This window comes from Paenarthrobacter sp. 10L412 (genome assembly GCF_056395565.1).
Map to the genome: position 1 here is coordinate 113,092 of NZ_JBFTJT010000003.1, position 226,743 is coordinate 339,834.

Annotated in this window: 213 protein-coding genes, 1 tRNA gene, 1 pseudogene and 3 riboswitches (2 of these 218 cut by a window edge); of the genes and pseudogenes, 125 read left to right on the top strand and 90 right to left on the bottom strand. The window is 62.3% G+C overall.

Translation table 11 applies throughout. The annotated features are described in order from the left end of the window. The 5 genes and pseudogenes from AC1DD7_RS03855 to AC1DD7_RS03875 form a co-directional block, all read right to left on the bottom strand. On the bottom strand, positions 1-578 hold the 5' portion of the coding sequence (locus AC1DD7_RS03855; RefSeq protein WP_477513876.1) for a Gfo/Idh/MocA family protein. It extends 526 nt beyond the left edge of the window; the window shows 578 of its 1,104 coding nt (coding positions 1-578); it begins with the start codon at positions 576-578; its stop codon lies off the left edge, out of view. A gap of 44 nt (positions 579-622) precedes the next feature. Next, positions 623-1,522, bottom strand: coding sequence for a carbohydrate ABC transporter permease (locus tag AC1DD7_RS03860; RefSeq protein WP_477513877.1), 900 nt, complete (start codon positions 1,520-1,522; stop codon positions 623-625). Then, positions 1,519-2,465 (bottom strand): annotated as a pseudogene (locus AC1DD7_RS03865) (carbohydrate ABC transporter permease). Before AC1DD7_RS03865 ends, AC1DD7_RS03860 begins: the two are co-directional and overlap by 4 nt. Before the next feature lie 2 nt (positions 2,466-2,467). Further along, positions 2,468-3,790, bottom strand: a complete 1,323-nt coding sequence (locus tag AC1DD7_RS03870) for an ABC transporter substrate-binding protein (RefSeq protein WP_477513878.1) — start codon at positions 3,788-3,790, stop codon at positions 2,468-2,470. Positions 3,791-3,990: 200 nt separating this feature from the next. After that, positions 3,991-4,986 carry a LacI family DNA-binding transcriptional regulator gene (locus AC1DD7_RS03875; protein WP_477513879.1) on the bottom strand — a complete coding sequence of 332 codons (996 nt, stop codon included), beginning with the start codon at positions 4,984-4,986 and terminating at the stop codon, positions 3,991-3,993. Between the two features lie 382 nt (positions 4,987-5,368). Here AC1DD7_RS03875 and AC1DD7_RS03880 point away from each other — a divergent pair, with 382 nt between their 5' ends. Then, positions 5,369-5,797: a hypothetical protein gene (locus AC1DD7_RS03880; protein WP_477513880.1), complete on the top strand. Its 429-nt coding sequence runs from the start codon at positions 5,369-5,371 to the stop codon at positions 5,795-5,797. Between the two features lie 75 nt (positions 5,798-5,872). Next, positions 5,873-6,391: a hypothetical protein gene (locus tag AC1DD7_RS03885; protein WP_477513881.1), complete on the top strand. Its 519-nt coding sequence runs from the start codon at positions 5,873-5,875 to the stop codon at positions 6,389-6,391. A 574-nt stretch (positions 6,392-6,965) separates the two neighbouring features. Here AC1DD7_RS03885 and AC1DD7_RS03890 read toward each other — a convergent pair. Further along, entirely contained in the window at positions 6,966-13,292 is a 6,327-nt protein-coding gene (locus tag AC1DD7_RS03890; protein WP_477513882.1) for an AAA family ATPase, read from the bottom strand. Between the two features lie 595 nt (positions 13,293-13,887). On the opposite strand from AC1DD7_RS03890, the gene AC1DD7_RS03895 reads away from it, so the two are divergent. From AC1DD7_RS03895 to AC1DD7_RS03950, 12 genes are all read left to right on the top strand, one after another. After that, positions 13,888-15,084 (top strand): YopA family protein, encoded by a 1,197-nt coding sequence (locus AC1DD7_RS03895; protein ID WP_477513883.1) that lies wholly within the window; start codon positions 13,888-13,890, stop codon positions 15,082-15,084. 584 nt (positions 15,085-15,668) lie between these two features. Beyond that, positions 15,669-16,472: a hydroxypyruvate isomerase family protein gene (locus AC1DD7_RS03900; protein ID WP_477513884.1), complete on the top strand. Its 804-nt coding sequence runs from the start codon at positions 15,669-15,671 to the stop codon at positions 16,470-16,472. A 60-nt stretch (positions 16,473-16,532) separates the two neighbouring features. Next, a complete protein-coding gene (locus AC1DD7_RS03905; protein ID WP_477513885.1) occupies positions 16,533-17,498 on the top strand; it encodes a 2-hydroxy-3-oxopropionate reductase in 966 nt (321 codons plus the stop codon). A gap of 134 nt (positions 17,499-17,632) precedes the next feature. Further along, positions 17,633-19,408, top strand: a complete 1,776-nt coding sequence (gene gcl / locus AC1DD7_RS03910; RefSeq protein ID WP_477513886.1) for a glyoxylate carboligase — start codon at positions 17,633-17,635, stop codon at positions 19,406-19,408. A 19-nt stretch (positions 19,409-19,427) separates the two neighbouring features. Continuing rightward, positions 19,428-20,597: a glycerate kinase gene (locus AC1DD7_RS03915; protein ID WP_477513887.1), complete on the top strand. Its 1,170-nt coding sequence runs from the start codon at positions 19,428-19,430 to the stop codon at positions 20,595-20,597. Next, positions 20,590-21,939, top strand: coding sequence for an allantoinase AllB (gene allB, locus AC1DD7_RS03920; protein ID WP_477513888.1), 1,350 nt, complete (start codon positions 20,590-20,592; stop codon positions 21,937-21,939). The genes AC1DD7_RS03915 and allB overlap by 8 nt, the downstream gene beginning before the upstream one ends. Before the next feature lie 10 nt (positions 21,940-21,949). Beyond that, on the top strand, positions 21,950-22,717 hold the full coding sequence (locus AC1DD7_RS03925) for a winged helix-turn-helix domain-containing protein (protein WP_477513889.1): 768 nt from the start codon (positions 21,950-21,952) through the stop codon (positions 22,715-22,717). An 81-nt stretch (positions 22,718-22,798) separates the two neighbouring features. Continuing rightward, complete coding sequence (bcp, locus tag AC1DD7_RS03930) at positions 22,799-23,269, top strand: thioredoxin-dependent thiol peroxidase (RefSeq protein WP_442003267.1); 471 nt, start codon at positions 22,799-22,801, stop codon at positions 23,267-23,269. 179 nt (positions 23,270-23,448) lie between these two features. Next, positions 23,449-24,618 (top strand): PP2C family protein-serine/threonine phosphatase, encoded by a 1,170-nt coding sequence (locus tag AC1DD7_RS03935; RefSeq protein WP_477513890.1) that lies wholly within the window; start codon positions 23,449-23,451, stop codon positions 24,616-24,618. A 19-nt stretch (positions 24,619-24,637) separates the two neighbouring features. After that, entirely contained in the window at positions 24,638-26,599 is a 1,962-nt protein-coding gene (locus AC1DD7_RS03940; RefSeq protein WP_477513891.1) for a glycosyltransferase family 2 protein, read from the top strand. Continuing rightward, on the top strand, positions 26,589-26,921 hold the full coding sequence (locus AC1DD7_RS03945; protein ID WP_431116731.1) for an STAS domain-containing protein: 333 nt from the start codon (positions 26,589-26,591) through the stop codon (positions 26,919-26,921). The genes AC1DD7_RS03940 and AC1DD7_RS03945 overlap by 11 nt, the downstream gene beginning before the upstream one ends. Then, positions 26,914-27,333, top strand: coding sequence for an ATP-binding protein (locus tag AC1DD7_RS03950; RefSeq protein WP_477513892.1), 420 nt, complete (start codon positions 26,914-26,916; stop codon positions 27,331-27,333). Before AC1DD7_RS03945 ends, AC1DD7_RS03950 begins: the two co-directional genes overlap by 8 nt. Positions 27,334-27,650: 317 nt before the next feature. On the opposite strand, the gene AC1DD7_RS03955 is transcribed toward AC1DD7_RS03950, so the two are convergent. After that, positions 27,651-28,745: a pyridoxal-phosphate-dependent aminotransferase family protein gene (locus tag AC1DD7_RS03955; RefSeq protein WP_477513893.1), complete on the bottom strand. Its 1,095-nt coding sequence runs from the start codon at positions 28,743-28,745 to the stop codon at positions 27,651-27,653. Positions 28,746-28,921: 176 nt separating this feature from the next. On the opposite strand from AC1DD7_RS03955, the gene AC1DD7_RS03960 reads away from it, so the two are divergent. The 6 genes from AC1DD7_RS03960 (at position 28,922) to purM (ending at position 34,109) form a co-directional block, all read left to right on the top strand. Beyond that, the gene (locus tag AC1DD7_RS03960; protein ID WP_477513894.1) at positions 28,922-29,752 is read left to right on the top strand and encodes a phosphatase PAP2 family protein; all 831 of its coding nucleotides are present in this window, start codon (positions 28,922-28,924) and stop codon (positions 29,750-29,752) included. 154 nt (positions 29,753-29,906) lie between these two features. Continuing rightward, positions 29,907-30,416, top strand: coding sequence for a 2-oxo-4-hydroxy-4-carboxy-5-ureidoimidazoline decarboxylase (uraD, locus tag AC1DD7_RS03965; RefSeq protein ID WP_477513895.1), 510 nt, complete (start codon positions 29,907-29,909; stop codon positions 30,414-30,416). After that, on the top strand, positions 30,413-30,754 hold the full coding sequence (gene uraH / locus AC1DD7_RS03970; protein WP_431116739.1) for a hydroxyisourate hydrolase: 342 nt from the start codon (positions 30,413-30,415) through the stop codon (positions 30,752-30,754). The genes uraD and uraH overlap by 4 nt, the downstream gene beginning before the upstream one ends. Positions 30,755-30,844: 90 nt before the next feature. After that, a complete protein-coding gene (locus AC1DD7_RS03975) occupies positions 30,845-31,189 on the top strand; it encodes a hypothetical protein (protein WP_477513896.1) in 345 nt (114 codons plus the stop codon). Between the two features lie 134 nt (positions 31,190-31,323). After that, the gene (gene purF / locus AC1DD7_RS03980; RefSeq protein WP_442016083.1) at positions 31,324-32,955 is read left to right on the top strand and encodes an amidophosphoribosyltransferase; all 1,632 of its coding nucleotides are present in this window, start codon (positions 31,324-31,326) and stop codon (positions 32,953-32,955) included. Beyond that, positions 32,952-34,109, top strand: a complete 1,158-nt coding sequence (purM, locus tag AC1DD7_RS03985) for a phosphoribosylformylglycinamidine cyclo-ligase (RefSeq protein ID WP_477513897.1) — start codon at positions 32,952-32,954, stop codon at positions 34,107-34,109. Before purF ends, purM begins: the two co-directional genes overlap by 4 nt. Positions 34,110-34,185: 76 nt before the next feature. On the opposite strand, the gene AC1DD7_RS03990 is transcribed toward purM, so the two are convergent. From AC1DD7_RS03990 to AC1DD7_RS04000, 3 genes are all read right to left on the bottom strand, one after another. After that, positions 34,186-34,956: a VOC family protein gene (locus tag AC1DD7_RS03990; RefSeq protein WP_477513898.1), complete on the bottom strand. Its 771-nt coding sequence runs from the start codon at positions 34,954-34,956 to the stop codon at positions 34,186-34,188. Beyond that, positions 34,953-35,735, bottom strand: coding sequence for a VOC family protein (locus tag AC1DD7_RS03995; protein WP_477513899.1), 783 nt, complete (start codon positions 35,733-35,735; stop codon positions 34,953-34,955). The genes AC1DD7_RS03990 and AC1DD7_RS03995 overlap by 4 nt, the downstream gene beginning before the upstream one ends. A 302-nt stretch (positions 35,736-36,037) precedes the next feature. Then, positions 36,038-36,262, bottom strand: a complete 225-nt coding sequence (locus AC1DD7_RS04000; protein WP_024818182.1) for a DUF3073 domain-containing protein — start codon at positions 36,260-36,262, stop codon at positions 36,038-36,040. A 408-nt stretch (positions 36,263-36,670) separates the two neighbouring features. Here AC1DD7_RS04000 and AC1DD7_RS04005 point away from each other — a divergent pair, with 408 nt between their 5' ends. Further along, positions 36,671-37,450 (top strand): septum formation family protein, encoded by a 780-nt coding sequence (locus AC1DD7_RS04005; protein ID WP_477513900.1) that lies wholly within the window; start codon positions 36,671-36,673, stop codon positions 37,448-37,450. A gap of 9 nt (positions 37,451-37,459) precedes the next feature. Here the strand turns inward: AC1DD7_RS04005 and clpB are convergent, their stop codons facing one another. Next, a complete protein-coding gene (gene clpB, locus AC1DD7_RS04010) occupies positions 37,460-40,117 on the bottom strand; it encodes an ATP-dependent chaperone ClpB (RefSeq protein WP_442016078.1) in 2,658 nt (885 codons plus the stop codon). A 203-nt stretch (positions 40,118-40,320) separates the two neighbouring features. Between clpB and AC1DD7_RS04015 the strand changes: the two genes are divergently transcribed. Continuing rightward, positions 40,321-40,656: a YciI family protein gene (locus AC1DD7_RS04015; protein WP_442003282.1), complete on the top strand. Its 336-nt coding sequence runs from the start codon at positions 40,321-40,323 to the stop codon at positions 40,654-40,656. A 24-nt stretch (positions 40,657-40,680) separates the two neighbouring features. On the opposite strand, the gene AC1DD7_RS04020 is transcribed toward AC1DD7_RS04015, so the two are convergent. Genes AC1DD7_RS04020 through AC1DD7_RS04035 form a run of 4 tightly spaced genes read right to left on the bottom strand, consistent with a single transcriptional unit; the run spans position 40,681 to position 43,781 of the window. After that, positions 40,681-41,760 (bottom strand): sulfate/molybdate ABC transporter ATP-binding protein, encoded by a 1,080-nt coding sequence (locus tag AC1DD7_RS04020; protein ID WP_477513901.1) that lies wholly within the window; start codon positions 41,758-41,760, stop codon positions 40,681-40,683. After that, the gene (locus tag AC1DD7_RS04025; RefSeq protein ID WP_477513902.1) at positions 41,757-42,578 is read right to left on the bottom strand and encodes an ABC transporter permease; all 822 of its coding nucleotides are present in this window, start codon (positions 42,576-42,578) and stop codon (positions 41,757-41,759) included. Before AC1DD7_RS04025 ends, AC1DD7_RS04020 begins: the two co-directional genes overlap by 4 nt. A 7-nt stretch (positions 42,579-42,585) precedes the next feature. Next, positions 42,586-43,374, bottom strand: a complete 789-nt coding sequence (gene modA, locus AC1DD7_RS04030) for a molybdate ABC transporter substrate-binding protein (protein ID WP_477513903.1) — start codon at positions 43,372-43,374, stop codon at positions 42,586-42,588. Further along, positions 43,371-43,781 carry a TOBE domain-containing protein gene (locus tag AC1DD7_RS04035; RefSeq protein WP_416417530.1) on the bottom strand — a complete coding sequence of 137 codons (411 nt, stop codon included), beginning with the start codon at positions 43,779-43,781 and terminating at the stop codon, positions 43,371-43,373. Before AC1DD7_RS04035 ends, modA begins: the two co-directional genes overlap by 4 nt. 302 nt (positions 43,782-44,083) lie before the next feature. On the opposite strand from AC1DD7_RS04035, the gene AC1DD7_RS04040 reads away from it, so the two are divergent. Then, complete coding sequence (locus tag AC1DD7_RS04040) at positions 44,084-44,953, top strand: DUF4031 domain-containing protein (protein WP_477513904.1); 870 nt, start codon at positions 44,084-44,086, stop codon at positions 44,951-44,953. Next, a complete protein-coding gene (locus AC1DD7_RS04045) occupies positions 44,950-45,714 on the top strand; it encodes a 2-phosphosulfolactate phosphatase (protein ID WP_477513905.1) in 765 nt (254 codons plus the stop codon). The genes AC1DD7_RS04040 and AC1DD7_RS04045 overlap by 4 nt, the downstream gene beginning before the upstream one ends. Before the next feature lie 9 nt (positions 45,715-45,723). On the opposite strand, the gene AC1DD7_RS04050 is transcribed toward AC1DD7_RS04045, so the two are convergent. The 3 genes from AC1DD7_RS04050 to AC1DD7_RS04060 form a co-directional block, all read right to left on the bottom strand. Further along, a complete protein-coding gene (locus AC1DD7_RS04050; RefSeq protein ID WP_477513906.1) occupies positions 45,724-46,125 on the bottom strand; it encodes a YccF domain-containing protein in 402 nt (133 codons plus the stop codon). 87 nt (positions 46,126-46,212) lie between these two features. Further along, positions 46,213-46,662, bottom strand: a complete 450-nt coding sequence (locus AC1DD7_RS04055) for an SRPBCC family protein (protein WP_477513907.1) — start codon at positions 46,660-46,662, stop codon at positions 46,213-46,215. A 405-nt stretch (positions 46,663-47,067) separates the two neighbouring features. Then, a complete protein-coding gene (locus AC1DD7_RS04060; protein WP_477514078.1) occupies positions 47,068-47,664 on the bottom strand; it encodes a phosphoribosylanthranilate isomerase in 597 nt (198 codons plus the stop codon). Positions 47,665-47,761: 97 nt separating this feature from the next. Here AC1DD7_RS04060 and AC1DD7_RS04065 point away from each other — a divergent pair, with 97 nt between their 5' ends. The 5 genes from AC1DD7_RS04065 to AC1DD7_RS04085 all read left to right on the top strand — a co-directional run bounded on the left by AC1DD7_RS04065 (position 47,762) and on the right by AC1DD7_RS04085 (position 51,113). Continuing rightward, positions 47,762-48,406: a HutD/Ves family protein gene (locus AC1DD7_RS04065; RefSeq protein ID WP_477513908.1), complete on the top strand. Its 645-nt coding sequence runs from the start codon at positions 47,762-47,764 to the stop codon at positions 48,404-48,406. Positions 48,407-48,463: 57 nt separating this feature from the next. Continuing rightward, positions 48,464-48,529, top strand: a riboswitch (guanidine-III (ykkC-III) riboswitch). Between the two features lie 9 nt (positions 48,530-48,538). Continuing rightward, complete coding sequence (locus tag AC1DD7_RS04070; protein WP_477513909.1) at positions 48,539-48,853, top strand: DMT family transporter; 315 nt, start codon at positions 48,539-48,541, stop codon at positions 48,851-48,853. Positions 48,854-48,855: 2 nt separating this feature from the next. Continuing rightward, positions 48,856-49,242 carry a DMT family transporter gene (locus AC1DD7_RS04075; RefSeq protein WP_477513910.1) on the top strand — a complete coding sequence of 129 codons (387 nt, stop codon included), beginning with the start codon at positions 48,856-48,858 and terminating at the stop codon, positions 49,240-49,242. A 203-nt stretch (positions 49,243-49,445) separates the two neighbouring features. Further along, positions 49,446-50,453 (top strand): aldo/keto reductase, encoded by a 1,008-nt coding sequence (locus AC1DD7_RS04080; RefSeq protein ID WP_477513911.1) that lies wholly within the window; start codon positions 49,446-49,448, stop codon positions 50,451-50,453. Positions 50,454-50,462: 9 nt separating this feature from the next. Next, the gene (locus AC1DD7_RS04085) at positions 50,463-51,113 is read left to right on the top strand and encodes an MBL fold metallo-hydrolase (protein WP_477513912.1); all 651 of its coding nucleotides are present in this window, start codon (positions 50,463-50,465) and stop codon (positions 51,111-51,113) included. Positions 51,114-51,243: 130 nt separating this feature from the next. On the opposite strand, the gene AC1DD7_RS04090 is transcribed toward AC1DD7_RS04085, so the two are convergent. After that, entirely contained in the window at positions 51,244-52,995 is a 1,752-nt protein-coding gene (locus AC1DD7_RS04090; protein ID WP_477513913.1) for a DEAD/DEAH box helicase, read from the bottom strand. Between the two features lie 373 nt (positions 52,996-53,368). Continuing rightward, positions 53,369-54,769, bottom strand: coding sequence for an MFS transporter (locus AC1DD7_RS04095; RefSeq protein ID WP_477513914.1), 1,401 nt, complete (start codon positions 54,767-54,769; stop codon positions 53,369-53,371). 68 nt (positions 54,770-54,837) lie between these two features. Between AC1DD7_RS04095 and soxR the strand changes: the two genes are divergently transcribed. Next, positions 54,838-55,299 carry a redox-sensitive transcriptional activator SoxR gene (gene soxR / locus AC1DD7_RS04100; RefSeq protein ID WP_431116761.1) on the top strand — a complete coding sequence of 154 codons (462 nt, stop codon included), beginning with the start codon at positions 54,838-54,840 and terminating at the stop codon, positions 55,297-55,299. A gap of 5 nt (positions 55,300-55,304) precedes the next feature. On the opposite strand, the gene AC1DD7_RS04105 is transcribed toward soxR, so the two are convergent. Beyond that, entirely contained in the window at positions 55,305-57,317 is a 2,013-nt protein-coding gene (locus AC1DD7_RS04105) for an FG-GAP-like repeat-containing protein (RefSeq protein ID WP_477513915.1), read from the bottom strand. A gap of 143 nt (positions 57,318-57,460) precedes the next feature. Between AC1DD7_RS04105 and AC1DD7_RS04110 the strand changes: the two genes are divergently transcribed. Further along, positions 57,461-58,225 carry an SAM-dependent methyltransferase gene (locus AC1DD7_RS04110; RefSeq protein WP_477513916.1) on the top strand — a complete coding sequence of 255 codons (765 nt, stop codon included), beginning with the start codon at positions 57,461-57,463 and terminating at the stop codon, positions 58,223-58,225. 59 nt (positions 58,226-58,284) lie between these two features. Here the strand turns inward: AC1DD7_RS04110 and AC1DD7_RS04115 are convergent, their stop codons facing one another. Beyond that, positions 58,285-59,322 (bottom strand): Lrp/AsnC family transcriptional regulator, encoded by a 1,038-nt coding sequence (locus tag AC1DD7_RS04115; protein WP_477513917.1) that lies wholly within the window; start codon positions 59,320-59,322, stop codon positions 58,285-58,287. Between the two features lie 139 nt (positions 59,323-59,461). Between AC1DD7_RS04115 and AC1DD7_RS04120 the strand changes: the two genes are divergently transcribed. Then, the gene (locus AC1DD7_RS04120; RefSeq protein ID WP_477513918.1) at positions 59,462-60,679 is read left to right on the top strand and encodes a M20 metallopeptidase family protein; all 1,218 of its coding nucleotides are present in this window, start codon (positions 59,462-59,464) and stop codon (positions 60,677-60,679) included. 31 nt (positions 60,680-60,710) lie between these two features. Next, a complete protein-coding gene (locus AC1DD7_RS04125; protein WP_477513919.1) occupies positions 60,711-62,003 on the top strand; it encodes an MFS transporter in 1,293 nt (430 codons plus the stop codon). 122 nt (positions 62,004-62,125) lie between these two features. Here the strand turns inward: AC1DD7_RS04125 and AC1DD7_RS04130 are convergent, their stop codons facing one another. After that, entirely contained in the window at positions 62,126-63,433 is a 1,308-nt protein-coding gene (locus AC1DD7_RS04130; RefSeq protein WP_477513920.1) for an MFS transporter, read from the bottom strand. Positions 63,434-63,569: 136 nt separating this feature from the next. Here AC1DD7_RS04130 and AC1DD7_RS04135 point away from each other — a divergent pair, with 136 nt between their 5' ends. The 4 genes from AC1DD7_RS04135 to AC1DD7_RS04150 all read left to right on the top strand — a co-directional run bounded on the left by AC1DD7_RS04135 (position 63,570) and on the right by AC1DD7_RS04150 (position 65,889). Further along, positions 63,570-64,016, top strand: a complete 447-nt coding sequence (locus AC1DD7_RS04135; protein WP_477513921.1) for a hypothetical protein — start codon at positions 63,570-63,572, stop codon at positions 64,014-64,016. 70 nt (positions 64,017-64,086) lie between these two features. Next, positions 64,087-64,992, top strand: a complete 906-nt coding sequence (gene trmB, locus AC1DD7_RS04140; protein ID WP_223946999.1) for a tRNA (guanosine(46)-N7)-methyltransferase TrmB — start codon at positions 64,087-64,089, stop codon at positions 64,990-64,992. Positions 64,993-65,013: 21 nt separating this feature from the next. Next, positions 65,014-65,406: a hypothetical protein gene (locus AC1DD7_RS04145; RefSeq protein ID WP_477513922.1), complete on the top strand. Its 393-nt coding sequence runs from the start codon at positions 65,014-65,016 to the stop codon at positions 65,404-65,406. Next, positions 65,407-65,889 carry a type II toxin-antitoxin system RatA family toxin gene (locus tag AC1DD7_RS04150; protein WP_477513923.1) on the top strand — a complete coding sequence of 161 codons (483 nt, stop codon included), beginning with the start codon at positions 65,407-65,409 and terminating at the stop codon, positions 65,887-65,889. 3 nt (positions 65,890-65,892) lie between these two features. On the opposite strand, the gene AC1DD7_RS04155 is transcribed toward AC1DD7_RS04150, so the two are convergent. Further along, positions 65,893-66,567, bottom strand: a complete 675-nt coding sequence (locus tag AC1DD7_RS04155; RefSeq protein WP_477513924.1) for an anti-sigma factor family protein — start codon at positions 66,565-66,567, stop codon at positions 65,893-65,895. Further along, positions 66,564-67,061, bottom strand: coding sequence for a sigma-70 family RNA polymerase sigma factor (locus AC1DD7_RS04160; RefSeq protein ID WP_431116772.1), 498 nt, complete (start codon positions 67,059-67,061; stop codon positions 66,564-66,566). The genes AC1DD7_RS04155 and AC1DD7_RS04160 overlap by 4 nt, the downstream gene beginning before the upstream one ends. A 151-nt stretch (positions 67,062-67,212) precedes the next feature. Between AC1DD7_RS04160 and AC1DD7_RS04165 the strand changes: the two genes are divergently transcribed. Further along, the gene (locus AC1DD7_RS04165) at positions 67,213-67,761 is read left to right on the top strand and encodes a COG4315 family predicted lipoprotein (RefSeq protein WP_477513925.1); all 549 of its coding nucleotides are present in this window, start codon (positions 67,213-67,215) and stop codon (positions 67,759-67,761) included. Positions 67,762-67,853: 92 nt separating this feature from the next. On the opposite strand, the gene AC1DD7_RS04170 is transcribed toward AC1DD7_RS04165, so the two are convergent. Continuing rightward, positions 67,854-68,804, bottom strand: coding sequence for a type IV toxin-antitoxin system AbiEi family antitoxin domain-containing protein (locus AC1DD7_RS04170; protein ID WP_477513926.1), 951 nt, complete (start codon positions 68,802-68,804; stop codon positions 67,854-67,856). Between the two features lie 168 nt (positions 68,805-68,972). Next, positions 68,973-69,821, bottom strand: coding sequence for a DMP19 family protein (locus AC1DD7_RS04175; protein ID WP_477513927.1), 849 nt, complete (start codon positions 69,819-69,821; stop codon positions 68,973-68,975). Between the two features lie 165 nt (positions 69,822-69,986). On the opposite strand from AC1DD7_RS04175, the gene AC1DD7_RS04180 reads away from it, so the two are divergent. Beyond that, a complete protein-coding gene (locus AC1DD7_RS04180) occupies positions 69,987-73,427 on the top strand; it encodes a DEAD/DEAH box helicase (protein ID WP_477513928.1) in 3,441 nt (1,146 codons plus the stop codon). A gap of 73 nt (positions 73,428-73,500) precedes the next feature. On the opposite strand, the gene AC1DD7_RS04185 is transcribed toward AC1DD7_RS04180, so the two are convergent. After that, positions 73,501-74,679: an MFS transporter gene (locus AC1DD7_RS04185; RefSeq protein WP_477513929.1), complete on the bottom strand. Its 1,179-nt coding sequence runs from the start codon at positions 74,677-74,679 to the stop codon at positions 73,501-73,503. Beyond that, a complete protein-coding gene (locus tag AC1DD7_RS04190) occupies positions 74,676-75,341 on the bottom strand; it encodes a GntR family transcriptional regulator (RefSeq protein WP_477513930.1) in 666 nt (221 codons plus the stop codon). Before AC1DD7_RS04190 ends, AC1DD7_RS04185 begins: the two co-directional genes overlap by 4 nt. Before the next feature lie 360 nt (positions 75,342-75,701). Here AC1DD7_RS04190 and AC1DD7_RS04195 point away from each other — a divergent pair, with 360 nt between their 5' ends. The 3 genes from AC1DD7_RS04195 (at position 75,702) to AC1DD7_RS04205 (ending at position 78,885) form a co-directional block, all read left to right on the top strand. Further along, a complete protein-coding gene (locus AC1DD7_RS04195) occupies positions 75,702-76,511 on the top strand; it encodes a hypothetical protein (RefSeq protein WP_477513931.1) in 810 nt (269 codons plus the stop codon). Positions 76,512-76,748: 237 nt separating this feature from the next. Beyond that, positions 76,749-77,543 (top strand): discoidin domain-containing protein, encoded by a 795-nt coding sequence (locus tag AC1DD7_RS04200; RefSeq protein ID WP_477513932.1) that lies wholly within the window; start codon positions 76,749-76,751, stop codon positions 77,541-77,543. 349 nt (positions 77,544-77,892) lie between these two features. Then, entirely contained in the window at positions 77,893-78,885 is a 993-nt protein-coding gene (locus tag AC1DD7_RS04205; RefSeq protein ID WP_477513933.1) for a Fic family protein, read from the top strand. A 16-nt stretch (positions 78,886-78,901) separates the two neighbouring features. Here AC1DD7_RS04205 and AC1DD7_RS04210 read toward each other — a convergent pair whose 3' ends face one another. From AC1DD7_RS04210 to AC1DD7_RS04225, 4 genes are all read right to left on the bottom strand, one after another. Next, entirely contained in the window at positions 78,902-79,702 is an 801-nt protein-coding gene (locus tag AC1DD7_RS04210; RefSeq protein ID WP_477513934.1) for a GNAT family N-acetyltransferase, read from the bottom strand. Between the two features lie 83 nt (positions 79,703-79,785). Further along, a complete protein-coding gene (locus AC1DD7_RS04215; protein WP_477513935.1) occupies positions 79,786-81,681 on the bottom strand; it encodes a DUF2264 domain-containing protein in 1,896 nt (631 codons plus the stop codon). Beyond that, positions 81,681-82,832 (bottom strand): LacI family DNA-binding transcriptional regulator, encoded by a 1,152-nt coding sequence (locus tag AC1DD7_RS04220; protein WP_477513936.1) that lies wholly within the window; start codon positions 82,830-82,832, stop codon positions 81,681-81,683. Before AC1DD7_RS04220 ends, AC1DD7_RS04215 begins: the two co-directional genes overlap by 1 nt. Next, positions 82,825-84,783 carry a heparinase II/III family protein gene (locus tag AC1DD7_RS04225; protein WP_477513937.1) on the bottom strand — a complete coding sequence of 653 codons (1,959 nt, stop codon included), beginning with the start codon at positions 84,781-84,783 and terminating at the stop codon, positions 82,825-82,827. Before AC1DD7_RS04225 ends, AC1DD7_RS04220 begins: the two co-directional genes overlap by 8 nt. Before the next feature lie 164 nt (positions 84,784-84,947). On the opposite strand from AC1DD7_RS04225, the gene AC1DD7_RS04230 reads away from it, so the two are divergent. The 5 genes from AC1DD7_RS04230 to AC1DD7_RS04250 all read left to right on the top strand — a co-directional run bounded on the left by AC1DD7_RS04230 (position 84,948) and on the right by AC1DD7_RS04250 (position 89,905). Next, positions 84,948-85,961, top strand: a complete 1,014-nt coding sequence (locus tag AC1DD7_RS04230) for a hydroxyacid dehydrogenase (protein WP_477513938.1) — start codon at positions 84,948-84,950, stop codon at positions 85,959-85,961. Between the two features lie 77 nt (positions 85,962-86,038). Further along, positions 86,039-87,319, top strand: a complete 1,281-nt coding sequence (locus AC1DD7_RS04235; protein WP_477513939.1) for an ABC transporter substrate-binding protein — start codon at positions 86,039-86,041, stop codon at positions 87,317-87,319. Between the two features lie 8 nt (positions 87,320-87,327). Then, positions 87,328-88,254 carry a carbohydrate ABC transporter permease gene (locus tag AC1DD7_RS04240; protein ID WP_477513940.1) on the top strand — a complete coding sequence of 309 codons (927 nt, stop codon included), beginning with the start codon at positions 87,328-87,330 and terminating at the stop codon, positions 88,252-88,254. Continuing rightward, entirely contained in the window at positions 88,254-89,198 is a 945-nt protein-coding gene (locus tag AC1DD7_RS04245; RefSeq protein WP_477513941.1) for a carbohydrate ABC transporter permease, read from the top strand. Before AC1DD7_RS04240 ends, AC1DD7_RS04245 begins: the two co-directional genes overlap by 1 nt. Further along, on the top strand, positions 89,195-89,905 hold the full coding sequence (locus AC1DD7_RS04250) for a hypothetical protein (protein WP_477513942.1): 711 nt from the start codon (positions 89,195-89,197) through the stop codon (positions 89,903-89,905). Before AC1DD7_RS04245 ends, AC1DD7_RS04250 begins: the two co-directional genes overlap by 4 nt. Positions 89,906-90,061: 156 nt before the next feature. On the opposite strand, the gene AC1DD7_RS04255 is transcribed toward AC1DD7_RS04250, so the two are convergent. Further along, positions 90,062-90,400, bottom strand: coding sequence for a hypothetical protein (locus AC1DD7_RS04255; RefSeq protein ID WP_216926732.1), 339 nt, complete (start codon positions 90,398-90,400; stop codon positions 90,062-90,064). 109 nt (positions 90,401-90,509) lie between these two features. On the opposite strand from AC1DD7_RS04255, the gene AC1DD7_RS04260 reads away from it, so the two are divergent. Continuing rightward, a complete protein-coding gene (locus AC1DD7_RS04260) occupies positions 90,510-91,154 on the top strand; it encodes a CG0192-related protein (RefSeq protein WP_477513943.1) in 645 nt (214 codons plus the stop codon). An 85-nt stretch (positions 91,155-91,239) separates the two neighbouring features. After that, complete coding sequence (locus AC1DD7_RS04265) at positions 91,240-91,698, top strand: hypothetical protein (RefSeq protein WP_477513944.1); 459 nt, start codon at positions 91,240-91,242, stop codon at positions 91,696-91,698. A gap of 38 nt (positions 91,699-91,736) precedes the next feature. On the opposite strand, the gene AC1DD7_RS04270 is transcribed toward AC1DD7_RS04265, so the two are convergent. Beyond that, entirely contained in the window at positions 91,737-92,039 is a 303-nt protein-coding gene (locus tag AC1DD7_RS04270; protein ID WP_442003328.1) for a DUF3040 domain-containing protein, read from the bottom strand. 135 nt (positions 92,040-92,174) lie between these two features. After that, entirely contained in the window at positions 92,175-92,960 is a 786-nt protein-coding gene (locus AC1DD7_RS04275) for a carboxymuconolactone decarboxylase family protein (protein WP_477513945.1), read from the bottom strand. A gap of 196 nt (positions 92,961-93,156) precedes the next feature. On the opposite strand from AC1DD7_RS04275, the gene AC1DD7_RS04280 reads away from it, so the two are divergent. After that, positions 93,157-93,555 carry a nuclear transport factor 2 family protein gene (locus tag AC1DD7_RS04280; protein WP_477513946.1) on the top strand — a complete coding sequence of 133 codons (399 nt, stop codon included), beginning with the start codon at positions 93,157-93,159 and terminating at the stop codon, positions 93,553-93,555. 6 nt (positions 93,556-93,561) lie between these two features. Here AC1DD7_RS04280 and AC1DD7_RS04285 read toward each other — a convergent pair whose 3' ends face one another. From AC1DD7_RS04285 to AC1DD7_RS04315, 7 genes are all read right to left on the bottom strand, one after another. After that, complete coding sequence (locus tag AC1DD7_RS04285; protein WP_477513947.1) at positions 93,562-93,984, bottom strand: heat shock protein transcriptional repressor HspR; 423 nt, start codon at positions 93,982-93,984, stop codon at positions 93,562-93,564. 10 nt (positions 93,985-93,994) lie between these two features. Continuing rightward, a complete protein-coding gene (locus AC1DD7_RS04290; RefSeq protein ID WP_431116796.1) occupies positions 93,995-94,969 on the bottom strand; it encodes a DnaJ C-terminal domain-containing protein in 975 nt (324 codons plus the stop codon). Positions 94,970-95,123: 154 nt separating this feature from the next. Beyond that, on the bottom strand, positions 95,124-95,783 hold the full coding sequence (locus tag AC1DD7_RS04295; RefSeq protein ID WP_477513948.1) for a nucleotide exchange factor GrpE: 660 nt from the start codon (positions 95,781-95,783) through the stop codon (positions 95,124-95,126). A gap of 2 nt (positions 95,784-95,785) precedes the next feature. Next, entirely contained in the window at positions 95,786-97,651 is a 1,866-nt protein-coding gene (gene dnaK, locus AC1DD7_RS04300) for a molecular chaperone DnaK (RefSeq protein ID WP_216926739.1), read from the bottom strand. Between the two features lie 554 nt (positions 97,652-98,205). Further along, complete coding sequence (locus AC1DD7_RS04305) at positions 98,206-99,120, bottom strand: DUF817 domain-containing protein (protein ID WP_477513949.1); 915 nt, start codon at positions 99,118-99,120, stop codon at positions 98,206-98,208. After that, the gene (locus tag AC1DD7_RS04310; RefSeq protein WP_477513950.1) at positions 99,113-99,919 is read right to left on the bottom strand and encodes an oxygenase MpaB family protein; all 807 of its coding nucleotides are present in this window, start codon (positions 99,917-99,919) and stop codon (positions 99,113-99,115) included. Before AC1DD7_RS04310 ends, AC1DD7_RS04305 begins: the two co-directional genes overlap by 8 nt. A 41-nt stretch (positions 99,920-99,960) precedes the next feature. Further along, a complete protein-coding gene (locus AC1DD7_RS04315; protein WP_477513951.1) occupies positions 99,961-100,713 on the bottom strand; it encodes a TetR/AcrR family transcriptional regulator in 753 nt (250 codons plus the stop codon). Positions 100,714-100,852: 139 nt separating this feature from the next. Here AC1DD7_RS04315 and AC1DD7_RS04320 point away from each other — a divergent pair, with 139 nt between their 5' ends. Further along, entirely contained in the window at positions 100,853-101,785 is a 933-nt protein-coding gene (locus AC1DD7_RS04320) for an NAD-dependent epimerase/dehydratase family protein (protein WP_477513952.1), read from the top strand. A 171-nt stretch (positions 101,786-101,956) separates the two neighbouring features. Next, complete coding sequence (locus AC1DD7_RS04325; protein ID WP_477513953.1) at positions 101,957-103,969, top strand: hypothetical protein; 2,013 nt, start codon at positions 101,957-101,959, stop codon at positions 103,967-103,969. Positions 103,970-104,022: 53 nt separating this feature from the next. On the opposite strand, the gene AC1DD7_RS04330 is transcribed toward AC1DD7_RS04325, so the two are convergent. Further along, positions 104,023-105,159 (bottom strand): ROK family protein, encoded by a 1,137-nt coding sequence (locus AC1DD7_RS04330; protein WP_477513954.1) that lies wholly within the window; start codon positions 105,157-105,159, stop codon positions 104,023-104,025. Positions 105,160-105,292: 133 nt separating this feature from the next. Between AC1DD7_RS04330 and AC1DD7_RS04335 the strand changes: the two genes are divergently transcribed. Genes AC1DD7_RS04335 through AC1DD7_RS04370 form a run of 8 tightly spaced genes read left to right on the top strand, consistent with a single transcriptional unit; the run spans position 105,293 to position 113,557 of the window. Beyond that, positions 105,293-106,339, top strand: coding sequence for a hydroxyacid dehydrogenase (locus AC1DD7_RS04335; RefSeq protein ID WP_477513955.1), 1,047 nt, complete (start codon positions 105,293-105,295; stop codon positions 106,337-106,339). 2 nt (positions 106,340-106,341) lie between these two features. Then, positions 106,342-107,688, top strand: coding sequence for a sulfatase family protein (locus AC1DD7_RS04340; RefSeq protein ID WP_477513956.1), 1,347 nt, complete (start codon positions 106,342-106,344; stop codon positions 107,686-107,688). A 5-nt stretch (positions 107,689-107,693) separates the two neighbouring features. Then, the gene (locus AC1DD7_RS04345; protein WP_477513957.1) at positions 107,694-108,983 is read left to right on the top strand and encodes an extracellular solute-binding protein; all 1,290 of its coding nucleotides are present in this window, start codon (positions 107,694-107,696) and stop codon (positions 108,981-108,983) included. A 29-nt stretch (positions 108,984-109,012) separates the two neighbouring features. Then, a complete protein-coding gene (locus tag AC1DD7_RS04350; protein ID WP_477513958.1) occupies positions 109,013-109,969 on the top strand; it encodes a carbohydrate ABC transporter permease in 957 nt (318 codons plus the stop codon). Next, positions 109,966-110,853 carry a carbohydrate ABC transporter permease gene (locus AC1DD7_RS04355; RefSeq protein WP_477513959.1) on the top strand — a complete coding sequence of 296 codons (888 nt, stop codon included), beginning with the start codon at positions 109,966-109,968 and terminating at the stop codon, positions 110,851-110,853. The genes AC1DD7_RS04350 and AC1DD7_RS04355 overlap by 4 nt, the downstream gene beginning before the upstream one ends. Next, the gene (locus AC1DD7_RS04360) at positions 110,850-111,773 is read left to right on the top strand and encodes a Gfo/Idh/MocA family protein (protein ID WP_477513960.1); all 924 of its coding nucleotides are present in this window, start codon (positions 110,850-110,852) and stop codon (positions 111,771-111,773) included. Before AC1DD7_RS04355 ends, AC1DD7_RS04360 begins: the two co-directional genes overlap by 4 nt. Next, positions 111,770-112,711, top strand: a complete 942-nt coding sequence (locus tag AC1DD7_RS04365) for an ROK family protein (protein WP_477513961.1) — start codon at positions 111,770-111,772, stop codon at positions 112,709-112,711. The genes AC1DD7_RS04360 and AC1DD7_RS04365 overlap by 4 nt, the downstream gene beginning before the upstream one ends. 54 nt (positions 112,712-112,765) lie before the next feature. Beyond that, complete coding sequence (locus tag AC1DD7_RS04370; RefSeq protein WP_477513962.1) at positions 112,766-113,557, top strand: glucosamine-6-phosphate deaminase; 792 nt, start codon at positions 112,766-112,768, stop codon at positions 113,555-113,557. A gap of 107 nt (positions 113,558-113,664) precedes the next feature. Here the strand turns inward: AC1DD7_RS04370 and AC1DD7_RS04375 are convergent, their stop codons facing one another. The 3 genes from AC1DD7_RS04375 to AC1DD7_RS04385 all read right to left on the bottom strand — a co-directional run bounded on the left by AC1DD7_RS04375 (position 113,665) and on the right by AC1DD7_RS04385 (position 117,955). Beyond that, positions 113,665-114,735, bottom strand: a complete 1,071-nt coding sequence (locus AC1DD7_RS04375; RefSeq protein WP_477513963.1) for a PDDEXK nuclease domain-containing protein — start codon at positions 114,733-114,735, stop codon at positions 113,665-113,667. Between the two features lie 50 nt (positions 114,736-114,785). Then, positions 114,786-115,862, bottom strand: coding sequence for a LacI family DNA-binding transcriptional regulator (locus AC1DD7_RS04380; protein WP_477513964.1), 1,077 nt, complete (start codon positions 115,860-115,862; stop codon positions 114,786-114,788). A 74-nt stretch (positions 115,863-115,936) separates the two neighbouring features. Then, the gene (locus tag AC1DD7_RS04385) at positions 115,937-117,955 is read right to left on the bottom strand and encodes an NHL repeat-containing protein (RefSeq protein ID WP_477513965.1); all 2,019 of its coding nucleotides are present in this window, start codon (positions 117,953-117,955) and stop codon (positions 115,937-115,939) included. A 290-nt stretch (positions 117,956-118,245) separates the two neighbouring features. Here AC1DD7_RS04385 and AC1DD7_RS04390 point away from each other — a divergent pair, with 290 nt between their 5' ends. From AC1DD7_RS04390 to AC1DD7_RS04470, 17 genes are all read left to right on the top strand, one after another. Further along, positions 118,246-119,559 carry an ABC transporter substrate-binding protein gene (locus tag AC1DD7_RS04390; protein WP_477513966.1) on the top strand — a complete coding sequence of 438 codons (1,314 nt, stop codon included), beginning with the start codon at positions 118,246-118,248 and terminating at the stop codon, positions 119,557-119,559. 57 nt (positions 119,560-119,616) lie between these two features. Then, positions 119,617-120,549, top strand: coding sequence for a carbohydrate ABC transporter permease (locus AC1DD7_RS04395; protein WP_477513967.1), 933 nt, complete (start codon positions 119,617-119,619; stop codon positions 120,547-120,549). Next, positions 120,546-121,475 (top strand): carbohydrate ABC transporter permease, encoded by a 930-nt coding sequence (locus AC1DD7_RS04400; RefSeq protein ID WP_477513968.1) that lies wholly within the window; start codon positions 120,546-120,548, stop codon positions 121,473-121,475. Before AC1DD7_RS04395 ends, AC1DD7_RS04400 begins: the two co-directional genes overlap by 4 nt. Then, positions 121,472-122,485 carry a hydroxyacid dehydrogenase gene (locus tag AC1DD7_RS04405; RefSeq protein WP_477513969.1) on the top strand — a complete coding sequence of 338 codons (1,014 nt, stop codon included), beginning with the start codon at positions 121,472-121,474 and terminating at the stop codon, positions 122,483-122,485. Before AC1DD7_RS04400 ends, AC1DD7_RS04405 begins: the two co-directional genes overlap by 4 nt. A gap of 154 nt (positions 122,486-122,639) precedes the next feature. Continuing rightward, entirely contained in the window at positions 122,640-123,281 is a 642-nt protein-coding gene (locus AC1DD7_RS04410) for a hypothetical protein (RefSeq protein ID WP_477513970.1), read from the top strand. 37 nt (positions 123,282-123,318) lie between these two features. Further along, positions 123,319-124,743 (top strand): phage tail sheath family protein, encoded by a 1,425-nt coding sequence (locus AC1DD7_RS04415; protein WP_477513971.1) that lies wholly within the window; start codon positions 123,319-123,321, stop codon positions 124,741-124,743. Position 124,744: 1 nt separating this feature from the next. Continuing rightward, positions 124,745-125,224 (top strand): phage tail protein, encoded by a 480-nt coding sequence (locus tag AC1DD7_RS04420; protein WP_159708998.1) that lies wholly within the window; start codon positions 124,745-124,747, stop codon positions 125,222-125,224. Between the two features lie 1,157 nt (positions 125,225-126,381). Continuing rightward, positions 126,382-127,140: a CIS tube protein gene (locus AC1DD7_RS04425; protein WP_477513972.1), complete on the top strand. Its 759-nt coding sequence runs from the start codon at positions 126,382-126,384 to the stop codon at positions 127,138-127,140. Between the two features lie 13 nt (positions 127,141-127,153). Further along, positions 127,154-128,674: a phage baseplate assembly protein V gene (locus tag AC1DD7_RS04430; protein WP_477513973.1), complete on the top strand. Its 1,521-nt coding sequence runs from the start codon at positions 127,154-127,156 to the stop codon at positions 128,672-128,674. A 3-nt stretch (positions 128,675-128,677) separates the two neighbouring features. Next, entirely contained in the window at positions 128,678-129,016 is a 339-nt protein-coding gene (locus tag AC1DD7_RS04435; RefSeq protein ID WP_477513974.1) for a hypothetical protein, read from the top strand. Between the two features lie 13 nt (positions 129,017-129,029). Next, on the top strand, positions 129,030-129,464 hold the full coding sequence (locus AC1DD7_RS04440; protein ID WP_477513975.1) for a GPW/gp25 family protein: 435 nt from the start codon (positions 129,030-129,032) through the stop codon (positions 129,462-129,464). Next, on the top strand, positions 129,461-132,094 hold the full coding sequence (locus AC1DD7_RS04445) for a baseplate J/gp47 family protein (RefSeq protein ID WP_477513976.1): 2,634 nt from the start codon (positions 129,461-129,463) through the stop codon (positions 132,092-132,094). The genes AC1DD7_RS04440 and AC1DD7_RS04445 overlap by 4 nt, the downstream gene beginning before the upstream one ends. Further along, on the top strand, positions 132,081-132,638 hold the full coding sequence (locus AC1DD7_RS04450) for a hypothetical protein (protein ID WP_477513977.1): 558 nt from the start codon (positions 132,081-132,083) through the stop codon (positions 132,636-132,638). The genes AC1DD7_RS04445 and AC1DD7_RS04450 overlap by 14 nt, the downstream gene beginning before the upstream one ends. After that, positions 132,631-133,107: a hypothetical protein gene (locus AC1DD7_RS04455; protein WP_477513978.1), complete on the top strand. Its 477-nt coding sequence runs from the start codon at positions 132,631-132,633 to the stop codon at positions 133,105-133,107. Before AC1DD7_RS04450 ends, AC1DD7_RS04455 begins: the two co-directional genes overlap by 8 nt. A 54-nt stretch (positions 133,108-133,161) precedes the next feature. Next, on the top strand, positions 133,162-134,091 hold the full coding sequence (locus AC1DD7_RS04460; RefSeq protein ID WP_477513979.1) for a PASTA domain-containing protein: 930 nt from the start codon (positions 133,162-133,164) through the stop codon (positions 134,089-134,091). A 52-nt stretch (positions 134,092-134,143) separates the two neighbouring features. Next, positions 134,144-135,370 carry a pyridoxal phosphate-dependent aminotransferase gene (locus AC1DD7_RS04465; protein WP_477514079.1) on the top strand — a complete coding sequence of 409 codons (1,227 nt, stop codon included), beginning with the start codon at positions 134,144-134,146 and terminating at the stop codon, positions 135,368-135,370. Positions 135,371-135,428: 58 nt separating this feature from the next. Beyond that, complete coding sequence (locus AC1DD7_RS04470; RefSeq protein WP_477513980.1) at positions 135,429-135,635, top strand: hypothetical protein; 207 nt, start codon at positions 135,429-135,431, stop codon at positions 135,633-135,635. A 126-nt stretch (positions 135,636-135,761) separates the two neighbouring features. Here AC1DD7_RS04470 and AC1DD7_RS04475 read toward each other — a convergent pair whose 3' ends face one another. Both AC1DD7_RS04475 and AC1DD7_RS04480 read right to left on the bottom strand, forming a co-directional pair. Then, positions 135,762-136,403, bottom strand: a complete 642-nt coding sequence (locus AC1DD7_RS04475) for a trypsin-like serine protease (RefSeq protein ID WP_477514080.1) — start codon at positions 136,401-136,403, stop codon at positions 135,762-135,764. Between the two features lie 18 nt (positions 136,404-136,421). Beyond that, positions 136,422-136,568, bottom strand: a complete 147-nt coding sequence (locus AC1DD7_RS04480; protein WP_477513981.1) for a hypothetical protein — start codon at positions 136,566-136,568, stop codon at positions 136,422-136,424. A 436-nt stretch (positions 136,569-137,004) separates the two neighbouring features. Between AC1DD7_RS04480 and AC1DD7_RS04485 the strand changes: the two genes are divergently transcribed. After that, positions 137,005-137,280: a hypothetical protein gene (locus AC1DD7_RS04485; protein ID WP_477513982.1), complete on the top strand. Its 276-nt coding sequence runs from the start codon at positions 137,005-137,007 to the stop codon at positions 137,278-137,280. 570 nt (positions 137,281-137,850) lie between these two features. Here the strand turns inward: AC1DD7_RS04485 and AC1DD7_RS04490 are convergent. Continuing rightward, positions 137,851-138,903 (bottom strand): CU044_5270 family protein, encoded by a 1,053-nt coding sequence (locus AC1DD7_RS04490; RefSeq protein WP_477513983.1) that lies wholly within the window; start codon positions 138,901-138,903, stop codon positions 137,851-137,853. Further along, complete coding sequence (locus AC1DD7_RS04495; protein WP_477513984.1) at positions 138,869-139,465, bottom strand: RNA polymerase sigma factor; 597 nt, start codon at positions 139,463-139,465, stop codon at positions 138,869-138,871. Before AC1DD7_RS04495 ends, AC1DD7_RS04490 begins: the two co-directional genes overlap by 35 nt. A gap of 186 nt (positions 139,466-139,651) precedes the next feature. On the opposite strand from AC1DD7_RS04495, the gene AC1DD7_RS04500 reads away from it, so the two are divergent. Both AC1DD7_RS04500 and AC1DD7_RS04505 read left to right on the top strand, forming a co-directional pair. After that, a complete protein-coding gene (locus tag AC1DD7_RS04500; RefSeq protein WP_477513985.1) occupies positions 139,652-140,110 on the top strand; it encodes a carboxymuconolactone decarboxylase family protein in 459 nt (152 codons plus the stop codon). Positions 140,111-140,127: 17 nt separating this feature from the next. Continuing rightward, positions 140,128-141,030 carry a sigma-70 family RNA polymerase sigma factor gene (locus AC1DD7_RS04505; RefSeq protein WP_477513986.1) on the top strand — a complete coding sequence of 301 codons (903 nt, stop codon included), beginning with the start codon at positions 140,128-140,130 and terminating at the stop codon, positions 141,028-141,030. Positions 141,031-141,037: 7 nt separating this feature from the next. On the opposite strand, the gene AC1DD7_RS04510 is transcribed toward AC1DD7_RS04505, so the two are convergent. The 5 genes from AC1DD7_RS04510 to AC1DD7_RS04530 form a co-directional block, all read right to left on the bottom strand. After that, the gene (locus AC1DD7_RS04510; protein ID WP_477513987.1) at positions 141,038-141,850 is read right to left on the bottom strand and encodes a hypothetical protein; all 813 of its coding nucleotides are present in this window, start codon (positions 141,848-141,850) and stop codon (positions 141,038-141,040) included. Further along, positions 141,825-143,129: an APC family permease gene (locus AC1DD7_RS04515; RefSeq protein WP_477513988.1), complete on the bottom strand. Its 1,305-nt coding sequence runs from the start codon at positions 143,127-143,129 to the stop codon at positions 141,825-141,827. Before AC1DD7_RS04515 ends, AC1DD7_RS04510 begins: the two co-directional genes overlap by 26 nt. Before the next feature lie 173 nt (positions 143,130-143,302). After that, positions 143,303-143,764, bottom strand: coding sequence for a hypothetical protein (locus tag AC1DD7_RS04520; RefSeq protein ID WP_477514081.1), 462 nt, complete (start codon positions 143,762-143,764; stop codon positions 143,303-143,305). Between the two features lie 13 nt (positions 143,765-143,777). Further along, entirely contained in the window at positions 143,778-145,766 is a 1,989-nt protein-coding gene (locus AC1DD7_RS04525; protein ID WP_477513989.1) for a primary-amine oxidase, read from the bottom strand. Positions 145,767-145,873: 107 nt separating this feature from the next. Next, positions 145,874-146,506 (bottom strand): isochorismatase family protein, encoded by a 633-nt coding sequence (locus AC1DD7_RS04530; RefSeq protein WP_477513990.1) that lies wholly within the window; start codon positions 146,504-146,506, stop codon positions 145,874-145,876. 134 nt (positions 146,507-146,640) lie between these two features. On the opposite strand from AC1DD7_RS04530, the gene AC1DD7_RS04535 reads away from it, so the two are divergent. Both AC1DD7_RS04535 and AC1DD7_RS04540 read left to right on the top strand, forming a co-directional pair. Next, positions 146,641-147,597, top strand: coding sequence for a GlxA family transcriptional regulator (locus AC1DD7_RS04535; protein ID WP_477513991.1), 957 nt, complete (start codon positions 146,641-146,643; stop codon positions 147,595-147,597). A gap of 57 nt (positions 147,598-147,654) precedes the next feature. After that, complete coding sequence (locus AC1DD7_RS04540; RefSeq protein ID WP_477513992.1) at positions 147,655-148,245, top strand: TetR/AcrR family transcriptional regulator; 591 nt, start codon at positions 147,655-147,657, stop codon at positions 148,243-148,245. Positions 148,246-148,257: 12 nt separating this feature from the next. Here AC1DD7_RS04540 and AC1DD7_RS04545 read toward each other — a convergent pair whose 3' ends face one another. Next, positions 148,258-148,899 (bottom strand): LysE family translocator, encoded by a 642-nt coding sequence (locus AC1DD7_RS04545; protein WP_431116842.1) that lies wholly within the window; start codon positions 148,897-148,899, stop codon positions 148,258-148,260. Between the two features lie 162 nt (positions 148,900-149,061). Between AC1DD7_RS04545 and AC1DD7_RS04550 the strand changes: the two genes are divergently transcribed. Together AC1DD7_RS04550 and AC1DD7_RS04555 are read left to right on the top strand one after the other, a co-directional pair. Further along, on the top strand, positions 149,062-150,474 hold the full coding sequence (locus AC1DD7_RS04550; protein WP_477514082.1) for an aldehyde dehydrogenase family protein: 1,413 nt from the start codon (positions 149,062-149,064) through the stop codon (positions 150,472-150,474). A 113-nt stretch (positions 150,475-150,587) separates the two neighbouring features. Then, complete coding sequence (locus tag AC1DD7_RS04555; protein ID WP_477513993.1) at positions 150,588-151,445, top strand: prephenate dehydratase; 858 nt, start codon at positions 150,588-150,590, stop codon at positions 151,443-151,445. Between the two features lie 3 nt (positions 151,446-151,448). On the opposite strand, the gene AC1DD7_RS04560 is transcribed toward AC1DD7_RS04555, so the two are convergent. From AC1DD7_RS04560 to arsB, 4 genes are read right to left on the bottom strand one after another with little or no spacing between them, the layout of a single operon-like run. Next, positions 151,449-152,822 carry an FAD-dependent oxidoreductase gene (locus tag AC1DD7_RS04560; RefSeq protein ID WP_477514083.1) on the bottom strand — a complete coding sequence of 458 codons (1,374 nt, stop codon included), beginning with the start codon at positions 152,820-152,822 and terminating at the stop codon, positions 151,449-151,451. Positions 152,823-152,867: 45 nt separating this feature from the next. Continuing rightward, complete coding sequence (gene trxB, locus AC1DD7_RS04565; protein WP_477514084.1) at positions 152,868-153,845, bottom strand: thioredoxin-disulfide reductase; 978 nt, start codon at positions 153,843-153,845, stop codon at positions 152,868-152,870. A gap of 40 nt (positions 153,846-153,885) precedes the next feature. Then, the gene (locus AC1DD7_RS04570; RefSeq protein ID WP_477513994.1) at positions 153,886-154,311 is read right to left on the bottom strand and encodes an arsenate reductase ArsC; all 426 of its coding nucleotides are present in this window, start codon (positions 154,309-154,311) and stop codon (positions 153,886-153,888) included. Next, complete coding sequence (arsB, locus tag AC1DD7_RS04575; protein WP_477513995.1) at positions 154,298-155,428, bottom strand: ACR3 family arsenite efflux transporter; 1,131 nt, start codon at positions 155,426-155,428, stop codon at positions 154,298-154,300. The genes AC1DD7_RS04570 and arsB overlap by 14 nt, the downstream gene beginning before the upstream one ends. A gap of 110 nt (positions 155,429-155,538) precedes the next feature. On the opposite strand from arsB, the gene AC1DD7_RS04580 reads away from it, so the two are divergent. The 3 genes from AC1DD7_RS04580 to AC1DD7_RS04590 all read left to right on the top strand — a co-directional run bounded on the left by AC1DD7_RS04580 (position 155,539) and on the right by AC1DD7_RS04590 (position 158,796). Further along, positions 155,539-155,931 carry an ArsR/SmtB family transcription factor gene (locus tag AC1DD7_RS04580; RefSeq protein ID WP_477513996.1) on the top strand — a complete coding sequence of 131 codons (393 nt, stop codon included), beginning with the start codon at positions 155,539-155,541 and terminating at the stop codon, positions 155,929-155,931. 77 nt (positions 155,932-156,008) lie between these two features. After that, on the top strand, positions 156,009-156,491 hold the full coding sequence (locus tag AC1DD7_RS04585; RefSeq protein WP_477514085.1) for an N-acetyltransferase family protein: 483 nt from the start codon (positions 156,009-156,011) through the stop codon (positions 156,489-156,491). Between the two features lie 46 nt (positions 156,492-156,537). Next, positions 156,538-158,796 (top strand): PEP/pyruvate-binding domain-containing protein, encoded by a 2,259-nt coding sequence (locus tag AC1DD7_RS04590; RefSeq protein WP_477513997.1) that lies wholly within the window; start codon positions 156,538-156,540, stop codon positions 158,794-158,796. Between the two features lie 20 nt (positions 158,797-158,816). On the opposite strand, the gene AC1DD7_RS04595 is transcribed toward AC1DD7_RS04590, so the two are convergent. Further along, positions 158,817-160,988: an MMPL family transporter gene (locus AC1DD7_RS04595; protein ID WP_477513998.1), complete on the bottom strand. Its 2,172-nt coding sequence runs from the start codon at positions 160,986-160,988 to the stop codon at positions 158,817-158,819. Between the two features lie 164 nt (positions 160,989-161,152). Here AC1DD7_RS04595 and AC1DD7_RS04600 point away from each other — a divergent pair, with 164 nt between their 5' ends. The 5 genes from AC1DD7_RS04600 (at position 161,153) to AC1DD7_RS04620 (ending at position 165,627) form a co-directional block, all read left to right on the top strand. Next, complete coding sequence (locus AC1DD7_RS04600; RefSeq protein ID WP_477513999.1) at positions 161,153-161,662, top strand: MarR family winged helix-turn-helix transcriptional regulator; 510 nt, start codon at positions 161,153-161,155, stop codon at positions 161,660-161,662. A gap of 44 nt (positions 161,663-161,706) precedes the next feature. Continuing rightward, positions 161,707-162,522: a methyltransferase domain-containing protein gene (locus tag AC1DD7_RS04605; protein ID WP_431116851.1), complete on the top strand. Its 816-nt coding sequence runs from the start codon at positions 161,707-161,709 to the stop codon at positions 162,520-162,522. Between the two features lie 225 nt (positions 162,523-162,747). Beyond that, positions 162,748-163,107 (top strand): YciI family protein, encoded by a 360-nt coding sequence (locus AC1DD7_RS04610; RefSeq protein WP_477514000.1) that lies wholly within the window; start codon positions 162,748-162,750, stop codon positions 163,105-163,107. A 1-nt stretch (position 163,108) separates the two neighbouring features. Beyond that, complete coding sequence (locus AC1DD7_RS04615; RefSeq protein ID WP_477514001.1) at positions 163,109-164,353, top strand: RNA polymerase sigma factor; 1,245 nt, start codon at positions 163,109-163,111, stop codon at positions 164,351-164,353. Between the two features lie 290 nt (positions 164,354-164,643). Then, positions 164,644-165,627, top strand: a complete 984-nt coding sequence (locus tag AC1DD7_RS04620) for an aldo/keto reductase (RefSeq protein WP_477514002.1) — start codon at positions 164,644-164,646, stop codon at positions 165,625-165,627. 23 nt (positions 165,628-165,650) lie between these two features. Here the strand turns inward: AC1DD7_RS04620 and AC1DD7_RS04625 are convergent, their stop codons facing one another. Then, positions 165,651-166,724 (bottom strand): DNA polymerase IV, encoded by a 1,074-nt coding sequence (locus AC1DD7_RS04625; RefSeq protein WP_477514003.1) that lies wholly within the window; start codon positions 166,722-166,724, stop codon positions 165,651-165,653. A 155-nt stretch (positions 166,725-166,879) separates the two neighbouring features. Here AC1DD7_RS04625 and AC1DD7_RS04630 point away from each other — a divergent pair, with 155 nt between their 5' ends. Continuing rightward, entirely contained in the window at positions 166,880-167,506 is a 627-nt protein-coding gene (locus tag AC1DD7_RS04630) for a LysE family transporter (protein WP_442015987.1), read from the top strand. 41 nt (positions 167,507-167,547) lie between these two features. After that, positions 167,548-167,913 carry a hypothetical protein gene (locus tag AC1DD7_RS04635; RefSeq protein ID WP_477514004.1) on the top strand — a complete coding sequence of 122 codons (366 nt, stop codon included), beginning with the start codon at positions 167,548-167,550 and terminating at the stop codon, positions 167,911-167,913. Here the strand turns inward: AC1DD7_RS04635 and AC1DD7_RS04640 are convergent. Further along, complete coding sequence (locus AC1DD7_RS04640; protein WP_477514005.1) at positions 167,897-168,931, bottom strand: LacI family DNA-binding transcriptional regulator; 1,035 nt, start codon at positions 168,929-168,931, stop codon at positions 167,897-167,899. The two genes, AC1DD7_RS04635 and AC1DD7_RS04640, sit on opposite strands and share 17 nt — an antisense overlap. 155 nt (positions 168,932-169,086) lie before the next feature. Here AC1DD7_RS04640 and uriH point away from each other — a divergent pair, with 155 nt between their 5' ends. The 3 genes from uriH to AC1DD7_RS04655 are packed head-to-tail and all read left to right on the top strand — an operon-like array spanning position 169,087 to position 172,552. Next, entirely contained in the window at positions 169,087-170,127 is a 1,041-nt protein-coding gene (gene uriH / locus AC1DD7_RS04645) for a uridine-preferring nucleoside hydrolase UriH (protein WP_477514006.1), read from the top strand. Beyond that, positions 170,127-171,584 (top strand): uridine transporter UriT, encoded by a 1,458-nt coding sequence (gene uriT, locus AC1DD7_RS04650; RefSeq protein ID WP_477514007.1) that lies wholly within the window; start codon positions 170,127-170,129, stop codon positions 171,582-171,584. Before uriH ends, uriT begins: the two co-directional genes overlap by 1 nt. After that, positions 171,581-172,552 (top strand): ribokinase, encoded by a 972-nt coding sequence (locus AC1DD7_RS04655; RefSeq protein WP_477514008.1) that lies wholly within the window; start codon positions 171,581-171,583, stop codon positions 172,550-172,552. The genes uriT and AC1DD7_RS04655 overlap by 4 nt, the downstream gene beginning before the upstream one ends. An 81-nt stretch (positions 172,553-172,633) precedes the next feature. Here AC1DD7_RS04655 and AC1DD7_RS04660 read toward each other — a convergent pair whose 3' ends face one another. After that, entirely contained in the window at positions 172,634-172,924 is a 291-nt protein-coding gene (locus AC1DD7_RS04660) for a hypothetical protein (protein ID WP_477514009.1), read from the bottom strand. A 100-nt stretch (positions 172,925-173,024) separates the two neighbouring features. Between AC1DD7_RS04660 and AC1DD7_RS04665 the strand changes: the two genes are divergently transcribed. The 3 genes from AC1DD7_RS04665 (at position 173,025) to pabB (ending at position 176,385) form a co-directional block, all read left to right on the top strand. Beyond that, positions 173,025-173,663 (top strand): TetR/AcrR family transcriptional regulator, encoded by a 639-nt coding sequence (locus tag AC1DD7_RS04665; protein WP_477514010.1) that lies wholly within the window; start codon positions 173,025-173,027, stop codon positions 173,661-173,663. A 110-nt stretch (positions 173,664-173,773) separates the two neighbouring features. Then, positions 173,774-174,355 carry a low molecular weight protein-tyrosine-phosphatase gene (locus AC1DD7_RS04670; protein ID WP_477514011.1) on the top strand — a complete coding sequence of 194 codons (582 nt, stop codon included), beginning with the start codon at positions 173,774-173,776 and terminating at the stop codon, positions 174,353-174,355. Further along, positions 174,352-176,385, top strand: a complete 2,034-nt coding sequence (gene pabB / locus AC1DD7_RS04675; RefSeq protein ID WP_477514012.1) for an aminodeoxychorismate synthase component I — start codon at positions 174,352-174,354, stop codon at positions 176,383-176,385. Before AC1DD7_RS04670 ends, pabB begins: the two co-directional genes overlap by 4 nt. A 49-nt stretch (positions 176,386-176,434) precedes the next feature. Here pabB and cls read toward each other — a convergent pair whose 3' ends face one another. Next, entirely contained in the window at positions 176,435-177,907 is a 1,473-nt protein-coding gene (gene cls, locus AC1DD7_RS04680) for a cardiolipin synthase (RefSeq protein ID WP_431116864.1), read from the bottom strand. Between the two features lie 83 nt (positions 177,908-177,990). On the opposite strand from cls, the gene AC1DD7_RS04685 reads away from it, so the two are divergent. Beyond that, complete coding sequence (locus AC1DD7_RS04685; RefSeq protein WP_477514013.1) at positions 177,991-178,932, top strand: aminodeoxychorismate lyase; 942 nt, start codon at positions 177,991-177,993, stop codon at positions 178,930-178,932. 251 nt (positions 178,933-179,183) lie between these two features. Next, positions 179,184-180,638, top strand: coding sequence for an amino acid permease (locus tag AC1DD7_RS04690; RefSeq protein WP_442003384.1), 1,455 nt, complete (start codon positions 179,184-179,186; stop codon positions 180,636-180,638). A gap of 117 nt (positions 180,639-180,755) precedes the next feature. On the opposite strand, the gene AC1DD7_RS04695 is transcribed toward AC1DD7_RS04690, so the two are convergent. The 4 genes from AC1DD7_RS04695 to AC1DD7_RS04710 form a co-directional block, all read right to left on the bottom strand. After that, positions 180,756-181,244 (bottom strand): carboxymuconolactone decarboxylase family protein, encoded by a 489-nt coding sequence (locus AC1DD7_RS04695; protein ID WP_477514014.1) that lies wholly within the window; start codon positions 181,242-181,244, stop codon positions 180,756-180,758. A gap of 169 nt (positions 181,245-181,413) precedes the next feature. Continuing rightward, a complete protein-coding gene (locus AC1DD7_RS04700) occupies positions 181,414-182,463 on the bottom strand; it encodes a PLP-dependent cysteine synthase family protein (protein ID WP_477514015.1) in 1,050 nt (349 codons plus the stop codon). Continuing rightward, positions 182,460-184,088: an aromatic amino acid ammonia-lyase gene (locus AC1DD7_RS04705; protein ID WP_477514016.1), complete on the bottom strand. Its 1,629-nt coding sequence runs from the start codon at positions 184,086-184,088 to the stop codon at positions 182,460-182,462. The genes AC1DD7_RS04700 and AC1DD7_RS04705 overlap by 4 nt, the downstream gene beginning before the upstream one ends. Continuing rightward, positions 184,088-185,416 carry an NtaA/DmoA family FMN-dependent monooxygenase gene (locus tag AC1DD7_RS04710; RefSeq protein WP_477514017.1) on the bottom strand — a complete coding sequence of 443 codons (1,329 nt, stop codon included), beginning with the start codon at positions 185,414-185,416 and terminating at the stop codon, positions 184,088-184,090. Before AC1DD7_RS04710 ends, AC1DD7_RS04705 begins: the two co-directional genes overlap by 1 nt. A 166-nt stretch (positions 185,417-185,582) precedes the next feature. Further along, a riboswitch (SAM riboswitch) is annotated at positions 185,583-185,694 on the top strand. Positions 185,695-185,708: 14 nt separating this feature from the next. Here AC1DD7_RS04710 and AC1DD7_RS04715 point away from each other — a divergent pair. The 4 genes from AC1DD7_RS04715 to AC1DD7_RS04730 are packed head-to-tail and all read left to right on the top strand — an operon-like array spanning position 185,709 to position 188,198. Beyond that, complete coding sequence (locus AC1DD7_RS04715) at positions 185,709-185,975, top strand: DUF1737 domain-containing protein (protein ID WP_216926788.1); 267 nt, start codon at positions 185,709-185,711, stop codon at positions 185,973-185,975. Continuing rightward, positions 185,972-186,382, top strand: coding sequence for a rhodanese-like domain-containing protein (locus AC1DD7_RS04720; protein ID WP_442003393.1), 411 nt, complete (start codon positions 185,972-185,974; stop codon positions 186,380-186,382). The genes AC1DD7_RS04715 and AC1DD7_RS04720 overlap by 4 nt, the downstream gene beginning before the upstream one ends. Continuing rightward, a complete protein-coding gene (locus AC1DD7_RS04725; protein WP_431116873.1) occupies positions 186,383-187,591 on the top strand; it encodes an O-succinylhomoserine sulfhydrylase in 1,209 nt (402 codons plus the stop codon). Positions 187,592-187,601: 10 nt separating this feature from the next. Continuing rightward, a complete protein-coding gene (locus AC1DD7_RS04730) occupies positions 187,602-188,198 on the top strand; it encodes a hypothetical protein (protein WP_477514018.1) in 597 nt (198 codons plus the stop codon). Here AC1DD7_RS04730 and AC1DD7_RS04735 read toward each other — a convergent pair. From AC1DD7_RS04735 to AC1DD7_RS04755, 5 genes are all read right to left on the bottom strand, one after another. After that, positions 188,195-189,394: a glutamate--cysteine ligase 2 gene (locus tag AC1DD7_RS04735; RefSeq protein ID WP_477514086.1), complete on the bottom strand. Its 1,200-nt coding sequence runs from the start codon at positions 189,392-189,394 to the stop codon at positions 188,195-188,197. The genes AC1DD7_RS04730 and AC1DD7_RS04735 overlap by 4 nt on opposite strands. A 126-nt stretch (positions 189,395-189,520) precedes the next feature. Further along, the gene (locus AC1DD7_RS04740; protein WP_477514019.1) at positions 189,521-191,044 is read right to left on the bottom strand and encodes a UDP-N-acetylglucosamine 1-carboxyvinyltransferase; all 1,524 of its coding nucleotides are present in this window, start codon (positions 191,042-191,044) and stop codon (positions 189,521-189,523) included. A gap of 116 nt (positions 191,045-191,160) precedes the next feature. Beyond that, positions 191,161-191,955 (bottom strand): energy-coupling factor transporter transmembrane component T family protein, encoded by a 795-nt coding sequence (locus AC1DD7_RS04745; protein WP_477514020.1) that lies wholly within the window; start codon positions 191,953-191,955, stop codon positions 191,161-191,163. Further along, positions 191,952-193,565 (bottom strand): ABC transporter ATP-binding protein, encoded by a 1,614-nt coding sequence (locus AC1DD7_RS04750; RefSeq protein ID WP_477514021.1) that lies wholly within the window; start codon positions 193,563-193,565, stop codon positions 191,952-191,954. Before AC1DD7_RS04750 ends, AC1DD7_RS04745 begins: the two co-directional genes overlap by 4 nt. After that, a complete protein-coding gene (locus AC1DD7_RS04755) occupies positions 193,565-194,185 on the bottom strand; it encodes an ECF transporter S component (RefSeq protein ID WP_477514022.1) in 621 nt (206 codons plus the stop codon). Before AC1DD7_RS04755 ends, AC1DD7_RS04750 begins: the two co-directional genes overlap by 1 nt. Positions 194,186-194,264: 79 nt before the next feature. Continuing rightward, positions 194,265-194,401: riboswitch (TPP riboswitch) on the bottom strand. 130 nt (positions 194,402-194,531) lie between these two features. On the opposite strand from AC1DD7_RS04755, the gene AC1DD7_RS04760 reads away from it, so the two are divergent. Further along, on the top strand, positions 194,532-195,209 hold the full coding sequence (locus tag AC1DD7_RS04760; RefSeq protein WP_477514023.1) for an NUDIX hydrolase: 678 nt from the start codon (positions 194,532-194,534) through the stop codon (positions 195,207-195,209). Positions 195,210-195,245: 36 nt separating this feature from the next. Then, positions 195,246-195,506, top strand: coding sequence for a DUF4235 domain-containing protein (locus AC1DD7_RS04765; protein ID WP_216926797.1), 261 nt, complete (start codon positions 195,246-195,248; stop codon positions 195,504-195,506). A 30-nt stretch (positions 195,507-195,536) separates the two neighbouring features. On the opposite strand, the gene mnhG is transcribed toward AC1DD7_RS04765, so the two are convergent. From mnhG to AC1DD7_RS04795, 6 genes are read right to left on the bottom strand one after another with little or no spacing between them, the layout of a single operon-like run. Continuing rightward, positions 195,537-195,926 carry a monovalent cation/H(+) antiporter subunit G gene (gene mnhG / locus AC1DD7_RS04770; RefSeq protein WP_431116880.1) on the bottom strand — a complete coding sequence of 130 codons (390 nt, stop codon included), beginning with the start codon at positions 195,924-195,926 and terminating at the stop codon, positions 195,537-195,539. After that, entirely contained in the window at positions 195,916-196,194 is a 279-nt protein-coding gene (locus AC1DD7_RS04775; protein WP_431116881.1) for an MrpF/PhaF family protein, read from the bottom strand. The genes mnhG and AC1DD7_RS04775 overlap by 11 nt, the downstream gene beginning before the upstream one ends. Continuing rightward, the gene (locus AC1DD7_RS04780; protein WP_477514024.1) at positions 196,191-196,757 is read right to left on the bottom strand and encodes a Na+/H+ antiporter subunit E; all 567 of its coding nucleotides are present in this window, start codon (positions 196,755-196,757) and stop codon (positions 196,191-196,193) included. The genes AC1DD7_RS04775 and AC1DD7_RS04780 overlap by 4 nt, the downstream gene beginning before the upstream one ends. Further along, complete coding sequence (locus AC1DD7_RS04785; protein ID WP_431116883.1) at positions 196,754-198,322, bottom strand: Na+/H+ antiporter subunit D; 1,569 nt, start codon at positions 198,320-198,322, stop codon at positions 196,754-196,756. Before AC1DD7_RS04785 ends, AC1DD7_RS04780 begins: the two co-directional genes overlap by 4 nt. Continuing rightward, complete coding sequence (locus tag AC1DD7_RS04790) at positions 198,319-198,819, bottom strand: Na(+)/H(+) antiporter subunit C (RefSeq protein WP_477514025.1); 501 nt, start codon at positions 198,817-198,819, stop codon at positions 198,319-198,321. The genes AC1DD7_RS04785 and AC1DD7_RS04790 overlap by 4 nt, the downstream gene beginning before the upstream one ends. Beyond that, entirely contained in the window at positions 198,816-201,818 is a 3,003-nt protein-coding gene (locus AC1DD7_RS04795) for a Na+/H+ antiporter subunit A (RefSeq protein ID WP_477514026.1), read from the bottom strand. Before AC1DD7_RS04795 ends, AC1DD7_RS04790 begins: the two co-directional genes overlap by 4 nt. A 203-nt stretch (positions 201,819-202,021) precedes the next feature. On the opposite strand from AC1DD7_RS04795, the gene AC1DD7_RS04800 reads away from it, so the two are divergent. The 3 genes from AC1DD7_RS04800 (at position 202,022) to AC1DD7_RS04810 (ending at position 205,179) form a co-directional block, all read left to right on the top strand. Then, positions 202,022-203,425: an MFS transporter gene (locus AC1DD7_RS04800; protein WP_477514027.1), complete on the top strand. Its 1,404-nt coding sequence runs from the start codon at positions 202,022-202,024 to the stop codon at positions 203,423-203,425. A 65-nt stretch (positions 203,426-203,490) separates the two neighbouring features. Continuing rightward, positions 203,491-203,973 (top strand): cation:proton antiporter regulatory subunit, encoded by a 483-nt coding sequence (locus AC1DD7_RS04805; RefSeq protein ID WP_216927152.1) that lies wholly within the window; start codon positions 203,491-203,493, stop codon positions 203,971-203,973. Positions 203,974-203,979: 6 nt separating this feature from the next. Next, entirely contained in the window at positions 203,980-205,179 is a 1,200-nt protein-coding gene (locus AC1DD7_RS04810) for a cation:proton antiporter (RefSeq protein WP_477514028.1), read from the top strand. Positions 205,180-205,239: 60 nt separating this feature from the next. On the opposite strand, the gene dcd is transcribed toward AC1DD7_RS04810, so the two are convergent. Further along, positions 205,240-205,815: a dCTP deaminase gene (gene dcd, locus AC1DD7_RS04815; RefSeq protein WP_216927188.1), complete on the bottom strand. Its 576-nt coding sequence runs from the start codon at positions 205,813-205,815 to the stop codon at positions 205,240-205,242. Between the two features lie 134 nt (positions 205,816-205,949). Between dcd and AC1DD7_RS04820 the strand changes: the two genes are divergently transcribed. Next, a complete protein-coding gene (locus AC1DD7_RS04820) occupies positions 205,950-207,914 on the top strand; it encodes a CAP domain-containing protein (RefSeq protein ID WP_477514029.1) in 1,965 nt (654 codons plus the stop codon). 16 nt (positions 207,915-207,930) lie between these two features. On the opposite strand, the gene AC1DD7_RS04825 is transcribed toward AC1DD7_RS04820, so the two are convergent. Beyond that, on the bottom strand, positions 207,931-208,374 hold the full coding sequence (locus AC1DD7_RS04825; protein ID WP_431116890.1) for an SRPBCC family protein: 444 nt from the start codon (positions 208,372-208,374) through the stop codon (positions 207,931-207,933). A 215-nt stretch (positions 208,375-208,589) separates the two neighbouring features. Between AC1DD7_RS04825 and AC1DD7_RS04830 the strand changes: the two genes are divergently transcribed. The 5 genes from AC1DD7_RS04830 to AC1DD7_RS04850 all read left to right on the top strand — a co-directional run bounded on the left by AC1DD7_RS04830 (position 208,590) and on the right by AC1DD7_RS04850 (position 212,385). Further along, a complete protein-coding gene (locus AC1DD7_RS04830; RefSeq protein WP_477514030.1) occupies positions 208,590-210,122 on the top strand; it encodes a M15 family metallopeptidase in 1,533 nt (510 codons plus the stop codon). Positions 210,123-210,201: 79 nt separating this feature from the next. After that, positions 210,202-210,275, top strand: a tRNA-Gly gene (locus AC1DD7_RS04835). Between the two features lie 258 nt (positions 210,276-210,533). After that, the gene (locus AC1DD7_RS04840; RefSeq protein ID WP_431116892.1) at positions 210,534-210,995 is read left to right on the top strand and encodes a YybH family protein; all 462 of its coding nucleotides are present in this window, start codon (positions 210,534-210,536) and stop codon (positions 210,993-210,995) included. Positions 210,996-211,078: 83 nt separating this feature from the next. Further along, the gene (locus AC1DD7_RS04845; RefSeq protein WP_263422337.1) at positions 211,079-211,213 is read left to right on the top strand and encodes a hypothetical protein; all 135 of its coding nucleotides are present in this window, start codon (positions 211,079-211,081) and stop codon (positions 211,211-211,213) included. Next, positions 211,210-212,385: a N(5)-(carboxyethyl)ornithine synthase gene (locus AC1DD7_RS04850; protein ID WP_477514031.1), complete on the top strand. Its 1,176-nt coding sequence runs from the start codon at positions 211,210-211,212 to the stop codon at positions 212,383-212,385. Before AC1DD7_RS04845 ends, AC1DD7_RS04850 begins: the two co-directional genes overlap by 4 nt. An 82-nt stretch (positions 212,386-212,467) precedes the next feature. Here the strand turns inward: AC1DD7_RS04850 and AC1DD7_RS04855 are convergent, their stop codons facing one another. Further along, positions 212,468-213,853 (bottom strand): MFS transporter, encoded by a 1,386-nt coding sequence (locus AC1DD7_RS04855; RefSeq protein WP_477514032.1) that lies wholly within the window; start codon positions 213,851-213,853, stop codon positions 212,468-212,470. Positions 213,854-214,009: 156 nt separating this feature from the next. Between AC1DD7_RS04855 and AC1DD7_RS04860 the strand changes: the two genes are divergently transcribed. Next, positions 214,010-214,864, top strand: coding sequence for a LysR substrate-binding domain-containing protein (locus AC1DD7_RS04860; RefSeq protein WP_223934726.1), 855 nt, complete (start codon positions 214,010-214,012; stop codon positions 214,862-214,864). A gap of 79 nt (positions 214,865-214,943) precedes the next feature. After that, positions 214,944-215,717, top strand: a complete 774-nt coding sequence (locus AC1DD7_RS04865; protein ID WP_477514033.1) for a sugar phosphate isomerase/epimerase family protein — start codon at positions 214,944-214,946, stop codon at positions 215,715-215,717. 69 nt (positions 215,718-215,786) lie between these two features. On the opposite strand, the gene AC1DD7_RS04870 is transcribed toward AC1DD7_RS04865, so the two are convergent. The 3 genes from AC1DD7_RS04870 to AC1DD7_RS04880 form a co-directional block, all read right to left on the bottom strand. Continuing rightward, a complete protein-coding gene (locus AC1DD7_RS04870; RefSeq protein ID WP_477514034.1) occupies positions 215,787-216,509 on the bottom strand; it encodes a hypothetical protein in 723 nt (240 codons plus the stop codon). Next, complete coding sequence (locus AC1DD7_RS04875; RefSeq protein WP_477514035.1) at positions 216,499-217,185, bottom strand: helix-turn-helix domain-containing protein; 687 nt, start codon at positions 217,183-217,185, stop codon at positions 216,499-216,501. The genes AC1DD7_RS04870 and AC1DD7_RS04875 overlap by 11 nt, the downstream gene beginning before the upstream one ends. A gap of 158 nt (positions 217,186-217,343) precedes the next feature. Then, positions 217,344-218,384 (bottom strand): LacI family DNA-binding transcriptional regulator, encoded by a 1,041-nt coding sequence (locus AC1DD7_RS04880; RefSeq protein ID WP_477514036.1) that lies wholly within the window; start codon positions 218,382-218,384, stop codon positions 217,344-217,346. Positions 218,385-218,579: 195 nt separating this feature from the next. Between AC1DD7_RS04880 and AC1DD7_RS04885 the strand changes: the two genes are divergently transcribed. From AC1DD7_RS04885 to AC1DD7_RS04900, 4 genes are all read left to right on the top strand, one after another. After that, on the top strand, positions 218,580-219,749 hold the full coding sequence (locus AC1DD7_RS04885; RefSeq protein ID WP_477514037.1) for a Gfo/Idh/MocA family protein: 1,170 nt from the start codon (positions 218,580-218,582) through the stop codon (positions 219,747-219,749). Continuing rightward, positions 219,749-220,963, top strand: coding sequence for a dihydrodipicolinate synthase family protein (locus tag AC1DD7_RS04890; RefSeq protein ID WP_477514038.1), 1,215 nt, complete (start codon positions 219,749-219,751; stop codon positions 220,961-220,963). Before AC1DD7_RS04885 ends, AC1DD7_RS04890 begins: the two co-directional genes overlap by 1 nt. Further along, entirely contained in the window at positions 220,960-221,799 is an 840-nt protein-coding gene (locus tag AC1DD7_RS04895; protein WP_477514039.1) for a sugar phosphate isomerase/epimerase family protein, read from the top strand. Before AC1DD7_RS04890 ends, AC1DD7_RS04895 begins: the two co-directional genes overlap by 4 nt. 249 nt (positions 221,800-222,048) lie before the next feature. After that, positions 222,049-222,228 (top strand): hypothetical protein, encoded by a 180-nt coding sequence (locus AC1DD7_RS04900; RefSeq protein WP_431116903.1) that lies wholly within the window; start codon positions 222,049-222,051, stop codon positions 222,226-222,228. Positions 222,229-222,251: 23 nt separating this feature from the next. On the opposite strand, the gene AC1DD7_RS04905 is transcribed toward AC1DD7_RS04900, so the two are convergent. The 3 genes from AC1DD7_RS04905 to AC1DD7_RS04915 all read right to left on the bottom strand — a co-directional run bounded on the left by AC1DD7_RS04905 (position 222,252) and on the right by AC1DD7_RS04915 (position 224,986). After that, positions 222,252-222,491 carry a hypothetical protein gene (locus AC1DD7_RS04905; protein WP_477514040.1) on the bottom strand — a complete coding sequence of 80 codons (240 nt, stop codon included), beginning with the start codon at positions 222,489-222,491 and terminating at the stop codon, positions 222,252-222,254. Then, the gene (locus AC1DD7_RS04910; RefSeq protein ID WP_477514041.1) at positions 222,472-223,587 is read right to left on the bottom strand and encodes a YihY/virulence factor BrkB family protein; all 1,116 of its coding nucleotides are present in this window, start codon (positions 223,585-223,587) and stop codon (positions 222,472-222,474) included. Before AC1DD7_RS04910 ends, AC1DD7_RS04905 begins: the two co-directional genes overlap by 20 nt. Before the next feature lie 136 nt (positions 223,588-223,723). Next, entirely contained in the window at positions 223,724-224,986 is a 1,263-nt protein-coding gene (locus AC1DD7_RS04915; RefSeq protein ID WP_477514087.1) for an ROK family transcriptional regulator, read from the bottom strand. Between the two features lie 81 nt (positions 224,987-225,067). Here AC1DD7_RS04915 and xylA point away from each other — a divergent pair, with 81 nt between their 5' ends. Both xylA and xylB read left to right on the top strand, forming a co-directional pair. Next, positions 225,068-226,255: a xylose isomerase gene (gene xylA / locus AC1DD7_RS04920; RefSeq protein ID WP_477514042.1), complete on the top strand. Its 1,188-nt coding sequence runs from the start codon at positions 225,068-225,070 to the stop codon at positions 226,253-226,255. 111 nt (positions 226,256-226,366) lie between these two features. After that, a protein-coding gene (gene xylB, locus AC1DD7_RS04925; RefSeq protein ID WP_477514043.1) for a xylulokinase crosses the window boundary here: on the top strand, positions 226,367-226,743 show its start. The gene runs 1,054 nt beyond the window's last position; only the first 377 of its 1,431 coding nucleotides appear in the window; its start codon is at positions 226,367-226,369; its stop codon lies off the right edge, out of view.

A 226,743-nucleotide genomic window follows, 5' to 3' on the forward strand; every position in this document is an offset into this window, starting at 1 on the left:
AGCACGTGGACGCCGATGTCAGCCAGCGGACCACCGCCAGCGAGCTCAGGATTGGTAAACCAGCTGCCCAGCATCGGAATCCCCTGGCGACGGAGCCACGACGCTTTGGCGTAGTACGGACGTCCCAGCGTGCCGGCGTCGATCACTTCCTTGAGCGCCTGGATATCGCCGCGGCGGCGGTGGTTGAACGCAACGTCCAGGACGCGTCCCGCCTTCCGGGCGGCGTCCACCATCGCTTGGCCTTCGACGGCGTTGCGTGCGATCGGCTTCTCGCTCAGCACATGCAGTCCCCGCCCAAGCGACGCAATCGCGATGGGCGCGTGCAGGAAGGTGGGCACGGCGATGCTGACGGCGTCGAGGGCCTCAAGCTCGATCATGTCCTCCCAGCGGGCGAACACGTGAGGAATGCTGTACTCCTCCTTCAGCTGGGCAAGAAGGTCTTCTTCCATACCCGCGACGGCGACAATTTCGACGCCGTCGATGTTGCTGTACGCCTTGAGGTGCTGCTGGCCGGCCCAACCGATGCCCACAACTCCCACCTTGAGGTTTGTGGACGGGACCTGCTGCTGAATGCTCACGTTGTTCCTGTTCTTTCTGTGGTTTTGTTGGTTTGCTGACGGGCTTAGCCCTTGACCGCGCCGGCCGTCATTCCGGAAACGATGCGCTTCTGGCACACGAGCACCAGGATCACGAGCGGCACGGTGATGATCACCGACGCGGCGCTGATGGTGCCCAGGGGTTGGTCGAACTCGCTGGTGCCGCTGAAGAACGCAATGGCCACCGGGACGGGGCGGGATTCCGGCGAGGTGGTCAGCGTGACGGCCAGGAGGAATTCGTTCCACACCGAGATGAACACCAGGATCGCCGTCGTCGCCAGGCCGGGGACGGCCAAGGGCAGGATGACTTTCCGGAAGGCGACAAACGGTGTGGCGCCATCCATATACGCGGATTCCTCCAGCTCACGCGGGATCTCCTTGAAGAACGACGTCAGCGTATAGATCGCCAGAGGCAACGCGAACGTCAGCTTCGGGATGATGAGGCCAAGCAAGGTGTCGTACAGGCCGATTTCGCGCCAGATGGAGAACATCGGGGCCGCGATGGCGATGGCCGGGAACGTGGTCACCGAGAGGATCAGCGTCAGGATCATCGCCTTGCGGCGCATCTTCAGCCTGGCCAGCGCATAGGCGGCGAAGGACGCGAACACCAGTGCCACCGTTGTAGTCACGACGGCGATAATCACCGAGTTGCGCAAGGCCAGGAGGAATTCGGGGTTCTGGAAGACCACCAGATAGTTCTCGAGGGTCGGCTGGCTCGGGAAGAGCTCGCCCTGGGCAAGACTCGCGCCCTTCTTAAGGGAAGTGTTCACCAGCCAGTAGAACGGGATGAGCGAGAAAGCCATGACGGCCACCACGAACACCCACACCATGGGATGCAGTTTCGATTCCCCACGCAACCGACGCTTCGGCGCCTTGGGGCGCGAGGCGAGTTCCGGCGTCGGGCGTTCTGCAGTCAACGTGCTCATTGTTCCTCCTTCGCGACGTCGCGGATGTTGCCGCCGGCGAAGCGGACGTAGATGACCGAGACCACCATGACGGTGAGGAAGGTCAGGATGGAGAGCGCCGATCCTTCGCCCACAAGCCGGTTTTCGCGCAGCTGGGTGTAGGCGAGCATGGACATGGATTCGGTACCGTTGGCGCCGCGGGTGCGAACGGCAGGTCGAAGACGCGGAGGGCATCCATGGTGCGGAAGATCGCGGCGAGGACGATTGCCGGTCGCAGGAGCGGCAGGGTGATGTTCACGAAGGTTTGCCATTTGCTGGCGCCGTCGAGTTCCGCGGCCTCGTACGTTTCGGCGGAGATGACCTGCAGGCCGGCCAGGATGATCAGAGCCGCGAACGGGGTGGTCTTCCAGACGTCGGCCATGACGATCACGGCCATGGCGTAACCGTGCTCACCGAGCCAGACGACGTCACCCCCGGGCAGTCCCAAGGTGGAAAGGACGTTGGTGACCAGGCCCATGTTGGGCTGGAACATCGTTTGCCACGTGATCGCGCTGACCACGGTGATGATCGCGTACGGCAGCAGAACCACGGTGCGCAGGAAGGCGCGGCCCTTGAACGCGAGGTTGAGCAGCAACGCCATGGCGGTGCCGAGGATGAGTTCTAAAGAGACCGACAGGCCCGCGAAGAGGAAGGTCTGGCCGAACGCCGCCCACCACTCAGAGCTGGTCAGGGCAGTGATGTAGTTTTCCAGGCCGACAAAGCGGGACAGGCCTGCAGTGCGGACGCTGTACTGGTTCAGTGAGAGCCAGATCGCGTAGCCAATGGGGACCGCCGCGACCAGCGCCATGATGACCAGCGACGGAGCGGTCATGCGGAGGGCGAGCTTCCGCTCCGCCCGGTCGCGGCCGCTTGGTGCCCTGCCGCCAAGTGCGCCGCGTCTCGGTTGAAGTGTCTTGGTGGCCATGATCAGAAGCTCGCCTTAGCGGTGGTGATTTCCTCGGCCATGCTCTTCACGGCGTCCTCGGTGGAGGCGGTGCCGGAGAGGACGGCGTAGACGTTCTTGTAGATCGCCTGGCTGATCTGCGGGTAGACCGGGGAGATCGGGCGCGGCTTGGCACCCTTCACGGAGGCGAGGAGTTCGGAGGCGAACGGCATCTTCTGCAGCCCGGCCGGGTCCGAGTAGGCGGCCTCGTTCACAGGTGCCTGCGAGTAGTCCATGGCCACGTGCTTCTGCCAGTCCGGGGTGGTGGCGAAGTCGATGAACGCGACAGCCCCGGCCTGGTTGGTGGAGTGGGCCGAGATCGCCAGGTTCCAGCCGCCCAGCACGCCGGAGGCCTTGCCGCCTTCCCATGCCGGCAAGGGCGCGACGCCGAAGCTGGAAGCCAGCGGTGTCGCGTTGAGCAGACGGTACACGTGCGGCCAGTTGCGCTGGTATCCGAAGTCGCCGGACTCGTAGGCGAGGCGGGCAGGGTCTTCGTTGTAGGTGAGGACGGCGCGGTCGGCTGAGCCGTCCTTGAGGCCCTTGCTCATGAAGTCGAGCACTTCGCGGGTCTCTGGCGAGTCGATCTTGACGTTGCCTTGGTCATCGAGGATTTCGCCGCCTGCGCTGTAAAGCATTTCGAGGAAGTTCACAGTGAGGCCCTCGTACTGCTTGCCCTGGTAGACGAAGCCGTTTCCGGGAGCTTTGGCGGCTTCTGCGTAGAGCTGCTGCCAGGTCTCGGGCTTGGCTACCTTGTCCTTCTGGTAGTAGATCAGTCCGGCGTTGGTGAAGAACGGCGAGCTCCAGTACTTGTCCTCATACTTGGTGGTTTCCACAGTGGAGGGAATGAGCCGGTCTTTGTTGGCCTCCACCAGCTTGGTCTGGTCCAGCAGCCAGCCCTGGGAGGCGAACTCGGAGGTCCAGATGACGTCGGTGATGAAGAGGTCACACTCCGTGGACTTGCCCTCGAGCCGCTGCACGATCTGCGTGCGGGCTTCATCCGTGGTGGCGCCGATCTCCGTGTACTTGGCCGTGACCTTGCCGTTCGCCTTGGTGAACGCCTCAGCCGTGCCCTTGTAGATGCCGCTCGCGTCCTTCACGCCGCAGATGTTGACGTCGCCGCTGGCGTTAGCGCCCGACGCCGGATCGGCAGCTGCCGCTTGCTCGGTACCTTGGGGCGCTGCTCCCCCGCCGCACGCGCTGAGCAGGAGGGCTGCTGCTATTGCGGTGACTGCCAGTGCTTTTCGGTTTCGAGGTGATGCGGCGCTGTTCTGGCTCTGGAGCGGGGAAGCAGGTCGGTTCAAGTCCACAAGTGGCTCCTTTGGTGGCTGTGGGCGGTTGAGTTCAGCGCGCGTTTTGGCTGTCCCGCGTGCTGAGGGTGACTTCTTTGCCGGTGGTGCGGTTGATCCATGGAATCGATTCCAAATGTGTTCAAAAGAATCGGCCTTGCGGCCCGTGGAATCGATTCCAAAATAGTGTGACAGGGGCCACTGAGGGCTGTCAACCCTCCTTATTTGGTGGAGTCCCTGATGACGAGTTCGTGCGGGAGGAAGGTTCTTCCCTTGCGATGCGAGCCCTCGACGGTCATCCGTTCCAGGAGCTCAGCGAAGGCTACGCGGCCCATTTCGTAGGCCGGCTGCCTTACGGTGGTGAGCTCGGGGACGCACATTTCTGCCTGGGCCGAGTCATCGAAACCTGCGACTGCGATGTCCTCCGGAACTCGTAGTCCGGCGTCGGTGAGTTCACGGACGCAACCGGCTGCAACTACGTCGGTGCCGCAGAAAACTGCGTCGGGGAGGTCTTCTGTTTCCAGGAGTTTCCTCGTCAGGCTGCGGCCGGCGTGGAACCCGAAGTTGCCTTCGCCGAGCAGAATCTGAGCTTCTTCCAAGCCCGACTCCGTCAGTGCCTGGCGGAAGCCTTCCTCGCGCAGCCGGCCTGAGCGGGCTCCCCTATGAGCGAGCATGGCCAGCTTCTTTGCACCTGAGTCGATCAGGTGCTTGGTGATGTCGTAGGCTGCCTGACGGTCGTCGATGGAAACCCCGAATGCCGCCTCGGCGTCGACGATTTCACAGACCTGAATGACGCTGAGTTGTTCGGCGACTGCGTTGACGTCGTCGTCCGGCATGGTGGGTGAGAAGATCACTAGCCCGTCCACGGAGCCGTTGCGCAGCATATCCACGAGCTGCTGTTCGCGGTCCAACTCCCCGTCGGTAGCTGCGATGAGGCTGACGTAGCCGGAGTCAGCTGCAGCGTCGCCTACACCTCGGAAGACTTCACTGATCACCAGCGAGTCCAGGTTCTTGGCGAGGGCCAGGACGCGCATTGTGCGGTCGCGACGGAGATCCCGCGCCGAGGCGAGAGGACGGTAGCTGAGCTGCCGGATAGCCGCATTGACCTTCTCTTTGGCCGCCTCGCTGACAGCCGGGCTTCCGTTCAAGACGCGCGACACCGTCCCTACGGACACACCCGCCGTCTTGGCGACATCCTGAACTGTCGGCCGAGCCATTCGTGCGTCCTTCCGCGAGCAGTCAAGATGGTCGTTGCCGCCACGTCCTGCGGCGCCCACCGGCGTTCTCAGCTTAGCTGGCTGGAACCGCGACCCTGATCCACAGGGAATACCTACACTTGATCAGCGCAAGCCGTAATCAACAATTGCAGCCTACCCAAATTTCAGATGGATCTAATGACTTGAACAAAACCAAAGCACCCCAGGGGATCGAACATGGCACGCACGCCGTCTAGTCGTAAGACTTCAATCTGACCCACCTTCGCACCTCGTCAATGAGAACACCCCGCACGTCTAAGACGGTTCGATCGTCAGGCGAGGCGGGTTTGAAAGTTCCAATCAAGTTGATAGACTCGATCGCATCGTACCGAGAGGAACCGCCATGGCATTCAAGATCTTCGAGAAGGGAAGTTCACCAGCTTCCTCGATCCCCAGCGTAACCATTCAGAAGAAGGGCCTGTTCTCTTTGAATGAGGCGGCGGCAAAACTCCTTGGCGAGCCCGAGGCCATACAGTTCCTCTGGGATGAGGATGAGCGCCTGATAGCCTTGAAGGCTGTCCATCCGGAGGCTGCAAACGCTCACCCGACACGTCGTCAAGCAAGTCCAAAGTCAGCCAAGGATGTCAATAAGGGACCAATTATTGTTACTGGAACTGCGTTCACTAAGTTCATTAATCTCGATACCTCCCAAGCGCACCGATGGATGCCCCGCTTAGAAGACGATCTGTTGATCATCGACCTAAAGGTGGATGGTCAGCTCGTGATCTCCAACCGAACACGCGGTCAGAAAATGCACACCACCGAAGGCTAGACAGACCAAGTGCTCAGGGAAGAACTTTCTGACTGCTCAGGAGAGGCTGGATAGGCATACCATGCGGAGCGCGCCATGAGCGGTCACCTTTTCGCCGACGAAACCAAACAGAACGGCTACCTTATGGTCGTCAGCGCCATCCTGCCCTGTGATCTAAATCAGTCGCGCCGGACTGTGAGGGACCTCGTACTGCCGGGGCAGCGCCGATTGCACATGAAGAACGAAAGCGATTCCCGTAAGAAACTGATCCTTTCCACCCTTGGACGTATGGCAGTTGAGGCTGTGGTTTATGACGCTGGGAAACGCTATCGCACACAGCGCGAGGCTCGAGCAGCATGCCTACAAACCATCGTCAAGGACGCCGCCCTCAGAGGCCACACTGGACTCACGTTGGAGATCGATCAAACTCTCGAGCAATGGGACAAACAGAATCTGATCGAGGCGACTCGTGCAGCCGGCTACACCATGCACTACGGCCACGAAACCGCTTCCGCTGAATCGCTCTTAGCCATCCCTGACGCCCTTGCGTGGGCCTACGCAAAGGGAGGCGATTGGAGGCGCCGTGCTGGCATCACACAGATAAGAACTGTCTAGGAAGAAACGCAAAGCCCGAGCGCCTCGGTCGTCCGGCCGGGTCTCGGGCTCACTTCCCACGCTCACCGCGCTGGGCAATAACAGACTATCGTCATAGGGCCAATTGTCCAACAGTAATCCTTGACTCAGAGAAAGCCCGTTCGGCTGGGGTTCTTCGGAACTCGCCCTCAGACCGGTGGCGCGAACAAGCCGGTGGCGCGAACAAGCGATTTGCCCACAGCCCGTACCTCGCCCTCTTCTCTCCCCATGAACAAAGCGGCACGGGTATATCGCGAAGATGTGAAACTGTGACGCGGCTCACCGAGCGGATCATGAAGCACGAAGGGATGGCGCCGCCCGACGACCGAGCCAACGAGTCTTCCACACGGGCACAACGCGAAACGCTAACGGCCGGTCGCCATCACCAATAGCAGTGCTGGATCACCAAGAGCAGGTTAGACTCCCCACTTATCCACGACGATACGATGGTAGCCACGGACACAGCCGCGCTGCGTTCCGCCCGTGCAGGCGGTTACCCGCCGGGACCCATAAATGGTTGGCGTTCAGCGCTCCAATTAGAATCAGGTCGAGGCGCTCATCCCTCATCAGTCTTGTCATCCGACCAATGATGACCTGTGAGCCCTAACGATAGCCGTTCGCTGCCCACCATATTGACTACTTTGTCGAAGAGGTCCCTGCGGAGGATCAAGTCTGCGCCATGTACTGCGGGCACCAGATCGCTGTAACTGCCGTCGTGGATAAGGAAGCTTCCCCACTGTCTACAAAGTGCGGCCGGGCCAGCATCGTCAACCAGGAGGTAGCGGTCCGCCGGGGACGCAGGGCGAAGAGCAAGCGCAGCGACAACTTCGATTCGGGGTGACAAAAGGAAAGGATGCAAGCCCGCGCCACGCTGAGGTCCGACCCGCCGTTCGTTCTGATCGGCTAAAGCGACAATCGGTCCACGGGCTAAACTCAGAGTCTTTCGCGCCCGTTGACTGTCGAGCCCGGGCATAAGGTCACCGTAGTGCCGAACCCATAGATCAGGAGGAGACGCGGAAAGAGGGTAACTGCCAGCTGACACTGAAGCGTCTGTTTCAAGTCCCGTAACGACAAAGAGATTCCGCGCTGGGGCTGCTGGGTAGTCGATAGCTAGCGTTCGCATGCGTTCGATTAGGGCAAGCTGCACCCAGCCCCGGTAGGGGTTCTCTTCAACGAGTACACCTCTGGAAAGCACCTCTGTGAGGTTGCGGGTTTTTTCTAGAGCTACGGCTTCACTGGGGGGCCACAGCATGTCGTTTCCGAGCCACGGCACCGGATCAAGGGACCACCGGATGTCTTCGGCCCGAGTAACGGGGCGTGCGACTTGCGAGGCTTCGTCACGCAGCGACCACATGCCAGTGAGGCTGAGGTCCTGCGCGATTTCCTCCTCGATTGCGGTCGGATCCCCAATCAGACCCATGCCGGCTAATGTCGCACGGACTCCTGCGGCGGCTACTTGCAGCTCGTCTTCTGCCGCTTCTTCATCAGCAAAGAAGGCGTCCGGAATCCGTTTACTGTGGCCTGAACGGAGATGTTCGAACTGCTGCCTAACACGTTCGCTTACAACATCGACTCTTCTTGCTATGCCAGCAACGACGTCCTCAAATAATCTGGGGTACTCCCCAATCTCGTCAAGTCGGTCAGCGAGCATTTCATTTACTAACAGCTGCGCATCTTCGAGAGAACCGCGATCAAGTCCATTCGACGGACGTTTAGACTGGGCTCGCGGCACAGTAGCCGGGGGATGGGCGACGTTCTGCTTTTGGGACCGCAGAATTTTTGAGGCAAGCACCCTGACAGACAACTTCTCAGATTGCGATAGTCTGTCCAGTGCCTCTGACAAACTCCGAGATAGTTCGCCAGACGGCAGGAAATCAGCGACTATTTCTAGCAACCAGGTCATACGACCGGCGTCAAGCCGATGACCGAGGAGGGGAACAAGCGCCTGCTGTGCCACCTTGGGACGAGCCGCGATGAGGAGAGCCGCAGCAAGTAGAGCCCGCCTGAGGTCCGATCGTTTAGGTTGTGAGATGGCGGCTAACGACAACGTGGCAAGAGCAACATCCAGTTCCCCATCAGAATCAGGAATTGGTGTTGCCTTGTAAATATGGTGCGCCTTTTCTGCTTCGCCGTGCATCCGATCCAGGAGGACGTCGCAGCCTGCATTCCAACAATCAATAGCGGTACCATCTGGCTGTCTACTGGGTTGGGCTGCTAAGGCTGCAACAATAGATTGGGTCACCCCATAAGTACTCTCTTTTCCTAGGGTCATTATCGTTATAACTGCCTGCGCTAGGGTGCGCTCGGCAGTTTCGGCATCGAGGAGATGAGCCTTTATCCAGAGGTTGACCCGTTCGGTGCCTGCAAAGCGGCGCCACCCTCCCCCTCCTCTAATTCGCGTGAAGGCGAGTACCAGACAGTAAGAGGCGACTGAGTTCAGATCAGTTGTTGCGCTTCCGCAGCGCGCCGCTAGGCCTTCACCCAAGAGAGCGAAGACTTCGTTATCTGTATAGACAGATAGTTCCCGTGCCACGTCATCCAGAAGATCAATACCGCTTTCACGGCCTCCCGTTTGCGTAGCTTCGAACACGCGCCAGCCGACGGCATTTACGAGGGCGTCAATGTTCCACCGTGGTGCGTACGCGTTATGACTGTAGTCCTTCCTTGCGTAGTCTCGGGCCGCAGCTACGGCACCTGCTGCTCCTTCCGGGAGGTCTGGCCGCTGAGCGTCAAGAAGTCGCTGTTTTAGGTCCGCCGCCGTAGGAACAGCGTCTTTAGCGAGACTGTTGCGTCTCTGGTTATTGTGTGCCTTGCGTATCCCAAACTCGGATCCGCCAAGCGCAAGGACCTCTGAGATTAGTTCTGACGTTGCAACCGACTGGGTTCTTTCACCAGCGTACATTAGCGGCTGATCGTCGTAAGATGCTGCCACGTTATTGGCGTAACTGGTGATCACGGAACTACTGGCAGTACTTGTCCCGATTTCAGTTTGCAGCCGTTTCAGAAGTAAAAGGTCGGTATTAGGGTCACGCCATGTAGTTCCGGCAGCAAGTCGTAGCGAGGCCAGAGCAATCGGGTCGGCAGCTTTGACCTGCGTTTCGAGTAGCTTTTCGTAGACAGTCTGCGCCCTGGCGTCTTCAAAGCCAGGCTCGGCAACAAGAACATTTGCAGCGTCACGGGCTGATGCGATTGGGTCAACGCTCGCGAGCGTTTCCCACCATGAGTTTGGAACGTTTGAAGTTCCGCGGCCGTCGGTGTGTTGTCGGACTAGGTATGAAGCATCAAGGATTCTTGCCAGCGATTTCCTCGCTGACTCTACATCCACGGCCGCGAGGTCCTTGATACTGTCCATGAATTCGTAGATGGTGGGGTCTTTATGCCCGCCGTAACTGGCCAGTAGTTTCGCCGCTCGCCGCCAACATTCCATGGCCTCGTTGGTCGCACCAGCACCGACGCATATACGCGCAGTTGCGAGTTCGAAGTCTGCCATCACCGAGTACATCGTGTTTGCGTCGTTGCGCCGTTGCCTAATCACTCCAAGGACTTGGTGGACGGCTTGTACACCAACGTCATCGGCAACACGGCTGAGAATCGCAAGCAAATCATTAGTCGCCAGTGGGCCATTCTCTGCCATTCCCATTAGGGATGTCGTCGTGCCATCGCCGATTGCAATGAGGTTGTCGACCACGGCCTCTAAATCCGCTGACTCCACGACTTTCAAGGACTGCTCTACGACGTCGTGAATTAGCGGGTGAACGAAATAAAGGTCACACGCTCGAGGCGTGCCCGTAAACGGTTGTGCATGTACCACGAGTTGCTCAAGAGCAACTCGAACGGTCTCAGATGCAGTTTGGGCCTTGATTACCCCCTTTTTAACGTCATCAGCGATTCCCACAGTTGCGGCAGCAAAACGCAGCCATGCCCGGTAGAAGCCACTGCCACCTAGCTGACCGATGAGCCGGACTGGTATTGACGAATCGATCTCGCGTGCGAGAGTAAGCAGTCCTAGCCAATTGTGAACCGCCTCGAATTGTGCACTAGGAGCATCCAATATCGTCTTTGTTGAGACGTGGAGATGCTCTTCTAGATTGCTAAGGCCGAGCCCTGAGAGCACCTTCTGCGGTGTTATGCCGTGGGATAGGTACCTAATGATGTTGGCGGATGGTGACAAATGCCATGCGCTGTCGGCAAGCTCCGAGGGATCGGGGAGGCCAATGGTTCCCTCAGTGGCCAGCTGTGCTAGTGCGAGATAAACATGGGCAGTCCTATCTGAATCAGTCATCTTGGCGACGACATCGATCATCATCCCCGGAGGTAAACACACTGAAAAGACCTCGACAAGTGCTTTAAGGTCTCCGACCGACTTACCGTCCAAGTTCGCTGCAATCTTGTCTATTAGACCAGGTTTAATGCCATTTTTTTGACCGGTCAGACGAAGCGACCCGAGTTGAATTGCAAGGTGGAGTGAGTCATCGCTGTCAGACGAGTAAGTGACGCTTTCACGTTCTTTGGCATTTTTGTGTGCTCGAAGGTAGGCGTCCCAAGGCGCTGATCCGCCTGCCCGATCTACGGATCGACATAACCTAAGTCCCCAGCGAGCTGAAAATGTTGGGCGCCCCTCATAAAGAAGGCGTTCTGCAACGACGTCAGGTCCAAGGATCGACACAACCACGTCCGCATACTCGATGAGGGTGTCGGATAGCGCCTCAGATTCGTATGTGTCGATTGATTTCCAGGTTTCGATGCATGCCGTGAGGGACGGCCAATCAAGGCGGGTTGCGCTCTCTCTGGCTAAAGTGCTAACCACATGCTTCAACGCCTCTGGTGGCTGCAGCATCTGAATTGCATTAGCGACAAAACCCGGTTTGATCAGTTCCTTGAGCTCAGTATATCGGTCGAGACGAACTAGAAGTTCAGGTAAATGCCTGAATGCCCTGGCATCCGAGAAGAATCCCTTAGCGGCTAACCATGCAGCGGCTTTTTCCCTAATCGTTGTAATCCACGCCTCAGGTTGGTCCCTCAGTATGTGCCGACTGAAGGACTCATGATGTATCTTCAAACCTCCTAACCCTGGTTGTGAGTTCAAAACTGGAGCCAACTTGGTAAGGGCACGTTCGAGAATCAAGGACGCCTCGGGGAGCATTTCGCTCAATTCGCTGGCGGTCAACGCGAAATCGCATAGCGCAAGGGTGCCGATAGCGAGCTCTTGATCTCCAGTGAGGTCTGCAAGAAGGTAACCGTAGTAAGCATCAAGGTCATTGGCTGTTGATGGCACCAGGCCTAGACGGTGGATGACTTCCTTAGCTGTGATCGCACTCTGGTCCGCGTCCAAGGGTGAGATCTTCGCCCCATACCGGCAAAGGTATGTGGCGTAAAGCGCATTTCCACCGGACCGGTCATGCAAGAGATCGATCAGATTGCGTTCCTCGGTGGGCACGGTGGAAGGTCCATCGGTTGCCCTCTCCTGACCCACCAATCGGTGCCGAAGAGCTAAGTCACGTATCTCGTTCCACGACATGCGTGGCATCTGGACTGTGTGGCCGGTGGACGGACGGGCGTCACGCAGATGCGAACCTGGCTGGCTGGCGATGACCAAGCACACTCCCGGCGGAAGTTCGATAGCTGCCAACTGATCGACTAGTACCTGAGAGGGATCTAAGCGGTCTTTAGACGTTCTGCCCAGGACTCTGTCAACATGATCGAGACCATCGACAATAAGTAGGACTTGCCGCGTCGGGTATCTCTCTTGGCAGGCTGCCAGGGCCGCCTCCAGCGCCTCTGTAGTTGCAGCGAATCTTGGCCTCAGGTTGGCGGTCGCAAGGGGGGCGGCTTGCTCAAGCTGCCGGAGTAGGCTTCCGACCACAACCTCAGTGAGCGCTCGCTTATCCCGATCAACGTCGTTTGCCCCCAGCCAGCAATGATGGCGAGCAACAATCCAATGTGATGCCCTATAGGACGCGGCAAGTTCCTGGCACAGCCAAGATTTGCCTGCTCCCGGCTCGCCAGTCACCACTATTCGTCCTCCTCTAGGAGAAACCAAACTGACATGCCGTCGCATATCAGTGACGGCGCGGACACGCGAGACGGCCAGGTTGGTTTCGATAGGGTGCCCTTCGGCAACAGCACCGAAATCGACGGTAAGTCCAATGCGCGGCACGACGTCACGACGAGCGACGCTTCCCTGCAACGTACGCGCCGCAGTTGCCGCATAGGCAAGCGAAAGGGCGACGTCTTCCGGTGCTCGCTCCGCGTTTGGCGGTCTTCCAGCACCAAGCTCTTCCATAACTCTGCGTAGTAAGGCACGCTCAGCTGGACCTGGAGTACTCATATCGACCGTGCTTGACGGCGCGTTTGTGTCCACTATCAGGTGAGTACACACGCTATCGAGTTCACTGTCGGATAGATGCTCAACCAGTTTCTTCCACGGTGATCGAGAACGAAGTTGTTCTCTGTCGAAACGAAAGCTCTGAGTCTTGAACCCGGGAAGGGGATCACCAGGGTCAGTACTGGACCCCACCGGCTTCAGGACCTCTGCCAGATCCTGGTCTGGAGTTCCATCGCGGACCACTACTCGATAAACCGTCCCAGGATGTTTGGCTAGGTCAACTAGGAGTGAATCAGAAAGAATGTTAAGTTTGAGACTCCGGCTATCAGCCGAGAAGCTTGCCTTGGAAAGTTCGCGATCCTGCGTTGTGTGTTTGATTTGAATACGGACACGGCGGTTATCTTCGTAGCGGATAGTCAGATCATCAAACCTGTCTCCGTCAAATCCTTTGACGTCGACATCTATTGCCGTGGCCGTCCCCAGAAGCAGGTCGACCAGCGCGATGCCCGTAACCAGATCCTGGTATGTATAACCATGGTGTGTCGCTCGTAAACTCACGTTTGCTATCCTTCTACCTCGATTAAAAGGTCACTCGACCACAGCTGTGGAGACACCGCTGACGAAAGCCTACTGCGTTCCGCCATGGACAATGTCTCGCAGGTGGGATGAGGTGGCTGTTATAGGTCAGATCGGAGCTGTACGCAGCCAAGCTGTTGTTAGACCAATGGTTAAAGCGACGAGTATGCCGCCGCAAGCCAACCATTTCCCTAATTGCCATTCGAACATCCGCTAATCATGTTCACCGTGGTCCTTCGCCGGAAAGGGGCTTGATTCCGCTGCGGCGCGCTCAAACGCGAGTGGCTATACACCGGGGGGCATCTTCCACCTAGGAAATCTGTGTGAACGCCGCACCGCTTTATTCTGAAGAAGCCACGATTGAGCCTTTGGGGTCGATCATTAATTCATGCCTAGTTCCTCGTCGCCTCTCAATCCGATCATTCCGTGGTCCCCTCCGTCGGACACCTTCACGTTGTTCGATGGCCCGATTGAGTATCGGGTGGGTTCTCGCGCCAGTCGTCCAGTAGAAGGGAGGATCCAACTCACCCTGCGCGCTGGATCGCGTCTCCTATGGCTCCTAAATCCTCAGCAGGAAATGGAGTGGGATGACGCGAGGGAAGACGGCACGGGAGAGGAACCGGAGGGGCTCATGTTCACGTTTCTCAATCGCCAAGTCCTGCTACGCGTGTTCCACACATCGGACGGGCGCGGCATTGTGATGAATCCGTCAGAATCAGACCACGTTCATGAAGGCCTGGAGCGAGTTCTCGTGCACTGGGCTAACTTGCCCCCCATCCCCTTGACTGAGATGCTCCGCCAATCGTTTGAGGACGGCGGATCAGTGGAATGGTCCGGCAGGCATGTCCTGCAGCTTGGATCGTGGAAGTGTCGAATCGACGCTCGCCCTAACCTTGCAGAGGTGTTCAGAAGCGCCAAGACCGACTACCTCAGCGTCAATACCCACTTAATGGAGGTCAGGAGGGCGGACGGAGCGCTATTTTCCTCCTCGGAGGTTGCCGCGTTCCTCGTTGGATTGCAATTCGGCATGAGCTTCGCCTTGAGTAGGTGGACCGCCCCGGTCCTCCCCGTGGGCTTCACTGACCGAGGAGAAGCGGTCTGGTCCTCCTGGGCGTCGTGGCACATCGACCCGCCAATGATGGGTTCTGGCCGATGGTGGGTTTCTCACCGACCACAGGACTTGTGGTCGTTCTTGGAAGTGTGGGTTTCTCGTTGGGACGTCGCCGACGAACGACATCACCTGTCATTTCTTGTTAGCTCCGCTTTGGCGGCAGGTGAAGGGGTCTTCGTTGAACAGCGGTTGATGACAAGCCTTGCCGCAATTGAAAAACTTTCATGGATCACAGAGGTCAGCTGTGATGTTCTTACAGAAGAAACTTGGCGACGAAAGGGCGCCCCCTGGCGGATCCGTCGGATGCTCAGAAGAGCCCGCATCCCGATTGAAATTAGTACAGAGAGAACACCCCTCTTGGCCCAATACGCTAATGATTTCCAGCTGTGTGATGGGGCCAAAGTAATCGCAGAGATCAGAGATCGTCTTACGCATCCAAAGAGGACCGAGGACCTCTACGACCGGCCAGGTCTACTTGCAGAAGCTTCCCGCCTCGCCCGCAAATATCTCGATCTACTGCTTCTCCACTATGTTGGCTATGAGGGTCAAGTCTCGGACCGTACACGTGTCCACGGATGGGAAGGCGAATCCGAACTCGTCCCATGGAGGCTGGGTCCATCACAGCCCTCTTCGTCCACCGGCAATTCTGCCACGGAATCTTAGTTCTCCGTCTTGCTGTTGGATCTGGTCCCCGAGTGCATGAGACCGCGCGCAAACTTGGACCATCTTCATTTCCGCGATCAACGAAGGGGCGGCGGGTCAAGCCTTCGCCGATGTCGGCCGACGACGCTTCAACGGATTTAGGAGCAGTGCCGTCGAGATTTGAAATCCTGCCCCTTGCGTGTCTACGGAACCGGTCCCTTCCCGATGAGGACGGCCTTGATGGCGTTCGGGGCCGCCGGCCCTGCTTTCCGCATTCGCCTTACGGCTCCACTAGTAAGTGCTGCCGGGTCACGGTGCGTCGAACGGCCTCGGCATCACCAGGAGTCACCAATCATGCAGGGCACCCTCCACCACCAGAACGAATGCCCATGCTCCATCCCTGAATCGGTGTCCTTAGCAAACCAGCTTCTGGTATCCCAAACCAGCGCCTCCCCACGCACCCCCTTGACTCCCACTCCCACCTTCTCTAGACTTTTCATAAAGCAGAATCTAAATTCCACAAAGCGGAAACTGAAGCCAAGCATCGAGGCAGCAGCCAAGCACCCCCGAAGATAGATCAAAGCCCCTCCTCGGAAGGACCTACGATGACGTACACAGTGAACTGCTCCATCCTCCTGACGGAACTGCCCTTGCTCGAGCGCCCCGCCGCCGCGAAGGCAGCCGGTTTTGACGCCGTCGAGTTCTGGTGGCCCTTCGAGACCTCCGTCCCCACCGACGCACAAGTAACCGAATTCGAGAACGCCATCAAGGACGCCGGCGTTCAGCTCACGGGTCTGAACTTCAACGCCGGCAACATGCCTGGCGGGGATCGCGGCCTGGTCTCCTGGCCTGCACGCTCCACCGAGTTCCAGGACAACATCGACGTTGTCGCCGGCATCGGTGAGCGCCTCGGCTGCAAGGCCTTCAACGCCCTCTACGGCAACCGCATCGACGGCGAATCGGCCGAGAAGCAGGACGCCATCGGTGCCGAAAACCTCGCAACCGCAGCGGCCGGCGTCGCCCGCATCGGCGGCACGGTCCTCCTCGAACCGGTCAGCGGCGCACCCAAGTACCCGCTCCTCACCGCCGAAGACGCACTCAAGGTCATCGCCCGAGTCAAGGCAGAATCCGGTGCACAGAACATCAAGCTCCTCGCCGACTTCTACCACCTGGCAGTCAACGGCGACGACGTCGAATCTGTCATCGAGAACCACGCCAAGGACTTCGGCCACATACAGATCGCCGACAACCCCGGCCGCGGCGCTCCCGGAACCGGCACGCTCCCCCTCGGTGAATGGATCGCCCGCAGCCGCGAACTCGGCTACGCCGGCTACATCGGCCTCGAGTACAAGGAACCGCAGGAATCGGCTTTCAGCTGGGCCATCCGCCAGCGCGCCAACGCCAACTAAGCACCGGGCTCCCAACTAAGTAGCAGCAGAGCACGTTTAGAACCCTCAAAACGCGCACTAATGCGACCTAGTTGGGTAAGCACAGCCGGGTTAAAACACGCCCGGGAAACAGACACACACACAGACTTCCCCAGAAAGAGAACCACAATGAGCAACGTTGCAGTCATCGGACTCGGAATCATGGGCCTCCCCATGGCCATCAACCTCGTCAAGGCCGGCCACACGGTCACCGGTTTCAACCGCAGCCAGGACAAGATCGACAAGCTCGTCTCCGAGGGGGGCCAGGGCGCCACGAGCATCGCGGACGCTGTCAAGGACGCCGACGTCGTCCTCACCATGGTCCCGGACTCCCCCGATGTTGAGGGTGTTGTCAGCGGCAAGGACGGCGTCTTCGCCAACGCGAAGAAGGGCACCCTCTGGATCGACGCATCCAGCATCCGCCCGGATGTCGCCAAGCGCCTCTCGGACGAGGCCACAAAGGCAGGCATCCGCCCGCTCGACGCACCGGTATCCGGCGGCGAACAGGGCGCCATCGACGCCGTCCTGTCCATAATGGTCGGCGGCGAAGCAGCAGACTTCGAGGCAGCACAGGATGTCCTCAACGCAGTGGGCAAAACCATCGTCCACGTCGGCCCGTCCGGCTCCGGCCAGACCGTCAAGGCAGCCAACCAGCTGATCGTGGCCGTCAACATCCAGGTCCTCGGCGAGGCCATCGCCTTCCTTGAGGCCTACGGCGTAGACACCGACGCAGCACTGAAGGTCCTCGGCGGCGGCTTGGCCGGCTCAAAGGTCCTCGACCAGAAGGGTCAGAAGATGCTCGACCGCAACTTCGACCCCGGCTTCCGCCTGGCCCTCCACCACAAGGACCTCGGCATCGTTACCTCCGCAGCCCGCGAGGCCAACGTCGCTGTCCCGCTCGGCGCAGTCGTCGCCCAGCTGGTCGCCGCAACCGTCAACCAGGGCGATGGCGGCCTCGACCACTCGGGCCTCTTCAAGCAGGTCCTCCAGCTCAGCGGCCGCAAGTAGCAGCCCGGCGCTAAGGCGCCAACAGAAACGAAAAGTAGGGAACCCGCCGTCGTACTTAAACGACGGCGGCTCCCTCACCACACCCAAAAACACCACAGTCTTCGCCCGCAAGGGCAAAAAACAAGGAGTACACCATGGCTAAGATGCGCACCGTTGATGCGGCAGTCGCCATCCTGGAAAAGGAAGGCGCCACAGAGGCTTTCGGCCTGCCAGGCGCAGCGATCAACCCCTTCTATTCCGCAATGCGTGCCCACGGCGGCATCCGCCACACGCTGGCCCGCCACGTTGAAGGCGCCAGCCACATGGCTGACGGCTACAGCCGCGCAGCTGATGGCAACATCGGCATCTGCATCGGCACCTCGGGCCCCGCAGGCACGGACATGATCACTGGCCTGTACGCAGCCCAGGCCGATTCGATCCCCATGCTCTGCATCACCGGCCAGGCACCGGTTGCCAAGCTGCACAAGGAAGACTTCCAAGCTGTGGACATCGAGTCCATCGCCAAGCCGTTGACCAAGTTCGCCATGACCATCCTGGAACCGGGCCAGGTTCCCGGCGCTTTCCAGAAGGCTTTCCAGCTGATGCGCTCGGGTCGCCCGGGCCCGGTTCTGCTGGACCTGCCCATCGATGTTCAGATGGCCGAGATCGAGTTCGACATCGACGCTTACGAGCCCCTGCCGGTGGAGAAGCCCAAGGCTTCCCGCAAGCAGCTGGAAAAGGCCCTGGACCTGCTGACCGCTGCCAAGCACCCGCTGATCGTTGCCGGTGGCGGCATCATCAACGCCGGTGCATCCGCTCAGCTGGTTGAGCTGGCCGAGATCCTGAACGTTCCGGTTATCCCCACGTTGATGGGTTGGGGCACCATCCCGGACGATCACCAGCTGATGGCCGGCATGGTTGGCCTGCAGACCTCGCACCGCTACGGCAACGAGACGTTCCTGCAGAGCGACTTCGTGATCGGCATCGGCAACCGTTGGGCCAACCGCCACACCGGCGGCCTGGACACCTACACTGCCGGCCGCAAGTTCGTTCACATCGACATCGAGCCGACGCAGATCGGTCGCGTGTTCTCGCCGGACTTGGGCATTGCGTCCGACGCCGGTGCGGCGCTGGACGGACTGTTGGAACTGGCACGCGAGCGTAAAGCCGCAAACGAACTGCCGGACTACTCGGGTTGGGTTGCCGAGTGCCAGGAGCGCAAGGGCTCCCTGCACCGCAAGACCAACTTCGACAACGTGCCCATCAAGCCGCAGCGCGTGTACCAGGAGATGAACAAGGCTTTCGGCCGCGACACCACGTACGTGTCCACCATTGGCCTGTCGCAGATCGCCGGCGCACAGATGCTGCACGTGTTCGGTGCCCGCAAGTGGATCAATGCGGGCCAGGCCGGCCCGCTGGGTTGGACCGCTCCGGCTGCTCTCGGCGTAGTAAGGGGAACCCCGGACGCCACTGTTGTTGCCCTGTCCGGTGACTACGACTTCCAGTTCATGATCGAGGAACTGGCCGTGGGCGCACAGTTCAACCTGCCGTACGTCCACGTTGTGGTGAACAACAGCTACCTGGGCCTGATCCGTCAGTCGCAGCGCGGCTTCAACATGGAACAGAACGTTTCCCTGGCCTTCGAGAACATCAACAGTCCGGAAACAAACGGCTACGGCGTTGACCACATCAAGGTTGCCGAAGGCTTGGGTTGCAAGGCCATCCGCGTTGAGGACCCGAACGATCTGCCGGCCGCTTTCGACAAGGCCAAGGCACTGATGGGCGAGTTCAAGGTTCCCGTGGTTGTTGAAGTGATCCTGGAAAAGATCACCAACATCTCCATGGGCGTTGAGATCAACGGCGTGAACGAGTTCGAAGAGCTGGCAGAAACCGCGGCGGACGCTCCGACCGCGATCCTGACCAAGGCTTAAAGGAAAAGGAGGCACCGGAATGCGTGTTGTCATCGCCCCGGACAAATTCAAGGGCTCGCTGTCCGCGCCCGACGTCGCCAGGCATCTCGCAACAGGATTGCTGGCAGGCTTCGGACAAACCGGGCTCGAGGCAACACGCATTCCGGTGGCCGACGGTGGCGAAGGAACCATCGACGCCGCCATCGGCTCCGGTTTCATCCGCCGGACCACCACCGTCACCGGCCCACTGGGCGAGCCAGTGAAGGCAGACTTCGCAGTACGGGACCAGGAAGCGGTCATCGAAATGGCAGCTGCTTCCGGCCTCGCCCTCCTCCCGGACGGCCCCACATCTGAAACAGCCAAAACGGCAACCAGCATCGGAACCGGCGAACTCATCCGCGCCGCGCTGGACCTCGGCTGCCGCAAGATCATCCTGGGTGTCGGTGGCAGCGCCAACACCGACGCCGGCGCGGGAGTCCTGCAGGGCCTCGGCGCCGTGTTCCTGGACAAGGACGGCAACGAGCTCCCCGGCGGCGGCGCTGCATTGGCACAGGTGAACACCATCGATTTCTCCAACTTCGACGTCCGCATCGAGGCAACGGAGTTCGTCTTGGCGTCCGACGTCGACAATCCCCTTTTGGGGGCCAGTGGCGCCCCAGCCATCTTCGGTCCGCAGAAGGGTGCGACGCCGGACGACGTTGCCGAACTCGACAAAGCAGCAAGCCACTTCGTGGACGTGCTCGCAGCAACCACCGGCCAGCAAGCCAGGAGTGCCGCGAAGGCACCCGGCGCCGGAGCAGCAGGCGGTGTTGGTTACATTGCGATAGCGGCACTGAAGGCTGAGCGGCGGCCGGGTATCGACGTCGTGCTTGAATTCACTGACCTTGAACAGAGGCTCAAAGGCGCCGATCTGGTGATCACCGGAGAGGGCAGCCTGGACGAACAAAGCCTGCTCGGCAAGACCCCCATGGGCGTCTCGCGCGCAGCACAGAAGGCCGGGGTCCCCGTGATCGCAGTCTGCGGCCGGAGTACCCTGAGCCGGGAACAACTCACGGATGCCGGCTTCCACACGGTCCACGCTTTGACCGACATGGAAACTGATGTCCAGAAATGTATGGCTGAAGCCGGTCCGTTGCTTGAACAATTAGGTAAGCACATAGGCGTGTACCTGGCGGAACGGACCGAAAACAAGGAGTACCTCAATGTCTGAAGCAATCGGCGCCTATGACCTCGTTATCCGGGGACAGCGCATCCTGACCACCGCCGGCCTCGCAGCCCGCGAAGTTGGTATCCGCGACGGCATCATCGTCGCAATCGAACCCCTGGGCAACGGCCTGACGGGCAACGAGGTCATCGAACTCGCAGACGACGAAACCCTCATCCCCGGCCTGGTGGACACGCACGTCCACGTCAACGAGCCCGGCCGCACCGAGTGGGAAGGCTTCGCCTCCGCCACCCGCGCCGCAGCAGCCGGTGGCGTGACCACCATCATCGACATGCCGCTGAACAGCATCCCGCCCACCACCACCGTGGACGGCTTGGAGCAGAAGCGCGTCGTCGCGAAGGACCAAGCGTTCGTGGACGTCGGATTCTGGGGCGGCGCCATCCCAGGCAACAAGAAGGATCTCCGCCCGCTCCACGATGAAGGCGTTTTCGGCTTCAAGTGCTTCCTCCTGCACTCCGGCGTGGACGAGTTCCCGCACTTGGACGCGGATGAGATGGAAGAGGACATGGCCGAGCTCAAGTCCTTCGACTCCCTCATGATCGTGCACGCCGAGGACTCCCACGCGATCGACCGCGCCCCGCACCCCGGCGGCGACCACTACGAAACCTTCCTCGCCTCCCGCCCCCGCGGTGCCGAGAACAAGGCAATCGCCGAGGTCATCGAGCGCGCCCGCTGGACCGGCGCCCGCGCCCACATCCTGCACCTCTCCTCCTCCGACGCGCTGCCGATGATCGCTTCAGCAAAGCGCGACGGCGTCAACCTCACGGTTGAGACGTGCCCGCACTACCTGACTCTCATGGCCGAAGAGATCCCCGACGGTGCCACGGCCTACAAGTGCTGCCCGCCCATCCGCGAAGCCTCCAACCGCGAGCTCCTCTGGAAGGGCCTGCAGGACGGCACCATCGACTGCATCGTCTCGGACCACTCCCCCTCCACACTGGATTTGAAGGACCTGGAAAACGGCGACTTCGCAGTGGCATGGGGCGGCGTTTCCTCGCTCCAGCTGGGCCTGTCCCTCATCTGGACAGAAGCCCGCCACCGCGGCATCCCACTGGAACAGGTCGTGTCCTGGATGGCCGAGAAGCCCGCTGCCCTGGCCCGCCTGCACACCAAGGGCCAGCTCGCCCTGGGCTACGACGCCGACTTCTCCATCTTCGCGCCGGACGAGGCCTTCGTTGTGGACGTCACCAAGCTCAAGCACAAGAACCCGATCACGCCGTACGACGGCCGTCCGCTGGCCGGCGTCGTTCGCAAGACGTACCTGCGCGGCACCGCGATCGACGGCCAGAACCCCGGCGGCAAGCTGCTCCGCCGCGGCAACGTTTAGGTCAACCGTCATGGCAGTCAGTGCCTACGGGCCCCCGCCCATGCGTCCGCTCAGGGGCGTTCCGGGCCGGCGCCCCGGAGTCAGCGCGCGGGGCCTCGCCCTCTGGGTCAACCCGGCCGAGGGCGACGAGATGGATCCAGCAGTCTGGGAACGGGCGGCACGCCTTGTGCTGGCCCGTGCCATGAAACTTGCCCCGGAGGCGGAAGTCCGCATCTGGCCCGCCATCGGGGCAGAACACTCCGGTGTCGGCGATACTTCCTGGGGCGGCACTCCGCAGGAAGCCGCCGACGCCGGTACCCACCCTTCCCTGTCACTCGCCGATGCTCTCGCTGACGGAAATTCCCCCTCCAACGGACGAATCACCTCCATACGCGAGGGTGATAAGTCCGTTGGCGGGGGCCAGACCACAAGCGGCGGCAGCACCGCCGTCGAACCCGTCATGTTGGCCGGGCGTCGTAGTCAACTTGCAATCGACCTCGCCGCTGAAGTAGTGCTGCTCGACGGGGAGCCGGTTGCCTTTACTGGCATGGAATACAAGCTGCTGCGCTACCTCGTGGTGAACTGCTCGCGGGCCATCAGTCGTGAAGAATTGCAACGTTTTCTGGAGTCATTTGACCTCCCCGGCGCTGCATTTCGCTCCATTGACGTTTATGTTGGAAGGGTGCGGCGGAAGCTCGGAAGCGCCCGCCACACTGTCGCCACCGTTCGTGGTGGTGGCTACCAGTTCGTGCCAGGCCCATATGCCACGGTGCGCGGACCTGCGGAATACAGCATCTGACTTCGCTGTTCTGTCTTTAGACAATCCGTTTTCTTGAATGACCAATGCCGGCTGCGTGCCGGTGAAACGCAAAGGATCGCCATGACCCAGAAACTCCTCGTCGGAACGCAAGCACCTGACTTCGCGCTGCTCGACGCCGACGGCACCAAGGTCTCGCTGTCCGATTACCGCGGACGCAACGTCATTGTGTACTTCTACCCCAAGGCAGCCACCCCCGGCTGCACCACCGAGGCCTGCGATTTCCGCGACAACCTCGCAAGCCTGCAGGGCAACGGCTACGACGTCATCGGGATCTCCCCGGACGCCCCCGAGGCCCTCGCCAAGTTCACTGGTGAATTTGCGCTGACCTTCCCGCTGCTCTCCGATGAGGACCATGCAGTAGCCCTCGCCTACGGTGCCTGGGGCGAGAAGCTTGTTGACGGCGAAATCGTCGAAGGCTTGGTCCGTTCCACCGTTGTGCTCGACGGCGAAGGTACCGTCAAGCTCACCCAGTACCAGGTTTCTGCGCAGGGCCACGTCCAGGCCCTGAAGGAAGAGTTGCTGGGCGTCTAACCCTCTCTCACTTCCTGCAGCATTTCGGGCGGATTCTCTCTCATATCCTGAGGCTTTAAGGGAATCCCTCTCGCACATAACTGCACAAATTTTGTAACGCCCGCCCACGATTGTGAGCGGGCGTTACACGTCTCTTTACTAAACGTGACAAAAGGCCCGCGGCAGTAGTTAATGGAGCCATGGTCTCAACCGCGTCCCCTCGCCATGCTGTAGTCGTAGAAGATGACGCCGATATCCGTGGCCTCCTCGTTTTGGTCCTTGAGCAGCTCGATTTTGTGGTGACGGAAGCGCCCGACGGTCTTTCCGGCGTCGAGGCCGTCCGTAACACCAACGCCGAACTGGTGACGCTGGATATCAACCTCCCGGACATCGACGGCATGGAAGTTTGTCGTCGCCTGCGGGAGTTCTCGGACGCCTACATCTTGATGCTCACCGCCCGTGCCGACGAGATTGACCGGCTCAACGGTTTGGACACCGGAGCGGATGATTACGTCAACAAGCCGTTCAGCCCCAAGGAACTGCAGGCCCGCATCCGTGCACTTTTCCGCCGGGCCCGAACACCCGCTGCACCCGCCGAGGACACCCGCCAGACTGACGAACTCGCCCGCGCTGCGGTTGTGCAGACGAGCCTCCTCCCGCAGGAAACTGTCCGGCTGAAGGATTACGACGTCGCTGGAGCCTTCCGCCCATCGCGCAGCGTGGGTGGGGACTTCTACGACTGGTACCAGACCAGCGACGGCATGCACCTGACGTTCGCCGACGCCATGGGCAAGGGCATGGGCGCGGCCTTGATAGCGGCCACCGTCCGCGCCGTGATGCGGTCGGTGGCGGACACCCCGGGAATTGCTGATGCTTTCGAGTCCGCCAGCGCCACCCTCACCGCCGATCTGGACCAGTCCGGGTCCTTCGTGACCATGTTCCATGCTCGCCTGGACAGTGCCTCGGGCAAGCTCAGCTATATCGACGCCGGTCATGGACTCGCTCTGCACGTTCCGGCCGAGGGGGCGGCACGGAGATTGGTATCCGCCGGGCCACCTGTCGGGATCATGGATGGACAGCAATGGCAGGCAGCAGACCTGCAGCTGGAGCCGGGCGATTCCCTTGTGATCGTCAGCGACGGCGTCCTCGACGCTCACGATTCACTTGAAGAGTTCGTGAGGAACGTAGAGAAGGCGGCGAGGAGCAGGGGCACCTCGGACGAGGTCTGTGCTGCCCTGCTGGAGCTTGCACCGGCAGACACAGCGGAAGATGACGTGACCGCCGTCGTGGTTCACCGCCAGCGCGAGGTTGGCCGTGATGCTGGCCCGGGAGGCACCAACAGCGGAGTAGCTCAGACCATCCAGTACTAGCCACAAAAAAGGGGGGAACGTGACGCGGTTCTGGACTCGGCTTTGTGTTGTCCTAACGGTCATTCTGGGCGTGAATTACGTCGCGTGGCGCTGGCTGGCTTCCCTGAATTGGGAAGCGTGGTGGATCGCTGTTCCGCTGGTGATTGCCGAGACGTACAGCCTTATTGACGTGATGCTATTCGGCCTGACGGTCTGGAACCTGAAGGTTCGCAAGCCACCGCCCGCGGCGCCGGATACCGCGACGGTGGACGTTTTCATCACCACGTACAACGAGCCGCTGGACCTGGTGATGACCACCGCCCTCGCCGCCAAGGGCATACGCTGGCCGCACAGTACCTGGATTCTCGACGACGGCGACCGCCCCGAGATGCGCGAGCTCGCCGAGTCGAACGGGATCGGCTACGTAACCCGCGGCGCCGACTGGACGCCGGACATGCCGCGGCACGCCAAGGCCGGCAACCTGAACAACGCGCTCATGGTCACGTCGGGCGAGTACCTGTTGATTCTCGACGCCGACCAGATCCCCGAACCGGACATCCTGGACAAGACGCTGGGCTACTTCAACGATGACCGCGTGGCGTTGGTGCAGACGCCCCAGTACTTCATCAACGTTCCCGCCGACGATCCCCTGGGCAGCCAGGCGCCCCTCTTCTACGGGCCCATCCAGCAGGGCAAGGACGGCTGGAACGCGGCGTTCTTCTGCGGCTCCAATGCGATCCTGCGCAGGGAAGCCCTCATGCAGCTTGGATTGGTGGGCTATGTCAAGGCCACGGAGAAGAGTGTGCGCCGTGCCCTGGCTGCCTCCCGTTCCGCTATCAAGAAGGCCCGGCGGTCGGCAGAGGCGGAGAACCCGTTGGTGGAGCAAATGCTCAACGAGGTGGAAGCCGCCACCGAAAGTGCCCAGCAGGAGCTCCAAGCCGGGGCATCCCTGAGCGAAATCACGTACCGCGTACGCCGCAAAGTGGACGACGCCGTTCGCACGCTCGTGGCCGCCGACTTCTCAGCGCTCCAATCCGACCTCGAAGAAATCGCTGCCATGGAACTGGCCCACGTCGGCGAGTCTGGCGTCACGACAGTGGCAAGTGACGCCGTCGACCGCATGTCCGGACGCGACTGGTCTCCGCTGGGCGCCCTCGAGTCCGTTCACGCAGTCCTGGACGCCATCTCCGTGGAACGCACCGACGAAGCCCAGCCGATCATGCCCTTGGCCACCATCTCCGTCACTGAGGACATGGCTACGGCGATGCGCCTGCACGCCCTCGGCTGGAAGAGCGTGTACCACCACGAAGTCCTCGCCAACGGCCTGGCTCCCGAGGACATCAAAACCATGCTGACCCAACGCCTTCGCTGGGCCCAAGGCACCATGCAGGTCCTCCTGCGCGAGAACCCGTTGGTCCAACGCCGCCTCGCGTGGGGCCAGCGGCTCATGTACTTCTCCACGATGTGGAGCTACCTCAGCGGCTTCGCGGCCGTCGTGTACTTTGCGGCACCCATCATCTACCTGACGCTCGGCATCCTCCCCGTCAGCAGCCTGAGCCTCGAGTTTTTCGCCCGCTTCATCCCGTTCATGGTGGTAAACCAGATGCTGTTCGTCATCGCTGGCCACGGGATCCCCACCTGGCGCGGGCAGCAGTACAGCCTCGCCCTGTTCCCCACCTGGATCAAGGCCTGCACGACGGCTGCACGCAACGTCTGGTTCGGCCGTGCCCTCGGGTTTGCCGTCACGCCCAAAGCCCGGCAGAGTGGCGGCCCCAGTTGGAGCCTGATTCGTCCGCAGATCATCGTTGCTGTGTTGCTGGCCGTTGCTCTGGTTGTTGGGCTGGCGCGGCTTCTTTCCGGCCTGTCGGAGCCCCTCGGAACCCTGGTGAACGTAGCGTGGGTAGCTTACGATCTGGTGGTCCTCAGCGTGCTGGTCAAGGCTGTTTTGTACAAGGGATTTGTTCCTGAAGTCTCCGAAGAGAGGAATGCTGATGCAGTTTAGCTACGAGGTCAAAGACTCCTACGCGGAGGTGAAGAGCGTCGGCCGGTTGAATATGGTGGCCGCTCCGAAGCTGCGCGAACTAGTGGCCGAGGTTGTGGCGGGTGGATCCAGCCGCGTTGTGGTGAACCTTGAAGAAACCGACTTCATGGATTCCTCCGGCCTCGGAGCCCTCATCGGTTGCCTCAAAGCGGCTCGTCAGGCAGGCGGCGATTTGCGGATCTCGGGCGTGCAGCCGCAGGTCAAGATGGTCCTGGAACTGACCAACATGGACCGTGTTCTCACCGCGTACTCCTCAGCCGAGGAGGCGTTCGGAAATGACTGAGGTCATCGCACGCAGGGGATTCCGCGGTCTGTCCAACGAAGAAGCAATAGAAGCCATCCATGCCGAGCTTGATGCCTTGTGGGACGACGCCTCCTTCGTCCCGGACATGGACCGGATGACCTTCACCACCGCCGTCATTGAGGCCGCCGCCAACATCGTGCAACATGCCCTTCCCGTGGCCGAGAAGCCCGTGGAGATCGGTGTGGACATCAGCGTCCGGCCCACCCGCCTACAAGCCCGCGTCAGCGCCTACAACGCCCGCGAGCCCTTCGCCGAAGACATGCAGGCCAACATGCCGGACGAGGACGCCGAATCCGGACGCGGTCTTGCTCTCATCGAAGCCTTGGTGACAACAGTGACCTTCGAACGCCAGGACGGCACCAACACGTGGATCCTGACCCGCGAAACCTGACCTTCTCTCACATCCATCGGCCTTTCCAGCGATGCTCTCTCACATCCCGCGTCTGGATCGCGGGCGTGGGGTGTTCTGTTCCAGCGGGCTGACTGGAAGTTCCACCGATTGATCGTCGGTATGTGAGAGAACATCCACCCAAACCGATCACGATCTGAGAGAACATCGGCCGAAACCGACCACGATCTGCGAGAGCACCGGCCAAAACCAGTCACGATCTGAGAGAACATCGGTCCAAACCGGTCACGATCTGAGAGAGCATCCGAAGTACTGACGTTCTCTCACATGATCGCCGATTTCCCGGAACGTTCTCTCACTTACGCCTTGTCGATGGCCTCTTTCAGTGCACCCAGCACCAAGGTCACGGACGCGCTGTTCGCGTTCGGTCCCATCATTCCGATGCGCCAGACCGTATCCGCGAACTCGCCCACGCCGGAACCGATCTCCATGCTGAAGTTCTCCAGAAGGTAAGCGCGGACGGCAGCCGAGTTGACGCCGTCGGGCACTTTCACCGTGGTGAGGCTTGGTAGTCGGGCGCCTTCAGCGGCGAACAGCTCGAGTCCCATCTCCTGCAGTCCGCTCTGCAAGGCAGCGCCGGCAGCGCGGTGCCGGGCTTGGACGACGTCGAGCCCCTCGGCGAGGATGCGGTCGAGCGCGGCTTCGAGACCGGCGATCATGGTGACCGGCGCCGTGTGGTGGTACGTACGGGCACCGCTGGCAGCCCCGACGTAGCCGCCGAGCAGGCCTATATCCAGGTACCACGAGCGCGGATCCTTGACGCGACGCTCAAACGCGCGGTCGGACACGGTGAACGGCGAAAGCCCCGGAGGCACGCCCAGGCACTTTTGAGTCCCGGCATATCCGACGTCGATCCCCCAGTCGTCTGCCAAAAGCTCTAGTCCGCCGATGGACGTCACGGCGTCGGTGATCAGCAAGGCATCGCCCTTGCCGGAGCCCAGAGCAGCGATGTCGGAGAGGACGCCAACCGACGTTTCAGCATGGACGGCCGCAATCACCTTCGGATGAGGGTGCGCCGAGAGCACACGATCTGCATCCACCGGCTGGCCCCACTCGTGGTCGACCCGGACAACAGTTGCCCCACAGCGCCGCGCGACCTCACACATTCGCGCCCCAAAAAGTCCGTTGACAGCGATCACTGCCACGTCGCCGTCGGACACGGTGTTCACGAAAGCGGCCTCCATGCCGCCAGAACCTGTGGCACTCAACGGGAGCGTGCGCGCATTCGAAGTACCCCAGACAGCCCGCAAACCCTCGCATGTACGGTCCAAGCGTTCAATGAATACCGGATCCAAATGCCCGAGCACCGGGTAGGCAAGCGCGGCCATGGCCTCGGGGTAGCAGTTGCTCGGACCGGGACCGAACAGGAACCTGGACGTCAGTATGTTTGGCATGTGCGAAACTCCTTCAGCTGGTTCTCGTCATTCTGCCCCAGCGTGAGGTTCGGGGCGAGCCTCACGCACGAGCCTCCAAGCCCAAACTGCTAAGGTTACTCACCAATACGGAGGCCGCCACAGCGAGGGCACAGCCGCCACGGTAAGGGGACAGCCGCCACAGTGAGGGGACAAGGGTGACGACTGAAGGAAAAGAGCAGCCAGAGAAGGGCATCCGCGGCGAGGTAACCCAGGACCGGTTCGTCGCAGGCCAGGACCTTACACGGTGGAAATCCCCGGTAGGCCGTGTCCTGGCGGGAGCCGCCCAGCGGATCACCGCATTTCTGGGCCCTTATGCCGCGCTGATCATCACGTTGGCGGTGGGACTTGTCATCGCCGTGTCCCTCGCAGTGGCTTTTGGCGAGGTCTACGAGTCAGTCACGGAAGCTGACGGGGTCGCGGGCCTTGACCATCCGGTCCTTGACGCCGCCAAGACCGTTCGCTCGCCTGCATTGGATCTCACTGTCACGGCTTACACAAATATTGGCGGCACGGTTGGCATGCCCATCATCGCGGTAGGGATCATGATCGTCTTGGCCACGAAGCGCCGCTCTTGGACTCCTGTCATCCTGATGCTGACAGCAGGCCTGGGCTCACTCCTCATGACCATTTTGGGCAAGCCGTTGTTTGGCCGCACCCGCCCGGACCTCGCCGACGCCATTCCGCCCTACGAGCACTCGGCATCGTTCCCCAGCGGCCACTCCCTGAATTCAATTGTGATTGCAGGAATCGTTGCCTACTTGATCATTCTTCGCCTCAAGACGGCCAGGGCCAGAATCATCACCGTCGTGGTTGCATCAGCGTTCGCCGCAACCATGGGGTTGAGCCGCGTCTACCTGGGGCACCACTGGCTCACTGATGTCCTGGCCGCGTGGATTCTCGGGATAGCCTGGCTTGCCTTGGTTATTACGGCCCACCGCCTCTACCTCACTGTCAGAACGCGGCGCTCGAACACGATACTCTCTTGACACCAGCCCAAGTGCTCGGCTTAACTATTTACGTATGCTGAAATAACAGTTCCATGATGCGGAAGCAATGAGAAGCAAGCTTCCTCCTGCTGAAAGGCAGGAGTTCCGCATAGCCCACACCATGGATGCCAGCATTTGCACGAGGATGACAAGCATGGAGCTTGCAGTATTCAACAGTGTTGACCGGGACGAGGCCATCAGGACTCTGACCCCTTGTCTGGACATCACCCGCTGGGTTGAGGGCGTCGCCGATGCCCGACCCTTCACGAGCGTCGACGAACTGCTGGGGCAGGCCCGCCAAGCCGCCGAGCCGTTCACGCCGGAAGAGGTGGAGTCCGCGCTCGCCCACCACCCCCGGATCGGCGAACGACCCAAGGCCCAGACCACCGAGGCGGCCATGTCCCGTTCGGAACAATCCGGAGTGGACCCCAGCGACGACGGCACAGCTGCCGCTCTCGCCGAGGGGAACCGCACCTACGAAGAGAAGTTCGGCAGGGTCTTCCTGATCCGCGCGGCAGGACGCAGCGCGCAGGAGATCCTGAGTTCCCTTCAGGAACGCCTCACCCACACCCCCGAAGAAGAAGACGCAATTGTGGCTGGCCAGCTGCGGGAGATCGCATTGCTGCGACTCTCAGGCGTGATCAGCGAAGGAGAAAATGCATGAGTGTTTCACAGGTAACCACGCACATCCTGGATACCGGTTCCGGTCGCCCGGCGGCGGGGGTCGCCGTCGTACTCTACGTCCGCGAAGGCGATAACTGGACTCTGATCGCAAAGGGCGAGACCGATGCCGACGGCCGTATCAAGGACCTCGGTCCGGAGCGGATTCCGGGCGGCGCTTACCGTCTGAACTTTGCCACAGGTGCCTACTACGAGGGCCTCGGCACGGAAACGTTCTTCCCGGAAGTGGATTTGAACTTCACGGTTTCGGACGCCGGCGAGCACTATCACGTGCCGCTGCTACTGAGCCCGTTCGCGTTTTCGACGTACCGCGGCAGCTGAAGTACTCGCCGAGGTGGCAGTTAATGTCAATGTTTGGCGAAGACATTGGCATTAACTGCCACCTCGGCGAGGAACGGTAGGCTTGAAGGCATGGCTTCTGAGGACACCAACGCCCAATCCGGAAATGGCACTGCCCGCCGCGAAATCACAGTTCGCCGGGCACCCAAGTTCGTTCCGTTCATGATTCTCGGTGCCATTGTGGGTGCAATCGCCGCCGCCTTCATCGCGTACGGCCGTCCCGCGGACCCGGCCTTCGACGCCAGCACCGTCTTCGGCTTCTTCCTGGTGGCCTGCGTTTCCGGAGGCGTCATCCTGTTCTCGATCCTCGCCCTGGTTCTGGACCGGATCAGCGTCAAGCGGTCCAAGCGTGCCGTAGTGGAGGCCGTCCCGGATTCGGTCCCGGACGAGGGTCCAGAGCACGACGGCGGCCGCTAAGTAAGGCAGCCGACTCGCCTCTTTCGGGGGTACTGCTGTGAGACACACCGCATTTTGGCCGAATCAGGCCTGTTCGTGGGGTCACAAAGCCGGAGCGGGAACTTACCACGGCCACAACATGAGACAATCGACCAGTGGCACGTGGCGACGGAAAACTTTCTCATGATCTTCTCCCCGGCGAAAAAGGCCCTCAGGACGCTTGTGGCGTCTTTGGGGTCTGGGCTCCCGGTGAAGAAGTAGCAAAACTCACCTATTACGGGCTGTATGCGCTGCAGCACCGCGGACAAGAGTCGGCTGGTATTGCTACCAGTGACGGCAAGCGCATCAACGTCTATAAAGACATGGGCCTTGTGTCCCAGGTCTTCGATGAGACGACCCTGAACACCCTCACTGGGCACCTGGCCGTTGGCCACTGCCGGTACTCCACCACTGGCGCAAGCCACTGGGCCAATGCGCAGCCCACCTTGGGCGCAACCGCGACCGGCACGGTTGCCTTGGCCCACAACGGCAACCTGACCAACACCGCTGAACTTCGGGAAATGATCCTTCAGCGCAACGATGGCCAGTTGACCGGTGAGATGAAGCAGGGCAACACCTCGGACACCGCCTTGGTAACCGCACTCCTTGAGGGCGAAGAGGGCAAAACCCTGGAGCAGACCGCGTTGGAGCTGCTGCCCAAGATCAAGGGTGGCTTCTGTTTCGTCTTCATGGATGAAGGGACGCTCTACGCCGCGCGCGACACCTACGGCATCCGGCCGCTGTGTTTGGGGCGCCTGGAGCGCGGCTGGGTTGTTGCTTCGGAGCAAGCCGGCCTGGCCACCGTTGGTGCGAGCTTCATTCGTGAGATCGAGCCCGGCGAGTTCATTGCCATCGATGAGGACGGCGTCCGCTCCCAGCGTTTCGCCGAGGCAACGCCTGCCGGCTGTGTCTTCGAATATGTTTACCTCGCGCGTCCGGATGCTGCCATTGCCGGCCGTTCCGTGTATGAAGCCCGTGTTGAAATGGGCCGCCAGTTGGCCCGCGAAAACACCCACGAGGCCGACATCGTCATCCCGGTTCCCGAGTCGGGAACCCCGGCCGCTGTTGGCTACGCGGAGCAGTCCGGCATCCCGTTCGCTCATGGCTTCGTCAAGAACGCCTACGTCGGCCGCACCTTCATCCAGCCATCGCAGACCCTGCGCCAGTTGGGTATCCGTCTCAAGCTCAACGCCTTGGAATCCGTCATCCGGGGCAAGCGCGTTGTTGTTGTGGATGACTCGATTGTCCGTGGCAACACGCAACGCGCCATCGTACGGATGCTCCGCGAAGCAGGCGCCGCTGCTGTCCACGTGAAGATCTCTTCTCCCCCGGTCCAGTGGCCTTGCTTCTACGGCATCGACTTCGCCTCCCGCGCAGAGCTGATTGCCAACGGCGCCACGATCGAGGAAATCTCCCAGGCAATCGGCGCCGACTCGCTGGCCTACATCTCCGAAGACGGCATGATCGGCGCTACCCAGCAGCCTCGCGAGCGCCTCTGCACGGCTTGCTTCACGGGCCAGTACCCGATTGAGCTGCCGCATGCCGACAAGCTGGGCAAGAACCTGCTGGAGCGCACGGATCTCGGCGGACTGGCTCCGGCTGAAGACACCTCCTCAGTGGACGACTCCGAGGATCCGGCCGAGAAGCCCGGCGCTACGGGCTGCGATCCGGGCCCCGATGCTGAATTCGAGAACCTGCTGACCGACGCTGATCGTTTGACCGACGCCGACAAGAAAGAGTCTGTATGACCTCCGCAACCCCCGCCGCTCGAAGCACCCCGAATTCAACAGGCATCACCTACGCCTCCGCGGGTGTCGACGTCGAAGCGGGAGACCGCGCAGTCGAGCTCATGAAGGACGCCGTGAAGGCGACCCACAACACCTCGGTGATTGGCGGCGTCGGCGGTTTCGCAGGCTTGTACGACGTCTCGAAGCTGCTGACCTACAAGAAGCCGCTGCTGGCCACGTCAACTGATGGCGTGGGGACCAAGGTTGCTATCGCGCAGGCCATGGACATCCACGACACCATCGGTTTCGACCTCGTCGGCATGGTTGTGGACGACATCGTGGTGGTCGGCGCTGAGCCCCTCTACATGACGGACTACATCGCCTGCGGCAAGGTTGTCCCGGAGCGCATTGCGGACATCGTCCGCGGTATCGCAGCGGCGTGCTCTGTTGCCGGCACCGCCCTGGTTGGCGGCGAAACCGCTGAGCACCCGGGCCTGCTGGGTGAGCACGAATACGACGTCGCCGGTGCCGCTACCGGTGTTGTCGAAGCTGACGCCTTGCTCGGTCCGGACCGCGTCCGCGCCGGAGACGTCGTGATCGGCATGGCCTCCTCGGGCCTGCACTCCAATGGCTACTCTTTGGTCCGCCGCGTCATCAACCACGCTGGCTGGGCCTTGGATCGCCAGGTTTCCGAGCTCGGCCGCACACTTGGCGAAGAGCTCCTGGAGCCCACGCGCGTCTACGCAGCCGACTGCCTGGACCTCGCCCGCACGTTCCCGGTCTCAGTCGGCCAGGCCGTCCACGGGTTCAGCCACGTCACCGGTGGTGGCCTGGCAGCCAACCTGGCGCGTGTCCTCCCGCAGGGCCTGGTTGCCACTGTTGACCGCAACACGTGGGAACTGCCGGCTATCTTCAAGCTTGTTTCCGAGCTTGGCAATGTGCCGCTCGCCGACCTTGAGCGCACGCTGAACCTCGGTGTCGGCATGGTGGCAATCGTGTCCCCGGAGGCCGCTGACGCAGCCGTGGCACGCCTCAACGAGCGCGGCCTGCCGTCCTGGATCATGGGTACGGTTACTGCAGATTCTGACTCGATCGACAAGACAGGCCCGGACTATGTCCAGGGTGCCAAGGGCGTCGACGGCGGTGCCGTACGTTTGGTGAACGCCTACGCATAGGCGCGCTTCCTCTTAGTGAAAGAGCGGCCGGGCAGTTGATCTCAACTGCCCGGCCGCTCTTTTTTGTTTTTGCTGTTCAGATCTGGATCAAACTGATAACGCCGCCCTGCGGATCCTGGATCGTAGCCAAAGATCCAGCTTCGGGCCGTTCTTCCGGCTCCACGAGCACCACTCCACCCGCGGCTACCGCTACCTCAGCGGCTTTTCGGAGGTCCGCCACTCCGAAATAGATCTGCCAACCGGCTTCTTCGCCCTGTTCGGCAGGGACAATCCCGGCCACCTCCTCGCCTTTGACCATCAGCGTGCTGTAGCTGCCGCCGTCGTCCTGGGGATATTCGGTGACTTCATGCCCGAAAAGCTGCTGGAAAAACGCTGTGGCTGCCTGCGGTTCTGGAGTCAGCAGCTCAGCCCAGGCCAAGGCGCCGGCCTGATTGAACAGATGGCTTCCAATATGGGTGCCCGCTTGCCAGATCCCCGTTGTCCCGCCGCCGGGCGCCTCGATGAACGCCAGGACGCCTGTATCGGCAACCTGCTCCGGGCCAAACTCGAGCTTGCCGCCAGCATGGACGGCGTCTTCCGCTATCTCCTCGGCGTCCGTTGCAGCGAGGTAGATGTTCCACTGTCCATGCTTGCCCGCAGCCTCCTGCATGGGGTTCTGCGGAGCGATGACCGCCACCAGGTCCTTGCCAACAAAGGCCTGAGCGTAGCTGCGAGCGTCAGGTGTGGGGAGGTCTTTGAATGTCCAGTCGAACAGCTTGCCGTAGAACTCCTTGGCTGCGGGTACGTCCGGGGTCTGCAGATCGGCCCAACAGGGTTCACCGCTTGAATAATGCGTCCGGGAAGTCATGCGGCAAGTCCTGTCATGATGCTGAATGCGGCGCCGGCAGGGTCCATGAGCACAGCCATTCGTCCGACACCGGGAACATCGAAAGCCGGAGCGATTACGTGCGCTCCAAGCTCAACGGCCCGCTCCACTCCAGTATCTACGTCCTCGACGCCGAAATACGTCATCCAGAACGGCGAGAGTCCTTCAATGGGCAGCTTGAGGGCACCGGCAATCCGCTTTCCTTCCACGAGCAGGCTGGTGTACTCCTGAAGATCTCCAGCGGGTGTGGTTTCGCTGCTGCACCCTGTGACGGCCTCGTAGAACTTCACGGCCTTGGGGACGTCGTCCGTCTGTAGTTCGTTCCATATCATGGTGCCAGGCTCGTTGACCAAACCGGATCCGGGATGCGTTCCAGCTTCCCAGAAGCCGATCTGTGCACCCGTGGGATCTATGGCGAATAACATCCGTCCGCTGCCATTCGGCACGTCGTCAGGCTCGAACAAGATCGACCCGCCTGCCGCCACAGCCCGTTCCGCTGCCTCATCCGCTGAGTCCACGGCGATGTAGTTGGCCCAGTAGGACGGCATTCCCTCCGGCGCATCCGGCATTTGCTGCATCATGCCGGCAACGTTCCGGCCGTGGAGTTTTGCCATGTAGTAAGTCATGCCGTTGCCGGCGTCCATGGGATCCAGCTCCCAGCCAAAGAGCTCACTGTAAAACCTCCGGGAAACCTCGACGTCGGTGGAGGACAGGTCCACCCAACATGGTGTCCCCTGCTTGTAACTCTCGACCGCCGGCATGCCGTTCCCTTTCCTAGCAACGCGGGGTCACTTGTGGCCCATGTTGAGGCCTGGAATGGGCCCTAACTGACCCCGCGTCGGAGTCCATGGGGACTACGCTATGGCGCTTCCACTGCTTGCGCCAGACGTGGGCCGCATTACCCAGTGGTACTGATGCGAAAAAAGGCCCGCAGGGTACGCCAATGAATGGCGTGCCCTGCGGGCCTCTTTCAGAGATATTCGGCATCCGAAGATGCGCGACGACCTTAATGTACGACGGCGGTACGCAAGTCAGTGCCAGAGGCACCGATTGTTTGCGACAGCTATCCGATACGGCGGGTGTCTACCTCGTCGTCATCGTCTTCCGCGTACTTGTCCTCATAAGCCGAGTAGTCCGGCTCCGGGGGATCTTCGGGGAAGTGGCTCTTTACACGACTCGATGGGCCCGTGAGCTCACGCTCAAGTGCCGAGTAGTCAGTGTTCGGGGAGTAGTACTTGATGTCCCGAGCCTGCTTGGTAGCTTTTGCCTTTTGACGGCCGCGCCCCATGGCGTGACCCCCTTTTGTACTTGGACCGGAGGTGGTCACCTTGGCTATCGGTGAGGCCCCGGAATGTTTGGTCAATTTGTCGTATGTCTAGATTACATGCTTTCGAGGGTGCCTGCGTGCCACCCCGGACCTGCATCGGGTACAACTACGGTCCAAACCGCTCCCCACCACCTCCAATACACCAAAAAATTGGGTAGAGTCTGCCTCAATGCGGCTCCAAAGCAGGAAGGCAGACTCCGGGATATGAGCGAGGACAACACCCCACCACGTGATGATTCACCGCGCGAAAAACGCGATAAAGGAGAGGCCGGGGTGCCACCTGCGCCCAGGGTACCGCCCACGCCGCCGCAGGCCCCAGGTGTGCAGCCACCGCAGGCCCCAGGTGTGCAGCCGCCGCAGGCCCCAGGTGTGCAGCCGAAGCAAGCCTCGGAAACACAACCCGAGGCTTCAGGCCTGCAGCCTGATCCTGCACCGGATCTTGATCCGGACTTCGTACCCAACCCCAGCGACCAGCCTGATCCTGCGCTGCCGGCATACTCCGGTCAGTCCCAGCACCCCGGCAAGCCGGAGCAGCCCGGCCAGCCAGACTACTCCGGCCAGCCAGACCACCCCGGCCAGCCCGGGGATCCCTCCCGGACAGGGGATCCCCTCCAGCAGCCCCAACCCGCCCCGCACGGGGACCCGGTAAAACGCCAGCGTTTTGTCATCGGCGCAATCGTGGTCGGTGTCCTGGTGCTCATCGGCGTCGTGATCTGGGTGCTGCTGAACCTGTTGGGTACACGGCCTCAGGCTGTTGTGGCTACCCCGAGCCCCACGGCAAGCCTTGGCCCATTACCGCGGGATACAGAAGCCAAGGATTTCCAGGTAGGCGATTGCTTTGCCGACTTCGACCCCAACGCATCCAAAGCCCGGGCCGTGCCCTGTGACACCGAGCATTCAGCCCAACTGGGCGCCGTCCACACATACCCAGCGGACGATTCCTTCCCCGGCACGAACGCGCTGAAGGACAAGGGCCGTGAAGTCTGCGGCAACGTAAAGCTTAATCACGAGGCGGCCGACAAGTACGTACTACTTCAGCAGAACGTCTACCCGAGCACCACCAGTTGGGATCGGGGCGACCGCCGCGTTGATTGCTTCATCGTTGTGGATTCGGGCAACACCATCAAGGAAGACCTCCTCAATAAGTAGCCCGCCGACCTACTTCTTACGAACCAGTAGCCCAGTGCCCACAGACGGGCCGCCGTCAGGACCTGTCAGCGACTCAAATCCCTCAATGGTGAGTTCATCGACGTCGGCCGCAGTATCCACCAAGACGGTGTCGCCATCGGTGATCGTTCCGGCAAGGATCTCCTTGGCCAGGCGGTCTCCGATTTCGCGCTGGACGAGACGTCGCAGAGGCCGCGCGCCGTACGCCGAGTCATAGCCGGACATGGCGAGCCAGGCGCGGGCTCCGTCGCTCACCTCGAGGGTCAAGCGGCGGTCCCGCAGACGCTTGGTGAGTTCGGCAACGTGAAGTTCCACGATCCGGGCCAGCTCCTCGACGGACAGGGGGTCGAACAGCACGATCTCGTCCAAACGGTTCAGGAACTCCGGCTTGAACGAGGCCTGTACCACGGCCATGACGGCATCACGCTTGGCTTTGGCATCGAGGGACGGGTCCACCAGGAACTGGCTTCCGGAGTTGGACGTCAGCACCAGGATCGTATTGCGGAAGTCCACCGTCCGCCCTTGACCATCTGTGAGACGGCCATCATCCAGAACCTGCAGGAGGATGTCAAACACCTCTGGGTGGGCCTTCTCTACCTCGTCGAGCAGCACAACGGAGTACGGGCGGCGACGCACGGCTTCCGTCAGCTGACCACCTTCCTCGTAGCCGACGTATCCCGGAGGGGCACCAACCAAGCGTGCGACAGAGTGTTTCTCTCCGTACTCGGACATGTCGATCCGGATCATGGCCCGTTCGTCGTCAAAGAGGAAGTCGGCCAAGGCCTTTGCGAGCTCGGTCTTGCCGACGCCGGTGGGGCCAAGGAACAGGAACGAGCCCGTGGGGCGGTTGGGGTCGCTGATGCCCGCCCGCGCGCGGCGGACGGCGTCCGAAACTGCCTGTACAGCCTTGGTTTGGCCGATCAGGCGCTTACCGAGTTCCTCTTCCATATGCAGCAGCTTTTGAGATTCACCCTGCAGCATGCGCCCAGCGGGAATGCCGGTCCACGCCGAGATAACCTCCGCAATGTCGTCTGCTGTCACATCCTCTGCGACCATGAGTTCGGGCTTTGCGTCGCCCCGGGCGGATTCCTCCTCGGCAGCCGCATTGAGCTCCCGTTCGAGGGCGGGCAGTTCGCCATAAAGTATCCGCGACGCCGACTCGAGGTCGCCTTCGCGCTGGTACTTTTCGGCGGCTGACCTCAGTTCGTCGATCTTGGCTTTGAGGTCACCAACCCGGTTGAGTCCGGCCTTCTCAGCTTCCCAACGGGCGTTGAGGGCCCTGAGTGCTTCCTTCTTGTCCGCCATGTCAGCGCGAAGGGCAGCCAACCGCTCAACGGATGCAGGATCAGTCTCGCCCTGCAGGGCCAGTTCTTCCATGGTGAGGCGATCGACGGAACGGCGGAGTTGATCGATCTCCTCCGGCGCTGAGTCAATCTCCATCCGAAGCCGTGATGCGGCCTCGTCCACGAGGTCGATCGCTTTGTCCGGGAGCTGACGGCCCGAGATGTACCGGTTGGACAGGGTTGCAGCTGCCACCAGGGCAGAGTCGGCGATGGCCACCTTGTGGTGGGCCTCGTACCGTTCCTTGAGGCCGCGCAGAATGCCGATGGTGTCCTCGACGCTCGGCTCGCCCACGTAAACCTGCTGGAAGCGGCGTTCCAAGGCAGGGTCCTTCTCGATGTTTTCGCGGTACTCGTCCAGGGTGGTGGCACCAATGAGCCGCAACTCGCCGCGGGCCAGCATCGGCTTGAGCATGTTGCCCGCATCCATCGCGCTGTCGCCCGTTGCGCCAGCTCCAACTACCGTGTGGATTTCATCGATGAATGTGACGATCTGGCCGTTGGAGTTCTTGATCTCCTCCAGAACCGCTTTGAGCCGCTCCTCGAATTCACCGCGGTATTTGGCGCCCGCAACCATGGAGGCCATGTCCAAGGCAATGAGGGTCTTGCCGCGGAGGCTCTCCGGGACGTCGCCGGCAACCATGCGTTGGGCGAGGCCCTCGACTACCGCGGTCTTACCTACGCCAGGCTCACCAATCAGTACCGGGTTGTTCTTGGTGCGCCGGCTCAGGACCTGAACCACGCGACGGATTTCGCTGTCACGCCCAATGACCGGGTCCAGCTTCCCTGAGCGGGCAATAGCAGTGAGGTCCGTGCCGAACTTCTCCAAGGCCTGGAACGTATTTTCGGGATCCGGCGAGTTGACCTTTCGATCGCCCCGGACACCCGGCAGCGCGGCAAGCAGTGCTTCGTGGGAGGCACCGGCGTCGCGCAATAACTTTCCAACCGTGTCACTGCCAGCCGAAAGCCCCAAGAGCAGGTGCTCAGTAGAGACAAAGGAATCGCCGAGTTTGTCGGCCTCATTCTGGGCAGCCTGGATGGCCTGCATGGACTGCCGGGAGAGCTGGGCTTGCTGGACCGAGCTGCCCGAAGAGGACGGCAGCGACTTGATGGCCGAACTGGCCTGAACGCTCACGGCATCAGGATCGGCACCCGTGGCGCGCAGGAGTGCAACAGCAACGCCCTCGCGCTGGTCCATGAGGGCCTTCAGCAGGTGTGCTGGCTCCAATTGCGGGTTGCCGGCAGTAGAGGCATTCATGGCGGCCGCAGAAAGGGCCTCCTGGCTTTTGGTGGTGAATTTGACGTCCAACGAAAGCTCCCTTTCTGGAGTAAGATCAATACTTTCAAAGTTGAGTCTACTACGCTCAACTTTGCTTTGTGGCCCATGTGTTCCATGTTTGCCCACGGCGAAACACCTGTCCAGACGAAACCATGGCTATGTGAATAACAGGGGTCTACGATCAGGCAGTGACCGGGCGGATTCACCGCCAAATGACATCGAAAGGACACGACATGACTAAGTACGTGGCGCTTTACACCGCTCCCCAGTCCGCCGAATCCGCAATGGAAGAAGCCTCCCCCGAGTCAGCAGCCGAAGGCATGAAAGTCTGGATGGACTGGGCCAACAAGGCCGGCGACGGGATCATCGATCTTGGCACGCCTCTGGGCGGAGGTAAGGAAGTGGCAAACTCAGGTGTCTCCGACACCAACACAGGCGTAGCGGGGTACACCATCCTCCAGGCCGAAAACATGGACGGCGCCCTTGCTCTCCTGGAGGGCCACCCGCACCTGATGATGCCCGGAGCCAGCATCCAGGTCTACGAGGCCCTGGACATTCCAGGCATGTAACTGCCCAACCAGTCGGGGCTGGCCTCACGCCGGATAGATCCAGACCAGCGCGGACTTCACGACGAACCGCACGTCCACGCCCGGTGCCAGGCCGAGATCGGCAGAGGCAGCAGGAGTGATATCTGCGGACAACGTGCCGCGCTCCCCCGCGCCCGGTCCGCCCGCCCTGACACGGATCTGGTCGCCGTGCGGCTCCAAGTCACTGACGGTGACAGGAAAGGAGTTGCGTGGGCTTCCGTGCACTTCGCCAAGAAAAACGGAAACGGCCGACGGCGGGAAGGCCGCCACGCCTGCCTGGCCGAGTGCAGGTGACCACTCCGGATCGTGGTGTCCGGCGAAAAGCCGGCCATCCGGCGTCGTGATTCCCTGCTCGGAGATGATTCCGCTGACGAGGTTCAGTCCTGCAAGCCCGGCCGCAAAGTGGCTCCGAGGGCGTTCGAGGACTTGGCGGGTTGGGCCTTCCTCGGAAATCCGCCCGTTCTCCACGACAATGACGCGATCGGCGAGCATGTAGGCGTCCAGGACGTCGTGCGTGACGATGATGGCGTTGCGTCCATCCAGGACCCGTTTGAGGACGCGGCGCAGCAGTGGTGCGGCATGGATATCCAGGGCCGACATCGGCTCATCGAGGAGCAATAACTCGGGCTCCGTGGCGAGCGCCCTCGCAACTGCCACACGCTGTGCCTGGCCACCGGATAGCTCTGCTGGTTTGCGGGATTCCAGATGAAGGGCGTCCACCTCAGTCAGCCAAAGCCGGGCGATTTCGCCGGCCGCGGCTTTGGATCTGCCCTTGCTGCGGGGCCCGAAGGCGACGTTGTCCAGCACGTTCAGGTGCGGAAACAGCAGTGCCTCCTGAGCGAGCAGCGCAGTGCCGCGCAGGTGCGGGGCGTTCCACTGGTGATTGCCGCCGTCGAGGTCAAAAAGCTGCCGGCCGCCAATCTGTGCACTCCCGGAATCTGGCCGCAGCAGGCCCGAAATCACCCCAAGAAGAGTTGATTTTCCGGCGCCGTTGGGACCGAGAATGGCTAGCGTTTCGCCATCGGAGAGTTTAAGCGACATGTCGAAGTTGCGGGACGGAAGGCTCGCTTCCAGTTCAAACGTCATGGCTGGACGTCCGCATGGGCGCTTGCACCAGTGTTGCTGGGGCGTCGACCGTAACTCAGGCCCACTACTGCCGCGGCGACCGCCACCAAAACCAGAGACAGTGCGACGGCGGCGTCAGCGTCAGTTTCGCGCTGAAGATAAATCTCCAGGGGCAGTGTGCGCGTGACGCCCTGCAAGCTGCCGGCGAAAGTCAAGGTAGCGCCAAACTCCCCGAGGCTGCGCGCGAAGGACAAAACGGCGCCCGACGCGAGCCCCGGCAGGACCAAGGGCAGTGTGACGCGGCGCAGGACGGTGGTTGGCCGCGCGCCCAGGGTCGCCGCCACGGCCTCATACTTGCTTCCCGCAGTCCGCAGGGCGCCTTCGAGGCTGACAACCAAGAACGGCAAGGCCACGAATGTTTGTGCAAGCACCACGGCGGTAGTGGAGAACGCGATCTGAATTCCGGCCATTTCGAGCGACTTCCCCAGCAAACCTTGCCGCCCGAAGGTGTAGAGCAGGGCGATACCTCCGACGACGGGCGGCAGCACGAGGGGCAACAGCACCAAGGAGCGCAGCAGCCTCTGCCCGGGAAACTCCCCGCGGGCCAGGACAAGGGCCAACGGCACACCAAGCACGATGCACAACAGGGTGCTTGCTGCTGACGTCCTCAGGCTCAGGCCCAACGCATCGAGCGACGATTCCGACGTGATGAGCGGAAGGAACTGGGACCAGTTCACGCGCACCAGCATCGCGAGCAGGGGAAGAATCACCAGCAGTCCGCCCACAACGGCGATTCCATAGATCCACCGTGGGATGCCGTGGTATCCAGTTCGATTCATTGCGTTCCTACGACGGGCCGAAGCCAGCGTCGCCCAGGACCTTCTGCCCCGCGCTGCCGGTGACCATGGCAATGAAGGCCCGGGCGAGGTCCTTGTTTTTGCTGGTGCCCACAGTGGCGATCGGATACGTATTGACGGCCTTGCCGGACTCCGGAAACGGTATGCCCTTCACCTTGCTCCCAGCACCCTTGATGTCCGTCACGTAAACCAGCCCGGCGTCGGCTTCCTGCGAGACGACCTTGCCCAGCACATCACTGACTGATGACTCTTCGCTGACCGGGCTCAAGGTGGTCCCGGAGGCCTTCTCTATCGTCTCCGCGGCCGCACCACAAGGAACCTGTTTGGCACAGACCACAACTTTGACGCCGGGCTTGGACAGGTCCGCGAAGGAAGAGATCGACGCCGGGTTGCTGGGCGGGACAGCGATCTCCAGTAAGTTCGTGGCAAAGTTTGTCGCGGTGCCGTCCACGAGTTTTGCGTCCGAGACCTTGGCCATGTTCTTGGTATCGGCTGAGGCAAACACATCAGCTGGTGCACCCTGGGTGATTTGCGTTGCCAAGTCTGAGGAACCGGCGAAGCTAAGGTTCACTTTGGTGCCGGGGTTTTTGGACTCGAAGTCCTGGGCAAGTTGAGTGAACGGTGCTTTGAGGGACGCTGCCGCGAAGACGGTGATGCTGCCGTTCAGCTGATTCCCGGTTGCCGCTGGGCCTGTGGCGTTTGAAGCACAGCTCGCCGTACCGGCCGCCACGGCCAAAGCGACTAGGAGCGCCATGGCTTTCGTGCGAGTGTTCCTCATACGACGCTCTTTCCCTGAGGCGTTTCGATGATGACAGTTGTTGCCTTCACCACCGCTGTAGCCACTGACCCAAGTTCCAGACCAAGCTCGCGCACGGCTTCACTGCTCATCAACGACACCACACGGAACGGCCCACATTGAAGCTCCACCTGTGCCATGACCTTGTCCGCGGTAATGCCCGTGACCAGGCCGACGAAGCGGTTCCGGGCCGAGCTTCCTGTACGGGCGGGATCGTCCGGAAGGTGGGACTGATCGCGGGCAACCTTGGCGAGCTCCAAGCCATCCACAGCGAGTCGGCCCGCGGCGTCCTTCCGGGCGGTAAGTGTTCCGTTCTCGGTCCACCGCCTCACAGTGTCGTCGCTGACACCAAGGAACCGGGCTGCTTCGGAGATCCGTATTTGCGGCATGAAAATATTCTAAGTCCGTATTTGCGGATTCTATTGTGTGATAGCTCCGCAAAACGGAATGTTACTGTCTAGTTCCAAGCGAGAGCGCCGCTGGTGCGCTGGGCGGCAAACGGTGCGGGCCGCCGTCGTACTCTATCCGGCGTGCAGTCATAGCCGTAACCTGTTGCCAAGGAACTCCTACGCTCCTTCCCAGTTGCTGTGACCACACGGGCAGTGAAGCCTGTGCTTCCGGGGCGGACGCTCGGCGGTAGCCGCTCCGACGACCGGTAACTGGGAAGGATCGTTTGGCTTACACTTTGCCAATGGCCGTATATGTCGATCCGCCCCTGTGGCCCGCCCACGGCACCGTGTTTTCACATCTGGTATCAGACAAGTCCTTGGACGAGCTTCACGCTTTCGCCGAGGCGGCCGGAGTCCCCGAAAGGGCGTTCGACGGCGACCACTACGACGTTCCTGAACGCCGCTACAACGACCTCGTAGCGGCTGGAGCCATTCCCGTGGAGGCAAGGGTCCTGGTCCGGAAACTCATCGCGAGCGGCCTTCGCATTCCAGCACGCGATCGCAGCAAAGCCCTCACCGTTCCGCTGATGGAGCGATGGAACAGCACCTACCCCGGGCACGAGGAACTCGGCTTGGAACTACTGGAACGGTGGGGCGAGGACGGCCGTAAGTACCACAGTCGGACCCATTTGCTGGCCGTTCTCGAAGCCCTGGACGTTTTGACGGAACCCGCCCTCCCTGCCCGCACAGTCACGCTGGCGGCCTGGTTCCACGACGCCGTCTATGAAGGTGTCGCGGGGCAGGACGAGGAAGAATCCGCGCGGCTTGCCGAGGACCGACTGACTGCTGCGCGTCTGGCCCCGGAAGACGTCGCCGAGGTGGCCCGATTGGTACGGCTCACCGCCGAACACAATCCCAAACCCGGCGACCATGCCGGAGCCCTCCTCTGCGATGCCGATCTCTCCGTACTCGGAGGCGACGAACAGTCCTACGCGCGCTACCTGGCCGCCGTCCGGGAAGACTATGCCCACATCAGTGACGTCGACTTCGCCAAGGGGCGTGCCGCCGTCGTGCGTCATCTGCTGTCACTGGACCCTCTCTTCCATGGTGAGCGGGCCAAGGCGCTCTGGCTTGACGCAGCCCGCCGCAACCTGACCGCCGAACTCGGATGAGCGAACCGGGAGCGCCCCAGCGTCAGTTGCCGTACTCGGTCCGGTTCGAATGGGGGCTCGACGGCGCCCGCGCCATAGTGCCTCGGGCGGACCTTGCTGTTGTGGTTGACGTCCTTTCGTTCACGACGTGCGTGAGCGTCGCCGTGGATCGTGGGACGGCCGTTTTTCCCTACCCGATGCGCGATGCTGCGGCGAGTGAGTTCGCCGCTCATCATCAGGCTGCGCTGGCCGGACCGCGTGGCGGTGAAGGGCTGAGTTTGTCGCCGGCAAGCCTTCGTCATGCGCCGCATCTTGAGCGTGTGGTCCTGCCGTCACCCAACGGCTCGACGCTGAGTCATGAGCTCGCCAACTCCGCACGACAAGTAGTGGCTGTGTGCTTACGCAACGCCGCGGCGACCGCCGACTGGGTCCATGCGACATTGCCTCCTGATGCGGTGATTGCTGTGATCGCAGCAGGTGAGAAGTGGACCAATGGCACGCTGCGGCCAGCATTGGAGGACGAGCTCGGAGCGGGAGCATTCATCGCCGGATTAGCAGGGTCGGGGCGCCGTAATTTCTCACCTGAAGCCGGATCTGCGGCCGCGGCCTTCGACGCCGCCGAGCCCAAGCTGGCCTCGGTGCTGCGCGGCTGCTCCAGCGGGCGGGAACTAATAGATGGGGGCTTCACTGAAGACGTGGCAATTGCCGCCGAGTTGGATGGCAGCTCGGTGGTTGCTTTGCTGACGGATGGGGCTTTTCAGGGCGTCCACCCCACCGATTAGACCGGCGAGCTAGCGATAGGTGCTGACGAACGGCTGGTTGGTCGGCACAATCTGCTTGCCGAGAGGCATCAGCGATACCGGGATCAGCTTCAGGTTCGCGATAGCCAGTGGGATACCGATGATGGTGATGGCCATTGCGAAAGCCGTAACCACGTGGCCGATCGCAATCCAGATACCAGCAACCAACAGCCAAATCACGTTGCCGAGAAGTGCGAAGACACCCGTCCCGCCGGGCTTCTCCACCACCATCCGGCCAAACGGCCACAAACAATAAGCGCCGATCCGGAACGAAGCGACGCCCCAAGGAATGGTCACAATGAGCACGCAGCAGATAATGCCTGCTGCGAAATAGCCCAATGCCAACCAGAAACCACCAAAGACCAGCCAAATGATGTTGAGCAGCGTTTTCATAGTCTCAATTCTCCCTTGCCGGACAGACATTAAGCCTCAGGGTCTGCCCTGAATCGGCCCTGAGTTTGACGACGGTGTTGGAGGAGCTCAGTCCAGCAGCGCGTCCAGCTTGTCGAACGAGGTGCCCCAGCCATCCCGTGTCATTTCCACCCATTCTTCCGATGCGAAGGGGCCCTGGGTGAGATGCATCCGGGTGCGTCCGTTGAGGTCTTCGAATTCGAGGTGCATTTCCTCGTACTCATGATCCGCATCCGGAGCAGCCTTTGCCCTTGCTACGAGGAGCGCGGGTGCATCCAGCTCCGTGATGACAGCTTCGATGGGTGCTTCCTGCTCCCCGTCGTCGTCCGTCCACGCCATGACCACCTGCCAGATTCCGCCCACGCGCGGCTCCACGATGATCTTGTCGCGGGGCGCATCCACTTCCACGGGCCCGAACCACTTGGTGAGCTGATCGGGGTCCATCCAGGCGTCGAAGATCCGCTCACGCGGGGCGTCGAACTCGCGGATCATGGTCAGGGTGTGCTGTTCCGTGCTCATTGCTTGGGCTCCTGATTTCGTGTGGTCCGTTAGCTTGGTTCCGTTTTTGGTTCCGTTTTTGGTTCCGTTTTTGGTTCCGTGCGTAAGTCCAGTGGCGTGTTCCAGTGAATCGTGTCGTCGTGAGCGAGTCTAGGGTGTGCCACTCCTAAGTCGGATGCTCTCTCACATCATCGCCCGAATTGCCCGATGTTCTGTCACATCATGAACCGATCGGGAGTGCCCGCCGGCAGGACGTGAGACAGGAACGCGCCAAACACGGCAGGACGTGAGAGAACGTCGGGCCAAAAACGGCAGGACGTGAGACAGGAACGCCCAAAAAACGGCAGGACGTGAGAGAAGAACGCCCAAAAAGCCGCAGGACCTGAGAGAAGAACGCCCAAAAAAGCGGCAGGATGTGAGAGAACGTCAGGCCTTTGCGGCTTCCACGAAGGCACGGATCTTCGCCAGGTCCTTCACTCCCCGGGACGATTCCACACCTGAGGAAACGTCCACGCCCCAGGCACCCGCCGCAGCGGCGGCAAAGGCGACGTTGCCGGGTTCGAGACCGCCCGCGAGCAACCACTCCCGGTCGCCCAGTCCCTTGGCCAGCACGGACGCGTAGTCCCAAGACTCCCCCGAGCCTGGCACGGCTGCATCGATCAAGAGCAGATCCTCGCCAAGATCGCTGAACTCGTCCGGGGTGGCACCCATGGTGACGGCCCGAATGAGCCGCATTCCGGCGTCGTGCACTGTTTTGACGTCCTCGGCAGTCCGGGTACCGTGCAGTTGAACCCACGTGAGTCCGGCGGCGCGGGCAACAGAAACGGCGTCGGAGGCGGGCTCGTGCCGGAACACGGCCACGGCACCAACACCTGCGGGCACCAGCGGCAGTAGCACATGTACCTGGTCAGGACTGACCTCACGTGGGCTGGACGTCAGCACGAAGCCGACGGCGTCCGCCCCGGCGTCCACGGCGGACCGCACGGATTCGGGCGTGCTCAAGCCGCACACTTTGACGAACATTCCTGTGCCTCCAGCCATATTCCCAACGTTTTCCACATATGACGTTAGCAAGCCGCAATGCCAACGCAGAAGCTGTGTCCACCACTAGGCTGGTCGGATGGAGATTATCCGCTTTGCCGACATCCACCCCGAACCGTGGCGCAACGGAGGCGGGGTGACGCGCGAACTCGCCAGCCACCCGAAGGTCGCCTCGGCCCAGGACGGTGCATGGGATTGGCGCGTCAGCATCGCCGATGTCTCCAAGGCTGGGGACTTCTCCAACTTTCCGGGAATGGAACGGGTCATCACCATCATTGACGGTGAATTGCTGCTGCTGACCGTCGATGGCGAGGAGCACCCGCTGGAGAAGTATCGTCCGTTCCGTTTCTCCGGCGAGGCAGCATCGTCCGCCACACTTCCCACCGGGGACATCCGCGATCTCAATGTCATCGCTCGCGCCAGCGCGTTCAAGGGGTACACGTCCATCGTCGAGATCTCCAAGAAACGCGCGCACCCCGTCTTCGAGGGCCAGCTGGCCGTCCTCCTGGAAGGCAAGGCGACGGTCACGCCTGGCACCTCTGTGGAGGGCGCAGATCCGGAGGAAGAGTCCGACGGCGCCAGCCCGGCTGCCAGCTTGGCCGAACCGGTTGAGTTGAACCGGTACGACGCCATAGTGGGCTCGGATACGCGGAGCCCCGAGATCTCGGGCCGAGGTTTTGTTGCCGTGATCTCCATCGACAAAGTGGACCCCGCAAACGCCTGAGCTGGTGACTTTGGCCACCAGAAGTGGCCACCCTCTGCAGGAGTTGCTAGCCTGAAATCAAGGTTCCGCTCTGGAACCTCCGGACGACGGTTCAGTACCCGGCACGCGACAAGACTGGCCAAAGGATCTGTCATGTCGTGGTTAATTCTCATTCTCTCCGGCGCGCTCGAGGCCGTTTGGGCTGCAGCCCTGCACCGCTCAAAGGGCTTCCGCAAGCCCGTCCCCACAGTCGTCTTCCTGGTGAGCGTCATCGCCAGCACCGGCGGCCTCGCGATCGCCATGCAATCCATTCCTACTGGTACGGCGTACGCGGTGTGGGTTGGTGTCGGCGTCGTCCTGACGTCGGCATACGCCATGGTCACCAAGGTGGAACGCGCGACGACGGCCCGGCTGCTCCTGCTCGCAGGAATCGGCGCGTGCGTGGTTGGCCTGAAGGTGGTGGCGTAGCCGTGGCTGCAACAACCACCAATACCCAGAAGTCTGCGAAGAACGGCGTCTTCTGGCTGGTTCTCCTCGCCTCCGCCGTCCTCGAAGCCGTGTGGGCCACCGCGCTGGGTCTCTCCAACGGTTTCAGCCAACTGTTACCCACAGTGGTTTTCGCGGTGACGGCAGCATTGAGCATGCTCGGACTCGGGATCGCCGTAAAGCGGATCCCCTTGGGCACCGCCTACGCAGTATGGGTTGGAATCGGAGCGGCACTGACTGTTGGGTGGGCGATGGTTACAGGGGTAGAGCCTGCCAGCCCGCTGAAGCTTCTCTTCATCGCCGGAATCGTTGGTTGTGCTGCCGGTTTGAAGGCGTTGTCTGCTGAGAAACCCGCGGCCAAGGCCGAGTAGCCACGCTCCTTCCCAGTTGCCTCCACTCGCACCTGCCCCAGTCCCGGCAAATCCCCGGATACCCGGGGGCTGCGCAGCTTTGGAATTCGTCAGGGCCCGAGCAACTGGGAAGGACCGCAGCCTCGCGCAGGAATACCCATCGCGTCCATGGAGTTCACGCCAACAAAGGGCACTTCGAATACCAACACTCATGGGAGAAGTTCATGACTACAGTTCAACTCGGCGATGGCCTTTCTGTTAGCCCCCTCGGCTTTGGCGGCATGGCCCTGACGCCGGTGTATGGGGGAATCGACCCCGAGGAAGCCCTGCAGACACTTAGGCATGCGGTGGATGCGGGAATCACCTTCATCGACACCGCGGATGTTTACGGCTCCGGAAGCAACGAGGAGTTGGTGGGCAAGCTCCTGAAAGACCGGCGCGACGAGGTCCAGTTGGCAACAAAATTCGGGATAGAGGGCAACGCCGCGAACGGGTACACGGGAGTTCGCGGCGATGCGCTCTACGTCAGGCAGGCGGCAGAAGCTAGCCTCCGCCGCCTGGACACTGACGTGATTGACCTCTACTACCTGCACCGCCGGGACCTCCGCGTTCCGATAGTGGAAACCGTGGAGGCCATGGCGGAGCTGGTCCGTGAGGGCAAGGTTCGGCACCTTGGACTGTCTGAGGTGACAGCCGAGGAGCTCCGGCAGGCCAACGCCGTCCATCCCATTGCCGCGGTCCAGAGTGAATGGTCAATCTGGAGCAGGGATGTTGAGCAAAACGTTGTTCCCGCAGCGAAGGAACTCGGTGTTGGCTTTGTGCCTTATTCGCCGCTCGGCCGCGGGTTCCTCACGGGAACCATTAGCGCGAGCGACTTGGGCGAAAACGACTTCCGCCACAAGATTCCCCGCTTTGGTGGCGAGGCCCTCGATGCAAACCAGGCCGTAGTGGCCGCGGTTCGGGAGGTAGCCGATGACCTGGGTGCAACTCCAGCCCAGGTAGCACTGGCTTGGCTGTTCGCCCAAGGCAAGCGCCTTGGACTGCCGGTGGTCCCCATCCCCGGCACGCGCAAAACGCACCGCATCGATGAGAACCTTGGCGCTCTGTCCCTGCAACTGGGAACAGCGCAACTTGAGGTGCTCGACCAAGCCGCGGACGCCGTCGTGGGTTCACGTTCTGCCGACCCCAACTGGGTGTCGCAAGGCCGCGAAGCCAACACGACCACTGCATAGACTGAGCCGATGGATTCGCTTATTCACTCATCGCGGGATGTCACCATCCGGAGCATCTCGGTCAGCGAGATGAACAACAATGTGTATCTGCTCACCTCGAAGTCGACAGGCGTGCAGCTGTTGATCGACGCCGCCGACGACCTTCCAGCCATTCAGCAACTCCTGAAGGACAGCGAAACGGATACTTCCGAGGTGCCGAAGCTCGTCCGAATCGCCACCACGCACCAGCATTGGGACCACATCCGTGCCTTGGGTGAGCTGGTCTCAGCTACGGGCGCCAGCACTTCTGCAGGAGCGGACGACGCCGATGCGCTGCCCGTTCCGGTAGATGTCCGGCTTGGTCACGGCGACGTCGAGCGGTTCGGCGACTTCGAGATCACGGCAATCCACCTGCGTGGACACACCCCTGGCTCGATCGCTTTCGTTTACCAGGATCCGGATGGGCCTGCCCACATTTTCAGTGGGGACTCGTTGTTTCCCGGAGGCGTCGGCAACACACAGGGCGATCCTTCACGTTTCACTTCACTGTTGAACGACGTGAAAGAGCGGCTGTTCGACGCCTACCCGGACGAGACCGTGGTGCACCCGGGCCATGGATTGCCCACGACCCTCGGAGCCGAGCGGCCACACCTTGAGGAGTGGCGCGCCCGCGGCTGGTGAGGCATGCGTTGCGGGGCCCTGCTCTGCGCTCTATTCCTTGGGGACAGTGCGCAGAGCGGGCCTTCCAACCCGGGCCCACGCCGGCAGGGTTCCCTGGCCGAGCTTGCGAGGCGAGGGTGCCGGTGGGGTATTAGCGGCCGCGACGCTCGTTCGATGCGGGAGCCGATGCACGGCGCGGGCCGCTGCGTGCCGGACGACCGGCGCCGGAGCCCCCGCGACCGGAGTTGCCGGAAGCACTGGAGCCCGAACCGTAGGATCCGCCGGATGCAGCGCCCGTTGCGGAAGACCAAACAGCCTTGTTTCCGCCAGTGCGGGTGCTCGTGGTGGACGCGGTGCGCGGAGCCGAAGCAGAGCGCTGGCCACCGGTAGCGGCACGCTGGCCCGAAGCCGGACGGCCACTGCGGGCGCCCTGGCCCTGCGAGCCGGGAACGTCGTTGCGGTGCGTGGCACCAGCCTTGCCGCGGCCGCGTGAGCTGCGGGCGACGTCGTCGTTCATTGCTGCGCGACGGTCAGCGCGGTTGATGTCGGTGCGAACCGGCTCAGCTGCCACCTTGCCGCGTCCGCCGCGACCGCCACGGCCACCCGTGGTGGGTGCAGCCTGGCCGCCGGTACGGCGTGCGCGCTTTCGCTGGGCGTTGGCGCCAGTTGACGTGCCGCCACCCTGCGGGGCTTTCGCCGCGAGGAGGGCCGCACGGGTGCGGGGATCAACCTTGTCTGCGATGTCGCCCACGAGCTCGGCGACCAGCGGCGAGTTGGCAGTGACGCGCTCGAACGATACGTCGACGCCGGCAGCCTTCATGAGCTTCTTGACGTCGCTCTGCTGCTCCGGGAGCGTCAGGGTGACAACAGTGCCATCGGAACCGGCGCGGGCCGTGCGGCCTGAGCGGTGCAGGTACGCCTTGTGCTCTGTGGGCGGGTCAACGTGGATGACGAGTTCGACGTCGTCAACGTGCACGCCGCGGGCTGCGACGTCGGTGGCTACCAGGACGCGTACGTCACCGTTGGAGAACTCGGCCAAGTTGCGGTCGCGGGCGTTCTGCGACAGGTTGCCGTGAAGGTCGACGGCGGGGATGCCGGCGTCCGTCAGGGTCTTGGCAAGCTTGCGGGCGTGGTGCTTGGTCCGCATGAAGAGGACGCGGCGGCCGGCGCCGGAGGCCAGTTCGACGATGAGCTGCTTCTTCACGGTCTGATCGTTGACTACCAGGACGTGGTGTTCCATGGTGGTGACGGCAGCCTGCGGGTCATCCACGGAGTGCGTGAGCGGGTTGGACAGGTAACGGTTGACCAGCTTGTCAACACCGTTGTCCAACGTCGCCGAGAAGAGCAGGCGCTGACCCTGGGTGGGGGTCATGTCCATGAGCTTCTTGACCACCGGGAGGAAGCCGAGGTCAGCCATGTGGTCTGCCTCGTCCAGCACGGTGACCTCAACGGCTTCGAGGGTCAGGATGCGCTGGCGGATCAGGTCTTCGAGGCGGCCCGGGCAGGCGATGACGATGTCGACGCCGGCGCGCAGCGCCTTTTCCTGGCGTGCCTGGGAGATGCCGCCGTAGATCACCGTGGTGTTCAGGCCCATGGCCTTGGCCAATGGCTCGATTGTGGCGTTGATCTGGGTTGCGAGTTCACGCGTCGGAGCAAGGACGAGGCCCATGGGGCGGCCCGGCTTGCGGAAGTGCTTGGCTTCACGCTCGGCCAAGCGGGCCACAAGCGGGATGGCGAAAGCGATGGTCTTGCCGGAGCCGGTGCGGCCCCGACCCAGGACGTCGCGGCCTGCGAGCGTATCCGGGAGGGTCTTCACCTGGATGGGGAATGCCTCTTCGATGCCGTCTGCGGCGAGGGAATCAGCAATAGCCTTGGGCGTGCCAAGGGCAGCAAAAGTAGTCATGTACTTATGTCTTTCGGGCGGTGTCCAGTTGCGGACATCGGCCCCCGACGCCGGTTGGGCCAGGGGTTCGCCGAGGAAAAGTCAGGTGGTCTACCGGTTCGCTGCTGGAGCGTTGGCCGGGACCAAATGGAAGCGTTCATCGACGCAGGATGTGCCTCTCACATGAAAAATGCCCCGTCACGTAGCCTGTTGGGCCACCTGCTTCAGGGCGTCACCGCACATCAAGTGCTCCCAGTCTAGCAGTGTTCGGCGTCCAGCCCTGCATCGGGCTGCTTCAGGCCTGCGTTGCGGGGCCTGGTCTGCGTGCTTCCGGACTCAAATAGCACGCAGAGCAGGCCCCACAAGTCAGGCGCCACAGCAAGCTCGCGTCGGGCTACTGATGGAGCGAGGGCTCAGGCTGGGTTTCCCGCGTTGTGGAGGCCCCCGCCCGGGTGGCGACCCGCGGCGCTATGACGACCCCGACGACGGCGATCACCGCCGTCAGTGCGAAGACCCCCGCAAACGGTTTCGTCGTCGTAAATGCCGCGAAGACGAGTCCCGTGGCGGCGAGGGCCAGGGCGCCGCCCATGGAGTCGGAGATGGACATCGCTGCGCTGTTGAAGCCCTGGTTATCGGGAGTCGAGAGCGCCAACGTCATGACGCTCAGCCGCGGGTACATCAGTCCCATGCCACCGCCGGCAAGGATCCAGCCTCCGATGGCAATGGCCGCCGGCAGTGCCAAGGCCGCTGTCACCAGGGCCAGCACTATGGCCACCAGCACCAGCGCAGCACCAATTTTCACGGCGAGGTCATCGGCCAACTTGGAACCCAACCGGCCCTGCAGAGCGGATGCTCCTGCCCATGCGAGCGCGGCGCCGGTTAGCGTGAGCCCGGCAAACGTCGGCGTGAAAGCGTACTCTTCGGTCAGCAAGTACGGCAGGTAGACCTCCGCGCCGAAAAACGCCGCCGATGCCAAACCGCGGGTGAGGATCACGCTGGGAAGGCCTCGGCGAGCAACCAGTGTTCCGCGCGGGACCAACGGCCTGACCGCCACCACAGCAAGGACAAGTGCAACGACGGCAATCACCCCGCCCACGCCCGGCACCTCTGCTGACAGGTTCAGCGCGAGGACGGTCAGGGCGGCCAGCGCAGCCCAGCCCATGCGGCCGAAAGCCCACGGCACGCGCTGGGTATCTTCTTCGGAGTCGGGAGCCATCCCCCGCACAGCCGGCACCACCATCAGCAGTGCCGGAACAACCAGCCCCACGACGCCCAGGAATACCCAGTGCCAACTGCTGAGCTGCGCCACAATACCTGCCGCGAACGGGCCCACGAGTGAAGGGATCACCCAGGAAGCGGCAAACGCGGCAAAGATTTTGGGATGCAGGGCAGGCGGGTAGACCCGTGCCACGAGCACGTACAACGCAACGGTCATGGCACCGCCGCCGAGTCCCTGCACGAGCCTTCCCAGCACCAGGACCTCCATGCTCCCGGCTGTTCCTGCAATCAGCAAGCCCGCAACGAAAAGTGCCACCGATGCGTACAGCGGCGCCGCCGGACCCCGACGATCGGACCAGTTACCTGCTCCCACCATGCCCATCACGCCAGTCGCCAAGGGGCCTGCGAAGGCCAGCGCGTAAAGGGTGGCTCCGTCCAGGTCCCGGCTGACGAGCGGCATGATGGTGGTTACCGCCAGGGACTCGAAAGCGCTGAGGAAAACGAGCGCACAAGCACCAACGGTGGCCAGCAGGTATGGACGGCGGAGTATCCCGGCCGTTGAGGTATCAGAGGTCATGGACGTTACCCTAGAACCTCAACTAATGTTGAGGTCAATCCACCACGCCCACCACCGGAGGACCAGCCATGCCACCAGTTCCAGGCAGCGCCCACCGGCCCCTGAGCATCGGTGAGCTTTCCGAGCGCAGCGGAGTATCGCCGTCGGCCCTTCACTTCTACGAACGCAATGGGCTCATCACGGCTGAACGCACGGCCGGCAACCAGCGGCGGTACCGGCGCGAAACGCTGCGTCGGGTGGCATTCATCAAAACATCGCAAAGAGTTGGCCTTCCTCTGAAGGACATCCGTGAGGCGCTGGACTCCCTGCCGGACGGGCGGACGCCCACCAAACGGGACTGGACACGGTTATCGTCGCGGTGGCGCAAGGAACTCGACGAACGGATTGCTGCCCTGCAACACCTGCGGAACGATCTGGATGGCTGCATCGGCTGTGGTTGCCTGAGCCTGAAATCGTGCACGCTTCAGAACCCTGCCGACGAACTGGGGGCCACCGGCGCAGGAGCGCAACGCTGGAACCAGCCCGGATAATCCCCTTAGATGATCGCCGTCATGACATTCCAGCCCACCCCCACCTGTACTCGCGGCGAATATCCCCCGAAGTCCTGCCCTGGGTAGAGCCAGAGAGTGCCACTGGCGTCGCGGGCAAGGATGTCCGGCACGTCGTCGCTGTCGAAGTCGCCCGGGGTGACGATTGCCGACATAACGTTCCACTCGATGCCAACCAGCAAGGGTGGGTACCAACCACCCGAGCCGTCGGGTTCGTAGAGAAACAGCGTGCCCCAGGTGTCGCGGGCAAGGATGTCGCGTCCCGGGTAGCGGAGGTTCCCCGGGCCCATGATGGCTGTCATCATGTTCCAGTTCGTACCCACCTTCGATCTCGGAAGCCACCCGCCCGAGCCGTTCCCCGGATACAGCCAGAGGTCACCGGCACTATCCCTGGCAAGGACATCAGCTTTGCCATCATCATCAAAATCGCCAGGGGCCACGACGGCAGTCATCGCGTTCCAGCCGACGCCGACTTTGGAGCGGGGCAGCCAATCAGAATTGCCGTCGCCCGGATACAGCCACAAATCACCGGCCTCGTCGCGGGCCAGGACATCCGGTTTGGTGTCTCCATCAAAGTCTCCAGCCGCCATCAACAGGTTCATGATGTTCCACCCGGAACCAACCTGTGAGCGGGGCAGCCAGCCTTTGTTGCCGTTTCCCGGGTACAGCCACAGGGCGCCGGCTGAGTCGCGGGCGAGAACGTCCGTAGCGCCGTCGGAGTTGTAGTCCTTCCACACATTCTCCGGTCCTGCCGTGGTGATAGCCAAGAGGTAATCGCCCTGGTTGCCCGGAACGACGTACCCCTTGGAGCCGTCCGGGAGCATGACGAACTGGCGGGGAAGCAGCCCATCTTCCAACAGAATGACGCCTGCTGGTTTGAGCGTCGGCAGGCTGAGCACGTTGATGTCGTGGCCCAGCACATAGAGCCGCCCACCGTCCGGACTGACTTGGACCGTGAGGGATCCCATGTTCATGACCGGGCCCTCACCGAGGCTGACCCGCGTCAGTGAATTCCCCTGCAGATCGACTTCAGCCACGTGATTGTCATTGGGAATCTGGTCCACGACGAACGCCCGCGACCCATCTGGAGTGAAGCTTGGCGCCGTGGCCACGGCTTGGGTTACCACTTCCCCGATCACGGTATCCGTGGTGACGCTTGCGATGGCGATCCCGCCTTCGAGCTTGGGGTAGTACAGTTTGGATCCGTCCGGGGTCATGGACCCCCCGGTTGACGTCCCGCCGAGCGGAATAGTGCTGGTCACGGTGTTTGTAGACGTCTCGATGGCGGAGACCGATTGGTCCAGGAGATTCAGTGCGAAGACCTTGGTCCCATCCGGCGTCACAAGAATCTGCGTTGGCTCGCGACCAACGGGAATCGAGGAAACCACGGACGCCGCCGCCACATCGATCACCGCAACCGATCCCGGCGTCGAGCCCGTGTCCGCAGGGGTCCCGTACACGGCCGCGTAAACGCTGGATGCGTCAGGAGTAAATGCGAGGCTGAAGACCGGGCCGTCCACGGGTATGTCCGCGACCGTGATGGCCGCGGTGTCCACGACGGTGAGGAAATGTTCCTGGAATTCGCTTGTTGCCAGGTAAACCTTGGCGCCGTCCGGGCTGACCTCCATAGCCGTAACATCCCGAACATCGATGCTCGCAGTCACGGTGTCGGTGGCAACATCGATCGAGGTGAACGCCCCGGACGCGGACACTGTGAACAGCTTGCTGCCGTCAGGGCTCGGCTTAACAAAGTGTGGGCTGGGAACATCGATCCTGGAAGGCGTCCCGAAAGTCGCCATGGGTGCGGTGATGGTTGGTGCAGTGATGGTTGGTGCAGTGATGGTCGGTGCTTTGGCTCCCGCGACGGCGTCGGGCTTCAGCGGTTTGGCTTGGGCTGGTAACCCTGAAGCCACGAGTGTGAAGGCCGCTGCGAATGCGACAAAGGCAGCACGCGCAGTGAACGTAGGCGTCCGGAACATCATGAATCCCCCCGGTTTCATGCGCCACTGACTTGTGTCCGGCGCTTGGATCAAACGCTAGTCACCATCGAATGGAAAAACCAGATCATTTTGTTCGTATGTGTGTTTTGCCGAAGCAGCAACAGGCGTTGCCTTTGGTAGCCAGCTCACGGCACGCTTGGCTTATGGCTGAACACACTAACGACGGCGGCACTCCCCACGCCACGGATGGCGCCTCTGGCAGCGCCCATGACAACGCGCATCAGGACACCCATCAGGACACTGACCACAGCGGGCCTAGGCATGGCGGGCTCAACCTCCACGAGGACGCCGACAACGCCGCTGACATGTGGGACGGCATGTACACGGAGCGTCCAAAAGTCTGGAGCGGAAATCCGAATCCTCAACTGGTCGCCGAAGTGGCCGGCCTCCGCGCGGGAACGGCCCTGGACCTTGGCTGCGGCGAGGGTGCAGACGCCATCTGGCTCGCCGGGCAGGGTTGGACGGTCACCGGCGTGGATGTGTCCACCGTCGCGCTTGAGCGTGCGGCAGCCCATGCAACGGAATCCGGCCACGCTGACCGGATCACGTGGCAGCAGCAGGACCTTGCCGAATGGAAGCCGGCACCCATCTTTGACCTCGTGTCAGCACAGTTCCTCCACAGCCCCCTCCTGCCGTGGCGCGACTCCGTAGCTTCCGCTGCAGCGGCAGTGGCGCCGGGCGGGACGTTGCTGGTGGTCGGACATCACCCTCATGGGCTCGCTCCGTGGAGCCACCACCGCGAAACGGGCATGTTCTTCTCGCCCGAACAGTTGGCTGGGGCGCTCCGCCTGGATCGCGAGCCGTGGTTCGTCAACGTCCTGACTTCGCGGGAACGCACCATCACGGGTCCAGAGGGCGGGACGGCTACTGTTTTGGATACGGTCCTCAGGGCCACGAAGCACCCCTGATACAGGCGGGAAACGGCACACAGGCCAGACCCGCCGTCGTCGTGAGCCCGGGCAAAAACTTACGCTGTTTCCGGCAGCAGTTCCCCATACGGTGCCACCACTGTTCCTGTGGCTGTTGAATCCGGGTTCAGCATCCAGCCAACCCGTTTGGCCGTATTCAACATGACCACGCTCTCCACGAGTTCGATGCCGGGGATCCGCTGCTGGATGGCGAGTTCCATTTCCATGATCTCGGCCAGCGAGCGCAGCCACATGATCATGGTGAAGTTGGTGCGGCCTGTGGTGGACGCGGAGAACCTGACATTCCGGACGGAACGGAGTTCCGTAGCGGCGGCTTCGTGCTGGCCCGCCGGAACGTTCGCAAACCACTGGACAGTGATGGGAAAACCGGAGAATTTCTGGGCGATCTCGCAGCGGAAGGACAGCATCCTGCTGTTCAGCACCCGCCCCAACTGACGTTGCACCGTGGCGGGATGCCGCCCCAAAGCCCGGGCTATCTCAGCAGCAGAAGCACGGCCGTCACGGGATAGGAACGGGATGAGGGCCAGATGGCTCTCGGGTAAAGGCACCACGATGGCGTCGGGAGCGGACGGGTTGGCCGATTCGGGCCCGGCCATTGCACGGAGCGCCTGCTGTTCGGCCTTGTTGAGCACATTCAGCCGCCACGCATAGCCGCTGGTATGGATGCGGGTGCAAAGCGCGGTGTGGTACTTGGTGAGCCCCCGGACTTCCTTGAGCCGCGGCAGCAGGCTGGTGCTGAACTGATCGAGGTCCTGGGTGATGACGGTGAGCGTGAGGTCGCGGTTACTGGCCGCTTCTTCCACTGTGATGACCTCAGGCAGTTCTGCCAGGGCGGCCGTGACTTGAGGCCGGAGGTCCATGTCGCAGTCGATGTCCACCATGGCAAGGCACATGTTCTTCGGGTCGCCCATGAGATGCGCCGTAGTCCAGGCCGCACCCGCGGCTTTCAGGCGATCCCACCGCGCGGCCAGTGTTGTGGCGTGGACGCCCAGGACCTCGCCGGCATCGGACCAGCTGATGCGGGGAGAAATCTGCAGGGCATTGACGAGGCGTAGATCCTCTTCGCTGAGTTCCATGCGTACATTCTCTCAACTGTGCATGAATCCTGCGTTTCTGGAGCTTCTCTGCATTTTTATAGATGTTTTCAGGATTGTGAGTTAAGTCACCACAGAATTGCAGGAGGAACCCCGTAGCCAAGCGAGACCAGGAGTACATATGACCATCGCCGCCGACGCCAAGGAACTGCAGGACGACATCGTCCGCCTCCGCCACGACCTCCACCGCGAACCGGAGATCGGCCTGCAACTCCCCCGTACCCAGGAAAAGGTGCTGAAGGCACTCGACGGACTCCCGTACGAGATCACCCTGGGCAAGGACACGACGTCGGTCACCGCGGTTCTGCGCGGTGGCGCTGCCTACGCGTCGGCCAAGAAGCCTGTGGTGTTGCTGCGCGCCGACATGGACGGCCTCCCGGTCCAGGAAACCACCGGGGTGGACTACTCGTCCCGCGTAGATGGAGCGATGCACGCCTGTGGCCACGACCTCCACACGTCCATGCTCGCCGGAGCTGCGACCTTGCTGGCTGAGCGTCGCGACAAACTGGCCGGCGACGTCGTCCTCATGTTCCAGCCCGGCGAGGAAGGCTTCGACGGCGCCAGCTACATGATCAACGAAGGTGTCCTGGACGCTGCAGGCCGGCGGGCAGATACGGCCTACGGCATGCACGTCTTCTCCTCGCTGGAACCCCACGGCCAGTTCGTCACCAAGAATGGCGTGATGCTCAGTTCTTCGGACGGGCTCGTGGTAACCGTGCTTGGCGCCGGCGGGCATGGCTCTGCACCCCATTCAGCCAAGGACCCCGTGACCGCAGCAGCGGAAATGGTCACCGCCCTTCAGGTCATGGTGACCCGCCAGTTCAACATGTTCGATCCCGTTGTCCTCACCGTTGGTGTGCTGCACGCAGGAACCAAGCGGAACGTGATCCCTGAGACTGCACGCATCGAAGCCACCATCAGAACCTTCTCTGAAGAGTCACGGCAGAAGATGATGGATGTAGTACCCAAGCTGCTCCAAGGCATCGCAGCAGCCCACGGCCTGGAGGTTGATGTGGACTACCAGCAGGAATACCCCCTCACCATCAACGACGAGGACGAAACCACCACGGCGGAAAAGGTCATCGCCGGCATGTTCGGCGAGTCCCGGCTGACCCGGATGGCAACTCCCCTGAGTGGTTCCGAGGACTTCTCCCGCGTCCTTGCCGAGGTCCCGGGAACATTCGTAGGGCTCAGCGCCGTTGCCCAAGGCACCGACCACGCGACGTCGCCCTTCAACCACTCGCCGTACGCGACGTTCGACGACGGTGTCCTCACCGACGGCGCGGCCCTGTACGCAGAACTCGCCGTGTCCCGCATCGCGGCCCTCGCCGCCAACTAACTCCCAGCCCTATCCCACCTTGGAGAAACACATGACCGCCACCGTTGGAACGTCCACCGAAGTCAAGGTCCACAAGTCCCACCTGCGCACGCTCGTCGGAACCGGCATCGGCAACGCCGTTGAATGGTACGACTGGGCCATCTACGCCACGTTCTCGCCGTTCATCGCGAGTGCTTTGTTCAGCCAGGCAGACCCAACGTCTGCCGTGCTGTCCACCTTGGCGATCTTCGCCGTCGGGTTTGTTGCCCGGCCGTTTGGCGGTTTCGTGTTCGGCTGGATCGGCGACCGCATCGGCCGGAAGACCTCCATGACGGTAGCGGTTGCCCTCGGCGCTCTCGGCAGCCTCCTCATCGGCATCGCTCCGACGTTCCAGGCTGTTGGCGCATTCGCATCTGTGATGCTCCTGCTCGCCCGGCTCATCCAGGGCCTCGCCCACGGTGGTGAGCTGCCGTCGTCGCAGACGTACCTGTCCGAGATGGCACCCAAGGAAAAGCGCGGCTTCTGGGCGACGCTGATCTACACGTCCGGCACCGCCGGCATTCTCGCCGGAACACTGCTCGGCGCGATCCTCACTGCTGTCCTGTCCAAGGACGACATGGGCGCCTGGGGTTGGCGTATTCCGTTCCTCATCGGTGGGGCACTGGGCATCTACGCGCTGTTCATGCGGGCCAAGATGAAGGAAACCCACGCATTCGAGGCTGAGACGCCCAAGGAAAAGCGCCTGCCGATGTGGCCGCAGATCGTGAAGTACCGCAAGCAGGCGCTGCAGGTTATCGGCCTGACCGTTGGCCTCACGGTGGTCTACTACATCTGGGGTGTCGTGGCGCCGAGCTACGCAGCCACCACCCTGAAGATGGACCGCGGCGCAGCCCTCTGGGCCGGCGTGATCGCCAATGTTGTGTTCATCGCCGCGCTCCCGTTCTGGGGCAAGCTGTCCGACCGCATTGGCCGCAAGCCTGTGCTGATCGGCTCGTCCATCGGTGCCATGATCATGCACTTCCCCATGACGTGGCTGCTGAAGGATTCGCCGTGGCAGCTGACCGTGTCCATGTCCGTGATGCTGTTCTTCATCGCTGGTAGCGCGTCGATTGTCCCGGCCGTCTATGCCGAGCTGTTCCCGACGCACATCCGCACGGTTGGCGTCGGCGTCCCGTACTCGATCTGCGTAGCGGCCTTCGGTGGCACGGCCCCTTACCTGCAGACCTGGCTGGGCAGCATCGGCCAGGGCTACCTGTTCAACGTGTACGCAGTGATCCTGCTGGTGATCGGCATCGCGTTCGCCTTCTCGATCCCGGAGACCAAGGGCAAGGACCTGACGGTCTAGGTTCCCGTTGTGAGGCCCGTTCTGCGCCCCTCCCGAAACAGGGCCCACGCCGCCCGGGTTCCCTGGCCGAGCTTGCGAGGTTAGGGAGGCGGTGGGGATGCAGAGCGGGCCTCACAACGCGTTTAAACGAACTTGTTGCGGCCCGCCCGGTACCCGAAGAACGCAGCCAACGCTCCGACTACCAGGAACAGGACGCCCGCGGCGGTGAATCCACCCGTGGCTTGGTGCAGTTGTCCCACGAGCAAAGTTCCCACCGAGCCCACTCCGTAGCCCACACCCTGCATCATTCCCGACAGGTGCGCGGCGGTGTGGGCATTGCGGGTGCGGACCATGATCATCGTGAGGGCAACCGCCGTGAGGGAGCCCTGTCCCAGTCCCAGCAGTCCGGTCCAGATCCAGATCAGCTCAGTGGGTCCGAAGATGCTGAGGGCGAAGCCACCGCCGGTCATCAGGGCCACCACGGTGTTGATCACCCTCTGATCCTTGAACCGCGTGGCCAGGGCAGGGGCGAAGAGTGAACCGAGCATCTGAAGCACGATCGACACCGACACAATCAGGCCAGCCGTCCCGCCCTCGATGCCCCGGTCCCTCAGGATCGGTGCCAGCCACGCAAACACACTGAACGACATCATGGCCTGCAGCACCATGAACAGCGTGACCTGCCAGGCCACCGCCGATCGCCACACGTTCACGCCGCCACGGACCGCCTGGTGCTTTACCGATGGCTGCCGGATGGCCAGCGGAAGGAAGAGCAAAAGCACGACGACGGCAGGCACGGCCCAGGACCACAGCGCCGAAGTCCAGTGGCCGGTTGCCGTAAACACCGGATACGTGAACCCGGCACCAAGGGCGGCGGAAGCACAGATTGCCGTCGTGTAGAGGCCGCCCATGAGCCCGAGCCGGTGCGGGAAGTCCCTTTTGACCACGCCCGGGAGAAGGACGTTGCAGAGCGCGATCGCTGCTCCGCAGGCTGCTGTTCCTGCGAGAAGCATGGGCAGGTGGCCTACTCCAGGGATTTCGCTTGGACGCACCAGAAGCCCTGCTGTGAGCACCGCCATCGCGCCCAGCAGGACCCGTTCGGCGCCGAAACGGCGGGCAAGGGTTGGGGCAAGGGGAGCGAAAATGCCCAGCAAAGTCACGGGAACGGTGGTGAGGACCACCACAGCCCAGCCCGGTAGCCCGGCGTCGGACGTTATTTCCGGAAGGACAGCCGAGAAGCTCGAAAAGACCGTCCGCAGGTTCAAGCCGATCAGGACGAGGCAGATCCCGAGGTAGATCAGGCCCCTCTTGGAGCGCAACTGCGTAGGCGGTGCGGGCGGGACGTCGTCGATCTCGGCATCCACGGCGATTTCAGGCCGAAGGGCCTGGTAGCGGATTGGGTCTGCTTGGCCGCTTGTATCTGCGACGCCGGGCCTGTTCGAGGAGGTCACACGTCCTATTCTGTCAGCCGTGCCCGGTCTGCTGCCCATGGGTGTGATGTGACCGCGATTTGAGGGCCGGCGACGTTGTCCACATACGCCGGATTACCTCTGCCTGTGCGGCATCGGCGTCCGTAGCGTTGAGGGCATGAACCAAACTTCTTTGCCCTCGCCTACATCATCGAACCCGGACAGGGCGGATGCGTCGGTCGGATATGTTCTCGTCCCGCCAAAGCAGCCTCCTGGGCTCAACACAGGAATTGGCAGCCTCGTCTTTGCCGTTGCTGCGCTCTTATACCCGGCCTTCACCTTGATGCCTGCATTATGGGCAGCGCTTTTCACCCGATCACCCTCTGGGGCGGGACCTTACGATTGGACTGCCCCGACCGTATTGTGGAGCCTCCCGGCCCTGTGCGGCCTCGTTTCCCTGGTACTCGGCACGGTATCGGTGGCGCTGGCTCGACGACCCACGCCAACGGGGCGGCGCACCAAGGCGTGGTTCACAGGAATTGCCGGGCTGGGCGTTCTCGGGCTGGACGTTGCAATTGTTGCTGCCTGGATTTTCACCACGGGTCGCATCATGATCCTGTTTTGACGCCGGAGCACGGATTCAGCCTCGTCTGAGCCAGCCATCTGCCCGCCGGAACCAAAGTATTCTGGAAAGGATGAGTGAAACCCCAGATTCCCCGCGACCAGTCACGCCAGGCAGCCAGGCTTCCTTTGGAACCTACGGTGGCCGGCCGGTCAGTTTCGTGCGCCGCGGCACCCGTTTACAGGGCCGGAGGCAGGCCGCGTGGGAAGAGCACGCCGAGCGGTGGGCCGTCCAGGTTCCACGTCATGTCGCCAACACTTCGGTGCACCCCGATTACACGTTTGATGCCGAGGCCGTCTTTGGGCGCAAAGCTCCGCTGATCGTCGAGATCGGTTCGGGTTTGGGCGACGCCGTAGTCCATGCTGCCGAACAGAATCCGGACAAGGACTTTTTGGCCGTTGAGGTTTACACGCCGGGGCTGGCCAACACCATCATCAAGATCAACAGCCGTGGCCTGACCAACGTTCGGGTGGTGGAAGCCAACGCGCCCGAGGTTTTGGAGTCGATGCTTCCCGCTGGTTCGGTCAGTGAACTCTGGGTATTCTTCCCGGACCCATGGCACAAGGCACGCCATCACAAGCGCCGCCTCATCCAGCCGGCTTTCGCTTCAGTGGCTGCCAAGGCACTGGAAAAGGGTGGCTACTGGCGCATTGCCACCGACTGGTCCAACTACGCCGTACACGTCCGCGAGGTCCTGGCCGGCTCAACTGAGTTTGAGAACATGCACGAAGGCGAGCGCAGTGGCGAGGAGAGCCCGCTGACGCAAGTGTGGCAATCCGGCGTCGAGTCTGTTGTGGGAGGGGCGCCCGTGCGGGAGGGCCGGGCACCTGTCAGCACTGAGCACACGGGTCCGAACGAGGGCGTGGACGAGGAAGGCGGCTGGGCTCCCAGGTTCGAGGGCCGTATCCGCACGAGCTTTGAAAACAAAGCCCACGAGGCCGGGCGTATGATCTTCGACCTCACGTATCGCAAGATCTAGTGCACGGACTTTGGGGGAATCATGAGCTATCAGCCACCGATTGAGTACTACGAGCAGCAGCAGCGGTCCAGGACACCCGGATTGGGTGCGGGCATCACAAGCATCGTCTCGGCAGTCCTCTCGCCCGTCGCCGCCGTGGTCAGCATTCCCCTGGGCGTCGCAGCCGTTGCTTCGGCGATGAGCCGCTACAACCCGGGCAACGACGTCTGGTGGTTCAGTGCGCTTATTCTGGCGGTGATTGCGGTGGTTCTTGCCGTTGTGTCCGTCGTCAGTGGGCTGATCGCCGTATTTCGGGCTGGACGCATGAACGCCGGCCGAATTACGGGGATCATCGGTCTGGCGATCATGGCGGTCAACGTTTTTGGTGTTGCCTTCATGGTGCTCCTGGTGCTCGGTTCAGGGCAGGGGTCCTAAATGCCACAGGTCCGCGCCGAACGATTTATCCGGCTGGATGCCGAGACGGCCTTCGCACTCTCGCACACCACTGGCGAGTTCAGGCTCAGATGGGATCCGTTCATTTCGGCGCAAAGCTTCGTGGACGGAGCCACGGCAGCGGGCAAGGGAGTTCGTACACGAACCGTCTCCAGGATGGGGCTGAAGATGGTCAGCGAGTACGTCTCCTACACCCCGCCCCGCAATGTAGGAATGACCATGGTGTCCGGGCCGTGGTTCTTCGAGAACTTCGGCGGCGGCTGGCGGTTCACCCCCGACGACGGCGGCACCCGAGCGGTCTGGAAGTACACCTTTTCCTGCCGCCCGGCTTGGCTCAAGCCGGTGGCCGAGAGAATCGGAAGCTGGTTGTTGGGCCACGAAATTGAACGTCGGATCGAAGCTTTTGCCCGGGCCTGCGAGGACCCGGCCCTCGTAGCGGAGCTGCGGGCAAACCTACGGAACTGAAATCTACGGCACCGATATTGAGGCCACTGTCTTTTCGGCCTCATCCCGGAGTTCCACGCCGGCTATGCCGCCAAGCTGCACGGGCGTAGCACCAGTGATCTTGATGCGACCGCTCGGGGTCGCCGTCCAGCCGCAGGTGCGCTCTTCGGCCCCGTCGCGGCCCTTCACCCAGAGGTAGAGCGTGCCTTCGAGCGGCATGCTCTTACCCTCGACCTCGAGCTCCGTGCCCCAGGTCTTCTTGACCATGCCTACTGTCAGCTGCAGCCCTGTTTCGGACTGTACCGAGTAGCTGGCATCGGGTTTTGGTGGCTGGTTCAGCAGCGGGCCCGCAAGGAAGCCAAGTGCCAGGCATGCGGCGGCGACTGCCCCCACGAAAGCCGCCCACCGCCGTCGTGATTTCTTCCTGCGTGCCGCAAGGTCAACCAGGATCTTCTGTGGCAGTGCTTCCCGGCTCGGTTCCAAGGGTGAGAGGGCACCGGCTGCGCCCGTCACGGTGAGTGCGACGGCGTCGGAGGCAGGAACGGCGTCAAGCAGCGCGGGGAGGCTTTCCAACTCCTCGAGTTCCCTGCGGCACGCAGCACATCCGGGGAGGTGCTCTTCAAAAGAGCGAGCCTCCTCGGGGTCGAGCCCGCCCAGCAGGTAGGCGCCCAGCAATTGGTGGACGGGGTTGCCGTTCATCGTTCCACCCCCATTTCATCAAGGATCGTTCGGAGGGCTTTCACAGCATAGAAAGCCCGGGATTTCACAGTGCCGGCAGGGATGTTCAGCTGCAGTGCTGCCTCACTGACGGTGAACCGCTGGTAATGCAGGGCCACAAGGACCTCGCGGTGTTCGTGGCTGAGCCGCAGGAGCGCCTCTTCCATGAGGACGCGGTTCAGGAGCTCATCAACGCGTTCCGTCGCAACATGGTCTGGAAGGTCGTGCTCGCCAGCCTCGGCAGGGCGCCGCTGGGACTTCCGGTAGTTGTCGATGATGACGTTGCGGGCCGTTCGGAAGAGGTAGCTGCGGAGGCTGCCCGTAATCTGCGGGGCGTGCTGCCACACCTTGAGGATGGTTTCCTGCACGACGTCGTCGGCCTGGTTCGTGTCCGAAGTGCAGCTGAGTACAAAGCGTTTCAGGGCCGTGCCGTGATCGCGGTAGATTGCCGCCACCACGTCCTCGTCCAACGGCATAGCCACCTCCTTCGCCTTGTTTCCTGCTGCCCTACCTGCATACGACGCCGCGGGCAGCGAAAAGGTTCAGCTCCTTGAACCATTCTTCCCTCGCTGGCGTCGTAGGGGTTAGCGCCGACCCATCCCGGCCGGCCCTTCAAAGGAGCTAAACATGAGAAATAGACTCAGCGTTGGACTCGGCGCAGTGGTTTTCGCCGTGGCTCTTGCCGGTTGCGCCGGAAGCCCCGGGACAAGCACCACGTCCTCTGCCGCGCCCACCGCCGCCACTTCCTCGACGGCACCTACCTCCACGTCCCCAAGTACGGACGCCATGTCCAGTCCGGCCGCGGCGGGGGCGGAGATGAAGGTTGCATCATCCAGCGCCGGGCAGATCGTGGTGGACAGCAAGGGGATGAGCCTGTACTTCTTCACCAAGGACGTCAAGGACTCAGGAACCAGCGCCTGCACGGGCGCCTGCCTGACAGCTTGGCCAGTGTTCACGACGACGTCGGACAAGCCAGCCGCTGAAGGCGTCACCGGCACCGTGGGAACCATAGCGACGCCTGACGGGAAGAAGCAGGTCACACTCAACGGCATGCCGCTGTACTACTACGCCAAGGACAAGGCTCCGGGCGATGTCACCGGCCAGGGCGTCCAAAGTGTCTGGTACCTGGTCAGCCCGAGTGGGGAAATGATCAAGGGGGCCGCAGCGGGCTACTAAAGCGTGACACCGAGATCGCGGGAAGCCTGCCGTGTCGCCGAAGGGTTTCGTGCGTACAGGCAGGGTTCCCACGAACTCGCGCTCAGGCGGCATCACCTGAGTGCCCGAAGGATGCGTTCCTTGAAGGCGCGCTCTTGAAACAGGTCCTTCCACTCGATTCGGATAAACCGCCACCCCTCCTCGACGAGTGCCTTTTCCCGCCGTCGTTCTTGAAAGATGACCTCCTCTGTCGGATTGAAGTCGAAGTATTTGGTGCGACCGTCAAACTCCAGAGCCAGTTTTTCCTCTTCCCAAGCGAAATCCATGCGATGGCGACCCAAGCGGGACTGCACCTCGAATTGTGGCTGTGGGGGCCTGATGCTGAGCCTTTGCATCAACTCACGGGTAAGCGTCTCGCCAGCAGACTCGGAGCGGGGGTCTGCGTTGACCAAAGCCTTGCGCAGCGTGCGGATACCCCGCTTCCCGGAGGAGACCGCGGCCAAGGAAGTCAGCCTGCTTCTATCAGCGCCGACGCGTAGTCCGTGATCCATAATCACCAGTGCTTTGGGATAGCTAAGCATCCTGGCACTGTCAAAGATGGTGCGTTCGAGTGTGGTCGCCCGCAAACCCTGAACCTGCACGACGTCGTCCTCAGTGAAGCTCTCTGTGTGTCCCCGAACGTCCTTGCCCCAGCGGTCGGAGGAAGGCCTGGTCGTGTGCAGGACATGAACCTTGTCATCAACGCCCCACACAAACAGACCGTGGAGTCGTGCCGCCGACAAATGGCTGTAGACGAAACCGCCTGCTGACGTTGTCAGCGTCCCGTGCGCATGTGCCAGGATCCGCTCCTTGGCCTGACTCCTCGGACCCAGGGCATTCCACTTGTTGCCCCTGATGTAGCAGAGGTACCTCAAGCGGTGCAGCTCACCGGAGTCCACGAGGGCCTTGACCTTTCGACTGTTAAGGCCGAAGCGGAGTAACTCGTCGGTTCTCCACATGTACCCGCGCACAGGAAGCGGGTGGACTAACGGGGCGGTGCTTTCAAGCGATGATGTTGGATCCATCGCCTTAGCATGCCGACGAAGTACCAGTCCTTAAAGGGGTGCGCGACGCTATGTGGACATCCGAAGTGGCGGCGTCCATCGCAGGGGTGACAGCCAAATCGCCCGAAAAGCGCGGGATCGCCGGAACGCTACGGCGATTGCGGAGCGTTCCGGCGATCTCGGCGGGTCTTAGGCGTCCGCGAGCTCGTCGGACTCTTCGAACTCCACCGCCGCGATGATTTCCTTGGTCTCCGGGTGGATCATGAAGGCTTCGTCGTCGTCCTCCACCATGATGTAGTCGCCGTGGTCGGTGGAGAAGTGCCAGGCGAGGGTCTTAACGCCGTCGTGCTCGTAGTTGGGGTCTCCCATGGTGATCTTCTGCAGCGCGTAGCCGGCCACATCGCACAGTTCCCGGATGATGACCTCGAACTCAGGAGCGTTTGCGAGGGCTTCTTCGTCTGCTTCGGCCTGGCGCTCGGCAAGGTCCGGAATCAGGGCAACGCGCTCAGCGATGTGCGCTTCAAGCTCCTCATCGGAGAGGACCAGCAGTTCGGACGAGCCGCGAAGGTAAGCGGCGTTGAGGTCGATGATGTCCTCTTCCTCCAGCAAGGCTTCAAACTCGCCGTCAAGCTCATCCAGGACAACAACGGCCGCGAGAGGCGCCTCTGATTCGTCCAGCTCGCCGTCGAGGTAGGCCTCGGCGTCGTCCTCACTCAACGCATCAAAGGCTGCGGCCGTGCGGTTGAACAGGTCCAGGTGCCGGGCGGCGCCCATGCCTTCCAAACCGGCACGCACGTAGGAGTCCACCTCGTCACGCTCCGGGGCGGTGAACACGTACTGGGCGAATCCACCGGCCAACGCCTGGGTCAGGTAGAAATCAACAAAGTAGCTGTTGAGCGCAGCGGACGCGATTTCGTCGCTGTTGAGGAGCTCCGCATACATCTGGTTCACGACGTTGACGTTGGAATCCACTACGTCTGCATTGCCTGCTTCGAAGCTGGTTTTGTTCAGGACGACGGGGTACTCGTTGGTAGTCATGGGAAATCCTCACTGCTGAAAGCTGTTGGTGCTCCGGACCCTTTCAACGTACGCGTGGGAGCGGCGCGGCAATCGAGGTAGAGGTTAACGGAGGGCGAAGTTTGGGAGCCGTTTTCTGCTGACTAAGATTGAGCAGATAACCTCCTGCCGAAAGTAGCCCGACGCATGCCGTCCCACACAGACGAAACCTGGGAACTGGCCATTCAGACTCCTGCCATTAACGACCGCTCCTTGGCGGCCGGATTGGCCTATGCCATGGGCAGCCGCGTGAGCGGAATTTCTTTCGATTCGGCCACCGGCCTCTTGCTTGGCAAAGTCCGCGGCACTGGGCCGCAACCATATTCGACGTCGGCCAAGCTGGTTCGCAAGCCCAGCGGCTGGAGCTGCACAGTAGGTATTTGCAGCTGCCCTGTCCGCAAGGATTGCAAGCATGTGGCCGCGTTGCTTTTCACCGCTGAAGACCACCCCACTATCCGCGCCCAGCTCCTGTCCCAGGCACCCGGGATCCAGACCTCGCGCCTTGGTTCCTCCGAGCAGGGCGGTTCCGCGCGGCCGGCTTGGGAGCAAGCCCTCAACAGGCTGATCGCGAAGCCGGGCACTGCGCCGAGCACGGCCGGCATTCCGCTCGCCCTGCAGTTCGAGGTTGAGGAACCGGCCGCCCACTTCTCCTACACAGGCCGCCGCGACCCCATGCGCAGTGTCCGGCAACTCAAGGCCCGCCCGGTGATGATGGGCGCCAAGGGCAAATGGATCCGCGGGGACGTTTCCTGGAACAACCTCAGCTACGTCAGTTTCCGCCGGGAATTCAATGAGGCACACGTCGAGTGGCTTCAGACTTTCCTCGCTGCCCACGGTTCCAGTAATGGTCGCCAGCAACCGTCGGGCGCCATGTGGTTGAGCCTGAATGATTTCGCTGCCAAGAACCTCTGGACCCTCCTCGCGGACGCCACTAAAGCCGGCATTCCGCTGATTCACGCGGCTGGTAGCGAGCCTGTCCACGTCGAGGCCCAACCCGCCGTCGTCGGACTCAGTTTGGCGCGCCTTGAAGCGCTGGGCGGCAAAGACGGGAAGCAAACGCCCGACGGCGGCCTGCAGCTTGCGCCGTCGGTGACGGTAGGCGGCGAGCAGATTGATGCCGGAACCGTGGGCTTCATAGGCAAGCCCGCGTATGGGATCTTCTTCACGCATTCCGGCGCCGAAGCCCTGCCCGGCGTGCCGCAGCAGAACAATCTGATTACGCTCGCCCCGATTGAGGGCGGTATCAGTGATGAACTGCTCGAGTTTGTCACCGAGGGCGAGACGCTTCTGATTCCGGCCGAAGACGAGAGCCGGTTTCTGACCTCGTTCTACCCGAAGCTGAGGCAGTCGACACCCGTCAAGGCGGCTGATGAATCGGTGGAACTGCCAACTCTGGCGGTCCCCACCCTCTCCCTGCTCGCCAATTACGGCACCGATCACAAGGTCCGGCTGCACTGGGAGTGGCACTACAAGTCCGGCACCTTGGTCACGGCGCAGCCCCTGTGGCGGCATCCGGATGATCGTGGCTATCGCGATGACATTGAGGAAGCCCGGATCCTGGATTCGATCGGCAGGCCTTGGGACGTGGTTCCGGCGTTGGCGGAATCAGCTACCGGTGGCTGGGGCGCTCCGCGGCTCGCCGCCTCGGCGGAGCTTTCTGGTCTGGACACGCTGGCTTTCACTGAGGAGATCCTGCCGGCGCTCAAGGACCTGCCGGACGTCGTGGTCGAAACCTCTGGCGACATCGCTGATTACCGCGAAGCCGCCGAGGCTCCCGTTGTCTCCATCTCCACGAAGGAAACGGCTAGCGGCGACTGGTTCGATCTCGGCATCGTCATCACCCTCGAAGGCGAACCGGTCTCGTTCGCCGCCGTGTTCTCGGCTCTCGCTGCCGGAATGAGCCGCATGCTGTTGCCCAGCGGCGCCTACTTCTCCCTCGACCTGCCTGAGCTGCACCAACTGCGCGCACTGATCGACGAAGCCAGGTCCCTGCAGGACAACCCGGACAACAAGGACGGCACCCTGCAGATCAGCCGTTTCCAGGCCGGTCTCTGGGATGAGCTCGCCCAGCTGGGGATCGTTGACGAGCAGGCGGCCGCATGGCGAGAGGCAGTGGGCGGACTGCTCGACGACGGCGTGACCGGACTTCCGCTGCCTGCAGGCCTTAACGCTGAGCTGCGTCCGTATCAGCTTGAAGGTTTCAACTGGCTCAGTTTCCTGTTCAAGCACAGCCTGGGCGGCGTGCTGGCCGATGACATGGGCCTGGGTAAGACGGTGCAGGCGATCGCGCTGATCTGTGCGGCCAAGGAGTTGGCTGCTGCAGCTGCTACGGCTGATTCCTCAACGCGCGCTCCTTTCTTGGTAGTGGCCCCCACCAGCGTGGTGAGCAACTGGGCCGCGGAAGCGCAACGCTTCGCGCCCGGGCTTGTTGTGCGGACCGTTGGTGAAACCTTTGCCAAGAGCGGGCTGTCACCTGTCGACGCGTTGGCGGGCGCCGACGTCGTTATTACGTCCTATGCGCTGTTCCGCATTGATTACGATGCCTACGCATCGTTCCAGTGGGCCGGCCTGATGCTGGACGAGGCGCAGTTCGTGAAGAACCACCAATCCAAGGCATACCAGTGCGCGCGCAAGCTGCCGGCCCGGTTCAAACTGGCCATCACAGGCACTCCGCTGGAGAACAACCTCATGGAATTCTGGGCACTGACGTCGATCGTGGCGCCTGGCCTGTTCCCGAGTCCCAAGCGGTTCGCGGAAAACTACCAGAAGCCGGTGGAGAAGAACGGTGACTCGGCGCAGCTGGCCAAGCTCCGGCGTCGTGTCCGTCCACTGATGATGCGCCGCACCAAAGAACAGGTCATCAAGGATCTTCCGCCCAAGCAGGAACAGGTCCTGGAAGTGGTGCTCAACCCGCGGCACCAGAAGGTTTACCAGACGCATCTGCAGCGCGAACGCCAGAAGATCCTGGGGCTGATCGACGACGTCAACAAGAACCGCTTCACGATCTTCCAGTCCTTGACGTTGCTCAGGCAGCTGAGTTTGGATGCGTCGTTGGTGGATTCGTCGTTGTCAGGGGTGCGGTCGTCCAAGCTCGATGTGCTCTTCGAACAACTGGAAGACCTCATTTCCGAGGGACACAGGGCTCTGATCTTCAGCCAGTTCACGGGATTCCTGGGCAAGGTGCGTGAGCGTTTGGATGCAGAGGGCGTGGAGTACTGCTACCTCGACGGCAGCACCAGGAACCGCGGCGACGTAGTGAGCGAGTTCAAGAACGGCGCCGCTCCGGTGTTCCTGATTTCGCTGAAGGCCGGTGGCTTCGGGCTCAATCTCACTGAGGCGGATTACGTGTTCCTGCTGGACCCGTGGTGGAACCCGGCGTCAGAGGCACAGGCTGTGGACCGTACCCACCGCATCGGACAGGCCCGCAACGTCATGGTCTACCGGCTGGTTGCGAAGGACACCATCGAAGAGAAGGTCATGGCGCTGAAGGCCAAGAAGTCGCAGCTGTTCGCGGATGTGATGGAAGGCGATGCGCTGGCTGGTGGCTCGTTGACGGCGGATGACCTGGCGGCGCTGTTCGCGGAGTAATCCCCGAACTAGCTCGCATTAGTGGTTGTTCCCAGCGCTGGGAACAACCACTAATGCCAGTCAGTTGGGCTGGCTAGTCGTCCAGCCGCACCCCTCGCAGCAACAGCATCGTTCCGCCAACGGCCACTGCGGAAGCCAGGAACACGCCCGCCGCGCCAAGCCCTACAGCTACAACGCCGATCACGCTGGGCAGGACAACTTGGCCCACCCTGTTGCCGGCGAGCCTCAAGGCCAGCGCACGTCCGCGTTGGCCTTCGGGCGCCTGGGCTGACAGCCAGGACATGGTCAGCGGCTGGCCGATTCCCAGGCCAAGGCCGAGGAACGCCATGACGACGAAGAGCAACCACATGGGCATCGGAATGGCCGCGACAGCCAGAGACACGGTGGAAACCGCAAGGCTCAAGACGAGCAGCCTCATCCGTCCCAGCTTCCGCGACATGCTGCCAAGCCCCAGCCGGGAAACCATGGACAACACCGCGCGGACAGTCAGCATCAAGCCAACCGTTGCCGCACTCAGGCCCCGTTCAGCGCCAAGGGCTGGCAAGTAGACGACGGTAAGGTCCACCACTGCCAGAACGGTGGCGCTGGTGGACAACGCCCGAACCACGCCAGGGGTTTTGAGCAGTGCCATGGCGCCGCCCTTGGCACCAGCGGAACCTTTGGACATCCGTCGCCTCCGGCTGACCTTCGACGAGACCACAAAAGTAGTCACGAAGAGCACCAAGCTCATGGCCGTCGCGAGAAGGAAGATCGCGTTCGTATCCGGTCGGACCGAGGCGCCGCCCACCAAGGAAATCGCCAACGGTCCAAGTGCCTGGCCCAACGATGCGGCGAACGTCAGATATCCGAATGCGGAGTCCATGCGCGCCGATTCTGCATTGTTCGCAACCACCGCCTGCTGCCCCACCACACAAGCGAGCTGCCCGGCGCCAAGAAGCGCTGTTCCAGCCACCAACGCGGGAACTGTCGTTCCGAAGAACAACAGAAAAGCAGAACATCCCAGCACGACGGCGGACCCGATCGACATGAGCCGACGCTCACCAAGGCGGTCCACCAGTCCGCCGATCGGCAGCGCGAGGAGAAGCGGGAAGACTGCGTAACTGGCAGCGAGAAGACCGAGGGCAAACCCCGGGACATCGAGTTCCAAGGCCCTATAGCTGGTTGCTGGCCGCACCAGGAAGGTGACGGCCTGGATGAGGGCCGAGTGGATCAGAAGTGCAATGGACGAACGTCGCCCCAGTTCGCCAATCATTCGCTCACGAGGCCAGCTCCGGAAATGGCGCGCAGCGTCTCATCCCGGGGTGCGATGACGTGGTCAAACGCGATTTTCGCTGCCGTGTCTGGTTTCTTCGAGGCGATGGCTTCCACCAGTACTCGATGATCGGCAAGAGCCTGTTCCCTGCGGTCAGGGGAGTTGTTGGTGAAATGCCGGTAGCGCTCAACCTGGCTTGAGATCTGGTCGTGGAAGCGTTGAGCCCATGAGTTCCCGGCGATAGCTGCGATGGTAGCGTGCAGGGTCACGCCATACTTCATGGCTTCATCAGCGAATCCCACCATGGCTGCATTTCGTTCGAGGATCCCCTGTAACTTCTCGATGTCGTCCACTGTCGCCTTGGCACACGCTTCGCGGGCCATCAACGATTCCAGGGCAGCCCGGACATCGTACAGCTCGGAAATTGCCGTCTCATCCAGCAACGGAACCACTACTCCCCCGGTAGCTTGCTGCTCCAGGAGGCTCTCGGAAATCAGGCGCCGGATAGCTTCCCTCAGCGGAGTGCGGCTCACTTGTAGGGCAGTGGCCATCGCCGGCTCGTAGATGCGCTCTCCGGGTTTGAGCTCGAGGCTGAGGATGCGCCGTTTGAGCTCGCTATAGACGAGATGCGCTCCTGTGTTCCGTGGTTGTGGATCTGCCATTCTGCTGCCTTGGATAGGAATGTGTACTTGTATACATCTATACACGAGAAGCAAGGAGGCAGCCAAGAACGTTACAAGCATGACCACCTTTGACCAGTCCCGAAACCAACCCGTGCAACTTCGCATCACGTCTGGCGGAACAGCCCCACATCAAACTGGAAAACTGCTTTCGTGGCGGCCGCCCAGCGAGTGACTCACCTCGTGACTTAAACGATTCCTGAGCGACGAACGCTGCACCGAAACTTACTGAAATGAATGGTGGATAGTTTGAGCCTGTATTTACTGATGCTGTGCGTCCTTGACGCAACGACGCTCCTATGTGGAGTCGCTTCATTCCTAGTATTCTGTACCGCAGGAGGAATGAGATGGTGGATTCAACGCCAGACTAAAAACTCACCAGAGCGCTGGTTTGATTCACCGAAAACACTCCGGAAACATCCCGGCCTCGCATCGACTGCACTACCAACTGAATCAACCGACAGGGCGGCGTTGGCCCGCGGATATTATCGATTCCCAATCAAGCTCGCTTTTCTGAGCGCCTTCCTTATCGCGTACGCATATTCCGCCCTGGTGGCGAAACTAATCCTGGAGAGCGTGGGGCCTCATTTCCTCGAGGCATTGGATGACGAAGTTAACGCAGGAACGATCCCCGCCACCATGCTTGCCCTACTATGCCCAGCATCTAGCGTACTAGCCGCTCTTATTATCCCGCTTATCCCAACAGCATCTCTATATGTCACTCTTGAATGGGTTATTTTCAAGATCGAACCAAGAGTCCGAGGCTTTAAGATGGCCATGCAACTCATGGGTAATGCGCGGACCTTCCTGTCCAGGCACGACTCCCTGGCGCACCGTCAATTGGTTCTTAGTGGGTTGAATTTCTTAACTATTGTGGGGAAGTTGGGAGTTCCTGGCGATGACCATAGAGTGGTAGCAATACATGAAACTCTCAAAGACAGCGGGCGTAACAGACGGAATGTGTCTCTGCTGCCTGAGTATGTACAGGAAATTTTAAGCGAAATCAGCAGCGGAAGATTCGAGTTTTCACGCGAACGGCTTCGCCTGTCGGAGAAAATTACGATGCCTAGTACTATAACTACGGCAATTCTCACAATTCTTCTGCCCCTCGCCAAGGGAGCTATGTCCATTTTTGGTTCGTTGCCGTTGTGACCCGGCCGCTTGGTCTCAGTGACACAAGCGATCGCCCGGGCAAGCCGCTTGCCGTCACGTGGTCCCCTGTAGATCCAGCGGTATGGCAGAAGGAAGGGAAGGTTGTACTCCACGGTTCAGGTGTTGATCCGTATGGGCAGGCATTCAGTGATGCCCGTGGCGTGGGACTGGTCTTCCTTTGATGCTTCAGCGCTGCAATCGACTGGTTCAGCGACCGTTCCGGGTAAGGCTGGCTCCGTGTCCGCGACCCTCACTGTGGTGGTGGACCGGGTTCCGAGCAGCAACATTTGCAAGGACGACCCCACAATAAGCGCAAGCGCCAGCTACACCGAGGGCTCCTACATCGCCAAGAACACGTGCGACGCCAACGCCTGCACCCGATGGTCCAACTGGGTGAGCGGCGGCCGCAACGGCGACAGCCTGAGCTACGCCTTCAGTCGGGACTACACCGTTTCCTCGGTGACCGTGACGTCTGCGGAGAAGGCAGCCCAGAGCCTCAAGATCCAGTACCAGGACGCCGCTGGCATCTGGAAGGATACGTCGGCGGGAACCATCACGGGGCTCTCGACGGCTTCGCCGGTGACCGTGGGATTTGATCCCGTGACCACACGTGGGATCAGGGTTTCGTTCGTAACAACGGGTTCGCACACGAAGGTGGCCGAGGTGGCCATCGCCAGTTCCCGCTTGGCTGATGCCGGGCTCGCCGATCTCGGCAGGCTCCTTGTGAACCAAGCCTCAGTAGTCGGCTTCGCGCCAGAGACCACTGACTATCAGGTGTTGTCGACGTCGGCGACTCCCGCCGTCGTCGGCTACCCGCTGGACACCAACGCGAAGGTGACAGTCCAGCAGCCCACCGCTGAGAACCCGACGGCGGTCGTCACCATAACAGCGCCGAATGGGACCACGAAGGAGTACCGGCTGACGTTCTCCACCGGTAAGGACGCGTGCAAGAGCAATGGATGGAAGACGAGTCCGGCGCCGGTGTTCGGTGATCAAGGGCAGTGCGTGAGCTACTTCCCCGAGCGGAAGTAGGCTCCCTGAGCTAGCAGAGGCCCCTCGGGATTTGAGCCTGAGGGGCCTTGCTCGCGCCTTGTTTCGTGGAAAAAACGAACAGTTGCACGGAGCTAGTTGTTATTTGTGCCCTAAAATATCAATAAGAAGCACCTTTCTAGCCGTTCGGAGGAACTTAATGTCGTCGTGGCCAGCCCACACGAGTGAAACAATGCCGTGGAAAACGGTCGGGCGGCCGCCGCGAGAGGACCGCCTTTTTAGTGAAGTCGACGTTTCCATTCCGCCTCACATAGCCAGATGTTGGTTTGAGCCGGAGCGTGCAACGATCGTTGCGATCGAAGAAGCCGCCGCAGCTGTCGCTTCACTCGACATGACTGCTGGTACCCGGATGGCTGCCATCAGTGGCTTCTTGCTCCGCAGCGAAGCCGTATCGTCGTCAAAAATCGAGCATGTGGACGCCAACCGCAACGACTACGCCCGGGCCATCATCGGCCTCAAGGCTTCAACGGATGCAAGGTCAATGGTGGCAGCAGCGGAAGCCATGCAGAGCATGGTCAACGACGCCGGCACCACTGGTGAGATCAGGCTTGAAGCTCTTCTAGTGGCCCACAAAACTCTCATGAAGGACGATCCTCTCGACGGCCACCACGCTGGCGTTTTCCGTAACGTGCAGAACTGGATCGGCGGAAGTGACTACTCCCCTCGCGGCGCCATCCATGTGCCTCCCCCACCGGCGCTTGTCCCCGAGCTCATGGACGACCTCCGGGAATTCTGTCGACGAATCGATGTCCCGATTATGGCCCAGGCAGCTATAGCGCATGCCCACTTCGAATCCATTCACCCCTTTACCGACGGTAATGGCCGTATCGGACGAGCTCTGATCGGCTCAATATCGCGCCGCCGGGGATTGACCAGAAACACGGTCACACCCATAGCCTCTGCAATGGTGGCTGACGTGGATACGTACTTTTCCCTACTCAACAACTATCGCAACGGTGACGCAGACCCCTTTGTTCTGTACCTTGCAAAGTCTGCAATACGCGCCTCCCAGGCTGCCCGTGAATCGGTCGCTGCTCTCGATGAGCTCCCGGCTCTGTGGACAGACTTACTCAGCCCCAGGAAGAACTCTGCTGAAGCGAAGCTCATTCCGTGGTTGCTGGAGCAGCCCGTCTTCGAAGCGCACCGGGCAGCGTACGTCGCTGGAGTTGAGGAAACGTCCATCTACAAGACCTTGAACCGAATGACTGACGCGGGAGTGCTGACGCAAATCACCCAGTCACAACGGAACCGGGCATGGGCTGCTGTCGAGGTCCTGGATGAAGTTGACCGGCTTAATAAGCGTCTCGCAGGTCAAAGCACGTAGGAGTTGGGCGGATTCCTCAGCCACGCGCCCAGCGGTACGGGGTGGTCGTCGAGACCTTGAGCAGTCCAGAGCGCTCCAGAATCGGGCGCGAGAATTCGGTGGAGTCGCTGTGAATGAGGGTCTTTCCCTTGGCGAGCGCGGACTGGGCACGGCGGGCCGTCAACGCCCGGTAAATCCCCCGGCCCCGCCATTCTTCGCGGGTCGCGCCACCCCAAATCCCGGCGAAGTCAGTGCCAGGGACGGGTTCCAGGCGTCCAGCGCTGACGATAAGACCGTCCGCCTCTGCCACCCACAGCTCCATGCTCTCGTCCAGGGAGAGCCGGCGCAGCAGGGCGTTAGCCATCTCATCTGAAACCGGCTCGCCGAACACTTCGTCCTGCATGGCGCTCATCGCCCGGACGTCGGCTTCGTCCGTCACTTGCCGCAGCGTCACGCCGTCGGGAAGTGGCACATCGACACTCAACGCCCGGGCTTCACCGATCATGATCGATTCCGGCGGATCCGGGGTGAAGCCGTTGTCCAGCAATGCCTCGTACAGGCCTGGGGCGTGGTCATGCCCACGGGTTTTCCATTCGACCTTGCTGATGTCAGGTTCGGCTTGGAAGTACGCGATCGCCTCTTCGACGAGCCGCCCGACGCTTTGCTCATCCGCATCGCCCAGGTCCCTGTAGGTGATGAACCCTCGTCCCCCAAGGAACGTCGCAAGACGGAGCGGGCCATGCTTAGTGACCTCTAATGCGCTGGGAGTCTCCGCATCGGTACGAAGCTGCTGATCATAGGCGGCGAGGAGCCGGGCCTTCGTCTCGACTTGAGTCATTCCGCGAGCCTACTGCAACCTGGCGAGTCGCCCGATTCGATGGCTAGCTGCGCACCATGCCGTGCGAAACGTCGAACGCGCAGCTAAGCGTCGAAATGGGCGAGCCACTCGAGGGATATGGACGTGCCGTCTTGGAAGGTGAAGCACTCCTGCGCTTCTACGTACACGACACCGTCATCCTCCGAAGCACCTCCCTCACCGGCGAGAACCACGACGGCGGCATAGTCGCCGTCGTGCACGGTGTCCGAGGTGCCCACCCACGGAATGGTGAGTTCCGAACCCATCGGGTGGGCGCCGGACCGGACAAACGTGCCGAAATCATCCAATGCCAAGCCATACCCAGGCACGGCCCGCACAGAACTCGCTACGGAAGACGCAGCATCCACCGGCCACCCGCCGATCCGCAGCGAAGCCCCCGAACCAGAAGCACCCCGCAGCCGAACCAGCCGAAGCTCCACAGCCCCGCGCGTCACAGAAACCACTGTGACGGAAGGCCCGGGAGTCGCAGTTCCGGCAACCCCGCTGCCGTGGTCCGGGCCGGCGTCGGGATCGGGTTCGATCCAATGGGCAGTGAACCGGGAAGCGCCCACCTGGACTCCGCCCTCCGAAAACGAACCAAGGTACTCAAACCCGGTCCGATGCGTCAGCCGGCCCGAGGAATCAACGAACGTCACCGCGTTGTCCACGGACTCGGCGGAGAGATCGGGGAACGTGTGCGTCGAGTATCCGATCCGGGCATACAGAGGACTGTCCGCAACCAAAGCCCCAGCCACAGCGTGATCGGTCGCGTGGTTCCGGATCCGAACCACCCCGTCGGAAACAGTTCCGTCCACTTGCCAGCCGGGGGCGGCAATGATGCGCTGGGTGTCGGAAACCTCAACAGGCAAGGGAGCTTCCACCGCAGTCCATGCAGGGTGATCCGCCGGAAGCGCCAACCCGAGCATCCCCTTCGCAGCCCAGTACGGCGATCCAGCGCCGGAGTACGCCTGCTTCATACCCGCAAACTCGCCGTGCCAACCGATGGACAGGAGCCCATCCTCAGTGATGGACCCGTGCCTGGCAAAGTAGTCGAGCATTCCGGAGGCAGTCCGGCGCGCCAAACCCGGCTGCAGACGTGTGTGCCCGGACAACTCCCCTGCCCAGAACGGCGCTGCGGCTGCGAACCGGTATATCAAGCTTCGCCCCTGAATCATAGGAGCCCCGTTGGACCCGACCAGGTAAGAAGCGTCATCCAGGAAATCAGCCAGCCGGTCGCCGTCGAGCTTCTTGCGTGCGGAAACCCGGGGATCGGAAGGTGCCATCAGAGCCCACAGCTGCGGGTACACCTGGAAAGCCCAGCCGACGTAGTGGTCGTACGCGCGCTCCGGTCCATCAGCAAACCAGCCCCCGCCCCGGTAGAGCGAGTCGTGGATGGCGAGTCCGGCGTCGATGTCTTCGTCCGAGTAGCGCCCACCAACAGAAGCCAGGAACGTCTCCACCACAATCTGGAACCACACCCAGTTGATGGGCGGATAGTCCTCGCCGATCACGGTCTCAAACCAGGCTATGATCTGCTCCTGCACACGCTGCGGGAGCTTGTCCCACAGCACATCGCGGGTCAGTGCCAGGCCAACCGCCAACGACGCCGCCTCTACCTTCGCCTGTCCCAGCTCCCCTGGTGTCGGCCACCGGTTGGGGTTTGCGGGGTTGGTTCCGGCGTCGAGCCCCTCGGCGTACCACTCGGCGATCCAGCCGGTGGTGGCAGGATCCCCGGCGATGCGGAAGGAAGCAAGCAGGAAGGTCCGGGCGAAGGCTTCCAGTGAATCGCTGCGAGGGCCGTACCGGCTGTTGGCGCCTGGGAGGTGAAAGTTCGCGTGGTCCTCGGTCCCAAATTGGTGGGCCGAACGCAACAAGTAGTCCGCATAAGCGCACCAGTGATCGCGGGTCAAGCCGGTAAAAGGTGACAATGCAAAGTCCAGCGGAGGCAGCACAAGAGCCATCAGAGCGAATCCTCCAGCACAACGCCTGTCCGGACGCGCGGAGCACCCACAGAGGATTCCCGCACTATCAGTTCAGGGTTCAGGTCAATTCGATGCACTGGGCGCATCCTTCCTTCGGCCAGGCGGGCAGCCATGAGCTGCACTGCAACCTTGCCGACGTAGCTTTTGGGGGGCCGCACCGCGGAGATCGCAGGCTCGGCAAGGTAGGCAACTTCGTCGTCGTATCCCACGATCGCCATGCTGCCGGGAACGTCCACTCCGCGGTCCACGCAGTGCTGCACGAACGCCACGGCTTGGGTATCTGAGTGCACCAACATAGCGGTGGTCCCCGAAGAACGGCAGAGTTCCAGGACGTGGTCAAAGTGTTTGGCGCGTTCGCCATTATCCAGCTTGGCCGAATCCTCGTGGATGGATTTGTCCAGCGGGATCTTGAGCGCGGCAAGGGCTTGCTTCCAGCCGCGGACCACGTGCGGGCTGGTGGGACTGGTGGAATCCGTGAGGCAGCCGATCATCCTGTGCCCCTCCTGCCACAGGTGCCGCACAGCCATGCCAGCCCCGAAAGCATGATCAGTCGCCACCCATTCAAGGCGGTGGGCCGGGATCTCGGAGGGCGCACGCCGCTCGGTCAGGATCACGGGGATGGGCAAAGCATTGAGCCAGCGCAGCAGCTCCTTGCCATGCTCACCGCTCATATCCGGCGCCACGATCAGCCCGTCGATGTTCTGGGTATCCAGAAGTGCCTGGACTTGGCGACGATTATCGGCAGCATCGTAGGCTGAGCCGCGAACCAGAATCCGGAGGTTCTGCAGTTCGGCCTCGCCGCGGGCACCGCTGATGACCTGCGGCCAGTAGTAGTCGAGCGAGGGAACCACCATGCCGATGGAATAGCTGTGCGCCGATGGCCTTCCCACCGCAACTGAGCGGTCCAGTGGACTGGGAAGCGTAGCGCCGCCATGCACGCGGGAAACGAGGCCTTCATCGGCCAGAATGTTCACGTCACGCCGGATGGTCAGTTCGCTGACACCGAGTTTCGAGGCGATGTCGCGCACTGTGATAGCACCGTGGGCGCGCAGTTCCTCCATCAACCGCTCCCGGCGTTGCAGCGAAAACAGCGACTTACCGCTGCCCTCGGGACTTGTTTCGTTAGTCATCGATGGTCTCCACAGTGAGGGTGAATGCGCCCGAAGCGCGGGTTTCGGCGGGCATGCGGAATCGCAGGCGCGTTAGCTTTTCGCCCCAAACGCCGCTGAGGAGCGGATCGTCGAGGTGCCATTCGTCCACGAGCACGACGGCGGTCGCCGGCTTCCAGCGGAGGTGCACTCCCCTGGTGGTTTCCACGTTGGGAATGCCGTCGGGCGTGACCGTCGCCGTCGCGTCATGACCCAAACGAACGGTGCCGGCCACGAGATAGGTGATGTCGACGTCGGGCGTTCCCTCCGCTGGTGCTGGCGGCAGGTTCCAACGGTCATCTATCACCACGGTTCCAAGTTCCCGGTTCAGCATGGAGGTCCGGATCCACTGCTCGGCGTGGTCCAGGCCGTAGGCGGAGCCAAGTCCGAGTGCGAGGGCCGGCTCCTCGGGAGTGGGCTCCTGGAGAACCGTAGCCGCGAAAGACGAACCGGTCCCCTGCTCCAGGCCGAACGGCGCCGGCACGCTGTGCCACGCGCTTTGCATGGCCCGGATCTGATACCGATCAGGGCCGAACGTCTGCGCGGTGTAGGTGGGCTGGCCGGCGTCGACCAGCAAGGGGACCCCGTCCATGGCAACCACCACGGACCCGACGTCGCGATGGTTGTGATGCTCGCCGTTATGGCCGCCCTTGGCCGCGAGAGTGAGCCCGTCTGTGGCGCCGGGAGTTTGCCGGGCGATCATGATCTGGACGGAAGGAAGGTACGTCCCCCAACTAGGTCGCAGCTGTGCGCGTTTTGAGGGCTCAAAACGCGCTGTGCTGCTACCTGGTTGGGTAAGGGAGGTGAGGACGCGGCCTAGCCCAGCCCACGGTTCGGGTTCGGGTTCGACGGCGGCAAAGGTTGCGGCATGCTGGGCTGCTTCGGAGTCACCGAGTCGCACGGCCCAACGGTGCAGCATGTCCCAGGGAAGGCCTGCGGGCGCGCGGGCGGGACCGTCGGCGACGTTCAGGAACCAACGATGACCCAGATGCATCCGGTATGGGAAGGCAACGAGTTCGCGGATCACTGGCAGGTCCACGTTGAGCATTCCACCGGTAGCTTGCTCCAGGACGGCGAGGCCTTCCAGGGCGCGGCCGGTGCCGTTCCACCAATAGGCGAAGCCTTCATCAATAGCGCCATCAGCAGGAATCGAGGCAAGAAAACGGTCAAGTCCCTCGATGCAGCGGGCGAGGGTTTGAGCCTGTAGTTCCGGATCGTCCACAAGCAACAGCGCCGCCGCAATGATGTTCGAGTGGATCCAGGGATTCCAGTTGTGGACGTCCCCGTTGAGGCCCAGCCAGTGCCAGTCCAGCCTGTCCAGGAAGGGGCGGATCACCCTTTCATTGGCCTCCATCCGGATGCGTTTCCGCAGGCCCGGAGCACGTTCATCCAGCTGCTCACCAAGCACCAGATCCAGCCACGCCAGCTGGGCAACCACCTCACCGGCACCAAGATCCAGATAAGGCCGGGAACGGTCAGGAACCACGTCGCCAGTGCGGGCAAAAACATCATCGTGGGCGGCCCAGCTCCAGGAGCTCTGCTCGCACAGGAGGTAGGCGCCGTCGATCACTTCATCAAGCCAGCCGCCTTGGTCGGGGCCCGCCACCGCAGCCATCACGACGGCGCGCGTCAGCCGCTGCTGTCGGCTCGCTACGAGTCCTTCATAGGCCGTGCGGTTGCCGTCACGAAAATAGCGGGCGTAGTGGGACACCAGCGGTTGGGGCCAGGGCTTGCCCTTCTCCGCTTCTGCCTGGCTGCGTATCTTCGTGACCGAGCGTGCAGCAACGCGCTGCCACCCGGCGTCGGACGCTGGACGAACGGTGAGTCGATCGCGGGAGCCGCGAAGGGATTCAACCAGAGACCCAGCCTCAGCCTGGGAGCCCCACGAAGTGAGCAATGGTGGCGCATGGACGGCGTCGGTGCCGATTGCCATAGGAATTCTTCTCTCATTTGTTCGAGTGTGAACGTTTAAGATCAAGCTCGATTGAGTTGAATGAACTGTCTTGTTCATGAGTATGTACTGATTATTAGATGTGATGCAACACATAAATAACCGGTCGAACAGGCCGGCTGAAATCCGAAGGGAGGCTCCCCTCAATGTCGCTCAAGCCCCAGGCAATGCTGGTCATGAATAGCGGAACCTTTGCTGATCAGTTCGATTCCACGCGACTGGAGCGGCTGGCAGGATTGGTGGATCTTGGTGATGAGCCGTGGACGGATTCCCTGGACAATCCTGAACTGGATGGTCGCTTGGAAGAGGTGGAAATCCTCCTCACCAGCTGGGGAGTTCCCCGGCTCAACGCCGAGCGCCTGGAGCGCATGCCCAAACTCCGGGCAATTTTCCACTGTGCAGGAACAGTCCGTAGCTTCGTTAGCGAAGAACTCTGGGACCGCGGAATCACGGTCACCAACGGTGCCGACGCCAACGCAATCCCCGTTGCCGAGTTCACGTTCGCTTCGATTGTCCTGGCTGGCAAGAAGGCCCAGGTCCTGGCCAACGATGCCCGCACCTTCCGCGAAGACTGGAGCTACGTCAGCGAGCGCGGCGAGCTGGGCAATATCGGCCGCGTGGTGGGCGTGATTGGATTTTCACGGATCGGACGGCGGGTGGTCCACTTGGTCCAGCAACTCCAGGACGTAACCTGCCTGGTCAGCGACCCCCATGCAAGTCCCCTCGAGGTCGCGGCCGCGGGCGGCAAGCTGGTGACGCTTCAAGAACTGCTTCCGGTATCTGATGTGGTCACCATCCACGCACCTGCCCTACCGGAAACACGCAATATGATCAGCACTGCTGAACTGCAGGCGATGAAAGACCACGCCACGCTCATTAATACTGCCCGTGGTTCGCTCGTTGACACTGCGGCCTTGGAGAAGGAGTGCGCCTCCGGACGAATCACCGCCCTGCTGGACGTCACTGAACCTGAACCGCTGCCCGCTGACTCCGCGCTGTACGAGCTCCCCAATGTGATCATCACCCCACACATCGCAGGCTCACTCGGAACCGAAACCCGACGGATGTCCGATGCCGCCCTGGACGATCTCGAACGGTACCTCGCCGGCAAGGACCTTCGGGCCCAAGTAGTTCACGAGGACCTCGGCCTCAGCGCCTAGTCCCTTTCCCCACACACAGCCGACCACACAGAGCCGCAGCTGCGGCAGACTTCACAACCCCAACCAAGGAGAACGCAATGAAGCGCACAACCCTCGCCGCAATCGCCCTTGCGGTGACTGCAGGACTCGGACTCACCGGCTGTGCCGGCGCTGCGGGTCCCGCTGAACCCCAGGCGGCCGAAGGCAAGACCCGGCTGACTGTCTCGGTCTGGAATTACGAGGGCACCCCGGAGTTCAAGGCCCTGTTTGACGGCTATGAGGCCGCCCATCCCAACGTGGACATTGAACCCGTGGACATCCTGGCTGATGACTACCCCCAGAAGGTCACCACCATGCTGGCCGGTGGCGACACCACCGACGTCCTGACCATGAAGAACGTGATTGATTACTCCCGCTACGCCAACAACGGCCAGCTTCAGGAAATCAACAGCGTGGTGGACAAAGTGGGCAAGGACAACCTGGCCAGCATCGATGCCTTCGATATCGGCGGAAAATACTTCGCTGCACCCTACCGCCAGGACTTCTGGCTCCTGTACTACAACAAGGACCTGTTCAAGGCCGCCGGCCTTGAAGACCCCAAGGACCTGACCTGGGAGAAGTACACAGAGCTTGCCAAGAAGCTCACCAGCGAAGCCAACGGCAAGAAGGTATACGGTACCTACCACCACATCTGGCGTTCTGTGGTTCAGGCAATCTCAGCTGCACAGAACAACGCTGACCAGAACAGCGGCGAGTACGGCTACTTCGAGGACCAGTACAACACCGCCCTGGACCTGCAGAAATCAGGGGCTACTTTGGACTTCGGCACTGCCAAGAGCCAGAAAACCAGCTACCGCACCATGTTCGAGTCCGGCCAGGCAGCCATGATGCCCATGGGAACCTGGTACATTTCCAGCCTTCTGAAGGCCAAGAAGGACGGCAAAACCAACGTAAATTGGGGCTTGGCTCCAATGCCTCAGAAGAACGACGACGGTAAGGTCACCACGTTCGGTTCGCCCACGGCTTTCGCTGTGAACAAGAATGCAGCGCACTCCGATGAGGCCAAGAAGTTCATCGAATGGGCAGCTGGCGAAGAAGGAGCAAAGGCTATCTCCAAGATCGGCGTTGTCCCTGCACTACAGAACGATTCCGTGACGGCTGAATACTTCAAGCTCGATGGAATGCCAACGGACGAGCTCTCCAAGAAGGCCTTCACCCCGGACGAGACCGCCCTGGAAATGCCCGTCAGCGATAAGTCCGCAGCCACGGACAAAGTCCTCAACCAGGAGCACGAGCTCATCATGGTCGGCGAGCGCTCCGTCACCGACGGCATCGCTGAGATGGACAAGCGCGTCAAGAGTGAAGTCCTCGGCCAGTAAGAACCATCATGACTACAGAAACCATCACCCCTACGCCTGCCCCGGCGCTCAGCCGGGGCAACAGGAAGCAGGCCAGGCGTAATACGTTGATCGGCTGGACGTTCATCCTTCCGAACTTCCTCGGGTTCCTGGCCTTCACCCTCATTCCGGTCCTGGCGGCGTTCGCTCTCTCCTTCATGGAGTGGACTTCGTTCAGCGCACCCAAGTGGGTGGGCCTGGCCAACTTCCAGCGCATGTTCGCCAGCGACTCTTTCTGGATCGCCCTGCGAAACACCGTTGTCTACGCGCTCGGCCATGTCCCGCTCACCATGGCCCTCGCTCTCATCCTCGCGATGCTCCTGAACCGCAAGCTCAAGGGCATCGGATTCTTCCGGGTAGCCATCTTCTTTCCCTACATAACGTCCCTGGTGGCCGTCGCGGTCGTCTGGAACATGCTGTTCAGCCCGGACACCGGCCCGATCAACCAGTTCCTTCACGCAGTGGGCATCGCGGAGGCTCCGGGCTGGACATCCAGCTCGGACTGGGCCCTGCCTGCCGTGATCATCACCAGCGTATGGCGTGACATGGGCTACTACATGGTGCTGTATTTGGCCGGGCTGCAGGCCATCCCGACGGAGCTGTACGAAGCCGCAGAAGTGGATGGGGCCAGCGCCTGGCAGCGTTTCTGGAACGTCACCATCCCGTCGCTGCGGCCCACCACCTTCTTTGTGGTGGTCATGCTAACGGTCTCCAGCTTCAAGGTGTTCGACCTCATCGTGGTCATGACCAACGGTGGCCCTGGCCGATCCACCACGGTGCTCTCCCAACTCATCTATCAGGAGGGCATCGGCGAAGGTAAGTTCGGCTATTCCTCGGCCATCTCGCTGGTGCTGTTCATCATCGTGCTGTCGGTCACCGTCCTGCAATTCAAGATCCAACAGCGGAGGGAACGCTGATGACCAACATGGCTGAAGACCTCAAAGCCCTGGAACTCAACGTCCAAGCGTCGTCCGTACAGGTCGGCGCACCCAGCGCGGAAGACCGCCGTCGTACAGACCGAAAGCGCTCGCCGCGCGAGCAGAAGAAGCGGACCGCGAACTACGTCATCTACGGCGTTCTTGTGGTGTTGGTGGTTGCGCTCATGGTGCCGTTCATCTGGATGCTTTCCTCTTCCCTGAAGGAAAACAACCAGGTCCTCACCGTCCCCATCCAGTGGATTCCCAAAGAATTCGTTTGGAGCAATTACACGGACATCTGGACCCGCATCCCCATGATGGGCTACCTGCAGAACTCCCTGTACCTTGCGGTAGTCATCACCTGCCTCCAGGTGCTCACGGGTTCGCTGGCCGCTTATGGTTTCTCCAAGGTCCGTTTCCCGGGCCGCGACGTTCTCTTTCTCTGCTACATCGGCACCATCGCGGTTCCGTGGCAGGCCTACATGGTTCCGCAGTACATCATGATGCAGCAGCTCGGACTGACCAACAGCTTCAACGCCCTGATCCTGTTGCAGGCATTCGGTGCGTTCGGGGTGTTCCTGATGCGCCAGTACTATATGACCATCCCGGACGAGCTCTGCGAAGCCGCCCGCATCGACGGCCTGAGCGAGTACGGCATCTGGGCACGCGTGATCCTGCCCTTGTCCAAGCCTGCGCTCGCAAGCCTGGCATTGCTGACCTTCGTCAACACGTGGAACGACTACATGGGCCCGTTCATCTACCTCACGTCCAACCGCCTCTGGACTGTCCAGCTGGGCCTGCGTTCGTTCGTTGGCCAGTTCGACGCGGAGTACGCCATGATCATGACCGGCTCGGTGATCTCCGTGATCCCGATCCTCATCATCTTCCTGATTGGGCAGCGCTACTTCATCCAGGGCATCGCAACGAGCGGGATGAAAGGATGAGTGCTGTGGGTGCGCCTACTTTGCAGCAGAAGCGGCGCCGGTGGGCCGGACCGGGATTCGAAACCTTCGGGAGCATCTTCGGGTTCATCTACACATTCCTGGCCGGGAACGTCCTGCTCGCTGTCGCCAACGCGCCGCTGGTGCTCAGCCTGGCCTTAGTGGCGGACCCCGCGGCCGCCTGGCCCTTCTTCCTGGCACTTTCCGTCACCATTGCGCCGTCGCTCGCCGGCATCTTCGCGGCCTTCCAGGCATTGAACGACGACGGCGGAGCGGTCAAGCCGGTAGCTGCTTTCCTTCAGGGATTCAAGCGCAGTTTTGGCAGGACTGCCGTGCTGGGCCTGGGCGCTGTTGGAATGCTGATGTTCCTCGGTGTGGATCTGGCCCTCGTCCAGAGCATGCCCGAAATTGGGATGCTCGTGCCGCTGATCGTCGTAGTAGCCGCCCTCACGGTGAGCCTTACCGTCACGGCGATTGCCGGCGTCGTGCTCCTGCCCGAGGCAAGGCTGAAAAGCATCCTCAAGGCATCGCTCTATCTGGCCGTGCAGCGCTGGTATCTGAGCCTGGCCATGCTGGTCCTGCTCGGAATCATTGCCTCTGCGGCTGTGCTTCAGCCTGTTCTGGGGACCGCGCTGGCGCCTGCTCCGCTGCTGTTCGTAATCTGGAGCAACGCTTCGTTCGCCTTCCACGCGGTGCTGCGCGAGGCCTAGCCTGAAGCCCGGCAGCGTGCCCGCCCTCCCGATGTTCTCTCACATCCTGATGCCTTTTCCGGAACGTTCTCTCACATCATGTGAGAGAACGTTCGGGTTTAAGGGCTGTGATGTGAGAGAACATCCGGGGTTGTAGCCGTTAGGCTGCGGGCGTCATTAGCCGCGGCAGAGCTCGCCGTACTTGGTGCCGGCTTCCTGATAGGCGGCGGAAAGCTCACCCATCTTGTTCTCGTCCGGGGATTCCTTCACGAGTTCATCCGAGTATTCAAGGATGGCCGTGACCACGGGCTTCATCTCATTGGAAGCAACCGGTTCAATCGGGCGGATGGCGTTTGCGACGCGAATGGTTGCGGTCTTGCTGGCGTTGCTCGGGAGGCTGGCAACGGCGACACCCACCCGGTCACACGTTTCTGCGGTGGTCAGCTGCGGCGAAGAGCAAGCTGAAGCCGTGGCAAGCAGCCCGGCAGCGATCAAGACAGTGGTGAGTTTCTTCATGATTCCCTCAATAGTCGGCGCGTCCCTTCGATTGTAAACAGTGCAAGGGCGAGGCCGCGCATCGGACCCCGTATCGAACAGGCCCCCGCCCTGGCCTAGGCTGGAGAACATGGCGATTATTCACAAGGCAACCCTGTCCCCGTCCAAGCTCGAACTCATCGCTGGATACCTGCCGACGCAGCCCTGGTTCATCCAGGATGGCGCCCCGGAGCTCATTGGGGCCTACCGTTTTGACGACCCCGCCGGCGAGGTAGGGCTCGAGACGCATGTCGTCGCCGCCGGCGAGCGCATCTACCAGGTGCCCCTGAGCTACAGGGGCTACGAACTGGCCGGCGCCCAGGAATGGCTCATCGGCACCATGGATCACTCCGTCCTTGGCAAGCGGTGGGTCTACGACGCCTGCGCCGACCCCGTTTACGTCAAGGCCCTCGCCACCGCCATCCTCACCGGCCAGGAAGAGGCGGCATTGATCGTCGACGGCGAGCCCGAGCCCCGTCCCAGCACCGTCAACGTGAAGGGAAGCGGAACGCTCGACGACGGTGTCCCCGCCTTGAGTGCCTCTGCCCCCGTATCGGGCAGTGGCGTGACCATCATTGACGCTGGTGAGCTTCGCTTGAAGGTTGCCCGGGTGGTTGATATCGCCGCTGATTCTTCGGCTGGCCCTGCTGCGGAGCTCCACAGCGAATTGACCCTCACCGGCAAGTGGGCCGGACTGGAGAAGCCCGTGGAGCTGGCAGCCGTAATCCCGGCCTGAAAGAACCCTGTGTTCGGGCACCTTTTGGTCCTGCAGCCCGCGGCGTAGTCTGGCAACGAGGCCATCTACTCCGTGAGGGGTTCACATGTATAAAGCACAAAACATCATTCCCGCAGTGCAGGATCTCGCAACCGAGTGGGTGAAGCACGCAGCGGAGGGCACGTCGTCACAAGCTGACGCAGTTGTGGGGTGGGCGTTGTCCCGGATCAACCACGCCGATGTTCCGTCTGTGGTGCACGGCGTCATGCTCACGCTGACCGGGAACCGTAAAGCCGCAAAGAGGGCTCAGCGCACCGCGGCCAGAGCGGTCAAGACGACAACGCAAACTTTGAGTCGTCGAACCAGTCAGCGGAGTTCCCCGCGTGCCGGGTGGTTGGCTGCCTTGGCAATCGCTGGCGTCGGGGCGGGCCTCGTGCTCGCATGGCGAATGATGGTGCCTCCCGGAGAACCGGTCCCTGCCAAGCCGGCCACGCCGACGGCGAACCCTTCCAGCCCGGATGGCGCTTCTGCCTCGTCTACGGATGTGCCCCCAAAGACGTACTGAGGGCAGCCCGATTTCTGCCGGGCTAGTCCGGTGCCGGGCTAGTCCGGCTTGCCCTCGTCGTGTCGTCGCGTCCTTCTCCTGAGGACCATCCTGCTGAACAGTAAGTAGGCACCTGTTCCAGCGAGCAGGAACCCGACCACACCCACAAGGACGAGTTGTGTGATGATCCCGGCAATGACCATCGCGAAACCGGCCAATACTGCCAGGACACCAAAAACTGAGCGCGCCACCGCACCGCGCGGGCGCCCCGACTTCAGCTGGAGGTCCAAGTCAGGATCCGATGAAGCGAGATCCCGCTCAAGCTCTTCCAAACTCCTGCGTTCTTCATCCGACAACGACATCGGAATCTTCCCTCACTACACGAGCATGGGACGCCTTCCAGCGCCTACACGCCAACCACTAGCACGTGCCCTTCTTGCCGTGCCATGACTTTATTATCGTCCTTTTATGGCCACTATCCACAGCTGAAGCCAGCCCTACCCGGCATTGGATGCCGGCACTGTCTCGTTGAGTACGCGCAGGGCGTTGAGCGTGCGGGGATACCCGATGTACGGCAGCAATTGCGTGATGACGTCGAGCATCAGCCCGCGGCTGTTACCCACGTTTAGATTGGCCAGAATGTGCCCCTTGACCTGTGGTTCGCAGCCGCCAAGAGACACAAGCATGGACAACGTGAGGAGTTCACGCGTTGGAATATCAATGCCGGTGCGTGTCAGATAATCGCCGAAGCAGTTCCCGGCGAGGTACTCCTGGAAGTGCATCTCATCAGCTGAAGCAGCGGCACGCATATCGTCGATGCGTTCTGCGCCTGCGATCTCCCTCTGGATAGCCAGGCCTTTCTCCCCCCGGTCTTTCGGCGTGGTGGTGGACTGGCCCGGAACAGGTAGCTCCACGCCGTGCTCCTTGAGGATTTCATTGGTGGCGTGCAGGAAATCCGAAACCTTGCCCATGCCGACGTAGGGTACTGCTTGATAGACAAGCTCCTTCACCTCCACCGGGGTCACCCCCACTGTAAGGGCCGCCCCGAGCAATGCAGGGTACTCCCGCATTCCCTGTGACGCGATAAGAGACGCGACCTGAACCATGAGCCTTGTCCTGGTATCCAGTTGTCCGTGACTCAATACCTCGTCGAAGGCGAAGTTGTTGAAGACCTCCACGAGCTCGGGGTCTGTAACCGCCAAGGCTGGAAGCTGACCGGGGAAAAGTTCGTCGTGATTCCGTCGTGCCGTTTCGCTGGGTGCCATCATGGGCCTCTCTTTCATAGGATCTCTCCTACTAATCACACTCCTTTTGACGGCAGCGCGGGAGAGTCCGCTCTTACAGGTTCTCGCCTTGCCTCCTTCTGGAATCTGCTCGACGCGGCTGTTAAGGCGTGCTGGATACTCCTATGGATGCTGCCAACCTCCGCACGACAAAAGAGCCCTGATGCTGGCCACAGCCCGGGAGCATACTGAGGGTATGACTGAGAGTGATGAGTTCCTTGCTTGGATCAGGACCACGCTTTACCAGGCTGAGGTGGCCCTCCTCAATGGAGACTCCGCGCCGCGTCGGGTCATTTGGTCCAGCCACGAGCCCGTCAGCGTCCTGGGCGCCTGGCGCAACGCCGTCGGGCAGGAAGAAGTCGGGCAGCTGTTCGCGGATCTGGCCAACAGGTTCTCCGACTGCACCGCCTACTCATTCGAGCTGCAGTCCTACGACATCGTTGGCGACATGGCCTACACCGCCGGCTTGGAGCGGTCCTCAATCTCGGTCACCGGGCAGCCGGTGAGCCAGGTTCTGAGGGCCACCCAGGTCTACCGCCGCGAGGATGGCCAGTGGAAGGTGGCACACAGGCACGCTGACACGGTCCTGGAGTGAGGTGGCCTACTGCTCGGGCCGCGGTCTCCACACCACAACGGCTTGCGACCGCGCACGGGGACGTTGACCGCGGGCCAGACTGACGACGTCGCCAGCCGCTCCCGCCGCGAAGATTCGCGTGTCCAAGGGACTCCGGCGCCGGGTCAGTTCTTCTGTCAGTTCGGCCACCCGGTACTGCAACGCCGCTACCTGGTTTTCAAGGTCCAGGATGCGCTTGATGCCTTCGAGCGAGACGCCGGACTGCGAGAGGCGCTGAACCTCCCGCAGCTTGTCGACGTCGTTCTGAGAGTACCGCCGGGATTTCCCGGGGGCACGGCTGGGCGAGACGATGCCCAGGCGGTCGTATTGGCGCAACGTCTGCGGATGCATGTCGGCAAGCTCCGCGGCGACGGAGATGACAAAGATCGGCTGGTTGACGTCGATTGCCATGACCGTCTCCTTACAACCGGGCCTTCGCGGCCAGGTCGTGACGCGGGTTGGCGTCGGTGGTCGCGGCAGCAAATGCCTTCACGGCCTCCTCCGCTTCCTTGTTCAGGTTCTGGGGGACGGCGACGTCGATAGTCACCAGCAGGTCACCGGTCGCCTTGGACGTTTTCACACCCCGGCCCTTGACCCGGAGGGTACGACCCGACGGTGTCCCGGCCGGGACGCGCACCTTGACGGTGTCGCCGTCGAGCGTTGGAACTTCGATGGTCGCGCCGAGCGCAGCTTCCGCGAACGTAACGGGCACGTGGATGCGGATGTTGTCGCCGTCGCGCTGGAAAAACTCGTGGGGCTTCACGTTCACCGTGATGATGAGGTCGCCGTTTCCGGCGGGACCAGCGTTGCCCTTGCCGCGTTGCCGGACTTTCTGCCCGTCCTTGATGCCCGCGGGGATCTTGACGTCGATCACGTGGCCGTTGCTTTCACGCAGGCTCACAGTAGTGCCCTTGATGGAACCAGCAAAGGAGATGGACGTCGTCGCAGTGCGATCCGAGCCCTTCTGCGGAGCACGCTGGAACCCTGTCTGGCCTCCACCAAAGCCGCCACCAAACAGGTCAGCAAACTCCGGAGGAATACCACCGGCACCCGAAGGCTGACGCGCGCCGCCACCAAACAAACCACCGAACAGGTCCTCGAACCCACCGTTAGCGCCAGCACCACCACGCCCGGCCCCCGCACCGGGAGCGAACCGGGCGCCACCCATGGCACGGATAGCGTCATACTGCTGCCGGTCCTCAGGACTCGACAAGACAGAATAAGCCTCGGAAATGTCCTTAAACTTCTTCTCCGCAGCAGCATTCCCGGAATTGGTATCGGGGTGATACTGCCGCGCCAGCTTGCGGTAAGCCTTCTTAATATCCGCGTCGGACGCGTCCTTGGCGATACCAAGGATCGCGTAAAAATCCTTTTCAACCCAGTCCTGGCTGGCCAAGAGCGTTTCCTTTCTAAAACAAACAAAGCGTACGGCCGCAGTCAGCTCACCTCAGGCGAGCTTACAGCGGGCGCGCAACCGGATATGGGGCGGCGGTGTGGAGGGCACCGCGGAGCGGGCACCGCCCCATATCCGGTGTAGCGACAGGGTGAGACTAGGCCGGGACAGCCACGATGACCTGGGCTGCACGCAGGACACGCTCGCCTGAGCGGTATCCCGAGCGCAGCACCTGGCTGACCGTGTCAACCTCGATGTCCTCGCCGGGCTGCTGGATGAGTGCCTCGTGGATGGTGGGGTCGAATTCGACCCCGGTTTCCGCGATACGTTCCAGTCCGTACGTCTTCAGCGCATTCTCCAGTTTGGTGGCGATGGCGGCGAAGGGGCCGTCTTCGAGGTCACCGTGCTGGCGGGCGGCATCGACGTCGTCCAGCACCGGGAGCAGGGAGTTCAGGACGCCGATGACGGCCATCTCCCCTGCTACGGCGCGGTCGCGTTCGACGCGCTTGCGGTAGTTGACGTATTCAGCCTGAAGGCGAAGGAGGTCGTTGCGGAGCTCCGCCGCCTGGGCTTCAGCCGCGGCGCCGGAGGCTACCGATTCCTCGGCCGGGACCTCTACCCCGTTGAGGATTTCATCAGCCTGGGAGAGAGCGTCACCTTCCGTGGGGGCGGCGTTGCCTTCGGTGGGAGCAGCAGCTTCGCCTTCGGGGTGTCGGGCAGCCCCGGTTTCCGGGTCAACCTTGCGGTTGTCGCGAATTACGGGCTTGCGCGGCTCGTTTCCTTCAGAGTGCTCTGCTTCGTTGCCGTGGTGGGGCATGGCTACTTCTTCGCTTCGTCTTCGTCGATGATTTCAGCGTCGACGATGTCTTCGTCGGCAGCAGTCTTCTCGCCGGCCGGAGCACCTTCAGCACCGGCACCCGGAGCGTCAGCTGCGGCTGCCTGCGAGTAGATGGCTTCGCCGAGCTTGGTCTGGGAAGCCTGCAGCTTCTCGAACGCCGTCTTCACAGCGGCGTCGTCGGTGCCTTCCAGCGCGGACTTGAGGGCGTCGACGTCGGCCTTGACTTCGGTCTTGACCTCTTCCGGCAGCTTGTCGTCGTTGTCGGCGATCAGCTTGTCCACGGAGTAGGCGAGCTGCTCGGCGGAGTTGCGGGTGTCCGTAGCTTCACGGCGGGCCTTGTCCTCTGCGGCGTGCTCCTCGGCTTCACGGACCATGCGGTCGATGTCTTCCTTGGACAGTGCCGTGCCACCGGTGATGGTCATGGACTGTTCCTTGCCGGTGCCCTTGTCCTTGGCGGACACGTGGACGATGCCGTTGGCGTCGATGTCGAAGGTGACCTCGACCTGCGGGACGCCACGGGGTGCCGGAGCGATGCCGGTCAGTTCGAACGTGCCCAGCGGCTTGTTGTCGCGGGTGAATTCACGCTCGCCCTGGAAGACCTGGATGGCCACGGACGGCTGGTTGTCATCTGCCGTGGTGAAGGTCTCGGAACGCTTGGTGGGGATAGCCGTGTTGCGCTCGATGAGGTGCGTCATGACGCCACCCTTGGTTTCGATGCCGAGGGACAGCGGCGTGACGTCGATGAGGAGGACGTCCTTGCGCTCACCCTTCAGGACACCGGCCTGCAGTGCAGCACCGACGGCTACAACTTCGTCCGGGTTGACGCCCTTGTTGGGCTCCTTGCCGCCAGCAAGTTCCTTGACGAGCTCGGAGACGGCGGGCATACGGGTGGAGCCACCGACGAGCACGATGTGATCGATGTCGGAGACCTTGATGCCTGCTTCAGCGATGACGTCGTGGAACGGCTTCTTCGTACGGTCCAGCAGGTCCTTGGTGAGGTCCTGGAACTTGGCACGGGTCAGCTGCTCGTCCAGGTGGACCGGGCCGTCGGGGGTGACGGACAGGTACTGCAGGGAGATGTTGGTGCTGGTGGAGGAGGAGAGTTCCTTCTTGGCCTGCTCTGCAGCTTCACGGAGACGCTGGAGGGCGATCTTGTCCTTAGAGAGATCGATGCCCTTGATCTTGAGCTGGTTCAGCAGCCACTCGACGACGCGGTTGTCCCAGTCGTCGCCACCGAGGCGGTTGTCACCTGCGGTTGCGCGGACCTGGATGGTGGAGAAGTTGTCTTCGTCCTTGCCAACCTCGAGGAGGGAGACGTCGAAGGTACCGCCACCGAGGTCGAAGACCAGGATGAGTTCGTCTTCCTTGCCCTTGTCCAGACCGTAGGCCAGTGCAGCCGCGGTGGGCTCGTTGACGATGCGGAGGACGTTGAGGCCTGCGATTTCGCCGGCTTCCTTGGTGGACTGGCGCTCGGCGTCGTTGAAGTATGCCGGAACGGTGATCACGGCGTCGGTGACCTTCTCACCCAAGTAGCTCTCGGCGTCGTTCTTGAGCTTCATGAGGATACGCGCGGAGATTTCCTGCGGCGTGTACTTCTTGTCATCGATGGCGACAGACCAGTCGGTGCCCATGTGGCGCTTGACGGAAGCGATGGTGCGATCGATGTTGTTGACGGCCTGGCGCTTTGCGATCTCGCCAACCAGGACTTCGCCGGACTTTGAGAACGCAACGACCGACGGCGTGGTGCGGCCGCCTTCTGCGTTGGCGATGACGGTGGGCTCGCCACCTTCAAGGACAGAGACCACGGAGTTAGTGGTTCCGAGGTCGATACCTACTGCACGTGACATATCTTGTTTCCTTTCAATGGCCGATGTTCGAGATTGCCCCCGGCACCGGTCCGCTGGGCGGTTGGGTTATCGGGAGCCCACTCAACAATCGGCTAGTTGAGCGTTCTGCACTCAACTGTACTCAGCCTCGTTTCAATGTCAATCCAAAGTTGAGTGAGGTACGCTCAAGTTTGGCGTTCATGCCCAAATTTGCCCCGGAAGTACGCGGCTCCGGGGGCTGGTTTCGCCCTGCGTGAACTGGCAGACTTGCGCGATGGAGTTCGCTGGATGCGTTCTGGGTTATAGCCTGCGGCGAAGCGTGACGACACCAGAACGGAGGCAACCCCGAGGGCTCACCCGTACCGCCCCGGGGAGAGTATGCCTTCCTACCTTTGGGGATTGAGTGCACCTTCACGATGACTGGCGGCACTCATCAGCAGTCCTTTCACCCGCGACTTACGCAGATCATTCTTGGCGCACTGCCCGCAGCCGCTGTTCTGGCATGGGGAGTGGCTAGGGCTTCAGCGTCAATTCGCAGGAGTAGAGCTTCGTGACGACGCGCAAACAGCACAGCGTCACTCCGGTGGGCGGGCGACACGGATATCCGGGCGTCCATGGCGAATTTGCGTGGCGCCAGTGGGGCTGGGCGGCGGCTCCGGTTTATACACCCACGCCACGAGCACTACGGAAATGATCATCAGCAGGAACCAGGCGAGGAGTTTCTCGATCGAGACCGCCTGCCAGCCATTCACCTGGTTGGGGTAGAGCCACGCATGGGACCACGTGCCGATGTTCTCGGCGAACCAAATGAACAGCGCCACCAAGAGGAAAGACACCAGGATGGGCATCCGGAAGCGCTTACGGAACACCCGGAAGTGCATTACACAACGCCCGTAGACAAGCACGACGGCGGCAAGCAGCACCCAGCGCGCGTCAAATACGTAGTGGTGCGAGAAGAAATTGATGTAGATCCCGGCAGCCACAAGGGCCGTGATCCACCGCCAAGGGTAGTGGTCGAAGTGGAGGTCAAAGAGCCGGAACACACGAACCATGTACGAGCCAACGGCCGCATACATGAAGCCACTGAACAATGGAACAGCACCGATCCGGAGGAAGCCCTCGGCCTCGTACGACCACGAGCCCACATCCGTCTTGAACAGTTCCATGACCGTTCCCACCGCGTGGAACAGCAGGATCACCCGCAACTCGCGCAGCGTCTCCAACTTGAAGCTGATCATCAGGATCTGAATGACGACTGCGGCGATGGTCAGGAAGTCATTCCGCGCCAGGCCAGCATCGTCCGGATACCAGAGGCGGGCTGCGATGATCACCGCGAGCAGTGCTGCCCCGAAGACGCAGGCCCATGCCTGTTTCAGTCCGAACACCACGAACTCGGTCAGGCGCATGCGGAGTCGGCCACCGCGGGCGTGCCTTAGATAACGGTGGGCGAGGTCATCGATGGTCTGCTCCACCGAGGTCGAATTACGCATTGTGTGACCTACCATGGGTCTTGGCAGGGGTGGTTTCCAGGTGGCTCAGGTAGTAGTCCCTGGGCCAGTGCCGTATCCGCTGCGGAAGCCGGGGATAGACGCGTCCAAGCCACCGCATGGTCCGTTCGAAGCGGCGGTCATCACGGGGAGTCCATTCCAAGCCGAACCCTTCGCGCAAGTGGTCCGGAAGCAGGCCGGCGGTCAGGAAGCGGGCAAGCGGCATAGCCAGGCGCATGAATGCCGGTCCACCTGCCGGATACAGCAGGTCCTTGGCGATGCGGCGGGCTTTTTCATCAGGTCGAAGCAGGTCCACGTGGGATGACCAGTACCCAGCGAAGGCCGCACGATCGGACGGCCACATATTCGCGGGAAGCTGCAACGCCGTCCCAATGCGCGCATAGTCGCGGTACATGCGGTCGGCGGTCTCGTCGTCGAGCGGTCCGTGCACTTGCTCATAAACGGTGACGGCCGTGTCGTAAAGGGTGGCGACAACCCAAAGCTGCGACTCGGGGTCGAAAGCGTTGTAGCCCTTTGTCGCATCGTCAGGGTTCCGGCGCACCGGGGCGTGGGCGCGGTTAACGGCGCGACGAACCGCAGCAACTTGCTCATCTGAACCGTAAACAATCGCATAAACGTAAGTCAGCGTGGCCCGTAAACGATCCTGCGGCCGCTGGGCAAAGTCGCTATGGTCCGCGACGCCGTGCCCCACCCTCGGATCAGCGATCTGAAGGAGGATGGCGCGCCCGGCACCGGCGAGCAATATGCCCTCCGCACCGATGTCAGCAAGCCCTCGAACCATCTTGATACTTTACCGTCTGCTGCTGGTCACAGGCCGGCTGGTCACAGGCCCGCCATGCCTTGGAGGACGAGCAGTTGGTGCTCGAACAATTCGTCGCGTGCGGAAAACGTATCGCGCCCGTACTGGCCGAACACTTCGAAGCTCACAGCACCGAAGACGGACGTCCACGCCAGCACGCCCCGCGCAAGCGCTGACTCGGGCACCGTGATCCCAAGTTCAGTCCGGATATTCACCATGTCTGCTGCCAGAGCCGGTGGGATGACGACGGCGGGACTCACCTCCGCCGCCAGGGCACCCTCGCGATGGGCTGCGTCAAAGATGCTCACGAGGCGAAAGATGACACGTGTTCCGGGAACCGTTGTTCGCTCACCGGGTGCCTGATAGCCGGGAACCGGGCTGCCGAAAAGCAGGGCGTAGCTGGCTGGTTCCTTGAGCGCCCACGCACGAACAGCCTTACCCAGGGCACGGAACTGGCCTGCGAAATCATTCTCAGGAACAGCCGCTACAGCTGCATCCACTTCGTCGCCGAGCTCGTTGTAGCCGTCGATGAGCAAGAGTGTGAGGAGTTCGTCCCGGCTTTCCACGTAGCGATAAACCGCCGAAGAAACGACGCCAAGGTCCCGGGCAACAGCCCGCAGCGACAGCCCGGCGGCACCGTGGACCGCGAGGTGCTCCCGGCCGAGTCGCACGATATCGGCGACGGTTTGCGCACGTGCACGCTCGCGGGGAGTTGGCGTTTTGGCTTTCGGCTGGGCTTTAGGGGCAGCTTCGGCGCCGGGCGTTGTGGAGGGCATGGAACCAGCTTGCCACAAGGGAGAGCACCATCAACAAATGAGAGCAGTGCTCTTGACTTTGGCTTTATGGGGGGTCATTCTGAATTCAGAGAGCAGCGCTCTCGCTTCCGTTCACTGAACTTCAAGGAAAGAGATCAGCATGTACGTCGTCACCGGAGCAGGACCCGTTGGTTGGACCGTCGCCGAACAACTCGCTGAGCGGGGGGAAGACGTTCGCATTCTGACTCGGTCCGGCAGCGGCCCGGACCATCCCCTCATTGAACGGATGCGCGTCGATGCCTCCGATCCCAAGCAATTGAGCCAAGCACTCAACGGCGCCGTCGCGGTCTTCCATTGCATTCACGGATCCGCATACCGGGCCGCAGTATGGGCGACCGAGCTTCCGCAAGCCGAACAAGTGGTGATGGATGCAGCGGCAGCCGCGGGCGCCGTCGTCGTATTTCCAGAGAGCCTCTACTCCTACAGCGAGCCAGGCAGTGTGATGACCGAGGCGGGTCCACGGGCGGCGTCGGGCGGCAAACGAGGCATTAGAACCCAACTGCTGAACGCGCGCCACATGCACGCTGCAGATACCGTGAGCGTGGTGGCCGGCGACTTCTTCGGCCCGCTGGTGCGGACGGCGCATGCAGGGGAACGAATGGTCCCGCTGGTTGTGGAGGGAAAGTCGGTCCAGGTGATTGGCAGCGCCAGGCAGCCGCACTCGTTCACGTTTGTCCCTGATCTGGCGGCCGCCATGATCGCGGCGGCCCGGAATCCAGAGCTCTGGAACACTGTGCTCCACGCTCCGACCGGCCCGGCGCTAACGCAACGCGAACTTGCGGCGGCGTTCGCTGAGGCTGCCAGCGTTGCTGCTTCGAAGGTGAGTGCTGTTCCCGGATGGGCGTTGAGGACCGCAAGTCTCTTTTCGTCCGACATGCGCGAGCTTGCTGAGACGCTCTACCAGTTCGAGCGCCCGTTCGTGATGGATTCTTCGCAAAGCCAGCGCCTCCTGGGCCTGGAACCGACGCCCCTCCCGGAAGCCGCCGCAGCAACAGTGGCGTGGTGGCGGGACGCTGTCCGGCAAGTGAAGTAGGCGGCAACGTGCGGTCGAGCGCGTATGTCTGAAAATGTTCGAAGCGTGGATTTCCCGGCGCAGGGCTGAAACGCTGGGTGCAGTGCACAGGACGTCTCCGGAACGTCCCTCACACTTCCAATCCCACTCTTGGAAACACCCCCAACGGGACACTCAATGAGGAGATCTTCCATGTCCACATTCGCCATCAATCGTCGTCAATTGCTGCAGACCGGGGGCATCGGCGGACTTGCCGTAGCACTGTCAGCAATGTCCTCCGGCGCCGCCCAGGCCGCCAGACCAGAGAATTTGAGTGCGCCGCTGATCACGGATCTCGGACCGGCGGTAGTTCAGTTTTCGCTCATGAGTTCGCTTCTGGTCGGAGACACCGTGTACATCGGGTCCCGCAACCTGAATCCTGCCCGGGTCATCGGATTCCATCTCCCCACCCGCACCGTTACTTCGCGGACAGACCTTGGCTCGGGTTACAGCATCCAGGCGTTGGCCACCGATTCCACCGGTCGCTACCTGTACGCCGGCGTGCTCCGTGACGGTATTGACGGCAACCCAAATATCTACCGCTGGGACCTGAGCACTCCGAACCTTCCCGCGGTGGGAGTCTGCGAAACAGGAGACCGGGACATCCGGGCACTTGCCGTGGCTCCGGATGGCAAGGTCTACGCTGCCGGCGGCGGGTTGACCACCAATGCGCCATCCCTGTGGGAATACGATCCCGAGACAAGTGCCGTGACCAGTTGGGGCGTGCCGGATCCGGGAGCGACCATTGCCCAGGCCGTGGCTGCGACAGCCAGCACCGTGTATTTCGGCACCGGGAGTACTTTGGGCGGCGGCAACGGCTCAAGCCCTGCCCGGCTCTTTGCCTTTGACCGTGCCACCAAGACATCCACAAGTATCCTCCCGCCCGAGGTAGCAACGGGCGTTTCCGTCACCTCGCTGAGCGTGTTGGACGGGCAACTGGGAGTCGGCGTGAAGGGTCCCGGCAAATCCGTGTTGATCAACTTGGCCGACCACTCCAAGTACACCATCATCGCCAAAACCGGCGTGATGTTCCGTCAGCTCGGGAACCAGGTGTTCTTCGTTAAGGAGCCCGGAGTCTGGTCCTACAACATGATTACGAAGAAAATCACGCAGATTCTTACCGAAGATGTGGGCGCAATGTGGGGTCTGGACGTCTATGGCAGCAATGCCCTGACGGTGTCCTCCTACGACGTCATTGAGGTAGACCCCGTAACCAAGACTGCGGCCAAGTATGACCTGACACAGGCAGGGGCTCCGGGCGGACCGCAACTCTGCATGGGTCTGGCGGCCGGCGCGGGTGACGTCTATATAGGTGGCACCGGCACCATTGCCCGGCACCAACTGGCGTCGGACCAGGTTTCCTATCTACGGGCTACGGGCGAGGCCAAGGACGCCATCATGGTGGGTGGAATCCTCTACACCGGACAGTACAACTCCCGGGGTATCTACGCCTATGACCCTGGCACAGGGCAGCTCCCCTATCAGGTGGCAGCCTTGCCGCCCGGGCAGAATCGCCCCTTGGACGTTTGTTGGGACGCCGTCAATGGCCTGGTGATTGCGGGGGCGCAGAACGATACCGGCGGGGGCGGATGTTTCGCGGCGTACAACCCCGTCACAACCCAGGTCATCAGCAAGGTCAACCCCATAGACAACCTCCAGATGGTTCGTGCCGTAGCAACGAAAGATGGGGTTGCCTACCTTGGGGGCGACAACATCTATCCAGACGGACCCCGGAGCACCGTGGTGGCGTGGGATCCGCTGGCCAACCAGGAGTTGTGGCGAATTGACCCCGGGCAGACTGCGGGCATCGCTGCGATGGCCATCCATGGGAAGTTCCTCTACGGGATGTCCCGGAGGGCGGCAGGGCTGTTCGTCATCGACCTTGACACCCGCCAAGTGGTTCACCATGGCGACCTGAGCAGCGTGTGCACTGACTTCGGGGCACTGCAGGTGAGCCGCGGAATCGTCTACGGCGTCTCTGATTCCACGGTCTTCCGGATCGACCCTGCAACCTTTGCCGTCTCTGTGGTGGCGGCCGACATCAACGGCGGTTGGTACAGCGGCCCCCACATTACGGCAGACGAAGATGGTCGGTTGTACACACTCCGAGGCCCGAACCTGGTCCGGATTGATGATCAGCAAGCAATGCGTGCAATGAGGCGCTAAGGCGAACGTAAGTAGCAGCAGATGCCGTTTTGACCGTCATAACGGCATCTGCTCTACCCAGTTGGGCTGGCGGTAAACAGTCCCGCCAGCACGGAGCATGCAGCACCCCTGGCCAGCGCTTCCGGATCTGCAATGGCTGTATCAAACAATGGAGGCGGAGTATTCGCGTGGTCGTACTGAGTCAGGAAGGCGTGCTTGGTCTGCTCGGCAAACCTCCCCAGGTCGGCTTCAGGAGCGAAGCCCACCACAACCTGTTCGGGCCCAAGAACCTTGGCCGTGTTCGCCATACCGATCCCCAGGTGGAGGGCTGCGTCGGCAATCAGGCCGGAATCGACGTCGGGGTTTATCTCGCGGTCCTGGCCGCTTCGCTCCAGTTCCCGCTGCATACCCCAGAGGCTGCCCCGGGTTTCGAAACAGTCTTCCGCGCCGCAGTGGCACAGCCTGGCCGGCCCCGGACTGGTAATCGCCCGCGAGTGCGCGAAGCCGCCCGCGGAACCATTGAAGCCACGCTGGATACGGCCTTCAACCACGACGGCGGCGCCCAGGCTGGTACCTACGCTGAAGATGAGCATCTCGCGGCCTGCGAAAACATCGTCGAAGAGCAGCCCGCGCGTGTAGGCGTTGACGTAGCTGTCGATGATCACGAGGTGGTCCGCAGCTTCTTCGAGGAGCGCTTGAAAGGTGATGTCCGCCCAGCTCATTGCCCCGCTGTGCCGCACCAAGCCACTGGCTTGATCCACCACGCCGGACACGGCCGCCCCCACCCCAATGAGTCTGGACGCCTTGCCTCCGGCTGCAGCGTGCACAGCCCGTGCCACGGCTGCGGCGGCTTCGGTGGGTTCAGTCGACGCCAACGGCTCGCTATGCGTGGCAACCACGTCACCGCGCAAATCGACTACGACGGCGTGCGCTTCCGTGGCAGACACCCTCACGCCTGCGGCGAAAACGGCTTCCCGTCCGAGCTCCAGGAGGCGCGCCGGCCTGCCCCCCGTGCTGGGGGCAATCTCGGTTTCCACCAGCAGGCCAGAGTGGATGAGCTTGCCGGTGATTCCGGTGACGCTGGCAGCGCTCAACCCGGTTTGACCTGTGATGGTTGCCCGGGAAACGGGCGATCGGGTCCGCACGACGTCGAGCACCAGCGCCTCGTTGATCTCGCGGATCAGGGCCTTGCTGCCTGCGCGTGGCTTCATTTCTGGTGGCTCCTGTTGTTGCGCCGCATGGGATCCCACCCATTCTGGCATTCGTAGCGCCGTTCGTTTCACACTCTCCATCATACTTACTTTAGTCATTGACAAAAGATATTGAAGCTGGCAATCTCGACCCATGAACATCAACAACGGCGTTGCATCAACACCATCGCCACGCAACCCAACCCGGCTGAGGATTCTCCTGAGCATCCCGGACGCGGAACGGGCGGCCTTCATCTCCCCCGAAACCCGGGCAGTACTGAACGAGCTCGGCGAGATCACCGAAATCGCCCCTGCCGAACTCCAGTCAGTGGATGCCTTCGCAGCCGCGGCGTCAGACAAGGATGCATTCATCACCGCGTGGGGATTCCCGCGTCTCGACGCCCAGCACCTCGCCCTGGCTCCGCAGCTCAAGTGCGTTGTCCACGCCGCGTCATCACTGCACGCTCTGGTAAGCGACGCCTTCTGGGCCACCGGCATCCCCATCAGCCAGGCAGGAGCCGCAATGGCTCCCGCGGTCGCAGAGCTCTCGCTGACGTTCACGCTGAATCTGCTCCGACGCGTCCACCAGCTCGACCACAGCCTCCGCACTGGCGTCAATTGGGACGACGCCCGGAACGTCCCGCGGGCCCGCGAAATCGCTGGCGCTCGCATTGGCGTCGTGGGAGCATCACGCACCGGTCGCCGGTACATCGATGCCTGCCGGGCACTTGGCGCAGTTGTCCGTGTCTACGATCCGTATCTTCGTAAGGATGATCCGCTCTCGGCAAGCTCCGCCACCCTCCACGAGGTGATGGCCACGAGCGAGGTGATAGCCGTCCATGCCCCGGCCACCAAGGAAACCGAAGGGCTCATCGGCGCCGCCGAACTCGCTTTGCTCCCTGATGGTGCCGCGTTCGTGAACACGGCCCGCTCCACGATCGTGGACATGGAAGCCCTCTACAAAGAGGTTCATTCAGGCCGGATCGATGCTGCGCTGGATGTCTTCGACGAAGAACCCCTGCCTGCCGACGACCCTTGGCGGTCGCTGCCGAACGTCCTCCTCACGCCCCACCTTGGTGGAGCCACCGTGGACTCCAGGCGAAGGGCCGGCGGAATCGTGGTGGACGAACTCCGCCGCTTCATCAGCGGCGATCCCATGGAACACGCCCTCACCCGGACCGACCTCGAACGGATGGGCTGAACATGCGCAACATCCTCCTGATCCACTGCCACGACCTCGGCCGCTTCCTGGGCACCTATGGAGTGGAAACCGTCTCCACCCCACACTTGGATGCCTTGGCCGATGAGTCAGCGCTCTTCGAGCAAGCCTTCGCAACTGCTCCCCACTGCAGTCCAGCCCGGGCTTCACTGTTCACCGGCACGTATCCACAGAACAACGGAGTCCTCGGACTCACGCACGAGCCCTTTGGCTGGGATCTGAACGAGCCGTCCCAGCACGTCGCCTACAGGTTAAAATCGGCCGGCTATCAAACCGAGCTGGTTGGCGTGCACCACGAATCGCGGGTTCTGGCCGATGAGGTGGTGGCCAGCCGGCTTGGGTTTGACCACGCCCGTACGGGAGGCGCGCGGGACGTCGTCGTGAGTCGCGCAACTGACGCGCTGCGTCGCATGTCCTGCAGCGGCCGTCCCTTCTACCTGCAGGTGGGCTTCACCGAACCGCACCGCGTGCAGTCCGAACGCGACCGCCCGGGCGTGATGGGTTTCCTGGCCGACGGCGTGGAGCCGGACGTCTCCTTGGGACACACCGTTCCAGCCCACTTGGTGGACGACGACGGTGCGCGCGAGGAAATCGCGGAACTGCAGGGCGCCGTGAAGCACATGGATGAGGGCGTCGGCAGTATCCTGGCGGAACTCGATTCGCTCGGCCTGCGCGAGGAAACGCTGGTGGTTTTCACCACCGATCACGGCCTTGCGCTCCCCCGAGCCAAATGCACCCTGTACGACGCCGGACTCGGCGTCGCGTTGATGATTCGCCACCCCGGAAATGCGGCGTGGTCCGGGAAACGCTTGGCGGACATCGTCAGTCACGTAGACGTCCTGCCCACCTTGCTTGAGCTGGCTGGGCTGCCGCTTCCGGAGGAACTCGCCGGGACAAGCCTCCGGCTTGCGGTCGAAGCAGACGAATCGCCACGCAGTCACTGTTTCAGCCAGCTGACCTACCACACGTACTACGACCCCAAACGGTCAGCGCGGACATCCACGCACAAGCTGATCGTCAACTTCTCCAACGCACCACGCGCCATGGATCCCACACAATCGTGGATCCACCGCAGCCTGCCGGCAGACCTGGGCGGGCCAACCATCGGCACCAGCCCGGCGGTGGAACTCTACGACCTCACCACTGACCCCGACGAACTGGACAACATCGCCGGAAATCCGGACCAGTCGGAGATCCTCCGGGACCTCTCCGCTGCTCTCTTCGACTGGATGCGGGAATGCGCCGATCCGCTCCTCACCGCCCCCGCAGCAGCCAGCCGCCACCAACTCGCGCTCGACGCGATCCAAGAAGCCACCCTCACCCGAAAGTAGCCACCATGTTCACTCGAAAGATGCACCGCACCGCTCTGGCGACAGCCGCCGTCGTCGCCGCCGCCGCTTTGACGCTCACCGCATGCGGTTCCACCGGTTCCTCAACGTCCGACGGCGGCCAAGCCACCGGCAAGGTGACGCTCTGGATGTACCCCGTCATCAAGGACGAGACGGCCGGCAAGAAGTTCTGGCAGGACACCGAGGCCAGCTTTGAGAAGGCCAATCCCGGAATCGACCTGACCATCGAGCTTCAAACGTTCGACAAGCGGGACGCCCAAATCTCGGCGGCGCTGGCTGCAGGTTCGGGACCCGACGTCGTTCTCATTACCCCCGACCAGGCTGCCACCTACCGCAACGTCCGCGGTCTGTTGCCCGTGGACAAGGCCGTGGAGCAGGACAAGGACAGTTTCTATCCCGGCACGCTGGAGGCCGCGACGTTCGACGACGAACTGTTCGGCGTTCCGCTGTTCCAGAACATCAACACCACCGCATACAACACCAAGATCTTCGAGGATGCGGGGGTACCGCTGCCCAAGACCTGGGACGACCTCCGCAGCGCCGCGCCGGTATTGGCGAAGAAAGGCATCGCCGTGATGGATTACGCCGGCAGCCCCGAACAAACATTGAATCTGTCCTTCTATCCGTTGCTGTGGCAGGCAGGTGGCAAGGTGTTCACGGATGACGCCAAGGACATTGCGTTCAACTCGGAGGCCGGCGTCTCGGCACTGCAACTGCTGATCGACCTCAAGAAGCTCGGTGGACTTCCCGTGGATGCTGCCACGGACGGGCCCAAGGTTGAAGGTGCGCCGATCGCCACCGGAAAGGCGGCCATGCGCGCCACAACCTCGCTGCCGGAATTGAAGCAGATGCGGGCCGCGCTCGGTGCCGAAAATGTTGCCTTGGGCGCTCCGCTGAAAGGCAAGGTCCAGGCCACCTACGGCAACCCCGGGCTGCTCGCACTAACCTCCATCAACAAGAAGGAAAACCGCGAAGCTGCCTACAAGGTAATGAGCTACCTGAGCTCGGCTGAGTCCCAGAAGGCCCTCAACGCCGCCGCCGGCAACCTGCCCACGCGTACAGATGCCGCCGCCCTCGGCACGGATGCCGATTCACTCGCCATGGCAGAGGCTTTGAAGTCCGCCAACCCCGGCGAACCGTCTCCTGTTGCACGCCAGGTCATGGGTGCCCTCGCACCGAACATCCAAACGGCCCTCCGTGGGGATGTCAGCGCCAAGGAAGCCCTTGACCGGGCTGCCAAAGAAGCCCGCGGCATCCTGCAGCGCTCGGCATCCTGAGTCCAGCCCAACCACCGATTGGTCACCCCATGTCTGTAAACACCCGCACCAGAAGCACACTGGCCGGCCGACATCCTGAGCTGGCGGCGCCACCGCTCAAGCCGTTTGGGGCCAAGAAAGCCCGGAGCCGCGAGGCACTGGCCGGCATCCTCTTCGTCCTGCCCACCCTGGTCATTTTCGGCCTCTTCAAGTTCCTCCCCATCTTCGGGGCAGGCGCCATGAGCCTCACCGAGTACAGCCTCAACGGCGACTTCGAATTCCTGGGAGCAGAAAACTACACACGCTTGGCTGCTGATCCGAACTTCTGGCAAAGCCTCAAGGTGACGTTCCTGTACGTGGCGATCTTTGTGCCGTTCATCATCAGCCTCTCACTCGCCGGGGCCGTGCTCCTGGACAAACTTGTCAGGTTCACCGGCACTTTCCGGGCCTTGCTGTTCATTCCGTATCTCAGCTCGTTCGTCATGGCGGGCATCATCTGGACGTGGATCTTCTCCACTGATGGTCCGCTGAATGCTGCACTGGGCGGCCTGGGCATGGGCCCCGTCCCTTTCACGTCCGGACCCCAACTGCTGGTCCTGTTGTCCCTGTCCGTGGTCTCCGTGTGGAAGGGCTTCGGCTACTCCATGCTGATTTTCCTGGCCGGACTCAAAGCCCAGCCCGCTGAAGTGCACGAGGCTGCGCGCATTGATGGGGCCGGCGCCTGGAAATCTTTCTGGTACGTCACGCTCCCGCTACTGAAGCCCGTGGTGTTCTTCGTCCTGGTCATCGAGACAATCGTCGGATTCCAGGTCTTCGACACCATCTACGTGATGACCGGAGGCGGACCCGCCCGGGCCAGCCACAGCCTCATCTATTTCCTGTTCGATGAAGGCTTCAAGTTCTTCGACTTCGGCTATGCATCGGCCATCGGCGTGGTGCTGTTCGTCATTGTGCTCATCCTGTCGCTCATCCAGCAGCGCTTCTTCGACGGTAAGGACTCCAAGTGACTGCCACTCTGCCTGCTCCCGCCAATGGCCGGCGCCCCGCCCGGCGTCCTGCTCAGGGCCCCGCCCGGCGGAGTACCGAGAAGCGCCGCCAGCGCACCCTAACCTGGGTGCTGGCGGTGATCTCGCTCTTCACTGTTGCACCCCTCATTGCCGTGGCCGTCCTTGCGCTCTCGCCCACGGACGCCCCGACGCTTCCCTATGCGCTGCCGTCGTCGCTGACCTTGGACAACATCGTGCGCATCTTCAACGTGGGCGAGTTCCCGCTCTGGCTCTGGAACTCGTTCCTGTACTCAGCAGTATCAGTGGTGGTTGTTCTGCTCACCGCGTCCATGGCCGCCTACGCCCTGGCCCGCAAGAGGTTCCCTGGACGGAACGCCCTGCTGTGGGCCATCATCGCCACCATGATGGTGCCCGTTCAGGCCACCTTAATCCCCACGTTCATCCTCATCTCCAAGATGGGCGGCGTGAACACCCTCTGGGGCCTGATCCTGCCTACTTTGGCCAACGCCCAGGCGATCTTCCTCATCCGCCAGTTCGTGCGGGACATGCCCGAGGAACTGTTCGACGCCGCCCGAATTGACGGCGCCGGCGAATGGCGGACCTTCTGGCAGATCGTGCTCCCATTGATCAGGCCCGTCCTGGCAACTCTGGCGATCTTCGTCTTCCTGTGGCATTGGAACGACCTCCTCTGGCCCCTGGTTGTGGGACAGTCGGACGCCGCACGGACGTTGACCGTGGGCTTGGCAACCCTCAACACCGAAACCGCCTCCACGTCCGACGTCATGGCCGCAACACTGGTCAGCTTCATTCCGTGCCTGGTGATCTTCGCCCTCCTGCAGAAGCACATCGTCGCCAGCATCACGCACAGCGGGGTGAAGGGATGACTTCCGGTACGCCCATCCGTTTTGGCCTCATCGGTGTCGACTCCCCGCACGCGCCGTCGTTTACACGGCTCTTCGGCAATGGTTTCGACGGCGTGGTCCCCGGGGGTACGGTGACGCACGCGTGGAAGGGGGAATCAGCGTCGGACTTTCCGTTGAGCCGCGACCGCATCGACAGTTTCGCGGACGAGTTGAGTGGCCTCGGCGTCATCATGTGCGATTCGCCGGAAGCCGTGGCTGAGGCCTGCGACGCTCTGCTGATCGTGTCCTCCGATGCACGGACGCACCCGCACTACTTCGAGCGCGTGGTGAGATTCGGCAAGCCGATCTACGTGGACACGCGCTTCGCACCGACTCTCGCTGAGGCCCGGACCATGCTCGCCCGGGCGCAGGCCTCCGGCGCTCCGGTCCTGGCGGGGTCCCCCAAACGATTCACACGTGAATTCCAGGCGGCTCTGCCCGGAGGGCCCTGTCAGTCTGTTTCCTTGGACGGTCCCCTGCCTACCCAGCCCGGCCACCCCGGCCTGTCTTGGTATGGCGTGCACTTGGTGGACCTCGCAGTGGCCGCACTCGGCACCGGTCCAGAGGCAGTAACCGTCGACGCCGGGAGGCTGGGTTCTGCGGACAACGCCACCACGGTGACGGTCCGGTGGGGTGACGGTCGCGTGGTCGCTTTGACGGGCGGCGCAGAGTGGAGTCCCTTCACTGAGGGGCGTATCGAATCCCGTGAAGGCACTGCCCATTTCTCGATCGAGGCAGGACCATCCATGCTGGTGGGCCTGTTGGAAGGGATCGTGAAATCCATCCGCAGCGGGACACCGAACGTCCCGTTGGGGGAAATCCTCAGCATCGTGGCAGTTGTGGAAGCCGCCAACAAAAGCCTCGAAACCGGAGTTCCCGTGTCAGTAGGAAGCAACTCATGAGCCAAACGACAATCCTCGCCCTAAGCGGCACGGTGAGGATCGGCGTCGATATCGGTGGGACAAAGATTGAGGCCGTCGCCATCGATCCGGACTGCAATGTCCTCAATACCGTGCGGCGTCCCACTGGAATTGGGAACGAAGCCCTGCTCAGCTCCCTCTTCGGCGTCCTCGAAGAGTTGCGTGGCGCGGAAAGCCTGGCGGACTGCACCCTGTCCGGGCTGGGGATCGGGATTCCGGGAACCGTGGATACGGCGACCGGGTATGTAGCGAATGCCGTGAACGTTGGGGTTGCCGGGTTGGAGCTCGGCGGCTTGGTGGAAGCTGAACTTGGGCTGCCTGTCACGGTCGAGAACGACGTCAATGCCGCCGCTGTCGGCGCCCACCACTTGCTGGCCGACAGCGCCGCATCCGGGTCAAGCGCCTACCTGAACCTGGGCACCGGCTTGGCCGCGGGCTACGTGAACAACGGCGTTTTGGTCCGGGGCGCTTCCGGGGCGGCTGGCGAAATAGGGCACCTCCCCCTCGGCGTCCACGGCGAGGAATGCCCGTGTGGTCAGCGGGGTTGCCTTGAGCTCATCGCCTCGGGATCGGGCATCGCCCGCCAGTGGACTGGCGAAGGCCAGTGGCCCGCCGTCGCACTTTTTGAAGCAGCACTCGACGGCGACCCCCGCGCCCAAGCTGTCCAGCATCGGTTCTTCCAAGGTGCCGCGACGGCGGTCCGTATTATCGGACTGGCTTACGATCCGGCCTCCATCTACATCGGAGGCGGCTTGAACGCGCTGGGACAACCGCTGCTCAGCGGCATCCGCCATGAGCTGGCCTGCTTCGGCGCAACGTCACCATTCCTGGCCGGCCTGGCCTTGGGTCACCGGGTGCGCTTGGTCCCGCCCGGGCTCCCCATCGGATCAGTGGGCGCGGCGATTCTCGCTACCGCCTGACAATTCTCCCCCGGCTTCATATCCGCGCGAGCCGCAACCGACAAAAGGAAACACATGGCAGAAGTAATCATCGTCCGCGACCAAACCGAGGCCGGAAGCGTGGCTGCTTCGATCTTCGCGCAGCAGATCATCGCAAACCCCGCCACCGTGTTGGGGCTCGCCACCGGTTCAACTCCGCTGTCCACCTATGCGGAACTGGCCAAGGTGGTCCGCCTCGATCGGATCGACGTTTCGGACGTGCGCGGGTTCGCCCTGGACGAGTACCTCGGCGTCCCTCCGCAGCACCCGGAAAGCTACCGCTCCGTCATCACCCGCGAAATCGTGGAGCCGCTGGGACTAAACCCGAATCATGTGTTCACGCCGCGAGGCACTGGCCCTGATATCACCCAGGCTGGAGCGGAGTACGAAGCCATGATCGTGGCGGCCGGCGGCGTGGACATCCAAATCCTTGGCATCGGTTCCAACGGCCATGTGGGGTTCAACGAGCCCGGGTCCTCGTTGGCATCCTCCACACGCATCAAGGCGCTGGCCGAACAAACGCGGAGGGACAATGCCCGGTTCTTCGGCTCACCCGAAGAGGTCCCGACGCACTGCATCACCCAAGGCCTGGGAACCATCCTCCGGGCGCGGCACCTGGTGCTCCTGGCCTTCGGAGCGAACAAAACACAGGCCGTTACTGCCGCACTTGAAGGGCCGGTGTCCTCGGCAGTTCCGGGCTCGGTCATTCAACAGCACCCGCGCGCCACTGTGATCATCGACGAAGCGGCTGCGCAGGGGCTGGAGCACGCCGAGTATTACCGGCACGCGAGGCGATCGGCTCAGGAACTGCAGGCAGCAGGTTTTTAGTGGGGCGCGCTCCTTCTGCTCGCCATCATCGCCCTGAGCGTGGTGCGGGGACAGGCGCAGCGCGTACCGCTGTCGAACGCTTGCGCCGCAGCACTGTGGTTCACGGACTAATTTGCGAGCGTCTCCTGGCAGGCGTTTCGCTGTTCCTCGACTGGTTCTACCCATTCAAGGGCCGCGACGAGGTGCCCTTCGTTGGGCAATGCCTGTTGCTCGGCCGCTGGGAGTTTGTCGTATGTATAGGCCGCGACGGCCATGGGTGAGGTTGAGCGCCCGAGGCTGTACCTTACGCTGCGGTCGTTCTTGGTGCCGCAGATCAAGATGCCAATCGTTTCGTTGTGATGTTCACGGCGAAGCATGTCATCGACAAGGGCAACGTAGAAGTTCAGTTTGCCGGCGTACTCGGGCTGGAACTTTCCTGTCTTGAGCTCGATGACCACATACCGGTTCTGGTCCATGTGGAAGAACAGCATGTCGATGTAGTAGTCGTCGCCGTCGACATCGAAGTGGACCTGCCGGCCAACGAACGAAAATCCGGGTCCTAGTTCCCGCAGGGTTTCGGTGATTCGGCTGGTCAGGGCCAGTTCCAAGTCCCGTTCGGCGACTTCCCCCGAAAGGCCGAGAAACTCGAAGCTGTAGGGGTCCTTGGCGACCTGCTGGGCCAGCTCAGAATCCAGTCCAACAAGCCGTTGGACAAAGTTCGACGGCGCCGCGCCGGTCCGTTCCAGGGTCCTGTTCATGATCATGTTCAGGAGGACGTTGCGCGACCATCCGTGTTCAACTGCGGCGCCGGCGTACCAATCTCTATGCTGTCGAGTGTCTGCCTTGTCCAGAAGAACGGTGACATGCCCCCACGGCAATTGTGCAACGGCTTGTTGCACAATTGGGTCCGGCCATGCGGCCGCAAAGGCTCGCATGTAAAAGAGGTTCCGTCGCGACAGGCCCTTCATCTCCGGGAACTCTGCCCGGAGATCTTCAGCCAGGCGCCCCATGACGCCGCTCCCCCATTGCTCGACCTGCTGGCGCTCCAACACAGTCTTCCCGATCGACCAATACAACTCGATCAGCTGTGTGTTGACGGTTCGAAGGGCGGTCTGACGCGCGGCCCGGACCCGTTCCTTAAGCGCGGCCAAAAGATCGGTGTAGCCTGCGGGCAGGGCCAGGGCGCGCGAATCAGTCATGCACGCAACCCTATTGGTCTCCACTGACATTCAGCCCCAGAGCAACCCACCTACTCCTCATCCTCCCCCGTCACCGTCGATTCGCGGATGATCAGCTTCGGGGCCAGGCTCACGCGACGAAGCGCAGGCGACAGTGAAGGCCCGGTCTTGCCAGCGAGGCGTTCCATGCACATGGTTACAGCCGCATGCCCGACGTCGCGTTTGGGCGGTGCAATGGACGTCAGCGGAACAGGCGCGAGCTCCGCTACTTCGTCGTCGTAGGCCACAATTGCCAGGTCCTCCGGGATGTCCATGCCGGCTTCCTCGGCGAGGTTGATCAGCGTGATGGCTTCTTCGTCAGGAAGCACCAGCGCAGCATGCGTGCCGGTTCGGCGGCACTCGTCCAGGAACTGACCAAACTCTTCCTGGTTGTTGCCCGCGCCCATGGATCGAACATATTCAAGGACTGGCGCGTCGGTCTCCAGGCCCAGTTTCGCCACCATGCGTGTGTGACTTTCAATGAGCCAGGGCGCCGTGGGGCTCGTTGCAATGGCCAGGCCGATCCTCCGGTGACCCAGGGAAGCAAGATGCTCGATGGCAAGCTCAGCACCATAGCTGTGATCGGACATTACGGACTCGAACACCCGGCTTGAACGTTCCACGAGTACCACCGGGACCCGTAACCCGGACAACAGCTCAAACGTCGGTGAACCGGTTTCAAGTGGCTCGGCAGTCGCGAGCAGTATCCCGTCCACGGAGTTTGCCACCATGCGTTGAAGTTGCCGGTATTCGTCTTCAGCAGAGTAGTTGCTAACCCCAAGAATGAGCCGCGCATTCAAGGCCCGGGCTGCAGCTTCAGCGCCACGAATGACATCGGGGAAGTAGTAGCCGGTGATCGGAACGATGAGGCCCAGGGTTGCGAGCGGCTGGCGGGGGCGCCGGTGAACAGTGTCACCGGGCCGCTCCACCACCGTCCGGACCGCTCCGCCATGGACACGCCGCAACAAACCTTGGGCAGCGAGGTGCGTCAGATCGCGACGGATGGTCATGGTGGATTGGCCGCTCTTCTCGGCGAACTCGTTGACGGTCAAGGTCCCGCGCAGCTCCAATTCACGGAGTATCTTCTCGTGGCGTTCCCCGCTGAGCATGCCAATCCTCTTCCGGAATCCCAATGTTCAAACAAGCATAAATGACCGAATACAAACAACGTTGTGGGCAACTACTACTGCGGCTGATCGTCAATCCGCACCAGGTTCCGGCCGCGCATCGTATAGAGATAACCATCCTCGTCGTTGGTGATGTGCGAGCCGCTGTACCAGCCGCCGTCGATGTCGGCCACTACTGTGACCAGCTCGAAAGTCTTGGAATCAAAGCGGAAGACGTTGGTATCGGACACACCGTAAACCGCGCCGCGATTGGTCACCAACGCAGCAAAGCCGGTGCAAACAGAGCTAATGTCCGCCTGGTGCACAACAGTGCGTGTCCGCAGGTCAATAACGAAAACGCGCCCCGTCCGCACGATCCCATAAAGGAAGGGACCCTGCACGGCAAGGGCCGAGACGCCAGCGCCGAGTCCAGGATCGATGCGCCACAGTTCCTTGCCCCTTACGGGGTCGAATGCCACGACCGTTCCGGGCCCCTCCGTACCGGGGCGTCCGCCGCCAAGGTAAGCAACGCCGTCGTGCGCTGTTACCGCGCGGACCAGCTGGACGGCGTCTACGGGGTTAAGGAAGAACCCGGTTTTTCCGGTGCGCGGATCGTACGTCCACAGCGAACCGCCGCCCTCAGTGTCCGCCTGCGCGCACACCAGCACGAGCTTGTTGACCTCATCCCAGTGAACGTCCAGCGGGCGGTTTTGCTCGGAGGAGAACTTGGCCACCTGACTGATGGGCTCGCCGCTGCGGGGGTCGTAGCTCCAAATGCCTTGGGAGCTGTACTGACCAGTGTAGAGAACGTTATCCACCACCACGGCGTCTTTCGCTTCGCCGGGAACGGCCATGTTGGTGACTTGGCCGTTCTTTAGCGACCGGCGCGAGATAACGCCGTTGCCGCCGACGTAGACCAGGCCGCCTCCGGCCGCCAGGCCCATGGCTTCCTGCGCGTCCGACGGCGCCCCGGCCTCGCCGAGGTCCGTGGTCTTGGCCGTTCCGGCAAAAGGGTCGATTTCCGCGACGAAACCGAACGCGGAGGTGACCAGAAGTTTGCCGTTCAGGGCGTCCACGCCCCAGATTTCGCCGAGTGACGGCCCGTTAAACGGCACCGCCGCGATGGAATTCGTCGCTAGAGAATAGGCCAGCAGGCCGGTTTCATTGGCGAAATAGACCTTGTCCCCCATCGCGGCAAAGTTCTTGGCTGTCTTTCCGACTGACGCGGCGATTGCGTAAGAGGACGGATTGGCCACGCTCATGGCGGCGATCTTGGAGGTGGAGGTGGACGCCGCGGAGCTCACCATCAGCTTGTCTTCAAAGATCGCCAAGTCCCGGATGCTGGGGTCTGCAGCCATCTCGGCCGGCGTGACATTGGTGAAGGTCTTGGTGGTATGGCTGTACGCGTAGAGACAGGCGCGGCTGGCGCTGCCTCCACCTCCGAGCGTGCTGCCGGCACCGAAGAAGACGGTCGAATCCGTCGCCGCGACTGCGCGGGCCAAGGTGGCCCCGCCGTCCGGAACGCCCAGGTTGGTGACCAGCCCGGTGGCGGGATCGTATTCCCACAATGCCGGCGCCGTGCCGCTGCCGCCGCCAACCGCGTAGAGGCGTCCGTTGGGTGCCACGCTCATGTCACGAACGTCGCGGTCCCCAATGCGGCCGATCGCTGTGGCCTTGGTTCCCAGGTTGGTCAGGTCCCATCGGAACAGGTTCGGCTTGGGTCCCGTGGTGTTCTGCAGCACGCCGGCGTACAGGTATCTGCCGGACGCGTCGGCGGCCAGGGTTTGGATGGAATAGCCGTTCTCAAGCTCGGTCACTCCGGTGACTTTGCCGGTGGGGACGTGGAACGCCACGATGCGTACCGGGTCCAGGTTCCGCGAACCAATGTAGAGGGTGTCGCCCACCAGCAGCCCGCTCATCAACGAGAACTGTACGACGCCGGGCCCCAGGTCCAGGATTTCCGTCGTCTTTGGCTTGGACGCCAAAAAGTTGGAGGCCGACGCCGGTTGTCCGGCTGCCATTCCGAAGGCGGCCACGATCGAGGCTACTCCGCCGGCCTGCAGCACAACTCTCCTGCTGATATTCGATTTCTCCATGGGAATCCCTGTTCTTACGTAGTAGCTGTTCTGGGTGGTGCCCAATGAGGGGTATCCAGAACTAATAGCAGCGCCAAACGAACAGCGTCCAGCTTTTCTGTTCGTTCAAACAGAAGTTCTTTCCCCAAATGTCCTAATCTTCTTTCAGGCCATGAGTTAGCAGCTTCAGCCGATGTTTGAATTTGTTTGAAACATTGAAGATGTTCGAACTTGCGGATTACATGGGTTCATCGGTGTGGCCCCAACCACACGCCCTCCCTTCGCATCGCAAGTCTTCAAAGGAGAACACCATGAAGCGTCGTTACCTATTTGCAGGCGTTGCCGGCTTGGCCGCCAGCACTCTCCTGCTCGCGGCCTGCGGAACTGGCCCCGGCCCGGTCGCAGCCCCCACTCCCACCGAGGAGCCCTCAGGCAGCATCACCTTCTGGTCCTCATTGGCCGGAATGGACAGAGTGGCCGCAGCGTTCAACGCCAGCCAGGACAAGATCAAGGTCAGCTTCGAAACCATCCCCAACGGCGCGAATGGCGGCTACGCAAAGCTATCCACCGCCATCACGGCTGGCAACGGCCCGGACGTAGCAACCATCGAGTATCCCCAGTTGCCGCAGTTCGTCAGCAACAGCCAGGTGATTCCGCTCGATGGCCTGATCAACAAGGCCGAAACGGTGGACAAGCTCTCGGACGAGACCAAGGCCCTGGTCCAGTTCGGTGACAAGACCTACGCACTTCCGTACGACGCCGCCCCCATGCTCATGTGGTACCGCAAGGACATGCTGGCGAAGGCCGGCGTCGAGGTCCCCAAAACCTGGGACGATTTCGAACAGGCGGGCAAGAAGCTCAAGGCCGTAGCGCCTGACTCGTACCTCGCCAGCTTCAACCCCAATGAGGTAGCTGCAAGCGCCGGGCTGGCTTGGCAGGCGGGCGCCAAGTGGTTCGGCACCGAAGGCGACAGCTGGAAGGTGGGGGTTAACGATGAAGCAACTCAGAAGGTGGCCTCTTACTGGCAGAAATTGATCGACCAGAAGATCGTCAAGGTCACCCAGGCTTACAGCGATGAATGGAGTCTGGACCTGGCTAACAGCACAGTGGTGGGTGTCCTCGGCGCGAACTGGAGTGCCACCGGCATCCAGAAGCGCACGGAAGCCAGCGGCCAGAAGGGACAGTGGATCGCTGCCGAACTGCCCAGCTGGGGCAACGAATCCGGCGCGTTCTACGGCGGATCCAGCTTCAACGTGACCAAGAGCAGCAAGAATCCGGCGGCTGCGGCGAAGTTCGTGGAGTTCCTCACCACCAATCAGGAAGCCATCAAGGCCCGCGGGAACACCGGTTCGGCGTTCCTTGCCTTCCCTGGCCTGACGCCCACCGCCCAGAAGGCCTACGACGCCAGCTACTTCGGCAACGACATCTACGAGGTCTTCAACAAGGCCTACGGCACCATCACGCCGGGCTGGCAGTGGGGTCCCAACTGGGACATCACCAACACTGCCCTCAAGGATGCTTACGGAAAGCTGACCACCGGCGGCACCATCCATGACGCCGTCGATACCGCCCAGGACGCTACCGTTTCCAGCCTGAAGCAGGCCGGCCTGTCCGTCAAAGAGTAGCTAGTAGCCACCAAGCGGGGGCCTCTTCGGAGGCCCCCTGCAAGCTAGGAGAATCCCATGGCCACCCAGGCCCTCACCACCACAGTGCGCCGCCAAGGCCGTGCACTTGCGGGAACCGGCGGACGGACTGCCGCGCTGTTCCTGGTTCCCTTTTTCGCAGTCTTCGCGATCGCCATGATCGCGCCGGTTGTATACTCGCTGGTGCTCAGCTTCCATTCGCAGCAGAAGTCCGGCCTGGGTTTCGGCGAAGCCAAGACAGTGTTCGTCGGGCTTGAGAACTACATGCAGGTCTTCCAGTCCGAAACGTTTGTTGAAGGCATCGCCCGGCTTGGGTTGTACTGCCTGATCTACATTCCCTGCATGGTGGGCGGCGCAGTGGTCTTTGCCCTTCTCTTGGATGCATCTGTAGCCAAAGCCCGAAAATTGTTCCAGTTGCTCGTTTTCCTGCCCCACGCAGTCCCCGGCGTCATTGCCGCACTCATCTGGGCCTACCTCTACACTCCGGGCATCAGCCCCCTGGTCCAGGCGATCCAGGGCGGCGGTATCCAGATCAACTTCCTTGATGCGCACATGGTGCTGCCGTCCATCGTGAACATCGGCGTGTGGGAGTGGACCGGCTACAACGTGATCATCCTGTTCACCGCTTTGCAGGCAGTTCCGCGGGAAATCCTGGAAGCCGCCCGTGTGGACGGCGCTGGTGAGATCCGGGCGGCGGTGAGTATCAAGTTTCCGCTCATCCTGCCGGCGCTGAGCGTCATCATGCTCTTCACCATTATTGGCACCCTGCAGTTGTTCACGGAGCCGTCCATCATTTCCAAGGCCACTGCATCAGTCACCAGCACCTGGGTTCCCAACCTGTGGGCCTATGACGCGGCCTTCATCCGCCACAACCTCAACCAGGCCGCGGCTGCCTCCATCATCATTGCCGGGCTGGCAGCAATCCTGTCCCTGGCCGTCACCCGCCTTAGCTCCAGGATGAACAAATCATGAGCACCTCAACCCTTTCCCGCCCGCCCAGCACGCCTTCTTCCAAGCAAGCTCCACGCCGCACGCGTTCCAACCGCGGCAGTTCCAACTGCGGTGGCGGCTTTGCCAGCAAGCTCACGGTCAACGGGTTGCTGATCATCGGCTCCGCCTACATGGTGGTTCCTGTTCTGTGGCTGGTGTTCGCTTCCACCAAGAACGCGTCAGACCTGTACGGCACCAGTGCCTACGCGTTGGGGAACTTCTCCCTGTTTGAGAACATCGCGGCGGTGGCACGCCAGGACGGCGGCCTCTTCTTCCGCTGGCTGGGCAACTCCGTGATGTATGCCGGCGTTGGCGCTGTCCTCGGCAGCCTGATTTCGGTCATGGCAGGCTATGCGTTCGATAAGTTCCAGTTCCGCTGGAAGGACTCGCTCTTCGGGTTCGTGTTGGTAGGCGTCCTGATTCCGAACACGGCCACGGTGCTGCCCATGTACCTTCTGGCCTCCCTGGTGGGCATGACCAACACCATCTGGGCTGTCTTGATCCCGGTGCTGTGCAACCCCTTCGGCGTGTACCTGGCCCGGGTCTACTCCGAGAGCTACGTTCCGGCTGAAACCCTGGAAGCCGCACGCATGGATGGCGCCGGCCCCATCCGATCCTTCTTCTCGCTCGGCTTGCCCATGATGATGCCGGGCTACATCACCATCGCCCTCTTCCAGTTCGTGGGTGTCTGGAACAACTTCATGCTGCCGCTGGTGATGCTCCAGGACCAGAAACTCCTGCCCGTCAGCGTGGGCATCTCCATCTGGCAGGGCTACTCCGTTCCGCAGCCGGAGTTCACTCCAATGGTCATCACGGGATCGCTGCTATCCATCCTTCCGCTGCTGGTGGCCTTCATCATGCTCCAACGTTTCTGGAAGTCCGGCCTCACTGCAGGGAGCGTCAAATGACCACCAGCAAACTGAACGTCGCCCTGGCGATGGGTCCCGGTGTCGTATCCCGGGTCTTTCCCGCACGACGACTCGAGTCCCTGGCTCCTGAACTGCAGTTGTTGAGCCCGGAGCCTATGGAGGACTTCACATCTCCCCGTTCCCTGAAACTCCTGGCCGATACGGACATCCTCATCACCGGCTGGGGCTGCCCGCGGCTCGATGCCGCCGCTTTGACGGCCGCCCCACGGTTGACCCACGTCCTGCACGCCGGCGGAACCGTCAAGCATCACGTAGGCCCGGAATGCTGGGACCGCGGCATCGAAGTCAGTACAGCTGCTGAGGCCAACGCCATCCCCGTAGCTGAATATACGGTGGCCATGATCCTGCTGGCCAACAAGAGGGTCCTGCAGATCGCGCGGAAACTGCATACGGAAAAAACCGAAGTCGAGCCCGACCAGGTGTTCCCGGACATGGGCAACTTCGGCAAGCGTGTGGGCATCATCGGGGCCTCGAAGATCGGCAAGCACGTCATCAGGCTCCTGCAGCCCTACGACGTCCAGCTCGTCGTGGCCGATCCCTACCTCGACGATGCAGCGGCAGCAGAACTCGGCGTCGAGCGTGCCACCCTGGACCGACTGGTGGCGAGCTGCGACGTCGTGAGTCTCCACGCGCCGTCGCTCCCCTCCACATTCAATCTGATCCATGCGGGACTGGTGGATTCCCTCAAGCCCGGCGCCACGTTCATCAACACGTCCCGTGGCGAGCTGGTGGACCAGGACGCGCTGCTGGCTCGGGTTGAAAGGGGGGACCTGTTCACTGTCCTGGATGTCACCACACCATGGGTGCTCCCCGCCGAATCCAGGTTCTACACGCATCCGAATGTCCTGCTCACCCCGCACCTTGCCGGATCCTTGGGGACTGAACTCGAAAGAATGGCTGTCAGCACCATCGAGGAAGCCCTGCGCATCTCCCGCGGCGAACCATGCCTCCACAGGTTGCAAGCAAAGGACCTCGCCTTCACAGCGTGAGTCGCATCCGCATTCCCACCTGCACATTCAATCGAATGGAGTTACTCCTGATTCCCCAGTGACTACACGCAACAGCGGGAGTAACCTAGTCCCAGTTGCAATTCTGGTCACCTTTCGAGTTCTGGGTTCTGCCGTGGGCTATGTGCGTTCGTCGTTGACCGACCTACTGGGGGTACTTTCTGACGCCGTCACTCCCCAGCGCGTAAGGTTCGACGACGGTTCCCCGGACGCCGTCGTTCCCACCCTTGACGCTCCGGTCACCGTCCATGCAGTCACGCTCAACCGCGTGGGAAGGTCGCGTCGCGATGGCCCGGTCCTGGACCTCGAACTGCGAGTGGCGGTGGAATGCCATGGCCCCGAACAACTGGACAACATGGAGCAACTGCTCCTGGCCGTGGAACGCCACAGCCAGTACTCGGTAGTTTCCACCGGCGAGTTCCGTCCCGAGGAGTACTCCGGAGCCATCAGGCAAGGGCTCGGGTTCCTGGTCCGGATCCCCGTGGCGCTGCGCTTCGAAGAGCCTTCCGGACCGCCAGTCCTTGAGCCACTCATTGCCAAGACTGGTGTTGCCCGCCGAATCCACGGACGGCTCGTGGACGTCCACAACAAAGGCATCCCCGACGCCTACATCCATGCCCATTCTTCCGCCACGGCAGTCGTCAGCGATGCGACCGGCCACTTCGAGGTCCTGGCCTCGGCGGATGAACTCCAGCACTTTGCCGTAGCAGTGAGCGGCACCGAAAGGGAAGTCTCGGCCAGCACCAGCAGCCTGCCGGTCATCATCCGGTGGGTATGAATCCGCGGACACCCGCGGGCAGGAAAGGGAGCGCACCATGGCGAACTACCAGGCGCCAGGCGTCTATGTACAGGAAGTGCCCAGCGGCGCACGTGCCATCGGGCAGGTCAACACCAGCATCGCAGCGTTCGTAGGCGTGGCCCCGGACCAGGACGCCTTGGTGGATGAGCTCCGTGTGCTGGACAACTGGACCCAGTTCGTGGACCAATATGTCGGCAACGCGACGGCGGGCACACCGCTCTCAAACGCTGTTTACGGCTTCTTCTCAAACGGAGGGAGCCGTTGTTATGTGGTGAACATCGGGGCCAACGGCAGCCTCACAGGCACGGCCGCCAAGCCCACGGGCCTCACGCTTTTCGAGGCCGTCGACGACATCTCCATGGTGGCAGCCCCCGGCTTCGCGGACGCTGAATCCTACGCGGCACTGGCGGCGCATGTGGAACACCCGCTCCGCCAGGACCGCATGGCCATCCTGGATACGGTGGAAAAAGTAGACGACGTCGGGGCACTCACCAAGGCCGCGACGTCCGGCGTTCCGGTGGGTGCTCGGGATTCGGGCCCAGAAGAAGAACGGACGACGGCGGACGCTGACTCGGGTGGCGACGCTGGCTCGGGTGACGCCGACGAAGCCGAAGACGCGTCTGAAGAACCAAGAGGGACAGAAGCCAGCGACAGCACGCCGTCGTCTGCATCCTCGGTCTCCTCCGACGCCCCCGACTGGCCCGACTCAACCCGTCCCCCGGCGAGCCGCTCGGCTGAACAGGATACGGAAGCCAGCGAGCAGCAGGACCTCGGTGCCCCGCAATCCCCCGGCGGTTACACAGCACTGTATTTCCCGTGGATCGTGATGATCGATCCCGTGTCAGGGAAAAAGGTGACGCAGCCGCCGTCGGGCCATATTGCAGGCGTGTGGGCGCGAGTTGACGCGACCCGCGGCGTCCACAAGGCGCCAGCCAACGAGCCCATCCAGGGCGCGATCGATCTTGTGCGGCGCGTGAGCCGCGGTGAGCAGGAGGTCCTGAACCCGGCGGGCGTGAATTGCATCCGGTACTTCCCCGGCGAGGGCATCCGGATTTGGGGGGCCAGGACCAAGGCTCCCGAAGCGAGCGAATACCGTTACGTGAATGTGCGGCGCCTGACCAACATGATCAAGGAGTCGGTGGCGGACGGGACGCGCTGGGTGGTGTTTGAGCCCAACGATCACACGCTGTGGAAGTCGATCCGGCGCGACATCGGGGCGTTCCTGACCAACGTGTGGCGGGACGGCGCCCTGCTCGGGACTACTCCTCAACAGGCATTTTTCGTGAAGTGCGACGAAGAAACCAACCCTCCAGAGGTCCGCGACGCCGGGCAAGTAGTCACGTTGATCGGGATCGCGCCTGTGAAACCGGCCGAGTTTGTGATCTTCAAGCTCATGCAGTCGGCGGACAACACCAGCGAGACAGAGAGCGCAGGAGCCTGACATGACAACCCCAACACCTGCCGCCCAACCGGGCAACGTGGTGGACCCATACCGGGCCTACAACTTCAAGCTCGTCATCCAAGGCGTGGTTCAGGGCCACTTCACCAAAGTGGAGGGCCTCGGCCTGAAAATCGACCGAATCCTCTACCGCTCCGGCGGCGAAAACAGCACAGTCCGCGTCATCCCCGGGCAAGTGGAGTACACCCCAGTGACTTTGAAGTACGGGCTCACGGACTCCACCGAGATGCTGCAGTGGCTCTTCAAAGCCGTGGACGGAAAAGTGGAACGCCGGAACGTCTCCATCGCGATGCTCAACGATGCCGGCTCCGTGGAAGTCCGCCGCTGGAACCTCCTGGGGGCCTGGCCGTGCGACTGGTTCGGCGCACCCCTTGACGCCTTGGGCAAGGATCTCGCCATCGAATCCCTCAGCATCGCGTACGACCGCCTGGAGCTCGACGATGCCCGCGCTCCCGTCGCCTGAGCCTGGGTTTTCGTGGCGCCGGGCGGCTGCGCAACGTTTGCGAGGTGTGGCTGCGTGGCTGGATCGCGGGTCGGGTTCTCCGGGTGCGGGCTCATCGGGCGGGGGTATGTCGGTCGAGGGCGCGTCGGCGCCTTCAGAGCCTGATTCGTCGGAGAGTCCGACGCCGGCGCGCGGCCTGAACGTGGAAGGCGCACCTGAGCACTGGGTTCAGTTGCTGCGCAATGCCGGGTTGGTTCCTCCCGCCGCTCCCACCAACACCCCTCCCGTTGCGAGGCCCACTCTGCGTGTCTGGGGACGCTCTTGGGGCGCAAAGCCGGCCCCACAACCCGCCCCCAGCACCACACCCATCGTTGCGGGGCCAGATGTGCGTGCTTCGGGGCCAACATCGGACACAGAGCAGGCCCCACAACACATACCCATGCTGCGCCTTCGCACGAATCCATCTGAATCAGCCCTCGTTGCGAGGGCCACTCTGCGTGCTTCGTCACCAAAAAGGGACGCAGAGCAGGCCCAACAACACACCCCCAACGCCACACCCCACGTTGCGGGGCCACTTGTGCGTGCTTCCGGGCCAACATCGGACGCAGAGCGGGCCCCGCAACAGACTCCACAACGCATACCCCTGCTGCGCCTTCGCCCTGATCGCTCGTCGACACCCCACGTTGCGGTGCCCGATATGCGTGCTTCCAAACCACAATGGGGCCCAGTGCAGGCCCCACAACACAACCCCACCCACGTTGCGGGACCCGATATGGGCGATTCCGGGCCAACATGGGACGCAGAGCAGGCCCCACAACACAACCCCACCCACGTAGCGGGGCCTGATGTGCGCGATTCCGGGCCGAAGTGGGATGCAGAGCAGGCCCCACAAGACATCCCCATGCTGCGCCTTCGCACGGATCGATCTGAATCACCACACATTGCGGGGCCTACTCTGCTTGCTAAACCCCAAGATCGGGGCGTAGAGCAGGCCCCACAACCCCAGGGCCGCCCCAGCGCGGACACGCCCCACACGCCCGCGCCAGCGCTCAAGGGAGACTGGCCGGAGCTCGCCCCGCGGCCCACTCCCACCGCCACGGCAAGCCCAGCAACCACCCCGCTGACCGAAGCTATCGCCCGCCAAGCCCGCCTCACAGACGAACACTTGGCGGTCTGACATGGAACGTGTCGCTTTCCTGATCGAGGACACCGGGGAACACCTTGGCTGCCTGCTCAACCCGGAAACGGTGGTGATGCAGCGCTCGGCCGGTGTGGAGCCCCGGAGAAGTGCCGGCGGCAAACTCAGCGGCAGCGGACTGGCGGACGACCCCCTGCTCTTCACGGGAGGCGGCCACACGGAGCTGAGGCTGGATCTGCTCTTCGACGTCGACCTCGCGCCGGCGTCGCTTCATGTGCAGGATGTGCGGCAAATGACCAGGCCTATCTGGGCGCTCGCCGAGAACAGCGCGGAAGTGGAGCGCCAGCGGAGGCCGCCGTCGGTCCGGTTTGTGTGGGGTCGTGCGTGGAATGTGCCGGGAATCGTGACCGAGGTGGCGGAACGCTTCGACCGCTTCGCCCCGGACGGTTCACCGCTCAGGTCCTGGATGCGGATGGTCTTTGTTCGCGTGGGCCAGTCTGCCGACGAGGAAGGCGGCGAGAATTACGAGCTCGCCCAGCGGCTCCCTGCCGTGGATCTGACGGCCCCACCCGTAGACACGCTGGCGGTCACGGGCGATGGCAGCACGGACAGGGAAGCAGCAATGCCCGACGGCGGCGAGTTCCTTCCTGAGGTGCCGCCGGCTGAGTTGGGGCGGCTTTCCGTTCAAGCCTTCGGGACACCGCTGCTCTGGAAGCTGCTCCTGGAGTACAACGACATCGACGACCCCGCGCACTTCAGCGGGCCACTCGCCGTCCCGCCGGTTGGTGAAGCACCATGAGGCGTGAAGGACCATGAGGCAAGTCCAAGGCCTCCCCGAGCTCATCGTCACGCTAGGGCGGCGAAGACTAAGCACGGCCGAAACGGCGGCGATAGTGTCCGTCCAGGTGCTCAGTTCACTCGCGAGGCCAGCCCAGTGCCTCATCAGCTGGCGACCCGGTCCGGGCAGGACTGCTGCGGCGAGGGGTGGCGTGGATCCCGCGCCCGGTGATGCCCTGCGGGTGGAGCTCGGCGGTCATCGGACCCCACTCTTCGTGGGTGAGGTGACCGTCGTGGAGTACAGCTATGGAGCCAACCTTGGTCAGGAAATCCGCATCAGGGCCTACGATGCCCTGCACCGGCTGAGGAAGCGCCAATTCACCAGGCTGCACGAGGACGTCGACCTTGCTGCATTGGCAAGAAAACTCTGCGAGGGCACCGGACTGGATGTAGTGGGGGGCGGCGAGAAGCTCGGGCAGGTGTACCAGTGCGCCCGCACGGACCTGAGCCTCCTGGTTGAACAGAGTGCCCGGGTGGGCGCCTACCCGGTGGTGCATGACGGCGCCCTCAGGCTCACAGGACTCGACGGCGAAGGCGAACCGCTGGAGCTCAGCCTTGGGGCATCCCTGCATTCGGCAGAGATCGAGGTCAGCCAGGAACCCGCCTACGCGTCCGCAGCAATCAACGGCTGGCGTGCGGAGGACGCTTCAGTCCACCAGGCCGAAACGAGCAGCAGCGACGCTAAAGCCCGCGTCACAGCCGACCCAACATTGGCCAGCGTGGGTGCAGGCGGCGAACTCCGGCGAGACAACGAAGTGCTCGAGTCCACCCAAGAGGCGAATGGATTGGCGCAGTCCGAGCTGGATGTCAGGATGGCCGGGCAGGTCACGGCAGTGTTCGTGGCTGAGGGCAATCCCGGGCTCAGGGCGGGTGGGCGCGTGAGGATCAAGGGGGTAGCGCCGTCCATCGAGGGAACGTACCTGATCGCGAGCGCCTCACACCGTTTGGACGGCACGGGCTACGAAACCACGCTTACCACCCGCCCACCGAGCTCTGTCCAGGAACGACGCCCGGACGTCTTCACGCTCGGCATCATCACGGACGTGGATGATCCCGATGCCCGGGGGCGTGCCCGTGTGCAGCTGCCGGCTTACCCGGATCTCCAGACGGCGTGGGCTCCCGTGCTCACGGCGTCCGCCGGTCCAGGCAAGGGGATGGTCAGCCCGCCGGCGCCCGGCGATCACGTCCTGGTGCTTCTTCCCGCCACGGATCCGGCCCAGGCCATCATCCTCGGCGGCCTGTACGGCAGCGAACAGACGCCCGACAACCGTGTCAACACTCCCCGGGAGAGCCGTTACACGTTCCGCAGTGCGGACGGCCAACAAATCGTGCTCGACGGCGGTGCCCAAACCGTGAGTTTCACGGACGGCCACGGCTCGTCGGTGGAGCTGGGGCCGGACAAGCTCCGCATCACCGCTGCCACGGACCTGGTGCTGGAAGCCCCGGGCAAAGCCATGAAAATCCGTGCGAAATCCGTCGACTTCGAGGAGGCCTAAGCCATGAGGATTCTGGTCAAGGAGGCCATCCTGCGGTGTGGGCATGACGGCAAAGTGGAGAACGTCCCCTCGCAGGAGTGGGTCCGTGTCAAAGGATCGCCGGTGTTGGTGGACAACGATCCCCAAGGCAGGGATATCAGCATGTGCCCGAACATCGGCATCAACATCAAGCCGTGCAATAAGACGTTACCGGTCGCCAAAGGCTATTCAACTTTCGTCAGAATCGGGGCCAAGGCCGTCTGCCTGGACACTGTGGAGGGCTTCACCGACGGCACGCCCCCGGGCGCCGTGAAGTACAACGTGCGGCGGCCCGGGCAAACGTTGGTGGGGTCAGGCTCATGAAAAAGGGACAGTCATGAGCGCCCCACGCTACACATCGATTGCTTTCATCCATCCGGATTTCGACGCAGCTGCCGGCGTCCCCGGTCTGCGCATCACCCCGTCAGGCAGGTTGGCGACTGTTACGGACGCGGCCTCCATCCGTCAGGCCCTCCTGCTCCTGCTGAGCACGAGGCCCGGCGAGCGCGTCAACCGCCCGACGTACGGCTGCCATTTGTTCCGTTTGGCATTCGCTCCGGCGGACGACACCACCGCCGGACTGGCCATCCACTATGTGGCCCGCGCGGTGGAGCAGTGGGAGCGGCGAATCACAGTGCTTTCCCTGGATGCGTCACGTTCGCCGGAGGATCCCGAAGTTCTTGAGGTCCGGCTGAAATACCGTGTCCGCACCACCCAGCTTGAGGATGAGATCGCCATCGCCCTGCCCGTGGAGTCCGGAGGTGCAGTATGAGTATCCCCGTGCCCAATCTGGACGATCGCAGCTTCGCGGACCTCGTGGCCGGCGCCCGCGAACGCATCCAACAAATCGCGCCTGAGTGGACGGACCTCTCGGTCCACGATCCCGGCATCACCATCGTGGAGGCCTTCGCCTACCTCACGGACACGCTCATGTACCGGCTCAACCGCGTGCCGGACAAGCTCTACGCCGTCTACCTGAACCTTCTGGGCACGTCGCTGTACCCGCCGACCACCGCCGAAACGATGCTGGAATTCAGCCGCACATCCGCCACAGGCGCCACCGCAGACCAGGAGATCCGTATCCCCCGTGGCACCCAGGTCAGCTGCCCACCGGGCGTTCCCGGTTCACCCCAGCCAGTATTTACGACGACGGCGGCAGCCACTTTGGCTCCCGGCATGAGCAGCGTCCTGGTCCCCGCAGCCGATGTCACCATGTACGACGCCGTACCGATTGGTATCGGGACCGGAAGACCAGGCCAGAGCTTCGTGATCCCCAACGCGCCGATCGTCTCGGGCGCAGGGCTGGCGGTCGCCGTCGAAGTTCCGGCAGGGACGCGGCTGAGCAGTGGCGAGGCAGTGCTGGTAGACGGAGAGCCCTTCCGGTACTGCAAGGAAGTGGAGGCGTTCGCCGACGCAAGGCCGGGTGAGTTGCCGGTGCGGATCGACCGAAGTGCCGGCGTCGCGATGTTCGCATGGTGGGACGAAGAGTCCAGCAAGCGGACGGAGGCCGGACAAGGGCCGTTAGTGCCGGGCGCAGGTGCCGAAGTTCGCGCCTGGTACCGCAGCGGTGGTGGTTCGGGCGGTAACGTCGGCGCGGGTCAGCTCACGGTGCTGCGTTCCCCTGTTCCGGGAGCCAAGGTCACTAATCCAGAGCCGGCAACGGGCGGCCGCGATGGTGAGTCCTTGGAGAACGCCCTGAAGCGCGCACCCCAGGATTTTCAATCCCGCGACCGCGCAGTTACTGTCCGGGACTACGAGGTCCTGGCGCGTCGGCACGGCGGTGTGGGCCGTGCGCGGGCTTTCACCCGCAAGGATCTGTGGGCGTTTGCGCGGCCGGGGGAAGTGGAAATTGTGCTGGTGCCGTTCGTTCCTGGCGGCAGGGCAGGCGCGGCCAAACCATTACGGGCAGCGGACCTTACGTCACACGCACGCGACGAAGTGCGGATTGAAGTGGAACAATATCTCCGCAGGCGGTCCACGGTTGGCGCCGAGCCTGTAGTGCGCTGGGGCCTCTACAAACAGGTGCTGGTGGATGCGCGGATCGTTGTTCGTCCCGATGAGGATGCCGAGGCCGTGAAGTCCAGGATCGTGGGCCGCCTGTCTGAAGGGATCAGTCCGCTGAGCCCGGATTCGTCCAGTTACGGATCCGGGTTTGGGAAGCCACTGCGTGTCTCCAATCTGTATCGCGCCATGGAGGAGGCCGAGCCTGGAGTTCAGTATGTGGACCGGGTCAGGCTGGAAGTGGACAAAGTTCCGGACAGTGATGCCGTGTCCTTGGTCCAGGCTGAAGGCCAGGACAAAACGTGGTTCGTGGCCCAAGGCGGCACCCTGTTCCGCACCACCAACGCCGCCGACGGCTGGGAAGCCTGTGCGGATTTTGGAGATGCCTCCGCCGGCGACCAGACGGAAGAAACCGTCCGCGCCATTGCTCCGTTCCGTTCCCCCGCACCCGGCCGTGTGGGTCCGGAGCGGCACCCGGGCATGGTGGCCGTGAGCACGGTGACCGGTACGGGTTCCCGCATCTATATCAGCGAGGACCTCGGCGAATCCTGGCGCAAAGCAGCCGAACTGGGGTTCGTCGTCGCCGATCTGTGTTGGGTGGACCGCCAGGGTGAGCCGTTGCTGTTGCTGGCAGGCGAGCGCGGCCTTTACGAACTTCCGATGAGCCAAGGTGCCATTCCCGTACAGAACGTGGTGGATACGTCCCAGCCGGATCGTGGTTTTTACGCCGTGGACGCTTTGGTGGACGTCCGTGGGCGGACAGGTGTTGTGGTGGCCGCCGAGGCCTCGGCTGGCGTCTGGCTCTCCTCCGACGCCGGTACCGCCGACAGCTTCAAGCAGGTCAAGGCCTCCGGCGAGGATATCCGCTGCATGACCATCCAGTACGACGGCGGTGCAAGCTATGTGTGGCTCGGCCGCGCAGTGCCGGAAGGGACCGGGACGGGATGCCTGCGCCTGAAGATCGACGAGTTGGGCCGCACGGATTTTGATGAAACCTTCATGAATTCGTGGGAGCAGTTCAGCACTGGCTGGACCGGGGGCAGTTGCTGGGGTGTCCACGTGATGGGTGACGCTGCCTACGCCGCTACCCAGAGCGGCGGGGTGTTACGGCTGCAGCTGGGCCAGGCGTCGGCGCAGTGGAGCGTGCCGGACGTTAACTGCAATCTGCCGCTGAGGGACCGCACCCGGTTCGAGCCTGTCCGTTCGGTGTCCGGCGCCATCCTTGACGGCAAGCCCCTGGTCCTGGCTGCCGGCCCCAAAGGCGTCTATCGCAGCACGGACAACGTCGTTCACTGGGAAAGCTGCACCCGGCGCGTGGTGGACGATGTTGTGACGCTGCCCGACACCTGGCTGTTCTGCTCGGGCGACCACAGGATCGAGGTGGTCCATGGCAATGGCTGAGTCCATGGGGCCCCAGGAGTCCAAGCTGCTGAAAGTCCTGCCGGAAGTGTTCCAGGTGGCCGCCGATACCAGCTCACCCCTGCAGGCCCTTCTTGCTGTGGCCGAGGACATGCATGGGCCCGTCAGGCAGGTCTTGGACCGCATCCATACCGTTCCCGATCCCGGCCGCGCGCCGTCGTCGTTGATTCCTTTTCTCTCGCGCTGGGTAGATCTGGATTGGTTGACGCTTCCCGGGCCCGAGGGCGGCGCTGGATCCGGCAACATTCCCGCGACCGGCGCCATTCCCATATCGCGGCAACGGGACCTCATCGCGGCCGCGGCGCAGCTCTCTGCACGCCGCGGCACTGTGGACGGGCTCACCCGCTTCCTGCACCTGGCCACGGGGGTGCCCGGGTTCGATGTCGAATCCGTGCCCGGCGCCTTCCATATCAAGGTGCTGGTTCCTGCGGAAGCGGGTGGGCAGCTGGAGTTGATCCGGCGGGTCGTCAAAGGCATGAAGCCCGCGCACGTGACGGATGAGCTTGAGGTGCGGGCAGATGAATAAGGAGAACCGCACGCCGATTCTTGTGGTGATTGCCTGTGGAGTGATCGCGCTGTTAGTGCTGGTGTTCGGCGTCAGTTGCGGCGGCGGGAACAACGGTGCGGCACGGGACTGGCAGGGCGGATTCTCCGGCGCAGCAGCGGGCGCGAAACTCACTTCAGCAGACCTGTCTGCCCGGGGCGGTTCGTGTTCGGCATCGGATACCCAGCTGGTGGTGACGGGTGCGTGCGTGTTCGATGTGAAGGAATTCGGCGGGGGCTTGTTCTATTTCGGACCTCCCACCAAGCGGGCAAGGCTTGCACCGCAGCAAGCGGTCACCGTCTCCCTGTTGGTGCAGGGCACGCGGGCTGAGCAGAATTCAGGCCCGGGGAAAACCGTGGACCTGACCTTCGGGACCTCGGGCGGACAGCTGGCAATCGTCTGTCCCGGCCTGGGGACCTGTGTGTTGCTGATCCAGGAAGCCGGAGGCTGAAATGTGCTGCTGTGCGCCGAAACTACAAACCGCGATCCCAGGAGTTGTTGTGCCATGACTGCCATCACCATGACGTTGAGCTCCCCGGACGTGGTCCTTAAAGAGGGGAAGGGATCGCTGACAGCGTCCGTTACCAACGGCTCCACCACTTCGGAACGCGTAGTGCTCGGCGCGTTCCCCGGGCAGGTGACCAATCCGCCGTCGAAGACTTACACCACCATCCCCAACCCGTTGCGGACCATCGGTGCCGGGGCCACCGAACAGTACGTGGTCAATTTCGACACCGACGGGGCTTCCGCGGGCAGCTACCCGGTGAAGTTGATCGCATACTCCGCCGACGACGCACCCGAGGACTACGCGGACCAGGCGCATGTGGTCACGCTGACTGTTCCGGCGGCCGAGAAGCCGAAGCCCAAGCCCGGATTCCCGTGGTTGTGGGTGATCATCGGGGGCGTGGTGCTGCTGGCGGTTATCGGCGTGATCCTGTACTTCATGTTCAAGGACGCCAACGTTCCGGACGTGAAATCCAAACCGCAGGCTGAAGCGGTCAAGATCGTGACGGACGCCGGTTTCAAAGCGGCCACAACGGAAATCGAAAGCGCCTCGCCTGAAGGAACGGTAGTCAACCAGAGTCCCGCCGGCGGCGAGAAAGCAGGGCGCGGCAGCACGGTCAACCTGGAAATCGCGGTGCCCGTGAAGGCCACCGTGCCCAGTGTCCTGGGATCACGGATTGAAACGGCCCGCAACGCCTTCCAGGCCGCACAACTGCAATTGGACTTCACCCAGGGTTCCGCTTGCCAAAGCTCCCCTCCCCTCTCCCTGATGAGGTGCGTAGTGGTGGGCGTCAATCCCGACGTCGGCACCAAAGTTAACGTCAACGCACTCGTTTTGGTGCGGACTGAGTTGAGGTCCAGCATCATCCTTGATCCGGTGAACATCTGCCTGAGCAACCCCCAACTCTGCGAGGTGCGGCTCAACCCGTGATTATTTCCGGACACGTTTGCCTGCCTGGGCAGCTGCCATGAAAAGATCAACCATGCGTCCCATGCAGCACTCCAGCAAACTCCAGAATGTCCGCTACGAACTCCGTGGTCCCATCCTCCAGGCTGCCAAGGCCATGGAAGCCGAGGGACACCGCATCCTCAAGATGAACCTCGGGGACACGGCACCGTTCGGGCTGGAAGCGCCGGAGTCAGTGGTGGTGGACATGATCCACCACATCCGCGGGGCCCAGGGCTACAGCGACTCCAAAGGCATCTTCTCCGCCCGGACCGCGATCTCGCAGTACTACCAGACGCGCGGACTGATGACGATCGGCGTCGAGGATGTCTTCATCGGCAACGGCGTCAGCGAACTCATTTCCATGACCCTGCAGGCGTTCATGGAAAACGGTGACGAGATCCTGATCCCGGCTCCGGACTACCCGCTCTGGACCGCGGCCGTGACACTCACAGGTGGCAAAGCCGTGCACTACCTCTGTGACGAGGATGAGAATTGGTGGCCGGACATGGCCGACGTCGAAGCGAAGATCACCCCGCGCACACGGGGCATCGTGATCATCAACCCGAACAATCCCACGGGTGCCGTCTACCCCCGGCACATCCTTGAGCAATTCGCGGCGTTGGCGCGGAAGCACGATCTCGTTCTGTTTTCCGATGAGATCTACGAGAAGATCCGCTACGTCGATGCACCGCACATTCATACCGCCGCGGTGGCAGACGACATCCCGGTGTTGACGTTCAGTGGACTTTCCAAGGCCTACCGCATGCCCGGCTACCGTGCAGGCTGGGTTGCCGTGACTGGACCATTGACCGCAACGGCTGCCTATCGGGAATCCTTGGAACTGCTGGCCTCGTTGCGGTTGTGTTCCAACGTTCCCGCCCAGCATGCCATCCAGACCTGCCTGGGCGGGTACCAAAGCATCGAGGCACTGATTCGTCCCGGCGGGCGCCTGCGTGAGCAACGGGATCTGGCGTTGAAATTGTTGACGGCAATCCCAGGCGTTTCGTGCGTTCCCGCGGCTGGCGCCATGTACCTGTTCCCTCGGTTGGACCCTGAGATCTACCCCATCGAGAGCGACGAGAAGTTCGTCCTCCAACTCCTGCAGGAGCAGAAGATCCTCGTCTCGCACGGAACGGCCTTCAACTGGCCCACGCCGGACCACTTCCGCTTCGTGATCCTGCCGACCGTGGAGGACATCGAGGAAGCCGTGCGCAGGATCGAACACTTCCTCGCCGCGTACAGGAACCGCCCGGTGGACTAACCACGTGGCTTGCTGACCTTCTTTGGCCCGCCGGGCCACTCTTTGTAACCCACATGGGTTGGATTTTCGCCCTCTGGCCAGCAAAGAGGGTCAGGAAGCCACGGGCTACACCGCCCGTGAGCTCCGTGACTTTGAGGAACTTGGGCTGGCTGAGAATCAGCAACACCGCGAACACGATTTTCAGGACCGGCAGCAAACCAAGGATTGCCGCTGCCTGCCCCTCTGGAAAGCTCTCATCCATCAAGTCTTCGCCATGACGAATTGAGAGCACAGTAAATGGATGTCCTCCTAGCTGCCGCGTTGATTCTCTGAGCAACCAGGAGGACATCCCGTACTTAGTTGAACTGGCGAGCAAACACGTTTGCCCAGCTTCCGCTTCCGGGGACTGTCACTAGTCCTCGATGAGTTTCACACCGTCGGCGGCTGTGAGCAGGGGTGGGAGTTCTTTGCTCGGGCTTGGAGGCATCAATTCTTCCTCTGAAACTGTGCCACGAGCGGCGTACGCCGGCCAGAAGTTCATGCTCGCTCCCCACTGAGTCAAAAGAGTGTCTATGGGGATGTAGCAACCGAGAATGGAACCGTTGTGGTCAATGGCCCCCACGTGCATGCCAACAGCTCGCAGACCTTGACTGTCTTGTCGCCAAACAGGACCGCCGGAATCGCCACCGGCTCGGGCATAGTTTGCGCAGTAGACGTAAACTCCATTCCAGTCGACAAAGCGGTATTGGATCGTTCCTTCAGTCCAGCCCGTTGTATTGCCCATCTTGCCGACCGCAGTGCCGAGAGTCTGATCACCGCTGGGCATCTTCCCCGTTACCTGTCCGCTGCCAGGAGTACTCCCCGTCTTTGGGTCAACAATGGTCTGGTAGACGTCGACGCCCGCATCCGGTCGAACGAGCGCGGAGTCACCATCAGTGCCGCCAGCCTTTCGGTACGCCAACGTGCCGAAGCCGGCGCCCGTGCCGGATACCCGTTCCCCCACAGAAAAGCAATGGCCAGCCGTCAGGATGAAAGTTCCGCTCGTGCCGTTAATGACATAGCTGCCGGTACACTAAGGCGAAGTGCCTTTGTACATAGGGTGACCAACCAGATAGTTGTACCACCCTGCGTGAGCCGGCTGCACGCCGATCACCACGATGAAAAGTGCCGCAATCAGGGCCGCGATCCCGGAGATCCCGCCCTTGAATAAATTCCTCATATTGCCTCCATATTGAATTTTGCACGTCGGCAAGGCCGACTACGGCAGAGCCTAGCCCACAAACAGACAATTCATGGTCGCCGCGCCCATTTGCGATCTGGAGCGAATCAATTTGCAGTCGTATAGAAATGTGGCATTGAACACACTCCTAGGGCAAATCATGATCGCTGCTCCCAAGCTTGTGGCTGGAAGTATTTGATAGGTCAGTTACAACATTTTGGAACAAATCATATTAGGAGCACTACAGAGTTTTCCTATGGTTCTATCCGAGATTTCCCGGTATATTCCGGATATGAAGGCAAGATGGAACAGACTAGCAACGGTTGGATCGGTATTGTCTTTGGCGGCTATAGTCGGGGCGTGCGCCGCACCCGCAACATCCTCGACACCGCCACCCCTGCGTCTCGTCACGGCCGCTGCACGTCAGCAAGTGGTTATGGACGCGGCGTTCTCAGGGGAACTGTCAGTTGATGGCGAAGGCTGCGTTCGGGCGAAGGCGGCTGGCGATGCCTCAATGTTCAGTCTCGTATGGCCTCAGGGCTACACAGTCCGGGGCGATTCGAAGAGCTTCGAAGTCGTTGACGCCAACAAGAACGTCGTAGCCCGGTCCGGAACGTCCTTGAAAGTCGGCGGCGGCCTCGTTGATGCTGTCTCGGACAGCTGGACGGAAAGTAGCTGCGCCAAGGGCAGTCTCTGGATGGTTGCAGAGTAGCGATCTTCGTAGACGCTACCCCGCCGACGACCGTTTTCCAGGGGCAGAACGAGCATGCCCGCATCTAAAGCAACATGCTCGGACTGGAACGCCACCAACGCAAATACAGGGGTGGAAAGCGGTGGCACGCTGTTTCTGCCGGCGAACTCGCCTAGGAGGCGAGAGCGAATAGGAAACTGATTAATACTGCCTCGCGCGGGTCGAGAAATGGCTGGTTAATCGAAGCAGACGATTCTTCCTCTAATGATGTTCTGTGGAACGCGTCGCGCGACCTTAGGTGTCTCGTTGCTCTCGAATCGGACAAGAGATTTCATGGGGTGTGAATAACGAGAATAATTTGCGGTTGATTACTATTTCGACACAGCTTCGGCCACACTTCCCCTAAAATTTCTGAATCCAAAATGAATGCCAGATTAAAAGGGGTTGAGCATCAATAGGCACATCATCACGAGGCAGGTATTCACACATCAGGTGGAGGGACTGTTCAGCTCATTCCCTCCACGGGGCGCGGTCATCCTCCAACGACCACCGCCCCACCGTGATTTGCGGCAAGTCTCGCGGCGCGAAGGCTTAAGGCGCCGAGTCCACCACCGAGGTCCTCAGTGACGTCCACGTCGTGACGGTCCCTGCGGGATATCCGGGATAATCCTTGATCAGCACGGACTGTCCCCCGATGACCACACCCGAGGCGGGATCGATGACGATGTTCGATCCCGTCACTCCGTCTGATGATGCGATGCCAATGGCGATGCCTGTGCGGCCATCGATTACTGCGTGCCTGTCAGCCACTGTAACGCCGGGAATCAGAGCAGCTGCCTTGTAGAGCGCAGCGCGCAGGTCAGCCGGAACGATTCCTGTCCGCAGACCATTCGCGATTGCCGTGAAAGCCTCATTGTCGGGAGACTTCCCGGCGCCCTTGGTGCGTTCGTAGATCAAGTCCAGCAGAGCCCGTGGATCCCTGGGCAGACTCGCGGCCTCCCTTAACGGCGTACCAACGATGACGGTCGGCTCATTCCCATAGAAGACACCTCCAGGGGAACGCAGAATCCCGACGAACTCAGGTTGCCCATCCGACTCGGCTTCCTGGGCTTTACGGACCTCGTCTGGCAGAGGCTTGGCTTCCTTGCTCGACGAGTCCAAAATCATGCGAGGTTCCAAGTTCCAGACCCAAACGTCTGCTCTGTCGGCTGGCACGTACATCTGACTGTTTGTGGTCTCCTCCCATCTCACGTCACTTACATCGGCAGCCTGCCCGCCCGATCCAAAGACCGACTCCGTTGCGATTTTCAGATACTGTCCGGGTCCCACCACAGGGTCGGACGTTTGAATAGCTGCAGCAGCAGCGTTGTTCAGCACCTCGGCCGCCTCAGCTGTGGTTCCCGGACCGCCGGATCTGACGACATCGGCAATGACGATACCGCCGACCAACAGGGCGGCAGCGGCAGAAGCGAAAAGAGCACGTCGCCGGAACCGGATGGGCGTAACGGTGGTTTTCCGCTGAGGTGTTGAGGTGCCGGACGCTTGCACTTTGGCCATGACTTTCTCCCTGCCGCGGGCCAATGTGACAGGCGGTGCGGAGCCGACGTCGCTACGCATCTCGCGGAGCAGCTGCAGTTCGTCCATGGTGGTTCTCCATTTCGGTAAGTCTTTCGAGGCTGAACTGGGTTCGAAGTATTTGGCGAGCACGGTTCAAGCGGGAACGAACCGTCCCCACCGGCACGCTCATGGCCTGGGCTATGCCTTCGTAGGTCAGATCGGCCCATGCGTAGAGCAGCAGCGTTTCCCTGTCTATGGCTTCCATGTTCCGGAGGGACTGGGCAATTCGACCGATGGCGACCTTGGCGTCGACCTCTGCGGCGATCCGGTCTGAATCGTCGGCCGCTGCTTCGCGCGTGGCGGACCTGGCGGCCGTCTTGAGAACTTTTGCTTCAGCTCGGTGATGCTGTCGAAGCAAATTAGTAGCGATTCCGAACAACCATGGCCGGGCATCGTCCCGGCCCGTGTCGTAGGTTTCCAGATGCTCCCAAGCGACCAGGAAGGTTTCCGAGGTGACGTCGTCCGCGGCGAATTCCCCGGCCCTTCTGGCCGCATACCTGTAAATGGCTGAGGCATGCCGATCGTACAGCTCCCCGAAAACTGCGGGGCTGTCCCGGGACCGCCTGATGATGTCGCTGTCTGTGCTCACACTATGTATTGACCGCTGGCCGCAAAAGAGTTCACGCAGCGGCCTTCTTCCTCCCCTGGACCTCGACGTCAGACTATCCGCCCCTGCTGATCTCGTCCGGGACCGCGGCCTTGCTCAAGCTGTCACACTTCCGTCCCCCCTTACGACATCCCTGATGTAAGGCACCACCACAGAAGGGGAAACAGCATGACCCGCATCAATATCGGCCACAGCAACAAGCTCGGCTACGCCGCTGTCATCGGGCTGGAAGGTTACGCCCGGAAGTCGGTTGATCCCGACTTGTACGAAATCATCAAGCTCCGCGCCTCCATCTTGAACGGCTGCGGTTTCTGCGTGGACATGCATGCCACGGACGGCCGGAAGCGCGGGATTCCCGCCCGCAAGCTGCATGCCGTGGCAGCGTGGCAGCATTCGAAGGTGTTCTTCGACGCCCGCGAGCAGGCCGTGCTGGCCTTGACTGACGCCATAACCCTGCTGGGGCCGGACACCGTTACTGACGAGATCTGGAATGCGGCCGCCACCCATTTCGACGACAGCCAAATGGGAGGCTTGGTCCTGGCCATCTCCACGATCAACGTGTGGAACAGGATTGCCGTGAGCACGCAGATGGAGCCGCCGGTGGATGAGAAGAACCCGATCGTCTGAGGGGTAGCGTGGAGGGCATGAGTCTTGCGGTATCGGCCACGGCCGCGTGGCAGAGCGAACGGAATCGTTTGCTGGGAATCGCCTACCGGATGTTGGGAGATTTCGGCCATGCCGAGGACGTCGTCTCCGAGGTTGCCATCGATGCCGTCCGGCAGGAACGCAAGGCCGATGGCCACAGCGTGGAATCCTGGCCCGCGTGGCTAACCACAGTGTGCGTGCGGCGCTCGGTTGACCGGGTGCGCCAACTCGCCGCTGTGCGTGAGGACTACACCGGGCCTTGGTTGCCGGAGCCGGTAGACACCTCCAGGCTTCCGGAGGAAACCGTGGCCAACCGCGAGCTCCTGTCCTTAACCTTGCTTCACCTGGCTGAGCAACTGGCTCCGGAGGCGAGGGCCGCCCTGGTGCTCCACCGCGCTTTTGGGATGTCCGCGCCGGAAATCGCGGACATCCTGGAAAAGACCCCCACTGCCGTACGCCAAATGATTTCCAGGGCCGAGCGCCGCTTGGACATCGACCCCGACGCTCCCGCTCCCAGGACCAAGGATCGCGCGGCCTTGGAGAAGCTGGTACGCGCCATCGAGCACGGCGACATTGACACGGTAGTTGCGATGCTCGATCGGGACGCAGTGCTGTGGGCCGACGGCGGTGGCAAGGTCAAGAGCGCCATGAATCCCGTGTTCGGGGCGGAGCGGATCGGGCGGTTCTTCGCGGGCATCCTCGGCAAAGCAGCCGCCTTCGATCCCGCACAGCCGGTCCGTTCCCGGATCATCGAGGTCAACGGCGAAGCTGCTGTATTGCTATGGCATCAGGGCCGCTGCGATGTCTTGTTGATCGACGGCGGCCTCGACGGGAGCGTCCGGGAGCTGCGCCAGCTTGCCAATCCGGACAAGCTGACCCGGCTTTCGCTGGGCGAACCGTAGGGCTGACTCAGTCTCCCGCCGAACCACTCACGCGCAGGGCGTTGATGATCGCCGGAATGGACGAAATCAGCATGATCAGCGCCCACACGAGGGCAACCACCACAGTGATCAACGCCCAGAACTGATCTCCAATGGACACCAGCGGTCCGGGCAGGAAGCCGTGGATCAGCCCCAGGATCATCTGAAGCAGCACGGACACCACCAGCAGCACCACCAGCACCGTGACTTTGAGGAACTTCGGCTGGCTGAGAATCAGCAACACCGCGAACACGATTTTCAGCACCAGCAGCAAACCCAGGATTGCCGCTGCCTGCCCTTTCGGAAAGCTCCCCCACAGCGTCAGGTACGCAATGGTTCCAAACGGGGTGGCCACGAACAACCCGATCATCAGGAACAACTTCGCCAAGGCCAACATTGCGGTGAGGAACGCCGCGATAACCCACAGCAACGTCACGATGAACGTCGTGAGGCCCTGGATCCGGCCATAGGTTCGCAGGTCGATGATCAGGCTAAGCCCCAGCATCACCACCGTGAACAGCAGCAAGCCATCCAGGAATGCGAGGAATCCAATGCCCGCGCCTGGCGGTTCGGCATCGGCCCGCTGGGTCTTGAGGAAGACATCCAGCGGTACGCCCAGGTTGTTGGCATCGCTTGCGGAGACGGGGTCGACGGCGGTCTGCCCCAGCAGGAGCGACATACCCACCTCGGCCAGGACTACCAGGGCAAAGACAACGACGGCCGCAATGAAGAAGGGACGGCGCAGGGCACCCGGGTCAGGCCCGCTGCGGAACCCCTCACGAATTGACCACGCTGCGGCCATGGCTCAATTGTGGCACCGGGGGTTTCAAATACAAGCGCCCCACCAACAATGCCGCAGCACCCAGAACGGCCGGGACCAGCAGCGCCCAGCCGCTGAAGAGCAAGACCACGAGCATCACGACGGCGGCCACGATCACGCCGTACCAGGCCGCGGTTCCGCGGTGCAACAGGAGTACGCCCGCCGCCAATCCAAAGGCGGTCACAGCCGTGAAGCAGGCCGAGGCGGCGCCGATCTGGAATTCCATGCTGAGGAAACCCAGAGCTGCGAGGGCAAAGGAAAGCGACGTCATGACAGCGAGTGCCGCCAGGCTCACGGAAGGTACCTCCCCGGCGCCCACGCCACGCGCCAAAGGCCGCGGCAGCACGCCGTCGGACGCCAACCTGGCACCCAGCTTGCTGGCCCCGGCCACGAACGTATTCAGTGGCCCAAACGTCAACACTGCTGCCGCCACAGCCGTCACCGGAGCGGCCGCCGGGCCCAGTCCTTTCGCGAGCAGTTCGGCCACCGGGACGCTGCTGCCCGCGAGTCCGGGACCGAGGACGGCGACGCACGCCGCCACCAAGCCGATGTAGACAACACCCACAACCACGAGCGTCAGCCAAGTTGCCCGCTTGAGGTCGCGTTCGGGGTGGCGGAACTCGCCAGCCAGATGCGTCACTGCCTCCCAACCGGCGAAACAGAAGAAGAGCAGGCTCGCTGCACCGCCCACTGCCCAGTAGCCGTTCGGGGCCAAGGGAACGAAGTTTTCTGCCTTGGCGTAGGGCGCCGCAACGGCTACGGCGAGCGCAAGCAACGCCACGAGTAGGACCATGAGGAGGAGTTGGAGTTTGCTCGAGACGCGGATCCCCACCGCGTTGCTCAGGAAACCTGCCGCCAGGATCAGCCCCGCTGCGATCAGGGCCGTTTCCCGCCCACCGCCCATGGCATGCGCGATGTACTCCCCGCCGATCACTGCGGTGGCGGGCGCCCCGAACGGGATGGCGAAGTAGAAGAGATAGCCGGCCACAACTGAGGCTCGCTGCCCGAAAGCGCGGGTCACGAACGTGGCGATCCCGCCGGCGTCGGGCTGTTGCCTCGACATTTCAGCAAAACTGAACGCCACGGGGGTGCAGAAGACCAACAGCAACGCCCACGCTAATAACGACGCCGGTCCAGCAACTTGGGCGGCGATGGCCGGCAGAACCAGCACACCCGAGCCCAAAATGGCACCTACATAAATGCCGGTCGCCCTGAACAAGCCAAGGCCTGCATTACCCGAATTACTGACAGCTCTACTCACCCTTCTACTGAACAGTGTTCGGAACAGATGCAACAAGCGGGAAAACTGCCTGCTCGGGGCAATATCCTGCCGAATTCCTGTTGGGCTCGTGCTTCCTGACCTTCTTTGGACTTTGGGCGGGCGCTGTGCAGCCCAAAAGGGCTGATTAACACCCTGGCGGACGCCAAAGAGTGTCAGGAAGCAGCGGCCACTTGTACCCGACGCCGCAGCCGGGCCACCAAGGTAGCGGCGAGTAGCGCCGTCGTGATTTCCAGTCCGATCACCAGCAGGAGTCCGACAGGGCCGGATGAAAAAACAGCGCCGGTGGTATCTGCAACGCTCGACGCCCGCCCCCCACCATGCGCGTGTCCGGCACCTCCCGCTCCCAGCAGCAGGACGGAATGAAGGGCAATCATTGCCACAGCGGAAACCGTCACTTGGTGAAGAGCCCTGACGCGGCTGTGGCGCCAGATGTGAAAGGTGCACGGGACGCAGATCGCCGCCACCGCAATCATGAGGACGCCGAGCCACGCGCCGTGGTGTCCCCAGGCCGCGACCCAAAGGTGGACCAGGCACGAAACAGCCGTGAGGACTGCGCAGATCCGGGGATGGAGGACGGGCCCGGTTGACCGGACCCGTCCCGTCATCGTGGTCATTTCCAGGTACCGCTTAGTGGCAATGCCCATGATCTGAGCCGGACACATCGCCGTGTTGATCCGCAGCGGCGGTGGCAGAGCTGTGGCAGCTCGAGCCTGATGAGTTGGCGGGCACATCCAGCACAGGGCTGCGATCGAAGAAGCCTTCGGGGCGCAGCTTGAAGCCAACCGTGTCCACGGGCATGATGGGCCAGTCCTCCACGCGGGGGAAGTGTGTGAGGCCGAAGGTGTGCCAAAGAACGATGTCCTGGCCGTCGATGTCCCGGTCCTGGGCCACGTAGGCGGGCAAGCCAGCTCCGCCGGAGTGCTGGTTCACGAAGTCACCAGTGGGGTACCGTTCCTCGTCGGAGTATCGCGTAACCCAGAGGTCCTTTGTGGCGAATGCGGCGCGCTTTGCTATGGAGGAACCTGGATCGGCCAGCAGCGTGGGCTGGTTTTCGGCGTGGAGCTTGTAGCCAACCGGCTCGCCCAAACGGTTTCGGGACTCGGGGTTGGAGATGATCCACGTCCTGCCAGCGCGTGCATCGGCCTCACGGACGCCATCAGACTCTTTTGTCAGGACTGTGCGTTTGCGGGAGAACGCGTTGCCGCGCTCATTCCCCGCACCCATGGCTTGACGGACAACGTCCTCTTCCTCCACCCGGTTGGTGAATCCGTCAACGGCCATGTCCAGGCGCGCGCTGAAGAGGTGCTGGTGGAACGGCGCGCCGAGTCCTGGAGCCAACTGCGAGATGTTGTCCGAGCCGCCCTCGGGGAAGGCGCTGGTGAACACGATGCCGGTGGCCTTGGCTTCGAACTCGATGGTTCCGTCGAGGTAGAGGTACCAGTAGAAGCCGTAGTCGTAGTTGCCGATGGTGGTGAAGAAGGAGATCACCATGCGACGGTTGCGGCGGGTGTAGTTGATCCCGGTCCAGAGGTCCGAGTGCTTGGAGAGGATGCCCCAGTCTTCCTCGTGCATGCAGATGCCATTGCGGATTTCCCGGGGGTTGCCGAAGGCGTCGCTGATGACAGGGCTGAGGTAGGTGATGTCACCCAAGCAGTCGCAACCAAGTTCCAGGGAGTTGGCGTACTGGCCCACGAGGTATTCGCCGGTGTCGAAGTAGTTCTGCCAGGACCTAATGGGCGAGGGATCGCCGTAGGGCACCACCATCTCGGCGATGGACGCCCGATTGATGATGGGCCTAAGGCGGTCTCCGTCCTTGAAGGAAAGGTTATGGAGGACAACTCCTTCGCGCACATCGAAGCCGACGTCCACGCTCCACTTTTCCCACTCCACATGATTGCCGCCGGTAACGGTGAAGCTCGGGCCTTCGGGTTGGGTAATGCTGATGGGCTTTTGGGTGGTCCGGAGCGGGCCTGTGAGTTGGGGATCGGTGTAGTTTCCGTGCTCTTCCGGAATCGGCATGACACCGAGATCAATGACCTGGGTGACTTCCTTGTTGACCACATCCACATACGCCACCAGCCCATCCACAGGGTGCGCCCAAGCGCTGTCCTCCGGGAAATCCTGCACGAATGCCAGACCACGGAGGATGCGGCGGCCCCTCTCGTCGTCGTACTCAAACACGCCTGCGGACAGCGGAGCGACCCGTACCTTGGCCACCTCCAGGTCCCGCGCTGCCAGGGCGGCGAGCCACCGTTCATCCGCGGCAAGCAGCGTCTCAACAACCTCGAACTCTTCCTCCAGCACGGGAAGTTCCCCGGAGACTTTGGTGTCCAGTTCTGTTGCGGACAGGATCTGGCCGTGGGTCACGGACACCAGGACGTCGGTAGGAGCCCCGCCGGAGATGTCGTGGATGAACACACGGAAGCGGCGGTCTTCTTGTGCTTGCCCGCGGGACGGATCCACAAGGCCCAGGTAGGCGATCCGCTGCTCGTGGCCAAGATGTCCGGCAGCCTGAAGGAGGCGCTGCACCTCGGAGATTTCAGCGCCTGTGGCCAGTCGATACTGGGTTTCCTCAACGGCTGCGTCAGTTGCTGTCTGGGTTGCTGTGGGCGTCATGGCTGCCTCTTGTCCGGGACCTGTGATGGGTCAGGATTTATTTTCTATAGGTGTAGAGAATAACTGACGTGTTAGCTCAGTCACAAGGCCTGGTCCACATATTGTTTCTAAGAAACTGCAGCACTCCCCGCCGTTGCCGACGAGACCAGATCACTCATTTCCAGTGCCCGCCCGGCTTGAAGTGCCTCTGCCCATTCATCCGTGGAGGCAACAGCGGCCCAGTTGGAGTTCAACAGCGCCATAAGCGTGGTGTGCACGGTCCTAGCGTCCGCCGCCCCTGCATCGTTGACGAGGTTGATGGCGCCAGTGGCATCTGAGAGGACTTCAGTGGTGAAGCCAAGGAACTCCGCTTCAACGGCCGAGGCAAGGATGCAGTTGTTCGTCATGTAACCCACCAAGGTGACGGTATCGACGTCGTGCTCCCCCAGCCAGCCAGCGAGGTCCGTGCCAGCGTAAACAGAGCCGTACTGCTTGATGACCTCTTTCCATGAAGCTGTCCTGCGCGCTTCGACATCGGGGTGGAGATCAAATTCCGGCGTTCCGGGGGCGAAGACCGGCGCGCTTTCTCCTTCGCTGTGCTGTATCGCCGCGATGGGGATCCCTGCGGCGGCCGCTGCATCGATGGCCTTCACGATCATCGGAAGTGATTCCTGATGCTTCGGGTATTGGATCTCAAGGGGTCCGCTGAAGTACTGCTGCTGGACATCGACAAGGACAAGGGCGCGGCGGGGTGTGCTCATACTTTTCTCCCAAATAGCGGCTGGTTGCTCGCCAATTGGCGGCTCTTCCATCATTGGCGTCCCAGCCAGTAACCACCAGTGGCACAAATGCCCATCTACGATGGAATCAGGCCAAAAACATAGAGGAGGGCTGCGTGCGGATCGCTGTCTACGCGTTCGATGACGTCACGATGTTTCATCTGGCGGTTCCGCAGATGGTTTTCGACGAGGTCACACGGCAAGGCCTGGCTGAATGGAACACGGTGCTCTTCTCGGACGAGGCGGGCCATATTCGAACCACCGAGGGTTATCAATTAGGGGAAATCCATGGCCCGGATGCCGCAGAGCAGGCAGACGTTGTGGTGGTGCCGTCGTGGTTCGCGGACGGACGCGAAACCAGCGAGACTCTACGCAAGATCCTTCAACAGGCTCACGGGCGCGGCGTAACTATCCTGGGGCTTTGCCTTGGCACTATCCCCGTCGCCGATGCCGGCCTCCTGAGCGGACGTTCTGCCGTCACACATTGGCAGGCCTTCGACGCCCTGGCCAACCGGCACCCCGATGTATTCCTCGATCAAAGAGTGCTCTACATCGATCACGGAGACGTGCTGACTTCCGCGGGGACAGCATCCGGACTGGATGCTTGCCTGCACCTGGTTCGAGCCCGTCTGGGAGCGGAGGCAGCGAACCGCATCGCACGCAGCCTGGTCATCGCCCCACACCGTGAGGGCGGACAGGCGCAGTACATTGAGCACCCCCTTCCACCACGCTCCTCGGATGATCCGATGGCGCGCCTGCTGGAGTGGGCCTTGGGCCGGCTGGGCGAGGACCTCAGCATCGATCGCCTCGCGGCCCAGGCCCACATGAGTCGCCGAACATTCGTCCGCATTTTCCGTGCCTCAACAGGGACGACACCTTCGGCATGGATACGCACACGACGACTCGATGCTGCCCGGCGACTACTGGAAACCACAGACTTGTCGGTAGATCAGATTGCTGCTGACTGCGGATTTGGCAGCCCCGTGACGCTCCGGCAGAACTTCGCAAGCGCGTTTGCCATCACACCCACGGAATACAGGCGCACCTTTGACGCTCAGTCAGCGCCCGCCTGAAACGTAAGATGAGACCCAAGACCTGTCTGCCATATATTTCTCCGGGAGCCCCGTAAAGTGCCAAAGATTGTGGACCACGATCAACGACGCCTCGAACTGGTGGACGCAACCTGGCGGATCATTGCAAGGCTGGGCATTGAAGGCGCCACTATGCGCGAAATTGCCGAGGAAGCCGGCTTTGCCAATGGCGCCCTCAAGCCCTACTTTCCCACGAAGGATCTGCTGCTGACGTCAGCTTTCGGGCACGTTTTCAACCGCACCAACCAGCGCATCGCCGCCGTGACCTCGGGCTTGGCCGGCATCGCCGCCCTGCGCGCCTTCTGCGCCGAAGTCCTGCCGCTGGACGAGGAACGGGTCAACGAAGCCCGCATCGTGATCCCGTTCTGGCAGAAGGCACTCAACGACGCCGAGATGGCAGCCCTGCACAGCGAGTCCATGAACCAGTGGCACAACACCATCACCGCACATGCGGCGGCAGCCCGCGCGGCCGGCGAGATTGCCGCCCCCGTTGGCGACGCCGCCGTCGCCGATCATCTGCTCAACATGATGCTGGGCGCCCAGATCGTGGCAGCACTGTCCCCCGCAGAGCACTTTGCCCAGGATCTTGAAGGGCAACTGGACAACTATCTGAGGTTGCTGGCTGCCTAACTGCTGGGCGGGCTAACTGCTGGCGCCGGACGCCACCACGCCGACGCCCAGTCCGGCGATAACCCCGCTGCTGACACGCTCGACGGCGGTACTCACCTTGGGGCGCTTGAGCCACCGCATCGCCCTGAACGCCACTACTGCGATCATCGAGAGGTAGGCAAAGGCAATGACGGCAACCACGATGCCCAGGATGAGTGATGTGCCCATAGTGTCGCCGCCATGCGGGATGAACTGTGGGACCACGGCCAGGTAGAACAGGCCTACCTTCGGGTTGAGCAGGGTGGAGAGCGCTCCTGCGCCCAGCGCCGCAAGCCGGCTGTACGGGAGAGGTGTCTCCGAGCCTGCTCCGGCGACTCCGGCCTTGGCTGCTTTCCGGGACTTGATGAACGAAGAAACGCCGAGGTACAGCAAGTACAAGCCGCCCGCGATCTTCAGCCACCGGAAGAGTTCGGCCGATTGTTCCAACAGCGCGGCCAATCCAATACCCACCAAGGCAGCCCACACAATCGCGGCACCTGCCGATCCAGCCGCCGCAGCGATCCCGGCGCTTGGCCGGTTCAGGGCAATGCGCAGGACCAGGAACGTATCCGGGCCCGGGGTCACGGAGAGGACCAGGCAGAGACCGGCGAAGGCGGCGAGGGATGCAAGAGTCACCCGCCGAATTATCCGGTACGAAAGGGGCCGAGGGAAAGCGTTCGCTTCCCGTCAAGGGCTGTTCGTGCATAGACAAGGCGACTCCGCGTGACGCCAACCACACTGGAATCATCGCCGCGTGCCTCAACGGCCGCCAAGACTTACTACCCGAGCGGAGTACCAATGGAGACTTACGACGCCCTGCTGGCCTCGATCACCCCGGCCCCTGGCCAGAACAGCCGCACGATTCTTGACCCTGCAACGGGTGAGGCTGTCGGTGAAGCCCCCGTCCACACCGTTGAAGATCTTGACGCCGCTGTTGCAGCTGCCGCAGCTGCACAGCCGGCCTGGGCTGCCTTGGGCCACGACGCGCGGTCCGCTGCACTCATGAAGGCCGCCGACGCCGTCGAACGCTCTGCTGAAGAGCTCGCCCAATTGCTCTCCCGCGAGCAGGGCAAGCCGCTCAATGGCCCGAACGCCCGCTTCGAAGTCGGCGCTTGCGCAGCATGGCTCCGGGCAACTGCCGCCACGCCACTGGACCCTGAAACCGTGGTGGACGACGGCGAAACCCGCGCCGAACTGCACTACCGGCCCATCGGCGTCGTGGGTGCCATCGGCCCCTGGAACTGGCCCATGATGATCACCGTCTGGCAGATCGCGCCGGCCCTGCGCATGGGCAACGCGGTGGTGGTCAAGCCCTCCGAATACACTCCGCTGTCCGTGCTGGCGTTGGCCGCAATCATCAATCAGGAACTGCCCGAGGGTTTGCTGTCCGTGGTGTCCGGTGGCCGCGACGTCGGCGAGGCCCTGGCAGCGCACGAGGCAATCGGCAAGGTCATGTTCACCGGTTCCACTGCCACAGGCAAGGCGATCATCCGCTCGTCGGCTGATACGGTCAAGCGCCTCACGCTGGAACTTGGCGGCAACGACGCCGGCATCGTCCTCCCCGATGCCGACCCCAAAGCCATCGCTGAGGGCCTTTTCTGGGGTGCGTTCATCAACACCGGCCAGACCTGCGCCGCGCTGAAGCGCCTCTACGTCCACGACTCGCTGTACGAGGCAGTGTGCACTGAACTCGCCGCCGTTGCTGCTGCGATGCCGATGGGCAATGGCCTGGACGAGAACAACGTCCTTGGCCCGCTGCAGAACCGTCAGCAGTACGACATCGTGGCCCGCCTGGTGGAGGCTGCCCGCGCATCCGGCGCCCGCATCCTGCTCGGTGGCAACCCCGACGCCGATCAGCCCGGCAACTTCTACCCCACCACGCTGGTAGCCGACATCGACAACGACAACCCGCTGGTGGCCGAGGAACAGTTCGGCCCTGCCCTGCCGATCATCCGGTACAGCACCGTTGACGAGGCAGTCGCCAAAGCAAACGCGCTCGACGTCGGACTCGGCGCCTCAGTCTGGTCCTCGGACTTGGCTGCCGCCCGCGAGGTCGCCTCCCGCATCCAAGCCGGAACCGTGTGGATCAACAAGCACGGCGCAGTGGACCCTCGCATCCCGTTCGGCGGTGCAAAGCAGTCCGGCTATGGCTTGGAGTTCGGCGCGGAAGGCCTCAAGGCGCTGGGTGTTCCGCAGATCATCAACGGCTAGGTTCCGGCCCCTGGCCCAACTGGGGGACAGATAACGTCGCTCTGAACCGTCATAGCGCCGTTATCTGTCCCCTAGTTGGGTTTGAGGGTGCTCCGCGTGAAAGCATGAGCACCATGGCCCAGAAGATTGCGTATCAAGGTGAACCGGGAGCCAATTCGGATCTCGCGTGCAAGGAAATGTTCCCCGAACTCGAAAGCGTGCCGTGTGCCAGCTTTGAGGACGCGTTTGAACTGGTTTCCACGGGCGAAGTCGAGCTGGCGATGATCCCGATTGAGAACTCCATCGCCGGACGCGTGGCTGACATTCACGTGCTGCTCCCGCAGTCCAAGCTGCAAATCGTGGGCGAGTATTTCCTGCCAATCCGGTTCGACCTCTTGGGCATTCCAGGCAGCACGATTGAAGGCGCAACCGAGGTTCACAGCCATATCCATGCTTTGGGGCAGTGCCGCAAGATCATCCGTGAAGCAGGCCTCAAGCCAGTTATCGCCGGAGACACGGCGGGATCAGCCAGGGAAGTGCGCGACTGGAACGATCCCCGCAAGCTTTCCCTCGCTCCTCCATTGGCCGCAGGCTTGTACGGTCTGGATGTCCTGGCCTCCGGCGTCGAGGATGACCCCACCAACACCACTCGCTTTGTGGTTCTGGCGCGGGAACGCGAAATCCCTACCAAAGAGGAGCTCCCGGGTCCCGCGATCACGAGCTTCGTGTTCCGTGTGCGCAACGTCCCCTCAGCGCTCTACAAAGCGTTGGGCGGTTTTGCGACCAACGGCCTGAACATGACCAGGCTTGAGAGCTACATGGTGGGCAACGAGTTCGCGGCCACCATGTTCATCTCCGACGTCGAAGGGCATCCTGGGGACGCACGTCTCCGCCGGGCGCTGGAGGAGCTGGAATTCTTCACCACGGAAGTGCGGATTCTGGGCGTCTACGCCGCCGACGGTTATCGCGAACGGAACACCGTCAACGCCTAGCTGCTAATTCCCGGAGCGGCCGTGCGCGAGTCCAGTCGGGAAGCCGAGGAAAGCTGGTTCGGGCAAAGCACAGCAGCCCGACTCCGCTTCTTCGTTGATGGCCTCGATCGGAACATCGCAGCTGGTTCCGGCGTCCGTGGAGCAGACTCCGGTTTCCGGCAATTCCAGATGCACCAAGTCCGCTGCTTGGTGGTCACCAGCCAGTGCAGCAGCGACGGAACGGACCTGCTCATAGCCCGTGGCCAGCAGGAAGGTCGGGGCACGGCCATAGGACTTCATGCCTACGATGTAGAAGTCTTTTTCCGGATGTGCCAACACCCTGGCACCGTGTGGAGGGACAGTGCCGCAGGAGTGGAATTCGGGGTCAATCAGTGGGCCGAGTTCAGTGGGTGCTTCAACGGCAGGATCGAGGTTGAGGCGGAGTTCGCGCAGGATCTCCAGATCCGGGCGGAAGCCGGTGCAGGGAACGATGACATCGACATCCAGCGTGCGTCCGTCAACGGATTCAACGCTCACTCCGGAATCGAGCGTTTTCAGGCCAACTATGCCGAAACGTGTGTGCAGTTGGATGTTGCCGGTTTGGACGAGCCTGCGGAGCCTCGCGCCGAGCTGGCCCCGGGCGGGCAGTCCATCGGCGTCTCCGCCACCGTACACCTTCTCTGCGGAGCCGCTTCGCACGGCCCACAGGATCCGGGTGTTGGGTTCGTCCTTGGCGAGGTCGGCCACATTGATCAGGGTGTTCGCAGCCGAGTGTCCAGCGCCCACGACGAGGACGCGACGGCCGGCAAAGCTGGTCCGGTCCCGCCCCGTGACGTCAGGAAGGGGCGAGGATATGCGGTCCGCCGCCGTGTCTTCGCCAATGGCGGGCAGACCTGAGGTGCCCAGTGGGTTACGGGTTGACCACGTTCCGGAGGCGTCGATGACGGCAGCCACTACGTGATCGCGCGTTTCGCCGTCTGCGTGCTCCACCCTCACCAGGAAAGGAGTGGTGTCCCGGTCACGGACGTGGGTCTTATCCAGTCCTACGCGGGTAACTGCGATAACGCGGGCGCCAGTCTGCAACCGAGACGCCATGACGGGCATAGCTGCCAGCGGGGTGAGGTAGTTGTCGATGAGTTCCCGGCCATAAGGCAGTGCCGTGGGGCGGGGAGATTCCCAGCCTGATTGTTCCAAGAGGCGGACGGCGGCGGCATCGATGTTGAACCGCCAAGGCGAGAAGAGCCGGATGTGGCGCCATTGTTCGATGGCGGCACCTGCAGCAGGTCCAGCTTCAAAGATGACTGGCTCGAGGCCACGTTCGAGCAAGTGCGCTGCTGCGGCCAAACCGACCGGGCCGGCACCGATCACCGCGACGGGAAGCTTCTTCGCTGGCTCCATGGTGTCCTCTTTCATCGTTGAAGATCCTCAGGCGCTTAAAGATCCTCAGGCGTGGGTGGGTTCTTCCACCAGTGCCGTAGCTATGCTGTCTGCGTCCTCAAGTGCCGCCAGAAATCGTTCAGCATCCAGCGCTGCAGCACACCCCGTTCCGGCGGCGGTGATCGCCTGGCGGTACCGGTGATCCACTGCATCCCCGCATGCGAAGACCCCGGAGAGATTGGTGCAGGTGGTGGGCGAATCGACTTTGATGTAACCCTCGGCGTCGAGGTCTACCTGCCCGGCGACAAGTTCGGTGCGGGGCAAATGACCGATGGCAACGAAGATCCCTGTGGCAGCCTGTTCCCGGGTTTCTCCAGTGCGGGTATCAGTGAGAGTCACTCCGGTGACTTTGGTGTCGCCGTGGATCTTGGTGACGGCGGAGTTCCAGGCGAAGCTGATCTTGGGATTGTCCTTGGCGCGCTGGGCCATGATGCGCGAAGCACGAAGTTCGTCCTTCCGGACCACGACAGTGACGGACTTGCCGAAACGTGTCAGGAACGTGGCTTCTTCCATGGCAGAGTCTCCACCGCCGACCACGATGATGTCCTGCTCCCGGAAGAAGAAACCGTCGCACGTGGCGCACCAGGATACGCCGTGCCCGCTGAGCTTTTTCTCCTCCGGCAGTCCGAGTTCTTTGTAGGCCGAGCCAGTAGCGAGGATGACAGCGGGCGCTTCGTGCGTCTCCCCCGCGCCGGTGACCACCCGCTTGAGGTGATGTTTCAGATCGACTTCTGTGACGTCGTCGAACACGATGCGGGCGCCGAACTTCTCGGCCTGCTCCTGGAGTCCGTCCATCAACTCGGGACCCTGGATACCGGCGGGGAAGCCGGGGAAGTTTTCGACCTCGGTGGTATTCATCAAAGCGCCACCCGCAGTGACCGAACCGGCCAGGACGAGCGGTTTGAGCCCTGCCCGGGCGGCGTAGATGGCCGCGGTGTAGCCAGCCGGACCCGAGCCGATGATGATCAGTTGTTCGGCGCTGATGTCATTACTCACGAGAATCTCTCCTATGGGGGAAGCCGGATTACCTGGAGGCAGGGATGAGGGAGTCGATCAGGCCCTCGATACGTGTCTTTATTTCATCCCGAATAGGCCGGACCGCGTCAACACCCTGGCCAGCTGGGTCTTCCAGGACCCAGTCTTCATACCGCTTGCCAGGGAAGTACGGGCATTCGTCGCCGCAGCCCATGGTGATGACGACGTCGGATTCCTTGACGGCTTCGGTGGTGAGTACCTTGGGGATTTCGGCCGACATGTCGATGCCCAGCTCGGCCATGGCCTCGACGGCGGCCGGGTTGACCTTGTCGGCGGGCTGGGAACCGGCGGAGCGGACCTCGATCTCGCCCTTGGCAAGAGTGGTCAGGAACGCGGCAGCCATCTGGGATCGGCCGGCATTGTGGACGCAGACGAACAGGACGGAGGGCTTCTTGCTGGTTTCAGTGGTGGTCATGCTTCTCCTCCAAGGGTGGGGCAGCGATCATCGCGGGGGTGAAATAGCGCTTGCGCGCCCAGAGGGCTACATACACAAGTGCAACAAGGACGGGCACTTCAATCAAGGGCCCAACGACGCCGGCAAGTGCCTGACCCGACGTGACCCCGAAAGTGCCAATGGCCACTGCGATGGCCAATTCAAAGTTATTGCCGGCGGCAGTGAAGGCGAGTGTGACGGTTTTGGCGTAACCGAGGTTCAGCCATTTGCCTATCGCGATTCCCGCCCCGAACACCACGAGGAAGTAGACCAGCAGTGGCAGCGCGATCCGGAGGACATCCAGGGGCCGGGCCATGATGGTTCCACCCTGCATGGCGAAAAGCAGCGTGATGGTGAACAACAACCCGTACAGCGCCCAGGGCCCGATCCTTGGAAGCATGTGGCCCTCGTACCAGTCGCGGCCCTTCGCCCGTTCACCCAGCCCCCGGGTGAGGAAGCCAGCTAGCAGTGGAATGCCCAGGAAGACCACTACCGATGCCGTGATCGCCAAGAAAGAGAAGTTCGCGCTGGTGGTGGGCAGGCCCAGGAGTGCCGGAAGCCACTGGAGGTAGAACCAGCCAAGGCCTCCGAATGCGATCACTTGGAACACCGAGTTAACGAATACCAGCACGGCGCCGGATTCGCGATCACCGCAAGCGAGATCGTTCCAGATCATCACCATGGCGATACAGCGGGCCAAGCCGACGATGATGAGTCCTGTGCGGTATTCGGGCAGGTCAGGAAGGAAAATCCATGCCAACGCGAACATGAATGCTGGGGCCAAAAACCAGTTGATAACCAAGGAAGTAACCATCAGCCGACGATCCGTCAGCACGCTGCCTGCTTGGTCGTATCGCACTTTCGCTAGAACCGGATACATCATGACCAATAGCCCAACGGCAATTGGCAAGGACACCTCGCCAACTTTCACCGCTTCCAACCACGAATTGAGGCCCGGGACGAGACCTCCCAAAAGCAGGCCGAGCGCCATGGCGGCGATGATCCACACCGGCAGCAAACGGTCCACTGCCGAAAGCCGTCCTACGACGGCGGCGCCGCCCTCAGGCTTACGGGCTGCGGTCTGCGTCGACGTGCTCACTAGGCTCCTGGAATTCTGCCCGGCAACAGCCAAGGCATTAGATTGATGAAGTTCGATATAAGTATCAGCATCCATATCGATGATTGTCAATCTATGTGCATAATGGGTGTATGGACTCCCCGCAAACCCTTCAGCTGCTACACGCGGACGAACTCCCAGCTGTGGATAGGCCGGCAAGTACTGGCGATGAAGCTTGCTGCGAGCCTTCAGCCCAGCCCTCCCTCGATGCTTATGAAGCCCAGGTCCGCGCCTCTGTGTTTAAGGCACTCGCTGATCCCAACCGGCTCCGCCTGTTGTCCATCGTCAAAAGCGCACACGGCGGCGAAGCGTGCGTCTGCGATCTCACCGAGCCCCTGGACCTCGGCCAGCCGACGGTCTCACATCATTTGAAGATCTTGGTGGATGCCGGCCTTCTGCACCGCGAAAAGCGGGGCACATGGGCGTACTACTCCTTGGTCCCGGGTGCCATTGAGCGGACTTCCGGCCTGCTGGAGACCCTGTGAGAAGCGAGACAACAGGGGCAAGGGAGACGACACCCAACATCCCGTCAATGCGCAACAGCGAGGTCCGGATCCGCAAAATGACCCCGCCCGATTGGCCGGTGGTCCGGGAGATCTTCACTGAAGGCATCGAGTCCGGGAACGCCACGTTCGAGCCCGCTGCTCCTGAGTGGGAGCAATTCGACGCTACAAGGCTCAAGGATCACCGGCTGGTCGCGGAAGCAGAAGGCCGGATCCTCGGTTGGGCAGCCGTATCAGCCATCTCCTCGCGTGCAGCGTATGCGGGCGTCGTGGAGCATTCCATTTATGTGGCCGGGGAAGCCCGTGGTTTAGGTGTAGGCAAGGCCCTTCTCCGCGCCCTGATCACATCCACGGAAGAAGCAGGAATCTGGACGATCCAGGCCAGCGTCTTTCCCGAGAATGAAGCGAGCCTCCGGCTGCACGTCGCGGAGGGCTTTACGGTTGTCGGCCGACGGAATCGAATCGCACGAATGCCTCTTGGCCCACTCGCGGGACAATGGCGCGACACCATAATGATCGAAAGACGCTCCGCGACTGTCTGAAACCGCCACTGTCTGAAACCGGAAGTGTCTGCGAAAAGGGAGAGCCATGGCTATAAGCGAGTTTCCGCAGCTTGGCTCTGCGAGCGCAGACCGGGCGGTGTTGGGCAGCAAAGCAGCCACTCTTTCAGAGCTCACGGCAGAGGGTTTCAAGGTGCCAGCGGGGTTCGTCGTCACGTCGGAGGTGGTCGGGCAACTCGGCAACAACCTCGCGGGAGCTCTGAAAGTTGCTGCCGGCAGGATAGGTCCGGGGCCGTACGCTGTCAGGTCCTCTTCCGCCGCCGAGGACCTCGCCGGTGCTTCCTATGCTGGTCTCTACGAAACCTTGCTGAACGTTGAGCGGGTTGACCTTGAGCAGGCTGTCAGGCAATGCTTGGCTTCGGCTGCGGAGCATAGGGTTGCAGCGTATGAGACTGCTCTCGGGGCAGCGGCGCGCGGTGATGCGGCAAGCCCTTCCATGGCGGTACTCGTTCAACAGATGGTCCAGCCGCATGCCGCCGGCGTTGCCTTTACTGCCAACCCACTGACCGGCGACCTCGACGAAACCATTGTCACTGCCGTCGCGGGTCTTGGGGAGTCGCTGGTATCCGGTGAAGCAGTCGGAGAGCAATGGACAGTCCGCGCCAGCGACGCCACGTGCAACAGGGACGGCACCATCCTCACCTCGGACCAAGCACGGCAAGTAGCGGGGCTAGCCCGCCGGATCCACGAACGAGCGCGAGTGCCGCAAGACATCGAGTGGGCGTTGGACCATGACGGTGCGCTATTCCTCCTTCAGGCCCGCCCGATGACAGCGCTTCCCACGCCAGTAGTTTGGACAGCTCCGGGCGAAGGCCTATGGGCACGGAACTTCAGGCTCGGTGAATGGCTTCCAGATCCCATGACGCCGCTGTTCGAGGACTGGCTTCTGCCCCGGATCGAGGCCGGGTATCTCGACGGCATGGAGGACGATATTCAGGTGCGGGTGCCGTTTCGTTACGGCTCCGTCAACGGCTGGTACTACAACGCCCCGCCAATTCCGTCCCCAAGGATTGTGGCGCCTTTGATAGTTCGAAGCCGTGGTCGTCTGCCGTGGTTCCTTTTCAACGTCCTTCTCCGGGTCTCCCGCAATCCGGCTGCGGCACACCGCGCTGTTCTCCATGGGCTGGAACTGAAATGGCGACACCAGCTGCTGCCCGACTATCGGGAACTCGTGCGCAGTGCCGAGCAGGAAGCGGACACCGCATCCCCGGCAAGGCTCATCGAGCTTGTGAATGCCATCGCCCAGCAGGCGGGAATCTACCTCTGGTCACTGGCCGTGGTGGGCGGATCTGCTTGGAAAATCGAAGCGGCCCTGGCCAGGTTCTGGCAAAAGCACCTAGCCGCTCCCCTGAGCGACAAACCCGCAGGGCTGCTCGGCCATCAGACACTCCTCCGCGGCCTCACCAGCAGCAGCGGCCTTAGCGGCAGCACTGCGACACCATCGGAATCGGCCGTCTACTCCCTCGACTGGTACCACCCGACCTACGGCGAGGCCGGCATCCGTAGCCAAGAAGCGGATTCAACCACCGCAGGCAAGGATGCGCTTGACGCACAACGAAAGGCAGCCGAAGCCGCGGCCAGGGAAGTGCTGCTTGATAGTCCCAGGGCCCTCACCCGCTTTGATTCCCTCCTAACGATGGCCCAGTACTACGCCGCCCTTCGGGAAGAACAGTCCCTTTACCTCACCCTGGGATGGCCGGTCTTGCGCCGTTGCGCCAAACGGTTGGGAGAAAACCTTGCTGCCGCAGGGGCCATCGAGGACCCGCAGGACATCCATTTCCTCCACCTGAGTGAGGTGATGAACGCCTCTCCGGACCAAAGGGAGCTAGTAGGAAACCGCCGTGCAACATGGCAGATGGAACGGCGTCTGGACGCACCACTCATCATTGGCGAACCCGGCAGGTTTGGAGCTGATCCCGTGGCGAGCGCAGTTGAGGCAGCCAGGACAACCCATGAGGTTCCCGCGGGTGCAATTGTCGGCCACCCGGCCAGCACTGGACGCGCCACGGGCAGGGTGCGGATCATGCAAGGCCTGGAGGAATTCGACAGCTTCCTCGACGGCGAGATACTCGTAGCGCGATCAACCGCACCCGCCTGGACGCCCCTTTTCGCTCGGGCCGCCGCGGTGGTCACCGACGGCGGAACCCTCGCCGCCCACGCATCGCTGGTTGCCCGGGAGTACGGCATACCCGCAGTCGTGGGTACCGGCAACGCAACCCGATTGCTCAGGACGGGCCAACGAGTCACCGTGGACGGAGGCGCGGGCTACGTCGTCGCCGCCGAATGAGGAACTGGCCGAATGACGAACTACCGCCCCACCGCCGTTCGCTCCTCCTCACGAGGACGCTCCACTGCATCAGCCCGGCGGCCTGGCTTCCCTGGCCACCAAATCCGGTGTCCGATGTCGTACGCGAGTGCGGGCACCAAAAGAGAGCGGACCAGAATTGTATCCAGCAGCACCCCGAAGGCCACGATGAACGCCAACTGCACCAGGAACATGATGGGAATGACTCCGAGGGCGGCAAAGGTTGCAGCCAACACAACACCCGCGGACGTAATTACTCCACCTGTAACGCCCAAACCACGCAGGATTCCAGGCCGTGTCCCGTGCTTCAACGATTCCTCGCGCACCCTGCTCATCAGGAAGATGTTGTAGTCCACACCCAATGCCACCAGGAAGACGAACCCGAAGAGGGGAACCGTGGCATCGGCTCCTGAGAATCCGAAGACGCCGTTGAAGACCCAGGCCGAGACGCCCATTGCTGCCGCATAGGACAGGACCACGGACAACACCAGCAGCACAGGCGCCACAACGGAGCGCAGCAAGAGCATCAGGATGAAGAGGATGACCACCAGGACGATGGGGATGATGACCACCAAGTCGCGCTGCGCGGTGGTGTTGGTGTCCAGCGCAGTGGCAGTAACCCCGCCGACCAAGGCGTCGGCGTCGGCCTCTTTGACGGCCACCCGCAAGGACTTAACTGTTTCTTCAGCTTGAATCGAGTCGGCAGCAGAGTCGAGCGTCGCATTGATCAGCACCTTGCCCTCACGGACGGCGGGATCGGCCGAAGTGCCCGGAGCGCCGGTGATGGGCACATTTCCGTCAGCCAGGAGATAGGCGTCCCCCACGCCGTCGGCCGCTTTGAGCTTGTCCAGCACTTCCTGCGCGGCATCTTCGGAAGCGACCACGACGGCGGGGCTGCCGCTGCCGGCGTCGAAATGCCGCGCCAGCGCGTCCTGGCCGTCCACGGCGTCGGAGGCCGAGAGGATGACGTCCGTTTGGGGGACACCGTTGGCCTTCAATTGCAGGACTCCTGCCGAGGCCACCAGGAGCAGCAGGACCGAAGCCACCCATACGGCGCGCGGCCGGCGGGAAACCAGGAAAGCAGTTGCGCGCCACAGACCCTTTTGCCCTTCAAGTCCAGTAACCAGCTCGGGTTCGCGTTCGTCGTCGGGCAGGAGCTTGGGACGGAAAGGCCAGAAGGCGGCGCGGCCCAGCAGGGCCATGAGCGCCGGGAGGAGGGTAAGCGCGGCGAAGAGCGAACAAAGGATTCCGGCAGCTGCCACAGGGCCCAGCGCCTTGTTGGAGTTCAGATCGGAGAAGAGCAGGCAAAGCAGGGCGATGATGACGGTCGCGCCCGACGCGAGGATCGGCTCGAAGGAGGCCTTCCATGCCGCGAGCACTGCCCTCGTACGGTTGGTTGTGTGGGTCAGGGCCTCGCGGAACCGGGCCACATATAGCAGCGCATAGTCGGTGGCCGCACCAATCACCAGGATGGACAGGATGCCTTGGCTCTGGCCGTTCAGCTGGATCCAGCCCAGTTTGGCCATCGCGAACACCAGGAGAATGGCTGCGCAAAGCGCAAAAACCGATGTTAGGAGGACCGCCAGAGGCAGCACGAGTGAGCGGTACACGAGCAGCAGAATGACAAACACGGCGCCAAGCGCGACGAGGAGGAGGATTCCGTCGATGCCGCCGAACGCGTTCACCAGATCAGCGGTCAGGCCCGCGGGACCCGTGACAAACGCTCGCATTCCCTCCGGGGCACCCGGCTGAACAACGTCTCGGAGCTCCTGGATCTTGTCACGCAGCTCATCCGAAGATGCTATTGGCACAATGAACTGGACCGCTTTGCCGTCCTCTGAGGGAAGAGGCCCGACGACGGCGTCCCCCAGTTTGAGTGCCTGAATGTCAGCTTTCAGTTGGGCTGCTTCGCCGAGCTGAGCCGGGGTGAAGGCGGTCCCGTTCTCAACGATGACCACTGCAGGGATCTCCTTGGAATCCCGGAACTTCGCCTGCCAGTTGCCTGCTTCCGTCGCTTCGGCGCCTGCCGGGAGGAACGAAGCTTGGTCATTGGAGGAGACCTCGTCCAACCGCCCGAACGTTGGGCCGCCAATGCCGGCAATGCCAAGCCACATGATGACAAGCGCCACGGGCACCAGCCATCGAAGCCAGAAAGGTACCTTCTGCGGGTTCATGTGTCCTTCTTCCGAGACGTGGGGAAGTCTTTATTCCACCACAGAATATCTCTACGATGGAACTATTCCAAGAGTGAACCATTTACTGATGCCGGGTTCCTGTTGGGCTGGGAGTAATATCCGACAGGGCACTAATCACGGTCGAACGCAGGTGGGAGGGCAGGATGGCTGAAGTTTCAGGTCCGCAGCCCGGTGGCGAACGCCCGGAAACAGCGGCACCCCAGGACTTGGTGCGGCTCCTTCAGGACTTCACTCTGGAAGCCAACCACTATGTAGACGCTGCCGGCGGCCGGAACGACATGCACCGGACGGATCTCAACGCCCTTGCAGTGATCATGCGACATTCTGCCGCGGGTCGTGTTGTTACACCTGGCGTCCTGCGCAACGAACTACGCCTGAGTTCGCCCGCCACTACCGCGTTGGTGGACCGGCTTCACGCGTCGGGACACGTAGTGCGCGAACGTGTCGGCACGGACCGGCGCCAGATCCAGTTGGTTATGACTCCAAAGGCCTACAAGGATGGAAGTGCCATGTTCATGCCGCTGGCTATCCGTATGGGCCAGGCCATGGGCGCGTACAACGCTGACGAACTGGACGTTGTCCGACGCTTCATGACAGACATGATCGAGGCCACCGTAGCGGCCCGCACGGAAACCGCGGAGAACGGCAACTAACCGCATTCCGCCGAAATCCCCCGGCGAAGTTGTAGCGTTTCCCTATGAACGCGCAGCAGCCTGAAGATGTTTACACCCACGGGCACCACGAGTCGGTTGTCCGGGCCCATGCCTCGCGGACGGCCGAGAATTCGGCCGCGTTTGTCATTCCGCATCTCACCCCGGGGACGTCGGTCCTCGACGTCGGGTGCGGACCGGGCAGCATCACGTGCGATTTCGCGGGGCTGGTTGCACCCGCGCAGGTCATCGGCTTGGATCGCTCGGCGGACATCGTCGCCCAGGCAACGGAACTGGCAAAGGACCGTGGCGTAGACAACGTGGAGTTCCGAACCGGCAACATCTACGATCTCGAGTTTGAGGACGAGACCTTCGACCTCGTCCACGCCCATCAAGTCCTCCAGCACCTCACCGATCCCGTCGCCGCGCTGCGTGAGATGCGCCGCGTGGCAAAACCGGGTGCGATCGTGGCCGTCCGCGACGCCGATTTCCACGGCATGAGCTGGTACCCGGAAGTCCCCGAGCTCGATGACTGGATGGAGCTCTACCAGAAGATCGCACGGCGCAACGGTGCCGAACCGGATGCCGGCCGTCGATTGGTGTCGTGGGCACAGCAGGCAGGATTTGCCCAGGTGGCGCCCAGCAGCAGCAACTGGCTCTATGCCACAGCCCAACAGCGGGCATGGCAGTCCCGGGTGTGGAGCGAACGCGTCCTCCACTCCGCTTTTGCCGAGCAAGCCCTCGAATACGGGTTCGCCAATGAGGCCGACCTCGCCCGGATCGCTGCGGGCTGGCACCGCTGGGGAGCCACGGACGATGGCTACTTCCTCATTCCCAACGGCGAGGTGATCGCCCGGGCCTAGGTTGGGCGTGGCTTCCTAGGTTGGGCGTGGCTTCCTGACCTTGTTCGACACGAGTCAGGCCTGAAATCAACCTCTTCAGGTCTCATAAATGCCGCGGTGTCACCAAAACAGGTCAGGAAGGAACTTTCCCAAAAAACTTTGCCGAACCATGTAGAAAAGCGTCCCGCAGTTCCGACCCATGAGTGAAGGCACCCAAACAGGACGCCACTTCATAAGGAGTTTGAGATGAAATACATGATCATGATGTTCGGGTCCGCCGAGGGCATGATGGAAACCGCCGATCCGGAGTGGATCAAGGAAATGATCGGGTTCATGATCCAGATCGACAAGGACCTCCGCGACTCCGGTGAACTCGTCTTTAACGCAGGGCTGGCTGATGGCAGCACCGCGAAGCTCGTCAAGCAGACCCCGGACGGCGTCATCACCACGGACGGCCCGTATGCCGAGTCGAAGGAGTCGCTGATCGGGTACTGGGTAGTGGACGTGGCCAGCGAGGAACGTGCCGTTGAAATCTGCTCGAGCATCGTCAAGTACTCGCAGGTGGTGGAGCTCCGCGCTATCCCGAACGGCCCCCCGGAGGTCTAGTTTGGCCGTTCTCCCACGCGAGGTTCCTCCACGCGACATCGAGGACCTGCTGCGCACCTTGGCGCCGCAGGTCCTCGGCGTGCTGGCACGCAATCACGGACGGTTCGACGCGTGCGAGGATGCCGTGCAGGAAGCCCTGATTGAGGCCGCACTCCAATGGCCATCCGGGCTGCCTGCAAATCCCAAAGGATGGCTGCTGGCTGTCGCATCGCGCCGGCTGGTTGATGTGTGGCGCAGTGAAAGCGCGCGCCGCGCCCGGGAGGAACGCGTCGCCGCAATGGAGGTCAGCTTCCAAGACGCCACCGCGTCTGAAGCCGACGACACCCTGACCCTGATGTTCCTGTGTTGCCACCCCTCCATCAGTGCACCCTCGCAACTCGCCTTGACGCTCCGGGCCGTAGGAGGACTCACGACGGCGGAAATCGCCTCTGCTTTCCTCGTCCCCGAGGCGACCATGGGCCAGCGCATCAGCCGTGCGAAACAAGGGATCCAGAAGGCAGGCCCCCGCTTCGACATGCCGCCGGAGTCCGAGCGCAAGGCGAGGCTCGGCGTCGTACTTCACGTCCTGTACCTGATCTTCAACGAAGGCTACGCGGCAAGCTCGGGCGACTCACTGCAACGCGAAGACCTCACCACCGAAGCGATCCGCTTGACGCGCCTGCTGGTGAGCGCGGCGCCGGGCGAGTTCGAGGCCACCGGTTTGCTGGCGCTGATGTTGCTGACGGACTCCCGCCGTGCCGCACGGACCCTGGCTGACGGAATGCCCGTGCCGCTGTCCGAACAGGACCGGGCTCTGTGGAACCGTGGGCAGATAGAGGAAGGCATTGCACTGCTATCTTCCGTGCTCGGACGCGGGGCAGCTGGGCCGTACCAACTCCAAGCCGCGATCGCGGCCGTTCATGCGGAGGCTCCGTCTGATGCCGAAACGGACTGGCCGCAGATTCTCGCCTTGTACACGGTCCTTGAAGCCGTAGCGCCAAGTCCCGTGGTGACGCTGAATCGTGCTGTGGTTGTGGCCATGGTGAGTGGGCCAGCCGCCGGGCTTGAGCTGCTCGCCGGGCTGGATTCGGCGATCGGTAGGTCGCACCGCCTGGATGCGGTGCGGGGCCACCTGCATGAAATGGCAGGCTCGTACGGGGAAGCGCGTGCCGCTTACCTCGCCGCCGCCAAAAAGACAGGCAGCCTGCAGGAGCGGCGGTACTTGATGGGGAAAGTGGCACGAATGGACGCGTCGGGGGGTTCCTGACCCTCTTTGGTCCCACAGGCCGACATTATCAACCCATATGGGTTTCATTTGGCCCGAAGTGTCTCCAAAGAGGGTCACGACGCAACTACCGCTCCATAATGTCGGGCCTTCGTCTTAGGTTTGGCTCGAATAGAGAACCAAAGATGTCCCCAGACAAAGACATCTACGAACCCAATACCGAAGGAGCGATCATTGAGCAACCTCCGGTTGCACCCTTAGCTCACCGGCCGGTCGCCCCACGACTGTAGAACCAGGCCCGGCATCTGCATCGGGGCCATATAGTCGAATCCATGGAACAACGCATACTTGGTAATACCGGCCGGTCAGTGTCCACTGTCGGACTAGGCACGTGGCAGCTCGGAGCGGACTGGGGCGACGTCACCGAGGAAGACGCAGTTGCCGTCCTGGAGGCCTCGGTTGACGGCGGCGTCACTTTCTTCGACACCGCAGACGTCTACGGCGATGGCCGAAGCGAGCAGCTGATCGGACGCTTCTTGCGCGCCAATCCCGGGCTGGACCTGATGGTTGCCACCAAGATGGGCCGGCGCGTGGACCAAGTGCCCGAAAACTACACCCTCGCCAACTTCCGGGCGTGGACTGACCGTTCGCGGCTGAACCTGCAGCAGGACACACTGGATCTCGTCCAACTTCATTGCCCGCCCTCCGCCGTCTACACGCGGGATGAGGTGTACGACGCACTGGACACCCTTGTCAGCGAAGGTGCGATCCGCAACTACGGCGTCAGCGTCGAGCGGACTGACGAAGCCCTTGAAGCCATCAACCGCGGGAATACGGCGTCCGTTCAGATCATCCTGAACGCCTTCCGGCTGAAGCCGCTCGATGAAGTTCTCCCCGCAGCAAAGCAGGCAGGAGTCGGCATCATCGCCAGAGTGCCGCTGGCCTCCGGGCTGCTGTCCGGAAAGTACACGCCGGAAACCGAGTTCGCGGAGAACGACCACCGCAACTACAACCGCGACGGCTCCTCATTCGACGTCGGCGAGACCTTCTCGGGCGTCGATTTCGCCACCGGTGTAAAAGCCGCACAGGAGTTCAGCGCGTTAGTGCCCGACGGCGTCAGCACCGCCCAGGCGGCCCTCGCCTGGGTGATCGCCCGGGACGGTGTCAGCACGGTCATTCCCGGTGCTCGTTCGTCAGTCCAAGCACATGCGAACGCTGAGGCGGGAGCCATGCAGGACGTCGGGGCAGGTCTCACCGCCGGGGTCCGGGACATCTATGATCGGTATTTCCGCGAAGCGATCCACCCGCGCTGGTAGCCGGTCCACCGCCCTCGGGCATGTCACCACCCGCTGCGGGTGGGCGTGTGTCCCTTTCGGGCGTCATCGGGCATCGACATTTCGGCGCGTAATCCCAGAAGCCGGATGGGACGGTCCGGCTCGATCCGTGCCGTGACGTCCAAGGCTTGCGCGAGGACTTCGTCCCGGTCGAAGGTCTCAGGAATCTTCCTTGCGTAGGTCTTGGTGAAGAACGGGGCGTACCGGACCTTGAGGGTCAGCCCCACCACCGGCCGCCCCTCGGCTGCCACGTCTTCGAGGACGCGCGCCGTCAGCTCCTTGATGGCGTCGCTGATCTGGGAGGGTTCCGTGAGGTCCTGCTGGAACGTGGTCTCGCGGCCGTGTGCCCGGGCAACCCACGGAGTATCGTCCACTTCGTTGGCGCCCTCGCCTCGTCCGAGCTGCGCATACCAAGGGCCCATCTTGGGGCCGAACTCCGGGACCAAGTCCTGGGGATCGGACGCGGCGAGCTCGGCGACTGTGGTGATCCCAAGTTTGGCCAGCCGGGCAGACACCTTGGGTCCAACGCCCCACAGCTCCCTGGTGGGCCTGCTCCCCATGACCGTGAGCCAGTTCTCTTTGGTCAACCGAAAGATGCCCGCTGGTTTGCCAAAATCTGTCGCATTCTTTGCGCGGACCAACGTGTCGCCGATGCCCACGCTGCAGTGCAACCGGGTTTGCTCCAGGACGGCAGCTTGGATCTGCCGGGCATATGCTTCCGGAGCCTCGGTCTCGATGCCTACAAAGGCCTCATCCCAACCGAGCACCTGAACCTTGGCACCCGGTTGCTCCCGCAGGGTGGACATCACCACGTCCGAGGCCGCCAGGTAAGCCTCCTGGTCGACGGGAAGAATCACGGCGTCCGGCACTTTCCGGGCCGCTATTCGCAGTGGCATTCCAGAACCGACGCCGAACGCCCTGGCTTCATATGAGGCCGTGGACACCACAGCACGTTCCGTCGGATCCCCGCGGCCACCCACAATGATCGGTTTTCCCGCAAGCTCGGGGCGTCGGAGGACCTCGACAGCCGCAATGAACTGGTCGAGGTCAACGTGCAGTACCCACGGGATTCCGCTCACGGCACCAGTTTGCCCTAAGCCGTGGCCTCCTGACCCTCTTTGGGCTCAGCGTGCCCGGAAATCAACCCATTTGGGCTTCAATCGGATGTCTGGGCGGCCAAACAAGGTCAGGACCCAACGCGTCCCGGGCACCCGTCTCATCCGCATAAGCTGACATGGTGCAGTTTTCACTTTGGCTGGCCCTGGTTGGTGCCGGCACCCTGATCAGTTTCACTCCCGGCGCCGGTGCCATTTTCACGATGAGCAACTCGCTCAATTCCGGATTCCGTCGCTCCATCTGGGGCATACTCGGCCAGCAATTGGCCTTGGTTATCCACATCGTCATCGTGGCCCTGGGCGTTGGCGTGCTGGTTTCCAACTCGCCTGTGATCTTCAACATCATCCGGTACGCGGGCGCGGCTTACCTCGTATACCTGGGCATCCGGCAGTTCCTGCACAAGCCCGACCTGGACAAAGAGCAAGTCGACAGCCGCAAGAACGAGTCCGGGCTGTCCATGTTCCAACGCGGCATTTGGGTGAACCTGCTGAATCCCAAGGCAATTGTGTTCTTCCTTGCCTTCATGCCTCAGTTCATCAGGCCGGAGCAGCCGCTGCTTCAGCAATACGCAGTGCTAACCGCCACGATTCTGTTCATCGACATCATGGTCATGTGGTTCTTCTTCGCTTTGGCAGCACGTTCTTTCCAGCGGTTCACCCATGATGAGCGCGGCCAGAAGGTCCTCAACCGTGTCTTCGGCTGCCTGTTCGTCCTCGTGGGCATCTTGCTCGCCGTCATCCACTAGCCAGAACGACCCCAAGCGGATGCGGTGCTACCGTCAAGGGCATGGGACCGGACTGGATCGAACACCGACGCGCGGAGGACGGCGAGCACGTTGGATGGGTGAAGCCCGTCAATGATGGCTTCGTCGCCATGGACTTATTGGGCCGTCCGCGGACCGACGTTGTGGACTGGTTGAGCGCTGAAGAAATTCTCGATGATTTGGGGCTGCGCTACCTCGCTGACCCGCACGAATTACGGCTCGACGACGGCGACTGGCTGAGGGTCCGAATAGCCGAAGTCACTCCATCTGTGGTGCGAGTGAAAAAGGAAGATTGGGGCGATATGACGGCGCCCCAGGTCTATTTCACGGTGTCTCTGCCCGTCACCGAGGACCAGCTCCGCCCGCTATTGCCTAACCCAGCGTCGTAGACCCTCGAATCACCAGCGAGCTCTCCAGCGTCACGTGCGGCTCCTCCAAATCCCGGCCTTCCATGAGCCCGCGGAGTTGCTCTCCGGCCCTTCGTCCAAGCGGGGTGGCCGGCAGGTGCACGCTCGTGAGGCTCGGATTGCTGGTGGCTGAATACGGGAGGTCATCGAAGCCAGCCACAGCCAGTTCGGCAGGAATCCGGACGCCTGCCACACGCGCTTCCTGCAGCACGCCATAGGCATGGGTATCGGTACCGCAGACGACGGCGGTCACCCCCTCGCGCTGCCACGCCGGCCAGGCGCCGGCGAACGCGGCAGCGGCAGCACCGACGTCGATCGCGGTGCTGATGACATGCCCCTCGGCAACCAAAAGCCCGCAGGTGGCTGCTTCTTCAAGGAAGGCTTCCCTGCGGAGGTGGAAAGTGGTGGTGCCGGTGATCCCGTCCATGTAGGCGGCGCGGGTATGCCCGGACGCTGCGAGGTGACGCGCCAACTCACGCGCGCCTTGGGCGACGTCGAGGTTTACGGATGGTGCGTACGACTCGAGGCCGGGCGCGTCGAGGAGCACAAGCGGTCCTGCCGCGGACAGGTCCTCCAGAAACTCAGCACTGGGGGCGCCAACCAACAAGCCAGCCGGACGGAGTGCCAACAATCTGCGGACATCCTCAGCTTGCGGCGACTCCCCGGCATCGGTCACCGAGAGCAGCAATTGGTATTCCGGGCCAAGGGATTCCCGGACGCCCGCGATCACGTTGGCGAAAAACGGGTTGGACACGTCCGGCGTCACGAGGATGACGATGGAGCTGACCCCGCGAGCCAGCGAACTCCCAATGCTGTCCACTACATAGCCAAGTTCGGCGATCGCCGAGCGGACGCGTGAAATGTTGTCCTCGGATACGCGTCCTTGCGTCTTGCCGTTGGCCACCAAGGAAACGGTTGCAGTGGAAACCCCGGCCCGGGCGGCCACCATCGCAGCCGTTACACGGGGCGAGCGGGGGTTCCGCCGATCCAAGGTATCCATGCATCGATCGTAGCGTCGTTGGAGTGTGAACAGGGGCCCAAGGCATCAAGCGCTTAACGTGATGCACGTTAAGCGCTTGACGTAACCCTTGAAGCAGTGCCAGAATTCCCATGAATGCTTACTGCCCTGCTTTGGTTAGAACCTGGCAGGCCCCAATGACGTGGAGACAAAACGTGGACCCCAATCCGATGACAGCACGCAAGAAGATCATTCTTGACTGCGACCCCGGCCATGACGACGCAGTGGCATTGCTGCTGGCCCACGGCAACCCGGACATCGAGCTGCTTGCAGTGACAACGGTGGTGGGCAACCAGACCCTCGAAAAAGTCACGCGCAACGCCCTCTCGGTAGCCACCATCGCTGGCATCACCGGCGTTCCGTTCGCCGCCGGCTGTGACCGCCCCTTGGTCCGCACCATCAAAACCGCCCCCACCATCCACGGCGATTCAGGCATGGATGGCCCGGAACAGCCTGAGCCTGCTATCGAGCTGGACCCGCGCCACGCCGTCGACCTCATCATTGAAACCGTCATGGCACACGAACCGGGCACCATCACCCTGGTACCTACCGCGGGCCTGACCAACATCGCCATGGCCGCCCGCAAGGAGCCGCGAATCGTTGAGCGCGTCAAGGAAGTTGTCCTCATGGGCGGCGGCTACCACGTGGGCAACTGGAGTGCCGTGGCGGAGTTCAACATCATCATTGACCCCGAAGCCGCACACATTGTTTTCAACGAAAAGTGGCCGCTGGTGATGGTTGGCCTGGACCTCACGCACCAGGCGCTGGCCACGGACGAGGTGGTGGACCGCATAGCAAAAATCGGCACCAAGCCGGCCAAGTTCGTCATGGAACTCATGGACTTCTTCCAGAAGACCTACAAGGACGCGCAAGGGTTCGACTTCCCCCCGGTCCACGACCCCTGCGCAGTTGCCTACGTCATCGACCCCACCGTAATGACAATCCGCAAGGTGCCCGTGGACATCGAACTGCAGGGCAAGCTCACCCTCGGCATGACCGTGGCCGACTTCCGCGCACCCGCCCCGGAGGACTGCCACACGTCCGTGGCCGTGGATCTGGATCACAAGAAGTTCTGGGATCTTGTCACCGATGCGATCGAACGGATCGGTGAACCAACCCTCGACGGCGGGGCTGACGCCACCGCCGCGGTTAACGTCGCAGCCGGAGAGGCAAAGTAATGTCCATCCTCGTACCAGAAACCAAGTCCACCCGGGGTAACGTCACCGCGCTTATGGTCGCCCTTCTGGCAGCCTGTGTTGCCTTCCAGCTCAACGCCTCCATGCTCAGCCCCGCCTTGGTCACCATGGGCAATGAGCTCCAGACGGACCAAGCCACCATCGGCCTGTCCCAGACCTGGTTCTTCACCGCCGCAGCACTGTTCTCCCTCTTCCTCCCCCGGCTCAGCGACATCGTGGGCCGCAAGAAGATCCTTGTGGGCATGATGCTCCTGATGGCTGTTGGTTCGGTCATCGCGGCACTCGCACCGGATGTCACGTGGCTCTTCGTAGGCCGCATCATCCAGGGCGTCAGCGGTCCCACTGTCCCCCTCTGCCTCATCATGCTCCGCTCCGCAGTGAGCAACCCGCGCAAATACGGCACCCTCATGGGCCTCATCACCGCAGTGAACGGTGGCGTGGCTGGTGTCGACTCGTTCGTGGGCGGCTACTTCGCCGAGAACTTCGGATTCCGCAGCATTTTCTGGCTCATGGTTGCCCTGGCCCTTGTGGCAACGGTCCTTATCGCCGTCCTGGCAGGAGAGAGCAAACCTGCTGCCGGAACCACCATGGACTGGCTGGGCGTGTTCTTCATCGTGATCGCGGTAGGCGCCCTCCTGACAGCCTTGAACGAAGGCTCCAAACTGGCGACGGCCTTCGACGCCGGGACGCTAACGTTGGCCATTGGCCTGATCCTGGTTGCAGCCGTCGCGTTCTTCGCTTTCTGGACTGTTGAAAAGCGCGCCAAGCAGCCCATGGTGGAAACCGTGCACCTGAGGCAGCGCTCCACCTGGGCGCCGCTTTTGACCACCACACTGACCATGACCGGTATCTTCGCGGTCATTAATGGGATCGTCCCGGCGTTCGTTCAGGCGGCCGAACCCGGCTTCGGCGTGGGCCCCACCGAGATGTCGCTCATGATCCTCACGCCGTACGCACTGCTGGGTTGGCTCTTCGGCCCGATCAGCGGCAGGCTCGCCCCGGTCCTCGGCTACACGAAGGTCCTTCGGATCGGACTGCTGGGCAGCCTCGTGGCCTTGGCGATCATCGCGTTCTTCGGCCTAAACAACCTGCCGATGATGATCGTGGGCACAGCCTTGCTGGGCATCATGTACGCCGGTACCGTCAACATCATGCTGAACGGACTGGGCGTGGTCCTCTCGCCCCAAGGCAACCCGGGCTTCCTCCCCGGAATGAATGCGGGCGCTTTCAACCTCGGCGCCGGCCTAAGCTTCCTGGTCCTGCCCGCGGTCCTCGTTGCGACGTCCGCACTGGGTGACGCAAAGGCGTCGTACCTCACCGTTGTGGTGGTGGGTCTCGCCATCACCCTTGCCGCCTTCGCCGCCTCACTGTTGATCCCGAAACCTCTAGATGCAGAGGTCGCAGAGGCAGAGGCGGCAAATGTGGAGGCAAGCAAATGAGCACAGAAGCCGGGGCACCCACGGCGGGGATCGTCGTCGTCGGCTCCCTGAATGCCGATCTGACGATCTACTGCGACCGCCTTCCCAAGCCCGGCGAGACGGTCCACGGAAATGGTTTCGCGGTCAACCCCGGCGGCAAGAGCGCCAATCAGGCGGTGGCGGCCAGCAAGCTCGGCGCCCAGGTCAGCCTGGTGGGTGCAGTGGGCGATGACGCCAACGGAAGCATGCTCCTGGACTCGACCGCCAACGCCGGGGTGGACGTGACCCGCGTCCGACGCTCGGACGCCGCGACGGGCGTCGCGGTCATCTCGGTGGATGCCAGCGGCGAGAACAGCATCATCATCTCGGCCGGGGCAAACGGGACTCTAACGCCAGCAGACGTGCGCGCGGCAGCGGACGCCATCAACAACTCTGCGGTGGTGTGCCTCTGCCTTGAAGTCGCGATCGATACTGTGATCGCCGCTGCACAAGCAGGGCACGACGCCGGCGCTACCGTCTTGTTGAACCTCTCGCCTTACGCGGAGGTACCGGAGGTTCTGGCCGAGTTGAGCGACGTTCTGCTGGTCAATGCGCACGAGGCCTCCCTGTTCCTGGGTGGCGAAGCCGACGTTCCTGACGCCGACGCGGAGGCCGAAGCATGGGAGCCGGTACGGAGCCAGTTTGCCGACAGGGGTTTGCAGCGCGTGCTGGTAACGCTGGGCGCCCACGGGTCTGTTGTGCTGGATTCGTTGGCCCGGGGTACCCAGGACCAGATCACCCGTATTGCCCCTACCCGCGTTTCAGCCGTAGACACCACCGGTGCCGGCGACGCTTTCACGGGAGCTGTTGCTGCACGCCTTGCTGGCGGCGATTCCCTTGCCGACGCCGCCGGCTTTGCCTCAGTGGCCGCCGCGTTGGCCGCCACGAAGAAGGGCACCCAGGCCGCCTATCCCAGCATCGCGGACGTCCAGCGCCTGCGGGGCGTTTAGTCCCAGCCGCCCACCCAACTGACTGGCAGTTGTGGTTGTTCCCAGCGCTGAGAACAACCACAAATGCCAGTCAGTTGGTTTTTAAGCGGACCTACGGGCGGCGCGCTCAGCGGCCTTGCGGCTCAGTGCGCCATGGCCGGCAAACAGTCGTGGGACCACAAAATAGACGGCGGCCGGGACCACTAAGGCTGTCAGCAAGAGTGCTCGAAGAATCGGGTGCCACGGCTCCATGATCGGCCCGAGCAAGAGCATGCCGATGGATACCAGGGGGAAGATCGCGATCCACGTGATGAGGGCCCGCATGTGCACGGACGGGGCACGGGTTGGGGTGGTTTCAGCAGCCTTGATTTCGGTAGCAGCTTGAGTGGTCATGTCATTCTCCAACCAGGTAGTTGCAATTAGCTTTGTCCCACCATAACCGCACTCGGCGCCAATTACAACTGCTTAGTTGGGAAATGGTAATCTGGTACTTATGGCATGGGACACAGAGCGCACCAAGTCACTGCTCCTCGAGGCGGCGACGTCTGAGTTCTGCACGCGGGGACTTGCCGGAGCCCGGATTGATCGCATCGCCGCAGAGGCGGGCGTCAATAAAGAACGCATCTATCAGTACTTCGGCAACAAGAACGGCCTTTTTGACGCGGTCATCGTAGCCGCTCTCAGCTCCCTCATGGATGAAGTGCCCATCCACGGCGAGGGCCCAGAGGCCATGGCGAACTATGCGGGCCGTCTGTTCGATCATCATCAAGAGGACGCCACCGCGCCACGCCTTCTCTTCTGGGAAGGCCTGGAACGCGGCACCGAAGTTGTGGGCCTGCCCAAACGGATGGCCAACTGTGCGTCCAAGGTCAACAGCACCATTGCAGCCCTCCCCGGAATCTCAAAGGAAGACGCCGGTGATCTCCTCATCACCATCGTCAGTCTTTGCGATACGGCCCCGGTGCTGCCCGCACTCGATGGACTCATGGCGGGGAACGACCCCGGCCGCCTCGAGAGGCGACGCGCCGCCGTCGTACGCACCGTCTACTTGGCTGCCTCCGCGCTGGCTGCCGAAGCAGCGTCTGCCGGGTCCCCCGCCACAGAAATTGCGCCTGCTCCAGCGGTCAAGTAACCACCTTCACCGCCCACCCCATACACCCTGTGACAGCTTTGACAGGAAAAGTGACTTGGTTGTGAAGTGGCCCCTAGCCAAGAAGGGGTGCCATCAACCATGCTTGCTGCATGTACTCAACGACGAGCCCATACCGCATCATCACGGTCTGCACTGGAAACATCTGCCGCTCGCCCATGGCAGCGCTCATGCTTACCGAAGCCTTCGAAGCGGAAGGGCTCGGCAAGTTGGTAGTGGTCGACTCAGCGGGCACCACCGGGTACGAGGTGGGGCACCCGATCGATCCCCGGGCGGCCCGCAAACTGACCGCCCACCACATCGCTTCGGAGGACCATGTCGCACGCCAGTGGAGGCGCGAGTGGTTCGCTGAGCGGGACCTCATCCTGGCACTGGACGTCGATCATTTCGGCTGGCTTCAGGAGGGCGCTCCGGATCGCGAATCGCTGGCCAAAGTCCTCATGCTGCGCAGCTTCGATCCCATGATGGTTGGACGCAGTTCACTGGATTTGGGCATCGAGGATCCTTGGTATGGCGGTCACACCGATTTCGACAACACCTGGACCCTTATCAAAGCCGCTATTCCAGGCATTGTGCGCCACGTGAGCGATGCACTTGCGGAAGACTCCGGGAGTAGCGCCAGCGACGTCCGAAACGGAGCCACCGAGCACCAGCAGGTAACCTCTATGTCATGACCCCTGCACCCGTGATCATCGCCGTCGACGGGCGGTCCGGCGCGGGCAAGACCACGCTGGCCGTCGAGTTGGCGGCCCGCCTTCGGGAGCACCACAAGGTTTCCCTTTTCCATCTGGAAGACATCTATCCCGGATGGAACGGCCTTGCCACAGGCATCGAAAGGTACGTCGCAACGGTCCTGACGCCTTTGAGCCAAGGCGAGGCAGCAGAGTGGGTCAGCTGGGATTGGGAACGGCATTACGACGGCGCGCTGCACGTAACGCTGCCAGCCGAAATCGTGATCGTGGAGGGCGTCGGCGCCGCAGCGGACGCCGCGCGTCCCCTGCTGGACGCCATCGTCTGGGTCGAATCCCCCGGTGACGACCGCCGTCGTCGGGCTTTGGCCCGTGACGGAGACACCTACGAACCTTATTGGGACACCTGGGCCGCGCAGGAAGATGTTTGGCTCGAAGCTGACCCGGTCATGGGCGCAGCAGACATCCGTGTCCAGAACCTCGCGGATGGCAACGCCCCGGATGATGTCCTGCAGGCCATGCGGTACCTGCCGTCGTTGTCAGCGATCCTCTCGCCGGAACTCAGCGCGCGTCGAGGTTTGCAACTCCGGTCCGAAAAGATCAGCGCAGTTCCGGACGCCGAGGCGCTCTTTCAGAACCTCTACGGTTCCTCGACCAATGCTGTCTGGTTGGATTCCTCCAATGCGTCCGCAGTTTCAGGGACGTCCCAGGCCGCTGCCCGCAGCCGCTTCAGCATCCTGGCGGACGATGGCGGCACGTTCGGCCAGTCCGTCCAACACCGCCAGGGAACCACCCAGGTGACCGCCGGAACAGCCACCGTGAAAACCTCCGGACCCTTCTTCCGCTGGCTCGATTCCGTCTGGGGACGCCGGGCCGTGCGGGCACCACGCGGCTACGATGGGCAGTTCACGCTCGGCTGGCTGGGCTACCTGGGCTACGAGCTCAAACGGGAAACCGGGGGCAACGACGTCCAAGCCGGGACCCCCGACGCCGCCCTGCTCTTCGCTGGGCGGGCCGTGGTACTGGATCATCGCGAGCACACTGTGTGGTTGCTCGCCTTGGACGCGCCCGACGCCGATGAGTGGTTGCGCGAGGCTCGAACCGCCGTCGGAACTGCTTCAGCCGCCCCGGCTTCCGCCGTCGAGCCTGTTTCCGAGACGGCTCCGGAATTCACTTGCCGTGACAGCGCGACGGACTATAAGCGCAAAATCGCGGACGCCCAGCATGAAATCAGCGAAGGCAACTCGTACGAGGTCTGCCTGACCACCATGCTTGAAGCACCTGCCAGCGGGCTGGACCCGTGGCAGAGCTATCGGGCGTTGCGACGCCGCAATCCGGCACCATTTGCCAGTTACCTTCGGTTCGGCGAGCTGGTCGTCGCGAGCACCTCGCCCGAGCGTTTCCTCCGGATTCTCTCCGACGGCGGCATGCGGGCCGAGCCGATCAAGGGGACGCGTGGGCGTTCCGCTGATCCCACGGAGGACGCCGAACTGCGCCGCGACCTGGAGACCTCGCTGAAGGACCGCGCGGAAAACATCATGATCGTGGACTTGCTGCGCAATGACTTGAGCCATTTCGCCATTCCCGGATCGGTGACGGTCAGCCGGCTGTGCGCGATCGAAAGCTACGCCACGGTGCATCAAATGGTCAGCACCGTGGACGCGCACCTTCGCCCGGGCGCTCCGCGGGCAGAGGCACTGGCTGCGGCCTTCCCGGCCGGTTCAATGACCGGGGCGCCGAAGATCAGCACCATGGACATTCTTGACCAGCTTGAGGCGGGTCCCCGCGGTATCTATTCGGGAGCAATCGGCTACTTCTCGCTGAATGCTGCCACGGACCTTGCCGTCGTGATCCGTACCCTCGTGGTGAATCCCCACGACGACGGCGGGCGCACGCTCAGCCTGGGTATCGGAGGGGCAATCACCGCGGACTCCGTGGCCGACGACGAGTACGAAGAGATCCGGACCAAGGCTTTTGGCGTGTTGTCGACGCTCGGGGCTGACTTCCCCGGCTGAGTCTGTGTACAGCTAGCCGGCCGTCGCTTCAAGGGCCGTGTTACGCAAATTACTGGAGCGTCGCGGTCAATCTCGCGACGTTATCCACATACTTGGCCAACGGGGGTCTGTCCATCCAGTCGTCCAACGTAAGCTCACGGGATACCTCGCGATACGTGGACTCCACGGCCCGCATGAGGTTCACGGTTTCGGCGCCCAGGAGCATCACCGAGACCTCCATGTTCAGGGAGAAGGAGCGCATGTCCATATTGCTGGAACCAAGAACCGCAACCTCGTCGTCGATGGTGAAGTGCTTGGCGTGGAGTACATACGGCGCACGGTACAGGTAGATGCGGACGCCTGCTCCAAGGAGCGCTTCGTAATACGAGCGTTGGGCGTGGTGGACGAGGAATTGATCACCCTTTTCGGAGACGAAGAGTTCCACATCAACGCCTCGCTGGGCCGCCGTGGTGATGGCATAGAGCAGGGAGTCATCAGGCACGAAGTAGGGGCTGCAAATGGAGATCCTGTGCTGCGCCGAGTAGATCAGCGTATTGAACAAGCGCAGGTTGTTCTCCGTGGCGAACCCCGGACCACTTGGGACCACCTGGGCGGTGACGTGCCCCGGGGAGGGTTGGGAGGGCAGGCGAAGCTGGCTTTCGAGTGACTCGTCGGTTTCGCTGAGCCAGTCCGTGGCGAAAACTACGTTCAGGGTGGCTACGATGGGGCCCTCGAGCCGGGCCATGAGCTCAACCCATTGACGGCCCGCCCGGCGATGCTTGGGGTTGTTGTAGGACGGCTCGATCAGGTTCTGCGAGCCCGTGAACGCCAGTGTCCCGTCGATGACCAGGATCTTGCGGTGGTTCCTGAGATCCGGGCGGCGCCATTGGCCGTGGATAGGCAGCAGCGGCAACATTCGCTTCCACTGGATCTGGCCTGCCTTGAGCCGGCGGACCAGGCGGCGGTAGCCCTTGATGCGCAGCGTTCCGATATGGTCGAAGAGCAACCTGACGGTGACTCCGCGCTCGGCAGCCTTCTCGAGTTCGGTGAGTAACTCGTCCGTCACGGAGTCGCTGCTCATGATGTAGAACTCCGCGTTGACGTACTCCGTGGCGCCTCGGACTGCCTCGGCCATCGCTTTGATGGACTCCTTGTAACCAGGAATGAGCTCCACCTTGTTGCCGTCGACCATGGGCAGCGAGCCAAGGCGGTGGTTCAGCTCACCCGCTGATTTCACCCACTCCGGGCCGGAATAGGTGCTCACGGGATCGGACAGGTCAGAGGTGACGGCGCGAACGCGATGATTAACTTGTTCCTGCTGCTGACGCCGCCGCTTGGACAAGCGGAAATTGCCAAAAAGCAGGAAGAGCACGAATCCAACGGTCGGGACGAGGAAAACAGCCAGAAGCCAGGCCATGGCTGTTGTGGGGCGACGGTTGCCGGGGATGATCCCCAGCAGCACGATGCGCATGATGACTTCCGCAATGGCCCAAGCACCTAGAAGCCAGGTCCACTCCAAGCCAATCGGAAAAGGAAAAAGCACTCCATAACCCCCACTGTCCAATAACTAACGGTGACCACAGCCTATCCGCCCGCCCCTTTGGAGGGCCGCACTAAGCTGGGAACATGACTTCTCCTGCCCCCACGGTCCTCGTTTTCCTGGACCCGGCCTTCGAAAACGGCCGCATTGCCGATTCCAGCCAGCCCCAGCTCATGGCCACTGACCTCGGCGCTACCCGTGGCGACGGCGTGTTCGAGTCCCTTCTGGCCGTCCAGGGCAGGGCGCGCAAAGTGCAGGCACACCTGAACCGGTTAGGCACTTCCGCAGCGGCATTGGACTTGGCGATCCCGGAGCAGGACGTCTGGCGAAAGGCGATTGACACGGCGATCACCGAATTCCGCACCGTCTACCCGGCGCCGACGCCGGAAGAGGACGAAGTCGTCGTCAAGCTGATCGTGACCCGTGGCATTGAAGGTGCGGCGAGCCCCACATGCTGGGTACAGGCTTCGCCTTCACCCGCGGGAAGCCGCCGGCAGCGCGAGACGGGTATCGACGTCGTACTTCTGGACCGCGGCTTTGATACTGAGGCCGGCGAACGTGCGCCGTGGCTGCTGTTGGGAGCCAAGACTCTGTCCTATGCCGTGAACATGGCCGCGCTGCGCTACGCGCACAAGCAGGGTGCCGATGACGCCATCTTCACGTCAACAGATGGCCGTGTTCTTGAGGGGCCAACGTCCACTGTGTTGCTCGCCCATCTGGAAACAGTAGACGACGGCGACGGTTCCGTCAGGACCGTTCGACGGCTCATCACGCCGCAGCACGATAGCGGGATCCTTCCGGGCACATCGCAGGGCGCGCTGTTCGCCGCCGCGAAGGCTGCAGGGTGGGAGCTGGGCTATGGGCCGCTGGTGCCGCAGGACCTGTTCGACGCAGACGCCGTTTGGCTCATTTCGAGCATCCGTTTGATCGCGCCGGTGAACCACATTAACGGCCACGAGATCGGTACTCCCGCTGTCCGGAAGCAGCTCACGGAGGAACTGAACGAGTTGTTTGCCGGAATCGAGTAATTCCGGCCGGCCAGACTGGGGCCTACTCTGCTCCGCTTGGAACTTAGCAGATGACAAGTAGAGTAATTGCTCGCATGACTCATTGATAAGGAACTCTTGGCCTCAGCATTGAGCTTCACAGGGGTTCAATCGCGTTCCTTATCCTCCTTGAAATGGGTGTCCGTCATGTGATGAATCTTGTTCTCGTGTTAGTTGGATCACGTCCTCCCGACACCATTTCAGACTTTGCTGGCTAACTTCCCGGAGGGAATATGGGACACAGCTCCCCCACAACAGCCGAGGCATCGGCACCCGAGGCGCAGTCGGAGACTGGCGCCTCACAGACAGGACTTCGCCGGTCCATGGAGGCCCGGCACCTGGTGATGATTGCCATGGGCGGCGTCATCGGCTCAGGCCTGTTCGTCAGCTCGGGTTACACCATTGCCACCGCGGGCCCCTTGGGCGCCGTTCTCGCGTTCCTCATCGGAGCCGTGGTGGTCTACCTGGTGATGGCATGCCTCGGGGAACTCGCCGTTGCGTTCCCCGTTTCAGGTGCCTTCCACATCTACGCCGCCCGAACCATCGGACCCGCCACCGGCTTCGCCACAGCCTGGCTCTACTGGCTTTGCTGGGCCGTGGCGTTGGGGTCTGAATTCACTGCGGCCGGCCTGCTCATGCAACGCTGGTTCCCAGGCGTCGACGTCTGGATCTGGTGCTTCGTGTTCGCCACGGTTCTGTTCACTCTGAACGCCATTTCATCTCGCGTCTTTGGTGAATCGGAGTTCTGGTTCGCCCTCATCAAGGTTGCCGCCGTCGTCGGCCTGATTATCCTGGGCGGCGCCGCTTTGATGGGCTTCCACCCGCTCGCGGCTGGCGAATACCCGTCGCTCACGAGCAACTTCAGCACACCCGAAGGGCTGTTCCCCAACGGCTTCACGGGCGTCTTCGTCACCTGCCTGGCCGTGTTCTACGCCTTCTCAGGCTCCGAACTGATTGGTGTGGCCGCCGGCGAAACATCCAATCCCGGCGCCAACATCCCCAAGGCCATGCGGACCACAGTCATCCGTCTCATGATCTTCTTCGTGGGCGCCATTACCGTCATCGCGGCCACCATCCCCTACGAGAAGGTCAGCGTGGACGAAAGCCCGTTCGTCACCGTCTTCTCCATGCTTGGCATTCCCTTCGCTGCGGACATCATGAACTTCGTGATCATCACTGCACTGTTGTCGGCGGGAAACTGCGGACTCTACTCCTGCGCCCGCATGCTCTTCTCGCTGGCCGACGAAGGACACGCACCCAAGGCATTCAGGAAGCTGACCAAGCGTGGGATCCCGATGATTGCCCTGTGCGTCAGCATGCTCGGCGGCCTGGCGTCCCTGATCAGCAGCATTGTTGCGCCGGCAACCGTGTACCTGGTGCTTGTCTCGATTGCCGGCTTTGCGACCGTGGGCGTGTGGATGTCCATTGTGGCCTCGCACTTCGTGTACAGGCGCACGTTCATCAAGAACGGCGGCGACCTCAGCACGCTCCCGTACAAGGCGCCACTCTTCCCCTTGGTTCCGATCCTGGCGTTCGCGCTGTGCGTTGTGTCCTTGATCGGCATCGCGTTCGACCCCAACCAGGTGGCGGCACTGCTGTTCGGCGTTCCGTTCGTGGGCGCCTGCTACGCGTTCTTCTACTTCAAGTACGGACGACGCCGGTCGCTCAAGAAGGCTGTCGGCGTCTAACCGCCGTGGCTTCCTGACCTTCTTTGGCTGCGCATCAGCCCCTAGGCAACCATTCCAGGTTGCCTAGGGGCTGATGTTGTTTGAAAGTAGGCCAGGACGCCACACGGCCTGCCAGATTCAGGACTTGGGCTTGACCACACGCACAGGGTGCTCGCTCAGGATCGACAGGCGGTTGAAGGCGTTGATCCCAATGGCTGCCATGCAGAGGACACTGATTTGCTCGTCGTTGTAGTGTTCACGGGCCCGCTCGAAGAGCTCGGGGCTCGGCCGTGACGTGCTCATCCGGGTGATCTGCTCAGTGATTTCCATGGCCACCCGCTCAGCCGGCTCAAACAGCGTCACTTCCTTATAGACAGCTACCAAGGACAGACGCTGTTCCGTTTCGCCGTACCCCAAGGCCCGTCGATGGTGCAGGTCCAGGCAGAATGCGCAGCCGTTGATCTGCGACGCAAGGTAGTTCAGAAGTTCGATGGTCCGCCGCGGGACACCTGTGCGGTCGGCTTCTCCAACCACCTGCTGGGCATAGTGGCTCAGTGTTGCGTAGAGCTCGGGCTGTTGCTTATCCAGATAGCCGGCGAGACGTGCTTTTGTTTCCTGTTCAGGCATGCTTGGAGCCTAGCGCAACAGGCACGGGGTGCTGGCTGCACAGAGACATGCTCCCGCTGGGCTGCCCCGACCGTCCCGCAGTGGGGCGTGAAGTGAAGGAACATCCGTCCGAAAGCCGTTGGAAGTGAGAGAACATCCGTCCGAAAGCCGGTGGATGTGAGAGAGGGTGCTATTCGGCGTCGCGGGCCAGGTGGATTCCGTTCTCTGCCAGCCACACGGGATTGAAGGCCTTGCTCAGGTAGTTGGTTCCGGCGTCGGGCGCTATGGCCACCACCACCGAACCGTGGGGTGCGGCCCGGGCTACCCGCAGGGCAGCGGCCACAGCAAGTCCGGACGATGGACCCAGCGCAAGCCCTTCTTCGTCGAGGAGCCGATGCACGGTGGAGTAGACCTCGTCGTTGGGGATGCGCAGGAAGCGGTCGACAATGGAGCGGTCAAAGGCCTTGGGCCATTCAGCCTGGGGCCAGGAGTTACCAACACCGTCCACCAGGATCTCGCCGGGGTGTCCACCACTGTAGGCGGAGCCGTAGGGGTCGGCGCCCACAACTTCAAGGTGCCCGCCCGGCCGCGATGCTGCAACCTTCTCTTTCAGGAACCTGCCATTGCCGCTGATGGTCCCACCGGTTCCGATTCCGGCCACGAAATGCGTCACCAGGCCGTTGGTCTGCTCCCAGATCTCCGGCCCGGTGGTTTGGTAGTGCGCCGCGGGATTGGCAGGGTTGTCGAATTGCATGGGCCGCCAAGCACCAGGCGTCTCGGCCGTGATTCGCGCTGCCACAGCGCGGGCGTTCTCCGGGGATTCCGAGGGCGCGCTCCAGTCCGTCAGGACCACGCGCGCACCGTAGCTGTGGAGCGCGGCGAGTTTCTCCTGGGAGATGGTGTCGCCGGTAACCACCACCACGGGATGCCCCGTCAGCCGCCCGATGAGCGCCAGCCCGATCCCGGTATTGCCGGAAGTGCTCTCCACAATGGTTGCGCCTGGCTGTAACTCTCCTGATTGCTCGGCCGCCCGGACCATGCTCAGCGCAGTACGGTCCTTGATGGATCCGCCGGGGTTCTCGGACTCAAGCTTGATGTGGATGGTGCTGCGCAATCCACGGCCCAAGGCCTCCAATTTCACCAGCGGAGTGTTGCCCACTTTGTCCAGGACGCTGGCATCCAGGCCGTCCGGCAGCCCTGCCGCCGGGTGTGCGCCTTGTTTGCGGATTGCGGTACTCACGTGGTCCCCTCCCTTTGAGCCATAGGCTGCAATTCCTGCGCCACCACATCACGCAATTCACGTCGCGCGCGCTCCACCAGGTCCGGAGCCGACGGCCGATCCGCCAGCACATCAGCCAGCCGGCCCACGACGGCGCCAGTCCCCTTCCCGAGCGGCTGCGCGGCTCCCGCTTCGAGCAGCAGATACGACGCCGTCAGAGCCTCAATAGCAAGCAATTTCTCCAAGGCCTCCAACGACCTTTCGAGTTGCTGCAACGCCAGCGGCGCCAAGGTGGAGTGGTCCTCGACGTCGGCCGAGAGGGTGGGTGCCCCGAGCGTCGCCGGCGCTGCCAGGAACTTCAGTTCGGACAGCAGTCCCGCTGCTGAGTACCAGAGCAGCCCGGGCAACTCCTCCTGCACAAGGCCTGCGGCCGGTCCTGATTCAGAAACCGCATTCGACGACGAAGCCTCCAGGTGCCTGGCGGCAGCCTCCAGATGCCTCGCCCGGATCACCCGTTGTGGCGGATACAGCTTGGCGATTCGCCGCTCGCTGGAAATCCCCACGTGGGCCAGGGCCAGCCGCAGGCCCTCAAAGGAAAGAGCCAGCTGCATCGGTTGGAAGTTCCCGCCGGACACCATGTGCCCGGTTTCGACATCAACCAAGGGGTTGTCGCCACGTCCGTTCAGCTCCACCGTCAACGCAGCGCCGAGCTGTGAAACCAAGGAGCGAAAAGCCCCATGAGTCTGGGGCGCAGCACGGAATGACAAAGCGTCCTGCACCGAGACTTCGGGACGAACGTCCTCCAACCACCCGCCGCGCAACAGGTGACGTACCGCGGCGGCCGAGTCCTTCTGCCCGTCCACCGCCTTGCCCGCCTGGATAGCCGGCGAAAACGGACTCAGGTTCCCGCCGCCGTCGTACCTTGCAATGGCCTCAAGCGAGAGGGACAGCGCGACGTCGGCGAGTTCCGCCAGCTGTTGCAGGCGCACCAAGGCGAGGGTGCCGGCACCTACCGAGTAAGCGTTGGCGCTGACCAGCGCCAGGGCCTCACCGGGCGCTAGTCGCAACGGCTGAAGACCGGCGTCGGCTAGGGCCTTCGCCCCGGGTACCAGGGTGCCGTCCGCATCGATCGCTTCACCTTCACCGATGGCGACGGCGGCGACGGCGGCGAGTTGGGTGAGGTCCGATGAGCCGACTGATCCTTCGCGGGGGATGGCGGGAAGAACTCCGTGGTTGAGTAGTTCCGCATAGAACTGGGCAGTCTCCGGGCGTACACCGGAGCCGCCGCGGCTGAATCCGATGAGCCGGGCGAGGATCACGGCGCGAGCGGAGGGCCGGTCCAGATGGTCGCCCACACCACTGTTGTGGTATCTGACTACTTGGATTTGATAGGCGAGAACCGACCTCTCCTCCACAGCCGTATCGCGTCCGGATCCGAGGAGGGTGTTGAGGCCGTAGATTTTCTGCCCTGAGGTCGACGCGCGCTCCAGCACTTCGCGTGAGCGGCCGATCAAAGACAACGCATCGTGGTTGAGTTTCACGTGAAACGCCGGATCCAAGGCAGCCTGCGCCACGCTTTCAGGGTCCACCGGCGATGTGCCGATCAGCAGGGTTCTGGGCGCGGAGGAGATGGGCTCGGAGGACATCAGAAGTCCAGAAGATTCTGGCGGAAGCCACCGTCGCCGTAACTCTTCCTCAACAGGCCACGGCGTCGCAGTTCGGGAGTGAGCTTGTCCAGCACTCCGTGCACGGTGACGGGGTCCACGAAGCCAGAGAAGAGGAAGCCGTCGCCACCCACAGCCTCGCCAGTCTCCTCGAGGTAGTCCGCGATTTCACCAACCGTGCCGATGATCGAATCGCCGGCACCACCGCTGCGTGCCTGAAGGATCTGGCGAAGGGTAGACCCCGGAGGCGCTGCCTTGGCGAAGTGCTCCAACGTGCCTTGGTTGCTGTTGGTGCTCAATTCAGGCAACGGCGCATCGAGGTCGAACTGCTTGAAGTCGATCACGGACAGGTAGGAGATCGAGTTGAGCTGGCTGTCGATATCACGCTGGGTAAGCTCCCGGCGCTGTGCACGCAAGTCCTCGGCCTCGGCTGATGAACCAACCACGGTGGGCTTGAGCACGAAAAGTACCTTGACGTCGTCGGGGTTCCTGTCCGCCTTGGCAGCCTCGGCACGGATGGAATCCCGGTAGGCCTTCATTCCGTCAACGCCACGCGCCAAGGCGATCGCCACATCTGCATGCCCACCCGCGAACGCTTTGCCCCGAGGAGAAGCACCGGCCTGCACCAGCACGGGCTCCTCTGGCAAAGGTGCGGTGTTCAGCGGACCTCGGACCTTGAAGAAGTCACCCTGGTGGCTAATGGGATGCACTTTGGTGTGGTCGGCGAACACGCCGGCCTCAACGTCCTCAATCACAGCGCCGGGTTCCCAGCTGCGCCAAAGCTGCCGGACGACGTCGACGAATTCCTCCGCCTTCTCGTACCGAAGGTCGTGTTCAATCTGCTGGTCCAACCCGTAATTCTGTGCCGCCAGGTCACTGCCGGAGGTGACAACGTTCCAGCCGAGCTGGCCCTCGGAGAAGTGCTGCAGCGTGGCCAGGAGCCGTGCGGCTGTGAAGGGCGGATAGAACGAAGCGCTGACAGTCGGCACAATCCCAAGGTGCTTGGTGGCGGACAGAAGGTACGGGACCAGAGCCAAAGGATCATGCTTGGGCGCAAAGGAGGCGTGTGCCAGCGAAACCTCGGCGGTGCCGCCATAAGTATCAGGAACAGTAAGGGAGTCCTCGATGATGAAGAGGTCAAGGCCGGATTGCTCAAACGCGCGCACGGCGTCTTGATACAGGGCAGGTTTCTTCCAGTCGTAGCCCAGGCTGTAGCCGGGAGTTCCCCACCCCTGGACACCAAAACCGTGCCCCACGAACCATCCAAAATGCAGCATGGGCTTGAGTGTAGAGCTGCCTTGTCCGTTCACCGCGACCTGATTTCTTGCGAAGTTACAGGGGGTCGTACTGCGTCAATTATGCTCCCGGGGCGTCACATTTGGGCTGCTACCCCAGCGCCGGCCGGTTACGCAACATGACGAGCGCGTAACCGCTTGCAAGTGCGGGCCGCCGCCGCGGGATGTTACGTTTTTCTTGAGTAATGAGCACCAGCGCCAAGCCCTGACTTGCTGGTCGGCAACCCTCTCTCCGGCGGGGTGCCTCAGGTGACTACTCGGCGTATCGACACTTCGAACTGCAAGCGTGACTGAGGAGCACCAGCCAATGCCTGAACCCACTGAAGAAAAACTCTCCTACCGCCTGATTACAGGTCCGGATACCCGTGAATTCTGCGAGCGGATCACCACGGCCCTCGCCGACGGCTACGTGCTCCACGGCAGCCCGGCAGCCACGTTCAATGGCACGGATGTCATCGTGGCGCAGGCGGTCGTCCTGCCCGCTGCCATCGCCAACGCAGACGCCGCCGTCGCGAATGCTGTTGACCAGTTGGAGAACGACGACGACGAAGAAGCATTCGAGGGACACGCATGAGTTACGCAGGTGACCTGACCCCGCAGGACGCGTGGGCCAAGCTTGAAGAAGGCGCCATCCTGGTAGACGTCCGCACCGAGGCCGAGTGGGCACACATCGGCATTCCGGACACCAAAGCCACAGAGAATGATCCCCTGTTCATTCAGTGGAACCTCGCCGGTGGCATTCCCAACTCCCGCTTCCTCGAGGACCTGCAGCAGCAGGCACCCGAGGGCGAGGGCGTGGAACTCGTTTTCATCTGCCGCTCAGGCCAGCGCTCCATCTCTGCCGCCATCGCCGCGACGCAGGCCGGGTTCACCGCCTACAACGTGCTCGAGGGCTTCGAAGGTGACCCGGACCGCTACGGCGAGCGCACCATCAACGGCTGGAAGAACCGCGGCCTGCCAACCAACCTGGGGAACGACTAAGTGACTTTCAATCCCGATGCCGCCAGCTGGAGCCCTGACACCCAGGCAGTACGCGGTGGCCTTGACCGTACCAACTTCCAGGAGACGTCCGAACCCGTCTTCCTGAACTCCGGCTTCGTCTACGAATCCGCTGCCGCCGCCGAACGCGCCTTCACCGGCGAGGACGAGCGCTTCGTTTACTCCCGCTACGGCAACCCGTCCGTGGCCACATTCCAGGAGCGGTTGCGGTTGCTCGAAGGAACCGAAGCGTGCTTTGCGACGGCGTCCGGCATGTCCGCGGTGTTCACCGCCTTGGGTGCCCTCCTGGCTGCCGGTGATCGCGTCGTTGCCGCCCGTTCCCTGTTCGGCTCGTGCTTCGTAATCCTCAACGAGATCCTGCCGCGCTGGGGCGTAGAGACCGTGTTTGTCGACGGTCCCGACCTCGACCAGTGGCGTGCTGCCCTCTCCGAACCGACCACCGCCGTGTTCTTCGAGTCGCCCTCCAACCCCATGCAGGAAATCGTGGACATCGCCGCCGTCAGCGAGCTGGCGCATGCTGCGGGAGCGACCGTCGTCGTCGACAACGTCTTTGCCACTCCCCTGCTGCAGCGTTGCGGTGACTTGGGCGCGGACGTCATCGTGTACTCCGGCACCAAGCACATCGATGGCCAGGGACGTGTCCTTGGCGGGGCAATCATGGGCACCAAGGAATTCATCGATGGCCCGGTCAAGCAGCTGATGCGGCACACCGGACCGTCGCTCTCCGCGTTCAACGCCTGGGTGTTGACCAAAGGCCTGGAGACCATTGGCTTGCGCGTGAACCACAGTTCAGCCTCCGCTTTGAAAATCGCGGAATGGCTTGAGCAGCAACCCGCCATCAGCTGGGTCAAGTACCCCTTGCTGAAATCGCACCCACAGTACGAGCTCGCAGCCAAGCAAATGAAGGCTGGCGGCACCGTGCTGACGTTCGAGTTGCTGCCCTCTTCTGGGCGTTCAGCCAAGGATGCCGCGTTCGCGTTGCTGGACGGTCTGCGCGTCATCGATATTTCCAACAACCTGGGCGACTCCAAGTCCCTCATCACGCATCCGGCCACCACCACCCACCGGGCCATGGGGCCCGAAGGTCGCGCGGCCATCGGGCTGAGCGACGGCGTGGTCCGTTTGTCCGTGGGCCTGGAAGATGTAGACGATCTCATCCTGGATCTGGAGAAGGCCCTCAAACAGGTCTAGCCTTGCTGCCATGAGCGGGAATCATCCTTATCGCCGTGCCGGAACGGTCATCGTTGCGGGCACGGCGGTGTGGTTTGCAGGGATCTCGCCGGTATCGCGCGTTTACATCACCCCCGATGCTGCCGAACGTCTTCGTATGCTCGAGGCCGGCCAGCGTGGCTGGGTGATTGGGCAGCACCTCGCTGCTGCTGGAACCGTCGCGGTGCCGGTGGGATTCGCAGCCTTTGCACGTCGTCTTCCGCGCGGACAGGCGAAGCGGTGGGCTGTTGCAGCCGCGGCCGCTTTGCTCGCAGGGGCCCCGCTCTTTGTGTCCAGTTTGTCCCGCCGGGCCTCGGACCTGGAACGCTTTGCCTACGGCCGGGGATCCAATGCGCCATTCCTGGCCTACTCCGGGCTCCACGTTCTTGCCTTGGCGGCGCTGGGCGGAAGCCTCCTGGCATCGCCCGCCAAACGATGGATCGGGATCACGGCCGCCGCCAGCGCGCCCATCTACGGCGCCATCCTTGTAGCCAAGAAGGACATCCCACCGTTCGTGTTCTACCTTGTCGAAGGTTTAGCGGGCGCGTACCTGATGACGTGGGAAGAGACTGACTCCGCAGAAGCCTAGGGCCTGCGGACCCTGGTCAGGAGGGGCGCCGGATCCTTGTGCGAGTCTGCGGTAGCGCCACGAATCGTCGCCTTCACCGCATGCCCAACCACCGCCCCCAAGGCCTCATTGCTGGGCGGGCTTCCCGGCGGATTTTGTGCGTCACGTTGCCGGTTGTTGAAACGCTCTGCTGCTTCGCGTTGCTCCCGTGCTCCGTTCCCGCGCTCAAGAATGTCCGAGATTCCGGCCTTCACGAGCTCCAATTCACCTTGGTCATCCAGGACAGGACTCAAATAATCCACCAAAGCCCAGACCACGTCCGCTGCCGGTTGGGGACGGAAGTCGCCAAAGTCCAGGAGGTCTCCGCGAAGTCCCGAATTGCTCGCTTGCCAACTCGCCATCCGGAGCAGGGCCGTCGGCACCAAGGCGGGCTCAACGCCGTCGAGCATTTCCAGGGAAGCGGTCTCAACCAGTGCCCTCACAAGCACTGCAATCAAGGCTGCGTCTTCCGAACGGAGGCAGACATCAGCAACCCGGACTTCCACGGTGGGATGGTTGCGGGAGATGCGGGCGTCGAAGTAGATCATGCCCTCGTCAAGGAGAACCCCCGTGTCCAGGAGGCGCTGAACCATGCGCCGATAGGCAGTCAGCGAGCCAAACACGGCAGAAGGCCCGGACGTCGGCCACCGGTTCCACGCCTGGATCCGGTAGCTTTCGAAACCCGTGGGCAACCCACGCCAGTATGGGGAATTGGCGCTGATGGCCGTCAAAACAGCAAGTTTGTCCCGGATGTGATCGAGGACCACGACGCCCTCTTCGGGTGACTCCACGGCGGTGTGTACATGGAAACCGCAGGTCAGTTGCTCGTGGGCCGTCAACCCGAAGCGCTCAAGCATCACAGCGAAGCGGGGATCCGGAGTGGTGTGGGTGTTCTTGGCCAGGGGCGAGGTGGCAATCGCGGCCACCCGGGCGTTGTGCTTCCTGGCGGCGTCATTGGCCATCGCCCGTCCACGCCGGATCTGCTGGAGGAGCTCGGTATAGGTATGGCACGGACGGGTCTGGGTTTCGATCTGTTCCAGCTTCAGTTCGTGGCTGAGCCCCATCCCTGTTTCAGCCGCCGCTTCCGGTCCTGCGAGCAGCGCATCCGCGAGGGCCAAGGGCTCTCCCGTCACAGGATCGACGATGAGTAGCTCTTCCTCCACCCCGAAAGTCCGCATGGCACCATTCTGCTTCATGCGGCCGGAGAAATTCTGCTGGATCATCCCTGCATTGCCGACGTGGCGGTCCCTAAATCCGGGTTCCAACCAATGTGGCAGTCGGGATGATCCAGCAGAAAAGCGTGCCTAGTCCTGGAAGTACTCCACCTTGGCGCCAATGGTGTTCAGACGCTCGGCCAGGTCTTCGTAGCCGCGTTCGATCACGTAGATGTTGCGAAGCTCCGAGGTTCCACGGGCAGCCAACATCGCCAGGAGCAGGCACGCTGCCGGACGCAGGGCAGGCGGGCAGCCGATCTCCGCAGCCCGCCATTTGGTGGGTCCGTTGACGTAGATCCGGTGCGGGTCCAGGAGTTGCACTTGGGCGCCCAGCTTGTTGAGCTCCGTCAGATAGATGGCGCGGTTCTCGTAGACCCAGTCGTGGATCATGGTCTGGCCCTCGGCGTTGCCTGCGATCACGGCGAAGAAGGGCAGGTTGTCGATGTTGAGCCCCGGAAACGGCATGGGGTGGATCTTGTCCTGTGGCGCGTGGAGCTCAGAGGGCTTGGTGGTGACATCCACCAAGCGCGTCCTGCCGTTGCGGGCCATGTATTCACCCGAGATTTCCAGCTTCTGGCCCATCTGTTCCAGGGTGGCGAGCTCGATTTCCATGAATTCGATGGGAACCCGGCGGATGGTGACCTCGGAGTTCGTCACGATACCTGCGGTGATCAGGCTCATGGCTTCGATGGGATCCTCGGACGGGAAGTATTCGATCTCCACGTCTATGGCTGACCGGCCAGTGATCTTCAATGTCGTGGTCCCGACGCCCTCGATGGTCACACCCAAGCCCTGCAGGTAGAAGCAAAGATCCTGGACCATGTAGTTGGGGCTCGCGTTGCGGATCACGGTGGTGCCCTCGCGGTGCGCGGCAGCCATGATCGCGTTCTCGGTGACGGTGTCGCCACGTTCGGAGAGGACGAAGGAACGGTCGTGCCCATCGGCAGGGGGTGCCACCACGGAGTAGAAGCCGGACTTTGCCCCCACCGTGAGCCCGAACTGGCGCAATGCCTGCATGTGGGGCTCAACGGTGCGCGTGCCCAAGTCGCAGCCACCAGCGTAGGGAAGCAGGTATTCGGCGGTCTCGTCCAGGAGCGGGCCGAGCAGCATGATGACGCTGCGTGTGCGGCGAGCCGCCTCCACGTCCATCGATTCAAGGTCGAGGACTTCGGGCCTGCGGATACGGAGGTCGCTGCCGTTGAGCCAGGTGCATTCGACGCCGATGGACGTCAGCACCTCAACGATACGGTTGACTTCCTCAATGCGGGCCAAGCGACGCAGCGTGGTGGTGCCTCGGTTGATCAGGCTTGCACACAGCAGGGCTACGCCTGCATTCTTGCTGCTGTTGACGTCCACTTCGCCGGACAGCGTGTGACCGCCTTCCACCCGGAGGTGCGTCATCTGCGGCTTGCCCACCTTGACGATGGAACGGCCGAAGATGGCCTCCAGCCGTTCGATCATTCTGAGGCTGAGATTCTGTTTGCCCTGCTCCATTCGGGCGATAGCGCTCTGGCTGGTTCCCAGCTCAGAAGCCAACTGCCCCTGCGTCCAGCCCTTTTCGCTTCGCGCGTTGCGGAGCAGGAGGCCTACATGTTCGGCGGTAGGTTGCGTCATACTCAAGAAATATCACAAATGAGTTAGAAGTGGACAACAAATCTCCGATTCAGCGGCAAACATCACACTCTACCCGTGTCGTGCGATATCTGGTTCGCGAAGTTCCAACGGAAGAGTTAACGCCAGACGAAACTCCACGTTCCAGCGCCGACGGCCGTCAGTACCGCAGCAGCAGCGATGACGAGGCCGCCCAGGAGCACCCAGACGTCAAGGAGGGAGTAGGTGGATTCCCGGGCCCACGTTCTCTGCCCGCCGCCGAAACCACGTGCCTCCATGGTGATGGCCAGCCGGGAGGCCCGCCGGACCGCCTGGACCAGCAGCCCGAAGCTCTGTCCAAGCGTTGCCTTCAGCCGTTGCAGCGGGCTGCCCTGCGAACCCACTCCGCGGGCGCGCCTGGCCATGCCGATGGTCTGCCATTCCTCAGCCATCAACCCCACCAGGCGCATCGCAGCCAGTGAACCGAGGACAAAGCGGTGTGGCAGCTTCGCCTTCTGCGCCAGCGCATCAGCCAGGTCGGTGGGGTCGGTGCAGGTCATCAGAAGGATTGCCGGCAGGGCTATCGCCAGGCCGCGCAGCATGAATCCCAGCCCCAGCTGAAGGGAACCTTCGCTGATGGACCAGAGTCCGACGTCGAGCAGTACGACTCCGCTGTCAGCCGCCACGATTGCTGTGCTCCAGCCGCCAATCGCTGCAGCGATGATGAGCGGCCAGGCCCGCTGCCATAGAAGCCCCAGCGTGAGGCCAGCCAGCGGGAACAGAGCCAGTTCCGCGACGAGGGCAGTTGAAGCGGATACCCAGTCGATCGACAACGCCAGCACCAGCGAAATGAGGAACACGGATACGAACTTAACCAAGGGGTTGGCCCGCGTGAGGAGGGCGTGGTTGCCGCGCAGGTTCAGGGCGTCCCTCATGCGGCACCGGCTTCCTGGCGGGCTGCTTCGCTGTGCGGGTCCGGAACTTGCGGCGTCGCCGGATCCAGCCGCAGCTCTGTACCACCCAGGACCGCACTGAATTCTTCGTCGTGCGTCACGGACACAACGGCCGTTCCGGCGTCCAGCAGTTCCGAGAGGAACGATGCCAACTCTGCCCAGGTGTTGGCGTCCTGGCCGAACGTGGGCTCGTCAAGCACCAGCACCTTAGGGTGGGCCGCCAGGACCGTGGCCACGGACAACCTGCGCTTCTCGCCACCGGACAATGTGTAAGGGTTCGCGTCCACCAAATGCGTGAGCCGCAAACGCTCCACCAATTCATCCACGCGTTCTTCACCGTGTCCCAGATGCTTTGGTCCGAACATCAGCTCGTCCAGGACCTTGCCCGTCACGAACTGGTGCTCCGGTTCCTGGAACACGGTGCCAATGCGCGAAATCAGCTGATCCGCCTTCCACTTGAACGGGTCGATTCCAGCTCCCTCGGAAAGCTCGACGGCGGCACTCACCTTGCCGTCCACGGGCGCCAGAAGGCCGGCCAACGTGAGCGCAAAAGTAGATTTGCCGGCACCGTTCGGACCCGTGATGGTGAGTGCCTGGCCAGCCCGTACTTGTGCACTGATACCCGATTGCACGGGGACGGGTGGGATGGTTTTGAAGCGGCGACGGCGCGACTTCTCACGGGAGACAGCCAGGTCCTGTGCCACGAGGAGGAGTTGCGCGGTGGATTCATGGCCGCCCATTTCCTGAGTTGTGGTCCTGCGGGCGCGAGTCGCCGGAACGTACCCCGGCACCCACACTCCCGCTGCCATCAACATGGTGCGGGCCTCTGTGAGCACCTGATCCGGCGGGCCGTCCAGGAGCACACCGCCCCCAGCCGAGGGTGGCTGGAGGACCACGATCCTGTCCACCAGGTCCTTCCAGACGGACACACGGTGTTCCACGACAACCAAAGTGGCACCGGTCTTGTCCAGGCAGCGCTGCACCGCGTCTCGAACCTCAAGCACGCCCACCGGATCGAGGTTGGCCGTGGGTTCGTCAAGCAGGATCAGCCCCGGCCGCATCGCCAGGATGCCAGCCAACGCAAGGCGCTGCTTCTGCCCGCCGGAGAGTGCCGCCGTCGGGTGATCCAGTGCCAAACCGCCGCCTGCAGCGGTGCGCAACCCAACGTCGTCGAGCGCTTCATGGACGCGGGCCCAAATCTCATCCCGGGGAACGGCAAGGTTTTCGGCGCCAAACGCGACGTCGTCACCCACCCGTGAGAGCACCACCTGGGTTTCCGGATCCTGCTGCATCAGACCTGCACGGCCGCGCTGTTCGCGGGGAGCGAGGCCGTCGATCAACAGCGAGCCGGTCTCGTCCGAATCGTCTTCCTCGTCACCCAGCACACCGGCGAGGGCATGGAGCAGTGTCGACTTCCCTGCGCCCGATGGACCCAGCAAGAGCACACGCTCGCCGGGCTCGATCCGCAGATCGAGGTCCTGGATGGCGGGTGTGGAACGCCCGGCATGCCGCCATCCCCACCCTTGGGCGGTGATGGCGGCAGGCCGGACTTGGTGGTTGCTTTGCTGGTTGCTGCTTTCTTTCGCAGGCATTAGTTGAAGACGGGCTCCGAAGCAGCCTTGCGCGACGCGAAGGAGCTGAGGACGCCGGTCTTGGCCAGCCCGCGGGTGGCAACCCAGGACAGCGCGCCGGCGATGATCGCACCGGAGAGCGTGGTGAAGGCGATGTAGGCCAGCTTGTCGATTGCCTCGTAGGCGATGTTCCAGCCCCAAGGCAGGAAGGAATCGTTAAGACCGCAGAAGAGGCCCGAGCCCGCACCTGCGAGGAGTGCAGTGGAAAGGTTGAACTTCTTGTACCGGAACGCAGCGAAGACGAGTTCCGCGCCCAGTCCCTGGAGGATGCCGGAGATGAGGACGGTGGTGCCGTACTGGGAACCCATGATGAGTTCGCCGGTGGCGGCGACGGCTTCGCAGAACAGGGCTGCGCCCGGCTTGCGGATGATGAGCATGCCCAGGACGGCGGGGATCATCCAGCCACCGGCAATCAAACCGGTGAGCGGCGGATACGTGGCGTTCATGGGGATGGATACGATTGCGGCGCCCTGGGACCAGGCCCAGAAGATCACGCCGCCGGCGATGGCAATCAAAGCTGCCACCACGATGTCTACAACACGCCAGTTATAACTGGTTTTCTTCACGCTTGCCGTGGTCATTTTTCTGCCTCCTGAGGTACAGGAGGGGAAAGTGCTCCCCGGAAAACCCCCGGTCGGCCTGCGCCGCCCGGATCCGGACACTCTGAGAAGCTCGACTCCCTTGCGCCGGTACTAACCGGATCAGGTTCGAGGGTCTGCGGCTGTCCGCACTCTCAGCGCCCTCGCGTCTCCTGCATCTCTGCAAGGTCCGACGGCGGCGCTCCCCTGTCGTTATTAATCTGCCCTTATGGGCGTGGTTCAGTTTACACCTGTGGGTGTTCGTGCGCGCTGGGGTTGGTCACAAAGCGGCTGGCAACCACACCTGAGACAATGATCCAGCAGAATCGACGCGGCAAAGGGGTATTTCATGACGGACCTTCCCACTACGGACATCCCAGTTTCCCAACCCCGCCTTGCCGCGAGCGTCATCCTGCTCCGCGACTCCCCGGCCGGGCTCGAAGCCTTCGTGCAGCACAGGGTTGCCACCATGGACTTCGCCGCCGGCATGGTGGTCTTTCCGGGAGGCCGGGTTGATGCCGCAGACCAGGACGGATGGGATTACCCGGCTGAGCTGCTGGAACGGCACGCTGCAGACTGGAACCTCAGCTCCATCGCCGCTGATCCCGAACAGGCCCCGGCAAAGTCAGGCATGGTGCTTACCGCTGCACTGCGGGAGGTTTGGGAGGAGGCCGGACTTCGCCTTGATGCCTCAGACCTTCGCCCCTTCGCCAACTGGGTCACGCCGACGGACATGCCCAAGCGTTTCGACACCTACTTCTATGTTGCCAAGCCTGCTCCGGAAGCAGCACCCCAGCACCAAACCACTGAAGCTTGGCAATCACTCTGGATGCCGGTGGATGGGATCCTGGCGGCCGAGGCGGCCGGTAAATTGCAGCTGATGCCACCCACGTATTACCTGCTCAAGGAAATTGCCGGCCTTGGAACAGTAGATGCCGTCTGGGAAGCCGATCACGATGTTGTCCCTGTCCTTGCACCACGCGGTTCCATGGCAGCTTTCCTCAAGGAACGGGAAAACCGCCGTTAGTCCCAAGGCGCCTGGATGTGAGGCTAGGCTGGGGGCATGAACCTCTTTTTCAAGCTGCTGGGTGCCGGAGTAAGCCTTGCAGCCGGATTCGTCGGCACCAAGTTGGTCAACAAGGGCTGGGAAAAGGCCACGGGCAACAAGCCGCCCACAGGCCACGACGATATGGAAACGAGCCTCCGCTCAGCCTTGTCGTTCGCGCTGATTTCAGCCTTCGTCAGCACGCTCATCCAGGTTTTCGCGAGCCGCGGCACCCAGCGTGCCATCGCCCGTTTCGCCAAGACGCAAGACATCGTCTAGGCCGCGCATAGGCATTCCAACGCGGGGTTCCTAAGCGTCCGGGGTGGAACCGTCGCCGGCCGCCCTTTGGACAACCGCTTCAAGCTCATCCTTGGTGAGCAGCTCGCGGTGCCCGTGCTTGGTTCGGTAAGCGGAGCGGCCCACCATGTGTGCGGAGACCGGCGCGGTGAGTAGCTGGAAAATCCAGGCCACCACGAGAACCGGCCAAACCCACCATGTGCGCATTTGCAGACCCATGGCCGCAAGCATGAGGAAAAGACCCAGGACCTGCGGCTTGGTTGCCGCGTGCATGCGGCTCATGAGATCGGGGAACCGCAAAAGGCCAATAGCGGCGCCGAGGGACATCAGGGCACCCACCACAAGAAACACGGCCGTCACTGCGTCGATGACGGCATCCACACCAGTGGTTTCAGGAGTCATTGCTGTGATCCCTCCGATCGGCCACAAATCGGGCAAATGTTACGGAGCCTACGAAGCCGATCACCGCGAGAGCCACGAGCAACACCAAGTTGTTCAGGTGCCGGTTCATCGCCATATCGATCGCAAGCGCGGCGCCGAGAATGGCCAGCAGGACATCCGATGCCAAAACGCGGTCCAACAAAGAGGGGCCGATGGCGATGCGGATGATCGCTCCCACCGCAGCCAAGCTCAGGATGACAGCCGTCACCAGCAGAACGAGTTCTTTCACAGAGCTGCCCCTTCCAGGCCCGGGGTCGGTTCATCCTTGAGTGCGTCGAGTTCCTCGCGCGTTCCCATGATCCGGATCAGCGTGGCCTCGATGTTCTGGACTTCCTGACGGATCTTGGCGATTCCGGCTTCCTCGTAAATATTGAGCGCGTGCAGGTAGAGCGTGGACGTCGAGCGGTCCACTTCCACCACCAGCGAGCCCGGGATCAGGGAGATTACGTGCCCGGTTGCCGTCACTATGAGGTCCGAATGGCTGCGCAACGGAACAGCGACGACGGCGCTACGCACCTTTGGCCCCTTCACTACAGCCAGGTAGAGGACCAGGAAGCTCGCTGCCGCCACTTTGCCCAGGAATACCAGGGCGAAGGAAATGGCGCGGGGAACATTGAACCTGCCGCTAAGCTCCACCGGCGGAAGATAGAAGAACTTGGCCACGAGCACAGCGATGAGCGCACCGAACAGCAGGTTGCCCGGGCTGAAGTCCCGCCACAGGGCGCCCCAGACGATGACCAGCCATACCAGCAGCGGCAGTTCAGTGCGGAAGGAGATTGGTTTTCGGCTCATTTGGCAGCCCCTGACTGACCCACTGCTGGCACCTGTGCGGAGTCCCCCAGGACTGAATGGATGTAGGCAGTGCGGTCCAACATGATTTCCGCCGAGCCGTCGGCGAGGTGGAAGAGTGGGCCCGCAAAGACTGTGAGCGCAACGCCGAAGGCCACAAGGCCCGCAGTGGAGCCCACCATTGTCCGGGGAAGTACCCCCACGTTGCCTGGGGCCTGAAGCACCGGATCCGGGTACTCGGCGTCCTCGGGCTTGCGCCAAAATGCCCTGTTCCAAACACGGGCAATTGCCAACAAGGTCAGGAGGCTGGTGACGACGCCGCCCACTACCAAAACGATGGCCAGCGGCGTACCCAGTTGCACGCCCGCTTGGAGGAGCCCGAGCTTGCCCAGGAAACCTGAGAATGGCGGGATGCCCGCAAGGTTCATCGCCGGGACGAAGAACAACAGGGCAAGGAGTGGCGAGAGCTTGGCCAGGCCACCCAAGCGGTCAATGGACGACGAACCGCCCCGCCGCTCAATCAGGCCGGTGACCAGGAACAGGCTGGTCTGCACGGTGATGTGGTGCGCCACGTAGAACACGGCCGCGCCAAGGCCCATGACAGACGACATTGCCAAGCCGAACACCATGTAGCCGATGTGGCTGACCAGGGTGAAGGACAAGAGACGTTTGATGTCGCTCTGCGCCAAGGCACCCAGGATGCCCACCACCATGGTCAGCAGCGCCACCACCATTAAGGGCACGTTGAGGGTGTCGCCGGGAAAGAGGAGTGTCTCGGTGCGGACCATGGCGTAAACACCCACCTTGGTCAGCAAACCGGCAAACACGGCTGTAACAGGAGCCGGAGCGGTTGGATAGGAGTCGGGAAGCCAGAACGACAACGGGAATACGGCCGCCTTGATTCCGAATGCCACCAGCAGCATCACGTGGAGGAGATTCTGGGTTCCTTGATCCAGCTCGGCCAGCTTGATGGCGAGGTCCGCCATGGTGATGGTCCCTGTAGCTCCGTAAATCATGGCGATAGCGATGAGGAACAGGACCGACGACACCACGGACACCACCACGTACGTGACGCCGGCACGGATGCGGGGCCCCGTCCCGCCAAGGGTCATCAGCACGTAGCTTGCCGTCAGCAGGATTTCGAAACCCACGTACAGGTTGAAAAGGTCACCTGTCAGGAAGGCATTGGATACGCCCGCCACCAGGATCAGATAGGTGGGGTGGAAGATCGAGACGGGCGCTTCCTGGTCGCCGTCAGCCATGCCTTGGCCGGTGGCGTATATCAGGACGGCGAGGCTTACCACGGTGGAAACCACCAGCATAAGCGAGGAGAACTGATCCACCACCAACACCACGCCCCACGGCGGCAGCCAACCACCCAGCGTGACGGATGTGGTGCCTCCCTCCCACACGGACGCCAGGAGCAGGCATTCGAGCAGGAGTGTCGCGCTGAGGATCACGATGCTGACTACCCGCTGCGCAGCCGTGTGCCGGATCAGCACGAACGCCAGGGCTGCGCCGAGGATCGGTAGGAGGACAGCCAGTGGCGACAGGTTTGCGAGATTCACGCGCTGCCTCCTTCCTTGGTTCTTACCGTGTTGGGCTTTTCTGTCGCGTCCGGCTGGGCACGGTCTTCGGGGCTGGCCGGAGTGATCGCGAACTCCGATGTTTCCAGCGGGACAATGGCGTCGTCTTCCGCGTCGAAGCTCGGAGTCCGGGCTACGCGGCGGTCTTCGATGTCATCCTGGATCTCGTCTTGCCGTGCCAGGGCCCAGGTCCGGTAGATGATGCCGAGCATGAAGGCGGTGACGGCGAATGATATGACGATTGATGTGAGGATCAACGCCTGTGGCAGGGGGTCGTTGTACTCACTGGAGGCTGTTTCCTTGTCAAACAGAGGGGCCAGGCCGGCGTACCCTCCCGTACTGAGGATGAGCAGGTTGGTGGCATTGGCAAGCAGCATCAAGCCAAGCAGGACGCGCGTCAGGCTCCGCTCCAAAATCAGGTAGATGCCGCAGGCATACAGCACACCCATGACGATCAGGAGGGTCAGGTTGATGCTCATGGATTGCCCTTCCCGGAAGCGGCAGTCTCAGCGGGCGCAGACTCGACGACTCTGGTCTTTCCGGCCTTCGCCCCCTTCTCTTCAAAATGTTCGTCGATCTCGGCGCCCAGGCTTCGTAGAACGTCGAGCGCCAAGCCCACCACCACGATGTAGACGCCGATGTCGAAGATCGTGGACGTGACGAACTTGACGTCACCGAACACGGGCAGCCAAAACTCGATGATCGCGCTCTGGAACACCTGTCCGCCCAGGAGGAGAGGCACGAAACCGGACGCTGCCGCCGTCGCAAGTCCCGTCCCCAACAGCGTTCCGGCACTCACTGTCGCCGCCTCGCTCAACTCGAAGCGTCCGCCGGCGAGGTAGCGGATGGTGAGGGCGAGGCCTGCGGTCAAGCCGCCTGCGAAGCCGCCCCCGGGCAGGTTGTGGCCCGCAAGGAGAAGATAGATGGAAAAGACGATCATCGAGTGGAAAATCAGCCTGGTGACCACTTCGAAGATGATGGACCTCCGCTCGGGGGCCAGCGTCCTGCCTGCAACGAGCCAGGCATCCCGGGTCACGTCCGTGAACTTCCTCGCCACGGCCAGCCGGGCACCGTCGCGGGAGTCACGGTCGACGCCGGTGCGCCGCCCCACACTGCCTTCCGGCACCGCCTCTGAGGTTTTGATGCGATCGCCGCGGCTGCGCACGAAGATCAGGCTTGCAACGCCGGTTGCGGCTACGGCCAGGACCGAGATTTCGCCGAAGGTGTCCCATGCGCGGATGTCCACGAGGGTCACGTTGACCACGTTCAGGCCGCCGCCGCCTTCGTAGGCCAGGCGTGGGAATTCAAGGGAGACAGGCGTGGCAACACGGGCACCCATGGCGTAGATGGCAACAAAGATCATGGTGATGCCGAAGGCGGCACCTACGATCACGCGGATTACCCGGAGTCGGCCACCCGTTCGGTCCCGTAGTTCGGCGGGTAGGCTGCGCATTGCCAAAACGAAGGCCACCAGCACGATGGTCTCCACCAGCATCTGCGTCAGTGCGAGATCAGGCGCACCTTGCAGGGCGAACATGAGCGCGATGCCGTAACCAGTAACAGACACCATGAGCACCGCCAGGAAGCGCTTGTTGGCGCGGACAGCAGCCAAGGCGCCCACCACGATGCCCACTCCCGCGATCAACTGCAACGGAGAGTTCGGATCGATGAAATAGACGCCGTCGGGTAACGGCTTGTTGTTCAGAAGCAGAGCCGCGAGCGGCACTGCGAAGGCAACCGTGAGGATGACCGTCAGATAGAAATACAGCGAACCACGCTGGGTGCGGCCCGTCACCCACACTGCGACGTCGTCCAAAGCGCCAATCGTGTGCTGGTAGGCGCGGTCGCCATCCACCCAATCGGGAACCAGGCTTTGCAGGCGTGAAACAACGTTGCGGCCGTAGAACATTGCGGCACCGGCCACGAAGGTGATCGCGGTGAGGCCCAAGGCGGGAGTGAGCCCATGCCACAAGGCCAGATGTCCGGCGTCGACGGCTTCCTCTCCGCCCCCAAACAGCGCTGCGTAAGGCTGGATCCAACTATCCACCGGCGCGGGCCACAGCCCGTAAACAATGGTGAGGAAACTCAGGAGCGCGGGCGCGGCAAGGAAGGCGGGCTTGATGGCCTTGAACGGCGTGCGTTCAATACCCGGCTTCGTGGCAAAGGCACCCCACATGAAGCGGGCGCTGTATGCGAAGGTGAGGATGGAACCGATCACGAGCCCGACGAGGATCCAGATGCCCCAGACAGGCGCGTCCTGGCCATTTCCATAGTGCACGAAGGCTTCAAAGACGGACTCCTTGGCCACGAAACCCGCCAGCGGCGGCACCCCCGCCATGGATGCAGCCGCAATCGCGGCCACAACCCCGAGGGCTCGTGAGGAGCGGAAGACGCCGGAGAGTTTCCGGATATCGCGTGTCCCGGACTGGTGATCGATGATGCCGACCACCAGGAACAGCGCAGCCTTGAACAAGCCGTGGGCCAGCAGAAGCCCAAGCCCGGCAAGGGCGGCGTCAGGTCTGCCAAGGCCCACCACCATGGTGAGGAAGCCGAGTTGGCTCACCGTTCCATAGGCCAGTATGAGCTTGATATCGGTCTGGCGGAGGGCCCTGTATCCGCCCACCAACATAGTGGCCAGGCCGAGGCCAAGGACCATTGGCAGCCAGAATTGCGATTCCGCGAAACCCGGGGCCAGGCGCGCGACGATGTAAATACCGGCCTTCACCATGGCTGCGGCATGCAGGTAGGCGCTCACTGGAGTTGGAGCTGCCATGGCACCCGGAAGCCAGAAGTGGAAGGGGACCAGCGCCGATTTGGTCACGGCACCCACCAGGATGAGAACGACGGCGGCCCCCACCATCCCACTGGTGGTTCCGTTCACGAGCGTCCCGGCTTGACCCAGGATGGTGGAGATCCGGTACGTTCCGGCGGCTTGGCCCAGGATGATGAGACCCACCAACATCGCCAGCCCGCCCGCCGTGGTAACCATCAGGGCCTGCAGGGCAGAACGCCGTGCGGCAAGGCGGGTGCGGGCATAGCCGATGAGCAGGTAGGACAAGACAGTGGTGAGTTCCCAGAAGATGAACATCATCAGGAGGTCGTCGGATGTCACCAGGCCGAACATGGCACCGGCAAAAGCCAGGAGTTGGGCCCCGAACCCACCGAGCCCAGGGTCCTTGTTCTTGAAGTACCGGGCGCAATAGACCAGCACCAGTGCGCCAACGCCGAGGATGAGCAGTGACATGACCCAGGAGAGTGCGTCCATCCTGAAGGCAAACTCGAGCTTCAGGTTCGGAATCCAGGGGAATACTTCTTCTATGCCGCCACCGGAATATACGGGACCGTGCTGGAGGACCAGCCAAACGAAGGCCACGGCAGGAACCGCTGCCAGGACATAGAAGGCGTTCCGACCAAGTTTGCTGAAGATGAAGGGCGCCACAGTTGCCGCTACAAAGGTGATGGCGAGAACTGTGATCACTGTTTTCTCCGCAAAGTCAGAAACGAATTGTCAAAAGTTGGAGCAGGCGGTCATACGTTGGGTTCAGTTGGACCAGTTTATCAAGGGGCCCGGACAGTTTTTGGCCCGAGCCGATGGGACCAGGGGATGAATTCCCCCTGCGTTATTCACATAGCGGTCTGTCATCTGCCCGCCACTGTCAGAGTCCCGATAGCATTCAGGCTATGAACGCGGCCGCAGTTCCCGAAGCCTCCCACCCAGCATCCGAGCTTGCCTCCGGACCTGCTTCCTCCAAGAAGGGCCAAATCCTTGCGTGGGCCTCCTGGGACTGGGGCTCGGCTGCCTTTAACGCCATCATGACCACGTTCGTGTTCACGGTGTACCTGACCTCGTCTGCCTTCGGCGGCGAGGACGCTGCATCTGCCGCACTTGGTGCTGCTTTGGCCGTAGCGGGCCTGGCCATCGCGTTGCTGGCACCGGTGACCGGCCAACGTTCGGATGCCGGCGGCCGGCGCAAGCTCTGGCTCGGAGTCAACACTGCGGCCACAGCCGTCCTCACGGCCCTGTGCTTCTTTGTGTTCCCCCAGCCGGGGTTCCTCCTGCTGGGTGTTTGCCTGATTGCGCTTGCCAATATCTTCTTTGAGTTCGCCGGCGTGAACTACAACGCCATGCTGGCCCAAATCTCCACGCCCAAAAACATCGGCAAGGTCAGCGGCTTCGGCTGGGGCATGGGATACCTCGGTGGGATCGTGGCGTTGTTGCTGGTCCTGCAACTTTTCGTGCAGCCGTCCTTTGAATGGTTCGGTGCATCCACTGAAGAATCACTGAACATCCGGCTTGTGGCCATTTTCTCGGCCCTGTGGTTCTTCATCTTCGCCCTGCCCGTGCTGTTCGCCGTTCCGGAAGTTTCCGTGAAGAAGGACACCGCGTCCTTGGGCTTCATAGCGTCGTACAGGCTGCTGCTCCGGCGCATCGTGGCGATCTATCGCACCAGTCCCCACACCATTTACTTCCTGCTGTCCAGCGCGATCTTCCGCGATGGCCTTGCTGCAGTCTTCACGTTCGGCGGGGTGATCGCGGCCGGGACCTTTGGTTTCGAACTTAAGGAAGTGATCTTCTTCGCCATTTTCGGCAACGTCGTGGCAGCGGTTGGCGCCATCATCGGGGGCTTCCTTGACGACAAGATCGGTCCCAAGGCAGTCATCGTGCTTTCCTTGGTGGGTCTGCTGATCGCGGGCACGTTCATCCTGGTGCTTGGCAACGGAAACTACGTCTTCTTTGGAAACCGCTGGCCTGCCGCCAATACGTTCTGGATCTTCGGCCTGCTGCTGTGCCTTTTTGTTGGCCCAGCCCAGTCTTCGTCAAGGGCGTTCCTGGCCAGGCTCGCCCCGGACGGCGAGTCGGGAGAACTCTTCGGGCTCTACGCCACCACGGGCCGGGCTGTCAGCTTCCTTGCTCCCACCCTCTTCACCCTGTGCATCACAATTGCCGCTCCGATTGTTGAAGAAGGTGGAGCCCAGCGATGGGGCATCCTCGGCATAATGGTTGTCCTGCTTGCCGGCCTCCTGGTGATCCTGCCAGTGAAGCCGCCCAGCAGGACCAAAATCGCCGTGGTACCGGATCACTGACTTCACTGCAACAGCTGAGCGCGAACGCCGTACCAGTGCAGTTCCAACAGAGTTAGGGTAGAGATATGAACGTGGATGAGACTGAACTCCCGGGCCTTGGGGTCCGTAAGGATTTCGTCACGGCCTCGGGCCGTCGCATAGGTGTCGTGGAGCTTCGCGAGGGCGAGACCGAGCTCTTCGTGTCCACATGGGATGACCCGGACACCTGCCAGGCTTCCATTCCCCTCACGGCCGATGAAGCAGCAACCCTGGGCAACCTCCTGGGCGGGCAGCACATCGCCATGCGCCTGGCAGAAGCCCACCGCGAGATACCTGGCATCGTGACCCGCCAGTTCTCCATCACACCTGACTCCCCGTTCGTGAACCAGCCCATGGGCAAAGCCCAGGTCCGCACCCGCAGTGGCGTGTCGATCGTCGCGATCATGCGTGAAGGGGAGGTCGTCCCCTCGCCCGCACCCGACGTCGTACTTCACACGGGTGATTTGCTCGTTGCGGTTGGCACCCAGGAAGGCCTCGACTCGGCGGCCGATATCCTCCGCAACGGCTGACCCGCCATGGATCCACTCGCACTAGCCCTCGTTGAACTGGGGGCCGTCGTCTTCTGCCTCGGTCTCCTTGCTCGACTAGCGGGCCGGATCGGCATGTCTCCCATTCCGCTTTACCTGGTGGGTGGCTTGGCCTTCGGTGCAGGCGGCTTCGTCAAATTGGATGGCATGCATGAATTTGCCCATCTTTCCGGCGAAATCGGCGTCATCCTGCTGCTGTTGATGCTCGGGTTGGAATACACCGCATCTGAGCTGGTCACCGGACTCAGACGTTCATGGCAGGCCGGGGTCCTGGACTTCGTCCTGAATTTCCTGCCCGGCGCCGGGATTGCCGTACTTCTGGGCTGGGGACTTGTGGGCGCCATCGTGATGGGTGGCGTTACTTATATCTCGTCCTCAGGAATCGCGGCGAAGGTCATCACTGACCTCGGCCGGATCGGTAACCGCGAAACTCCCGTGGTGCTTTCCATCCTCGTTTTCGAGGACCTCGCCATGGCCATTTACCTGCCCATTCTCACTGCCATCCTGGCCGGTGTCGGTTTCCTGGGCGGCCTGCAGACGGTGGGCATCGCGCTGGCGGTGGTCACGGTGGTCCTGATGATCGCGCTCAAACATGGGCACCGCGTCTCCCAAGCCGTTCACAGCGAGAACTCGGAAGTGTTCCTGCTGAACGTGCTCGGCCTGGCGCTCCTGGTAGCCGGCATCGCCTCCGCCCTCCAGGTCTCAGCCGCAGTGGGTGCATTCATGTTGGGCATCGCCATCTCCGGTGCCACGGCCCACAACGCTACCCGCATCCTTGAACCCCTGAGGGACTTGTTTGCCGCAATCTTCTTCGTCGCCTTCGGCCTCAACACGGACCCCACGTCCATCCCGCCGGTCCTGGGCTGGGCACTGCTGCTCGCCCTGCTGACAACTGCCACCAAAATGTTCACGGGATTCTGGGCAGCCAAACGTGCAGGCATCGCAATGCCGGGCCGCTTCCGTGCGGGAGCGGCCCTGATTGCGCGTGGTGAATTCTCCATCGTCATTGCTGGCCTGGCGGTGGCCTCGGGAGCCGTACCGGACGAGGTCGCAGCCTTGGCTACGGCTTACGTCCTCATCATGGCCATCACGGGTCCGCTGGCCGCTCGCTTCGTGGAGCCTGTGGTCAAGGCACTGCGCAGGAGCCCCCGCACACCGCCGCGTCAGGCCGAGCGCGCCACGGCCTGACTGGTCCGCGCCTGACGGTTGGCGCTTGACGTCAGCGCCTGACGCCCAGCCCGTTTCCGGCTAGATCGCCGTCCGGTGGAAATTCTGGTGGCTTCGGCTGGCGGTCGGTCCGCGCTGGCCCTGGTAGCGGTTGCCGTACTCACCGGAACCGTAGGGGTGTTCCGCTGAGGACGTCAGGCGGAAGAAGCACAACTGGCCGATCTTCATGCCCGGCCACAGCTTGATAGGCAGCGTCGCCACGTTGGAAAGTTCCAGCGTGACGTGTCCGGAGAAGCCCGGATCGATGAAGCCGGCGGTGGAGTGCGTCAACAAACCAAGCCGGCCGAGGGAAGACTTACCCTCAAGCCGGGCAGCGATGTCATCGGGCAGGCTGACGGTCTCGTACGTTGAGCCCAGTACGAATTCACCCGGGTGCAGGATGAAAGGCTCATTGCCTTCCACCTCCACCAGCCGGGTCAGCTCGGGCTGCTCCTCGGCGGGGTCGATGTGGGCATATTTGTGGTTGTCGAAGAGCCGGAAAAACCGGTCAATCCGCACGTCCACGGAAGACGGCTGAACCATCGCGGGATCGTACGGTTCAAGGACAATCCGTTGGGAGTCTATTTCGGCACGAATATCGCGGTCAGAGATCAGCACAGCATCAAAAATACCCCATGCATTGTCCGGGCCATGCATTGTCCGGGCCGCCCCATGGGACTATAGTTCCCGGACATGTAAAGCCGCGCCCGTACTTGGGGGCAACGAGCATTCGCGGGGTAATTGTGGGGAAATTGTCAGCGCCTGCGGCTATCGTGCTGGCTGGCGCGCTTGCCGTATTGGTAGCCGCGTCCAGCCAAATCCTGCCAGCGACAGAGTCCCTACCGGGCGGCACTACTTCTTCGGGCAGCGTCCCTTCCGGCCTCACGGCCCCTGAAACGAGTACGACGCCGGACCCCGCACCTTTGGACGCGACCCCCGCCGCCAGCGAAGAAGCCGGCGGCGGCACTACGCCGGGCCCGGGTTCGGGGACGAGTCCCGGTTCCGAAAACGGTGCGCCGACTAGACCGATCGCAGTAGATCCGACTGCTGAGACGCCCCCTCCTGTGCCGAACATCGGGCCTTCATGGGGCCCGGACGATCCTTCCTCGGACGGCACTCCCTCCGGGAATCCAGAAGTCAACGAGCCCGCCGCCCCCAGTCCTCCCGCCGCGTCTGCACCGTCGTCGGCTTCCCCCACGTCGGTTCCGACGCCAACAGCACCTGCCGCAGGGCCTGGCCCGTCGGAGTCACCCACGCCAACGCCGCCACCGACTCAAACGCCATCGCAGACTCAAACGCCGTCCCCGTCACAAACGGCATCCACTCCGTCACCAACGCCAGCCCCACCCACTCCCACTCCATCTTCAACGACGCCCACACCCTCACCAACCCCCACCCCCTTCCCCGGGAAGACCCCGAGCAGCGATGCGGATCCGGACAACGGTTCTCTGGCGCTTCTCCCGGACGACAACACCGCCGCCATCTTGACCGTGTTCAACGCCATCAACAGCTACCGCGCTTCTTTGGGCCTGGCCCCGGTGAAATATCACGCAACCGTGGCGAGCATGGCGCAGGAATGGTCGAACAGCATCGCCAGCCGTGAAGTGATCCAGCACAGGGCGAACTTCTGGACGGATCCGCGAGCGCTCAACCCGAACAACGGTGCGGGTGAGGTCATTGCCGTCCGATGGGATCGTGACGCTGCCCAACTGGTGGAGTGGTGGAAGGGCTCCCCCGGTCATGACGCCCTGCTGCGCGATCCACGCTTCAATGTGATGGGCATTGGAATCACGTACACCGACGGCAATTGGCAAACGACGCCCAACCGCTACACGCTGTGGGGTGTGGTGAACTTCTTCGGCTACACCACGCTGCCCGCCGGAACCACCACGCGGCCCGGGGGGACGGTCACGCCGCCCACGGATCCTGTGAGTGTGTGCGAACCCGGCGGCAAGTACCAGCCGCCTACCGTGGATCTCAGCACGGCGGCCATCCGCAGCGCGGCGGACCTTGTATCCATCAGCCCGGACGGAACGGTTTATTCCTACCCATCCTTGGGTAACGCCAAGTACGGCGCGGCCCGCAAGATCGGAGTCGGTTTCACCGGACTCAAGGAGTTGTTCGTATCCGATTGGGACCGCGACGGCGTCTTTGACCTCATCGCCCAACGCCTGGATGGAGCGCTCCTGGTGTACCCGGGCAGGCAGCCAGGCGGCTTCGGATCGCCGGGAGTCCTGGGCCAAGGGTGGGAGTCCCTGAACATAGCCGTGGGTAATTGGTGCGCAAACAACCGCCTGCCGCAAATTGTGGCCATGGATGCATCCGGCGGGCTCTGGTTCTACAAGAATTCCGGAATGACCTACATACGGACCCAGGCGGCAATCGGAACAGGGAACAAGGCCGTCCGGCTCAGCATGGTGGACTACAACGCCGATGGTTTCCAGGATCTCCTCACGGTGGAGCCCAACGGGTATCTGAGGCTGTACCGCGGCAGCGGGCTGGCCATCCCGAAGCAGGAGGCCAGGCCTGTGGTGGGTGCGGCTTGGACGGACTACACCGGTTTACGTTCACTTCAAGGAGTGACCGGCGCAAACACCACGGGCGTCGCGGGCCTGGGCACCAATGGAGTATTGGAGTATTGGGACCTCACCTCGGGAGGACTGACGACCCCGGTCATTGTCGGCGGCGGTTGGAGCGGCTTCAAGCTCGCCCAGTAGGGAAACCGCCCAGTGGTCAAGCCGCCTGGCCGGACTCAATGACGGTCTTGAGCTGCTCCAACTGGGCAACTTCGCTTTCCATGGTCTTCTGGATCATGCCGTTCATGAGTTTTTGCAAGCCCTTGGGATGGTACTCCAGCGCAAACCTGAGCCGGGTGGTCTTGCCCTCGGTGCTGAGGTAATAGCCACCGGTGGGCCGGGCGGGTCCGGCCACCACTGCGAAGCGCACTTCCGCGCCCGGTCGAGCCTCGGTGATCTGGAAGTCAGCCGCGATGGGCCGTCCCCCCGGCCCAGTCAGCGTCTGCTGATAGACCGCGCCCTTCTGGCCGCGAACACCGGATCGGAGCGAGATGCTGCGGATGCCGGAACGCCAGAGGGAGTTGTTCATACCATCCATCAGGAATCCATAAACGGTCATGGCATCCCGGCTGATCACCACTTCGTAAGCTGCAAATGCCACGGAAACCTCTTTCGGCGTACGGTTCGAATGTCGTAGCCCGGTTCCCCATACACTGCAGCTAACACCTTCAGAATAGTCAGCCGCGCTTCCCTGCGACACACGACAAACGAGCCTTGACCGAATGGTTACCTGCCGGCGTATCTGAGACACAGCTGACACATAGTCCCGGGCCGGGTAGAGTTCGTGCCGCTGGCAAAAACCAAATTGGGGGCGTAATGCGAGTACTGAAACATCCGTTTGTCCACGGCAACGCACGACGACGGCTGGCTGCTTGCGCGGCATTCCTCATCATGGCTGTGGCTGGCGGAGTCATGACCGCTGCGCCTGCGTCGGCAAGGCCGCTTCCAACAACCGCGCCCATGGCAGCGGCATCTACCGTGGCATCCACAAGCGCGAACAAAGTGGCAGCGCCCACCACGGTGAATCCCCTGCCCAGCCTGGATCCCATCGGTAACCCTGCAAGCTTCTCTGTCCTGGTCAATAAATCCAGGCCGCTGAATCCCGTCAGCTACGCCCCCAACGACCTCATCAATGCCCGTGGCTCCGGCCAGTACATGCGGGCCGAAGCCGCCGCCTGGCTCAACGGCCTGTTCCAGGGAGCCGCCGATGCTGGTACCGGTGGCCTGTCGATAGTGAGCGGCTACCGTTCGTATGCCCAGCAGCAGGAAGTGTATGCCTACTACGTCAGCATTTACGGCCAAGCCCATGCGGACACCATCTCGGCACGTCCCGGGTACAGCGAACACCAGACGGGCCTCGCCATGGACATCGGCAATGCTGCTGGTTCCTGCGGCCTAAGCACCTGCTTCGGAGATACAGCGGCCGGCAAATGGGTGGCAGCGAACGCGCACAAATACGGCTTCATCGTCCGGTACCCCAACGGCTACACGGGCACCACCGGGTACAGCTATGAGCCTTGGCATTTGCGCTACGTTGGCGTCGCGCTGGCCACTGATATGAACCGGCGCGGATTCCCGACGCTGGAGCATTACTTCGCTGGAAACCCGGCGGCCGCCGCGAGCATCAAGTCCGGCGCCGACCTCGTGGCCACCGACTCTTCAGGCCGGATGCTGCGTTACCCCGCGACGGCGGCAGGCGGGTATGCGGCGCCCGTCCAGATCGGTTCGGGCTGGACCGGCTTGAAGCAGGGCTTCGTGGTGGACTGGGACATTGATGGCGTTTACGACATCCTTGCGCAGTGGAACAACGGCGTCCTGGGCGTTTACCGCGGCCTTCCCGACGGCGGCTTTGCTGGCCAGGTTGTTGTAGGCAATGGCGGCTGGGATCGCATGACCATCACCGTGGGCAAGTGGACGCACGCGCACCCCCGGCCCGGCGTCGTCGGGTATTTTCCGGATGGTGTGCTGCGCTACTACCCCAACACCTTCGGCGGTGCGCTGAGCGCTCCGCAGGTTATCGGCAAGGGCTGGAACGGCATGGAACTGACCATGGCCGACTGGGAGGGCGATGGAGCCAATGACATCCTGGCGAGGACAGCTTCCGGTTCGTTGATCAATTATCGGGGAGACGGCTGGGCTGGTTTCTTTGGCCCGGCCACCACCGTGGGCACGGGTTGGCAGTACATGCGCACGCTGCTGCCGAGCTTCGGGCTGACCGGCGCGGGCACTCGCGGCATCACTGCGCAAACTGCTGATGGCGGCCTCTACAACTACGGCCTCGGCAGGGGTTCCTGGACTACCTACGCGCAGGTTGGATCCGGTTGGAACGGCCTGAAGCTCTTCAAGTAGACATGGTTGCGCGCCTGTCATGAGGACCCCCGCAACTGCGCTAAGCTAGGACTCGCTCCGGCGAATAGCCGACAGCGACGCGGGCGTAGCTCAATGGTAGAGCGCTAGCTTCCCAAGCTCGATACGCGGGTTCGATTCCCGTCGCCCGCTCCATCATGACCCCTTGCCTCCGGGCAGGGGGTCATCTTGTTGAAAACCCTGTATGGTCCTGACCTTTTTTGCCGGTGAAACTCGGCGATATCCGGGGAAATCAACGCATTGCGGTTGCCGTCGAATTCACAGTGGGTCAGGAAGCCACCAAGCTGAAAATTACGACGGCGGCGCTCACCAGATAAGGCCCCGCACCCGTCGACCCGGGCGGCCACCGAGCCTAAACTCGTAGATACATCCACCTATCCGGGAGGTCCTCCAATGACTCTCACCGACGATGCTGAGGCGGCTCCACTCGCCGTCATCCACCGCCTGCTGGAAGCCACGAACAAGCATGATTTGGAAGCCTTGGCCGAATGCTTCGCGCCTGGCTACGTCAATGAGACGCCTGCCCACCCCACCAGGGGCTTCACGGGCAGGGACGCTATCCGCAGCAACTGGGAGCAGCTCTTCACAGGGGTGCCGGACATCAAGGTTCGAATGGTGTCCCATAGCGTGACCAGCAGCCAGGTCTGGACGGAGCTGCACATGCAGGGCGCGTGGCGGGATGGCACGCCGCATGAGCTCACCGGCGTCATCATTTTCGGCGTGGAAGAAGGCGTCATCAACAGTGCCCGGTTCTACATGGAGCCGGTGGAGCACTTCGTTCGTGTTGACGACACCGCGGATCGCGTCAGCCACCGGGTAACCCATGGCCGGCCCGCCGTCGAGCCGGCACAGTGAGCCGGCCCGATACACAGCGGCTCAGGTGCTGGGTGTATCGTCAGAAGTCAGGAGCCATTTCGGCTCCGCTCTAGGGAGCGATCATGGGCGACAAATCACCGCGCCAAGCTGCATCGAAGAAGTCCAGTAAATCCATCAAGGAAAAGCGCGCGGACAAACGGGCCGCCGAGTCGCCGGACACTGCGGCCGCGAAACCCGCAACCGGCAATAAAAAGTGATTGGGGCGCAAAGTCCGCTAAGCATTGGCGTCCTGGGTTCTTCGCTGAAGCCCAACGAGCAACGGCTACCGATCCACCCGCAACATCTTGAGCGCATTGCTCCGGAACTGCGCCAACGGCTCCATCTTGAATATGGCTATGGCGAACGCTTTGGTGTTCCGGACAGCAAACTCGCCGGGCTTGTGGGCGGGCTGGGCACGCGGCGCGAGCTCATTGCCCAGAACGACGTTATTCTGCTGCCCAAGCCGCAGGCCGAGGATCTTGCTGAACTCCGGGACGGGCAGACCCTCTGGGGTTGGCCGCACTGCGTTCAAGACGAAGTCATCACCCAGCTCGCGATCGATAAAAAACTAACGCTCATCGCTTTCGAAGCCATGAACCACTGGGCTGCTGACGGCGGCTTCGGACTTCACGTCTTCCACAAAAACAACGAGCTTGCCGGATACTGCTCCGTGCTGCATGCGTTGGCTTTGACCGGTTCCACGGGTGATTACGGTCGTCGCCTGACGGCAGTGGTCATTGGTTTTGGTGCCACTGCCCGCGGAGCGGTGACAGCGTTGAATGCCCACGGCGTCCATGATGTCCAGGTGCTGACGAACAGGGGTGTTGCCGCTGTCGGTTCCCCGATCCACTCAGTGCGGATCGTGCAGTTCGACCACGACAACAATGCACCGTTCCTGAGCGAAGTCATCACAGACGGTGGCCGCAAGCCACTGGCCCCGTTCCTTGCTGCCGCGGACATTGTGGTCAACTGCACCTTGCAAGACCCAAACTCGCCGCTGACGTACCTACGAACCGAGGACCTGGCCGATTTCCGGCCGGACAGTCTGATCGTGGATGTGTCCTGCGATCCCGGCATGGGATTCAGCTGGGCAAGGTCCACAACATTCGATGAGCCCATGTTCCGGGTGGGCGGGCATGTGAACTACTACGCCGTTGATCACAGCCCCTCCTACCTGTGGAATTCGGCCAGCTGGGAGATCAGTGAGGCCTTGTTGCCCTTCCTGGAGACAGTGGCCGCCGGTCCTGACGCCTGGGACGCCAACGAGACGATCTCCCGCGCGATCGAGATTCGCGACGGCGTCATCCGCAACCCGGATGTGCTCGAGTTCCAGGGACGCTCCGCGGAGTACCCACACCTGCCGGCTGCGGTCCAAACGCCCGTAGCCTAAAGGCTCCACGAAAAAGGCAGTGCATGCGACTTCACCGCAGGCACTGCCTTTCTGTTTGCGTGCGGTTATGCCGCTGCGTCCGTTATGCAGTCTGTGTCCGGTCCACAATCCGGAGCACCCGACGCCGGTCACTGAGGTCCACCTTGATGTGCAGGGATGCCTTCCGGGCCAGCACGACGGCGACAACAGCCGCCGCCGCTGCCGGCACACCGCCGGCCACAAGAATGGCCAAGTGCGGTCCCAGGTGCTCGGCGAGCCAACCCATGACGGGGCCGCCAATTGCCTGGCCGCCTATGAGCACCACTAAGTACAGGCTCATCACCCGGCCTCGAATGCTCATGTTGGAACTGGTCTGCACCATCTGGTTTGCCGCTGTGAGGAACATGAGGCACCAGAATCCAGCCAGGACCATCGAGACGCTGAACCAGACCATGGACGGCATCACGGACGATAGGCAGAGCATCAGCCCATACAGTCCGGCCGAGAGCACCACCGACCGCAACCGGAGCTGACGACGTCGAGTGGACGTCACAGCGCCCGTCAGTGCACCGAGCGCAACCATCGCGTTCAGCAGGCCGTAGCCTCCGGCCCCGGCGTCGTACACGTGGTCCGCAAAGGCGGCCAGCAGCACCGGAAGGCTCATCGCGAAAACAGCTACGAATCCGGCCATCAACCATGGCCAGTAGATGGTGGGTTTGCTGAGCGCGTACTGGAGGCCTTCGCGCAGCATTCCCTTCTTGCGCGGCGTCGGCCGGCTAAGGTGCAGCTGGTCTTTGCGGAGGATCAGGAGCATGGCCACGGTGGAGCAGCATGCCACGGCATTGGCCGCGAATGCCCAACCAGCGCCCACAGCAGTGAGCAGCCATCCCGCCAGTGCCGGGCCGATCAGGCCACCGAGCTGGAAGGTTGTTGAGTTGACGCTGATGGCGTTGCGCAGGTACTTGGGACCCACGAGTTCATTGACGAACACCTGCCGCGCCGGCTGGTCCAGGACCGTCACAAAGCCCAGAACCAGGGCGATTGCGTAGACGTGCCAGACTTCCACGCGCTGGCTGAGCGAGAGCGCCGCCAATGTCGCAGCCAGTACGGCTGCCGCGGACTGGCAGATGATGAGGATCTTTCGCTTCGCGAAGCGGTCGGCCATCATGCCGCCCCACGGGCCAAGAAACAACGAAGGCATGAACTGCAGGGCCACGGTAATTCCGACGGCGGTGACGGAGCCTGAGAGCTGGAGCACCATCCAGTCCTGGGCGATGCGTTGCATCCAGATCGCAATCACGGCAATGAAGTGGCCTATTGCGAAGATCCTGAAGTTGGGTACCTTCAGGGAGATAAAGGTGTGCCGCCAGGGCAGCTTTTCGCTTACGACGGCGAGTGGCTGGGTGACGGTGTCCGGTGTCTGCGGCGCGGACAGGGAATCGATGACGGGCTGGCTGACATTTGCCGCTGAAGGCGGTGGGGGTGCCAAAGGTAGTCCTCGGATCGAGAGTTTCGGTGGGATGCCTTTAACGCTATGGTTGCCAGCAGCAATTATGGAAGCGTATTACGCCTATAACTAGCATTGCGGATCGCAATGAGGCTCCCGCACTTCCGCAGTAATTCGACCCAGTGCTTGAGGAGTTCCGTGTTTGAACCTGTCCAGCTCCGCTCCTTCCTTGCCGTCGCTGAAACGCTGAGTTTCACCAAGGCGGCCGAGCGATTGGGGCTTGCCCAGCCAACAGTGAGCCAGCACGTCCGCAAGCTCGAAGCCGCCGCCAAGCGGGTCCTCGTGGCCCGTGATACGCGGGAGGTCCGGCTGACGGACAACGGTGACGCCATGGCTGGTTTTGCCCGCAGCATCCTTGCAGCCCACGACTCCGCAGCACGCTACTTTTCCGGTTCCGCCATGCGGGGCCGTCTCCGGTTTGGCACTGCCGACGACCTCGCCATCACAGGCCTCCCGCGGATCCTGCGCGAATTCCGGCAACTGTATCCGCAGATCAACTTGGAACTGACCGTTAGCCAAAGCGACCAACTCTACAAACGCCTCAACGCCGGACAGTTGGATCTCGTGTTCGTGAAGTGGGTAGCTGGCGCAAAGGAAGGCACCGTGGTCCGGCATGACAACTTCGCGTGGGTCGGCGTTGAGCAAACCGTCCTGGAACCCGGCGCGCCCGTGCCACTGATTGCCTACCCCGCGCCAAGCCTGAGCCGGAAGTTGGCCATCGATGCTTTGGAAGCGGCGGGCCGCACATGGCGCATCACGTGCAGCACCAAGCAGATCAGTGGCGTGCTGGCCGCAGTCCGGGCAGGCATTGGCGTTGCCGTGATGCCCGCGTCCCTGGTTCCCGAAGACCTCAAAGTCATCACCCAACGGTTCGACCTCCCGCCCGTGGGAGACGTCGACTTCACGTTGATCCGGAATCCCCTGGCCAACGCTGAAGTCATTGATGCCTTGACCCAGGCGATCATGGGCAGGGCGCTGAGTAAGTCGAACTAACGCGCAACATTCAATGAAGTTCTTAGATCTCTTCGCGTCACGCCTATTTGGGTAAGCGCATTCCGGCTATCCTGAACCAATGATCGACCTCACTACATTGGCGGACCTCACGCCCGGCATTTGTTCCGTCACCCTACGGGACTCGGGGATTGACGACGTCGTCCGAATTTCTGCCGACGCAGGCTTGGCAGGCATCGAGTGGGGCACTGATGTCCACGTCAGTGACGCCGCATCCGCGGCCCATGCCAAGGAAGCCACGGAAGCGGCCGGCCTCACGGTCCTTTCGCTTGGTTCGTACTACCGTGCTGGCGACTTCGGCGATTTCGGCCCAACTTTGGAGCTGGCGGCGACCTTGGGCGCACCTCGAATACGCATCTGGGCTGGGGAGCTTGGTTCGGCAGACGCCCAAGACAATCATTGGGATGCTGTCGTAAAGGACGCGCAACGGGTGGCAGACCTGGCGGCCGAGCGAGGAATAGCCATCGCCTTCGAGTATCACGGCAACACCCTCACCGACTCCCCCGAAACAACACTTGAACTCCTGCGCCTCGTAAACCACGCCAACGTCGGCACTTACTGGCAACCCGCCGTCGGGCTTTCCGACCAACAAGCGCTTGAGTCGCTCCACCGGGTGTTGCCTCACGTCGTTGGCGTCCACTGCTTTTCCTGGGGACCCAAAGCCGAACGGTTCCCGCTCCGGAACAGGAAGCTGTTGTGGCAGACAGTGTCGGACGCCCTGCGGGGAAACGGCAAGGACATGGACATCATGTTGGAATTCGTCGAGGACGACCTCCCGGACAACGTGCTCAACGACGCAGCATTCCTGCACACCATCACGCTCGGGGAAGACTAGCGCCACTTCGATTCAAACGCCGTTGGTGCGCGTAATCGCTGACGGCTAATCCCGCCGTCCCGTCGACACCTAGTTCAGCGAGATTCGCAGACGTTCCACGCCCTCAGCACCTTCCGGCACTTGTTCCATGAGCTCCGGTTCATTGGCAAGTCGACCAAGCATGTTTGCCAAGTGGTCCCGTTCGGCGCGCTTGTAGGTGACGTGACGAAGGTCGGAGGCCCGGACAACAGAGGCCAAGGTAAGGAAGTCATCGATGTGTCGCTGCCGTAGGGGGTCGTTGATGATGGTCAGCGCTCCCGCTTTGCCGATGAGGCTGCCGAGGATCGTGGGCCGGTTGACGCTGCCGGACGCTGATCCCGCTTGAACTTCGACAGTCTCCGAACGGTCGAGAGCTTGTTGGCTGGCGGGGGCAGCAATTGTGGTCCCGCCGCTAACTCCGCGTCGCTTCTCGGCGCGTTCACCCAAATGGCGCGGAATGAGGACGTCCACCAAAGCCTCCCCGCGCTCCCATCGATGCTGGTAGCCCTCCAGGGATTCTCCGGCGGATTCGAAGCCGAGCTTCACTAGGAGTTCAGTGAAATCGTGAAGCATCGTGGGGTATGCGCGGATGTCCAACGCCATATCGGCGTCCTTGGTGGGTCGCACGTCCCGGGCACCACGTTCGACAGCATGCAGGAAGACCGCTTGGCCGCCGACCAGAACCCAACCCTGCGGCATTGCACTATGGATTTCGAAGACAGCCTGCCATGCTTCCTGCTGTTCTGTGAACATTGCGGGAAGTTCAATCGGCATGGACGCTCCTGAGGATTTCGCGTGCGGCTTGTTGTTCACGGACACCGGGCCGTTCGGCCAAGTCTGCCGCCACCACTAGTGGGGGAAGTTCGTCGGGGACTTGCTCGGCGGCGCGGAGGATTACATTCGGCCTCTTGCCCGGGAATGGCTCAACCAGGAACCAGTCCTTGACGACGGCCTTGAGTTCGTCGCGTCGCACGTAGGCTTCAACCTCTGAGTTGGCAAGCAGCCCAGAGCGCGGGTGAGAGACTCCGGAAAGGTGGATTCTTTTGTCCCCCCGAAGCTCGGCGATGTCGTCCGGGTTGGAAGAGAACTCGAATTTTTCGGCGCGATTGGGCAGCCATGCTGCGAGAAGCTTGAGTACGTCCGAGGAGTCCTGCAGCCGGTTGATGCGCTCTTTCAGGCGATGTTTCTCGACCGGCGAGGGTTCGAAGTGATCGAGGAGAGAGGGCCGCGGGCTGTCTTCCCAGAAGCAGGATATGAGTTGCCAGGCACTCCGTTCGGACAGCGGCCGGCCAGCAGGCTTACCAGGCCGGTACTGGACAGCGTCAGCTTCGTCAACGATCCAGCGTCCGCCGACCCGTTGGCCGCGAACACGTCCGGATTGGACGAGCTGCCGCGCTCGGCTCTCGTTGACGTTAAGTCGCTTCGCCAGCTCGGGGATACTCAATGCCATTTCATAATCCTATCGGTATCGCTATGAATATGTAATCACCGGACCCGCTTGCGCCGATTACACATTCCTAGCGAATGCGCCACAAATGTGTAATCACAGGACGCCACCACGTCAACCAGAGCCACCGCTTGGGCCGGGACAGGAGGCTACTGCACCAACTAGCCTGCTTGGCTCTCCACCGGCAATTCCGTGCTGCGGCGGAGCTTGACGGAACCAACCACAGGGCCGCCCTCCGGGTCGCCGGCCGCAAGCCTTCCAATGTCCTCCAGCGGCAGATAGACCGTGGACAAGGCGGGCCTGAAGTCCCGCAGGGTTTCGATGTCGTCAAAACCAGCGATGTTTGCGTCCCGGGGAATCCACACACCCTCTGACCGCAGTGCGGCGGTCACGCCGATGGCCATGACGTCGTTCACCGCGAAGATGCAGGGGCGTTCGCCGGAGGCCTTGATTCGTACGGCCAGCGCCAGCCCGGCGTCGTACCCTCCCGCACGGTTGAAGCCTGTACGGATAACCTCGGCACGGGGCCGACCGGCGTCGGCGAGTCCACGCTGGAAGCCGCGGATCCGGTCATCGGAGGTAAAGAGCCCTTCAGGGCCGCCAACAATGACGAAGGCGCCCTCGTGCGATGCGGCCAACTCGTCGGCGAGCGTCGCGGCGAGGTCCTCATTGGGCACCTCAACTACGTGGTAGCCCTCGTCGGTGGTGGAGCCCACGATCGGGTGACCTACTACGCCGACATGCCCGCCATTACGGCAATAGCGATCCAACTCGGCAGCGAGCTCCAGATTGCTTTGCTCGTCCTCGGGCCGTGCCGAGCGTGAACCTGCAATGACGATTGAATCTGCGCGGCGGGCAGCGAAGGCTGCCACAGCTTCCCGCTCATCCGAAGGAGCGCCGGAGGTACTGGCCAACAGCACCATACGGTTCTGTTGGCGGGCCGCCTCCTGGACACCGCGCGCAATGGCAGAGAAGTAGGGGTCTGCGATGTCGTGGACAATCAGGCCGATCAGTCCTGAGCTGGACTTTGCGAGCGCCTGGGCCTGGGCATTGGGGACGTAGCCGAGCTTTTCCGCGGCCTCCCGGACGCGCTCCGCAATATCCTCTGCAGGTTTACGGGTGGAACCGTTGAGGACACGGGACGCCGTGGCCAGGGAGACCCCTGCCAAACGGGCAACTTCACTCAGTGTGCTGGCGGCCACGAGGCCCTCCTTTTCTGCAAGCCTTCGAGACTGGCGCTAAAGAAATTATGGCAGTGTTCACCCATTTTTGGGAAAGCGCTTGCCAAGCCAGCGCGGCATGGGGCATGATCGATGCAATGGGAATGCGCTTTCCCGCACTCTCGAATTGCAAACACCGGCAACCTACAGAGGCCGGCACAAGGACCTGGAGAAAACATGGGCTACGAAACAAAGACGATCCGGATCGCCATGAACGGCATCACCGGCCGTATGGGTTACCGCCAGCACCTGCTGCGGTCGATCCTCCCTATCCGCGACGCCGGTGGCTTCACGCTCGAAGACGGCAGCAAGGTTCAGGTCGAACCGATCCTCGTTGGCCGCAACGAAGCCAAGATCCGCGAGCTCGCCGAACTCCACAAGGTCTCCGAATGGTCCACCGACCTGGACGCCGTCATCGCCGACCCCACCGTGGACATCGTCTTTGACGCCTCAATGACCAGCCTCCGCGCCGCCACCCTGAAGAAGGCCATGCGCGCCGGCAAGCACATCTTCACCGAGAAGCCCACGGCTGAGACCCTCGAGGAAGCAATCGAGCTCGCCCAGATCGGCCAGGAGTCCGGCGTCACCGCAGGCGTGGTGCACGACAAGCTGTACCTCCCCGGCTTGGTCAAGCTCCGCCGCCTGGTGGACGAAGGCTTCTTCGGCCGCATCCTCTCCATCCGCGGCGAGTTCGGCTACTGGGTCTTCGAAGGCGACGTCCAGGCAGCCCAGCGCCCGTCATGGAACTACCGCAAGGAAGATGGCGGCGGAATGACCACGGACATGTTCTGCCACTGGAACTACGTGCTCGAAGGCATTATCGGCAAGGTCAAGAGCGTCAACGCCAAGACCGCCACCCACATCCCCGCACGCTGGGACGAGGCCGGCAAGGAATACAAGGCCACCGCTGACGACGCTTCCTATGGAATCTTCGAACTCGAAACTCCGGGCGGCGACGAGGTCGTCGGCCAGATCAACTCCTCCTGGGCCGTTCGGGTCTACCGCGACGAACTGGTTGAGTTCCAGATCGACGGCACGCACGGTTCCGCCGTCGCCGGTTTGAACAAGTGCGTTGCGCAGCAGCGCGCCCACACCCCCAAGCCCGTCTGGAACCCGGACCTGCCCGTCACCGAATCCTTCCGCAGCCAGTGGCAGGAAGTTCCGGCCAACGCTGAACTGGACAACGGCTTCAAGCTGCAGTGGGAAGAATTCCTGCGCGACGTGGTGGCCGGCCGCGAGCACCGCTTCGGCCTGCTCTCCGCCGCCCGCGGCGTGCAGCTTGCCGAGCTCGGCCTGCAGTCCTCGGCCGAGCGCCGCACCATCGACATCCCGGAGATCACCCTCTAATGACGTCACTCATTCTTCCTACCGACGACGGCGGCACCCGCGAGTACCGCCTCCAGCCCGCCACTGCTTGGGTCAAGCCAAGCGCACCCCTGACGGCCCGCCGCGCGTACGCCGCAGCCCACGTCATCCCGGAGGTTTCGGCTGACAATACTCCCGGCGCCCCGGCGCAGCTCGACTGGGATGCCACGCTGGCGTACCGGCACGAACTCTGGTCCTACGGACTGGGCGTCGCTGACGCCATGGATACCGCGCAGCGCGGCATGGGCCTGGACTGGGCAGCTACCCAGCAGCTCATCAAGCGCACCGGCGCCGAGGCCGCTTCCGTAGTTTCCGCAGGCAGCGCCGCGACAGCGGGCAAATCGGTCCGCGACCTCGTCTCCTGCGGCGCAGGGACAGACCAGTTGGACATCGCCGCCCTTCCTGAAGGCGCTGCCGGCATCCAGGCAGTCATCGATGCCTACCGCGAGCAGATCGCCGTGGTCAGCGAAGCCGGCCCCAAGGTCATCCTCATGGCCTCCCGCGCCTTGGCAAAGGTGGCCAGCGGGGCCGACGATTACCTGCACGTCTACTCGACGCTCCTGCAGGAAGTGGACCAACCCGTCATCCTGCACTGGCTCGGCACCATGTTCGATCCTGCGCTGGCCGGCTACTGGGGCTCCGACGACGTCTCAGTCGCAACCGAAACGTTCCTCAGCCTGATCCGCGAGCACGCGGACAAGGTCGACGGCGTGAAAGTCTCGCTGCTGGACGCTTCCCATGAAGTCGCCCTCCGCGCCAACCTTCCGGAAGGCGTCCGCCTCTACACAGGCGACGACTTCAACTATCCGGAACTTATCGACGGCGACGACACCCACCACTCGGACGCACTGCTGGGCATCTTTGCAGCCATCTACCCCGCCGCTTCGGTTGCCTTGCAGAAGTACGACGCCGGCCAAGGTGCAGAAGGGCGAGCCATCCTGGACTCCACACGTGAGCTCGGAAAGCACATCTTCAGCGCACCGACGTTCTACTACAAGACCGGTATCGCCTTCATGTCCTGGCTCAACGGCAAACAGCCCGGCTTCCAGATGGTCGGAGGACTGCACTCGGGACGATCCGTCCTCCATCTGGCCAAGACCTTCGAACTTGCCGATCAGGCCGGCTTGCTGAAGGACCCGTCGCTGGCAGCATTCCGGATGTCCGATTACCTGAGGATCAACGGAGTGGGCGCATGAGCGACTTTTCCAGACTCTCGCTGAACAGCGCGACTACTAAAAAGTGGACCCTTGCCGAAGCCGTTGACGGTTGTGCCCGCGCGGGCATCCCCGCAATCGGCCCATGGCGTGATCGAGTAGCGGAAGCCGGACTGGACAAGGCAGCCAAGCTCATCAAGGACGCTGGCCTCCGTGTTTCGTCCCTGTGCCGCGGGGGCTTCCTCACGGCGGCTGATGCTGAAGGTCAGGCAGCGGCCCTGGCCGATAACTTCGACGCCGTCCGTGAAGCTGTTGCCTTGGATACCCAGGAGCTCTTCCTGGTGGTCGGAGGGCTCGCTCCCGGTGAGAAGGACGTGGTTGCTGCCCGCCAGCGCGTTGCGGACCGTCTCGAGGAACTGGTGCCGTTCGCTTCCGAGAACGGTGTGCGCCTGGTGCTGGAACCCCTGCACCCGATGTACGCAGCAGACCGCGCCCTCATCTCCACTCTGGGTCAGGCCCTGGACCTTGCGGCACCCTACGACGCGAAGTCAGTGGGCGTCGCCGTCGATACTTTCCACGTCTGGTGGGATCCGGAACTGAAGGCCCAGATTGAACGTGCCGGCCGCCATAACCGCATTGCCTCCTACCAGGTATGTGATTTCAACCTGCCGATCGCTTCAGACGCACTGCTGTCCCGCGGGATGATGGGCGACGGCGTCATTGACTTCGCGACCATCGGCACCTGGGTGCGGGACGCCGGTTATACGGGCGATATCGAGGTTGAGATCTTCAACCAGGAAATCTGGGACGCCGATGGCGACACCGTCCTGGAAACGATGAAGCAGCGCTACGCGGAGCTCGTCCTCCCGTACGCCTAAGAACGTGGTCCTCCCGCAGATGCCCTAAGCTCCGCGGGAGGACCGCCCCCAAAGCAAGCGAGCTCCTGCCCGGTCACGGCAGGAGCTCGCTTTTTTCATACTGTTTTGTTTCAGCAGCGAGGCGCGGAATGCCCATGTTAGATAAGTGGTACATAGCTGAAACATTGCGTCGATGGGAGGAAACAATGGCCACCTACGCTGGTTTCACCTGGACAAAGAGGTCCAAGAAACCACTGAAAGGACACAACCATGATGCTCTTGAAGACACTCAACTTTTTCCTGGACGCCAGCAGCAGCCACAGCGGATCCTCAGGCGCTTCCCCTGAAGAAAACACGCCTGCTGCCACCTTCGCTTTTGAGCGCCTATCCTCCAGCGCCTGGGAGGGCTGGTGGGATGACGCCGACCAGGGCTTTCCCGCAGGGGCATAATCCGCACGGGATCCTCAGCCCGGCTACAGCTTGGCGGGCACGTGGACCTGGGCGCGCGGAACACCGATCAAGGTGAGAGTGCCGCCGTCGTTGGCTTGTAACTCCACCCGGATATTCCGGGTTCCCTCCTCTGGCTGGACGGAACTGACACGGAAAACCTCACCGTGGATTTCCACTCTGTCGCCGTCCCGAACGGTCTTGAGCTTCCTGCGGGTAATGCCGGACCCCTTGCCGGGCTGAGCCTCACTTCTTGTCTTCGGCATCTGCGGCTCGTTCCCGGGCTTCGTTGGAGCGTGTCTCGTCATCGTAGTTTTCACGGAGCTCCTGCCCACGCCGGATTACCTCATCTTCCTGCTTCTGCTGCTTATCGCTGCGCTTGGTATCTTTCGGCGGGAGTTGAATGCTCTCCTCGGCTTCAATACCTCCCTGCAATTGCCGCCCGCGTTCCATTTCGGCGTCAAATTCCGCGCCGAAAAGCAGCGACATATTCAGGATCCACAGCCAGAGCAGCATGATGATGACGCCTGCCAGCGTTCCGTAGGTCTTGTTGTAATTGCTGAAGTTCGCAACGTAGAAGCCAAAGCCCAGCGATGCCAGGGCAAAAATCAACAGGGCAATGAGAGACCCCGGGCTCATCCAACGGAACTTGGGCTGCTTGACGTTGGGGGTGAAGTAGTAGAGCACCGCAATGACAGCTACCACCAGCACGATCAGGACAGGCCACTTTGCGATATTCCACACGGTCAGGATCGTGTCGGACATTCCGATTGCCTTACCGATCGTCTCCGCCACTGGACCGCTCAGGACGAGCATCGCGGCGGCCAGCGCTGCGCCCACAAGCGCGACGACGGTAACGGCGAGCATCGTGCCGCGCAGTTTCACGAAACCGCGGCCTTCATCCACTTCGTACACGCGGTTCATCGCCCTGCTGAAGGCTGTGGTGTAGCCGGAGGCCGACCACAACGCCACCACGATGCCGAAGGCCAGTGCAAAGCCCGCCGCGTTGGAGCGTGTCAGCTCCTCGATGGGCTGCCGCATGGCGTCAACACCGGGTCCTGGAGCGAACTGCTGCACCATGTCCAGCAATGCCGTGGTGGTTTTCCCGGCATCGCCAAAGATCCCGATGAGGGAAACCAACGCCAAAAGCGCCGGGAAAAGGGAGAGCACTGCATAGTAGGTGAGGCCGGCTGCGGCATCGGGACATTGATCCTTGTTGAACTCCCGCAGCGTCCTCTTGGCGATGTACATCCACGTGGGCTTCACCAGGTCGTTGAGACTATCCGGCTTGCGGTCATCGTCAGGGGCGGGAGCGCTGCCCGCCTTCGCCGTGCTGGTGTGTGCTGAATTTTCAGTAGTCATGGGACACCTGTTCGTGGGTTGAGCATGCGCGAACAAACTGACCACTTAATAGTAAGCATGCTGATGATTCGCATGGAAGAACCAGGCACAGAGATCCTGCAAATCCGGGAAACCGCCTCCCCGGGGGAAAGATGCCCTACGCGGGTTTGCCCAAAAGGAATTCGAAAGGCGATTCAATGACAGCGCGGATCACTTGACCCGCCGCGCCCAGCAGCGTCCCGGAGTGCTCCAAACGGGAAACGGTGAGGCTTTCCGGCTCCAGCAGCCCCGGCGCGTACCTTTCCAAACTCGACAGCACTGACGGTTTCAGCCAATCGGCGAGGACGGCAAAGTGGCCCCCGAGCACCACGGCTTCGATGTCCATCAGACGCGCAGAAGAGGCGAGCGCGATGCCCAGGTACCGTCCGGCGTCCCGAACTGCACGCTTGGCATGCGGCTCATCGGCGGCCAAGGCGGCGAGCAGAAGTTCGGTTCGCCCGCCAAGGGACCCCTCCGGGATGCGGGCAGCTTCAAAAATAGCTTCCTGGCCAGCAAATGTTTCCAAGCAGCCAGCCCCTCCACAGGAACATGAAGGCCCTTCGGGATGCACCACGATGTGGCCCAGCTCGCCGGCCGAACCACCAGGTCCCGTGTAGAGCTCAGAACTGATGATGACCCCACCACCAACGCCGACTTCGCCGGAAACGTAGAGGAAGTCCGCGGGGCCGTCGCCGTACCAAAGCTCACCAAGGGCAGCACTGTTTGCCTCATTGGACAGCCTGACGCCGAGCGGCGCGCCTTCCAGCAACGCCTGCGGATTCAATTGCTCGTGCTCCCAGTGAAGGTTTGGGGCGGACAGGACGATATTGCGCTGCTCATCAACCAGGCCGGGAACCGCAAGTCCGCCACCGAGGATCGTGATGCCGGCAGAGGCGGCTGCGGCTTTCGCCTGGCTGGCCAGTTCACCCAGATGCTCCATAACGGCACCCGGCTTGAGCCCCCGGTTGCGGGACTCCACCGTGGAACTGAAGCGCAAGTTCCCGCCGAGGTCCACCAAGCCCACGGCCAGGTAGTCGACGTTGATTTCCATTCCAACAACGCCTCGGCGGGAGCTGAGCTCAAGGCCTTGACCTGGCCGCCCCCGCTCCCCATCGCGATACAGGCCTACCTCGGATACGAGGCCTGACTCCACGAGATCAGCCACCAAACTCGATACTGCCGCCTTGGTCAGCCCTGTTCCAGCAGCCACTTGCGCGCGGCTGGGCTTGGCATCGGCGTTGCGGGCGATCGAATCCAGGACAAGCGAAAGATTACGACGGCGGACGTCACCTACGCGCCCAGGGGCAGCTTGCTCATTCACTCTCGCAGCCTCCTCACGGGCTTGGAAGATTTTTGCTGGTTTCCATTGACCATGATCCATCATCCCCCATATAGTTCAGATTGAAAACTAATTGGAGTGCATTTTATTCACGGCCTCCCGCCGCCTTGCAAAGGAGCAACAATGACCCCGCAGCCAACCCCCCAGGACCGTTTCACGTTTGGCCTTTGGACCGTGGGATGGACAGGCGCCGATCCCTTCGGCGTTGCAACCCGGGCAGCCCTGGACCCGATCGAAGCCGTCCATAAGCTCAGTGAACTCGGCGCTTATGGCATCACTTTCCACGACAACGATCTTGTCCCCTTTGACGCCAGCGCCTCCGAGCGCGACCTCATCCTGAAGAACTTCAAGGGCGCATTGGCCGAAACGGGCCTCAAGGTTCCGATGGTTACCACCAACCTGTTCAGCCACCCCGTCTTCAAGGACGGCGGATTTACCTCCAACGACCGCTCCGTCCGACGCTTTGCCCTGAGCAAGATCCTGCGCAACATCGACCTCGCCGCTGAGCTCGGCGCGGAGACGTTCGTGATGTGGGGCGGCCGCGAAGGCAGCGAGTATGACGGCTCCAAGGATCTCTCGGCAGCCTTGGACCGGATGAAGGAAGGCGTAGACACCGCCGCCGGCTACATCAAGGAGAAGGGCTACGGCCTTCGGATTGCCTTGGAACCCAAGCCCAACGAGCCCCGCGGCGATATCTTCCTGCCGACTGTTGGCCACGGCCTTGCGTTCATCGCACAGCTGGAACACGGCGACATTGTGGGCCTCAACCCCGAGACCGGCCACGAGCAAATGGCAGGCCTGAACTTCACCCACGGTATTGCCCAAGCCCTCTGGGCCGGCAAGCTTTTCCACATCGACCTCAACGGCCAGCGTGGGATCAAGTACGACCAAGACCTCGTCTTCGGCCATGGCGACCTCACCAGCGCCTTCTTTACTGTGGACCTCCTGGAAAATGGCTTCCCCAACGGCGGACCCAAGTACGATGGCCCGCGCCACTTCGACTACAAGCCCTCCCGCACCGACGGCTACGACGGCGTGTGGGAATCGGCAAAGTCCAACATGTCCATGTACCTGCTCCTGAAGGAACGCGCCCTCGCTTTCCGCGCCGATCCGGAGGTCCAGGAAGCGTTGACCACCTCGGGCGTGTTCGAACTCGGCGAGCCCACCTTGAACGCCGGGGAAACCACTGCTGACCTGCTGGCTGACGCCAGCGCCTTCGAAACGTTCGACGCCGACAAGGCCGCCGAGCGCTCGTTCGCGTTCGTACGCCTCAACCAGCTGGCCATCGAGCACCTCCTGGGTGCGCGCTAAAGATCAGCCATTCGCAATTCCGTCGCCGGGGCCACACAGGGTTCCTTGTTTTTCCGGACTGCCAGTCCCGGCGACGGTCCGCAAAGGAACAGTCCGCAAAGGAACAAACGCATGCCTCTCGTAGCCGGGATCGACAGCTCCACCCAGTCCTGCAAAGTGGTCATCAGGGACTCAGACACAGGTGCCCTGGTGCGGCAGGGGCGCGCTTCACACCCTGAGGGCACCGAGGTCCATCCAGATCACTGGTGGGCTGCCCTCCAGGAAGCCATCAGCCAGGCCGGCGGCTTGGACGACGTCGATGCTGTCTCCGTGGGGGGCCAGCAGCATGGAATGGTGTGCCTGGACGAATCAGGAAACGTGGTCCGCCCAGCGCTGCTGTGGAACGACACGCGCTCCGCGCTGGACGCCGAAGAGTTGATCCTTGAAGCCGGCCAAGGCGACGCCGCGGCTGGAGCTGCGTATTGGGCAGCCAGCACGGGGACCGTGCC

What these genes read in the sequence shown, in the direction of transcription:
- AC1DD7_RS03860 (WP_477513877.1), bottom strand. Translation starts at nt 1,522, where the DNA reads ATGAGCACGTTGACTGCAGAACGCCCGACGCCGGAACTCGCCTCGCGC.
- AC1DD7_RS03875 (WP_477513879.1), bottom strand. Translation starts at nt 4,986, where the DNA reads ATGGCTCGGCCGACAGTTCAGGATGTCGCCAAGACGGCGGGTGTGTCC.
- AC1DD7_RS03880 (WP_477513880.1), top strand. Translation starts at nt 5,369, where the DNA reads ATGGCATTCAAGATCTTCGAGAAGGGAAGTTCACCAGCTTCCTCGATC.
- AC1DD7_RS03885 (WP_477513881.1), top strand. Translation starts at nt 5,873, where the DNA reads ATGAGCGGTCACCTTTTCGCCGACGAAACCAAACAGAACGGCTACCTT.
- AC1DD7_RS03895 (WP_477513883.1), top strand. Translation starts at nt 13,888, where the DNA reads ATGGAGTGGGATGACGCGAGGGAAGACGGCACGGGAGAGGAACCGGAG.
- AC1DD7_RS03900 (WP_477513884.1), top strand. Translation starts at nt 15,669, where the DNA reads ATGACGTACACAGTGAACTGCTCCATCCTCCTGACGGAACTGCCCTTG.
- AC1DD7_RS03905 (WP_477513885.1), top strand. Translation starts at nt 16,533, where the DNA reads ATGCGACCTAGTTGGGTAAGCACAGCCGGGTTAAAACACGCCCGGGAA.
- gcl (WP_477513886.1), top strand. Translation starts at nt 17,633, where the DNA reads ATGGCTAAGATGCGCACCGTTGATGCGGCAGTCGCCATCCTGGAAAAG.
- AC1DD7_RS03915 (WP_477513887.1), top strand. Translation starts at nt 19,428, where the DNA reads ATGCGTGTTGTCATCGCCCCGGACAAATTCAAGGGCTCGCTGTCCGCG.
- allB (WP_477513888.1), top strand. Translation starts at nt 20,590, where the DNA reads ATGTCTGAAGCAATCGGCGCCTATGACCTCGTTATCCGGGGACAGCGC.
- AC1DD7_RS03925 (WP_477513889.1), top strand. Translation starts at nt 21,950, where the DNA reads ATGGCAGTCAGTGCCTACGGGCCCCCGCCCATGCGTCCGCTCAGGGGC.
- bcp (WP_442003267.1), top strand. Translation starts at nt 22,799, where the DNA reads ATGACCCAGAAACTCCTCGTCGGAACGCAAGCACCTGACTTCGCGCTG.
- AC1DD7_RS03935 (WP_477513890.1), top strand. Translation starts at nt 23,449, where the DNA reads ATGGTCTCAACCGCGTCCCCTCGCCATGCTGTAGTCGTAGAAGATGAC.
- AC1DD7_RS03945 (WP_431116731.1), top strand. Translation starts at nt 26,589, where the DNA reads ATGCAGTTTAGCTACGAGGTCAAAGACTCCTACGCGGAGGTGAAGAGC.
- AC1DD7_RS03950 (WP_477513892.1), top strand. Translation starts at nt 26,914, where the DNA reads ATGACTGAGGTCATCGCACGCAGGGGATTCCGCGGTCTGTCCAACGAA.
- AC1DD7_RS03955 (WP_477513893.1), bottom strand. Translation starts at nt 28,745, where the DNA reads ATGCCAAACATACTGACGTCCAGGTTCCTGTTCGGTCCCGGTCCGAGC.
- uraD (WP_477513895.1), top strand. Translation starts at nt 29,907, where the DNA reads ATGGAGCTTGCAGTATTCAACAGTGTTGACCGGGACGAGGCCATCAGG.
- uraH (WP_431116739.1), top strand. Translation starts at nt 30,413, where the DNA reads ATGAGTGTTTCACAGGTAACCACGCACATCCTGGATACCGGTTCCGGT.
- AC1DD7_RS03975 (WP_477513896.1), top strand. Translation starts at nt 30,845, where the DNA reads ATGGCTTCTGAGGACACCAACGCCCAATCCGGAAATGGCACTGCCCGC.
- purM (WP_477513897.1), top strand. Translation starts at nt 32,952, where the DNA reads ATGACCTCCGCAACCCCCGCCGCTCGAAGCACCCCGAATTCAACAGGC.
- AC1DD7_RS03990 (WP_477513898.1), bottom strand. Translation starts at nt 34,956, where the DNA reads ATGACTTCCCGGACGCATTATTCAAGCGGTGAACCCTGTTGGGCCGAT.
- AC1DD7_RS03995 (WP_477513899.1), bottom strand. Translation starts at nt 35,735, where the DNA reads ATGCCGGCGGTCGAGAGTTACAAGCAGGGGACACCATGTTGGGTGGAC.
- AC1DD7_RS04000 (WP_024818182.1), bottom strand. Translation starts at nt 36,262, where the DNA reads ATGGGGCGCGGCCGTCAAAAGGCAAAAGCTACCAAGCAGGCTCGGGAC.
- AC1DD7_RS04015 (WP_442003282.1), top strand. Translation starts at nt 40,321, where the DNA reads ATGACTAAGTACGTGGCGCTTTACACCGCTCCCCAGTCCGCCGAATCC.
- AC1DD7_RS04020 (WP_477513901.1), bottom strand. Translation starts at nt 41,760, where the DNA reads ATGACGTTTGAACTGGAAGCGAGCCTTCCGTCCCGCAACTTCGACATG.
- AC1DD7_RS04025 (WP_477513902.1), bottom strand. Translation starts at nt 42,578, where the DNA reads ATGAATCGAACTGGATACCACGGCATCCCACGGTGGATCTATGGAATC.
- modA (WP_477513903.1), bottom strand. Translation starts at nt 43,374, where the DNA reads ATGAGGAACACTCGCACGAAAGCCATGGCGCTCCTAGTCGCTTTGGCC.
- AC1DD7_RS04035 (WP_416417530.1), bottom strand. Translation starts at nt 43,781, where the DNA reads ATGCCGCAAATACGGATCTCCGAAGCAGCCCGGTTCCTTGGTGTCAGC.
- AC1DD7_RS04040 (WP_477513904.1), top strand. Translation starts at nt 44,084, where the DNA reads ATGGCCGTATATGTCGATCCGCCCCTGTGGCCCGCCCACGGCACCGTG.
- AC1DD7_RS04045 (WP_477513905.1), top strand. Translation starts at nt 44,950, where the DNA reads ATGAGCGAACCGGGAGCGCCCCAGCGTCAGTTGCCGTACTCGGTCCGG.
- AC1DD7_RS04050 (WP_477513906.1), bottom strand. Translation starts at nt 46,125, where the DNA reads ATGAAAACGCTGCTCAACATCATTTGGCTGGTCTTTGGTGGTTTCTGG.
- AC1DD7_RS04055 (WP_477513907.1), bottom strand. Translation starts at nt 46,662, where the DNA reads ATGAGCACGGAACAGCACACCCTGACCATGATCCGCGAGTTCGACGCC.
- AC1DD7_RS04060 (WP_477514078.1), bottom strand. Translation starts at nt 47,664, where the DNA reads ATGTTCGTCAAAGTGTGCGGCTTGAGCACGCCCGAATCCGTGCGGTCC.
- AC1DD7_RS04065 (WP_477513908.1), top strand. Translation starts at nt 47,762, where the DNA reads ATGGAGATTATCCGCTTTGCCGACATCCACCCCGAACCGTGGCGCAAC.
- AC1DD7_RS04070 (WP_477513909.1), top strand. Translation starts at nt 48,539, where the DNA reads ATGTCGTGGTTAATTCTCATTCTCTCCGGCGCGCTCGAGGCCGTTTGG.
- AC1DD7_RS04080 (WP_477513911.1), top strand. Translation starts at nt 49,446, where the DNA reads ATGACTACAGTTCAACTCGGCGATGGCCTTTCTGTTAGCCCCCTCGGC.
- AC1DD7_RS04085 (WP_477513912.1), top strand. Translation starts at nt 50,463, where the DNA reads ATGGATTCGCTTATTCACTCATCGCGGGATGTCACCATCCGGAGCATC.
- AC1DD7_RS04090 (WP_477513913.1), bottom strand. Translation starts at nt 52,995, where the DNA reads ATGACTACTTTTGCTGCCCTTGGCACGCCCAAGGCTATTGCTGATTCC.
- AC1DD7_RS04095 (WP_477513914.1), bottom strand. Translation starts at nt 54,769, where the DNA reads ATGACCTCTGATACCTCAACGGCCGGGATACTCCGCCGTCCATACCTG.
- soxR (WP_431116761.1), top strand. Translation starts at nt 54,838, where the DNA reads ATGCCACCAGTTCCAGGCAGCGCCCACCGGCCCCTGAGCATCGGTGAG.
- AC1DD7_RS04105 (WP_477513915.1), bottom strand. Translation starts at nt 57,317, where the DNA reads ATGAAACCGGGGGGATTCATGATGTTCCGGACGCCTACGTTCACTGCG.
- AC1DD7_RS04110 (WP_477513916.1), top strand. Translation starts at nt 57,461, where the DNA reads ATGGCTGAACACACTAACGACGGCGGCACTCCCCACGCCACGGATGGC.
- AC1DD7_RS04115 (WP_477513917.1), bottom strand. Translation starts at nt 59,322, where the DNA reads ATGGAACTCAGCGAAGAGGATCTACGCCTCGTCAATGCCCTGCAGATT.
- AC1DD7_RS04120 (WP_477513918.1), top strand. Translation starts at nt 59,462, where the DNA reads ATGACCATCGCCGCCGACGCCAAGGAACTGCAGGACGACATCGTCCGC.
- AC1DD7_RS04125 (WP_477513919.1), top strand. Translation starts at nt 60,711, where the DNA reads ATGACCGCCACCGTTGGAACGTCCACCGAAGTCAAGGTCCACAAGTCC.
- AC1DD7_RS04135 (WP_477513921.1), top strand. Translation starts at nt 63,570, where the DNA reads ATGAACCAAACTTCTTTGCCCTCGCCTACATCATCGAACCCGGACAGG.
- trmB (WP_223946999.1), top strand. Translation starts at nt 64,087, where the DNA reads ATGAGTGAAACCCCAGATTCCCCGCGACCAGTCACGCCAGGCAGCCAG.
- AC1DD7_RS04145 (WP_477513922.1), top strand. Translation starts at nt 65,014, where the DNA reads ATGAGCTATCAGCCACCGATTGAGTACTACGAGCAGCAGCAGCGGTCC.
- AC1DD7_RS04150 (WP_477513923.1), top strand. Translation starts at nt 65,407, where the DNA reads ATGCCACAGGTCCGCGCCGAACGATTTATCCGGCTGGATGCCGAGACG.
- AC1DD7_RS04155 (WP_477513924.1), bottom strand. Translation starts at nt 66,567, where the DNA reads ATGAACGGCAACCCCGTCCACCAATTGCTGGGCGCCTACCTGCTGGGC.
- AC1DD7_RS04160 (WP_431116772.1), bottom strand. Translation starts at nt 67,061, where the DNA reads ATGCCGTTGGACGAGGACGTGGTGGCGGCAATCTACCGCGATCACGGC.
- AC1DD7_RS04165 (WP_477513925.1), top strand. Translation starts at nt 67,213, where the DNA reads ATGAGAAATAGACTCAGCGTTGGACTCGGCGCAGTGGTTTTCGCCGTG.
- AC1DD7_RS04170 (WP_477513926.1), bottom strand. Translation starts at nt 68,804, where the DNA reads ATGGATCCAACATCATCGCTTGAAAGCACCGCCCCGTTAGTCCACCCG.
- AC1DD7_RS04175 (WP_477513927.1), bottom strand. Translation starts at nt 69,821, where the DNA reads ATGACTACCAACGAGTACCCCGTCGTCCTGAACAAAACCAGCTTCGAA.
- AC1DD7_RS04180 (WP_477513928.1), top strand. Translation starts at nt 69,987, where the DNA reads ATGCCGTCCCACACAGACGAAACCTGGGAACTGGCCATTCAGACTCCT.
- AC1DD7_RS04185 (WP_477513929.1), bottom strand. Translation starts at nt 74,679, where the DNA reads ATGATTGGCGAACTGGGGCGACGTTCGTCCATTGCACTTCTGATCCAC.
- AC1DD7_RS04190 (WP_477513930.1), bottom strand. Translation starts at nt 75,341, where the DNA reads ATGGCAGATCCACAACCACGGAACACAGGAGCGCATCTCGTCTATAGC.
- AC1DD7_RS04195 (WP_477513931.1), top strand. Translation starts at nt 75,702, where the DNA reads ATGAGATGGTGGATTCAACGCCAGACTAAAAACTCACCAGAGCGCTGG.
- AC1DD7_RS04205 (WP_477513933.1), top strand. Translation starts at nt 77,893, where the DNA reads ATGACTGCTGGTACCCGGATGGCTGCCATCAGTGGCTTCTTGCTCCGC.
- AC1DD7_RS04210 (WP_477513934.1), bottom strand. Translation starts at nt 79,702, where the DNA reads ATGACTCAAGTCGAGACGAAGGCCCGGCTCCTCGCCGCCTATGATCAG.
- AC1DD7_RS04215 (WP_477513935.1), bottom strand. Translation starts at nt 81,681, where the DNA reads ATGGCTCTTGTGCTGCCTCCGCTGGACTTTGCATTGTCACCTTTTACC.
- AC1DD7_RS04220 (WP_477513936.1), bottom strand. Translation starts at nt 82,832, where the DNA reads ATGACTAACGAAACAAGTCCCGAGGGCAGCGGTAAGTCGCTGTTTTCG.
- AC1DD7_RS04225 (WP_477513937.1), bottom strand. Translation starts at nt 84,783, where the DNA reads ATGGCAATCGGCACCGACGCCGTCCATGCGCCACCATTGCTCACTTCG.
- AC1DD7_RS04230 (WP_477513938.1), top strand. Translation starts at nt 84,948, where the DNA reads ATGTCGCTCAAGCCCCAGGCAATGCTGGTCATGAATAGCGGAACCTTT.
- AC1DD7_RS04235 (WP_477513939.1), top strand. Translation starts at nt 86,039, where the DNA reads ATGAAGCGCACAACCCTCGCCGCAATCGCCCTTGCGGTGACTGCAGGA.
- AC1DD7_RS04240 (WP_477513940.1), top strand. Translation starts at nt 87,328, where the DNA reads ATGACTACAGAAACCATCACCCCTACGCCTGCCCCGGCGCTCAGCCGG.
- AC1DD7_RS04245 (WP_477513941.1), top strand. Translation starts at nt 88,254, where the DNA reads ATGACCAACATGGCTGAAGACCTCAAAGCCCTGGAACTCAACGTCCAA.
- AC1DD7_RS04250 (WP_477513942.1), top strand. Translation starts at nt 89,195, where the DNA reads ATGAGTGCTGTGGGTGCGCCTACTTTGCAGCAGAAGCGGCGCCGGTGG.
- AC1DD7_RS04255 (WP_216926732.1), bottom strand. Translation starts at nt 90,400, where the DNA reads ATGAAGAAACTCACCACTGTCTTGATCGCTGCCGGGCTGCTTGCCACG.
- AC1DD7_RS04260 (WP_477513943.1), top strand. Translation starts at nt 90,510, where the DNA reads ATGGCGATTATTCACAAGGCAACCCTGTCCCCGTCCAAGCTCGAACTC.
- AC1DD7_RS04265 (WP_477513944.1), top strand. Translation starts at nt 91,240, where the DNA reads ATGTATAAAGCACAAAACATCATTCCCGCAGTGCAGGATCTCGCAACC.
- AC1DD7_RS04270 (WP_442003328.1), bottom strand. Translation starts at nt 92,039, where the DNA reads ATGTCGTTGTCGGATGAAGAACGCAGGAGTTTGGAAGAGCTTGAGCGG.
- AC1DD7_RS04275 (WP_477513945.1), bottom strand. Translation starts at nt 92,960, where the DNA reads ATGAAAGAGAGGCCCATGATGGCACCCAGCGAAACGGCACGACGGAAT.
- AC1DD7_RS04280 (WP_477513946.1), top strand. Translation starts at nt 93,157, where the DNA reads ATGACTGAGAGTGATGAGTTCCTTGCTTGGATCAGGACCACGCTTTAC.
- AC1DD7_RS04285 (WP_477513947.1), bottom strand. Translation starts at nt 93,984, where the DNA reads ATGGCAATCGACGTCAACCAGCCGATCTTTGTCATCTCCGTCGCCGCG.
- AC1DD7_RS04295 (WP_477513948.1), bottom strand. Translation starts at nt 95,783, where the DNA reads ATGCCCCACCACGGCAACGAAGCAGAGCACTCTGAAGGAAACGAGCCG.
- dnaK (WP_216926739.1), bottom strand. Translation starts at nt 97,651, where the DNA reads ATGTCACGTGCAGTAGGTATCGACCTCGGAACCACTAACTCCGTGGTC.
- AC1DD7_RS04305 (WP_477513949.1), bottom strand. Translation starts at nt 99,120, where the DNA reads ATGCGTAATTCGACCTCGGTGGAGCAGACCATCGATGACCTCGCCCAC.
- AC1DD7_RS04310 (WP_477513950.1), bottom strand. Translation starts at nt 99,919, where the DNA reads ATGGTTCGAGGGCTTGCTGACATCGGTGCGGAGGGCATATTGCTCGCC.
- AC1DD7_RS04315 (WP_477513951.1), bottom strand. Translation starts at nt 100,713, where the DNA reads ATGCCCTCCACAACGCCCGGCGCCGAAGCTGCCCCTAAAGCCCAGCCG.
- AC1DD7_RS04320 (WP_477513952.1), top strand. Translation starts at nt 100,853, where the DNA reads ATGTACGTCGTCACCGGAGCAGGACCCGTTGGTTGGACCGTCGCCGAA.
- AC1DD7_RS04325 (WP_477513953.1), top strand. Translation starts at nt 101,957, where the DNA reads ATGTCCACATTCGCCATCAATCGTCGTCAATTGCTGCAGACCGGGGGC.
- AC1DD7_RS04330 (WP_477513954.1), bottom strand. Translation starts at nt 105,159, where the DNA reads ATGAAGCCACGCGCAGGCAGCAAGGCCCTGATCCGCGAGATCAACGAG.
- AC1DD7_RS04335 (WP_477513955.1), top strand. Translation starts at nt 105,293, where the DNA reads ATGAACATCAACAACGGCGTTGCATCAACACCATCGCCACGCAACCCA.
- AC1DD7_RS04340 (WP_477513956.1), top strand. Translation starts at nt 106,342, where the DNA reads ATGCGCAACATCCTCCTGATCCACTGCCACGACCTCGGCCGCTTCCTG.
- AC1DD7_RS04345 (WP_477513957.1), top strand. Translation starts at nt 107,694, where the DNA reads ATGTTCACTCGAAAGATGCACCGCACCGCTCTGGCGACAGCCGCCGTC.
- AC1DD7_RS04350 (WP_477513958.1), top strand. Translation starts at nt 109,013, where the DNA reads ATGTCTGTAAACACCCGCACCAGAAGCACACTGGCCGGCCGACATCCT.
- AC1DD7_RS04360 (WP_477513960.1), top strand. Translation starts at nt 110,850, where the DNA reads ATGACTTCCGGTACGCCCATCCGTTTTGGCCTCATCGGTGTCGACTCC.
- AC1DD7_RS04365 (WP_477513961.1), top strand. Translation starts at nt 111,770, where the DNA reads ATGAGCCAAACGACAATCCTCGCCCTAAGCGGCACGGTGAGGATCGGC.
- AC1DD7_RS04370 (WP_477513962.1), top strand. Translation starts at nt 112,766, where the DNA reads ATGGCAGAAGTAATCATCGTCCGCGACCAAACCGAGGCCGGAAGCGTG.
- AC1DD7_RS04375 (WP_477513963.1), bottom strand. Translation starts at nt 114,735, where the DNA reads ATGACTGATTCGCGCGCCCTGGCCCTGCCCGCAGGCTACACCGATCTT.
- AC1DD7_RS04380 (WP_477513964.1), bottom strand. Translation starts at nt 115,862, where the DNA reads ATGCTCAGCGGGGAACGCCACGAGAAGATACTCCGTGAATTGGAGCTG.
- AC1DD7_RS04385 (WP_477513965.1), bottom strand. Translation starts at nt 117,955, where the DNA reads ATGGAGAAATCGAATATCAGCAGGAGAGTTGTGCTGCAGGCCGGCGGA.
- AC1DD7_RS04390 (WP_477513966.1), top strand. Translation starts at nt 118,246, where the DNA reads ATGAAGCGTCGTTACCTATTTGCAGGCGTTGCCGGCTTGGCCGCCAGC.
- AC1DD7_RS04395 (WP_477513967.1), top strand. Translation starts at nt 119,617, where the DNA reads ATGGCCACCCAGGCCCTCACCACCACAGTGCGCCGCCAAGGCCGTGCA.
- AC1DD7_RS04400 (WP_477513968.1), top strand. Translation starts at nt 120,546, where the DNA reads ATGAGCACCTCAACCCTTTCCCGCCCGCCCAGCACGCCTTCTTCCAAG.
- AC1DD7_RS04405 (WP_477513969.1), top strand. Translation starts at nt 121,472, where the DNA reads ATGACCACCAGCAAACTGAACGTCGCCCTGGCGATGGGTCCCGGTGTC.
- AC1DD7_RS04415 (WP_477513971.1), top strand. Translation starts at nt 123,319, where the DNA reads ATGGCGAACTACCAGGCGCCAGGCGTCTATGTACAGGAAGTGCCCAGC.
- AC1DD7_RS04420 (WP_159708998.1), top strand. Translation starts at nt 124,745, where the DNA reads ATGACAACCCCAACACCTGCCGCCCAACCGGGCAACGTGGTGGACCCA.
- AC1DD7_RS04425 (WP_477513972.1), top strand. Translation starts at nt 126,382, where the DNA reads ATGGAACGTGTCGCTTTCCTGATCGAGGACACCGGGGAACACCTTGGC.
- AC1DD7_RS04430 (WP_477513973.1), top strand. Translation starts at nt 127,154, where the DNA reads ATGAGGCAAGTCCAAGGCCTCCCCGAGCTCATCGTCACGCTAGGGCGG.
- AC1DD7_RS04435 (WP_477513974.1), top strand. Translation starts at nt 128,678, where the DNA reads ATGAGGATTCTGGTCAAGGAGGCCATCCTGCGGTGTGGGCATGACGGC.
- AC1DD7_RS04440 (WP_477513975.1), top strand. Translation starts at nt 129,030, where the DNA reads ATGAGCGCCCCACGCTACACATCGATTGCTTTCATCCATCCGGATTTC.
- AC1DD7_RS04445 (WP_477513976.1), top strand. Translation starts at nt 129,461, where the DNA reads ATGAGTATCCCCGTGCCCAATCTGGACGATCGCAGCTTCGCGGACCTC.
- AC1DD7_RS04450 (WP_477513977.1), top strand. Translation starts at nt 132,081, where the DNA reads ATGGCAATGGCTGAGTCCATGGGGCCCCAGGAGTCCAAGCTGCTGAAA.
- AC1DD7_RS04455 (WP_477513978.1), top strand. Translation starts at nt 132,631, where the DNA reads ATGAATAAGGAGAACCGCACGCCGATTCTTGTGGTGATTGCCTGTGGA.
- AC1DD7_RS04460 (WP_477513979.1), top strand. Translation starts at nt 133,162, where the DNA reads ATGACTGCCATCACCATGACGTTGAGCTCCCCGGACGTGGTCCTTAAA.
- AC1DD7_RS04465 (WP_477514079.1), top strand. Translation starts at nt 134,144, where the DNA reads ATGCGTCCCATGCAGCACTCCAGCAAACTCCAGAATGTCCGCTACGAA.
- AC1DD7_RS04480 (WP_477513981.1), bottom strand. Translation starts at nt 136,568, where the DNA reads ATGAGGAATTTATTCAAGGGCGGGATCTCCGGGATCGCGGCCCTGATT.
- AC1DD7_RS04485 (WP_477513982.1), top strand. Translation starts at nt 137,005, where the DNA reads ATGGACGCGGCGTTCTCAGGGGAACTGTCAGTTGATGGCGAAGGCTGC.
- AC1DD7_RS04490 (WP_477513983.1), bottom strand. Translation starts at nt 138,903, where the DNA reads ATGGACGAACTGCAGCTGCTCCGCGAGATGCGTAGCGACGTCGGCTCC.
- AC1DD7_RS04500 (WP_477513985.1), top strand. Translation starts at nt 139,652, where the DNA reads ATGACCCGCATCAATATCGGCCACAGCAACAAGCTCGGCTACGCCGCT.
- AC1DD7_RS04505 (WP_477513986.1), top strand. Translation starts at nt 140,128, where the DNA reads ATGAGTCTTGCGGTATCGGCCACGGCCGCGTGGCAGAGCGAACGGAAT.
- AC1DD7_RS04510 (WP_477513987.1), bottom strand. Translation starts at nt 141,850, where the DNA reads ATGGCCGCAGCGTGGTCAATTCGTGAGGGGTTCCGCAGCGGGCCTGAC.
- AC1DD7_RS04520 (WP_477514081.1), bottom strand. Translation starts at nt 143,764, where the DNA reads ATGACCACGATGACGGGACGGGTCCGGTCAACCGGGCCCGTCCTCCAT.
- AC1DD7_RS04525 (WP_477513989.1), bottom strand. Translation starts at nt 145,766, where the DNA reads ATGACGCCCACAGCAACCCAGACAGCAACTGACGCAGCCGTTGAGGAA.
- AC1DD7_RS04530 (WP_477513990.1), bottom strand. Translation starts at nt 146,506, where the DNA reads ATGAGCACACCCCGCCGCGCCCTTGTCCTTGTCGATGTCCAGCAGCAG.
- AC1DD7_RS04550 (WP_477514082.1), top strand. Translation starts at nt 149,062, where the DNA reads ATGGAGACTTACGACGCCCTGCTGGCCTCGATCACCCCGGCCCCTGGC.
- AC1DD7_RS04555 (WP_477513993.1), top strand. Translation starts at nt 150,588, where the DNA reads ATGGCCCAGAAGATTGCGTATCAAGGTGAACCGGGAGCCAATTCGGAT.
- AC1DD7_RS04560 (WP_477514083.1), bottom strand. Translation starts at nt 152,822, where the DNA reads ATGGAGCCAGCGAAGAAGCTTCCCGTCGCGGTGATCGGTGCCGGCCCG.
- AC1DD7_RS04570 (WP_477513994.1), bottom strand. Translation starts at nt 154,311, where the DNA reads ATGACCACCACTGAAACCAGCAAGAAGCCCTCCGTCCTGTTCGTCTGC.
- AC1DD7_RS04580 (WP_477513996.1), top strand. Translation starts at nt 155,539, where the DNA reads ATGGACTCCCCGCAAACCCTTCAGCTGCTACACGCGGACGAACTCCCA.
- AC1DD7_RS04585 (WP_477514085.1), top strand. Translation starts at nt 156,009, where the DNA reads ATGACCCCGCCCGATTGGCCGGTGGTCCGGGAGATCTTCACTGAAGGC.
- AC1DD7_RS04590 (WP_477513997.1), top strand. Translation starts at nt 156,538, where the DNA reads ATGGCTATAAGCGAGTTTCCGCAGCTTGGCTCTGCGAGCGCAGACCGG.
- AC1DD7_RS04595 (WP_477513998.1), bottom strand. Translation starts at nt 160,988, where the DNA reads ATGAACCCGCAGAAGGTACCTTTCTGGCTTCGATGGCTGGTGCCCGTG.
- AC1DD7_RS04600 (WP_477513999.1), top strand. Translation starts at nt 161,153, where the DNA reads ATGGCTGAAGTTTCAGGTCCGCAGCCCGGTGGCGAACGCCCGGAAACA.
- AC1DD7_RS04605 (WP_431116851.1), top strand. Translation starts at nt 161,707, where the DNA reads ATGAACGCGCAGCAGCCTGAAGATGTTTACACCCACGGGCACCACGAG.
- AC1DD7_RS04610 (WP_477514000.1), top strand. Translation starts at nt 162,748, where the DNA reads ATGAAATACATGATCATGATGTTCGGGTCCGCCGAGGGCATGATGGAA.
- AC1DD7_RS04620 (WP_477514002.1), top strand. Translation starts at nt 164,644, where the DNA reads ATGGAACAACGCATACTTGGTAATACCGGCCGGTCAGTGTCCACTGTC.
- AC1DD7_RS04630 (WP_442015987.1), top strand. Translation starts at nt 166,880, where the DNA reads ATGGTGCAGTTTTCACTTTGGCTGGCCCTGGTTGGTGCCGGCACCCTG.
- AC1DD7_RS04635 (WP_477514004.1), top strand. Translation starts at nt 167,548, where the DNA reads ATGGGACCGGACTGGATCGAACACCGACGCGCGGAGGACGGCGAGCAC.
- AC1DD7_RS04640 (WP_477514005.1), bottom strand. Translation starts at nt 168,931, where the DNA reads ATGGATACCTTGGATCGGCGGAACCCCCGCTCGCCCCGTGTAACGGCT.
- uriH (WP_477514006.1), top strand. Translation starts at nt 169,087, where the DNA reads ATGACGTGGAGACAAAACGTGGACCCCAATCCGATGACAGCACGCAAG.
- uriT (WP_477514007.1), top strand. Translation starts at nt 170,127, where the DNA reads ATGTCCATCCTCGTACCAGAAACCAAGTCCACCCGGGGTAACGTCACC.
- AC1DD7_RS04655 (WP_477514008.1), top strand. Translation starts at nt 171,581, where the DNA reads ATGAGCACAGAAGCCGGGGCACCCACGGCGGGGATCGTCGTCGTCGGC.
- AC1DD7_RS04660 (WP_477514009.1), bottom strand. Translation starts at nt 172,924, where the DNA reads ATGACCACTCAAGCTGCTACCGAAATCAAGGCTGCTGAAACCACCCCA.
- AC1DD7_RS04665 (WP_477514010.1), top strand. Translation starts at nt 173,025, where the DNA reads ATGGCATGGGACACAGAGCGCACCAAGTCACTGCTCCTCGAGGCGGCG.
- AC1DD7_RS04670 (WP_477514011.1), top strand. Translation starts at nt 173,774, where the DNA reads ATGTACTCAACGACGAGCCCATACCGCATCATCACGGTCTGCACTGGA.
- pabB (WP_477514012.1), top strand. Translation starts at nt 174,352, where the DNA reads ATGACCCCTGCACCCGTGATCATCGCCGTCGACGGGCGGTCCGGCGCG.
- AC1DD7_RS04685 (WP_477514013.1), top strand. Translation starts at nt 177,991, where the DNA reads ATGACTTCTCCTGCCCCCACGGTCCTCGTTTTCCTGGACCCGGCCTTC.
- AC1DD7_RS04690 (WP_442003384.1), top strand. Translation starts at nt 179,184, where the DNA reads ATGGGACACAGCTCCCCCACAACAGCCGAGGCATCGGCACCCGAGGCG.
- AC1DD7_RS04695 (WP_477514014.1), bottom strand. Translation starts at nt 181,244, where the DNA reads ATGCCTGAACAGGAAACAAAAGCACGTCTCGCCGGCTATCTGGATAAG.
- AC1DD7_RS04705 (WP_477514016.1), bottom strand. Translation starts at nt 184,088, where the DNA reads ATGTCCTCCGAGCCCATCTCCTCCGCGCCCAGAACCCTGCTGATCGGC.
- AC1DD7_RS04715 (WP_216926788.1), top strand. Translation starts at nt 185,709, where the DNA reads ATGCCTGAACCCACTGAAGAAAAACTCTCCTACCGCCTGATTACAGGT.
- AC1DD7_RS04720 (WP_442003393.1), top strand. Translation starts at nt 185,972, where the DNA reads ATGAGTTACGCAGGTGACCTGACCCCGCAGGACGCGTGGGCCAAGCTT.
- AC1DD7_RS04730 (WP_477514018.1), top strand. Translation starts at nt 187,602, where the DNA reads ATGAGCGGGAATCATCCTTATCGCCGTGCCGGAACGGTCATCGTTGCG.
- AC1DD7_RS04735 (WP_477514086.1), bottom strand. Translation starts at nt 189,394, where the DNA reads ATGCGGACTTTCGGGGTGGAGGAAGAGCTACTCATCGTCGATCCTGTG.
- AC1DD7_RS04740 (WP_477514019.1), bottom strand. Translation starts at nt 191,044, where the DNA reads ATGACGCAACCTACCGCCGAACATGTAGGCCTCCTGCTCCGCAACGCG.
- AC1DD7_RS04745 (WP_477514020.1), bottom strand. Translation starts at nt 191,955, where the DNA reads ATGAGGGACGCCCTGAACCTGCGCGGCAACCACGCCCTCCTCACGCGG.
- AC1DD7_RS04750 (WP_477514021.1), bottom strand. Translation starts at nt 193,565, where the DNA reads ATGCCTGCGAAAGAAAGCAGCAACCAGCAAAGCAACCACCAAGTCCGG.
- AC1DD7_RS04755 (WP_477514022.1), bottom strand. Translation starts at nt 194,185, where the DNA reads ATGACCACGGCAAGCGTGAAGAAAACCAGTTATAACTGGCGTGTTGTA.
- AC1DD7_RS04760 (WP_477514023.1), top strand. Translation starts at nt 194,532, where the DNA reads ATGACGGACCTTCCCACTACGGACATCCCAGTTTCCCAACCCCGCCTT.
- AC1DD7_RS04765 (WP_216926797.1), top strand. Translation starts at nt 195,246, where the DNA reads ATGAACCTCTTTTTCAAGCTGCTGGGTGCCGGAGTAAGCCTTGCAGCC.
- mnhG (WP_431116880.1), bottom strand. Translation starts at nt 195,926, where the DNA reads ATGACTCCTGAAACCACTGGTGTGGATGCCGTCATCGACGCAGTGACG.
- AC1DD7_RS04780 (WP_477514024.1), bottom strand. Translation starts at nt 196,757, where the DNA reads ATGAGCCGAAAACCAATCTCCTTCCGCACTGAACTGCCGCTGCTGGTA.
- AC1DD7_RS04790 (WP_477514025.1), bottom strand. Translation starts at nt 198,819, where the DNA reads ATGAGCATCAACCTGACCCTCCTGATCGTCATGGGTGTGCTGTATGCC.
- AC1DD7_RS04800 (WP_477514027.1), top strand. Translation starts at nt 202,022, where the DNA reads ATGAACGCGGCCGCAGTTCCCGAAGCCTCCCACCCAGCATCCGAGCTT.
- AC1DD7_RS04805 (WP_216927152.1), top strand. Translation starts at nt 203,491, where the DNA reads ATGAACGTGGATGAGACTGAACTCCCGGGCCTTGGGGTCCGTAAGGAT.
- AC1DD7_RS04810 (WP_477514028.1), top strand. Translation starts at nt 203,980, where the DNA reads ATGGATCCACTCGCACTAGCCCTCGTTGAACTGGGGGCCGTCGTCTTC.
- AC1DD7_RS04830 (WP_477514030.1), top strand. Translation starts at nt 208,590, where the DNA reads ATGCGAGTACTGAAACATCCGTTTGTCCACGGCAACGCACGACGACGG.
- AC1DD7_RS04840 (WP_431116892.1), top strand. Translation starts at nt 210,534, where the DNA reads ATGACTCTCACCGACGATGCTGAGGCGGCTCCACTCGCCGTCATCCAC.
- AC1DD7_RS04845 (WP_263422337.1), top strand. Translation starts at nt 211,079, where the DNA reads ATGGGCGACAAATCACCGCGCCAAGCTGCATCGAAGAAGTCCAGTAAA.
- AC1DD7_RS04865 (WP_477514033.1), top strand. Translation starts at nt 214,944, where the DNA reads ATGATCGACCTCACTACATTGGCGGACCTCACGCCCGGCATTTGTTCC.
- AC1DD7_RS04870 (WP_477514034.1), bottom strand. Translation starts at nt 216,509, where the DNA reads ATGCCGATTGAACTTCCCGCAATGTTCACAGAACAGCAGGAAGCATGG.
- AC1DD7_RS04875 (WP_477514035.1), bottom strand. Translation starts at nt 217,185, where the DNA reads ATGGCATTGAGTATCCCCGAGCTGGCGAAGCGACTTAACGTCAACGAG.
- AC1DD7_RS04885 (WP_477514037.1), top strand. Translation starts at nt 218,580, where the DNA reads ATGGGCTACGAAACAAAGACGATCCGGATCGCCATGAACGGCATCACC.
- AC1DD7_RS04890 (WP_477514038.1), top strand. Translation starts at nt 219,749, where the DNA reads ATGACGTCACTCATTCTTCCTACCGACGACGGCGGCACCCGCGAGTAC.
- AC1DD7_RS04895 (WP_477514039.1), top strand. Translation starts at nt 220,960, where the DNA reads ATGAGCGACTTTTCCAGACTCTCGCTGAACAGCGCGACTACTAAAAAG.
- AC1DD7_RS04900 (WP_431116903.1), top strand. Translation starts at nt 222,049, where the DNA reads ATGATGCTCTTGAAGACACTCAACTTTTTCCTGGACGCCAGCAGCAGC.
- AC1DD7_RS04905 (WP_477514040.1), bottom strand. Translation starts at nt 222,491, where the DNA reads ATGCCGAAGACAAGAAGTGAGGCTCAGCCCGGCAAGGGGTCCGGCATT.
- AC1DD7_RS04910 (WP_477514041.1), bottom strand. Translation starts at nt 223,587, where the DNA reads ATGACTACTGAAAATTCAGCACACACCAGCACGGCGAAGGCGGGCAGC.
- AC1DD7_RS04915 (WP_477514087.1), bottom strand. Translation starts at nt 224,986, where the DNA reads ATGGATCATGGTCAATGGAAACCAGCAAAAATCTTCCAAGCCCGTGAG.
- xylA (WP_477514042.1), top strand. Translation starts at nt 225,068, where the DNA reads ATGACCCCGCAGCCAACCCCCCAGGACCGTTTCACGTTTGGCCTTTGG.